Here is a 174,712-nt window from a genome sequence, read left to right as displayed (position 1 = left end):
GTGAAAAAATAGATTATCACTTAGAAGATGGTCGCCATCGTTCTACTAAAATGTGGTATATCCGTACTTATGCAATCATGATGTGCCAGCACATTGATGCTTGGCAGAGCCATAATAATGATTCTTTAGATCTTAAAAAAATTATTTTTAACTAATCTATGGTTTTAAAGAATTTAAAAAAAATTCAACCTCGTAGGTTTATTTGCCATGCCCTTTTTTACAAATTGAATACTAAATTAAGCTACTTTTAGAACACAAATAGAATTCCCAGTTAATTTATTACTTTTTTTAATGTTATTTTCAATTTATTCCGAGAGTCTATTTTATTTTAATCCTATTACACCTAAACCAAATTCTTTGTTAAATGTAATTTCTGATTTGTTGTATATAATGCCTCCATTAACAGGCTCTTCTTTACATAATAGTGGAACATCTAAATCTACATCGATAATAGTTCTTTTTGCCCCTGCCAAATGAGCTGCTGCACTTACTCCTATTTTACTTTCCATCATTGACCCAATCATACACTCTATTCCATTTGATTCAGCTATAGATACTATTTTTAAAGCATTGTATATTCCACCTGTCTTCATAAGTTTTATATTAATCATATCCGCTGCTCTCATATTAATTAATTCCATAGCATCCTCTGGTGAAAAAACACTTTCATCAGCTAGTACCGGAATAGGCACATTATCAGTTACCATTTTCATTCCTTTAAAATCTTTGGCAAACACCGGTTGCTCCACAATTTCAATATCTACCCCTGCATCCAACATATTATTAACCGCATAAATTGCTTCTTTTGGTTTCCATCCCTGATTAGCATCCACTCTTAATTTTATGTCTTTACCTACAGCCTGTCTTATAGCCTTCATTCTTTCTAAATCTTTTTTCCCATCTTTACCTACTTTGATTTTTAAAACTTTATATCCTTCATTTATAGCTTCAATACTATCTCTTGCCATTTCTTCAGCTTCATTAAGACTAATTGTAATATCTGTATGAAGTGTTTTTTTGTAATTACCTAAAATTTTATATAAAGGTGCTTTATACAATTTAGCATATAAATCATAAAGTCCAATATCAATAGCTGCTTTAGCACTAGTATTCCCTATAAGGCAATTATTTAATATATGTAAATTTTCTTCAAGGTCTTCAACATTTCTACCCAATAAATTAGATTTAATATGATCTACTCCATTAATAATTGATCCAATAGTATCCCCTGTTATAACCTCAGTAGGCGCTGCTGCCCCATAACCAATAATATCTTCATCAGTTGTTATTCTTACAATAATATTCTCCATAACTCTCACTGTTCGAAGAGCCGTCTTAAATGGTTTTTTTAACGGAATTTGAATTCTTTCAGTTGTTATATCTTTTATGATCATTGTATCTTCCCCTTTTATTTTTTATAAATTTTGATTTTCATAGAAAGTCATGATTAAATATTTTCTTCCAAAATAATCTTAGCCACTTTTCCTACAAATTCTTGTGCCTTATATTTATCTTTACAATCTTTTGTCAAAATAACTAAAATAGAGTTTCCTTGCGAATGAAATATTATAGCTGCATCATTATTTATATTTGGTAGATCCCCCGTTTTATTAAATATTTCATAGGATTCATTCAAATATCTTGGTATCATTGTCATGAAAATTTGTCTTTTCATTATTGCAAATATTTTTTTATTAAGTTCACTATTGCGAAATTCATCTTTATAAATTTTGTATAATAATTCACCTACATCTTCTGCAGATGTCCAATTATCTATGCCATTTTCTCTTGCATAAAAATCCATCATTTTTCTATTTAAGCTTGTTTTTTGCATGGATAATTCATTTATTGTGTCATTTATATTGCTCATTCCAAGATAATTAATCAAAATATTTGTTGCCGTATTATCACTTTGTATTATCATTAATGTAATTAAATCTTCTAAGCTATATTTATCTATGGATAAAGCTTCAATAATGCTATATTCAACCGTATCGTTTCTATTCACTGGTATTTGAATCTCTAGGGATAAAGATTCTTCTGATACTTTTTTAAAAGCGTGATACATAATAAATAGCTTTATTAAACTTGCTGATGGAAGTTTTTCTTTTTCATTAAGTGTGAACTTCTTATTATTTTCTAAATTTTTATAATATATTGCGGTATTAATACCATATTCATTTATAATCTTTAATATTTTTTTTCTCAAATTAACACCACCACAAGATAATTAATTTCAAAATACTCCCCCGCATTACTTTGCACTTTATATTAACTATCTCCTAAAATACTTAAAACATTTAATACTTGTATTGCTATTCCATATTTCAAAGATTCTTCATCTATATCAAATAACTTATGATGCCCATCATGTACTATGCCTTTTTCTTCATTTCTACATCCTAATCTAAAAAAAGCTCCTTTTGCTTCTTTAAGAAAATAAGCAAAATCTTCTACTCCTAAACTTGGATGTTCAATTACTTTTATATTTTCAGTACCAATAACATATTCTGCATTATTTCTAACAAGGTCTACCATACTATTATCATTTATTAATGCAGTATATCCTTCCTCTAAAACTAACTCTCCTTTTCCTCCCATTGATTCAGCAATATTTTCCACCATAGATTTAATTCTTTTTAAGACCAAAGTCCGTGTTTCTTCATCTAAAGTTCTAATTGTTCCTATCATTTCTACTTTGTCTGCAATTATATTGGGTCTATTTCCTCCGTTTATAGTCCCTATGGTCACTACTGCTGAATTTAAAGGTGCTATACTTCTACTTACAATGGTTTGAATAGAATTTATTATTTGTGCTGATATAGCTATAGCATCTATTCCTGAATGTGGATAAGCTCCATGAGTACTTTCCCCACTAACTATTATCTTAATTGTATCTGAAGAAGCGTTATTTTTACCATATCTTATTCCTATTTTTCCTTTTTCAATTTCTGGTGCCATATGAAGACCAAAAATAGCATCTACTTTAGGATTTTCCATAACACCTTCTTCAATCATTGGTTTGGCTCCACCAACTGTTTCTTCTGCTGGTTGAAATATAAGTTTTATATTTCCATCAAATTCATTTTCTAAACTCTTTAATATCTTAGCAGTACCTAACAAAACAGCCATATGTGCATCATGACCACAAGCATGCATAATTCCATCCTTAGTTGATCTGTATGACACCTTGTTTTCTTCAAATATAGGCAATGCATCCATATCTGCTCTTAATGCTATCGTTTTTATATTATTTAAACTTTTTTTCCTACCAGAAATCAAACCTAAAACACCTGTTTTAGCCACTGGAGATTTATATTCAACTCCCATATATGTCAAGTATTCTGTAATCTTTTTGTTAGTTCTAAACTCCTCCATGCCCAATTCGGGATTCATGTGAAAGTCCCTTCTAACTTCAATAACCCAATCTATTATTTTATCTATCTCTTGAAATAATCTATCTTTATCAATTGATTTTATATTATCCATACTTATACCACCCTTTGCTGTTTGTTTAGATGACAGTTAATATTATTTGTACACAATAAATGTAAAAGGCGAAGAAACTATTTGTAGGGGCGGGTTTCCATGCCCGCCCGCTGTTTCCCAATAAAATTACAATTACAGAAAAATCATAATAAAAATATTATACTCCCTTCTGTATTTTGTATTTTTTATCAATATTATATATGTAATTATTATCAATATTATATATGTAATTATTATATATATAATTTATAGGCATAGCGGGGCGGCGTGGAAACCGCCCCCTACGAGTTAGTTCATCTTTTTTCTCTAAGCTGAATAAACTTCAATCTTTTTCTCTTAACTTAGTGAAGACCTCACTGTATTTTCTAACACTACAATTTCTCCATTATCTGCATCCAGTAAAGCTTTTACTCCAAATGGTAATGTGATCATAGGTTTACAATGGCCTGATTTCACATTATACACAATTGGCTTTCCACAGGGAGCAACTATTTGAGAAATAAGTTCTTTAATTTCAAAACTTTTATGTCCTTCTTTAGGTATACAATTATTGAAATCCCCAAAAATAATTCCTGTTGCATCTTTAAACTTATTAGCTAATCTTAATTGAGTCAACATTCTATCTATTTTATAAGGTGGTTCTCCAATTTCTTCTATAAATAATAATTTGCCTTTAGTGTCTATTTCATACTCTGTGCCTAAACTAGTAACAATAAGAGTTAAATTTCCACCTATAATTTCTCCTTCAGCTTTCCCTCCTACTAAAGTTTCAATTTCTTTTTTTCTTGGATTTTCTATTTTAAAACCTTCATTAAATGTAATTGTCCTCATAAAACTTTCTTTTGTAAAATCATCAAAATCTTCTAGCATATTAGACGCCACCATAGGCCCATGAAAAGTTACAAGATTTGATTTTTGATTAATTGCTACATGCAAACTTGTTATATCACTAAATCCATTAAATACTTTTGGATTATTTTTTATTGTATCATAATCAAGCATATCTAATATTCTAGGAGTTCCATACCCACCCCTCATACAAAATATACCATGTACATTGTTATCTTTAAAAGCTTTATTCAAATCTCTGGCCCTTACTTCATCTTTGCCTGATAAGTAAGCAAATTCTTCAACACAACTTTCACCTATAATAACATTAAATCCAAGATTTTCTACAGCATTTTTTACTTGTTCAATTTTTTCCTTTTCTGTAGGACTAGCTGGTGCAACTATATAAATAGTATCACCTTTTTTAAGTGCTCTAGGCTTTTGCATATATATCATCTCTCTTTTTAGAATTATTTATAATATAATACCTATTGTTATTATATTAAATTAAAATACTAAAAACAATAAAAAAAGAGGAATCTTTAAGATTCCTCTTTTATAAATTATAGAACTATCTAAGATTAAACATGTAATAGTAAGTACCGATTTGAGGTAATACTTTAAATGTAGGATCTTCTGCTTGTAATTTTGCAATTTCAGCACTTGGCATAGTATCTATTATATCTAATTCATTGTTTTGGTATGCTGTTAACATAGTTGATTCTTCAACTATCATAGAAGCATTAATTGTGTTTAATTTAACTGAATCAGCATTCCAGTAGTTTTCGTTTTTAACAAGAACTATTTTATCTCCAGATTTATATTCAGCTAATTTGAATGGTCCATTAGATATTGCTTTAGCAGGATCTTTAGCCCAAATACCTTCTGCATCAACAACATCTTCTCTTACTGGCATAAATGTATAGAATCCAGTTAATCCTAAGAAGTACTCAGTAGGAGTTGTTAAAGTAACTTCTAAAGTTTTATCATCTAAAGCTTTAACGCCAACTTCATCAGCAGTACCTGTTCCAGCTATAAATTCAGCAGCACCTTTAATAGAAGCTGATTCCATTATAAATGAATACTCAGAAGCAGTTGCAGGGTCCATAGCTCTTTTCCATCCAAATACAAAATCACCAGCTGTTACAGCTTTTCCGTCAGACCATTTAGCATCTCTTAATTTGAAAGTATATACTAAACCATCTTCAGAAACTTCATAGCTTTCAGCCATAGCAGGTACTATTTTACCTTTTACGTCTCTCATTAAACCTTCATATAAGTTAGTAAGAACGTCTCCACCATCAGAAGCAGAGTTTAATTGTGGGTCTAATGTTTTAGGGTCAGAACCTAAGTTCCAAGCTAATTCTCCATCTTCAGTAGATGTTTGACCAAAGTAAAACTGTCCCATTGTAGTTTTCATCCAACCTTCAACATTATCTTTAACCATTAAGATATCAGTATAATAGTATAAAGGAATTACAGGCATATCTTCCATCATTACTTTTTCTGCATCATAGAATTTTTGGAATCTTTCTTGACCAGAAGTACTTCTAGTTTCATTGATTAATTTATCATATTCTTCATTTACCCACTGACCATTGTTTTGTGGAGAAGTAGATAACATTATATCTAACATAGTTAATGGGTCAGCATAGTCACCTAACCAACCACCTCTAGCAAGTTCGAAGTTACCATTGTTTCTATCTTCTTGGAATACAGCCCACTCAGCGTTTGTTAATTTAACATCTATTCCTAAGTTTGCTTTCCACATTTGTTGAATAGCTTCTGCTATTGCTTTGTGTCCTTCTGAAGTATTGTAAGAAATTGTTAATGAAGGGAAGTTCTTTCCTTCTGGGTAACCAGCATCTGCTAGTAATTGTTTTGCTTCTTCAACTTTTGAACTATCTACAGGAACACCAAGGTCTCCTGCAGTTTTTCTAAAATCATTGCCTTCTGCATCTAATAATCCAACTGGTACAAAACCTGTAGCTGGAATTTGGCCACCTTTTGTTACAGTTTCAACTAACGCTGTTCTATCTATAGCGTAAGCTAAAGCTTTTCTCACATTAGGATCCTTCATTACTTCTTCTGCAGTTGCAGGAGCTTTTGTTTCTTCTACTGTTTCATTGTTTGTTTTTCCTGAACAACCAGCTAATAATGCCACTGACATTACACTAGCTAACAGGATCGATAAAAACTTTTTCATTTTATATCCCCCTTTTATTTATAATAGTGAAAATATACTTTATGTATTCCTCACTTATTAAACTAATAATATTATTTTAAACAATTTTGCAAAAATTATTACACAAATCTTATCTTAAATGACATGCCACCATATGACCATTTCCAAGATCCTTCATAACTGGTTCTTCTGTAGAACAGATGTCCATAGCATATTGACATCTAGTTCTAAATCTACATCCTGAAGGCGGATTTAATGGACTAGGCACATCACCTTCAAGTATAACTCTATTTTTACTAGCTGCACTTGTTGGGTCAGGTATTGGAATTGCTGATAATAATGCTTGAGTATATGGATGACTTGGATTCTCATATAGCTCATCACTTGTAGCAACTTCTACCATTTTTCCTAAATACATAACACCAATTCTATCTGAAATATGTTTAACCATAGATAAATCATGCGCTATAAATAAATAAGTTAATCCTAATTCCTTTTGTAAGTCTTCAAGCATATTAACTACTTGGGCTTGAATAGATACATCTAATGCTGAAATAGGTTCATCACAGATTATAAACTCAGGTTGAACAGCTAATGCTCTAGCAATACCTATTCTTTGTCTTTGCCCACCACTGAATTCATGTGGATATCTATTTGCATGTTCTTTACTTAAACCAACTTTTGATAAAAGATCATGAATATAATTTTGTTTTTCTTCCCCTTTAGCAATATCATGAGTATCTATAGCTTCACCAATAATATCTCCAACAGTCATACGAGTATTTAAAGATGCATAAGGATCTTGATAAATCATTTGAATCCTTTTTCTATAAGGTTTCATTTCCTTTTCAGACAATTTACTTATATCTTTTCCATCAAATATTATTTTTCCTGCTGTAGGCTCATATAATTTAATTATAGTACGCCCTGTTGTAGATTTACCACAACCTGACTCTCCTACCAATCCAAAAGTTTCACCTTTTTTTATATAAAAGTTAATATCATCAACTGCTTTAATATACTTAATTTTATTACCCAAAAATCCTTCTTTTTTTATGAAATATTTTTTTAAACCTTTAATTTCAATTAAAGCATCTTTGTTTAACTCTGGTTTACTCATTTGTAGCTCCTCCTTTATTCTTGTCAAATCCAGGTGCATTCTCGTGGAGCATCCAACACATTGATCTATGACCTTCTTCAACATTAAAGTATGGAGGTAATTCTTCATTACATATATTCATAGCATATGAACATCTAGCACAGAATGGACATCCAGTTGGTGGTTTTAATAAATCTGGAGGTGAACCTTCTATTGGAATTAATCTAGATTTTTCTCCTGATTCTACTTTAGGGATAGATTTCATTAACCCTAATGTATATGGATTGCTAGGATTTTTAAATATTTGTTCTACACTACCTTCTTCCATAACTAATCCACCATACATAACCACAACTTTAGAACAAGTTTCTGCTACTACACCTAAGTCATGAGTTATTAATACTATAGATGTTCCTAATTTATCACTTAAATTATTCATTAAATCAAGAATTTGAGCTTGAATTGTAACGTCTAATGCTGTTGTAGGCTCATCTGCGATTAATAAATCTGGCTGACATGATAAAGCTATAGCTATCATTGCACGTTGTCTCATTCCACCACTAAATTCATGAGGATAGTTATCTACTCTTTTTTCTGGTGATGGGATTCCTACTAATCTTAGCATTTCAATAGCTTCTTTTTTTGCATCAGCTTTATTTAATTTTCTATGTTTTCTTAAAACTTCTATTATTTGATCTCCAACTTTAAAAACTGGATTTAAAGATGTCATTGGATCTTGAAATATCATTGCTATTTCATTTCCTCTAACTGAAGTTAACTTATCTTTTGAGTAATCTAATACACTTTCTCCTTTAAAGATAATTTCTCCTTCTTTGATTTTTCCTGGATGCTCTATTAATCTCATTATTGATTTAGCAGTTACACTTTTACCACTGCCTGATTCTCCAACTATACCAATAGTTTCTCCTTTATGAACATCAAAGCTAACTCCTCTAACTGCTTGAACTTCACCTAAATGAGTAAAGAAAGAGGTTTTAACGTTTTTCATTTCTAATATTTTATCTGCCATCTCACTAACTCCTCTTCTATTTACGCAAACGTGGATCTAATGCGTCTCTTAGTCCATCACCTAAAAAATTAAATGCAAACATGGTAATACAAATAGCTAATGAAGGGTACAACAATTGATAACCATAAGATCTCAATGATGTAAGTGCATCACTTGCTAAAGTTCCCCAAGATGCTTGAGGAGCTGAAACCCCTAAACCTATAAAACTTAAAAATGATTCTGTAAATATAGCACTTGGAATCATCATAGTCATAGATACAATAATAGGTCCCATTGCATTTGGAATTAAATGTTTTGAGATTATTTTTCTTTTAGAAACACCAAGTGTTCTTGCTGCTAGTATGAATTCTTGTTCCTTTAAGGAAAGCACTTGTCCTCTAACCAATCTAGCCATGCTTACCCAATAAACGGAACCTAGCGCAATTATTATAGGTTTTAATCCTGCCTCCATAACAACCATAAGTAAAATAACATATAACATCAACGGTACAGTATTTATTAAATCCACTATACGCATCATTATATTATCTGTACGTCCGCCTTCATATCCAGATATAGCTCCATAAGTAACTCCTATAATTAAGTTTACTAAAGTTGCTATAAATGCAACCAATAAAGAAATACGTGCTCCGTAAAGTACTCTTACTAAAACATCTCTTCCCAAAGAGTCTGTTCCTAACATATAACTTTTATTGCTTACTGTATCATATGGTTGAAGTACTTCTCCATTTAGTTCCAAAGTAAACTTAGCTCCATTTGTTCCACTTTTATCCACTGCATAAGAATAATCAATTACAAGTTCATCACCATAAAAATCAAAAGCATTATATTTATCTGCAGGATTTTTTTCTGATTCAACAACTCTTTGTAAAAGTTCTCCCTTTTCGCTAACTTCTATTAATTTATATTCTTGATGAACATAAACAAATTTATCCTTAACTTGATATATTTCAAATTTTGGTGGTATATTTGCAAAATTCAATTGCTGCTCTGAGTAAGAATACTTAGACAACATTGGTCCAAAAATTGCAAGTAATAATATTATTACAATAGTTACTAATCCTATCATAGATAAAGGACTTTTTTTCAATCTTCTCCAAGCATCTTGCCAATATGTTAAACTTGGTCTGGCAATAACTTCATTGTCCAAAATACTTTTATCTATCGGTGCCCATTTATTGTTATTTACATTACCTTCAGTCACTTTAAATTTCCTCCTAATCCTCTAGTTTAATACGCGGATCTATCATTCCATACGCAACGTCAACAAGGAAAATCATAAATATTGAGAATGCTGCATAGAAAATAGTTGAACCTAAAATAACTGTATAGTCTCTATTTGATACACTTTCAACAAACATTTTTCCCATTCCAGGTATCGCAAAAATTCTTTCAACTACAAAAGATCCTGTTAAAATCGCTGCTACCATTGGTCCTATATAAGTAACAACTGGTATCAATGCATTTTTAAGTGCATGTTTTCCTATAACTTTAAACTCGCTTAATCCTTTTGCTCTAGCAGTCATAACGTAGTCTTGTCTTAAAACTTCAAGCATACTTGATCTTGTAAGTCTTGCTACAAAAGCCAAAGAAAATCCTGCCAAGGCAATTACTGGTCCAATATAATGTTTTACCGAAGTTAATCCATTAGATGGTAACCAACCTAGCTGTGAACTAAAAACATATATAATCAATGTAGCAACAACAAAACTAGGTACTGTAACCCCTATTGTTGATATAAAAGAAACTATGTAATCCTGCCATTTGTTTTGCTTAAGCGCAGATATTAAACCTAATGGTATACCTAAAACAATAATAAATAAACTTGCCGCGCCTCCCACTTTAGCTGATGTAGGAAATCCATCTTTAATCATATCATTAACTTCTACCCCAACCTTTTGAAATGAAGGTCCTAAATCAAGTGAAGCTACTCCTTTTAAGTAATCTACATATTGTACCCATAGTGGTGCATCTAAATTATACTTTGCATTTAATGCTGCTTCAACACCAGCTGGCAACGCTCTTTCTCTAGTAAATGGCCCGCCTGGAATAGAATGCATTAAAAAGAAAGTAACTGTTATTACAAAAAATAACGTAATGAACATTGAAATAAATCTCTTAATAACATACTTTAACATATATAACTCCTTCCCATTTTTTGAATGAATCCAACTTTAAACTTTCATTGTCATCTTAATCCCCACTGACAAATTTTTCTTGATTAATATCTCAGATATTTTTCTTCACTTATATGATTATAATTTAAATAGACTTTTGAGTCAATATTTTTTTACTTTTTAATAAATATTTAATAAATTGTTTTATTAATCGATAAATTTTGCTTTATTTTATTCCATATATATCAATCCTTTAATTAAATTTTTTAATGTATTTATTCATTTTTTTGAATAAAAATACTTATGGAAATTGCAATTTTCTTGCAAATGATTTTAAAAATTTTTTTTTTGATAGATATGCTATAATAAATTGCATTATTTTAACTTAGTTTTAACTATAGACAAAGCATACATATAAATTAATAGTTAAAGTAACTTCTATATATATGGTTTCCATCTTGAAAATCAACTTATACCTATGATATATTCATTGGTATATCAGCTTTTGAAGGAATGTATAAATTAAGTTTAAGATTGGGATTCCTATAAATACTCACATGTAATAAATAAATAATTATATGTAAATTATTCGTGAACAAATTATAAATGAATCATACTTCTATGATAAACTAAAATTACTATATTATACTTAGAGGTGATAAATTGACTATTAGATTGTTTGACGAAAATCCATATTTAATTAATTGTACTTCTAATATAATTAATATGGAAAAAAATAATGATGACATATTAATTACATTAGACAAAACTATTTTTTTTCCTGAAAGTGGGGGCCAATTATCCGATAAAGGTTGGATAAATGATGCAAAAGTTTTACAGGTTTTCGAAAAAGATAACATTATTTATCATAAGGTAGATAAAGATATACCTATTTCCACAGTTGAATGTAAACTAGATTGGGTTGTTAGGCTTGATAGAATGCAACAACATTGTGGGGAACATATTTTATCAGGCGTTTTTTTAAGTCTATATAATTCAAGAAACCATGGTTTTCATATGGGAGAAGATTATGTAACTATTGATATGGATTTGAAAACCATATCTAATGAAATGATAGAAAAAGTTGAAGATGCTGCAAATAAAATTATTTTCAACAACAACCCTATCCATTTTGATATAGTTGATAAATCAAAAGCTGATTCTCTTCCGCTTAGAAAAGAATTAAAAGTTGATTCCAATATTAGAATTGTAACTATTGAAAATGTGGATTGTGTTGCTTGTTGTGGTACTCATCCTAATGGAACTGCTGAAGTTGGTTTAATTAAAATAATTAAAGCGGAAAAATACAAAAGCATGACAAGAGTTTATTTTAATTGCGGTTTAAGGGCTTTAAGGGACTATCAAAATAAATCTAAAATTGTTAACGATCTTTGTACTATTTACTCAACTGATGAAAATTCAATTAAATCAAAAGCTTTATCTCAATCTGAAAAAATAAAAGAACTTTCTCAAGAATTGAAAAAAATTAAAAATTTATTATTAAAAGATGAAGCTACTGAAATACTAAAAAACATATCTTATAATTCTAGTATCAAAAATGATTTAGAAGAATTTCCTATTACTAAAGTGTTTTTACAAGATAAATCTTTTGAAGATATACAAAGTCTTGCTTCTTTTATAATGGAAGATAAAAAAACAGTTGTTTTCATAGCCTCTGAAAAAGACAAAAAAATACTTTTGGCCCATGATGGCACCTTTAATCTCCATTGCGGCAAAATATATAAAAATACTATCAAAGAATATAATGGTCGTGGCGGCGGTGGCGACAAAATAGCACAGGGTTCTTTTGAAAGTGTAGATGATTTAAAAAACTTTTTCGAAAATATTTTCTAGATACAACTCTTTTCTTTTATAAAAAGACTATTGTTTAAACATAAGGTATTGTTGTGATTTTTAAGTTAAATGCTTTGCAAAAAACATATTACATTGAGTTATTGTAAAAACTTTAAAGATTGGATGTTTTACTGAGCTCAATGTAATGTTTTCACTGCAAAGTATATAATTTTTTACATTTCACTGTTCATTGTTGATGATACCTTTCGTTTTCAATAAAAATCCCCAATGTTAATCTTTATTTCAGTACTTCCTACTACTAAAACATCTTCATTTCTTAAAACTGCATGTTCATTTACTTTTTTCCCATTCAAATATGTTCCTCTTGTTGATTTTAAATCCTCAACATACACTGTATTGTTTTCAAGTATAACTTTGCAATGAGCTGATGACATATAAACATCATTTATTCTTACTTGTGCTATATTTCCTCTTCCAATTAAAATTTCATTTTTAAGTATTTTTGAAAATTCTTTTCTATAATCACCTGTTGCTTTTGTTGAAATTTTTATTCTTCTAGTTTTTTTTCGTAATACATTTAGCTTATATCTTTCTTTATAATATCCTATTAGTTGTTCAAATAGTATCTCAAAAAGTACCTCAAAAAGTACAAATACTACTCCTACTAAAATTAAGATATAAATAAAATTCATTTTATTATTTGGTATATACAAAAGTCTCCCCTTTTTTATAAAATGATATAAGTATATATTATTATTTTACGAAAAACCTTTTAGTTTTATGATTAAAACTTTATTTTTCAATAATATAATCACTGATTTTTATCAACTTGTTATACAATGTTTTTTCTAGTTGAAGAAATTCTTTATTATAAAAATATCTTTCCTTAATAGGAATATTATTTTCTATAATTTCACATACTTTAGTAGGTTTATTTGATAATATATAAATATAATCGCTTAACATCACAGCTGCTTGAATATCATGCGTTACAAATATAACCGTAGGTTTTTGCTTTTTCCACATCTTCATAAATCTTAACATCAAATTATACCTTAATTCCAAATCCAAAGATTTAAAAGGCTCGTCCATTAGTAATATATCACAGGGATAAGAAAAAGCTCTAGCAAGTGCTACCCTTTGTCGCATTCCACCACTTAACTTATCCGGATAAAAATATTTGAATTCTTCTAACTCCATATCTTTTAAGGTTTCATGGATGATTTCATTTGCTTTTATTTTATTATAATTACCTTTTAAAACAAATCCAATATTCTCATACACAGTTTTCCAAGGTATCAATCTAGGTTCCTGAAAAAGATAACTCTTTTTCTTATCCTCAATTTCAATCAATTTCCCTTGATCTTTTTCTATAATTGAAGCGATAATATTAAGAAGGGTTGTTTTCCCACATCCTGAAGGTCCCATAATTGCGCATATTTTTTGCTCTGATATTTCCATATTTAGATTTTTCAAAACATATAAATCATTGTACTTTTTATGTAAGTCAACTATCTTCATATTTTCATCACTTTCTTTGCTTATTTTATGTTTGAACTTTATAACTTCTAAATATTTTTTTCAGTATTCCATCAAATACAAAAGATATTAATACTAAAATTATTGCCCATGCAAAAACTCCACTCATTTCTAAGTTTATTTTCTCTATATAAAGCCTCGTTCCCATGGCATACTTTGGTTGTGCCATAACTTCTGCCGATATCATAACTTTAAAAGCAAGACCAAGTGCTGCATTTATACCAGCAAATAAATAATTTTTAATAGAAGGTAAGTAAATATTTAAAATTATATCTTTTCTATTAACATTATAAATTTTGGCCATTTCCATCAATTTATTATCTACTTCTTTTATACCTTCAATTATATTACTATATAAAATAGGAAACACCACAATGAAACCAATAAGAATTGGGGATTTTTCTCCACCAAGCCATATTAATGAAAGTATAATAATTGCCATTGTAGGCAAACTTCTTATAATAGAAACCATGCTGCCCATAATTAATTGGATAGTTTTGTACTTACTAGATAAGAACCCTAGAAAAATTGCAAACAAGAAAGCTAATCCAAAACTAATGATAGTTCTTTTTATAGTACTAAATACTATAATCAAAAAATCTTTTTCTCCCATTAATTCTAATATTTTAAATAATGTGGTTTCTGGGGAAGGAAGGATTATCTCTTTCCCTATAAAAACCGATAATCCCTTCCATAAGATAAAAAAACACATGAAAAATATAGTCAAGTATCCTTTTCCTTTAAAATAATTAATGATTTTATTATTTAAAGTAGAATCCTTCATCTGGAAGTTTTCCTCCTATAGAATCACCATCATATTCTTTCAATATTTCTAAGTATTGTTCTATTTCTTTTTGAGAATCCTGTGCACTCTTGTATTTTATATTAGATCCAAGTATTGATTTTGCTGTTACATCACTTTTCATGCTATCATTTAATTTTTCATAATACTCACCAGCTTTTTCTGGCTCATTTTCAACCCATTCAACAGCTTTTTTAAATTCTTCAGTAAATTTAAGTACAAAATCTTTATTTGTTTCTACTAAATCTGATTTAACTATCAAAGAAGCTTGAGGATATCCATATTCGGTTCCATTAATTTTATTCCATTCCTTTTGCAAATCCATTACTAAATTATATTTAATATTTTTACTTTTAAGTATTGTTAGCATAGGTTCTGGCATAATTGTTATACTACTTTTCCCCGCTATAAAATTTGAAGCTAATTCAGATGCTCCACTTAAATATGTTAACTTAACATCATTTTCTCCATCTATATTATTCTCTTTTAATAAATAATTTAATACTATATCTGGAGTCAATCCTTTTCCTATAGTAAAAATTTCTTTTCCTTTTAATTCTTCATAACTATTAATTTCCTCACTACTTATCAAATATAAGTTTCCCCACACTACAGGAGCAACAATCTTATATTCCACTCCCTTATTATATAATTTAGCCGCTAAATTTGTAGGTACTACTGCAAAATCTGCTTCTCCAGCTAATAACTTTGCACTAAGTTCATCTGTAGTCAAAGTCATTGCATAATTTATCACTGTGTTATCTAATTCTGTTGTATCATAAAACATTTTCACTCCACTTAAAGTTGGACTTCCTGCTGGTGTGATAACATTGATACTTTCTAATGCCTGTACAATTTCCTGCTTTTCATTAGTTAAGGTAGAATTATTAGTTTTCTTAGAATTATTTTCATTGTTGTTAGAACTACATCCACTAAATAATATAACTACCAAAATTAAACTAACCATAAATAAATTCTTGTTTTTCATAACTTACACCTCTTTCTCTTTACTATTATAGAATTAATTTGAAATATTTCAAGTGAAATGTAATTAATTAATCAAATATAAACCAATTTCTTGCCATTATCTTTAACAATGATATAATTTTATTATAAGTTTTGTTTTAAAAAATCTATTTATAAGTTGTTGTTTTATAGGAGGAGCATATAATGAATAAACCAATGAGTTTTTTAGTAAAACCTGCTTCAAGTCTTTGTAATTTAAGATGCAAATATTGCTTTTATCACTCTTTATCCGAAAATAGGGAAAAATCTTCTTATGGTATTATGACTTATGATACCTTAGAGAATTTAATTATAAAAGCTATGAATCATGAGCCAAGTTCTATTTTATTTGCTTTTCAAGGTGGAGAACCAACTCTTGCCGGTTTAGATTTTTATCTTCATTTAATTGAGCTTGTAAAAAAACATAACCTTAATAATATTCCTATCAGTTACGCACTTCAAACAAATGGTATGCTTATAGATGAAAATTGGGCTAAATTCTTAAATGAAAACAATTTTTTAGTAGGAGTTTCTCTTGATGGTTATAAAGAAATACATGATTTAAATAGAGTTGATTCTTTAAACAAAGGATCATTCAACAAAATCATGAAATCTATAGACTTATTAACTAAATATGAGGTTGACTATAATATATTAGTTGTTGTAAATGCTATAACTGCTCGCCATGCTGATAAAATTTATAAGTTTTTCAAGAAAAACAATTTTAAATATCTACAATTTATCCCTTGCCTTGACCCATTAGGAGAAATTCAAGGACAACATAACTTTTCATTGACTCCACAAGCATATGGTAAATTTTTAACTTCACTTTTCGATAATTGGTATAAGGATGTTATAAACAATGATTTTGTCAGCATTAGATACTTTGATAATATAGTTGGAATGCTTTTAGGACAGCCTCCAGAATCTTGTGATATGAAGGGCATTTGTTCTTGCCAAATGGTAGTAGAATCTGATGGTAGTGTTTACCCTTGCGACTTTTATGTTATTGACGAATGGAAACTTGGAAATCTAAATGAAAATACTATAGTAGACATTCAATCAAATCCATTGGGTAATAAATTTGTTAATATATCTACTCATGTAGATGATAAATGTAAACAATGTAAATGGCTTCGATTATGTAGAGGTGGATGTCGTAGAAATAAAGAACCTTTTAAAGAAAATACTCCTGGTTTAAATTACTTTTGTGAAAGCTATGAAATGTTTTATGAACACTCTATTGATAAATTAATGGAACTTGCTAGAAAATTATCTAGGTAAGTGCATAAAGGATTATTAAAATAGGGCGGGCATGGAAGCCCGCCCCTACAAATAACGAAATTAGAGACAAAAAACAATTATATTAATATAGTACTTTACTTAAGAATTCTTTTGTTCTTGGATTTTTAGGACTGGAAAATATTTGTTCTGGCGTTCCTTCTTCTGCAATAATTCCTTCATCCATAAATATAACTCGGTCTGCTACTTCTCTAGCAAATCCCATTTCATGAGTTACCACAACCATTGTCATTCCTTCTGCTGCTAGTTCTTTCATAACTTTAAGAACTTCTCCTACCATTTCTGGATCAAGGGCTGATGTAGGCTCATCAAATAGCATCACATCTGGTTCCATTGCTAATGCTCTAACTATAGCAATTCTTTGTTTTTGACCTCCAGACAATTGTTTTGGATAAGCGTCTGCTTTATCTGAAAGATTGATTCTTGCTAATAATTCCATTGCTTTTTTCTTAGCCGTTTCCTTTGAAACACCTTTTGTTTTCGTAGGAGCTAGCATAATATTTTCCAAAACACTCATATGAGGAAATAAATTAAATTGTTGAAAAACCATCCCCATCTTTTGTCTTAATTTATTTATATCACTTTTTTTATCTGTTATTGAATTTCCCTCAAAAATAATTTCTCCTTCTGTAGGCTCCTCCAATAAATTAAGGCATCTTAAAAATGTGCTTTTACCCGAACCTGATGGACCAATTACTACCACAACTTCACCTTGTGATATATGATTGTCTATACCTTTTAGCACATGAAGTTGATTAAATTTTTTATGCAAACCAATAATATTAATCATTTGCTTTTAATCTCCTTTCAGTATAACTTACAACATTCGAAATAAAGAAGGTACATATAAGGTAAACTATAGCTGCACCCACCAAAAATTCTGCATACATATAGAATTTTGCGCCCATTATTTTTGCGGAGTTCATTAATTCACGTCCTCCAATAGCTGAAACTAGAGAAGTATCTTTCAATAATACTATAGCTTCATTTCCAAGAGGCGGAATTATATTTCTAAATGCTTGCGGTAAAATAATGTGTTTCATAGCTTGATTATGAGTAAGTCCTAAAGAACGAGCTGCTTCCATTTGCCCTTGATCTATGGATTGAATTCCTGAGCGTATTATTTCTGCTACATATGCAGCACTATTTATACCAATACCAATTGTACCAGCCATAACTGGGTCAAATGAAATAGATGTACCTGTTAATAAAAGTGTAACTTGTGGTATTCCTACAAATATAAATAAAATCTGTAATAACATTGGAGTTCCTCTAATAATAGTTAAATAAACTCCTGCTAATGATTTTGCTATCTTATTTCTAGATATTCTAGCCATTCCAACAATCATACCTAAAATTATGCCTATGATTAAAGCTCCAATAGTCATCTGTAATGTAATAATTGTTCCTTGCAACAAAAAACTTTTAAATTCCCAAACCTTCAAAAACCCTTCCAAAGCTATTTCCTCCATTTCGTGAAAAAATGGGCAATTATAATAATTGCCCTTACTTTATATATTATTTTCTATATTTCAATTTTTATTAAATAACTCCCCATTTTTCTTTTAGAGAATCAATCGTTCCATCTTCTGTTAATTCTTTTAAAACTTTGTTGATTTCTTCCATTAATTTATCGCTACCCTTTTTAGCAACAATTGCTGTTTTTTCAACTGTTAATGGTTCTCCAACTATAATAAAACTATCATCACTAGCTACATATTCATTAGCAACAGATATATCTGCTACAGTAGCTTTTATGTTTTTGTTCTTAACCATAACGAACCCTACATTAAAATCATCAAGTTCAAGAACATCAGCACCTTCTATAGTTTTAGCAGCTTCAGCACAAGTAGAACCTATACCAACTGCAACTTTCTCTCCATTTAAATCTGCGGCAGATGTAATACCTGAATCTTTAGTTGTAACTATTACTTGACCACCTTCAAGATAAGGATCTGACATGTCAACTGCTTCTAGTCTCTCAGGTGTTATTGAAAACCCAGACCATCCTAAATCAACTTGTTCTCCTTTAACCGCTGTAATGATTGTATCAAAACTCATTTGTTTTAATTCAATTTCAACACCAAGTTTTTCTCCAACAGCATTCATTAAATCAATATCAAAGCCAACAACTTCTCCAGTTTTTTCATCAATTGTTTCAAAAGGTGGATAATCAGGACTATTTCCTACAGTCATAACACCTTTTTCAATAATTTTATCGTAAGCAGTTTGCTCAGCAACTTGCTCTTCATTTTTTGTATTACCATTATTAGTTGTATTAGTATTAGTTTTACTTCCACAAGCTGCTAAAGTAAATGTTAAAATAGCAAGCATAAATATTGTAATAATTTTTCTCATGAATTTTTCCCCCTAAACTTAACTTTTATCATTTATGATTATACACTAGCTTGTATAATCATGCAAGTAGTAATTGTTATTTTTTTAAATTCGTTCATAATTCCAATATTAATAATTGATTTTGTAATTATTGTTATTATTGGTTTTTAAAACTTTCTGTGCTAGAATGTAATATCTATAATTATTCAATGAGAAAATGAGCAATAAGCTTAAATCATTTATAAAAAAATTTGTTTAAATCTAATTAATTAATATAATGGAGGTAATTATGGCTGATAAACTACTTGAAGAAGCTTACAAAATCAAAGATGAATTAATAAAAATTAGAAGGGATATCCATGCCCATCCTGAAACGGGTTTAAAAGAAGTTAGAACATCAACTTTGGTTGCAAATAAATTAAAAAATTTAGGTTTAGATGTTCAAACTAATGTAGGAATAACAGGTGTTAGTGCACTTCTAAAAGGGAATCACCCTGGTAAAACTGTTTTGCTACGAGCTGATATGGATTGTTTAGAAATGGATGAGTTAAATAACGTAGCTTACAAATCAACTTTTCCTGGAAAAATGCATGCATGTGGACATGATGCTCATGTGACTTGGCTTTTAGGTACTGCTATGCTCTTAAGTAATATGAAAGAAAATATTCACGGCAACATTAAATTTTGTTTTCAACCTGCCGAAGAAAGTCATGGTGGTGCTGAAAGAATGATTGAAGCCGGTATTTTAGATAACCCAAAAGTAGATGCTGCTATTGGTGCTCATATTTGGCCTTCAATTGAATCCGGCAAAATTGGAATCAAATACGGCTCTATGATGGCGGCTCCAGATATGTTTAAATTAATTATCAAAGGAAAAGGTGGTCATGGTGCCATGCCTCACACTACTATTGACCCTATTAATATAGCAAATCAAATATATAATGGATTTCAAACTATTGTAAGCAGAATGACAAATCCTGTTGAGCCAGTAGTTATAACTGTAGGAATGTTTAATTCTGGAAGTGCTCACAATATAATTCCCGAAGAAGCTGAACTAGTTGGAACTGTACGAACTTTAACTACCGAAAAAAGAAATCAAGTTCCTGAACAAATGGAGAACGTAATCAAAGGAATCACTTCAATATACGGTGCTGAATATGAATTTATATATGATAGATATTACCCTCCAGTTATCAACGATAATAAGATGACAGATATTATAAAACTTGGTGCCTCTCAAATAATTGGCGAAAACAACGTTGAAATAATATCCGTTCCTTCTATGGGTGGAGAAGATTTTTCCTACTTCTGTGAAAAAATCCCTAGTGCATTCTTTAATATAGGCACTTATAATAAAGATAAAAATATAATTCATCCCCTTCATAGTCCTTATTTTGATATTGATGAGGAAGTTTTATTTAAAGCTTCTGCTGTAATGGCTAATTGTGCATTAACTTATTTATCTAAGGAAAACCTTATATAATCTATTGTTTTTCTATAGACATGTAACTTTTATAAAAGTATACTTTTATTGAGAAGATATTTTAATTAATAGGTGTAATACATCTAATACATATAATTTTAGGAGGAATCTTATGGAAATCAAAAAAAGAATTGCTGGTAAAACTTATGATGGTGAGAATATTTTAGAATATTCGTTAATGAATGATTCTGGGTGTCATGTTTCTATATTAAATTTAGGTGGAATAATAACTGAAATTTGTGTTCCTGATAAAAATAATAAAATTGAAAATGTTGTTCTTGGATATAGTAATATAGAAGACTACCAACAAAACCCACCTTTTTTAGGAGCTTTGGTTGGCCGTATCGCTGGAAGAGTTTCAGGAGCTCAGTTTACTATTGATGATGAAACTTACCTTCTAGAAAAAAATAACAATTCAAGCAACCTTCACGGTGGACCAAAAGGCTTTGATAAATTTATTTGGGATGTTAAAGAAATTTATCAAGATAATTCAATTGCGTTAGAATTTAATCGCTTAAGTCCAGATAAAGAAATGGGTTTCCCAGGAAATTTAAATGTAACTGTTACATATACTTTTGATAATTCAAATAACTTAGAAATAAATTATTTTGCTACAACAGATAAAAAAACCATAATAACATTAACTAACCATAGTTATTTTAATCTTTCAGGTAATTTAAAAGAAAATATTCTTTCTCACATACTAAAAATAGATGCAGATAAATTTGGTGCTGTTACAGATGAAGTTTTACCAACTGGAGAATTTGTTAATGTTGAAGGAACTGCCTTCGATTTTAGAAATGGAAAACTTGTTAGCCAAGATATTTATTCTAAAGAACAACAAATTAAAAATGGAGGTGGATATGATCACCCATTTTTCCTTAATACTTCTAGTGATTCTCCAATTAGTCTTTATGATGAAAAAAGTGGTAGAATTCTTAATGTAACTACAGACCAACCTGCTGTAGTATTATACACTGCAAATTTTTTAGGAACTGATTTAGAATTACAAAACAATAAAAAAAGTTGTAACTATCTTGGGTTATGTTTAGAAACTCAATATTATCCAGATGCTATAAATAAAGAGAGTTTTCCAACATATATTTTAGCTCCTGGCGATGTTTATAAAGCAAAAACTAAATTTTCATTTTCTACAAAATAATAAACAAAAGCCTAAAGGAATCAAATCATTTAAAATGATAATTCCTTTAGGCTTTTCAATTTTCAAATCAATTATATTTTCTAAATTTATTTATCCAAGTCAACAGATATACGTTTTTTTATTGGCGAAAGTATAGATCCTATTGAATAATTTGATGCCCATAAGAATTTATGTTCATAAGCTACCCCATTAATTATGGATGCTAACCCAAAATATATAATTCCTGCTTGTGGATTTACTATAGTACAATCGAAAATTCCTTGTACAAATATTAATGTAATTATTGAAGCAAATAGAGGTGTTAAAGCATATTTATTTTGCTTTAAATAAAAAATTTCTTTTATTAAATAATAATTCATAAAAACAAAAATAGTTAATCCAACAAAACCTAAAGATGATCCTATTGTAAGTAAAATATTGTGAGAATGAAATTCTTTAAGTCCTGGATATATATATGTGCCTAAGAATCCCCATCCTGTAAATGGCTTTTCTAAAATCATTTCTAAAGATTTTTCATATATTAAACCCCTTTTATCTAAAGAAAGATATAATATATCCCCTCTCGGAAAATATTTGGGGAATTTAAACATAATTATAATACCAGTAATTAAAGCTATTGAAATTCCCCAAGCTTTTTTTAAATTTCCAGTAAAATAAATATAAGCAATTAATCCAGCTATCAAACCCAGAATTGCTCCTCTTGACCCTGTCAAAATAAGTACTACAGAAAATAATAAAATCAATGCTCCATGTAATTTCCTACTTCTCCCTTTAGCACTAAAATAAAAGTATAAAGATATCAACAGAATAGTACTATACCAAGTACCTGCAACATTTTGGTTTCCAAAAGTACCTGTAATTCGTGGACTAACCTTTTTAGCACCAAACTGATAAATTCCAAATAAATATTCCCACCATCCAGGTATATGTTGGATAGGTGTGATTTTCTCAAGTATACCTACAAAAGCTGATCCTATTGATATAAATAATGCATATTTTAATAACTTATTAATCTTTTCTTCTTTAGAAAAGTTTTCTTCTAAACCTATACCCATAAATGCGAATAATAAAATAATTAGGGATGCCCCAAAAGATAAGTAGTTTTTATTAACAATACCAGAAACAATAGACCAGGCTACTAAGAATATCATAGATACGTTCCAAATATTATTAAAAATTTTTCTTTTATTTTTAATTGAGAAATAAGCCCCAGTACCAACACTTATTATGGATAAGTATGGCGAAAATACAATCAGAAATATAAATACAATCATCATAACACTCTTCCCCATAAAATAAATTTCATAAAATTTTTACTAATAATAATTATACTCCATAATATCTATTCCGTTCTAATTCAAGCTTTTTTTTTACAACTCGTTAATAGTTATTTCTCAAATCTATTAATTATTAGTATTTACTAAATTTCATAAATTAATTTTAAAAGAAAATAAGCTGAAACAATTGTAGCTTTCAGCTTATACCATAGATATCCAACTGAGATACCTATAAGTTAAAATTCATAAGTTTTAATATTTTCACATAAGGTTATTTTTATAGCTTCATCATTAAATTTCTTCTTGTAAGAACAAAGAAAATCATTTAGTTCACCGTCTACCAATTCTATTTTTTTCTCACTAAATAAAATCACATTTTCATTATCTAGAATTATCTTTAAATCATTTTTACTATTTTTGATGACCATATTATTCAAAAGTTTTTTTTCTAGCTTGCCTTTATATTTTTCTTCAAACCTTAATTCATTAGCAACTTTATCGTAATCAATCTCTCCTCCAGAAAAACCGAAAGTATTTGTATCAATCCCCATAGATTTCATTTGTTCTTCTACAGATTTCATATCTATTCCATATTCTTTAGAAATTTTATCTAAAAATTTCTTCTGGATATTTAAAAACTTTTCTTGAGAAATATTATTATTTTTTACATATTCATTTACCTTGTCATTCATTTCATATATATTGAGTTTTCCCTCTGCCATTTGATAATACAATGCATATATATATTCTTCAAATTTTTCCACATCTTTATCTTTAACTTTATTCTTAATGTCATTAAAATCAATTACATCACTCATAAGTTTCACTCCTATTTAAATTTTATAAATATTTGAGTTTTGATACGTCTTTGAGAAAAAAGATGAACTAACTCGTAGTGGGCGGTTTCCAAGCCGCCCCGCTATGCCTATAAATTATATATATAATATTGGTAAAAAATACAAAATACAGAAAGTAGTATAATATTTTCATTACGATTTTACTGTAATTGTAATTTTATTGGGAAACAGCAGGCGGGCATGGAAACCCGCCCCTACAAATAGTTACTTCGTCTTTTAACTTAATTATGAACTTAAAATTACAAAAGAATAAAATCTACCAGCCTCCAGAAGATCCGCCGCCACCAGAGCTTCCTCCGCCGAAACCCCCAAAACCTCCACCTCCTGAAGATCCGCCGCCTCCAGAACCAAAACCTCCGAAACCTCCATATCCACCACGACCACCTGGGAATCTTCCTCTTGGTTTTTTTGGTGTAAATATAATAACAAGTATTACAATTATTATCACAAATATGGACGGAAGTCCATCATCATTATCTTCTTGATAATTAGATTGATAATTAGGATCATAATTAATTTGCATATTTTTATCAAGCTCAACGTCATACTCTGCTGATATATAATCTGCAAAAACGGAATAAGCTTCTTTTAGCCCCGTATCAAAATCACTGTTTCTAAAAGCAGGAACAGCCACATCTTCCATTACTCTATTAGTAAGAATATCAGGAACTGCTCCTTCTAATCCTTTTCCCACTTCAACTCTCCATTTATTATCATTTAAAGCTACTAAAATCAAAAATCCATTATTCTTATCTTTTTCCCCAATTCCCCATTCTCTAAAAAGTTCATTGGCATAACTTTCAATATCTTGACCTTCTAAACTTGAGATAATAACAATGGTTTCTTGAGCACCTGTTTTATCTTCTAATTCTTTTCCAACTGATAATATATAGTTTTTTGTATCTTCACTAATTGTATTGGTATAATCATTAATGTATTTGTATTGAGTAGCTTTTGGATAACTTGTTGCTGCACTAGCATTTTCTTTCACTAATGAAAATATACATAGTACTAATATAGTTAATATAATGGACAATAATCTACTTTTAAATTTTTTCATTATTTATCCCCTTATCACAGTTTATTATTTAGTAAAGTCCACTTTTGGCACTTCTTTTGCACCTTCTGAAGCTTTATAATAATCCTTTTGTTGAAAGCCAAACATACCGGCAAAAATGGAATTCGGAAATTTTCTAACTGTTGTGTTGTAAGTTTCAACCACAGTATTATAATCTTGTCTTGCAATATTTATTCTATTTTCTGTACCTTCTAAGGCTACAGTTAAATCTTTAAAGTTTTCGTTAGACTTTAAGTCTGGATAATTCTCTACCACTACTAACAATCTTGATAAAGCAGAAGAAAGTTCACTATCCGCATTGGCTTTATCCTCAATAGTACTAGCCCCACCTAATTTTGCTCTTGCATCCGCAATTTCAGTAAATATTTCTTTTTCTTGAGTTGCATATCCTTGAACTGTTGCAACTAAATTAGGTATTAAGTCACTTCTTCTTTGTAACTGAGTATCTATATCTGACTCTGCCTTATTTACTGATTGTTCTAATGATACAAAAGAATTATACTTACCTCCAACACTTCCCACTATAATAAAAACTAATATCACTAATACCCCAACTGAAATTAATATATTTCTCATTGTTTTACTCATATAAAATCCTCCTTTATAAAAATTTAAAATATTTCAAATACTCTCTATTGAAGTATATTATATCACTTAATAAATATTATACAAAACTGAAATTTTAATTATTTTGATTATTTAGTCAATTATTATAATTTAAGAGAATAAACATATCATAGGTGATGTTTATGAAAATAAATCTAATTTGTTATGATAATTTAAGTAATGAAGATTTGCTACAACTTTATAAAACTGAAGAAGACTTAGTTGCAAGAGAGCAGTTAATCCTAAGAAATATTCCTTTGATAAAAACTTTAGCTAATAAAAGGATGAATTTTTCTAATATGTCCTATGAAGATTTAGTTCAAGAAGGAATTATTGGTCTTATTTATGGCATTGAAAAGTATGATGCTAGTTTTGGAACAAAATTTTCCACCTACGTTTTTTACTGGATTTTAGAGGTTATTGATAGGTCTATTTATAACAAAGGCTCTATAATAAGATTTCCAATGCATATGATTGAAAAAATGAATAAAATAAATAAACTTGAAAAAGAAAATTCCATTAAATTAGTTTATACAGAGGAGGATATTTGTAGTAAGGTTGGGATAAGCATTAACGAGTATCATTTAATAAAATATTATTCAAGCTATTATAAAAATATAGTTTCCTTAAATAAATTAGTGAATGATGCCTCCGTAGAAAATGATAGTCAATTATTAGATTTTGTTTCAGAAAATAATAGTATATACGAAGAAACCGAACTATTTAGCGATACTTCTAATGTTGAAGATGAGGTGCTAAAAAAATCTTTAAAAAAAGAAATAACTCTTATATTACAAACATTAACTCCAAGAGAAGAAAAAATACTAAGACTTCGATATGGCTTAGACGATGATAATCCAAGAACCCTAGAAGAAATAGGTAATATTTTTAATCTAACAAGAGAACGAATCAGGCAAATAGAAAGTAAAGCTTTAAGAAAATTAAGACATCCAGGAAGAGCTAAAAGATTGAAAGAATACATTTAGTCAGTGGATAGGTTTTAAAAGAAGTTCACAGCTTTTAAAACCTGTTCACTAAATTACACCATTCCACCATCAACATTTATAACTTGGGCTGTTATATAAGAAGAATCCTCACTAGCTAAAAAAACCGCTAATTTTGCCACTTCTTTTGGTTTTCCAAATCTCATCATTGGAATTTCATTAGATAAATCATCAATCTCATTCTCATTCATCCATTTATTCATATCTGTTTCTATAACCCCTGGTGCTATTGCATTTACTCTTATGTTGTTAGGAGCCAGTTCTTTACCTAATGCTTTTGTAAAAGCATCTATTCCTCCTTTGGATGCGGAATAAATCACTTCACAAGATGCACCAACTCCACCCCACATTGAAGAAATATTTATTATTGCCCCCCCATTATTAGCTAACATGTGCTTAGTTACATGATTTGAAAGATTAAAAACACTTTTAAGATTAATATTTAGCATTTCATCCCAATGCTTTTCTTTCATATCTATAAATAAACCTACCTTTGAAATGCCTGCATTGTTAACAAGAATATCTAACTTTCCAAATTTATCTATGGTGCTATCCACTAAATTCTTTGCTTCGTTAAAATCACTTGCATCTGCTTTTATTCCAATAACATACCCGCCAACTGCTTTTATTTCTTCAATAGTTTCTTCTGCTGCTCTATCATTGCTTATATAATTAATAACTACAAATGCTCCTTCTTTAGAAAATTCTTTAGCTATTTCAGCACCAATCCCCCTGCTACCACCTGTTATCAATGCTACTTTTCCTTTTAATTTCATTACATCACCCTTATATAAAAATTTCTTTGTTATATTATAAATTTAAGTTTCACATTGGGATCCCTATATATAAAATAATAAAAACTAAAAAAATTGCAGGTTAACCTGCAATTTTTTTAGTTTGGTACTGGTGCATCAACTGGACAAACTGCTGCACAAGCTCCACAATCTATGCATTCATTAGGATCGATAACATAGTTTTCGTCTCCTTCAGTTATGCAATTAACTGGGCATTCTGGTTCACAAGCTCCACATTTGATACATTCGTCTTTAATAATATAAGCCATGATTAAACCTCCTGTCTAAATTGTACATCAATAATTATGATTAACAATTTTTATTAAATATATTCAATTTTTATTTTATCATTATTTTTATTATTTGCAATACATAAAAGTACACACTTTTATTATGTTATAATAAAATTAAATAATTTATTCTATTTATAAACAGTAATATTTAGGAGGTATACTTTTGATTAAACATATTATTTTCGATTTAGACGGAACTTTAATAAATTCAATAGGTGGACTAGCTTATTCTATGAATAAAGTATTAGAAAAATATAATTTACCGCAACATACCCAAACAACTTATAAATCTTATATAGGTAATGGTATGAAAAAACTGGTAGAAAGATCCTTACCCCATAATTATGATACATATTTTACCCTTGACAAAGCACATAAGCTTATGATTTCAAATTATGAAAAGTTCTGGCAAGAAGATTTGTTTGTTTATGACGATATTTTTAATCTCTTAAGAGAATTAAAAGAAAAAGGTTTTACATATAGTATATTAACTAACAAAAAAGAAACTTTTGCAAAAGAAATTGTGGATAAACTATTTACTGCTTGTGGATTTCAAGGAGTGTTTGGTGAAGTGAATAATATGTTCTTGAAACCTAATAAAGAAGCAATTGAACGTATAGTAAAAACTTTAAAAATAAATACAAATGAATGTATTTTAGTAGGTGACTCCGAAGTTGATATAAAAGCCTGCCAAAACGCTAATATTCTAAGTGTTGCCTGTACATGGGGTTTTAGAGACAAAATTTATTTAAAATCTTTATCACCTAAATATTTAATAGATACTCCACTTGAGTTAATAGAAATTTTATTAAATTTAAAATAATTGTAGCTTATTTATTAAAGTAATTATAAAATATACTTTAATAGAAAATATACTTTGTGGAGGTTTTAATATGAATTTTGAAATTCCTAAATATACTCACCCAAATTTTTCAGTTGACCCATTTATTTCTTTTCCAAATGCAAAATACTTAGAGGTAATTAAAGATGGAGTTGCGCCTGAAAATTATCATGCCATGTCAATTTATCCTGAATACTTTAAAATCAATAATAATTGGATACTAGCTAGTGAAAGTAGAATGGATTGTGTTCCTGTATACAAAACTGAAGGTATAATTTCTGTTGTTGAATTTAGAAATTTAAAAATAGGTGATAAAGTTGTAGTAGGAAGAACAGAAGATGGCTCTGAGGGCATTTATCTTCATACAACTGGTTTTCTAACAACCAATGCCGGTGCTGATGTTTTTGCTTTTAGAAGTGGTCGCTCTAGAGAAACTGCTTATTCAAAAGATTATGATAAATTGTATGATTTATTAAAATATGAAAAAGATAATGGATATGTAGTTTGGGTTTTAGGTCCTGCTGTTATTTTTGATTATGATTCAAGAAAAGCTTTATCCTCCTTAATAGAAAATGGGTATGTTGATGCTATCTTAGCTGGAAATGCCATGGCTACACATGATTTAGAAGCAGGCTTATTAGGTACAGCCCTTGGCCAAGATATTTACACTCAGGAATCTAAATATATGGGTCATTATAATCATTTAGATTTGTTAAATAAAGCAAGAAATTCTGGTTCTATTGAAAATTTAATTAAAGATTACAACATAAAGGAAAGCGTTGTTAAATCTTGTGTTGATAATAATATTCCTTTAGTTTTAGCTGGCTCCATTAGAGATGATGGTCCTCTTCCTCCAGTTTTTGCAAATGTTTATGAAGCTCAGGATGAAATGAGAAAACATACAAGAAAAGCTACTACATTAATATGCTTAGCAACAACTCTGCATAGTATAGCCGCAGGAAATATGACTCCCTCCTATACTGTAACCAATGATACTGTTCGTCCAGTTTATATTTATAGTATTGATGTAGCTGAATTTGCTGTAAATAAACTGAGAGATAGGGGAACATTAGAAGTAACTACTATGGTGACTAACGTGCAAGATTTTTTAGTACATCTTAAAAATTATTTAATCAAATAAATATTATATAAATAATCAGGAGGTATATTTTGTTATCAAAATTTTTAATTACTAGGTTTGTTAAAGACTATCCTAATACCGAGGATAATAAAGTCAGAGAATCTTACGGTTATCTTGGTGGAATAGTTGGTATCATAACTAATTTCATTTTATTTTGTGTGAAATTATTAGTTGGCATGACTGTTAATAGTATTGCAGTAACAGCTGACGCTTTTAATAATTTATCAGATACCATTTCATCTATAATAACTATTGTAGGTTTTAAACTAGCTTCAAAACCTGCAGATAAAGAGCATCCATTTGGTCATGGCAGAATCGAATATATTTCAGGGTTAATTGTAAGCTTTATGGTTATGTACGTAGGTGTTGAATTTACAAAATCTTCCTTTGATAAAATTCTACATCCTACTGGTATATCTTTTAAATTAATACCTTTTGTTTTAATACTTTTATCTATAATAGTGAAGATATGGTTAAGCTCTTTCAATAAATATGTAGGTAAGGCTATTAATTCTTCTGCTTTACAAGCATCATCATTAGATGCTTTAACTGATGTAATTTCATCTTCTTCTGTTGCTTTAGCTTTACTATTAAGTAACTGGATTGATTTTCCTATAGATGGGTATATAGGTGTATTTGTATCTTTATTTATTTTATATTCTGGTTTTTCCCTTGTTAAAGAAACTATTGGCCCTTTATTAGGAGAGGCCCCTGATTCTGAACTTATTGGAAAAATAGAAAGTAGAGTATTAAACTATAATTATGTAGTAGGAGTACATGATTTAATTGTTCATAATTATGGCCCTGGCAGAATAATGGCATCTATTCATGCAGAAGTTCCTGCTGATAGTGATATTGTGGATGTTCATGAAGTTATTGATAAAATTGAAAGAGAAATATCTAAAGAATTAAACCTCTTTCTCGTAATTCACATTGATCCTTTAAATCAGAATTGTGAAAAGTTATCAAAGGCCAAAAAAGAACTTTCTAGTATTTTATCACTTTTTCCCGAAGTCATTTCATTTCATGATTTTAGGGTTGTTGGAGATGGGGATGTTAAAACCTTAATTTTTGACATAGTAACTAAAGCCAATAATAAAAGATCAAATATAGAACTATTGTCTAATAATATTGCTAAAGAAGTCAAAAAAATTCATCCACAATATGAAACATTAATTACTGTGGATATAGACTATAAGTAAAAATCTAAAGTACATTGTAGGGGCGGGTTTCCATGCCCGCCCGGTTATATTCTGTAAACATAATCACAGTTTAAAAAATATTAAAAGGCAAAATTTCCTTCTTTAAATACAGTAATTTCTTCCCCATTTTCTTTTATACCTATTATCTCCAAATCTTTTGTTCCTATCATAAAATCTTCATGAACTATAGAATCATTTACTTTTTTAGCTGTTAGTTCCTCTTTACTTAAATTCTCACCATTTTTTATGTTTATTGGATAAGCTTTACCAATAGCTAAGTGACATGATGCATTTTCATCAAATAAAGTATTATAAAAAAGTATGTCAGAATTTGATATTGGTGAATCATAAGGAACTAAGGCAACTTCCCCTAAATAATGAGACCCTTCATCTGTATCTATAATACTTTTTAATACATCATGACCTTTTTCTGCTTTAAAGTCTACTATTTTTCCATCTTTAAAAGTAATAGAAAAATCTTCTATTAAGTTTCCATTAAAGTTTAATGGTTTTGCGCTTACCACAACTCCATTTACACCATCTCTTTTAGGTAATGTAAACACTTCTTCTGTCGGCATATTAGCAATAAACTCTACTCCATCTGGAGTATAATCTGAACCACCCATCCATAAATGTTCTTCCGGTAATTCAATTTTAACATCTGTTCCTATAGAATTTTTGTACTTCAAATATTTGAAGCTATTATTATTTAAAAAGTTTAATCTTTCTTTTAAATTCTTCTTATGAGTATCCCATGCCAATACTGGATCTTCCATATCCACTCTTACGGATTTAAAAATACTATCCCATAATTTTTCTACTGCTTCATCATCACTCATATTTGGAAATACTTTTCTTGCCCAAGCTACTGTTGGTATAGATGCTACACACCAAACATTTTTGTTGCTCATTAATCTATCTCTATATTCTTTTATTGCAGCGCTACTTGCTTTGGCTGCTCTTACCATTCTATCTGGATTAACATCCTTCATGAGTTCTGGGTCTGAAGCTGAAATGGATAAGAATGATGCTCCTTTAAGAGCATAAGAAACATAAAATTCTTTTTGCCATTCTGGAAATTCGTCAAAAATTTCTTCTGGTGCATGAGTGTATTTAATTTTTGTAAAAAGCTCATCTCTCCAATTCATTACTACATCTCTAGCACCTTCTAAATAAGCTATTTTAGCAACTATTCTTGCAAACTCTGCACATTCTATAGGTGTATTAATTACAAGAATTCCATTTTTTTGGATATTTATCCCTGTTTTAACTAATAAACGCGCATATTTTTCTAAATATTTATCATTCATTGTTTTTCTTCCCTTCTTTGAAAAAAATTAAATATAGATAATTATACCATGAATTTTTATCAAATAAAAACCAACTATTGTTTTACAATAATTCCTGTGCTTTATTATGCCCTTTTATGGTAAAATGAATTTATACTAAAAGAAAAAGAATAGAGGCTACTTAAATGTTAGATACTCATGGACGAAAATTTGTTCAACCTTTAATAACAAAAACTGCAATCTTTTTTAATAATTTTGGTTATTCACCAAATATAATCACAAAAACTGCCTTCATCTTAGGTTTAATTTCAAGTATTTTTTTATATTTTGATTACACCATTTTATCATTAATTATTCTATGGACTTCTGGATACTTGGATGCCGTTGATGGTACCATGGCAAGATTACAAAACAAAAAAAGTCCTTGGGGTACAGTTTTGGATGTAACTTTTGATAGGCTAGTAGAAATTTCAATCATTATATCTTTAGCCTTGAAATTTCCTCAGTCAAATTTCTATTTGATTTTATTAATAGCCAGCATAGTTTTTTCAATTACAGTTTTCTTAACAGTAGGAGCGCTTTCTATTAACACTGGTGTGAAATCATTTTATTATCAAGCGGGCTTTGCAGAAAGAACTGAAGGTTTTATATTTTTTACATTAATGATACTTTTTAATAAATATTTAATTTTTATTACTTTAGTTTTTTCAGCAGCAATTGTTTTTACTGCCTTTCAAAGGCTAAGAGAAGCCAAAAAAATATTTACTTAAAAAAGTAAAGTTGACAGTTTTCACTGTCAACTCTTTTTTGTTTTTAATTATTTTTAACAACCGTCAAATCGTGTAATGCTCTTGTTGCCATTACATACTTAATTTTTCTATCTTCTATAGCCTGTTCTTCAAAGTCATCTATAATAATAGCTCCATCAAATTCTAATCCTTTTGCAAAATAAGAAGGTAATATAACCACACCTTTTTTATAAATAGAATCTTCGCTATTTACAAAACTTATAGACATTTCTTCTTTCATAAAATCACTAATAATTTTTGCTTTTTCCAAACTATTAGTAATAATAGCTATACTTTCTAATCCTTTTGCTTTATAAGAATTAACTATTTCAATTAAATTACTATTAATTTCTTCCTTCTTTAAATTAATTTCTTTAACCATTTCACCATTTCTTACTAATGGAATAATATTTGTATTATCTAAATATTTATTTGCATATTCCATTATTTCTTTTGTGGATCTATAGCTTTTCTTTAATTTATACGAAGAAGTATTTTCTAATAATCCGCTTAACCTAGTCATAGCTATTGTTTCATCAATAGGCAGCAACAGCTGATTTGTATCTCCTACTATAGTATATCCTACTGCTTTTGTTAATTCTTTTATTACTACAAATTGCAAGAAACTATAATCTTGTGCTTCATCAATAACTACATGTTTTATTTCTTTTTCTAATTCTAAACCTTCTAATTTAATTTTTAAATACAAAATTGGTGCTAAATCATCAATATTTAGTTTTTCATTATTATTAAATTCATTGTAAATATCTATACATTCTATATCACTAAGCCAATTCAAGCTTTCTTTTGCTTCTATAACGCTTTTAATTACAATTCTAATAAGATCTCTTCTTTTGAATATCAAATTATTCTCTTGAACATTTTTCTCTTCTTCTGTTAATTTATCCAAGGATTCTTTATACCATTTTTCTATAGCCCTTATTTTATTATCTCTTTCATCTAATATTTTAGAAATTAAAATTCTTTTTATCTTTTTTATTTTTCTAAACAAAGGCATATTGGCATAATATTCAAAAAGTTCTTTTACTGTATTTTTTTCTACAATAACTTTATTATCAAGTACTACATCCTGCAACTTGTAATAATCTTTTTCAAAGTTTTCAATTAACTTATCCAGTTCCTTGATGTAATTATCAGATGTCTTTTTTCTCATTATCTGAATAAATTCTTCATCTTTATTAATAATTTTCTCCATATAATCTTTTACTGACATGATTTTTTCATAATCAAGTTCAATAACTTCTAAAGCAAAATCTAAGAAAGTTTTTTGATTTACTCCTATTTCTCCTAAGCTAGGCAATATACTAGATATATACTCCATGAAAATAGTATTTGGACCCAAAATCATAACTTTATCTTGCAATGTATCCCTATGATTATAAAGTAAATATGCCACTCTATGCAATGCAATAGTAGTTTTTCCGCTTCCTGCAACACCATCTACTATTACTGCCTTATTTCTATCCTGTCTAATGATTTCATCCTGTTCTGCTTGAATAGACATAATTATATCTTTTAATTTATCCCCCGAATTCTTGGATAACATCATTTGTAATATATCATCTTTTACTTCAACAGAAGAATCAAACATTCCTTCTAATACTTCATTTTTTATAATAAACTGTCTTTTCTTTATTATATCAACAATAAATTCTCCCATAGGGGCTTTATATTTTGCCTCACCTAGCTTACCTGCATAAAACAAAGATGCGATAGGTGCTCTCCAATCCACTACCAAAGGTTCATAGGAAGCTTCTGTAGTCATTCCAAATCTTCCAACATAAATGTCTTCTTCATCATTAAAATCTTTTTCTTTAAAATTTACTTTTCCGAAATAAGGAGAGTCTTGAAGTATAGTAAGTTCTTTTAATTTTCTATCTATGATTCTAAAACTTTCTTCATTTACATATCTTTCATGATCAAAAAATTCAATAAGTTTATCTTCATCATCTTTATAATCTTCTAAAGCAATTTTTCTTTCTTCTTTTATAGTTTCGGTTATTGCTTTTCTTTTTTCTAAAAAGTACAACAATTCACGCTTAATAATTCCTATAGTACTTTCTAAGAATTCCTCTTCTCTTTCTAATTCTATAGTTTTTTCCATTTCTTTTTGAAGTTCTTCTTTAATTGTTGCTTGTAAATCACTTTCATTAAACATTCATTTCAACTCCTGATTCTTTCTTTATCTATATTTCTTTCCATCCATGAACTTCTATTATTCCTAATCCTGGCGAGTCATTTGCATATATTTCTTCTCCATTAAAAGTAACTCCGCCTTCAATAGGATCATTTTCATAAGATAAAAGCATATCCAAGTCTGTTTTTGTAATATTCTTTTTAGCTAAAGCAAAATTTGCAGCAGCTGTTACCCCTATTTTACTTTCAACCATACATCCCATCATACATTCTATACCAGCCATTTCTGCCAAGTTTAAAATTTTAATAGCATTGTGGAACCCTCCACATTTCATTAATTTTACATTAATACAGTTTGCCGCTCTTTTCTCAATTATATTCAAAGCATCATTTATATTATGCACTGATTCGTCTGCTAATATAGGTATAAGTACTCTATCTGTAACAAATTTTAATCCATCTATATCCCATGATTTTACTGGCTGTTCTATTAATTCAATATTTAACTCTAGATCCTCAAATTTATTAATAATTTTAACTGCTTCTTTAGGTGTCCAACCTTGATTGGCATCTACTATAAGCTTAGTATCTTTTCTAACAGCTTGCCTAATAGCTTTTACCCTATTTAAGTCTACTATTGGATTGTCTCCAACTTTAATTTTTAAATATTGAAAGCCATTCCTTACTGCCTCTAAAGATTCCTTAACCATTTCTTCAATGGTTCCTACACTTATAGTTATCCCAGTTATTACGCTAGCTTTATTTCCGCCAAAATACTTGTGTAAAGGTATATTGTATTTTTTACCAAACAAATCGTATATACCCATATCTATAGCTGCTTTTGCACTAGAATTATCTATAATCCCTTTATCAATTATACTCATAATTTCTTCCATATTATCTATATCTTGTCCAATAAGCTTAGGTGTTATAACCTTTATTGCTGCAATAATAGATTCTTCTGTATCGCCAGTAATCTCAGGTGTAGGCGTAGCACTTCCAATACCTATTTCATCAGTATCTGTTATTACTTTTATAACAATTTCTGAAATCTCGCTAACAGTTGTGATAATTGTTTTAAATGATTTATTCATAGGTATCTTGATTTTTCCAATTTTAATATCTGTAATTTTCATAATTACACCTCTTCAATTAAATTATAAACATGAATTTAAGTAACTAAAAACGCCAATGCAATGGCGTTAACTTTTTTCTAATTATTCATCGCTTCTTCCCCAATTTTAAAACTTCCAAATCTATCAAATGGAAATAAAATAAATTTAGCTTTTCCCTTTATTTTACTAGAATCAATAAAAGGTTCTTCCCAATATCTACTATCTCTAGAGTTTTCTCTATTGTCTCCTAAAAATAAATATTTTCCTTCTGGAACTTGAAAACTAGCTGCTTTTGCTTGAGGAAAAAGTACATACGGTTCTTCTAAAATCTCCCCATTAATATAAACAACTCCAGATTGATCTATAAGTATATCATCCCCTGGTAATCCAATCAATCTTTTAATAAGAGTTTCTTTTAACTCATCTGACTCAAAAACTACTATGTTACCTCTTTCTAAATTTTCTGGGTTATACACTCTTGTTACTATTATTCTATCCCCTGGTGTTATAGTTGGATACATGGAACTTGTTGGTACAGATACTTGAAAAAATATAAATTTATTGATCAAAAATGCTAGTACTATAGCAAACACTATTGGAATAATCCAATCTTTTATGAAACTATCTAATTTCATTAAACTCTCTCCTCAATATTTAAGTATAACTACATTTTAACACAATTATTTTTTTATTAAAGATTAATTTATATTTTTGTTCATTTTATCATTTTTCTGAACTTTGCCGGAGTGTATTTTTTATATTCCTTAAATTTTTTTATAAAATAACTAAAATTTTCAAAACCCACATCATAGCATATATCTATAATTTTCTTATCTTCATTCTCAAAAAATTTTATAGCTTTTTCTATTCTATATTGATTTACATAATCTATAGGTGTTTTACCTGTGTGCGCCTTAAAAAACTTACAAAAATATTGTGTATTCATATTTGCAATTTTAGCAAGAGACTCAACATAAATTTTATTTTCATAATTTTCATGAATATAGTTAATAATATTTTTAATAACTTCTAACTTGTGACCTTTAGTAGTTTCTTTAAAAATATCTTTATTATCAAAAGCATCATTTTCTGATAAAATTGAAATTACTTTTAATAATGAAGCTTTTAGCCCTATTTCCCATCCTGCCTTCTTTTGTCTATAATATTTTATACTAAAATTTATTTCTTGAGTAACTTCGTTTCCCCATTGTTTTGAATTATCAATTACCATGGGAAATAATCTTTTCCCATTGATTAATGGGTCTAAATACTTACTTTGACAATAATCATAAATTCCACTACTTAAAAAATCCAAATCAAATACTATTGCATGATGGATGGATTGTTCTGCACTTAAGCTTTTTCCAAAATGAAGAATACCCTTGTTAATTAGTATACATTCTCCTTGTGAAATTATAACTTCATTCATATCAATATTAAAATTAATTGAGCCTTTTTCAACATATATAAATTCTACTTCTTTATGCCAATGACAATAAATTTCTTCTTCTTTGTTTAAATTCATATCTAAATATATAAAAAAAGGTAGCATAGGTGACCCATGAGCTTTATTTTCTTCTAAATTAATTATTTCATCTTTCATAAATACCATCCTTTTCATTTATTATTGTCATTATAATGTTATTTCAAGTGAAAATAATGAAAGTTTTCTTTGATTTATACTGTTATAATGTTATTATATATCTTAAAAATAAAAATAGCCATTTATAATCTTTAACTTGGAGGTAACTAATGTTTGGCAAAATAGTAAACTATAAAAAAGAAAATAGTAAACTGATTATTAATTTTGAAAAGAAAATAGGAATAATTGATGTGATAAATCCACATGTTATAAATATCTTTTCTCCTTTAAAGTATGAAAAACATTTTTCAAGAGCAATTGAAACTCTAGAGTATGAAGAATGTGAAATTAATTTTCAATCCTTTGATACATATCTAGAGTTATCAACTAATGCTTTAATAATAAAAATATATGATGATTTTAAAGTGGATTTTTACGATAGCAATAAACAGCTTTTATGTGAGGACTACAGAGACGAAAGAGAGCCTTTTATTAGAAGAGGGGATTCTTATCTATTTGAGCAAGAAGGTCATAAATCTGAGGAAGTAAGTAGCTCTCACAAAATTGAAATCATAAAAAAAATGTATAATGATGAGAAGTTCTATGGCCTTGGAGAAAAAACTGGACATTTAAATAAAAAAGGTTATGAATATACAATGTGGAATACAGATGATGCTAGTCCCCATGTTGAAAGCCATAAAACCCTATATAAATCTATACCTTTTTTTATAACATTAAGAAAAAATACTTCCTTTGGTATATTCTTTGATAATACTTTTAAAACTTATTTTGATATGGGAAAAGAGAATTCAAATTACTATTACTTTGGTGCTGATGATGGAAATCTTGATTATTACTTCATTGCCGGACCTGAATTTAATAAAGTTGTTTCAAGATATACTAGTTTAACTGGCACAACTCCATTACCACAAATGTGGACTTTAGGACACCAACAAAGTAGATATACTTATGACTCAAAAGAAAGACTTTTAGAAATCGCAGATAATTTTCGTGAAAAAGATATTCCTTGTGATGTATTACACTTAGATATAGATTATATGGATGATTTTAAAGTATTCACTTGGGATGAAAAGAAATTTCCCTCTCCAAAAGAAATTACGAAAGAACTTTCCAATAATGGATTCAAAGTTGTAACTATCATCGACCCTGGGGTTAAAAAAGCTAGAGGCTACTCCATGTATGATGAAGGTCTGAAAAATGGATTCTTCGCCACAGATAAAGATGGAGTTACTTATATTAATAAAGTTTGGCCTGGCGATTCTGCTTTTCCAGATTTTTCAGATACTTTGGTTAGAGATTGGTGGGCAGATAAACAAAAACTTATGATTGATTCCGGAGTTTCTGGAATTTGGAATGATATGAATGAACCTGCTAGTTTCAACGGTCCTTTACCGGATGATGTTCAATTTAAAAATGATGGAAGGCCTACAGATCATAGAGAAGTTCACAATGTATATGGACATCTTATGTCCAAAGCCACCTTTAATGGTATAAAAAAGTATACAGCAAAACGTCCTTTTGTGATAACTAGAGCTTGTTATGCCGGTTCCCAAAAATATTCTACCGCTTGGACTGGAGATAATCAAAGTTCTTGGGAGCATTTAAGAATGGCGGTACCAATGCTTTTAAACTTAGGAATAAGTGGAATGGCTTTTGTAGGTACAGATGTAGGTGGTTTTATTTCTGACTGCACTCCTGAGCTTCTTTCTAGATGGGTACAAATAGGTTGTTTTTCTCCTTTATTCAGAAATCATTCTGCAGTTGTTACTAGAGATCAAGAGCCTTGGTCCTTTGATGACACAACTTCAAACATCTATAGAAAATATGTGAAATTAAGATACAAGTTGATTCCTTATTTATATGATTTGATGAAGGAATGCGAGTCTAATGGATTACCTGCTATGAGACCTTTAGTTCTTCATTATACTGATGATAAAAATGTTCATGAGCTAAATGATGAATTTCTATTTGGTGAAAGTATACTAGTAGCTCCAATTTTAGAACAAGGAAAGAATTTTAGAGCAGTATATTTACCTGATGGATATTGGATAGATTATTGGACAGGAGAAATTATAAAAGGACAAAATCATATTCTAAAAAAAGCTGAATTAGACACTTGTCCTATTTATATAAAAAAAGGCAGTATTATACCTAACTACCCTGAATTGAATTATATAGGTGAAAAGGAAGTAGATACCTTAACACTAGATATTTATCCTGGCAATGGAAACTATACTCACTACCAAGATGATGGCAGTAGTTATAATTATAAAAATGGTGAATTTAATTTATATAAATTCACCATGACAAAGAATGAAGATACAATTATTAAAATAGAAATCCCTCACAAAAATTATGAAGAATTCTATATGAATTTCAAAATTAAGATAAATGATAAAAACACAAATAATATTTTATTCAATGGTGAGATACTTTCTTACGACAAAACTGCATCTGGTATAGAATTTATTATTCCTGCCGTTGAAGGGCAAATAAAGTTTTAAGTATATTTAATAAGCAGCAAATAACTTTATATAATCATAAAGTTATTTGCTGCTATTTTTTTATATCTTTTAGCTTTAAATTTTAAAAATATCTTTAAGAAATATCTTTAAGAAATATCAATAATACTTTTTATTCTAATTTCTTTTTTGAATTCCTCAAGAGTAATTTGTTTTTTTAATTTATTTTTATTACATTCTACTTTATACTTACTATTTCCCTCAATGTCAAAATAATTATCAGAAAAAGTACAATCTTCATTTACTAATTCTATTTCTACATACTTTGCAAATGCCTGGGATGACACTTCAATTTTAAAATTATCTTTTTCTTCAGTAACGCTAAATTTCAATTCAGGTTTTATAAATTCAAAATGTTTTGCTTTTACAAATAAACTATTACCCTTAGATACAATTTCATTATCCTTTATAAAACTATACTCCACATAAGTTGTTCTAGCCTTATCCCTTGAGTCAATATACTGAGAAAAATCAAGCTCTATGATACTTTCTGCTGATAGTTTTTCCATTTTTACTTCCACTTCACCCGATTTGATAATCTTTGAATAGTTGTCTCTTAGATTCCAAACCACCTTGCCTTTAATTTCATCTATAGTATCGTTGGTTAAACTTATTTTAACCCCACAAAATTCAGAAATAGGATAGTATCTATTGCTTGCAACAGAAGAAGGATCAACCTTTCTTTTAATTTCCTCTGCAGAAATTAAAATAGGTGCAAAAAACTTTTTAGCTGCATAATGAAGTGCCTTCCATCTGCCGTAATAATCAATACTTGACCAAGAGGCTACTGGCCAACTATCATTTAATTGCCAATAAATAGCTCCCATACATCTTCCTCTGTGACGTCTTAAATGTTCAACTGCATACTTTATTCCTTCTGCTTGTATTAATTGAGATGCATAAACTAAACTTTCAAAATTCTTTGGATATCTATAGGTTTCAGCTATATAATGAAGTATTTTAGCATTACACACATCATTTTTTTGATGATTTTCCATCACCGCACTGAAGATATTCCTATCTTCAGGCAACGTAAAGCTTTCAATAGTTTTTATATTAGGAAAAGATTGCAATCCAAATTCTGATAAAAATCTATAGAAATGCTCTTGAAAATAAGTAAAGGGTTCTTGACCATGCCACACATTCCAGTCATGCACATCTCCTTTATTTTCATCATTAGGTTCATAAAAGTGTCCCCCTGATGAAGGAGATGACTTCCAGTAAAATGTATTTGGGTCTTCTTCTTTTACTATTTGTGGTAGAATTATTTCAAATTGTTTTATATAATCTGTTTTTAACTCTGGAGAGCTATTTTTAGGCCCTTGCCAATGTAAAAAAGCTGTTTCCATTTCATTATTTCCACACCAAAGTCCTAAACTAGCGTGATGACGGAGTCTTTTTACATTATCCCTTGTTTCATTAATAATATTATCGGTAAACCCTTCCGTCATTCTATAAACTCCACATGCATACATTAAATCTTGCCATACAATTAATCCATACTCATCGCATAAATCAAAAAAGTAATCTTCTGGATAGCATCCTCCACCCCACACACGAATGCAGTTCATATTAGCTTTAACACAATCACTGATCAACTCTTCTGTTCTGATTTTATTACATCTTGATAAAATATTATCCTCTGGAATATAATCAGCACCCATAGCAAATATTGATATCCCATTAATATTTATTTCAAAACTTTCTCCCCATTGATCCTTCTCTTGTTTTACCGTTAAAGTTCTAAGTCCAATTCTTTTTTGAATGGTATGATGAATTTTTTTTCCATCCATTAAACAAATTTCAACATCATATAAAGGTTGGTCTCCTAAATTATTAGGCCACCAAATTTCAGGATTTTCAATTGAAAGATTTATAAAGTTCTTTTTTTTATTTACTTTTACATTTTTAATAATTAAGTCACCTTTTTTTGAAGTTATTGTAGCTCTTAAATCGGATTCAATCGTATCCCATAAATCTACTTCCACTTCAATACTTAGCTGAACCGTATTTTCTAAATGTTTTTGTGTTATATAAACATCTTCAATTTTACCCACAGAAAAACTTTCTAAGTATACATTTCTCCATATGCCCATATCAGGTAGTTTGGGACCCCAATCCCACCCAAACATATAATGAGCTTTTCTTAAATGTGGATAGCCATTTACACTACACTCTGTTCCCCACAAAGGATCATCTTCATATTTGTCTTCAACAAATTTTGATGGTGAAAAAAGCTTTATCAATAATTTATTGTTTGTTTCTTTTAACACTTCTTTTACATTAAAAAAATAAGTTCTATGCATATTATTAGTATCTGCTATTTTTATACCATTTAAATGAATTTCACTAATAGTATCTATTCCTTCAAAGATAAGATTAATTCTATCCTCTGTTAATATTTCTTTATTTACATCAAAACTAGTTTCATATTCAAAATTCTTATAAGAGGTATCTAACGCTTTATATTCATTTTCTCTCCAATATGGATCTTCCATCTTATTTGAATTTAACAAATCATTATAAACTGATCCTGGAACAGATGCTTTTGTCCATTCGTTTGTACCCTTATGTCTCATTTTCCAATTTTCTTTTATTATCTGTCTCATACTTAAACTCCTTGCAAATATTTATTTACTTTATTCCTAAAACTTCTCTTGCATATTTTACACTTTCCACCACAATATCATCTTCTTTTTTTAATGTAGCTTCTTCTGTTAAACATTTTTCTACTGGCAGTTCAAGCATTATCTTATCTAATTTTGAATCTTCAATAAGAATATTTAACACTGCTTCTAGGTCAATGACACCCTTACCAAGCGCTACCCCAAAAGATTTAAAGCCCCAATTTTCCATAGAAAAGGCATAATCTTTAAAATGAGTACTGAAAATATAAGGAGCTAATTTTTTCACTGAAACAACTGGATCTTCTAAATGAATCATAAAATTACCTAAATCAACACAAACTCCAACGTAAGGGCTATTTATTTCTTTAACTAATTCTACTAACTCATCTGTAGTCAAATCACAATGATTTTCTATTGCAATCTTTATGTTATACTCAGCAGCTTTTTCTTTAACTTTATTTAACACTAATATAGCATTCTCTACTTCTTTTTTAGGATCCACATTTTCACCCATTGGGTCAAAACCAATATAGGTTCTAAGAATTGGTGACTCCAGCTTTTTAGCAATTTCCAGTTGAGTGAAAAGATGATTTTCCTCAACTCCAGTTGTTCCATATTCAAGATAGAAACCCTTATTCTTTGCGTAATTTAATACCTTGTTCAAGTAATCTTCTTTATAACTTTCTAAGTGCATAGGGTCGATTTGAATTCCATCAAATCCAAGTTCTTTAACTCTATCCATAAAACTAAAAATGTCCATTTTTTTTGTTTCCTTTGGTGTGAAAACATCATGAGCTCCAAAAGCCAAGTGATAACTATAACTAAATAAACCTAATTCTAATTTTTTATTTTTTAACATTTACTTTTCACCTCATATTATTTAATATTCAGCAGTTTTCCCTTTAGAGCAATCTGCAGCTTCATACAATCTTTTAATTAATCTTTTCCTCATATCTAATAAAATCTGCTTATAATCATTTTCCATAACTACATTTACAAGTTCCCATGGATCTTTTTTCATATCATAAAGAATCTCATCCCCATTATTATCTATATAATACTTATATTGTTTCGTTCTAACAACTGAGCTTCTATACCCACCAAAAGGATCAAAGAATTCCGTGAATGCATCTTCTTTATGAAATTTTTTCTTGCCCGTAACTAATTCTTTAAATGTTTTACCTTGTATTTGCCTTGGTATTTGAACTCCACAAAAATCTAATATTGTTGGTACAACATCTACCGCTTCCACAATTTCTTCTACTATTGTATTCTCTTTTATTGCTTTTGGATATCTTATTATTAAAGGTACATTAGTTATACAATCATGTCCTGGCATGCCCTTTTGAATTCTCCCATGATCACCTAAATATTCACCATGGTCACTAGTAAATATTACAATGGTGTCTTCATCCAATTTTTTTTCTTTAAGTGTATTTAAAATATTCCCTACACATTCATCTACATGAGCTGCAAAAGCATAATAATAAGCTTTAATTTTTTTCCATTCCTCATCACTAATATGTTTCAATACTTCTGACACTTCCTCATGTTCACCAATTTTAGGCAATTCCATATCATCCACATTAAACATATCTACAAATCTTCTAGGAGGATTTACCGGAGTATGAGGTGCATAAAATCCAGCTATTGCAAAAAAAGGCTTTCTTTCACCATGATTTTTGATAAATTCACAAGTTTCGGATGCTACAAAAGAGCTATGAGTATATTCTTCATCCCCTTCAAAATCATAAGGTTCATTGGTTTCTCTAGGTACGTCTGAGAAAGATTTTGTTCCATAATGTGCTGCCGCTGGAGGAAGAGAAGTTCTTACCTTAGAAACCATATCAGGGTCAATGGCCTCTACCCATTTTGTATAAGCATCCTCATAGCAACCTGGCTCATCAGATAATATAAATGTATCAAATCCATATAAAGGATGTGGATCTCTATGATCTCTTCTTGAATGAGGTTGGAAATGTAATTTTCCTATTTGTGCAGTATGGTAATTATAAGGCTTCAATATATTATTAATAGTTAAAACATCTTCTCCTAAAGGAATACCATTAGTTCCTATACCGAGTGAACTACAAAAACGTCCTGTTAAAAATGACATTCTACTAGGCATACAAACTGGATTTTGTACAAAAAAATTATTAAATCTAACCCCCTGAAAAGCTAAGTTATCTAAATTAGGAGTTATAGCATATTCATTTCCGTAGCACTTAATGCTATCTTTCCTTTGCTGATCTGTGTATATGATTAAAACATTAGGTCTTTTGAAAGTTTTCATTAATATTCCTCCTGGTATACATTCAATCAATTTACTGTCTAGATAATGACAAAGTAGTTAATCATACAATATCTATATCATATTTTTTTGCTAAAGTTCGTAAATAACTTACAGCCTCTTTATATTCTTCATGTGTAGCCATATGCTCCACGAACAACGAGATTTCATTTCCTAATCCAGCACACAATCTAAGTACCTTTTCTAAATCAATATCCCCTTTACCAGGAGAGCATTCTTGTAGATGAATAGGAAATCCCTCTACCAACTTTATATCCTTTAAATGAACACTTTTAATATGCTTTGACACAGTACTATATTTTAATTCACAAACCATCTTTATCCATTCTTCTCTATTTTCATATGGTTTAACGATGCTACCTCCAATTCTCAAAATCTTCATCACCTTTATCATATATTTTAAAATAAACTTTTATTCCTTAACTGAACACAACCCTAAACCCTTCAATCTATAAATTTAAAGGTAAACCAGCTTTTTTGGTTTACCTTTTCTTTTATATAAATATAAAAATTATTTTTCTATTTCAGCTTCATTACCTATAGTTTCGCTGTTATCTATAATATAGTTTAGAATTTCATCTACAGTAGTGAATGCAATACCCACATAAGTATCTGCTGCACCATAGTAAATAGCTATTCTTCCTGTGTTTGCATCTTGGAGTGTTGCACAAGGAAATAGTACATTTGAAACAAATCCTCTTTCTTCATACCACTCTTCTGGTGTAAGTACAAAGTTTTTACATCTATATTTAACTTTTGATGGTTCATCTCTGTCTAGAATTACTCCTCCGATACTATAAACATACCCATTACATGTTCCTGAAACTCCATGGTAAAACATTAACCAACCTTCTGAAGTTTCAATAGGTGCTGGACCTCCACCTATTTTAAGTGATTGCCACCAGCCCTCACCACCACTACTCATTACATGTCTATGTTTTCCCCAAAATGTTAAATCTGGACTTTCACTTAAAAATATATCTCCAAAAGGTGTATGTCCACTATCACTTGGACGAGAAAACAATACAAAATTTCCGTTAATTTTTTTTGGTAATAATACACCATTTCTGTTAAATGGTAGAAAAGGATTTTCAAGTCTTACAAACTCTTTGAAATCTTTTGTTTTAGCCACACCTAAAGCTGCTCCACAAAAATCTGTACACCAAATTATATAAAATGTGTCTTCAACTTTTACTAATCTCGGATCATATGCATAAGTAGGTTGAAAATCATTGCCTTCTTCATCTTTAAAATCAATTCGTTCCTCACTTATTTCCCATTTGATTGCGTCCTCACTCCATCCCAAATGAAGATGAGGTCTTCCATTAATTGTTTCTGCTCTAAAAACACCTACAAATTTATCTCCAAACTCTGCTACTGCACTATTAAATATTCTGCTAATACCCTTTACTGGATTTCTATCTATTATTGGATTTTCTGAATATCTCCAAATTGGTCCTTCCAAATTTTTTGGTTTTTCTTGCCAAGGTATATTTGATAAACCTTTCCCGATCAAACTAAACTTTTCCATTTTTTTATCCTCCCGAACTATGAACTTTATATTATTTTACTGACCCTTGAGTGAAACCATTATAAATATATTTTTGTAAAAATAAGAAGATAATCACTGTTGGTATAATTACAATTATTATACCTGCACATATAAGTTCCCATTGAGAACTAGCTGGCCCTTGAAATTTAAATAATGCTGTGGAAATAACTTGTAACTTAGGACTCGGCATATACAAAAATGGTGTATAAAAATCATTGTATATCTGAATTCCTTTTATAATTACTACTGTAGAAATTGCTGGTTTTAATAAAGGTAAAATTATTTTTCTATATATAGTAAAGTAGGATGCTCCATCCAACATAGCTGACTCATCTAGTGAAACAGATATGTCTGATATAAACTGAATAAATATATATACTGATATAATGTCTGTTCCCATAAACAATATAATTGATGCCATTCTTGTATTATATAAACCTAATGCCTCTACTATTTGAAATGTAGCTACTTGAGTAGTTACCCCTGGTATCAAAGTAGCGAATAAAAAAGCTCCTAAAATAACTGGTTTTAATTTAAAATCAAAACGATTTAAAACATAAGCAACTAATGAACTTAAAATTATTGCTCCTGTTAAGGAAATAGCTAGAATGAAAAAAGTATTTGCAAAAGCCAAAAGCATCTTACCATCCTTGAATGCAACTATATAGTTATCAAAATTGAAGAAATTCTCCGGTAATGCTAAAGGACCAGATGAATTAAATTCTTCTCTTGTTTTAAATGATGAATTAAATACTACTATTATTGGAAAAAGAGCTACAAACGCACCTAATATTAATGATAAGTATTTAAATATATTTAAAATGGTATATTTTATTTGTAGCATTTTTACGCCTCCTTATCTTTAAAAGCATAATGCTGTGCTAATGAAACAATAATTATTATTACAAATAGAACTATTGCTAAAGCTGATGCTAATCCAAGTTTTTGGAATTTAAATGCTTTTTCTAAAGTTTGAATAACAAAAGTCATACTACCATTAGCTCCAGATGTCATTATATAAGGAATTTCAAATACTGAAATTGCACCTTTTACAGCTAAAATTGCATTTAAAGCAATAATATTCTTAATAGATGGAAGAATTATATATCTAAAAACTTGCCATGTATTTGCTCCATCAATGTCTGCTGCTTCATATATGCTTCCACTTATGGACTGAATAGTACCTAGAAAAATTATAAAATTGAATCCCATATAACGCCAAATTGATGTAAATGATAGTGAAATATTTATTATATTAGGATTTCTTAACCAAAATTGGATCAAACCTTCTAAGCCAATAAATTTTAATAGAGAATCTAATGTTCCATTAGGTTGAAAGAAAAATTTGAAAATAAAACCTACCGCAACTCCATTAAGTAAATATGGGAAGAATAAAATCCCTTTAAATATATTTTTAAATTTAACTTTGAAATTCAAAATGGTAGCAAAATAAAGTGCTAGTCCCATTTGAACAAATGATCCCACAAAATAATATAAACTGGTCTTGAAAACCGAAAAATATTCCGGGCTAGTAAATACTTTTATATAATTATCAAGTCCGATAAATATCTTATCATCACCTAAACCATCCCAGTTTAAAGTACTATAATAAACCAAATTCGCTAATGGCAAATATGAAAAAACAATTAACAATACCATGGGTATAATTAAGAACCCAAATATTAATATCTTCCGTTGAGTATTATAAGAAAACTTTGACATTCTTTACCCTCCTTATAAGTTATATTGAAAGGGAAGTACAGAGGTACTTCCCTTTGTAGTTGATAAATATAATTATTTTATGCCAAGTGTTTCTTTTGCTGCTGCCCATTTTGTGTTTAAATCAGTCATAATATCTTCTAAAGATTCCTTATTGTTTCCTAATGCTGCTTCTACAATACGTTGTCTATAAGATTCACTCCATCTTCCTATTTCTGCTTCATTATCTATGTCATCTAAATAAGTTTCTTCCCCTGCTGGTGCTGGTAAACTGCCTATTAATTTAACACCTAAGTCGTCAAATGCTTTTAAATTTTCTGGAAGTGGTGCCCCTACCATTACTGGTATTCCGCCTGCATCCTTTGTAAAATTAGATTCTTCAACAAACCATGTTAACCAAGCTTCAGCTGCTGCTTTATTTTTACTATACTTGTTAATTCCTATTTTGTAATCTCCACCACTATTTGAATACACATTTCCATCTGCATTAGTATAAGGGAAAGGCATATATCCTATATCATCTGGGAATTCGCCTGCTTCTTGCATTTGAGTTATAGACCATGATCCCAATAACATACAAGCTATCTCACCTTTATTTAACATTGCTTTTGAACCTTCCCAATCAGAAGTTGTAGGATCTTCTTCAACTAAGCCTAAATCAACCATATCATATAATAATTTACTTAAAACATAGTATGGTTCGCCTTTTGCCCATGGAGCATCATTATGAGGTAAAGTGTTTTGCCAATTTTCATCTCCAGCTATAGATAGTCCATTATCTTCCCATTGTCCACCTAATGGCCATCCCGCTGCATAGTTAGTGTAATAAGGAATAGATTCTGTATTATCTTTAATCATTTGTAATGCTTTAATAAAATCTTCTGGTGTAGCAGGTATTTCAGTAATTCCTGCTTCTTCAAATACTTTTTTATTGTAAACAAGTCCTTTAGCTGTTACATATGTTGGAATACCATACACTGTACCATCAAAAGCTTTTTCTGTAACAAATTTATATTTGCTAGATAATTCATCTACAGTTCCAAGAGGTTCAAAGAAATTTCCTAACTCATCTAGAGAAATATCATTAGGAATTAATAAAACATCCCCATATTCTTCTGTATTCATACGAATTTTAACTTCTCCTGGATAATCAACCATTGCTTCAAATGATACTTTTACATCTGGATAAACTTTGTTGAATTCTGCTGCATAATCAAGCATTAAGTTGTCCACTAAGTCTGTACGATTTGTTAAAACAGTGATTTCTCCTTTAATAGCATCTTCTGTAGCTGCCCCGTCTCCAGCATTACTTGATGAAGTGTTATTCTTTGCTCCGCCACACCCTGCTAATAGAGCTATTGATAGTGATGAAGCCAAAATCATTGATAATATCTTTTTGGTTTTCATAATGTTTAACCCCCTTGAATAATTTAATGAATGAATTAACTTAATCGTTAACCTTATAAAATAATTATAAACCTTTACATCTTTTTTGTCAACTTCATTTTTAAGTAAATTTCAATTATTTTTAGATTGATTTAACTCAATTTATATTCTCATTCCAGCTTTAACAGCCTTAAAATGGCTATATATCAGGATTTAAATGGTATTTAATTTTACTTTAACGTTAACTTTGATTAGTTTATTAATTTCACCTCATTTTTTTCAATAAAATAAGTGCGAAGTAATAAATCACTCCGCACTTATATTTTTAACAGAATCCCTATATATTATTCTTGCTTTAACCAAAATTCTTCCATATTTTTTATCTTGATCTTTTACTTTCTCTAGTATGGCATTCACTGCCGTCTCTGCCATACCTATAATATCCACTTGAACAGTAGTTATTTTAGGTTCAGAAATGGTAGCATAAATATCATTATCAAACCCTACTATAGAACACTCTTCTGGAACTTTAAACCCCAAACTTTGAATTTTACGAATCAAATTATAAGCAACCTGATCACAATTACACACAAAAGCTGTAGGTAAAACATCTGGCAACTCAAAATCTATAAATTTACCTTTTTGATTTCTATCACTAATTACATAATCATAATTTATTTTGATTCTATGTTCTAATAAAGATTTGTAATATCCTAAAAACCTATCTTGTATACTACTAGTAGCATATATATTACCTACATAAGCTATATTTTTATGTCCATTAGATATTAAATAATTAGTTAATTCATAAGCACTATAAAAACTATCCGTGATAATAGTATCAATGTTTTCATGCTCATCATAAAAATCCAAAAAAACAACAGGAACCTCAATATTTTGTAACGATTCAATATAGTCCTTACTCACCTGTCCTAAAACTATAAATCCATCAACTTTATTTTCATAGTAAACTTTAGGAATTACTAAGTTTTCTTCATCATCTTCTGATAAAACTTGAAGTATCCCATAATAATTATGAGTTTCTAGTAAGGTTGATATATTCTTATGAAATTGAAGATAAAAAGATTCAAAGCCCCCTGTAAATCTTTCTGCTATAATAACTCCTATATTATAGGATATTCCTTCTTTCATAGATTTGGCTAAAGTATTTACTCTATACCCCATATCATCAGCCAATTTTTTGATTTTATATTTCAACTCATCACTAACGCCCTCTTTATCATTAAGAGCTTTAGAAATGGTTACATTACTTACCCCTAGCTTTTCAGCTAAATCTTTCATTTTTACATTACTTTTCAAAATTATCACACCTCCTTCATAAATAATAACATATTTCTTTTAAACTGAATGTATTAATTTTTATTTTTAGCTATTTTTTTTGTTCAAGTAATCTTTTGTTGATTTCTATTAATTTATTACGTTGTTCAGCGGAACTTAAAGATCGATAAGTATCCTCTGGCGTATTAAAAGTATAGTCAATAAGCTTATCAATTGTTGTTGTGGCTACATGAACTCTTGTATCGCTTGATGCATAGTAAATAAAAACTTCATTATATTCATTAACTATTACTCCATTTGAAAATATAACGTTTGATACATCCCCAACTCTTTCATCATCGTAAGGAGCTATAAAATGTCCACCTGGTTGAGCAATGATTTTTTCTGGATTATCTAAGCTTGTGGCAAAAGTATATAAAACATATCTCAAACCTGCCGCTGTATTACGAACTCCATGAGCAATGTGAATCCATCCTTTATTAGTTTTAATAGGTGCTGGTCCCTGTCCATTTTTAACTTCATATACAGTGTGATATTTTCGACCATGAATAATTATTTCTTCATCGATTACAGGATTTAAAATATCATGGCATAAACCAAATGCAATTCCCCCACCACTACCTGTAGAAATAAATCCATCTTGCGGACGAGTATAAAAAGCATATTTTCCATTCACAAATTCCGGGTGAATAACTACATTTCTTTGTTGAGGTGATGGAGTTTCAATATTAGGTAGCTTAACCCAAGTTTTTAAGTCCTTTGTTCTAACTAATCCAGCTGCTGCTATTGCGGTAGAGGTGTCATATTCCCCTGCAGTTGGGTCTTTACTTTCTGAACAATAAATCCCATATATCCATCCATCTTCATGCTGAACTAATCTCATATCATATATATTCGTTTCCTTCTCATCAACATCTTCCCAAGTAATAACTTTATCTACAAATCTGAAGTTATCTATTCCATTTTCACTTTCAGCTAAAGCAAAAAATGATTTTCTATCTAAACCTTCTGTTCTTACAACTAAATAGTACTTTCCTTCAAAATAAATAGCTCCCGCATTTAAAGTAGCGTTTATTCCTAACCTTTCCATGAAGAAAGGGTTTGTTTCCTTATTTAAGTCAAACCTCCAATGCAATGGTACATGATGTCTTGTAATTACAGGGTTTTTGTACCTATCATATACTCCATTATAAAAATCTTCATTTTTCTCATTCTTTCTTTTAATCATTTCTTCTTGTTTTTTTAGTAAATCAAAGTATTTTTCATTTATCATTATTTATCAATCCTTTCTAATATTTCTAAGCAAAACCTTGTATTATGATACGGAGTTTTCCACGGACCAGCAATTTCTCTTTCAGTTGGTTTATTATTTTCTTCTACTGACCAATACCACTCTCCATTTTTTCTTTTATCTATAACATTCTCTTTAGTATACTTCCATAAACCACTTACTAATTCCAAGAATTTTTTATCCTTTGTTCTTTCATAAGCATTAACAAAACCCACCATAGCTTCGGCTTGAACCCACCAAACTTTAGTTAAGTCATCTTTTCCTTTTTCTTTTTCATTTTTTAAAGACCCATCTTTTAAAACGCCTTCTTTTGCAATATTGTATGCTATATCCACTACCATTTGTAAATATTCCTTATTGTCTGATGCTATAACTTTAAGCGCCTCATCTATTAGCCAACTAGCCTCTATATCATGTCCATAAGATTTAAGATCAATAATTTCATTCCATTTATTATCAAAAAATACTTTTAAAAATTTAGTATCTTTATTATAAATATACTCATAAAAAATCTTTATTAATTTATTAATATTTTCTTTTAATTCCTTGTCTGGCCACACTCTGTATAAATTTGTATAAGCTTCTAATACGTGAAGATGTGTGTTAGTGGTTATATCTGCAACCACTCCGTTTTCACTAAGCATTTCATTAGGTGATATATCCCATTCTCTATTAAATTCTTCCATGTAAGCATTGTTTTTATTGTTAAATCCTTTTGATTCTATTAAATAATATAAATCTTTAGCCATCTCCAAAGATTCCTCATGGCCCGTAGCTCTATAATATTCACTTAAAGCATAAATTCCAAAAGATTGGGTATACACATGTTTCCTATAATCTGTAACATTACCTTTATAGTCTACCATCCAATATAAACCTTTCCATTCTTTATCCAAAAAATTATTTAAAAGGAATTTATATGCATGATTTGCACACTCTTTATACTTTTCATCTTTTGTGAATCTATACATAGAAGAAAAAGACCATAAATATCTAGCTGTTGCTATCCCTCCTTTATCAGTACTCTTTATTAAATTCAAATCATAATCAACCCAACCATAGAAACCTCCATACTCATCATCCTTTAAGTTCATCCAAAAGGGCATAATATTTTCCTGTAAGTCTTTTAATATTTCTTCTCTTAAATCATCCATAAAGTCACTCCCTTTATTTATTAGCTTAACGTTTACTTAATAATTTAATTTTACCTTAACCGATACAGTTTTGTCAATAAGAATTCACTAAAGACTCAAAATATCACTCTATATTCAACTCTTCTTTTTTTAATTTAAATGTACTAACCTGATTCTTTAATACTTCAGATTGTTCAAGCAATTCTTCGCTAGCTGCTGCTGTTTGCTCAGAAGTGGCAGAAGTAGATTGTACAACCTCAGTAATTTCACTTATACTTGTACTAATTTGCTGAACTTCAACTGCTTGTTCATTAGATGCAATTGCAATATTTCCAACTAATTTTGTTGATTTTTTCACCTTTGTAACAATATTATTTAATGCATTAGATGTTGTATTAGCAATATTGGTTCCATCCTCTACTTTTTTAATAGACCCTTCTATTAAAAAAGTAGTTTCTTTTGCTGCGTTAGAAGATCTTAGCGCAAGATTTCTAACTTCTTCTGCTACTAGAGCAAATCCCTTACCATGTTGTCCTGCTTTTGCGGCTTCGATAGCAGCATTTAAAGCTAATATATTTGTTTGAAAAGCTATTTCATCAATCACATTAATAATTTTAGAAATATTACTTGAAGATTCATTTATTTCATTCATTGCCTTTAACATATTTTTCATTAATCTATAACCTTCTTCAACTTCCTTTTGCACATCTTCTGAAATACTTTTAACTTCATTAGCGTTTTTAGCATTTATATTTGTTTGTATTGCAATTTTTTCAATAGAAACTGTTAATTCTTTAATAGAAGCAGCTTGTTCCGTTGCTCCCTGGGCCAATGATAAGCTAGAATCAGATACTTGCTTAGAACCAGTGGCAACTTCTTCTGAAGCAGTATTAATTCCCGATATTACCATATTCAAATTTACAGACATTGTTTTAAACTCATTTGCTAAAACACCAATCTCATCTTTTGTATCAATATCTAATTCTACATTCAAATCACCATTCGTTATCAAACTTGCTGCATCTAGTATCTTTTTAAGAGGCTTACTAACCATTGAAGATATTGTCATTCCAAGAATAATAGAAATCAAAACACTTCCTATCAATGTAAATAATAAAGTTTCTTTAGAAGCTTTAACTACTTTTGAAGAATTATCTTGTAAATTCTCTGCGGCAATTTTATTCAAATCAATATTTTGACTTAATGCATTTGCAGATAATTTGAAAGATTCATCGTTTATTCCCTTGGAAATTATAATTAATTCTTCAATAGATATTTTTTTATTAATGTCACCTTTTAAAATAAATGTATCATACTCTTTGCTTTTAATAACAAAATCATTCACATCATTTCTCCAAGCTATCCATAAATTTATAAAAGTGTTCCATTCTTTAGTTTCTTCATCTGTTTTGGGAAGAGGAGCATATTTTTCTAATTCTTTATCTGAATTTTTTAAAAGTGTTTTAATTTCATCATATTCTTTCAATCTTTCTTCCTTGGTTAAAGAATCTATTAATAATGTTTTTTCTGAGGTTTTTATAGCTGTTTGTATTTCACTAACTGAAAGTAATGCTTGTACACTTGGCAACTTTATATTTACAACTTCATTTAGTTGGTTTTCCACTTTAGAAAGGCTGTAAAAACCTACTAACCCAACAAAAATTGCGATAATTGTAATTATCGCAAATCCACTTAGAATTCGTGTTTTAATTTTTAGATTTTTAAACCATTTCATTTTTTTATCCTTCTTTCTATTTAATTTACAGATTTATTACTTTGTTTTTAAGTAATCGTTTGCTTAAATTAATTTTAACTTACTATTTTATTTTTTGCAAGCTATTTGTAAAAAACTAAATTAAATAATACTTAAATACTATTTTTATGTCGAAAACGTTCAAAAATAAAACTCAACAGCAGAATTAATCTACTGTTGAGTTTTATTACTTATATAATTCTTTTCTTTTAAATAAAACTACTCCTACACCTACTAATATAACCCCTATCAATATAATATCTCCGTACCCTATAGAACCAGTCTTAGGTAATTTAGTTTCAGTTTCAGTTTCAGTTTCAGTATCCGATACAGATTTTTCTATACTTCCTGTTTTTTCTTCAGTATCTACTTTAGTATTTTCAACATCTTCTGCTTTTTCTTCAGTATCTACTGTAGTATTTTCAATATTTTCTATGTTACTAACTGGTTCTTTACCATCATCTGGTTCTGCTCCATAGTAGTAAATATAGTCATAAATTGCTGTTAGTAGTTTAGCTAATTCTATTCTAGTAACCTTCTCTTCCACCCTAAATTGCAAAGTGTTTTCAAACATTCCCGCTGTATACATGGCTTGTATTGCATCTACTTGATTAGTGGTAACCTTTGAAAGGTCATTAAATCTCATATCCTCAATAACTATACCACGTTCGTCTTTTTCAGTAGGTTTTTCTACTTTAATCATTTTAAGGTCCTTGAAAATCATTTCAGCAAGTTCTGCTCTTGTAATGCTTTCATTTTGATTCACTGCTTTTATAGCAGGTACATTTACATTCATTTTTTTCATAGCATAAGTAATATCTTTAACTTTTATTGTTTCTTCCGGCTTAAAATTCCCATCTTTAGAAGTGATCCATCCATAATATTCCGCTTCTGCTGCATATCCTTTTTGTTGCAATAAAATATCATTATATTTAACCTTATTAAGATTCATAAGTAATTGAGACTCTTTATTTAGTATATCCACAAGATTCTTATCTTCTACCACTTGTTCAGCTGGCATAAGTGTTGTAACATCAAAGTCTTGGTCTATTCTTCCAAATGTAGAAAATTGCCATATCATTGTTCCATTACCACCAGCTCTTCTGAATTCAGCTAGCATAATCTTGTTCCATGCATCTCTCAATTTAGTCCAATTTGAATCTTCATCTATATTACCACTTTCTACTCCTTTAAAATCCTTCAATCCAAACTTTTTCTTTTGGCCCCATCCTTCCATTACTATAGGTTTTTTATATTTTTGTGACTCCTTAACTATTTGTTGAATCAATTCCTTAGCATGAGGTATATTATATTTAAGCCAATCCTCATTAAAATATGGATGAAAAGTTACAAAGTCAATTTCGTCAATACTCATAACATTACCAACAGGGTCATTTCCATATCCTTCTTTGTCATAAACATATGGTTTACCATCAACCATCTGACCATGTCCTTCCGAACCTAAGCTTACCATATGGCTACTATCAAGACTTTTAACGTAACCAGCCATTTCTTTCGTCCATTCTTTTAAAAGCTCACCATTATAGTATGAATCTGGGTAATTATTATCTCCTCTATGCTTGTAATCTATTCTTGGTTCATTCATAAGCTCCCAAGCAAATAAAGTTGGGTCTGTTTCGTATTTTATTCCATTTACAGTATTTGTTCTTTTTACAAAATTAGCTATATAATCTTTAAATAATTGTTTAGCACTAGGATCTGTATAAAATTTAAGTTTATTATCTAACCCAAGATAATTTGTAGTTGCTTGAATTCCGCCATAAGCATCCCAATAGTTTTCAAACACAACTATGACTCTAACGCCAAATTTACTTGCACTATCCATTATCTCGTCAAATCTTTTAAATTGATCTTCATTAAATTCCCATACTCCTGACTCATCCTTATTATAAAAGGAATATGTTTGATTTACATCGCTGTTAAAGCCCCAAGTACGCACAACATCCAACCCGTTTTTCTTTGCCTCCATCATTGATATATCAAGGTATTGTTTATAAGTAAATGTTGTATCTTTCGGCATTATTATCTCAACTTTTTCACCAGAATTTGTCCAGCTTACAGACTTTTCTGGAATACTCAATTTCATATCCTCTGCAAAAGGAAATTTATAAATATTCCAACCAGAGTAATAATATGGTTTACCATTTAATTCAAAATCAGTGCTATTATGCTTTACAACTCCTTGTACCTTAACAGTTCCATTATCAATTAAAATGTCTGTAAAGGAATAAATCGCTTTATCTTCATTGCTTATAGCCTTTATAAATAATGAATAAACCCCATCTGCTAGCTTACTAGTATCTAATTTAGTCACATATTTACTATTTTCAAGATTCATAGGTACTATTAAGTCTCCTACTAGCAATTCAACAGATTCAACATTTTTATTTAGGTCTTTAACTTCAGCAGAAACAGTAGCTTCTCCTTTAATTATTTCTCCGAATAAAGGTGATATTATATCTATTTTTATACCTGTGTTATTAACAATTATTTCCGATGTAGCTTTTGATTTTGCTCCTGTTTTTCCCAATACTATAACATCATAAGAAAGTGGACCTTCCTCTTCATTTAAAGTTTGTAAATCACACTTATAAATATTATTTTCCTTTTCATCCATAGTCATTTCTATTTCATTACCGCTTTCAGTAACTAAATAAACCTTTGATATTTCTTCATTCCCTGGAGTCTGAACATCTGCTGTTACTTGAATCTTACCTTAATTTGCCACTTCTAGCTTATTTGGTGATAGTATATCTACAGATAGTTTATCAGTAAAGGGTGAAACCCTTACATCATCAATGTATCTTGGTCCAGTGTAGTTACTTCCATATGAAGATATTCTCAATGTGAGTTTTTTATGCACATTGGCAACCTGAACATCAATATTTCTATGAACAACTCCATATGTAACATTATTAATTGTTACTTTCTCTACATTTTTCAAATCAACATCTTCCCAATCTTTAATGGGTCCCCAAGTATCATTAAATGCTTCTGCTAACTTTAGCCCATTTCCGAAACTATCCGGATTAGGAACATAAATATCGTAATATAATTTCTTATACTTTGAAGTATTAATCTCCATATCTTTATCCATTAAATAAGCCTGTACATTTGCTTCTGTCCATGAACTTAAATTTAATTTAACTTGGACTTTAAGTGAGCCATTATTACCTTCTCTCTTAAGATCCTCACTATAGGATACATCCTTATCTCCACCTAAAAATCCAGTTCCCCATCCTATAGACCAAGCTAAAGGATTCTCTATATTTTCAAAATTCCATATGCTATCCTTTGTTGGAACATTATCATCACTAGTACTATCAGTGTTACTATCTTTTATTGATTCAATACCTAAAACAATGTTATCCAAATATATAGCTCCAGTATACGTACTTTCATCATTTCCTAACTTTATAATAAATTCTTTAGATGTACCATCTCCTGCTACATCTAAAGTCATTTCAATATGTTTTTTTGAGTACTCTACATTGTTTATTACAACCTTTTCTAATGTTGCAACTCCAATGTACCCATCTCCACCTTGTGCCCATGATGGATCATTAAAAGCCACTTGCGGCTTTATAGATTTAAGTTCTTCCGGTGCATTAGGTATATATACATCAAACTCAACTTTATTCACAGTTGATGAATCTACACCTCCTTCTGCCAATGGAACTTTAATTGCTCCATCTTTCCATCCTCCTGATGCAAGACTTAGTTCAATCTTTAAAGCTCCTACATTACCCTCTGTTTTAAGATCTTCGCTGTAACTTACATCATTTTGTGTACCTGCAAATACACCACCCCAACCTAATACCCAACTTTGTGATGTTCCATCCTCAAAATCCCAGGATACCAATTTTTTAGTTGTTGCATTAACTGGAGCTATTGGAATTATATAAGATATAACTAAAATTAATACAAGCAACATTGATAAAATTCTTTTATTTTTCATTGTTCCCCTCCTAAAACCTTTTTATGAAATCGTTTTCAATATTAACTATTTACTTAAACGTTAACTTTATTATATTGAAAGTATAATATATTTTTAATATTATACCAATTACATTTTTTCGGTTTTATTAACCTTTTTTACGAAATAAACGATTTCAAGAGGTAATTGACTCATTTATTTAAAGAAGCATATTCCTTAGGTGATATCCCTACAACTTTTTTTAAATGCTCTATTAAATGACACTATTTCCTTATAACCCACTAATTCAGCAATTTCATAAATTTTAATTCCTGGTTGTTTTAATAATTTTTTAGCCTGACCAATCCTACATTCAATTAAAAAATCAATAAAATTCATTCCCGCCTGACTTTTAAATATTTGACTAAAATAATTTGGAGTTAAGTATACCTCCTCTGCAACTATTTTTAATGTTATTTCCTTCATGTAATTATTTTTTATATAATTCATTGAATCTTCAATAATATTTTTATTTTTTGTATTTTTTCTTAACCTGTATTTTTGTAAAATCACATGTATTTTATTTATTGCATAACCTCTTAATTCTTCATATGTATCAATTTTATCCACACAGTAATATACTTCTTCTATATCTCCAAAAATAATATCTATAGTTTTTAAATTTTGAATATAACTATTGTTAATACTAATAATGATAAAATATATTATTTTTCTAAAATTCTCAGGATATAATTTATCTTCTTCCATTTCATCCATTAATTCAATTATACATTTTTCCATATTCTTCTCATTTCGTATTTCTATATTTTTTAATATGTTATTTATTTTTATGTTATATTCATTTTTCTTTTTTACATATTCATTTAAAATGTTTTCATCAAAAATAAACACACTATTTTTACCCATATAAAATCTAAAATCAAGAGCTTTTTTACATTCCTCATATGCAAGACTAATTTTCTTAAACCTTTTATGAATTTTACTTATTCCTATAGATAATGAAATACCTCTAGAAGATAACCTTTCTTTAATTTTCTTAATGTAATTGTTTATAATTTGCCACTTATCTATATTGTCTTTACCAAACATCATAAGTATTAGCATACTACTTTTTCTTTTCTCACAAACAACTAAATTCATCTTGTTTTTTTCAAATTCAAATTCATTTATATATTTTTTTAATTCTTCTAAGTACATTTTTTCACTATAAAATACTTTAGCATTATTTTTCACAAAATAATTATCTATTCCAAATAAAATCAATACATATTCAGTATCTTTAGTACAATTCATTAGTTTTATAAAAACCTCATAATTTATATTAAAATTTTCTTCATCACAATCTACTATGTGGCTTAATAACTTTTCTTCCTTCAATATATTGTTAGTTTGAACATTATTACAATTGTTTTTCAACACACTTTCTATTGTATAATCAATCAATTCTTTATTACCTATTTTTAATTCATTCATCATAATATTCCACTTCCTCCATATATTAATTTGAAACATTAAAGCCACAAAACATACTTCAACTTATCGTTAACTTTAATTATAGGGTGTTATTTAGCTCTTGAATAGGAAAAGAACTGATTTCATTAAAATTTCAAGATAATTTATTTTTTCTCTCTATAACAAAAGGAAGCTAAATTTTAGCTTCCTTTTGTTATTTGCTTAATATTTAATTATTTTTATTTACTCAGCCATACCTAATGCAATTTCCATCATCTTTGTAAATGCTTCTTGTCTTTCTTCTGATGTAGTTGCTTCATGAGTTACTAAATTATCAGAAACAGTTAACAAACAAGCCGCTTTTTTCCCTAACACGTTAGCATTATGAAATAAAGCAAATGATTCCATCTCTACTGCAACACATCCTTGGTTTTGATAAATATTCTTAAATTCTTCAAAATTTTCGCGATAAAAAATATCACTTGAATGAATTCTAGCTTTATGTATTTCAACACCTAAGTCTTTCGAAATTTCTTCTAATTTCTTGTTTAATTCTGGAGAAGCTGCAATAATATCTTTATCATAACCATTTTGTACTTTTGCAAAACTTGACTCACTCCAAGCTTCATCAACTATTATAACATCATATAAATTTAAATCTTTAGTGTAAGCGCCACATGATCCTATACGAATAATATTTTCCACATCATAAAATTTGAATAATTCATAGGAATAAATTCCAATACTAGCCATACCCATGCCACTAGCCATAACAGAAATCTTTTTCCCTTTATACGTTCCTGTATATCCAAACATATTTCTAACATTGTTAAATTTAACTACATTCTCTAAAAATGTATCTGCTATAAATTTAGCACGAAGAGGATCTCCTGGCATTAGTATAGTTTTTGCAATAATTCCTTTTTCTTTTACTTCAATATGTGCTGTTGGTATCATATTGAAACCTCCTTATGTATTATTAACTTAATTCTTTTAATTTATCTATCAATGCTTTATATTGATTTTCATTAATATAAATCTTAGCATTCTCAATTGTTATTAATTGCTGTTGCTTTAGTTGCTTTACATTCCTATGAACCGTTCTTAAACTAATTCCTAATTCATCTGCTATTTGTTGGCGTTTTTTATTGATAAAAACTATTTCACCTTTATCTATATCTTCTTTAGCCAATTTAATTAAATATGCTATTATGGTATACATAGTTGAATTTAATAAAAGTTCTCCATTAGAGTAAGCTATATTATAAAAATCTTTTGCCATTTTTTTAGCAACTATAACTGCCAAATAATGATCACTTTCCATCCACTTTAAAAAGTCTTTTTTTGAAATTCTTAAAGCAATACAATCTGTTACCGTTTCCACTGTAGCTGCTATTTTTTCTTTAGATGCTAAAATTTCGATTAAACCTAAAAAGTCCATATCATTAACAATTGCTGTTTCGAGAATTCTGCCATTTTGAAATTCATTAAATATTTTTAATGTGCCAGAGTACACTATATAGATATACTTTGGTTCTTCATCTTTTTTTACTATGACAGTTTTTGCATGAAAATTTTCCACTACACATTTCATCCTTATCTCAGCTGGCATTCCCATAAATAAGTTAGCTAAGTAAGGTTTATTATTTATAAAGCTCTCAATGGACATATTTATCCCTCATTTATTTGAATATATATTTATTCTTATAAAGATTATATCAAAAAAATAAATTATAAAAAACGTCATATGTCACTTTTATTATTTGCAACCTAATATTATTATATACTACTTCATGAACTATCTCCACCTAAGAATCAGTTCACTTCATGGTCAAATTATTAATTATTGACTTCACAATACATCATATATAATACTTCGTCAAGGACTTATTATTTTAGATATGAAACCTAAAATAATAAAAGCTATCCAGTTCCTATCTCCTACTTATAGAAGATAGGAACTGGATAGCTTTTTTAGTTAAAATAAATAATAGTATTATGCCAAAATACTATCAATTTCGCTTAATTCTTTTTCACTAAATTCAATATGATTAATTGCCTTTACACTGTCTTCAATTTGGCTCACTTTACTAGCTCCAATTAAAGCTGTTGTAACTCTATCATCTCTTAACACCCAAGATAATGCCATCTGTGCCAAAGATTGTCCTCTATTATTTGCTATATCATTTAATCTTCTTACTCTATCCAATTTATCAGAATCCAAATTATTCTTGTTCAAAAACTGACTGCTGCTGCTAACCCTTGAATCTGCCGGAATGCCATTCAAATATTTGTCACTCAAAACACCTTGTGCCAATGGGCTGAATACAATGTTTCCAATCCCATGCTTATGAGTAACATCTAGCAAACCATCTTCCTCAATCCATCGATTAAGCATTGAATAACTTGGCTGAGTCATTACTACTGGTGTTTTTAATTCTTTCAATATCTTCAATGCTTCTTCTGCTTGTTCACTTCTATAGTTAGATATACCAACATAAAGTGCTTTCCCTTGTTTCACAACTTGGTCAAGAGCGAGCATGGTCTCTTCAACTGGTGTATTTGGATCCGGTCTGTGATGATAATATATATCTACATAATCAAGCCCCATACGTTTAAGGCTTTGGTCTAAACTAGATATAAGATATTTTCTTGAACCATAGTCTCCATAAGGACCTGGCCACATAGTGTAACCTGCCTTTGTTGAAATAATCATTTCATCTCTATAAGCTTTCATGTCCTCTTTTAGAATTCTTCCGAAGTTAATTTCTGCTGATCCAGCTGGTGGACCATAATTGTTAGCCAAATCAAAATGTGTAATTCCAAGATCAAAGGCTTTATGAATCATTTTTCTACTGGTATCTATTAATGTTACATCTCCAAAATTATGCCATAAACCCAAAGATATCAAAGGTAATTTTAAACCTGTTTTCCCTGCTCTTCTATAAATCATGTTCTCATATCTTCTATCGTCTGCTTTATACATATAGATCCCTCCCATGAATTTTCTTCTATTTTACTATAGTTTTTGTTACAATTACATTGAATAAAAACTAAATTGCATGTAATTTTGTCTTATAAGTTGTAATTTTAATTTTTTATAGAAAAGAGGAACACTTTATGAAAGGTTTTAAACCAAAAAACGATCTTATAGATCAAAATCTCCACAATGATATCAAGCTCTACTATTGTGCCTATGATGGCTGTGAGCCTAATAAAAGTTGGGGAGCTGGTATGATAGACCACTATAAATTATTTTTCGTTATTAAAGGGCAAGGATATTTTGAGATAAATAATACAGTTTATACCATAAAAGCTGGTAGTGGCTTTGTTATTCCACCAAACGTTGTTGTATCTTATCGACCTACAGAAACTAACGGATGGAATTATTTTTGGATTGCTTTTAACGGCATAAATGCTGAAAATTACTTAACTAGAGCAAATATAAGTAAAAATCAGCCACTATTTACTACTTTATACCCTGAAAATTTTTTAGCCAGTTTTGCTAAATTGTTTCAATCTGAAAACAACTCTAAAGCTACAGATTTAATATCATTAAGTGCTTTTTATAACCTTTTATCAATATTAATTGACGAATGTCAGACATCCACTAAAATACCTTCAAATTTAAAACCAAAAGATTTATATCTAAATCAAGCAATTGAATTCATACATACAAATTATTCAAGAGCAATCCAAATAGAAGATATCGCACATCATGTAAATGTAGATAGAAAATATTTGTATCAAATATTTAAAGAGAAAATAAATCTTTCCCCAAAACAATATTTAATAGATTTCCGAATAAAAAGAGCCAAAGAACTAATAAAAACTTCTAATTTATCTGTTCAACAAATTTCCAACTCAGTTGGTTACATTGATCCCTTTTTATTCTCTAAGATATTTAAGAAAAAAACAGGATACTCACCTACAGAATATAAAAAAATTTATTATCTATGATGGTCCAATAAAATCAACTGAATTATTTTTACACAAATCTGAAATTCATTGATTTTCATACTTCACCTTCCCTTTTTAATAAAAAAATTATAGATTACTATAAAAAGGAACATCTCGAATTCCGAGATGTTCCTTTCTTCAATTAAGCGGTATTTAAATATTAACGGCATTTTTAATTGTACCCTCTAAATAGGATTTTAAATTATCAATAGCAATATCTAATAATCTAGCTCTAGACTCTAGTGGTGCCCACGCTATATGAGGAGTTATTAAAACATTTTTGGCTTTTAATAAAGGGTTATCCATTTGAATAGGTTCTGTTGAAACTACATCGCAGGCTAAACCTTTAACTTTTCCACTGTTTAAAGCTTCCTTAATGTCTTCTTCAACAATAAGCGGCCCTCTAGAAGTATTAATTATCATCACTCCCTCTTTCATCTTCTGGATATTATCTTTGTTAATTATGCCAATTGTACTTTCAAACAATGGACAGTGTAAGCTAATAACATCACTATTAGCAAATAAATCATTTAACTCCACATACTTTAAAGTTTCAGATTCTAAACTTTCTACCTTGTATGCATCGTAAGCTAATACTTTCATACCAAAAGCTTGAGCAATCTTTGCAGTTTCTTGACCTATTCGTCCCAAACCAATAATACCCATGGTTTTCCCTGCTAATTCAATTAATGGATAGTTCCAATAGCAAAAATCCTCACAATTTGACCACTGTCCTTCTTTCACTGAATTACTATGCTGTCCAACATGATGACACAACTCTAGCAATAAAGCAAATACAAATTGTGATACAGCTGTTGTACCATAGGTGGGTACATTACAAACTGGAATATTTTTTTCTTTAGCATATTCCACATCTACCACATTATATCCTGTAGCTAATACCCCTACCCATTTGATAGAAGGACATGCATCAAAAGTTTCTTTACTTAAAGGTGTTTTGTTAGTATAAATTACTTCTGCATTCCCTATGCGCTCTACAATTTCTTCCTGGGTAGTTCTATCATAAATTGTTACATCGCCTAGGTTTTCCAACGCCTCCCAAGATAAATCTCCTGGATTTAAAGTATACCCATCTAATACAACTATTTTCATGATTATTCTCCTTTAACTATTTTTTCAGCTTTGGCAATAATATTATCAACACTTATACCATTCTCCTTTAATAATACCTCATATGGACCAGATTCGCCAAATTTATCTAAGATACCAATTCTATAAACAATTCCTCCGTTATTTTCACAAACCACTTCTGAAACTGCACTTCCAAGTCCATTAATTATATTATGATCTTCAACTGTTATAATTCCTTTAGTTTCCCTCAATGCTTTTAAAACAGCTCCTTGATCCAATGGCTTTATAGTATGCATATCTAATACCCTAGCTTTTATACCTTTTTCTTCTAATATTTTAGCAGCTTTTAAAGCCAAAATCAAAACATCTCCAACCGCAATAATGGTTACATCATTACCCTCTCTTAATTGCTTTGCTACCCCAATTTCAAATCTTTCATCTTCATCATAAATGCCTGGAGTAGCTTCTCTCGTAAATCTAATATAAGCAGGTCCAACATGACTTTTAACCATTTCTCTTAAAAGCTTTCTAGTTGAATTATAATCTGCTCCCATCATCACTGTCATGCCAGGTATAGTTCTTAAAATTCCCATATCCTCAATACCTTGATGGGACCCTCCATCATTTGCTGGAGTAAGTCCTCCGTGGCTACAAGCTATTTTTACATTTAATTTGGTATAGCATATACTTTGCCTTATTTGCTCTAACATTCTCATAGACCCAAATACTGCGTAAGTACTTATAATAGGAAGCTTACCCATTGTTGCTAGTCCTGCTGCAACCCCTGCACAGTTTTGCTCAGCAATTCCTACATTAACATGTTTTTCTGGAAATTTTTGTTGGAAAGGAACTGTTTTCATAGACTTACCCACATCAGCATCAATTACATATAAATTATCAACTTCTTCTCCAAGTACTAATAATTCGTCTCCAAACGCTTGTCTTGTAGATTCTGTAATTATCATTAATTTCCCTCCCTTATTTCCTTTATAGCTTGTTTAAACTCTTCATCATTAGGAGCAAGCCCATGCCATTTTGGAACATTTTCCATGAAAGAAACGTATTTTCCTTTTACACATTTAGCTACAATACACTTAGGTTTGCCTTTAATTTCTCTAAGTTCATCTAACGCATAAACGATTTCTTCCATTTTATGTCCATCTATTTTTCTAGTTTCACAACCAAAAGCATTAAATTTTTCAGCTAAATCTCTAAGCGGCATAATCTTTTCAGTCATATCATCATTTTGAATGCCATTATTGTCAATAATAATTGTTAGATTATCAAGTTTGTATTTGAATGCAGCTTCAACCGCTTCCCATACCTGACCTTCGTTGCACTCCCCATCTCCCAATAATGTAAACACTCTTCCATCTTTTCCATCTCTTTTTAAAGCTATTGCCATTCCAACTGCTGCGGAAACACCTTGACCTAAAGAACCTGTTGAAATTTCAACACCTGGTGTTCTTTTCATATCAGGGTGTCCTTGCAATATTGAACCAAACTCTCTTAAAGTATAAACTTCCTCTTTATTTATAAATCCTTTTTCAATTAATGCGCTGTATAAAATAGGACAAACATGGCCTTTTGATAAAACAAATCTATCTCTTTCATCCCACGTAGGATTTTTAGGATCAGATTTCATTTCATAAAAGTATAGTGCCGCCATTATATCAGATGCTGACAAAGAACCACCTGGATGTCCTGATTGAGCTTTATGAATCATTGTAAGCGCTAATTGTCTTAAATTGCGAGCATTTTCTTTTAAATTAGCTATTAATTGTTCTTTATTTTCGCTCATATTTGCCTCCTTATATTTTATTCTTGTCCCATCATTATTCTTTTTGCTTCTTCAAATCCGGACCTACCAATCTTATATATAGGAACGCCTGGGTCATCATGAACTAATTTAGACATAGATATTTGAGCAAAAGTAATTGTATCTACTTCTTTTGCAAGTTGAAATAAAGCATCAGTAACCATTTTATCGTGTTTTTCCACATCACCAGCAACCAAAGCATCAAAGGCACCCTCAGCTACCATAGTTACAATTTCTATCTCTTTATTTTGACGCGCCGCTTCTTCTTTTAACAATCTAACAGTACCCTTTGGTGAAGTTGGAAGTGTTGCTAGCACACCAATTTTCTTACCATTTTTAACAGTTTCTCTTGCAACAGGCTCATCTATATTAAATATAGGAACCGGAGAGAATTGTCTTGCATATTTAGCAGCCGCATTAACAGATGTACAAGTAACCATCACGCAATCTGCTCCCGCATCCGCTGCTGATTTTGCATATGTTAAAATTCTAGATGAAACCGCATTTGTTATTCCACCAGCTGCTAAAGTATCCTTTAGAAGAGTATCATCCATAATATTATAAATCTCGATATCAGGATTATCTTCAACAAATGGAACCCCAAATGGTTTGTATATCATGTCCATAAATTGATTAACAGTATGAATTAAAAATAATTTCTTACTCATTTCTTCACCCCTATTTTTTTATTTATATTAATTTTCTTACCCAGCTATATTTTCTTGTTTTGATTCCTTTATTCCCTTAATTATTATTTTTGCTATTGTAAATATAATAATCACCAAGAATATTAATGATATTGGTCTTGTAACAAATATTAAAAATGAACCATTGTTGGTTATCAATGCTTGTCTAAATCTAAAATCAAGCATATTACCAAGAATTAAACCAAGTATAATAGGAGCTGCTGAATATTGCATCTTATCAAAGATATAACCTATAATACCAAAAATAAATATGGTGATTAAATCAAAAGATGACATTGATAAAGAGTATCCCCCTACTACAGAAAGAATTGCTATAATAGGCATTAAATAAACAGTTGGAACTTTTAATACCTTAGTCATTGGTTTAGCTAAGATTGATCCAACAATCCAAAGCGCAATTATTGCACAGAATAAAAGTGCTGCAATCATTGCTATAAATCCTGGATTCTCTATTTGAATACGTGGACCTGGCCTTACATTGTGAAGCATCAATGCACCAAGTAAAACTGCTGCCGGTGGGCTTCCAGGAATACCTAGCGTGAGCAATGGAATAATAGCTCCACCAATAGCTGCATTATTTCCAACTTCTGGAGCTATTGTTCCTTCGTAGATTCCTGTACCAAATTTATCTCCATTTTTACTGGTTTTTCTCGCTGTATCATATGAAACCCAGGCTGCTACATCTTCTCCAACACCAGGCAATGCACCTAGCCCTAGACCAATAGCTGCTGATTGAATAATTGCACGCAACTGTGAAAATACAGTTTTGAAGATAAATTTTTCTTCCTCTAAAACATCTTTAAAAGTAGCAACTTCTTTTTTCTCACTTCTAAACAAATTAAAAATTTTCCCAAATAGTACTCCCAAAAAACTTTTATCACTTTCTGAATTTTCAACTACTGAAAAAGTTTCATTTCTTACAAAAGCTTTTATAACCTCTGGTACAGCATAGAATCCTATCATAGCTGGAATTACCTGTATACCACTTTGTAATTCTGAAATACCAAAAGTAAATTTCGATATTCCTTCTACATCATCATAGCGAACGAATGCCAATAATAATCCCAAAATACCAGCAATCCAACCTTTAATTGTCAAATCCTCAGATACAACAGAACCACAAATCATTACTCCAAAGAAAGCTAACATAAAAAACTCTGGCGATGTAAAATTCAAAGCTAATTTTGCCATAACAGGCGCTATCATTGTTAAAGCTACCACTCCAAGAAATGTGCCAATTATTGATGCCAACCTTGTTATTTTAATAGTTCTTTCTGCTTTACCTTCAAGTGCTAACTTATGTCCATCTAATGCTGTAGCCGCTGCCGAAGCCGTTCCAGGTATGTTTAAAAGAATTGCCGAAATACTTCCACCATAAATACCACCAACATATATACCCATTAAAATTGCAAATGTATATTGAAGTGGTACATTATAAGTTAAACCAGTTAGCAATGCAATTCCCATTGTAGCAGTTAGCCCTGGTAGCGCTCCCATTATAAGACCAAGAGCTGTTGCTCCAAATAGTACTATTACAAGAAGTGGGTCAGAAAATACATGTAATATCTGTGTAAAAAATGTTCCTAATTCTGTCAACATCTAATTCCCTCCTTTTAAGGTAATATAATCATTGCTACATCTCCGAAAAGATATGCTACAATTAAAGATACTGATAATGAAATAATTGCTGAAGTTATCCAGTTTTTCCTTTTACCTCTATCAGAAAAAACAATCATAAACACAAAAAGGAAAATAAATGTCATCAATATATAAGGTAAATAATACGGTATAATCCATGAAATACCATCTACATTATAAAGTGCATCGTAAATAATTTTTTCCATAGGACCTAGTAGTATAAATATATAGATAGCTAACCATCCAATGATAGATATGGCAACTTTAAACTCTCTGCATGTAAAAAAATATGCGATTTTTTCTTTTGTAAAAAAATCAAATCTTGCTCCATCATTCCATGCCTTAAAGAAAAGTGACACTGAACAAATTGCAAGCAATACACTAACAATCATCGGAACTAAACCTGATGATCTGTACCAAATAGCATTAGCTGGATTTGTTAAACTTAGTGTTCTAATCATTAATTCCAGAGAAATTACAAACACAAATACTGCTATGCTCAGCAGCACAATACTCATAACAAGGTCTGCTCTCCTTAATGTTTGTTTTTCCATTATTGCCACCCCTTTTATATTATTTTCACTAATTTAAACATTTAATTTTAAATCTTTACAAAGGTGTACCTGTTGGAAAAGTACACCTTATTATATTTAAACTTACTATGGTTTTGGTATATTAAAATCAGCAGGATTAAATTCTGTTTTTTCCATTTCATATAACATCCAGCTCATTATTGATTGAGCTTTAGCACAGTTTTTATCTGCTTCTTCTCCTACCCATTTATAAATAACACCATAATTTTGATCTGAAAATTCTTTTAATGCTTTACTATCACAAGCAGCTAAAAAAGCTTTTTGTATTTCTGCTTTTACATCTTCTGGAGTATCCTTTGGTATCATAAATCCTATAAATTGGTTTAATGGCAAATACTTTTCAACCTCTGGAACTAATGTAGTAACTGCAGGAACTTTCCCAAAATCAGCTTGTTCAAAATCAGTTGTTTGGAAAGTTGCTACTGGAATTAAATCACCTGATTTTACAAACTCCGCCACTTCACCAGCTGATGCTGCAACTGCTACAGTTTCATTTGATATACATGCAGTAATAGCTGTAGCTGAACCATCATAAGTAGCTACACCTAAGTCAATTCCACCACCATACTCAAGCATTGATGCTAATAAAAACCATAACCCACCTGATGTACCCGCTATTTTAACTGTACCAGGATTTGCTTTTGTAGCATCTATAAGTGCTTGAAAATCAGCAATATTTGCATTTTTATTTACACATAAAACACCAGGAGATCCACCAGCAATATAGTATTCCCAAGAATCAGTAGTTTGCTTATCACCTGCCATTACAGGGATAACTAATGGAGTTTCTGAAGTACCTGCAAAAGTATAACCATCATGCTTTGCATTCCACACTTGCATAGTTCCTACTGAACCAGCAGAACCCCCAGTAACATTGGAAACCTTTACAGTCCATCCATTCTCTTGAAGAGCTGCAGCAATTGCACGATTCCAAGCATCAGTACCACCACCTGCACCAAAAGGTACTATTAAGTTAATAGGTCTTTCTGGGAACTTAGATTTTTCAACAGTTTCAGTTTTCTCAGTATTTGTTTTTTCCGCACTTGTATTTACAGTTTCTTGTTTTGGAGAACATCCAGCTAGTAAAGCTACACCCATTGTGATAGATAATAATACAGAAAGTAATTTTTTCATTTTTTTCCCCCTCATTATTTACTATTTTTCAAAATTGTAACCCCAACTATCAAGACTATTAGCAATAACCTCTTCAACTCGGGACTTGTCTTTCGTAACGATCAAGTCTAATATTTCTTTGTGGTACTGCGTAGCATGTGAAAATTTTTCCTCTGCTTCAATGTTTCTGTATATTGAAACTTTAAAAAATTGATAAACACCTTTAACAATTCTGTACAGAAGCTTATTCCTACCTATTTCAACAATTTTAATATGGAAATTATAATCTGTATCACCAGCTGCCATAAATTCTTCATTTTTAATATGAATTTCCATTAATTCAAGGTAGTCTCTTAACTCTGCTATATCATTGTCGTCAGCTTTGTCGATGGCCAATTTAAGCATGATTTCGTCCAGGGCACGTCTTAGTTCAATCAATTCAGATGAAGTAGAAATATCAAATACAAGACCATAAATAATACTGTCAAAGACACTAGGATTCACCTGGTCACATACATAAGTTCCATCACCGCGTTTAATTTCTACAACTCCTAGAGTCGATAAAACTCGCATAGCTTCTCTCAGTGAATTTCTACTTATTTCAAGGTCTTTGATAAGCTCATATTCATTTGGTAGTTTTTCTCCCATACCAAATCTACCATCTGAAATTGCTTCAATTATTCTACTTATAGTCTTGTCTACTACTGAACTTCCATTAATTGGTTCCAACACTTTGTTAATCCCTTTATTCTCCACTTTAACTCGCCTACCTATTGTTGTATTTTATCATTCTAAACATTGAAAGCATTTCATCCAGTGTTACGTATAACGTAGGATGTTTTGTGTAGTTTAATAATACCATACATAGGATAATATGTAAATACTTTTTATTTAAATATTTTGAATTTTATGACTATTTCTTCCAAAGTTGTTTCATTAGAGATTTTTGTTAAAAACACCCAAATAATACTTCTCCATAAACCAACCTACATAAAAATAAAAGCAAGTGCTATTCCTAGCCTTGCTCTTATATGTATTCTTTATTTAAATTGTATAATCATGGATGAAACAAATTCATTAATTACTGTTAATTGCCTCTCATGCTTAGTTTCTCTAACCATAGATCAATTCAAGTTTTGACATAAAATCTTCAAGGACATATCTCACATCAATAGACTGATAAACTCGAATTAATGGTCTTCCCTCTTCATAACTAAAAGAAGTATCTTCATTTATAATAGGAGCTTCCTTATACTCATATCTACCACAGTTTGGATTCAACGCAACACCGATTGCTGGAGAATCACCTAATGACCAACTTTCTCCAGGAGTCCAATCCGCATATTTCGAAGCATTAAACTGCACTAATTGTTCAAATAAATGCTTTCCAATATCTCCACAGGGATATACCCTTTTTTGTAACTCAGCTATCCCAATATGCATTGTACAATACACATTTGATGGAATCAACCAAAGTTCAACACCACTTCCTAGCACAATATTTCCTGCCGGTATATCATTTCCCGAATTGAATTCATTGAATGGAGCTTTCTTATGCCCATATTCATGCCCTGCAATCCATACCACAGTCATACGAGAAGCGATTTCAGGACATTCCTGTAATGCAGATGCAACATTTGTAATTGCACCTTGGCAGAGTACAAATAATGGCATATCATCATCTCTCATAGCTTCTTCTATTAGGAATGCCGAAGCAGGAGATATTTCTTTTCCTTTTGTGTCCGCTAAAGTCCCCTCAGCCCCCATATATACAGGGACAGATAATGACATTGCCGATAAAATCGTTTGAATTTCATCATAACTTTTCTTTGTTGTTTCTGGGCTACCAAATTGCTCAGCAAAAATAGCACGCATTACAAATTTTGGACTCATCAAAGCATGTGCAATTGCGAAAGGGTCATCCGCCTCGCATGCAGCGTCGGTATCAACAATCACTCTTAACCGTTTCTTTTTTTGTACCTGGAATGCTAATGTCATAATATTTTCCTCCTTATATAATATAGCCTTAGCCACTATCTATACTAATTATTTAATAATATTATCTAAGTTGCTAAGTCATAAATTTACTACATTCAAAGTAAATTAATATATTTGATATACTTATATTATGGCATTTTATATTGTTTTTCAATTTACCTTTACGACTAAAAGTATATGGAATTGTACTTTTTTCCGATTCTATAATACTTTATACAATATATATTTGGTAATCATTTTAAATAGCTTACTACATATTTACTATAATTGCTAACTTAATCAAGAATTCTGTTTTCTATATTTCGCAGGGGTCATTCCATATCTTTCAGTAAATAAACGATAAAAGTGTCCCCTGCTTTTATATCCTACTTGACCTACAATCTGTTCAATAGAAATCTTTGTCATACAAAGCATTTTTTCAGCTTCCTTTAGCCTAACATTCTTTAAATAATCAGAATAAGTATAACTACTGTATTCTTTAATTAGCCGATTATAATAATCCTCATTATAATGGAAGCGATTAACTAATTCTCGTATAGTTGCTGTTTTATAATTTTCTTGAATAAATTTTTCTACTTGGCGAAAAAGAAGATCTCTCATTTTCTGTCGTTCCTGACTGGTCAGTAAAAAATCGTATTCTGATGAAAGGCTTTCAAGCAACCGTGCTAATAATCCTTTTGATATATCATAATATCCTGTCTTTTGTTCAATAATTTCTCTAACTAAATTTTCCATCAAAACTACTGCTGCTGATTTATCACCTCTTGGTGTAAAATGCAAAAACTGTCTATTCTTTTTCTGTTGAAGAAGTGCAAGAAAAAGAAATTGTTGAATTTCACTATTTCCAATACTTTCTACAAATACCGAATCAAATACCTCTGCCGGTATGCCTATATATACTGTACACAAACTTTCTTGACCATATATATCACTGTGATAACAATTCCTATCTACAATCCAAAATTCTCCCTGTTTAAACTTATGTTCTTCACCTGAAAATGATTGGTAAGTATTTCCTTCAACAATATATCCAATTTCAATAGCATCATGCTGGTGCACTGGGCCTTCCTGACTCTCTCCATTAAATGAACGCCATATTATTTTCTCACCATCCCTACTACGTGAATATATTCGTAAATGACCTTCATTAGACTGAAGCCATATACCAGCTGAAAAGAGTTGACTTCCTGAATATATGTACACTTTTTTATCTCCAATATAGACTATTGGGGCTTTATTGTGAATATCTTCTGTTCGTAGAACATATTCGTTATGAATAACATACCTTTTCCATGGTTCAAAAATACTCTCCATTTATTAAACCTCCAAATATAAGTATTTGTTAGACCACTTTAAAACAAAAATCCCCTCAAACCGTAGTTTGAGAGAACACAAACATTGTAAAAAATGATTTTCTTCCTAGAACTTGCTTTACTTAAAAAATTTAAATAAACTCTGTGTCCGTAAAACAATGCATATGATTTTCCCCTAAGCTCTTTAGTTCACAGCCTAATTTAAAATTTTCATTAACAGCAGCTTTTTTAGCTTTTTCCATAAAATAGACCTTGAATAATACGAGGCCACTGAAAAACTATTTAAATCGTCATCTAATTAAAGATGACGATTTTTTGCTATTAAATTATTAATAGCAAAAAGGATTTTTGAATTGTATGGAGTAAAACCAGAAATTAAAGAAGAATTGCCAACTAAAGTTACAACTGGAGTACTTGATGATATTTTGAAGTACTGCAGATTATTAATAGACTGTATAAATGCTAAGCCAGAACTTGCGGCAAATCCAGCTGTAAAAACCAAATTAAATTATTTAAGCGAAGCTTTTAATGACGACCTAGAAAATTTAAAAGTATCAAAAATCTAAATTATCATTTGATGTAAAAAAAAGTTCTACAGGTGGGTAATTTGGGAGCTTCGGTTTAATCATTCTAGATGCAATGGTAATATTAATATCCATAGGATTAACTGTGGTCATTTCATGTATTACTGCCGCTGAAAACATACTAATAACTCCACTTGGTATTATTGACTGTACTATTTCAAAATCATTTAAGTCATCAAATCCAGAGTTCCAACAATAATATCCTGTTTTTATTTTCACCACATAACCTTTATCCATAAGCTTCATAATATCTCGACTACATACTTTATTTTCTCTTAGAATTGCAGCCTTAACAATTAGACCATACTCATCAAAAATATTTTTAATCTTTTTAATTCTTTCATCAGTCATCTTTTCACCACCAAAATATAGATTTAACATTTTATATCTATTTTTTTATACATATAGTATATCCATATTTTATACAAGTATCAACACAGATGTGAAATTTAATTTTTCAATATTAAATTCTACCATTTCGCAATTATCCAATTACTTCTAATTTTGCGAATTTGTATAGACCCCCCTAAAGCAAAAAATTCCCCAAACCGTAGTCTGAGGAAACATAAAACACACTTCAATATTTAATTAAAATCCTTGAAATCCTTTGAAACTAGCCTATTTCTTCTCTATCTTCACTACGCACTCCACATGGCTCGAGAGGATAACAAGTACGTCAAATACTGATTTTTGTCTATTGTCCGTAGGCGGGAACATATCCACTGATTTCTATCGATATGGGGAAACATATCCACAAAAATCTTCCAAACACTATTTAGATTCATTTGCTATTTTTACTTCATTTCTAATTTTTCCAATTAACATACTAATATTATGCCTATAATTATCAAGTCGGTCTTCTAGATCATTAATTTCCGAACTTAAGATACCTTTTCTACCATAAAATATAGTTGCAATTTCCCATTCTAATTCTCCAATTTTTTTATGAAGAAAATCGTATTCTTCTTTTAATGCTTTTAATTCAGGCGTTAACTTCATTTCCATTGTATAACTCTCTTTCTGTATAATTTTTATTATCAGACATCATCACAATATTTCAAATACTATTCTTCCTCATTTTCAGTTTCTGGGAAAGACCATTTATAAGCTGTGATCATCCAGAATAGATAAACCATAATTAAGCAATTTGTTTTGTTTAAAGTTTTCAATTCGATAAGACCATGCGCAATATTATTTCGCAAATTCTTTCCCAATTGTTCAACTAAAACAAACTCAATCATGTATAACAAATCACTGCTAATTGTATCTTTAACAAAATCCTCTCTTAAAAATTCATTAAAAGTTTTTTCATATTGTAATCCATTGTTTTTTAATGACGTGGTTGGAAAGCCACCCCACTCGAAAAAAGTTCTAAAATAATTTTCAAATTGTGGAACGAGTATATGTAAAGCAGCTATATAGTCTTTCTCAAACATTCTTTCGATTCCTTTAGAAATAATCACTTTATGTTCCTCATCCATATACTCTGATTTACATATGCGTGTTGCTACTATTTGCTCAGTAAGTCCATCTTCTATCATCTTGTTCCAAATAAAATTAAACATTACTGAAAACAATACTTCTAATTCAATACCATAGTACTGAAATGTTAGAGTTTTGATTAAGTCATTATTTGTATTGGATTCAAAAACTTTCCTATCACCATGAATCTTTCCTATATCCATCAACTGATACAATGGATTTTTTGCATCTTCTACAGCTTTAAGTTCGCTATTAACTTTACTAATAATAAAGTAACTACTGTGGCTTACCGTTGCTAAAGTACTTTCTATATCGTCTTTGAAAAAATCAACAGTTTTTTTCTCCAATTGCTTTATTTCAATTGATTGTGTTGTAGATATAGCCTTAAATTCGCCATCTTTAGTTGCTTTCTTTAAAGCTCGCTTTATTTTTACTTTCATATGATATACCTTTTCACGTTCACCTATATTGACATAATGCTCTGCAGCAGATTTATACCACTCTGATTTTTCCAAATTAGATACTCCTGGCTTTTCGGCGTCTAGTTCATATGACTCACCATATTTAATTGATAACATCCTTATGTCTTCGTCCCTTTTCATAACTTTAAGCCAATCCAAGTAATTGCTACAGCAATTTCTATATAAATTATAACTGGCTTCTTCAAAGTAATAATTACATATTCTTTCAACAACATTTATAATTTTATTTACTGTTGCATCCTCTAAAAATCTATTCTTTATATTATTAACAATAATCCTAGAAATAGAAAGCAAACTCAAATATTGTTCCTCAAGATATTCCTTTGATATTAAATCATCTATAAGACTATTTAGATTGCTTATTATTTCAAAATGATTAAATGAAAATCCTAATTCAAATAAACGAGAAAATGCAACAATATAGTCATGTGTTAATTCCTCGTGGTGCAAGTAATCTAACAATAAGGTACATATTTTTTGACTATACTTATATCTGTTTTTCTTTATACAGTATTGAAAACAATAATTTGCATAGCGTATTTTCAATTTTATATTCTCAATCTTTTCCATCCTATACTCATAAAAATTTAAACGTTCTTCTTCAAAACTATCTATATCAGGAATGCAATTCCCATTCGTATAAACATACATTGGGTAAAGATAATTTTGATCCACCTTTCTTTGTTCAAGAACTATTTCACAACATATTAATAATTCCACATCCCACACTAAGTACTTTTTAATATCTTCATCTAAATCATTTTTTAAAAGTAGTTCTAATTCTTGCTTTATCTCAACTAAATTAGAATACAATTGATTCAAACTCACTATATGTTCCATGTAATTATCATACTTATCATACATGTCATCTTCCCTCCTGTTCTTTACTTATATACATCTACTCTATATCAAAACCAAGAGCCTCCTTCATCTAAACAAAGGTCTTATTAACAACACCATCTTGTTTTTGATGAAAGCAAAACAAAATTGTTGACAAATTATGAACGGAGTGAATGATTTGTTTTTCAAAGTCACATTCCGTTGAATAGTGTATCAATTCCATACTTTAGCCCTCCACTGCTCCCTGCCCCAAACATACTGTCTTTGAAATGCAGGCATAACAAACTTGCCGTTTTTGATGCTTTGCAATGTCTCGTATATAGTTCTACTGTTATCTATTAATCTACTCATTCTCGCACACCTCAATCAAATGTTCTTTAATTTCTATGTTATTGATTTCATCAAAGTCATAATTAAAAATTGATGCTATAATAATCTGGTGATCTACAAAATCTCTTTTTATAATTTCCATCATGAGTTTAACATTGGCTTGGTCTACTTCTTTTCCGCTCGGTGAATCAAGGATAATCGGTAATTTGATTTTAAGAGCATCTTCAATTGCAATTATGTATGCTAGCCTGAACGCAAAAGCAGTTTTGTGTAGAACTGCACCTGAAAGTTCTTTAAGATTAGATGTGAAAAGGTATGTTTTGGGTATTGAACCCTTATCACCTAAACCAAGTTCAATCGCATATTTAACTATGTTTTGAGAGATAGCTGAAACAACACTATTGTTACTTTTCGTCATAGTACTAATATCATTTCTAATAGATTTAAGTTCCTTCTCTAAGCGATTTATTTCATTCTTAATAGCAATAGGATTCATTGGCATTTTTGCAATTCTTTTGTCAAACACTTCCAACAGACTAGCAGATTTATAAAAAGCCACCTGCTCATATTCACTATCCTTTTCTTTTTCAAGGCGCTCAAGTTGAGCAGTAACTGTAGCAAATTCAGCAGACACCATTTTTCTTTTTGCAATTAATAAATCTATTGCATCATTTAGTCCAACAATATTATTTTCAGTTACTGGGAAAATTGATCCGTCAGATGACTGAACAAGTAATTTCATATCAGCAACAAACTGTTTAAAGCGTTTATTATTAGCCAAGGTGCTGTCAATTCTACGTAGTTCAGCCCTTAACCTTTTTTGATGCAAAAGGAATTGATTAATAGAAATATCTGATTCTTCTTCATAACTATCCGTGACAAGCTCCCCTGCCTCCAACGTTTCCCTATACTGTGCAATACTAAACATCTGACGATATTTTGTTAGTTCCCTTGACAAACGTGCTTCCTTTTGAATCAATTCTGAACAATCACGCCCAGAAAGTCCACGAATTAATTCTTCAATATTAAAGTGAATACTTCCAATTACAACACCACGATTAAGCAGCGTCCAACCTTTTTCTTGGTCAACATAAAAAGTCCCAAGCAGATTTCTTAGAATATCAACATTTTCTGTTCCAAAAATAATTTTATGAAGTTCATTTTGCTGTTCCGGTAGCACAAAGGTTTGCTTTTCAGAATCTATAGTTACTTCAACTGCAATATCACTGCAACGTAGCAAAGATATTACTCCACTTTTTTCACATTCAATCACTAACTCTACTTCACAGTTATTGAACTTAATTTTCTTTGTATTCGGAATGTTATAACCAAGAGCATATAACATAAAACGCAGAAGGGTAGTTTTTCCACGACTGTTTTTTATACTGTGAATTAAATTGACACCCTCTGCAAATAAAATTTTACGTTCAATAAATCCCTCTTTGAGTCGAATAGATTCAAAAATCACAATTTCACCACCTTTTTGATTTTATCAATTGTAATTCGGTTTCGTACAATGTTATAAAGAATAATCTGGATTAATCCCTTCTTAGTTTCTTCATCAATAGTATCAAGTTCAAATTCTGAAAGGTAGTCCTTCCATTTGTTCATCGCAAAATCCATACATTTTTCTACGGGTTTCTTAGTGGTTTGGTATCCGTTATAGTCACAGAGAACTTTAATAAAAAACTCACAGCGTTCGCAACAAGATTCTATCGTATCTTTATATCGATGAGCTATTTCATCGTAAGCACTACAATCAAATATCTCTATAAAAGAGTCATCACAGCGTTCAACATCAGTAGCAATAACTATTATCGGCCAAACTAAATCTTTTTTCTTCAGCTGAATAGATGCATTCTTCTTTGTGCTATTTTTGAAAACTTCTTCGTGCCAAATATTTAGAAGTTTCTTTCCCAATCCAGGAATGCTTAAATTTAAATCGCCAATGAAATCATCTACTAATTGTCTAACAATTTTATATCGCTCAAAGTCATTATCAGTTTCAAACGGCAACACTTGAATCATGAATTTATCTAAATCCAGCGGCTGACTCATTCCATTTAAATACCCCCCTATCAACTCCTGTGAAGATTCAGGCAATGACGAAAAATCACGGTGTGCAGCTCCTAAAAATACGTTCTTAGAAACATCTTCATTTAAAGGATTAGGTGAATTAGTAATTAATATAAGCTGTTGGGCATTAACCTTTTGGCTACCTTCCGATAAGGAGATAAGCGATTTTTGAAGGTTTTTTCGAACGTTTCTGAAATCTGAACTACTTTGTTCAACTGCTTTTGCCTGTGCTAAAATATATTGTCCGTTTTCCAATTCCAGTTCTATATCCTCAAAGTTACCCTCCAGACGCAGTGATTTTAAATCCTCAATGTTTTCAAGCATAAGTACAATTGCTGCATTTACCTGAAAATCAAAACCAAAAATGACAGCGTTTGCTCGCCTACTTTTGGGCATAAATTTCTCCCTCCTTTCTCTAGCATACAACACACACCTTTTAAATTTTATATCAACACTTCCGTTTATTCCCTCTTAATCTGGATTTTCTATCCATTTTTGAGCACAAAAGCCTGTTCATAGGTAACACCCACTGCATCTGCAATCTCTATCATTTCTATAAAGGACACCGTGCCAGTTCTGAAATACTAATATTTAATTTTTCACATAGTTCTCTTATCATATCAGACGTTTTCATTCTTATTCCTCCATGCCATTTTATTTTAAACCATTTGGTTTCTAAACACAATCCTTCTATTTTTACCATTACATAGAAATTTCCTGCCAGATTACAATCTAGCAGGAAACTCTTAATATTTTCTCTCTATCTTTCCACATCCACTAATGTTTCAGATTTGAATTTCACCACAAATCTGTCATCATAAACCGTTACCTTTTCAACCATTCGTCTCACAAAGGATTCATCGTATTCTTCTATCTGCTCCGTCTGTTCTGCAAGAAACTCCTGCATCTCGGCAATTCGCTGTTTCAAACCTTCTCTTTCCGCATTCTCTGCCATAGCATTCTGCTTTAGTTCTCGCAAACGATCTATCTCATCAGCAAGGTCATTATAATCCTTTTTAGCATTTGCTCGTTTCAACAGTTCCTTTTGCAATTCTTCCAGTTTGGCATTGATGTTTTCCATAGAATTTTCATCCTCCAAAGCAAGTATCGATGCAATATTCTGCTCTAAAGCTACAAGCATATCCTCCTTACCACCAAGTGCCATATTAATGGCTTTTACTACAGCCTCTTGAAGTTCCGTTTCTTGAACTGTAGGGGTATCACAGCGTTCTGGACCATGTTCCACTCGGGTGACACATCGCCACACAAAGGAACGTTTGCCTCTGTTATTCCAAGCAATTCTGCGATATATATCACCACACTTTGGACAATAGACAATGCTTGAAAGAGCATACTTGCTGCTATAAACTCTTTTCTTTCGGTCAGCACCACTATGGAGATTAACTCTTCTTAGCATTTCCTCCTGCACCTGCATATAAAGGTCACGGGGAATAATGGCTTCATGGTTATTTTCTACATAATACTGTGGAACAATGCCGTTATTTTTAACTCGCTTTTTCGTAAGCACATCCACCGTATATGTTTTCTGCAAAAGGGCATCACCGATATATTTCTCATTTTTTAGGATTTTCTTTATAGTTTCTGGTCTCCATTTTGCTTTACCGGCTGCAGTTAGGATACCATCTGATTCCAAACTTTCTCCGATTTGTTTTAGGCTTGCTCCTTGCAGATACTGCAAATAAATGCGTTTTACAATCTCTGCCTCAGTAGGTTCAATAATCAGATGGCCTTCATCATCTTTGGTATATCCCATAAAACGATTGTGGTTCACCTGTACCTCACCGTTTTGGTAACGGAACTGCAATCCAAGCTTTACATTCTTGCTTAAGGATTCCGATTCTTGCTGTGCAAGGCTCGCCATAATTGTAAGTAAAATTTCTCCCTTAGAATCTAAGCTATTGATATTTTCTTTTTCAAAGTATACGGGAATGTTCTTTTCCTTTAGCTGTCTAATATATTTTAGGCAATCAAGGGTATTCCTAGCAAATCGGCTTATGGACTTTGTAATAATCATGTCTATGTTACCAGCCATACACTCCTCAATCATACGATTAAATTCTTCACGCTTTTTAGTGTTAGTGCCTGAAATACCATCATCAGCAAATATCTCAGCAAACTCCCATTCTTCATTTTTTCGTATGAAATTGGTGTAATGCTCTATCTGTGCCTCGTAACTTGTAGCTTGCTCATCGCTGTCGGTACTGACACGGCAGTACGCTGCGACTTTGAGTTTTGGCTTGTCTTCCATTTTTACAGTATTTCCTATATGTCTTCGAGCTGGGATAAGTGTTACGCTTTTATTCATCTTCTGTCACCCCACTTTCTATTAATCCATATGCATATTTAGCCTGTTCAAATGGATCTGCATATTTTAACTGTACCTTTGGCATGATAAAATGCACCATTGGCTTTGGTTCTTCACGCTTTTCAATCTCTCTAATTCTTCCAAGAGAACTCGCCCTTACAATTCTCATTTCTTCAGCTTTATCAAATGTTTCTTTATCAATTATGGCAGGATAGAAGTCATCCCCAAGGTAATACCTCTTTCTAAGCATCATTCCAGCACTACTATGAGATAACTTTAATCCTGCATTTTCAGCAGCTACCTTAAGTGCCAAGCCGGAAATATATCCTTTGTAGAACTCTCTGATATTTTCAGCCTCTTCTTTATCAACCACTGCTTTTCCGTCTATGATTTTGTATCCATAAGGTATGTGTGCCATTATTATGCCATCCTTTCCTTAAGTTCTAATCCACATTTTAATAGGAATATAATTTCCTCTCTTGAAGCCACTGTAATTTTATCCACGTGGGCAAGGAATACTTCATCTTCATACTCCTTCATCATTTCACTTCCAGAAACATATTTTATAAGCTTTTTCAAAGCATCAAACCTTGTTCTATCACCGCTTACAGAATGCATCAGCCTGTCTTTTTCTGCCTGTAGCATTTTTTCTTCCTGAATCAAAGTGTTGTTTTCACCGTTAAATAGTGCAGGTTCTAAAATGCCACTTGTCATTAGGCTTGTAAGTACCTGCCTTTGTTCCATGTTCTTTTCTAGCTTGCTTTCGTACTCTTGAATTTGCAGTAATCGGTCTTTATCATCCAACCCCTGTAAGTTACGTAACAAAGGCTTTAATACAATTTGATGTGCAAAAATCAGCTTATTTATCATGGTAAGAAATGCCATCTTTATACTATCGTCTGTAATATATTTCATGGAGCAGGCATCCTTATCTTCAATGTGATGGGTGCAACACCAAGCCACATACTTTCCACTTGGTTTATTATGAATTCTTCGTTTAAAAGCACTACCACACTCTCCACATCTGATTTTACCTGAAAACCCATAACGGTTTTGATAACGCTGGGTATCCTCACCATTGCCTTTTTCCTTACCACGCTGGCTCATAACTTCATTGGCTTTTTTAAAAACTTCGTGGCTTGCGATTGCCACATGATGGGCTGTACATAAATATTGGTCTTGTTCTCCATAATTTGTATGGCGGTTAAAACTGCTATCTGTGTATGATTTCTGAAAAATAACATCTCCTGTATATTTCTCATTTCGGATAATCGCATTAACAGTTCCAGCAGTCCATTTACTGCCTTTTTTACTTTTAACCCCAAGTTCATTTAGTTCTTTTGCAATAATATGGGTACTCTTTCCTGCAAGAGTATCTGTAAATATCTGTTTTACCACTTCTGCCTGCTCTGGCACAATTACCATTTCTCCATTAATGTTTGCATATCCATACGGTGGATAAGAAATAATGTATGTACCATTTTGAAAACGTTTCTTAATACTCCATTTCTCATTTTCTGAAATGGACACCGATTCACTTTCTGCAAGACTGCTTAAAATAGAAAGCATCAATTCACTCTCCATAGAGCCAGTATTGAGATTTTCCTTTTCAAAATTGATGTATACATTTAAACCAAGCAGTTTTCTTACTAACTCCAAACAGTCCGTTGTATTCCTGCAAAATCGGCTGATAGACTTTGTAATCACCAAATCAATCAAACCTTTTTCACAGTCTACAATAAGTGATAGTAATCCATCTCTGACTTCTTTCTTTGTACCTGTGACACCTTCATCATAATAAAGACCCGCATACTCCCATTCATCATTGGCTTTGATGTAATTCTCGTAATGTGCCTTTTGTGCATCAAGGCTTATAAGTTGTTCATCACTTGCTGTAGATACTCTGCAATAGGCAGCAACACGGATTTTCTTCTTGACTGATAACATTTTATTTTCTTCGATTTTTATTATCCTTTTCATCAACTCACCTCGCTTTCTGTTAGGTCACATATTACCTCTGAACCCTAGATAAATCAAGGAATTCATGGCATTATTTCTGCCAGATATGGCGAGAAAGTTTGACGGTTTAATCCTGTGATTTTGTTAAACTCCTCTACACTTATTAACCCCTTTTCAAAAATAGATTTCAGTATCTTCTGAGCAAGAATATAATCATATTCCCGCTGTAATTCTTCCTGCGTATATGCCTTTTTTGCCGATATAGGCATCTGCTGTTCGTCTGTGATTTTTGTAACCTGCATAGATTTTCCTCCCATTCTTTAAATTAATCTCTCTAACTTCCTAAGGACAAAAATCTTAAATTTGGACGGATGTTTTATAAAAAATAAAAAAGCCTGCAAGAATCTCCAAAGAGAATCCTACAGGCTATCGTCCAATTAATATTTAGTTAAACCTTTTTGGTGTATTCTATGATGAACAGCTACTTATTAAAGATCATAATTGTTGCATCAAAGCCAGCGTTCTTAAGCTTTTCAACTTGTCTTTCAGCATTTTCCCTAACAGAATAAGATCCAGCCATAACTCTATAAAGAGTTTGTACACCTGCTTCTTGCTTTTGTTTTGGAGTTTCAATATACTTTAAACCAACCTGCTCCAATATAGCTTTTGTTAGGGCTACAATAATTTCATTTCTTTTGGAATCAAATATATTATTATCTGTTGTATTATCAATAAATCCTACCTCAATTAAAAGCGCTGGTGCTTTTGTTTCTCTTAGTACATAGAAATTAGCTGTCTTTACTTTTCTATCTTCAAAACCTAAAGCCACCAGAGATGTTTGTATTCTTTGAGCTAATTCTTTAGCCTTTGATGATGGGTTTATGTAGGTGTAAGTTTCTACTCCTTTTGCTTTTTCAGGCTGAAAGGCATTTCTATGAAAGGATATAAAGTAATCGTAGTTATTTTTATGTTCAAAGGCACTTCTTTCCTTTAATAAAACTGTTGTATTAGAAGTTCTAGTTTCATCCACTATTACTTCATGCCTTCTCAATTCATTTGCAACTTCTTTTCCTATACTTAGTACATCATTGGATTCTTTTCTTCCATTGTAACAAGCCCCACTATCTTCTCCACCATGTCCATAATCAAAACATAATCTAATCATCAATATCTTCCTCCTCACTTAATTGTTCTAAAATGCTCTTTAATTTCTTTGGTATTGGCAAACCTATCTTAGCTGAATTTTCTAAAATACTAATTCCTTCATTAGAAATATAGAAAAAAATAACAGCAGTGCGAATTGCACTCCCGTTTTTGATCAAATGAATATCAATTATATTTGCTATACCAACAAAGGTGAAAATCAAAACCTTTTTAAATATACCTCTAAAACCAACTTCGCTTGATAGCTTTTTTTCTAGTAGAGCTACCATTAGGCCTGTAACATAGTCAATTACAACGAATGTAATTAATGCATACATAAAGCCATCAACCCCTCCTAAGAACCATCCTATATATCCTCCGACAAAACTAAATATATACTGCATTGTGTTATTTTTCACTTGTATTGCCTCCTCATTTTCTCTTTTCTAGTTTTTAATATTTACTCCTTACTTTAATAAATAAACCCGCTCAATTTAATGGGCAGGCATATCTAATGGATTAACATAATCACATATAAAATCATATTGAATCTTCATTGTATTAGTAGGTGTTTTTGTTATTGTTTCTGGTAAAAGTGTATGGGCTGACGCTGGGACAACATTATACTCATTTATTGAATCCGTTGAAGAATCTCTATACCCAAAGATAGTTTGCCTATCATTATCCCAAGTAAAACTCATTAAATAATAACTTGAAAGACCTGTATCTTGGTAAATTCCTAAGTCCTCATTAAGTTGAAAGCATCTTTTATCATTAATAATGGCATACAGCTTATTATTTGTAATAGAAGTTATATTAACTCGAGCTGTAGTACCCATATAAATTTCAACACTTCTAACAAAAGTCCCATCTTTATTATATTGAGCTATACAACTTCTATAATAGGTAGAATCTCCTGAAGTATTTATGCAACCATTGTATGCTATATATATATAATTAGATGTTACTGCAATATCATAATAATTAACTCCGTATACTAGAGTTCCTGGTATGGCTGAACTCTTGCTATAGCTGGTTACTATATTGAAACTTTTATCTAGTTTTTTAAAGGATCCATCACTTAAGAGAACCCAGAAATTAGTTCCATCATAGTCCATAGCGTATCCACTAAAGGATAAATTTAAATTTGATTTTCTCTCAGCTGTACTTTTATCAAAAATCATCATATCGGTATAACCAGATTTAAGGCAATACAATGCTGTCTCATCCGTACAAAGATTATATATGCTCAGATTCCCTTGTATTAATGCCTTTCTATAATATAACCTATTCACATTTGGTACTTGAGCTGAAGTATAATCATTACTTCCTGATGACCAATAAATACTTTGAAAAGTAGAATTAGCGCAATGAGTAGGAAAATCAAATACAAAATGCTTAATGCCTTTGCCATTTTCTATGGTATAGGTAGTTTCAGCAGCATTGATTGTTCCCATGAGCTCTGAACTGCCACTATATGGATACCATGCATCAGCATATCCTTCAACATGCCCCCAACTCCAATAATCATAAGGGTCTTCTGGAATATCTCCTGTGGTTAAAAACATTGTTCTAAATGGATATGTGTAGTAAATATCCTTCAATAAATACTCCTGTTTATTTTCTAGCATAGGGTAAAAATATGTATCCATATATGCAGAATTTGCAAAAATTGCAGATATTCTATTTTCACTTTTAGCTTCATATATTTGCTTACCATTTAAACTATCATAAATTTTCACAGTAGCTATGCCTTGCACTGGTGCAACTATCTTTTTCTTGGTTTTTTCAATTTTGTTTCCTGTTATTAAATTTTTGCTATACGCTATACTTTCCTTGAAAGCCACTTTTGCACCCCCTAAATAAGATTGTAGTTTAATCTAATCTCATTAATTTTTAACACATCACTGGTAGATGAAATCTCCATACAAAAGGCAAATCTTACTTTTTTACTTGTACCGCATAAAGTTTGCCACTCTGTTTCAGTAATACTGCTAATAGTATTAATGCTCATTCCACTTGTTTTTATTGTGTTTAAATCATTTTTATCAATATCTACCCATGCTCCATAAAAAGTTTTCCAAGTTACTCCACTATCATTACTTAAAATAAATCTAATTACTCCACTTCCAGTATTCTCTACTGTTATCAATGCATCATTAATTCCTTGAATATAATCATCATTAAATAAAATATCTTTCTTCATTTCAATTAAGCTTGCTTTTGGAACTGCGGTTTGAATAATCTTTTCTACAGCCATACTTTCATTATCGCTCCATATTTTAAGAATGGGATTATTAGAAACTAGGCCAGTTCTTTCTATATGAAAAGAAGCATCTCCATAACTTTGGAATGCTTGTGCTGTTATAGGTAGTTCTGAAATCTTAACATATTGAGAGCTACCTGTATCCCAATGTTTGATATCTGTTCCATCAACTATTAAATATTTTATATTTGCTTCAACATAAGAACCTTCTTGAATAGTATAATTCCTCCCACCATCTTCTGTAGGTATAAATGTATAAGATTTGTTGGCTAAAAAATCATAAGTTATTGTTCCTACATTTGGGTTTACAAAACTATCAGTTCCATCATTAGTTATTTTCTCTATAATTAATACCATAGAGCTATCTTTATATAAGATAAGTTCCCATAATATATCGTATGCCCCATAGGCACTGTAATAATGATCTCCTTCCCATCTAAGCCTAAAGACTTGTGAGCCATTTATGGTTTCGTTAGCATAATAAACTTTTTCTGCTCTGGTATCTCTTCTATTTACTTTTAATTGCTCAGATGATCCAGTAAATCCAACCCAGGAGTTACCACTAGTTTTCATAGTGCTTCTACAATTCACTCCATCATAAAAGAAGTCAAATCCTATATCAGGTACTGAGATGGTAGTATCATCTTTATTTGAAGCTAGTAGCGTCATTCCTATATTGCCTAAAGGCCCCATAATCTCTGAACTATACAAGGATTAAATCACCTCCACATTTTCTATTAATCTGAATTTACTTATATCTAAAAGGTTAACACTGAACATCACTCCCAAGTTGATGGTTTCATTTACAGCTGTTTCTTCATAGCTAGTCTTAAAAAACAAACTATCCTCAGCAAGAATAGTTGTATACTTATCTCTTATAAAATCATCATTAGTTTCTTCTTTAAAATAAATGATTTCTCCAAACTTTTTAATGAAGATATCATAATTTTGAACTGTATTATTGTATAAAAACTGCTGTGAATCATAAAAAAACTGTTCTGCAAAAGAAGCAGGTATAGGTTCGTAAAACTCAAACACTTCATTTCCCATTGCTATTTTATCTAAGTACAATCCATTAATATTTATTAAAGCTTGGTATTCTTTGCACTCTGCATGAGGTGGTTCTGAATTAATTCCACCTTGTAGATTTCTACCATCAATCATACATTGCAAGTTGAATTTAGGTATTGTAATACTTCCTGTATCTACTTGCAAAAACACACCAATATAGTGAGCACCAGACTTCACTTGAGGTATCCCTATTGGAATTCCTACTGTATTATCACCAACTTCTAATTTTTGTTTTGGTGTAAAAGAAATATCCTGAGTGTCTAATTGGATTTTTATAGTTAAAGTACATTCAGAAGTAGCAACACAATAAAGAGACATATTCATGGAAAGATTAGTTGAACTTACTACACTTAATCCTAGATAAATTGGTTGACCCATACTAGTTCCAATATTCAATTCTAAAGGATTGGCATAGTAATACATTGAAGTTAATGACTGAGCAACTTTATTTCCAAGTTCATCTACAGTAGTTTTTATTTCACTATTATCAAGATTATCTAAAATATTATTGTTTGATTGGCCCAAGGTTACTGTAGTATTTATACCTCTCAAGACATCCTTCTTGGTTTTTATAATAGGGACTGTAATATTAATATCAAAATCTTTGTGTCTTACAATAACTCTGTCTCCTACACTTACTTTTTCTAAATCTTTTAGCTTTTCATATTCCTTAGTTTTAGCGAGTTCGATAAAATCCACTTCGATATTAATCTTGTTAAGTCCTATGGTATTAGCTTTTTCTTCTGCAAGTGCTCTTAATGTAACTTCATCTTCTGCATCTGAGAAAACCACTTTTTTTATTATAGGGAAGGGTGGATATTTATCACTATCCCAATTAACCACATTAATATATTTCTCAGTTAATTTTATGCCATCAGCACCAACTGGGTATAATTTAGTTACAACTTCTGTTGTGTCTATATTGTATTCAATTCCTAAAATGTTTTTGCCTTGAGTAATTAACACTCCAGTGTTATTGCCCATTTGGCTAAGTATTTTAATATCAAAATTATCTCTCTTAAGTTCACCGCATTGCCATCTATTTAAAATGGAGAACATTGCTTCCACAGGATTTTTCTCAATGAAGTAAATAGTATTAGCAATTATAATATCGCTATCAACCGAATAAATACTTCCGAGATCAGAAGGCAAAGCTTTTTCCATAGCTGTTTTCACTGAAGCATTCGTTGCTCTTGAATCTTCTATAAAAAAATAGAGCAAATCATAGAATATATGCTTTGCCCATACTTTTATAGTTTTAATATTTTTACCTTGTTTTTGTACCTTATAAATTCTAAATAGTTGCCCATCAGCTTTTATGATATTCCATTCTTCAAGAAACTTTGCTTTTCTGCCCTTTATAGGATATTCAAGTTCTAATTCATAATCCCCATTTAATTCTTCCGTTATATACGCACTAATAGTTTCCGCTAAAACTCCAAGGCCATTGTTTTCAAAGTTTCCTTTGGTTGTTTTTCTGTCATATATGCATATCAATGTATCACCACCAATTTAGAATATATAAAATTTATATCCACACTTCATTAACCTGAACTTCTACTTTGTTAACATTTCCACTAAAACTAATCACATTATCTCCTATCTCTAGTATTGGAAAATCTCCTACCATATCAGCATTTTTTAAAACTTCATCTTTGTAACAATCTTTTAAAACTGAATCTATAGTCACATACTCTTCAACATTTTTTATTATAATTTCTTCATTATTAATGCTGATAGTTATATCTCCACTTCCAAATATTTTTATTATAGGTTCACTTTTAAAAGTTCCTTCATTATATATAATGCTTCCTATTTGAGTTATTGTTATAACTTCATCTTCAGTACTATATTTAAAAGGTCTACAATTAAATACTATTGGAAAACTACTAGTAAATTTAAAGACTTGTTTAAAATCTATTGAATTTACTACCTGCCCAATATATCTTTTATCTGGTTGAAAGCTAAATATCAAATCACTTTCTTCTGCATTAATTAACCAAGCTTTTATTTCATCTATTTTATCTAGCAAATTTTCTCTATCATTTATTGAACACTCAACTAGTATTGTTATATCTTCAAAGGTTCCTTCATCAAATTTTAAACTAGAATTTCTCTCTGGAATATCTACATAAGTTATTCTTCTTTTAGGTGAAGGAATGGAGGGCCTTTTAGATATTCTTATATTAAAATCATCATAGCTATTCTTACCGCCAAAAGTAAAATTTAATATTTTAACTACCTCCCTTTGCCATGGCTACTCTTTGTCTATAAAACTCAAGTTCATAAGCTAGTTGCTCAATATCTTTTTCTGTATTATTTATAAAGTTTTCTATATGAAGAGTAAGTCCACTTGATGAACTACCACCTTTTACTTTTTCAAGAGCTCTTGCTAAAATCTCATCCAATCTATCTATGGGAAGAACTGCTTCTGTTCCTGATTCTCCTACACCAATAACACTTGGCGCATTAAAAATACCACCACTTGCATACCAATCCACATTAAGACTTGGTACACTTGGAGGATCTAAGCTAAAGCTTCCTTTTAAGTTAAAGTGTGGAAGTTTAATCTTTGGAATATTAATCTCAGGTATTTTCAAATTAGCAAAAAAGTTATGAATAGAATCAACAGCAGACTTAACTGTGTCTTTTGCTGTATTGATTGGTGTCTCTATTGCTGTTTTAATTCCATTCCATACATTAGAAGTTACAGTTTTAATACCGTTCCAAACTCCTGATATAGAATCTTCTATAAATTTCATTTGAATTGAAATAACACTTTTAATTAAATCAAGACCAGCTTCAATTGCATTCTTTATTCCAGTCCATAAATCACTGGTAAGATTTTTTATACCATCCCAAACACCCTGCCAATCTCCTTTTATCAAAGCTGTAACAATCTGAATAACATCTTGGATAGCATTTAGTGTAGTCTTTACAATATCTGCAATAAATCCAAATGCTATAGTTATAACTGCTACAATATCATCCCCATACTTACTCCAAACCTCCATTGCAAAGGTTATAAAAGCTTGAAACATCACCTTCAAACTTTCTATAATTGTTCCAATAATAACTTTAACTTCATTCCAGGTTGCATTAACAACATTTCTAAAATCCTCATTATTTTTATAGAGAGTAACAAAGATTGCTATCAGCCCTACTATAGCTGCTATAATAATTGCTACTGGCCCAGTTAAAGCTGCAAAAGCTGTACCTAATGCTCCACTTGCGCCACCTGCTGCTCCAAGAGCTGTAGAAATTGAACCAAAAGTTGAGAAAAGTGTTCCCCCAGCAGATATTAATGTTCCAACTACTGATAATACTGGTCCAATGGCAGCTGCAACAAGTGCAAATTTTAAAATCATATCTTGCTGGACTGGGGAAAGTGCATTAAATTTCTCAATAATCCCTATTATAGCTTGTATTAGTTTTTCTATTGTTGGCATTGCATTATTTACAGCTTCAAAAAGCTTTTTACCTAACGGTTCTAATGCAACAGCCATCTTATTTTTTAATACTACAAATTGTTCTGCCGCATCAGCTGTGTCTGTATAAACCTGAGCAATTGTTTCTGGACTTGAGTTTAGACTATTAATAAGTTCATCAAGATTAAGTCTTCCCTCTCTGATTGCTGCCGCCATATCTGGACCTGCTTTTGCGCCAAACATTTCAAGTGCTAAAGTATTTGCTTCACCTGCTGTTCCTGCTTCTTTTATACGAGTAATCATTTCTTGAAGTGCTTTATTTGGTTCACTGATGCCTTCCTTAGCCATTTTTCCAAGAGCAATTCTAAGTGATCCTACTACAAGTTCAGTATTAACACCTTCTTTTTCAAACTTACCAAGCATAGCTGCAGAGGTCTGCCAATCAAATCCCATCTGTCTTAGTGGGCCACCAAATTGTGTCATAAGTTCTTGAAGCTTTCCAACACCTATACCTGTGCTCTGACTAACTTTAAAAGTATAATCTAATGCACCAGCATATTCATCAGCCCCAAGACCTGCATCTTGAAACATTCTAGTAGAAGCAGGGATTAGTGTATTGATATCTTCACCTGTTACCTTAGCAAGTCTTAACATTTGAGTTGATAATTCTTGAAGGGATTCTCCTGATAATCCTGTACGAGTATTTAAGTCTGCTATTACTTTACTAGCATCTCCCATGCTTGTATCAACTGTAGTATATACTGCTTTAAAATCCTGTTCTAACCCTTCAAGTGCTTCACCAGTTGCCCCAGTTCCTATTCTAATAGAGTCACTGGCTTCATCAAAATCACTGGCTAGCTTAAAAAGACCTGCGCCTGCTGCAACAATAGGTGCTGTTACAGTTTTATCTAACGTACTTCCTACACTAGAAAATCCCTCACCTACTTTTTTCATCCTACTTCCTATATCTTCAAAATTTTTTCCTAGTTTAGTAAAACCACTACTTTGAACTTCAATCTGTTTATTAATATCAGAAATTGCGCCTTCCATATTGTTCATTTCAGCTATAGCATAATTAAGCTTTATTTTTAGGTTTTCAGTAGCCTTGGCATCTTCGCCTTTTTTCTCTACACTTTCTTGATAACTCTTTGATAAAGCTGCAACCTTTTGTTTTTGTAACTCCATCTGCTGAGTTAAACTATCTGCTTTAAGTTTTAATCCGTCTGTTGATTTTCCAAAGTCACCAAGCTTTGAACTTGCTGCTGCAAATTCACTTTTAACAACTTTAAGACTTCTTTGGATTTTAGCAACTCCCTCTTGAAAGCCTTTATCGTCCAGTCCAATTCTTGCAACAACTGTATTCTCCCCAGTAGCCATTTCTTCACCTCCTCCCTAAAAAATAATGTTATCTATGGTATCAAGTTTTTCTTCATCTTCTATTCCATTAACCTTTTTATAAATATGAAAAAGTGCCTGAAGCTTTTTAGGTGTACTGTTCCAGAATTGTTCTTCTGTCATTTTAAGTAGATTTGTTCCCAAGAAAAAAAGCCACTGCCAGTCCCATGAATTTTGACTAGTGTGGCTTTCTATTCCCCCAATTGTTCTTCTGCTTCAGGCATTGCTGTATTCAAAGCTTCATTTATAGCTGTGCCCAATCTTTCAAGATCCTTTATGCCTAAAAGCTCTCCTACATCTTTTAATGTAGCCGTTTCATCTTCTACTTTTACTGCAGCATAGATTAAAGCTCTTATTGCTTTAATCTTCATTTTCTGCAAATCGTCAAAGGCTTTGTTTAAATCTTCATATACTTCTTCTAGTTCACAAAAGGTGTTCATATTAAGTTTTAATTCATATTCTTTTTCACCTAAAGCGAATTTGATACCCTTATTTTTAAGTTCTGATGCTTTCAACATTAATCCCCCTAAACTTTGCCTTAAATAAAAAAAGATCTACATAACGTAAATCTTCTTTCTACTTATAATTTATCTATTATTTCATTAATCCATAATTTTTGTTTTTTAATACCCCTTGGTAATGGATGATAGTAATAAAAATTTACTTTTCTCTTATCAGTGCTTTTGTTATAACCAACGCTATTGTTCAATTTATTACTACCCATTGCTAGCTTTATAAGATTTGTTAATTTAGTATTCACACCCCATGCTACTACTACATTATAAAATTTATATGTTGTAAAAATGCTATTCAATTCTTTTTTTCTTTTTTCCGAGAAAATACTGTGAATATAATCTTTATCAAAACCTTCTATGTTCTTTACTTTATCATAAAAAAGTTTACTTTTAGCTTCTCTTAAATCCGATAGATTAATAACCTTAACATATTTCCAATCTTTATGCTTCATAATTCTCATTAGTTGATACTGTGTTTTATCAGGAATTGTTTCTACTAATTCTATTTCTAGTAACTTTCCTAATTCTATTTCTTTTGTTCTTTTTATCTTCTGAATGTATTCATCTTTAGGTTTAGAACCTCCAGGATTCATCATTACAAAAACCGCATCAATGTTGTCTGTATCCGCAAGTTTATCTTTACAACTTCTTTTGCGTATTTCTAAAATACTTCTACATTTTTGAGGTTCCCCATTATTATATTTAACTTCATAAAATCTACCAAATGTTATAAACTCTTTATCTAATTGTTTCTCCTGTATAAATTCCAAAAATTCACCGCCTCCCCTTGTAAGTATATTATAACACTTATTTATTTAACAAAGGTGCTTAGAACTCCATTATTATATAATTTGCGGTTCATCAGGCACAGCAGTAAACCATGAACTTATTACAGTTCCATCTGCTCCCTCAATATCATCATCTGTAATAAATCTATAGTTTCCATCGTAATCTCTAGCGTAAAACTCGCCTTTTAATTTAGCACTTTGTACCTTTGGTTTTTCAGCCTCAGTATCATATTCATCTGATGCTAATTCAAATTTACCTTTTAGAAGCCATACATATCTGTACTTTACATTGTTTTTCTTTGACTTAAAGCCTAGCGCAATAGTTGGAGCTATATCATCTTTATTTTCAATTAATACTCCTTTTACTACCTTTGACCCTTGAAGCTTTGCTCTACTTTCAAGGGATAGTTGATTAAGTTCTATCTCCACTTCAATTACCTCAAAAGAACTGATAATATCTTCTACTGCATCATCAGAATAGATGTTTTCTGAATTTGACTTAGGTGACAACTTTGCATTTATAGCTCTTTCTAATTTTGTTGGAACCGCATAAGTTACTCCTGTTGCATCATCTTTTGTTAATATAGCAATATGAATATCTTTTAACCCTATTTGTCTAGCCATTTATAGGACCTCCTTTTCTTCTAAATAAAAAAATCTCAAACCTTTATGGTAGAGACCTGTATCTTCTTCATATAAATCTGTTTCATCTAACCTTTTAAATCCTACATTCTTAAGTAAGTCTTTAATAGACTTTACTAGAATTGTATAATCTTCTTTAGTCCAAACATCTACTTGAATGTAGTGACCTGTATAAGTTTCTTCATCTTCTTCAAAGTATTCTCCAGACTGAAAATATTCGTGGAAGGTTATATATATTTTTGCTTTTCCTGAATACTTTTGAAAGTGTACTGGAATATTAAGAGGCTTCAAAGTATCTCTAATCAATTTATTAATCAAATTCTTCAAGCCCCCTTTCTAATTCTTCTTTAATTATTTCATTAATTTCTTTCTTATTTTCAAGAACAGATTTTTCTGCCCAATGTTGTGCTGGGATTTTGCTTGTGCCAAATTCAGTGAACTTTGAATAGAAGAATTCAGAATTATCACCTTTGTTTGGACCAATTTTCACAAAATCCACACCATCTTCTTTTTCAATATCTGATACATTAATATTATCAGCCATGTGTTTTTTGCTTTCTTTAGATCTTGGAGCTTTTTTCTCCATAGAAGATTTTACTCTTTCACCAGCTCTTTCTAAGGCTTTCTTTTTTATAGCCTCGCCTTTATTACCTAGCTTATTTATTTTATCAATTAATTGATCCATGCCTTCAAGTTCAATATTAGCCATCTCCATCAACCTCCATAGCTTTTATTTCTATAAATCTATTTTCATATCTTATATTATCAATAGAAGTGATGTTATATTGTTTGCCCTGGAAATATATTCTCATTGTTTCATCAATGTCTGGAACAGCTCTTATTAAGAATTTTACAGTTCTTTCTCTTTGAACTGCTGCAGCTTGAAAATATTCTTTACCATAAAGATTCTTTACCGATGCCCAAACTGTTTTAAACTCTTCCCAACTTTCAATTTCAAAGCCATTATCATTAACGCTGGTTATAAATTTTTGAAATGTAATCCTATGTTTTAAATCTCCAATACTCATATTATCACCAGCTTTCTTGTCTATAGGAGAATAGAAGTCTTGTCATAACATCTAGTATTGATTTCATATCTACATTTTCTCGCTGTTCATACATATTTCCTACTGCATAAAGAATTGCTTGTTTCACCGTTTCTGGTAGTTCAATAAAATCAGCTAGTGTGAATCTTAAAATTCCTTCACACATTTCCTCAGCAGTTATAATAAAACTGGTGATGAGTGTATTTTCTTCATCACCATCTACTCTTAAATAAAGTTTTGTTTCTTCAAGTGAAATAAACATACACTCACCTCCAACTTCAAACTATATCTTTTGTTGTAAAACTTTTATAGCTTCAGGCAATATTAGCTTTCCATCTACTCTTTGAGTAGCCATAAATCCTACTTGACCGGTTGCTGCATAAAGTTCATTTAATCTTTTAAAGGCTCTACCTTGTCTATCTGCTACCCAATAGTATCCGAAATCACCAAAAGCTATACTCTTTGCTCCTGAGCCGATAGTTGGCGCATAAGCAGAAGTTTTTACTGGTCTATTCAAAATAGTATCAGGAGTACCCGCAGTAATTGATGGTTGCCAAATATACTGACCATTGCCATCCTTAAGTTTTCTAATTGCTTTTACTGTAGCATCATTCATAGTAAATATTGCTTTCTTTCTATAAGGAGCTTTTAAAGAATAGAATAAATCCATAATCTCATCAAGGGTTATAGCTGTAGCACTTGCGGTAGTAACTCCAAGTTGTGCCCCACCAGTGGCATTGAAAATACCAGTAGGCTTTCCAGTTCCATCCCCAATAAAGAAAGCCTCTTCTTCCTTAGCACCAATACGTCTTGCAAATTCCTTTGCAATGTAGGCTTCAAGGTTAAAGACGCTATCATTTAAAAGTTCATCTGAAACTTTAATCATTGTAGCAAGTTTATAAGCACCAATAGAAACTAGACCAAATGCATCATCACTTTCAGTAATTGCTCCTTCTTCATCAACCCAAGATGCTGTTCCTTTTGTAGCTACAACTGGGATTTTTTTATCTCCACTTGATGTGGTAATTATTTTTGCAAGTTGTCTAAATATATTTTCTTCTTCAAGAGATTCAATTAATGTTCTTTCAAATTCATCTGGTGCAAGGAAACCACCTTCGCTATCAGTACCTATTTGCAAAGCATTCTGAACATCAAAACTATTCTTATTTCTCATAGCATTCCAGAAAGCTTTATTATATTCATTTGATGCCCTACCTGTTTTTTCTCCAGTAATATTTCCATTAGGATTATTTCTAATAGCATTAGAAGTTGCCTTTGATAACTCTAAATCCATTGCTGCTTGTCTCTCTAATCTGTCTATTTCTTTTCCTAGATTTACAACATCCGCTTCCATCTTTTCATATGTTTCAGTATCTTCTGGTGATAACATTCCATTATCTTTTCTCTTACTGTCTAGAAAAGCCTTTGTGCTGTCCCATAATTTTGCCCTTTTTTCCCTAAGTTCTAATATTTTACTCATATACATTCCTCCAAATTTAGTATTTAATAAGATCAAGTCTTTTAATTAACTGTTCATGCGGTGTACCCATTTCTGCCACAGGCTGTGTTTCTTTTTTCTTTGGTAATTTCTTTATTAGTGCATTTGTAACTGTAACTTTATCAAAGATAAAACCCTCTGCAGTATCTTCAATAGTATCCTCATACAAAACTCTATCTGCAAAGCCGAGTTCCACTGCTTTTTTAGCACTAAACCAAGTTTCAGCATCCATCATTTTTGATATCTTTGTTCTAGAAAGACCTGTCTTTTGCTCGTAGGCATTAACTATACTTTCTTTAACCTCAGATAGCATATCAATTCCACTTTGCAAATCAGATGCTTCTCCAAAAATAACTGTAGCTGGATTATGGATCATCATCATTGCAACTGGTGACATTAATATTTCATTTCCTGCCATAGCAATAACTGATGCCGCACTTGCTGCTATTCCATCAATTTTTACTGTTACATTTCCTTGATACTCTTTCAACATAGTATAAATCTGACTTGCACAAAATACATCTCCTCCTGGTGAATTAAGCCATACTGATATATCTCCTTCTGAAGCTGTAAGTTCAGCTTTAAATTGTTTAGGAGTAATATCATCATCAAACCAACTATCTTGTGCAATGTATCCATCAAAGTAAAGTGTTCTTCCTTCTTCATTCTTTACCCAGTTCCAAAACTTCTTACTCATTCTTGCCCTCCTATCTTTTAAACTGAATTTATATAAGCATACTCTTTATTTGTTAAATTAAATCTATCCCTAATCGCTCCCTGTGTTATATTTTTCAGTCCAAGCACCAGCATCAGCCATATCTACAAAGTTTCCATTCACAAGATACTTTGACCCTCCTAGTTCATCCGGAATTAAATTCATTTCTTCTAACTCCCTTATATCATTAGCTGACATTATACCGTTTTGCCTCATTATTTGGTAAAAGTTAGCTCTTGAAACTGCATCTCCGCGCAATCTCCCATTCAAGTTAAATTTCACAAAATAGATTTTTTTCTCGCTTTCTGTAAGTAATGATTTTTGCATTGATTGTTCAAGTCTTGAAACCCAAGGCATAATAGTATTATCTATAAAACTAATAGATTGGTGCTCTATATTACTGAATGTTGCTCTATCTAAACTAGCTACTAAATGAGGTGGAACTCTAAATATTCTACAAATCTCTTCAGTCTGGAATTTCCTCGTTTCTAAAAACTGTGCTTGCTCAGGAGGAATTCCTATACTCTGAAATTTCATACCTTCTTCTAAAACTGCAACTCTGTGTGCATTTGTGCTTCCTTGATACACACTGTTCCAGCTTTCTCTTACTCTTGCAGGATCTTTTACTACACCTGGATGTTCAAGTACTCCTCCTGGATTTGCTCCATTTGAGAAAAACTTAGCACCATATTCCTCCGTAGCTATTGCCATACCAACAGCATTTTTAGCCATAGCTATTGGCGAATACCCCATAAGCCCATCAAATCCAAGACCAGGAATATGCAGTACTTCATGTTTTTGTAGATACACCTCACCATAACCTTCTATATTAGGATTTTCATCTGAATATCTCGAATAAATATAATAAATTTCTCCATTACTTGCTCTATCAACTTTCATTTTATTAGGTAGTAAAGGGTATAAAGCTACAACTTTACCTCTTCCATCTCTAATTATCTGAGCATATGCATTTCCCCATAATAAAAGATGACCCATAAGTGTTTCTCTAAACACGAATGAAGTCATCTCTGGGTTTGGTTCATCTGCAAGAAGATGATATAGTGGATGTTCTTTAGCTTTTTCCTTGCCTGTTTCTGTGTATTTATAAGTATGAAGTGGCAATGAAGCTATTGTTTCAGCAAGTATTCTAACACAGGCGTAAACTGCTGTGGTTTGCATTGCGGTTATTTCATTTACTGTTTTTCCACTAGTTGTACTTCCAAAGAAAAAGCTGTATGTGCTTCCTAAAAAACTATTCTTAGGACCAGCTCTTGGCTCCCAAAGTCTTAATATTAATGGAATTTTCATTGTTTTACCTCCTAAAAATGGGTATGAAAAAAGCACCCTTATATCAAGAGTGCTTATATGAAGTTTCTTTTATCTTCTCCCAAATATTTTTTTTCCTATACCCCAGACCGCACCAGCCGCTACTCCAACTGCCACTATTGGAGCAGCTGCAACCGCTGCTGCTGTAACAGCTGCTCCTGCGGCTACCGCTGCTCCACCTACTGCTGCGCCTGTCGCAATTGCGGCACCACCCACTGCCGTACTAGCGATTGCAGTACCTGCTGCTGTTCCAGCTGCTATAGCCGCACCACCAACTGATGTACTAGCAACAGCACTACCAATAGCTGCACCTGTTGCTGCTACGGTACCACTTACTGCAGTACCTCCTGCAATAGCAGTTGTAACAGCAGCAGTCCCCATACCACCTATTGCCCCAACCGTTGTTGCCCCAGCAGCGATAGCTGCTCCCCCAACTGTAGTACTTCCAACAATTGTAGCCGCTGTACCAACTGCACCAGAAATTGTAGTACCTACAACGGTGTTCCCAATTGCTGTTGCCGCGACACCGGTTGCATATCCAACACTAGCAGAAATAGCTGTATCTACAGCAACGGTAGCTGCTGCTTCATTTAGATCTTTGTCGCCGCTAATTACATCAACTATATTTGTACCTACGCTGAACCCGCCACCAAACTGTGCACCTTTCTGTGCAGTTTTTAAGCCAACTTGATGCGCTTCTTTAGCAATATTAATAGCTGCTTGCGCTTTGGGCACAGCCACAGATTTTGATGAACCAGTTATTTTACTTTCAAGCTGCATTTGTCTAGCTAACCTTGCAGCATCATCGGCCGGAACATCAGATTCAACTACCTTTAATCCTGCTTCTTTCGCCTTATCAACTAATGCTTTATTACCTTTATCAACAATTAAAGTCTGTCCCTCATAGGCTGAAAAATCAATTGTCCCCGTTTTATAGCCAATTTTTGCTTGGGCGTAGGTTATCTCCCCACTTGGACCAATAATTTTAAAATCAGCTATCCCGTTGTTATTCATTACTAAAGTAGTTTGTCCATTAATAGTAGCATTCGTAGCGTGTAATTCTTCAAAAACATATCCTTTAAAACCTTTAGTTCCGCCCCTCATTGTATTAAGTTGACTAAGATTATTTGCCAAGTTATTATAGAGTTCAGCATTTTTAATACCATTAGCAATTGCCTCTTTAGATATTATTGCGCCAGTTGTTCCATATACAATAGATTCAATATTTATTATAGCATCCTCTGTATTCCAACCAGTAGTTTCTAAAAGTTTAATACATTCTACATCACTAAAACCTGTTATTTGAATAAGTTTGTCTAATTCCTCTTTTCCAATACTTAAGCCATCTACTAGTTTTCCAACATATTCACTCATATAAATTCCCCTTTATAACTTTCTCTTGTAATTTTGAATTAAATTTATAATATTATTAAAACATTATAAATTTAATATTTTCTAAATTATTATATCATAGAAACTTATGTAAGTATATCCACATTATTGATATTTGAAATTTATACATTATAGCACTAATATGCCTCTCTCATCATAAACACTTCCACCACTTCCTTGATTTCTAATTGATCTATCCAATGCCATTATCAAAGCCACTGCACCATCAATTTTCTCTGTGCTTTTTTCTTTATCGGGCTTAATATTTCCTGCTGGATCTTGCTTAATAAATATGTTATCCATCATCCACCTAAGTACTGGATTACCTCCATGTGCTATTTTCTTTTCAAGTGTTAGTTTCATTAATTCTTTTGAAGATGGTGACATATCTTTATATCCTTGACCAAAAGGAATAACTTTGAATCCCATACCATCAAGGTTTTGAACCATTTGAACAGCTCCCCACCTGTCAAATGCGATTTCTTTTATATTATATTTTGTTCCAAGCTCTTCTATAAAGGTTTCTATGAATCCATAGTGGACCACATTACCTTCTGTAGTTTTTATAAAACCTTGTTTTTCCCAAACATCATAAGGTACATGGTCTCTTCTTACTCTTAATTTTAAGTTATCATCTGGAATCCAAAAGTAAGGTAATACTATATATTTTTCATCTGATGTTCTTGGAGGAAATACTAAAACAAAAGCCGTAATATCTGTGGTACTTGAAAGGTCAAGTCCTCCATAACATTCTCTGCCTTTTAGTAAATCTATATCTATATTAAAATCGCACTCATCCCATACATGCATTGGCATCCATCTTACTGATTGTTTTACCCAGATACACAATCTTAATTGTTTAAAAAGGTTCTCATCTGCTGGATTTTGTCTTGCATTTTCACAGGCTATTTGCAGCTTTTCCTCAGCAACCGTTATTCCAATACTTGGATTAGCTTTTGCCCAAACGCTTGGCAGTGTCCAATCATCATTTTCATCTGCTGCATAAATAGTAGGATAAAAAGATTTATCTATTTTCTTTCCTTCTAAAATATCAACTGCTTTTTGGTGTATTTCGTAACCTATACTATGCATATCATTACCAGCTGTAGTTATAAGAAAATTAAGAGGCTGTCTTCTTGCATCTGCTGCACCATGTAGCATTACATTAAACATTTCTCTGTTGGCAACATGTGTTTCATCAAATAATACTGCATGAGGATTAATTCCATGTTTGGAATAAGCTTCACTGGATAAAACTTGATAAAAAGAATTCATTGCAGGGTACACAATTCTTTTTTGCGAAGCCACAACTTTTAACCTTTTTTTTAATGCTGGACATAAAGAAATCATATCTACAGCCACTTGATAAATTAAACTGGCCTGAGCTCTGTCTGCTGCACAACTATATATTTCTGCTCCTCTTTCTCCATCTGCCGTTAACATATATAATGCAAGGGCGGCTCCTATTTCAGTTTTGCCCTGTTTTTTAGCAATTTCCACATAGGCTGTTGTGAATTGCCTATATCCATCATCCTTGATAACACCAAAAATATTTTTAATAATTTCTAGTTGCCAATCAAGTAAAATAAAAGGCTTGTTAAACCATTCACCTTTAGTGTGTTTCAAATTTTGTATGAAATCAATAGCATGTTGTGATCTTTTATTATCGTAATGTGATGTTGGAAGCATATACGCTGTAGGTTTAAATATAGTATCTTCTACCATCATCTTTGTCCCCTTAACATCATTTCCATAGGATCTAAACTATCATTTGAACCTTTATCTGCAACAATTCTACTTCTTGAAGATGGTGTTAAACCAAATTGCTCACAAAATTTAATCATGATTTTAAGATAAGTTTGGGCAATAGAAACCTGTGGCACTTGCTGCCAATAACCACTTGGTGTTTTTACAATTGTTCCATGTTTTGATATAAATTCTTCTGCTTCTTTCCACCTCGCATAAGCTTCACAATATCCTGCAAAAGCGGCCATATCAACTTCTGTTAATATACCTAGCTCTACTAGTTGTTTTGATACTCTTCGCCATTCTTTTTTAGCTTCTGAATCAAGCCATGCAGGACATCTTGGTGGTTTTTTATCAGGCTTAGGTTCAAATTCATTAAGTTGCCTTTTACCTGGATTACCCTCGAGTACTTTTATTGCAGTTGGTTTTGGTTTTCTTCCTCTTTGTGCCATAGGTTTCACCTCCAATCTTTAAAATTTATCGTAAGAAAAGAGCCTAGAATTTCTAGACCCTTAACATAATTTTCTTATTTATTAATATCCACTATTCAAGTTCAGCCAAACACTCTGAATATGCAATCTCTAGTGGTTTCAAATTAATATCATTATCAGAATAGCCTCTAGCAATTACATTAAAATAATATTCTGTTGGAGCTGCTGGCATATTCGTATATTCACTTGTCATAACGTAAACCATTGTTTTTTTAGGTTTACCTTTAACCATAACTTCAACTTGCTTTTTAATATATAGACTTGGAAACCCTTCATACAAATCAAGTGCTGTTTCACAATCCCCAGTTATCTCCCATAAAACAATAGGTACTGATTTATCCTTGTAGGGTTCAACATTTGCAACTCCCTTATATCTTCCTCTAAAAGTGAGCTTATACTTTTCAAGCGTTCCATTTCCTATTAATTTAGCTTTAGGACAACGGTGCCTCATTTGTTCCAAATTCATATTTGAACCATAGGCCCCGTATAGCTTTGTTTTCTCTGCCATAGTAGTAATTCTCCTTTAACAATTTAGTTTTCCACAAAGGGCATTGTACCCTTTGCGATTATCTGTTTATATTAAGCGGCTCTGGGTGTCCTCCAAGCTGAATTTCCATCAAGTGATTTCATAAGGTGCTGTCTGCAATTTTTGAACTCGTCACCAATAAGTCCAAGTCTAAGCAACCAACATCTAAAAGTGTATTTTTCATTATCAGTGTGGGTGCGTTTTGCACTAGCGCTTTTTTGTTTTAAGGCTTGGTGGCTTATTGCTAGGCAGAAAACAATGTAGCTTCTGATTTTTCCAGCGTGCAAGGTTCCGTTGAAAAGTCTAAATTCAATGGTTCCTTTGGTGAATGTGCTATGCAAATTAAGTCCATGATATCTGCTTGAGTGGTAATGGCGGCTTCTGTTTTCAACTCCATATCCGTTATACCAAATATCTGCAAGTTGAGATAAAGTTTTGGGTTTTTTCTTATTGATGGTTTCTATCAAATCTTCATTAACCTTTTTGCAATATCTAACTCTTGCTGGGTCAATCTCAAGGCTTTTGTAAATCAAATCTTCCTTTGCGGCCATTAGGTTAACCAAGTTCTTTAAAGTGTTTGGAGTATGGTCCTTTCCTCCTATGTGAATGTGGATGCCACATTGTAACTTGCTCTCGCTGATTGCGCCTTCATGTCTAAGCTGCCTAACAATTTCTTGTAATGTTTCAATGTCATCATCATATTTCAAAATTGGTGTTACCAATTCAACACTGTAACTTCTATTAGCTGGAATAAGTGTGCCCTTTTTCTTTTCCATTGTTTTAATGCTAGCGTCACTCATTATTTTCCAAATCCTTCTGTCTGGGGCCTTTATTTCGTAAGTATCGTAAGTATCAAATAATCTCTTAACCTCTCCGCCTAAAAGTTTTGAAGTAATCTCTGCAGCTTTTTCTCTTGTAATTCCTGTCATTTCAATTTCTACACCTATTGTTTGGTTTTTCATTGTTTTCTACTCCTTTCAAAGTGTGTTTATTACCTTTTGGTAGTGTACATATTACCTCTGAAAGGAGTGTATAGCCAGTTATATATGCAGGTTTCTATCAAATAAATACATGTTTCTAATGACAATTTTCCTCTTGTAAAGACATAAGAAAAACCACCTTTTGGGTGGCTTCTATTCTTCTATTGCTATGTACCTTGGATAAGTGTAGCCTTCTGGATTAACTAGAATGCTTTCTTTAGAAGTTCGGCTTTTTACTCTTATGCACCTTACTTTCCCATATTTATTTAATCCGCCATCTGTACTTTTTATCCAAGTTTGATCTTTTAATAAATCGTCTTTAAATTCTCTGAAAGTTGCTGGACTCATCTCAATTTCTCTTGTAACTTCGTAACCTGTTTCTTTTTCTCCATCATCTCTTGCTTCTTTTATTAACACTTTCATCTCTACTAAATCTATAGCCTTTCTTACAAATAATGCTTTCATATTTGGCCTCCTGTGTTTTTTTGTTATACCATATATCACTCTAAACACAGTTAATATCAAGTTAATTATTCAATAATAGCTACTTTTTTATATTCTATTTTCTTTCCATCCCTTATTAGAAATACAGCGGTATCAGCACCCACTTGTTCAATAAATCTTTTTACAATAACATCAGCATATTTTTCATCAAGTTCAATGGTATAACATATTCTATCTGTTTGTTCACAAGCAATAAGTGTAGAACCACTGCCACCAAAAGGGTCAAGAACTATAGAATTTGTTAAACTTGAATTTGTTATTGGATAAGCAACTAATGCTATTGGCTTCATTGTTGGATGGTACTTCGATTTTGTGGGCCTATCAAAATTCCAGGTAGTTCTCTGCTTTCTGTCAGCATAAAATTTATGCCCAGCAGTTGGCTTCCAACCTACTAGTACTGGTTCATGATTATATTGATAATCGCAGCGACCTAGAACCGGTGAATTCTTTACCCATATACAAGTTTGATGGCAGAAGAAACCAGCCTCTTTAAATGCCATCCTAAAATTAACTGTTTCTTTATCAGCGTGAAATACATATATAGAACCACCATCTGCAAGACTTTCATTCATGCCTTTATAAGCATTAAGTAAAAACTCATAGAATTTTTCATCCTCCATATTATCATTTTGAATTGTCCCCGCTGTACCTTCATAGGACACATTGTAAGGTGGATCTGTTACAACCAGATTTGCTTTTTTACCATCCATAAGTTCTACATAAGTATCAGCTTTTGTGCTATCATCACAAATTAATCTATGTCTACCTAGAAGCCAAATATCTCCTTGCTTTGTAATTGGCGTTTCAGGTAAAGGTTCATCAAAACCATCTTCTTGAACCCCTTTAGGATACATCTCATTAAAAAGGGCATCAATTTCTGGAGGTTCAAATCCTGTAAAGGAAGTATCATAATCTAAAGATTGTAAATCCTTAATTAAATCAGCAAGTAATTCTTTGTCCCATTCACCACTAATTTTATTAAGAGCAATATTCAATGCTTTTTCTTTTGTTTTATCAACATCTACAATAACACAGTCTATTGCTGTAATACCTAGTGTCTTTAAAACTGATATTCTCTGATGACCTCCTATTACAGTTAAATCCTTATTTACTATTACTGGGTCTACATAACCAAATTCATTAATACTATTTTTTATTTTTTCAAATTCACTATCTCCAGGCTTCAACTTTTTTCTCGGATTATAGTCAGCTGGTATTAATGAATCTATTTGTAACTTCTTAAATTCCATCTTCTTCCCTCCAGAATCTATATCTTATATAACAGTTGTGGCTACAATATTTACGTTTCTTATTTCCGTAAACACTAAACTCTTTTCCACACTGTGGGCAAGTATATTTATAAGTAGCCTCTTCCTTTTTGGTTCTTTCACCTTGATGTTCTTTCCACCATTTCCGCCTACATTCTTCGCAGCAAAATCTTCTGGTTCTCCCTTGGTATTTTTGTTTAATAGGTTTTTCACAGCAAGTGCATAATAAATTTTTATCTACTTTTTCTTTAACATTAAGAGCAACAACACATGAGTCACCATCTATTCCATTACGCTTACAAAATCCTCTAACACTATCTCTAGAAAGCCCTAATGTTGATGCAATACCCTTATACCCCATTCCTTGTATTCTTAATTCTCTTATTTTTTCTTTTTCATCAGCTGTCATGTGAGTTGCTCCTTTCAATAAACTTTTACGCAATAAAAAAGCAACCACAAACTGTTTTAGTTACTTGATTTGAGCTTCCTATTTTGCGATTTTTTAGTACCCCCCTTGCTTAATTCTGCGAAAATTCACGCGAAGGGGGGCGGCGGTCTGTTGCTTGTCCTCTAGCAGGGATTTGATACCCCCCTACCCAACCTAAAAATCCTCTTAATCAAAATTTGTATTCTATGTATCTATCCTCAGTCATTGTTTTATTATCATGACACTTCTTACAAAGTTGCTGCCAATTGCTCTCATCCCAGAACAAAACCTTATCACCTCTATGTGGTTCAATATGATCCACAACTGTTGCTTTAATTAGCTTACCTTCTGCTTTGCATCTAACACACAAAGGGTTTGCTTTTAAAAATCTATTTCTAGCTTTTCTCCACCTAGTATCGTAACCACGTCTAGTAGCATTTGCTCTGTCATTAACATGAATTTCTTTGTGTTCATCACAATAACTTCCATTAGTTAGTTTTGGACATCCTTGATGCTTACATGGTTTAAGCGGTTTCGTTGGCACTAGACTCACCATCCTTTATTTTTCCACTTAGCCTAAAATGAATATGAATAATTTTAATCATAGAGAAAGCCACCGCAGTTTTCTCTGCAATGGCTCTTTTACAAATCTCTCTACTATATACAAAACACATTTTTATACTCTAATTCAATCTAATTTACTCTACTCTTTTGAATGTGGCGTGAAAATCCCCGTTTTAAGTAGTGTTGTTTTCATTTTACGGCACTCAGTACAAGTGTAGTTATAGTCAGGAATATAGTTATAGGATTGAACTTCATACCCACAGAATTGACATCGTGGATAATATCTAGTTCGCTTACCGTTATTTTCAATCCTAATACCATCTTTTAAAGCTTCTTTATAGCTCATCCATCTATCCCTCCAATTATATACAAAACATATTTTTATACTCTAATTCAATCTACTTTACTCTACTTTTTGATATCAGGTACACATTTCAATGCTCTTTCATGTATTTTATAGACATTCTGAATACTATATCTCATATCTACTGCAATCTGCTCCCAAGTTTTAAAACAAAGATAACGAAGTTCTAAAAGTGTTTGATACTCTGGATTATTAAGCTCTTTTATGATGGCCACAATTTCACGTTTTAAATCCACAAGCTTGTCTATATCTTCATTAAGTTCTGTCTCCAAATCAACCATTTTTGCTATGATTCCCTCCATAGAATGCACATTACGAGTACCACTTGGTGGGGTATCACTTAGTGTAGAAGTTGCTTTCATTGCTAACTCACGAAGTGAAACAATCTGTTCCAGTTTACTGTTAATACGTTGATCTATGCGGTAAGCTTGATATAAATATTCTTTAGCACCCATCATATCATCCCTTCTAACTTTCCATCATAGTAAGTTTCAGAAATATGTCTTATAGTAACTCCATCAAATGTGCTAATTCTTTTTAAGGCTTTTTCTCTATCTTGCTGAAACTGTGTTCTAGTTTTACAAAAGCTACATTTTGAACCCACACATTTTTGAACATTTAAAACTGTGCACCTACCTTTTCTTATAGCAAAGCAATCCATCATGTTTACCCCCTTTTATAATCTGTTGTACATCAATTTATTCACCAATATATTGTCTTAAATATCTAACAGCAATAAATATAAAAATCAAATCCTTTGATGGAATTATTAAATTCTCCAGGTATTCTATCGTTTTTACTATCATTTCATAATCTTCAACTTCTGAAGCTTCAAGCATAAGTTCATCCTCCAATTCTAGCTTTAACTGCATTGATTAAATCTGATTGGACTTTTTCTTTTCTTCTTAAAGCTTTTATAATATCTTCATCAATAGTTCCCTTTGTAATAATATGATGAATGACTACTGTTTCATTTTGTCCTTGCCTCCACAGTCTTGCATTGGTTTGTTGATACAGTTCTAAACTCCAAGTAAGTCCAAACCAAATAAGAGTTGATCCTCCAGCTTGCAGATTAAGTCCATGTCCTGCTGATGCTGGGTGTATTAAAGCTACTTCTATTTCACCATTATTCCAATCTCTAATATCCTCAGAAGTTTTTATCTCACGAACCTTAAACCTCTTTTTAATTCTTTCTAAATCATGATTAAACCAATAAGCTACAAGAACTGGCTTTCCATTTGCTGATTCAATTAAATCTTCCAACGCATCTAACTTTTTATCATGTATTTCAAATACTCGCTTGTCCTCACCATACACCGCACCATTTGCCATTTGACAAAGTTTATTTGATAATGCCGCTGCATTTACTGCATCTATTTCATCACCTTTTAGTGATAGCACTAAATCCTTTTTTAAACTGTTATATGCCTTTTGCTCTTTTTCAGAAAGTGTTACAAGAACTTCATTTATAATGCACTCTGGCATTTTCAAATAATCCGTGCTTTTCATTGAAATGGTAATATCCGAAATAAGGCGATAAATTGCATCTTCTGCACCAACCTTTAGCTTATAGCTAAATACCATTTGCTGATTTCTTTTATCGGGGTCAAAGAAGTTATTTCGATAATGAGTTATAAATCTTCCAAGCCTTTTTCCCATATCAAGTAGCCTAAACTCTGCCCATAAATCCATAAGTCCGTTACTGCTTGGAGTTCCAGTAAGTCCTACAATACGTTTTACCTTAGGTCTTACTTTTAATAGGCTTTTAAATCTTTTAGCACTATAGGCCTTAAACGACGACAATTCATCAATTACAACCATTTCATAGTCAAAAGGTATACCACTTTTATTTATCAACCAGTCCACATTTTCACGGTTGATAAGATAAATATTCACTTTTTGCATAAGTGCTGTTTTTCTTTGTGCTTCACTGCCTATAGCTACTGAATAAGTAAGTCCTTTAAGGTGCTCCCATTTTTTGATTTCATTTGCCCACACATTTACTACTCTCAAAGGACAAATTACAAGTATCCTGTGTATATCAAAATAATCAAAAATCAAATCATTTATAGCTGTCAGTGATATAATCGTCTTCCCAAGTCCACAATCTAAAAATATGGCTGCCGTTGAATTCTCAATTATAAATTCAACGCTGTACTTCTGGTATTCATGAAGATTACTCCTGTTTAATAAAACGTCCATACTCATCTCTCGCTTTCTCCTCACTGTGTATTATCGAATGCTCATTGGGGCTTATAATCATCAAATTTTCTAGACTGTGGTTGCAATGATCTCCGTCTTTATGATGGACATGTTCTTTTGTCTTGAGTTTTCTGCCAATACCCATTCCAGCTAATATACGATATAGACTTTTTCCACAGACTCTCTGATTCTTTGCTCCTGACATCTCAAAATTCAAAAAATCTTGATAACATCCTCTATCACAGAAGTTGTGGCTGCCATACCTTGAAATAGCACTTTCTTTCCGTATAATTGTTTTATCACACCAATTACATACCGCAACACTTTTCTTTTCCTTGAAAGCTGCACTGCATTCTTTGCAGCAAAAGAAATGTAGATTTCTTTTGCTATGATGTCCAAAATATTCAAACTGCTTGCCACAATAATCACATCTCTTAGTCCGATACAGTCTGAAACGTTCAGCATTTCCTTTTCCCAGACAGGTTCTGCTGCAATAGTTATGTTCTTTAATACATGAACGTTTACGTTCAACTTCCTTCCCGCACCAATCACAAACAATTTTGTATTTCATTTAAAACTCCTCCAATCTGTGCTATATCATCTATGCAGTAAACTAAAAACCCTAACTGCTCCAGTTGCCTTTTTCGTTTTAACTGCAAAGGTCTTGGCTTTTTCCCAAGAGCCTTTACCTCCGCAAACGCAATCTTCTCATCTGGAAGTAAGATTAAACGGTCAGGCATCCCATCAAATCCAGGTGACGTGAACTTAGGACAGATGCCTCCGCGCTTTTTAACTTCTGTTACCAGTTTCTGTTCTATTTCCTTTTCTCGCATCCCAAATACTCCTTCCAACATTCCTCAATATGAGGAGTGGTCGGTGTGGTTATCCCCTAAACTTTATATATATATTTTTTTTAATAATTTATATATAAAGAGTTTTATATAATAACCTCTCCGACCACTCCTTTTAACCAACTACTCTGCAAAAAACTCTGATTTCAAGCATATTCCAAGTACAAATCTACAATGTTTGATGGTTTTACGCTTAAAACCTGCAATCTCAAGTCCCGCATAAAAATCAGTGGTACTTCTGGTATACTCACCATTCCTTGCACAATATGCACGATACTCTTGATAGAATTCTCCAGACTTTTGGCTATAAGAAGAATCAAGTTCACAGCAATCTTCAATAAAGATGGATAACCAATCATTATTACTACGATAGTGTTTTACTGCCTCTTTTACCACGGGTGGTTCTGTTAGTTTGAAATTATTTTTCACAGCTCTTTTTGCACCATCAATTATCCACGTTAGAATCGCACCTCCAGCTTTTTCTACCAAATAATCCGAATAGTTTTTTATATCTGATTTGCGTTCTATTTTTGCATTAAAAGGTATTACAACAAGCCTTCTCCATGTACCATCATCATTTGCCCCAACTCTTGGTAGATGATTTGTGTATAGTACTAGGGTATGCGTAGGAGTGTAATCAAATGGATCCTTATATTTCTTTTCTGCTGAAATTTCATCTGTAGAACAAAGTTGTTTTACCATAGAAGTATTAAGCCTCACTCCTTCTTCTAGTTCTGCAGCAATAACCAATCTTTTTCCCTTTAATTCTGCCATCTCAGGCTTGACATTTCGCTTACATCCCACTGTGAGGGCATCGGAAGATATTGTACCACTATAGGTTCCAAGCACTCTTGCTATGGTATTCCAAAAGGTAGATTTACCATTACTCCCTTCACCATAAGCAATCACAAGTGCCTCTTGATAAACCTTTCCAATAGCAGCAAGTCCAACTGTTTCTTGTACATAATCAATCAATTCTTTATCGTGACAAAAGAAGTTACCTATGGCATGAAGCCACAACTCAATATTTTCATTACTTGGAGATGAAGTTGTAATTTTTGTTATTAAATCATTTGCACTATGTTCTTTTACTTCTCCATTTTGCAAATCATACGTCCCACTTGGAGTGTTTAATAGAAACTCATTATTGTCAAAATCTGTTATGTTTTTAAGTAGCATTGGCTTTGCAGCTTGTAAGGCAGAAGTTACATATCTCATATCCCTACGTTTCATAACGAAAGTACGATACATCATAGCCATTGCGTAATCTTTAAAGGCTTTTTCACTTGTAGAATCAATTGCCTTTTCCAGTGCTTTTCCACCTGCTAAAACTAAATCTTTATTTACTCCTGCATCTAGTAAAGCTTTCTTTGATTTCTCTAAGGCTACATTTGCTTCTGTTAGTTGGAAATCAAGAAACTCTTCCATTGCTCCAATTGCCTGTTGCTTAGACTCCACCCAATACTTCCCATTAAATCGAAGGTAGTCTGTGGCATCTGTGTAGCAAAGTTTATCTCTATATTCATGGGCTAAAACCTTTGCCTGCCCTATATCAGAGAAATCTGAAGGCTTCAGGGCCTCTCCTGTAAAGTCATCATTAAAATCATTTGGAGCAACATACCCTTCTTGCGCTTCTACCTTCTTTGCAAATTTCACAGCACTATTCCATATAGTAGTAAGCTCCTCATCCTCCATAGGTGGGTCACACTTCTTTGCCTCTTCAAGAAAAATCTGATGTGCCTTTTCTGTAGCACTATAGCGTTTAACCACTCTTCCTGCAAAACGAGATAAGGTATTGTTTCTCTTTCCTTCTGGAATAGAAGAATAACCTGTTGTTTCAGCTTCATCTTTAAGTACAGGTAGTTCTTCCTCAATAGTTTCCCATCCATCATGCCACACAACCTCATCACAATCTGCACCAAATATAAAACGAGCTGCATCCAATGCATTATCATCAAAAAATGCAAAAACTTTTTGTATCCTTCTTTTTAGCTTCACATAATACATAGCATCTTTGCATGAATTAATAAGAAAATATACATGAAACCTTGGTCTTGCAGTTTTATCATCCTTTTGTTTCATATGATTACGACTTGGTGCAATGGCATAAGAAACATCTGGTAGAAGTTCATCTATCTTTTCTGGGATAATCCAATCATCGGGATTATTCGAATGGTCGTTGTCGCAATCCATGACAGCTACCACAGACTCCATAAAATTATCTGCACTACGATAGTTGTTCTTGTATTCGCCGCAAACATGATCTATTTTAACTACTGCTTTTAATTCTTCTGCAGTAGTTACCTCAGCACGATTAGGGTAGCTGCAGTTCTTAGCATTGCCTGTGCAATTTGCTGTATAAAATACTAACTTCATCTGCTCTCCTCCTTTACAATTATCCTATCTTTCTAAGAGTTTTGAAGGCAGCATACTTCTCTACCTTCTCCTCATTAATAACATTTCTAAGCCTCATAAACTGTTAGTCACAGCAACCTTCTATTTACAACCACAGTTAGCTTTAATTTTTTTTACTACATTCACTGCAATAAACAGATATGCTATATAAATCTCCCTCACCATCTGGAAATACTTCTGAAAGGTCAACATTTACTTCACATCCACAACTTGGACAAATGCAAAATACATTTTCATCATTTATTTCCACGGATACTTCCATAGCATCATTTATTTTTTCTTTAACATAAAACATTAAGATTTCCCCCTTTTATATAGACTTATTGTTTAATTTTGTCATGTACCATTCAAGGTGACGCTTGCTCATCAACAAGCAAATCATATGACAATCCAAAATTGGATTGTCATATTTCTTCAACATTCCCTTTCAATCTGTGGTAATGTACCATCAGCTTTCATCAACTCATAAATAAAGAGTCTTCCCTTCTGAGTCCAATAGGTATGAACTCTTGTATGTTGACTTCCATCAGTTCCACAATAACTATGTGTCTTAGTACTTGTATATCCATTTTCTGCGTACTTCTGATACAAAAGCCAAATATCACCTTGCTTAAATTGAATTCCTTTATCATGAAGATAACGATTCATCCATATAGCAGATTTCCCATAATCTTTAGCTATTGCTGATGTAGAAATAAGGTCTTTACAATTAAGTACTACATCGTAATACGATACCTTCGGTTTCATTTCAACAATTTGTTGGTTCTGTACTGCTACTGTACCTATTAGTGCTTCATTCTGGCTATTCACAATGTTAAGCTGCTGATTTGCAAACTGTAATGCCCTTGCCATAATTGCCTCTGGAGAATTCCAAGATTTTTCAACTTCAATAAAATATTGCCTGCATTGTTTCCCCTTTGGAGTACGCTGAATCATACATACCTCTTTTGCCATATCTACAGTTAATTGATGGTCATGTTGAACTTGAGGCATTAAAGTACCATCTGCACGAAGGACATTTTTGTCCACCGTCATATAATCTACATCTTCAATAAACCCATAGCCACACATCCTTGGAAACCATTTGTGATAAGGTGTTTCCACTTCTAATACTCTGTGTAAATCCCGCCCAAGTATAGTTGGATGGCCACTTCCATAATTGATTTTTACTAATTCTTTCATAACATCCACTCCTTAAAAAATTTATAAAGAATACCCTATAACTCTCTAAGGACATAACTTTTACTTTTGGACGGATATTTTTAAGACTTTTTTATTAATAAAAATTGCTTCCTTAATAAAAGAAAAAAAAGTCCTCCTATCTTCTCTACAGAAAACTTTTTTTAAAAATATCCGTCCAGTTTAATAACTTTTGTCCTAAGGAAGATGTAAGGGCAACTGTCAGAAAAAAATCAAAAATCTTCTAAAAGAAAATCCGTCCAAACCACAGACTTTTGTCCTTAGAGAAATAGAGAGGTTATTAACTCTCAGAAAGGTGGTGATACTTATGCAAGCTGAAACAACTACTAACACTAAATGCAAGCAAGATAATAGCTTAGATGAAGAACTTTCAGATGTTCTAATTGCAATAAGTGTTATATCAAAAAGGCTGGCAAGGAAATTAAACCAGCAACTAGATCAAAAAAAATCAAATATGGAAGGAGAAAATACGCATGGCTAAGATGAGCAAATTATCCGCAGAACTCGATGAACTTAAGAAATGTGGAGAAATCCTAATTGGAATCTCAGATACTTTGAGAGAATTGTTTTCTACGGCAGAGCAAGAAAAACCTACCAAAGAATCTAAGAAGAAAGAATCTGTGGCAGAAGAAACTCCAAAGCCTGAAAGGAAAGCCCTCTCACTTACTGATGTACGTGCTGTCCTAGCAGACAAATCCCGTAACGGATACACATCAGATGTCAAAGCACTTCTTTTAAAATACGGTGCAGAGAAACTGTCAGATATCAATTCATCAGATTATGAGGCTCTACTTGCAGAGGCAGAGGTGCTTGGAAATGCCTAAACATGCATTACTCTCAGCTTCATCCAGCCACAGGTGGATAAACTGCCCACCCTCGGCAAGATTATGTGCTGAACATGATAACAAATCTAGTTCCTATGCCCAGCAAGGTACTGATGCACACAGCTTATGTCAGTATAAGTTAGAAAAGGCTCTTGGTATTAGTACACAAGACCCAACAAAAAATCTAGAATACTACGATATGGAAATGGAGAACTGTGCAGATGAATATGCCTCATTTATCTTGGAACAAATAGAGGAAGTAAAGCATCATTGTTCCGACCCTTTGGTCTTAATTGAACAACGCCTTGATTTTTCTAAATATGTAGAGGAAGGATTTGGCACTGGTGACTGTGTCATTGTTGCAGATGGTATTCTTCAAGCAATTGATTACAAGCATGGTCTTGGAATTTTAGTATCAGCAGAAAAGAATTCACAAATGATGTGCTACGCACTCGGAGCTTTAGAACTCTTCGATGGTATCTACGATGTGGCTATTGTAAAGATGACAGTCTTTCAGCCACGTAAAGGCAATATAAGCACCTACACTTTATCAAGGGAAGAACTACTGAAATGGGGAAATGAAGTTCTCTCCCCTATAGCTAAACTTGCTTATGTAGGTGAAGGAGAATTTAAAGCTGGTGGCCACTGCCAATTCTGCAAGATAAAGTCTACCTGCCGCAAACGTGCTGAGTACAACCTTGAACTTGCAAAATATGATTTTGAGATGCCAGATACCCTTGATAGCACGGAAATCGAAGTTATTCTTTCAAAAGCAGATAACCTTGTAGCTTGGGTCAACGACATCAAGGAATATGCATTACGTGAAGCACTCAGTGGGACAAAGTACGATGGATTTAAAATTGTCGAAGGTCGCTCCACAAGAAAGTATACCGATGAGCAGGCAGTTGCAGAGGCTGTTAACTTAGCAGGCTGTAACCCATACGAGCAGAAGCTCCTAGGAGTTACAGCTATGACTTCTACTCTTGGTAAAAAGAAATTTGAAGAAATTCTAGGCAATCTCATTTACAAGGCACCAGGTAAACCAACACTCGTGCGTGAAGGTGACAAACGCCCCGCAATGAATACGGCACAAAATGATTTTATTGAAGAATAAGGAGGACAATATTATGTCAAAATTAGCAAATCCAACTAAAGTTATTACAGGTCCACAAACAAGATGGAGCTACTGCAATGCATGGGATCCAAAATCAATTCAAGGTGGGGCACCTAAGTATAGCGTAAGCCTCATCATTCCTAAGTCTGATGTTAAGACTGTTGCAAAACTTAAGGCAGCTATTGAAGCCGCTTATCAAGAAGGTCAATCAAAGCTAAAAGGAAATGGTAAAACAGTTCCACCTCTTTCAACCCTAAAGACACCTCTTCGTGATGGCGATGCTGAAAGACCAGACGACCCTACTTATGCTAACGCCTATTTTATTAATGCTAATAGTGCTACAGCACCGGGTATAGTTGATGCAGACCGTAATCCTATCCTTGAGCGCTCAGAAGTTTATTCTGGAGTTTATGGTAGAGCATCCATCAACCTATATGTTTTCAACTCTAACGGAAATCGTGGGATCGCTTGTGGGTTAAACAACCTACAAAAGATTGCAGATGGTGAGCCTTTAGGTGGTAAATCTCGTGCTGAGGATGATTTCACAACAGATTCAGATGATGATTTCCTTTCCTAGGATAAAACCTTTAATATCTAACAGGGCGGTGGCTATGCTGCCGCCTTTTATTATGTTGAGGATAATGAATTGGAGGTAGAAATGAAAACACTCAGTATAGATTTAGAAACTTTTAGCAATATAGATTTAAAGAAAAGTGGAGTTTATCGTTATTGCGAAAGCAAGGATTTTACCATTTTACTTTTCGGATATAGCATTGATGGTGATGATGTTAAAGTAATTGACCTTGCTTGTGGAGAGAAAATCCCACAAGCAATAATAGAGGCATTAACTGATGATAATGTTACCAAATGGGGATTCAATGTGGCTTTTGAGCGTATATGCCTGTCAGCATGGCTTAGAAAAAATTATCCTGAATATTTCAAGAGCTACAATACTATCGGTGACACTGTGAGTAACTACCTAGACCCCGCCTCTTGGAAGTGCTCTATGGTATGGTCAGCTTATAATGGACTGCCATTGTCCCTTGAAGGTGTTGGTGCTGTGCTTGGCTTACAGGAACAGAAAATGAAGAATGGCAGAGATCTTATCCGCTACTTCTGTGTTCCATGTAAACCTACAAAAACAAATGGAGGTCGCACTCGTAATCTTCCTATGCATGATACATTAAAATGGGCAACCTTTGTCTCCTACAACCGCAGAGATGTTGAAGTTGAAATGTCCATTCAGAAAAAGCTGGCTAAGTTTCCTGTGCCAGAATTTGTATGGTACGAATATCACATAGACCAAAAAATCAATGATCGTGGAATCGCTATTGATATGGGAGTTGTTGAACAGGCACTTATAATGGACGAGCGTTCTAAGGCAGAACTATCAGAGGAAATGAAGAAACTTACAAATCTTGATAACCCAAATTCTGTGGTGCAGATGAAACGATGGTTATCTGACAATGGAGTTGAGACTGATACTCTTGGTAAAAAAGCTGTAACAGCAATGCTAAAGGATGCTCCACAGCAACTTACCGAGGTTCTTACTCTACGTCAGCAGCTTGCAAAAAGCAGTGTTAAAAAATATCAAGTAATGCAAAATGCTGTATGTACTGACAGCCGTGCTAGAGGAATGTTTTTCTTCTATGGAGCAAATCGTAGTGGCCGCTGGGCAGGTCGTTTAATTCAATTGCAAAATCTACCTCAGAACCATATGCCAGATTTGGAGCAAGCTCGTAACCTTGTAAAAAGCAGTAACTATGCTGCATTAGAAATGCTTTATGATTCTGTGCCCGAAGTATTATCAGAGCTTATCCGCACCGCTTTTATTCCAAGGACTGGATATAAATTTGCAGTGCTAGACTATAGTTCAATAGAAGCGAGGGTACTCTCACATCTAGCACAAGAGACATGGAGGAATAACGTTTTTGCTAATAATGGAGATATTTATTGTGCAAGCGCCTCTGCTATGTTTGGTGTTCCAGTTGAAAAACATGGTAGAAACAGCCATCTACGTCAAAAAGGTAAGCAGGCAGAACTGGCTTGTGGTTACGGTGGATCAGTTGGAGCCTTAAAAGCAATGGGTGCCTTGGATATGGGTCTTAATGAAGAAGATTTACAGCCCCTAGTTAATGCATGGAGAACTTCAAATCATAACATCGTACGTTTTTGGTGGGATGTTGATAATGCAGTGAAAATTGCCATCAAGCAAAAAATCACCACTGAAACCCACGGTATCTATTTTATTTACCAAAGTGGTATGATCTTTATAAAACTCCCATCTGGTAGAAAGTTAGCTTATGTTAAACCTAAAATTGGAACCAACCAGTTTGGTGGAGAATCCGTAACTTACGAAGGTATAGGAGCAACAAAGAAATGGGAACGCATAGAATCATATGGCCCAAAATTTGTGGAAAATATTGTGCAAGCAATCTCAAGAGATATTCTAAGCTTTGCTATGGGTACACTTAAAAACTATTTCATATGTGGCCATGTGCATGATGAATTAATTATTGAATGTTCTATGGATGAATCTTTGAATGCCATCTGTAAAAAGATGGGAAGAACCCCCCCATGGATAAAAGGACTGCAGTTAAATGCTGATGGCTATGAGACGATGTTTTACTGTAAAAAAGATTAGGAAAAATGCTGTAACACATTATTTCTTGTTACAGCATTTCCTATTATATTATTTCATCTATTCGTTTTTTCAATTTTGTCAGCACTCTTCGCTTCTTATCATTAAGAGTACTCTTAGGTAATTTGCAATCTGCTGCCATCTCCCTATCTGAAAAACCTTCTTTAATTAACTCACATATTCTTCTACTATCTGGATCTAGCTCTTCAAGAACCTTTGTTAATTCCTCTATGACCATCATATCTATAACTATATCAGCTGTGTCCTTTTCAGTATGTGCTACCTCAATACCTTCACTCTGTAATTCATCAAGTGAAATAACAGAACCCTCATGTAGCCTTTTACATTTACTGCAATCTTCAGTACATCTCTTTAGCTTACCCTTGCCATTACTAACAGTGCATCGTCTGCTACGTTCTTCTCTTTTGGCTTCAGCCCATAATGGCCTCATATACTCGTCATACTGTACCTTTGAAGCAACTGGTACCATAATTGCCTTAACATTTTTGTTTCCAATTTTAGTATAAACCACTTTTTGAGGGTCAATACCAAAATCACGAATTGTCTCGTTAGTAACCTCCATTGGGATTAAATATTCTTTGCTCTGATTTTCATTGATTTTCATTTTTTGTCCTCGCTTTCCGCTATGGTTTTGCAACCTGGCGAGGACATCTGCATCAGAAAACCAAACAGACACAACCTAAAAAGGCGCGACTAATAAGGCGGGATCCATAATCGAACATACTACTGCCTTTAAACAATAGAGTTCGATATGCATATCCTCGCCAAATGTCGCGCGCCATAGGCTTAAATAATATATTTTTAAGATTTTACTTACTTTGAGTGCAACAGCCTTTAAAGTTTACTTACTATAAATTACATGAAGTAACCTGCTCTTATTAAGAAAACTACATTTTTGCGATATAATTTTCGTTTTTGCAGAGATAAATTTCGCAAAATGTAGAATTTCCCATTATTGTCTGATATAATGAATTTATTGAAAAAATTAAGTATATTATGACAATACTCTATTGGCTACTGTCTACTTTAATTGTATAAAATGGCTTTGGTATGAGATGGTATCAGTAGATATGTTTGGATATGAGGTGATGTATATTGAGATTTAGCGAATTTGCACAAATGTTATTCCCTATAATTGGAGCTGGAAACAGCACTAGTTCATTTACAAGGACTTTATTTGATACTATTGTTGATGATAATGGTAAAGTTACTATAGAGTCATTAAAAGACCCAACATTCAAGGCATACTATAATGGCAATAATAACATTCCAAAGATTGCTCGTAGCATTACAGCTTATATAGAACCTATGGAATTTGAGCAGTATATCAATGACTTCCCCGATTCTACAATACAACTGCTTTGTGATTCTTTTACACCGTATCTTCCAGAAATAAACTTACATAATGCTTCAATAAAAATAGCTGAGTTATTTACTACTATTATTAAGGAAGCAGCATGTACAAATAGAAAAATCACTCCGAAGAGTGATTGTAAAAAAAATAGTGCTTCTGAAGAATCTGCTGCTGACTCTTGTGCTAATGTGGAAGATAACTTTTATAATAATTTAGAAAGTGATAAACCAGATTATATAGATGCGAAAGTCGAGGATGACGATGAGCCATCAGGTTCCGCTGAAGAAAAAACACCAGAATCTTCAAGAGTTCAAATTATAAATAATCCAACTATTGTCAATCAATATGGAGAGAAGAACGTTCATATTGAATATGTGGACAAACTTAGTATTTAACGGAGGTGGCATACATTGATTAACGAACTTACCAATAAATGTATTTCAAATATGCCAACTGTAGGTACTACAGTAAATCAAAATGGAGCTAAAAATATACATATTGATAAAGTTGCCGCAATGCAAGTCCATAATACAATGGTATTTCCTATATACCAACAACAACGACCAACTAACGTTGCTATAGGCCAATATGGTACTAGCCAAGAGTATTACAATCTTTTTGTTATCGGTGGTGAAACTTTTGTAGATTGGCAAGCTGGTCATTTTATTGTTCCTAAAGACCGTGCTTTAACAGAAAATATGTCTAAAGATATAAAAGATGATGTTTTTTCACTTTCCCCAGAAGCAATAGAATTAATAAAAACATTCCCAGCTATTTTTGCATCAGAAAATACGGTATATGGTACATCTGACGATACTCAAGTAGCGTATTATGGCTTTGTAACAGGATTATCTGTACAGGACAATGGCATAAAAATCTATTACCAACCAATTAATTGTTTATCTCAAAAGAGATTGAATGAAATAATATTTAACCTAGGTATTAAAGGAAACAATAAATATAACGAGTTCAGCCGTACGCATTGGACAATTAAAAGAATTAATTTAGTAGAAGAACTAAGGTCTGCTGGAATGCCTGTAATGGCATATTAAATACCTGGAGGTGTCTAATGAACGAAAAACAAATATCAGCAATCAAAAATTTAACAATATCGGATGCCACATATAATAATTGTTCCCTTAAACCAACATATATCAATTTTTTCTTTGGAAACAACGGAGTTGGAAAAACAACTATAGCGAGAGCCATAAACAAGCTACGAAAACCTACTAATGAATCACCAAATGTAATTGCTGACACTAGCAGTGTTGAATTTGAACTTGGTAAAACACCTAACGATTATAATATTTTGGTATATAATCAAGACTTTATAGATGCAAACATTCAACTTTATGGTGGACTCCCAGGAGTCTTCACCATGAATGAGCAAAATATAGATAAGCAAAATCAAGTAGCGGAGCATAAGAAAGAAAAAAGTATCCTAGATGGTACTATTGGAAAGCTCAAGACCAGCATAGAATCTAAAAAATCGGAATTGAGTATGCTATACTCTTCTTTTCAAAATGATTGTTGGGATAAAACAAAGTCCATTCGTGAGGCTTTCCCACTAACCCAAACCGGATATAAACGAAAATTACAATTTACTGAAAAAGTGGCGGTGATAAAAAATCCAACTCAATATAGTATTGATGAATTAAAATCATTATATGAAACAGCCTTTGACCCAAAGGCGTGTACATATTCTTTGTTTTCTTCAATAAATAACACTAAAATACTTGATACCGTTGAAGGGATAGAACTATTACAAAAATCTATAGCTAGTAGCAGTGAAACTCCATTTGCCCAATTTATAAAAGTAATTAATGCTACAGATTGGATTCGTCAAGGTCATGAGCACTATAAAGAAAATACAGAAGGGAAATGTCCTTATTGTCAGCAAATACTACCAGATGATTTTGAAACTCAAATTGCTTCCTGTTTTGATAAACAATATCAAGCAGATATAGCTGCTTTAAATACTTTATTAACAGGATATAAGAATGTTGCCAATACACTTTTTATTCCTTTGCAAGTTAAACCACAAGATGTATTTCCTAAATTAGATTTAACAGAGTACACAGATAAGCTTGCAATTTTCAAATCCACAATTGCATCAAATATACAAAAAATCACTACTAAAACTTCTGAACCAAGTAGCATAGTTGAATTAGAGGATACTGCTCCACTCTTAGAAGAACTAAATAGCATTATAAATGTTTTCAATAAGAGAATTGGCGAAAATAATAATGTAGTTAAATCCAAACAACAAAATAAAACTACTTGCATCAAATATGTATGGGAGTTATTAGCTTACAACTTGCAATCGGATATCACAAGTTATCAAAAGGGTAAAAAGGATATTTCTGATGCTATACAAAAGCTTACAGAAGATATTACAGCACAATCTGAGCAAGCAAAGAAACTTAATGAGGCTATTGCTGTACTTAGTAGTCAAATTATAAACACCTCTGATGCTGTAAACAGTATGAATCAACTTTTGAGGGATTCTGGTTTTCAAGGATTTAGTATTCAAGAACATCTAACATTACAAAACGTTTATTCAGTTGTTCGTCAAGACGGAAAACCGGCAGTAAAACTCAGTGAAGGCGAAAAAAATTTTATTGCTTTCCTATATTTCTATCATCTTGCACACGGTAATGGAAATATTGGAGATGCACAGATAATGACAGATACTAATGGCAATCAAGTTGTTCTTACAGATGGAACTGACAATAGAGATAAAATTGTTGTAATTGATGACCCAGTATCTAGTATGGACAGTAGTGCACTTTTCATTGTAAGTTCACTTGTTCGTGAAATGATATCAATATGTCATAACAATGTGGATTATAAGGATACCCCTTATAAGGGTGATTACATAAAGCAGATATTTATCTTAACCCACAATGCATATTTCCATCGTGAAATAACAGTGAACCAGGTAAGGCATTATCGTTACGTGTCGTTTTTTCATATAATAAAAAATGATAACGTATCTGCTATCATTCCATGCGTAAGAGATAATCGTGGTACTGAGGAAAACTACAATCCGGTTCAAAATTCATATGCAGCACTGTGGTCTGAATATAAAGAAGTAAATTCAGCTATTCCACTGCTCAATGTTATTCGCAGAATATTGGAATACTACTTTATTCAGCTTTGTGGATACGATGGAACGAACCTTCAGGACAAGCTTCTAAAAGAAAATAAAGACAAGTTCATCTTAAAGAAAGCTGATGGTACAGAAGATACTACTCAACTTCAAATTGTTGCATCAATGCTCTCTTATATTAGTAGCAGTTCTCATGGAATAAGTGATGGTCTATACTTCGTTGATGGTGGTATGAATGTGAGCCAATGTCGAACAGCCTTTGAAATGATTTTCAAATATATGGAACAAAGCCAACACTACGATATGATGATGGAAACAAATTATTGATTTAATGAGGAGAACAAAAATGCGCATAAGTTACAATAAACTTTGGAAAATGCTAATCGACAAAAATATGAACAAGCAAGACTTAAAAGAGGCTGCCGGAATCAGTGCTGCCTCTATTGCCAAGCTTGGTAAGGGCGGCAATATCACAACCGATGTTCTTCTTAAAATATGCGAAACGCTAGGTTGCAAATTAGAAGACATCATGGAAACTATAGAAGATTAACTTGAGTAATGAATTCTTAATTATAAAACATAAAGGAGATACTAATATGCTATTCGATAATTCTGATATTTCACTTCATGATTTGGAGACTTTAGAACACAAATATTTAATGAAATACTGGCATTTCCTAAAATTCGTAGAAGATGAAATAGTACGTGGAATGCTGTCTATGGAAGATATAAGAAATGATTGGCAAGGACTATACGGAAATGAAGACGGAGGAATTTCTCAATTTGATGTAGGTAGTGAGAGAATTGTTTATGCTTTACTTAACGGAAAAATTGCTGGTCAACCTAATTCTTGTCCTGTTAGTTCAGACCTGTTTTTCGAGGTTGAAGATGCTTACATACATATCGATTTAAAAAGCGTTACAACAAGTGAAGGTACAACCAGACAGGACAATACAGGTGATTTTAACACCTGCATCTTTGTAGGTGAAAATCAAAACTCTTATGCTGGAACTATTATAAAGAATGCTGGTAGACCTACGGAATATCACGAGGAGTATTCACCTAATCTTCCAACATTCTATAGTAAATCAAATGGGGAAAAGAAGATAACACTAACATATTTTGTTTGCCTATTAAACAGCTCAGTCACACAAAGATGCGAATTGATTTCTATCATGAGTTTGCCAAATGGCAAACTTGAAGAACATTACGGTTCTAGACCATTAAAAGCTGGAAAAAATCCAGGTAAGGCTAGGTACAATTTTAGCGAAGTACCAACTTTTGAACTATTAGATGGGGATAAGAAGAGGGTTAGAATAATCCATAAAAACCCCAATATGTCTGATTATGTTCGAAATAAGCTTAGATTCTATCTAGACAATTTCGACCCTCAAGTCGATGAATAAAAACTTATTATACTAGGAGAATAACTATGTCAAAACAAGACACCAAAATTTCAACCACACCTGCACAAAAAAACCTTTTGGACCTTGAAAAGAAATATTTTTCTAAATTAGAAGTAATTATATCTTCTAATGATTTTCAAGATGACTTGCGTTCTATTGAAAATGAAATTAAGTTAAATTACAGCAAACTTGCGTCAACATGGAATGTAAAAAACAAAATAAAGGTAGCTGCTGAACGTTTGGTTCGCCATCATGTATATAAAAATATGATGGATGATATCAAAGGAATTTATGAATCTCCTATTAGTTCTGATTTAGGTGTTGTTTTTGAAGATTCTATTTTATGTATAGATTGTAAAACACTTGATACAAAAGGTAATTCAAATGATATAAGGTATACATCTGTAGAGCCAAATCAAACATCATTTGATAATTCTAGTCATAAGTATATTCGTACTATAAGTAATTTAGAAACTCGTGCAAGAGTAAGTAGATTGCCAATTTTAACATATATAATAAAGATTATCTATAGAGATGACAATGTTAATTTTGATATTTCAAGAAGTACAAGCAGCGGAAAAAAACCATCTTTAATTTTAGTTTGCATTCCTAATGGAGAATTATCAAATCTATTTAGTAGAGATTTGATACTCAATTTCAAAACCTATAAATATTATTCAAAATCTAATGGTACATATTATACACCTGTGCCTATTCCAGCTTCTGCGAAGGATAAGAAAACATGGGCTGAAAAACATTGTTTATCAAAAGGCTATATTAAAATTAATATTCCTCAAACAAGGGGTTCAAAGGATATATTCTTTGATGCTGCTCATAATTGTTATTGGACATATACATCGGAAGATAATACTAAAATGGTCAGAGCTGTACATCGTGGTGATAGTATGAGATTGAACAACAATGATTTACGAGACAGATACAATTCAAGAAATAACGCTTGGCTTGGATACATAGAAATGGATATCTAGCAAAAAGAAGAGGGTGATATGAAACCCTCTTCTTCTCTTCTATATCACTTATTATACTATTGATTATCATCCTCTATTGCTTTGTATATTCCTTCTGCTATTTTTGTTGCAAGTTTAACAGGAACGGCATTACCAATCTGTGTATACATCTTATTCAAACTACCTGTAAATTCATATTCCAGTGGAAATGTTTGCAAAATAGCACATTCTCTTGCACTCAATCTTCGCATCTTGTTAACATGGATTTCTGGACTTGTTGCAGTTATAGTATCACTTGGCCTATCCCAGTTAGTGATTCGTAATGATTGCTCGAATTGTATTTCCTTTTCTATAAGAGTTGTAACAGCCTCATCATACTTATCATCAAATCCTAGTATTTTCTTTAATTCCCACCAATCTTCTGGCTTTGGAATGCTACCTGAATTATTATCTTTTCTAAACCAATGTCCAGCAGTATGTGCATAACCAAAATGTTCATCAACTCTTTTAGTTGTCCACCCAGCCTTACCTCTCCAATATCGCAAATAATCACAAATATCATGTTGATTAACTTCATATTTCCTTCCCCAAAAGGTATCCGCCACATTTTCAGATGCGATGTGGTTCTTTATAAAAATCTCATTATAATTCGAATCTATACCTAAAATCGAGTAAAATCCCTCAACATCAGATAATCCAGTCTTTTTTATGTGTGTATCTATCTCTTCCTTACTCACTAGAACTATATTTTTTGTAAGCTTTTTATCGGATAGGAAACTAATCGCTTGTTCTGTTGTAATTGCTGGTAGTAATTTTTCAGAACACTTCGATACCCCTTCAACATAATGTGTAGCGACAGGATAAGGATTCTCTACTCCTATTCTATTACCAATAATTACAACTCTTTCTCTAGCCTGTGGAACTCCATATTCTGCGGCATTTAAGATTCTTGCATCAACTTTATATCCTATAATATTACCATCAGTATCCTTAAGATTTTCAAAATCAGATTTTATCATTTCAAAAACTTTACCACCTTCGATAGATAAAAGTCCTTTTACATTCTCTGCTACAAAAAATTTAGGTTTTTTATCAGCAATTACTCTAAGCATCTCTTTATACAAGAAATTACGCTTATCCTCCATAGAACGTCTAGTATTTGCTACTGAAAATCCTTGGCATGGGAATCCACCTATAACTACGTCTGCACCATCAGGTATATCACAACTAGAAATCTTAGTGATATCACCATGAATCATATGTTTTCCTATGTTCTTTCTATAGGAATTAACCGCATCTTCAAAAAAATCATTTGCCCAAATTATCTCAAACCCGGCTTTTATAAATCCAAGATCCATACCTCCAGCACCTGAGAAGAGTGATACCACCTTTAGCTTATCGGGATGAAAATGGGCAATATACTCTTCATTTTCATCTTTTACCAATTCAACTATATCACTTATATCACATTGAAGTGCATTACAGATTTTCACAAGAACATCTGAGCTGACCATTTCTTGCTTGCCAATCTTTGCAAGGGTACTACTACTAATCTTCGCCTGCTGACGCAAATCGGTTTTTGTCATTTCTCTATCTATTAGCATTTTAAGAAGTTTATTATAACAAGCCTTCATTATTCCAAAAGCCTCCTCATTTGATTTAAACACCTTGATTATAGCATATATTTCGATGTGCGTCAAATAAAATGTTCGATGCAACAAATGTTTTGTTTGACGCATAAAATCAAAGTGTGTAAAACTCTATAGATTGCTTCTATGCATATTATTTTTTTCTCGGCTATAAAATATCAAGTATCTAATTTATGTTTTTATAAGCGAGTATCATGACAAATATCAGATATCTGAATTCAACATTTCTATCTCCACAACCTCCACATTTTAATGCTGTCAACTCAACCCTACGTTATTTCCATCGTGGATATGTTTGGTTCCGATTTATTCAATAAAAAATCCGAGAGTCAGAGTTTCTATCCCGACCCTCGGAAAGTTCATATTTCAAGCCTTTTTTACACTCTTATTTCTCAACCCTTGACATCAATACAACACTCTCAACATGTGATAGTTATTCTAAATAAAATGATAGAATTGATGTCATTTTCACGATATAATTCCCTCTCAAAGCTTGTTAAATAGCCATTTCATCAATATCCGTATATAATTTATTTAGTTTATTACTTTACTATTTACAATAGGGTTGAATTCGTATTATTAATGTCTTAGCATATTTACCACCATATGAGACCAGGTCTTTTTTGCCAATCATTTAGTTCTAAATTCCAATACCCTGCCCACACTTTCATTTCCTCATATTCTGGAGATTTTGAATTCATCATAATATCTCGAAACTCAATAAATCCTGTTACTCCGCCCACGTCCTCTGGCGGCGATTGTCCATCTGCTACTAATAAATATGGTGACTCTTTATCATAGTCTTCTATTACATTTATTAGTTTAATTTCATGTTCCCAGTTATCGCCCATATCATAGGTATAAATTATATAATTTTTCTCAGATAATATATCTTTAAGAGTATGATTTCCCATTAAAATAGCATTATTATCGTATTCTAAATCATCTTCAAAGGGTACTATTCTTTTTATTAACTCATTTGTATCTTTATCAAAAACAGTAAAGTCATATAAATGATAGTTTCTCCAATTAAATACCGACTGAAGCACCTTGTGGAAGCTATCTAACTTTATATTTGCTGGTACAATTATTTTTCTTATAGCCTTATATATATCTAAATCAAGCGTAACCTCTAACTCAAAAGCTTTATATTTATAAATCTCTTTTCCAGTAATTTTTTCAAGTTCCTCTCTCATTAATTTATAAGGATAAAAACTTTTCTCACTTTTACCACTACAACCTACTATTAGTCTATTGGAAAAGCAACCTATTGTATCATTGAATACTTTTTCACTCCCATCATATTCTCTTCCAACATAATGGGAGCATTCTAATCCAGCCTTTGTTACCCATGATGCTGCTTGCCTGCTATTATTTTGAACAAATTCTATATCATCTGACATTTCCATATACTCCGCCACAACCTCTTCACTAAAATTCATGGCTAAAAGTGTATTAGAAATTGCAGTGTTAATAATTTCGCTTATGTTTTTTAATTCCTTTCTCTTTACCTGATAAACGGCAACAGTAAATCTAGTAGCATTGTTTACTAAAACAAGCATATCTTCCGTTCTACGATTATCCCAAACTTTAGTCCAGTTTGCTGTCCAAGTAAATAATGGGTTTACCTCTGCTTTAATAATCGCTGGTTTTATCCCCATAGCAGTAGATAGTTTTTTAGTTAGTGCAATTTGCATAGTTTAACCTCTCTTTCATTATTTTTATCTTTCCATTGCATATAATTCTATGTTCTTTTCTTTGAGCTATAATGTGTTTTCTTTCTTTTTATTTTACCATCTACTATTTCAACGTTACATCTATGTATTATTTCCTCATGTACTTTCTGAAATTTTTCATGTTCTATTATTGGTTCATGAGAATTTTCTAGCAAATATTTTTCTTGATCACCATAATTTCTTTGCTGTTTATTATTAGGAAATGCACCTGTATAGGTTTTACCTAAAATTACATTGCCTATATACTTTTCATTTGTTAGTATAGTTTTAATAGCACGTTTAGACCACTTATCTTTACCCATAGGAGATTTGATATTTGCACACTCTAAGTCACGTATAATTAAGTCTACACTATATCCACTTAAATATAAATCATACATTTTTCTAACAACCACTGCTTGTGCTTCATCAATTGTAAGTTTACCTTTTTCGTTATGTTTATACCCGTAACACTTTCTATTATAAAGCTTAGATTGACCAGATTCAAACCCTCTCTTTAATCCCCACTTTATAGCTTCACTTGTTGATTCACTCTCAGCCTGTGCAAATGCAGTTAATGCCGCTATAAACACATCATTTTCTGCTTCACTGGTTTTGATATTTTCTTCATGAAATATTATCTCTATTCCCATGCACCTTAATTTATTCACTGTTTCAAGTAAATCTACCGTATTTCTTGAAAGGCGGCTAATTGACTTTACTAATACAATATTAATACGGTTTTCATAGCAATCAAATATCATGCTCTGAAATCCAAACCTAAATGTATTTCCTCCTGAATCTTTATCTGTGTAGACTTTAAATAAACTCCAATCAGGATTATTTTTTACTATTTGCTTTAATCCTTCAATTTGTGCTTCTAAGCTTTCTTCTTGAGAATAGTGATTTGTACTAACCCTACAATATATAGCTACCCTTTTGTCTCGTTTCTTTTTTGCTGGAATAAATGTTATCTTTGGTGTTAAATTATTGTTATTATCTCCCATTGCATAACCTCTCTATTAAATTTAAACTACTTATCTTTAATTGTTTCCATTCACATGATAATTAGTCTAAATAAAATAATTTATTAGAAAAAAATAACTTAACATCTATTCTAACTACTCATAAAGCCAGTATCCATACTATCTCCACAACCTATCCATTTTAATCCTGTCAACTCAACCCTAGGTCATTTTTAAGGTGGATATGTTTGGCTCTGATTAATTCAACAAAAAATCCGAGAGTTAAAGTTTACACTCTAACTCTCGGAAACCCCTTATTTCAAGGCTTTTATACACTTTACTTATCATTTCTTGTTATCAATACAACACACTCCACATGGCTTGTCTGCGGAAACATATCCACAGGTTGTACCTCTAATATCTCATAGCCAAACCCCATCAATATTTTCAAATCTCTAGCTAGTGTAGCTGGGTCGCAAGAAACATAAACTATTTTCTCTGGTTTCATATGTCCTATTGCTTCTAAAAGTTTAAATTCACAACCTTTTCTCGGCGGATCTACTACCACAACTTCTGCAAAATTGCCTTCTTCTATCATTTGTGGTATCACTTCTTCTGATTTACCCACAATAAATTCTGCATTGTGTATTTTATTTCTATCTGCATTTACTTTTGCATTTTCTATAGCTTGAGGTATAATTTCTACCCCATATACTTTTTTAGCTTTCTCAGATAAGAATAATGAAATAGTACCTGTTCCACAATAAGCATCAAATACAACTTCATCACCTTGTAAATCTGCATACTCTAAAGCTTTACTATATAATTTTTCTGTTTGTATAGGATTGATTTGAAAGAATGATAATGGAGATATAATAAATTTGTATTCACCTATGTAATCACTTATATGAGATTCTCCCCATAAAGTAACACACTCAGTTCCCAATATTACATTAGTATTTCTTGTATTAATGTTTTGAACTATACTAACAACGCCTTTTATATTATTTATAATCTCTTCAATTAATTCATTAATATAAGGAACTTTATTTTTGTTTGTTACTATAACTACCATCTGTTCTTCAGTTTTAAACCCACTTCTCAACATAATATGTCTTATAATTCCACTATGAGTTTCTTCATTATAAGCCGATATATTATATCTCTTCATCCATTGTTTTACTAGTTTCATTAATGTATCAGCTATTTCACTTTGAATATAGCAAGTATTCATATCTACTATATTATGGCTTCTATTAGCATAAAAACCTATATTTATTTCCCCATTTTTCCCTTCACCTACAGGAAGTTGAACTTTATTTCTATATCTATAAGGATTTTCCATGCCTATAGTGTCATGAACTATTATATTATCCATAGGTATTTTCCCTAATCTTGAAAGACAATCTATTATTCTATCTTTTTTTAGTTTTAATTGAGCTTCATAGGATAAATGTTGAATATTACATCCTCCACATTGATCATAAATATTACAAATTGGAGTCACTCTATCTTCACTGCTTTTAATAATTTCTACTATTTTCCCATAAGCCATATTTTTCTTAACCTTAACGCAAAGTACTTTCACTTCTTCACCTTTTATAGCTCTATTTATAAAAATAGGAAAACCATCTATCTTTCCTATACCTTCTCCATCTGACCCATAGGACACAATAGTCACTATATATTCTTTATTTTTTTCAACTGGTATATTTTTTTTCATCAACTTTCTCCCATCATTATAAATACTTTACATATGGCAAAGAATTCTTATATATTTGTTAAATCAGTTTCTATTTATTATAACAAAAACAATTCACAATTCATAATAAAATTTTAATTTTATCTTGAATTGTGAATTATTCATTTAAGCTCTTTTATTTTCTAATTCATTCTAAAAGCAGAACAATTTGTTGCTTCACTACTGTCTGCTCCTAATCCTTCTATTCTTACATCTGATGCTGAACAAATTCTTTTTTCATTAAATACACATTTTTCTGCGCTACATCCTATACCTGGGCTCATTTTTATATCTTCTTTTGTGAATAACTGTTTGAATTCACCTGTTAAGTTCATGTTTCCTAAACTATTAAATGCATTTTTTACCCCTTTTGGTGAAAAAGTATCGCACTGAGTACCTTCAGAGCTTTCTGTAGCTATTCCACCTACATGTATACTTCTTGCTGTACATAATTCTCTTGAGTTATGTACACAATCAGTGGCTCCACAAGTTAATTTTATCATAAAAATACGCCTCCCTTTTTTAATATTTTTCCTTTTAAAAGCAGTTTTTATGCAAAAAAAAGACCCCAAAATGGGGTAAAGGTATAGAAAAAGTTGCCATATGTTCTTTTTAATTATACCTTATTATAAAAAAAATATACAAGTTTTTCAAATTTATAATAAAAATTTAACAATTATATAAAAAAACACCCTTAAAAAGGATGTTTTTTATATAATTCAATTTTATTTAACACTAGCTCTTCCGCTATAAACAACACTTCTGTCTGGGTCAAGAGTAATATATGTTCCTGATTTAATAATATGAGTTGCATCTGTTGCTCCACATATTATTGGAATATCTCTTGATAAACACTCAATAGCAACGTGTGAAGTTAATCCACCAGTTTCAGATACTATACCTGTAACTCTATCCATTACATTTAATATTTCTTTATCAAGGGTTTTAACTATTAATATATCATTATCTTCTACTAAATCTTCTACTTCTTTTAAATTAGTAACTATTTTAGCTGTTCCGTATCCAGCTGAATGACCTGCGCCTTTTCCTTTTACTAATACATCTCCAACTATATGAACTTTTAACATATTAGTTGTTCCTGAATAGTGTACAGGGATACCAGCTGCAACTACTACTAAGTCACCATTTTTAACGATTCCTGCTTCAACTGCTTTATCAACAGATTCGCTAATTAATGAGTCAGTTGAGTAAACCATTTTAGCTAATAAAGGATATACTCCCCAATTTAATGCTAATCCTCTAGCTACTCTTTCACTTGGTGTTACTGCAATAACTGGAGCTTGTGGTCTATATTTTGATACCATTCTTGCTGTGTTACCAGTTTGAGTTGCTGTAACTAAAGCAGCAGCATTTAACTCTTGAGCAGTTGTGCAAGCTGCATAACTAATAGCACTAGATACGTTTGATTGTGCTTCTATAACTTTTCTTTTTAATGTATTTTTTTGATCCATTCTTTTTTCTGCTTCTATAGCTATTTTTGACATTGTTGAAGCAGCTTCAAGTGGGTATTTACCATTTGCAGTTTCTCCACTAAGCATGATTGCATCAGTACCATCAAATATTGCATTAGCTACATCTGATGCTTCTGCTCTTGTAGGTCTTGGATTTCTCATCATAGAATCTAACATTTGTGTTGCTGTTATAACGAATTTTCCAGCTTCTTTAGATTTTCTGATTATTTCTTTTTGTACTAATGGAACTTGCTCTAAAGGAATTTCAACACCCATGTCTCCTCTAGCTACCATTATACCATCAGAATATTTAATGATTTTATCTATATTGTCAACACCTTCTTGGTTTTCAATCTTAGAAATAACTTTGATATCAGGTGCTCCATTTTGCTCTAATATTTTTTTGATAGCAATAACGTCTGAAGCTTTTCTAATAAATGATGCAGCAATCATATCGAATCCATTTTCGCATGCGAAAACTAAATCACCTTTATCTTTTTCAGTTAATGCCGGTAAGTTAGTAGATATTCCTGGAAGATTAACTCCTTTTCTACTTCCAACTACACCAGTATTAGCTACTTTACAAATAACATTAGTTCCTTCAATTCTATCTACAGTTAATCCTACTAAACCATCATCAATTAAGATTGTGCTTCCCACTTTAACATCATTGCATAAATCTTTATAAGAAACGCTACATCTAGTAACATCTCCTTCAATTTCTTCACCACAAACAACTGTAAATTCTTTTCCTTCTTCTAAAGTAACCTTTCCTTCTTTGAACACCCCTGTTCTGATTTCTGGTCCTTTAGTATCTAATACAATAGCAATTTGTTTATTGAGTTTTTTTCTTAATTTTTTAATTTTCTCAACTCTACCTAAATGTTCAGCATGGTCTCCGTGAGAAAAGTTTAATCTTGCAGCATTCATACCAATGTCTATTAATTGAGATAATACTTCCTCTGATTCAGATGTAGGTCCAATTGTAAAAATCATTTTAGTTTTTTGCATAGTCTCTCTCCTTAAACTAATTTTTATTTGTTTTGAGGCTTACTCACTTTATATTATTTGTTAATAATATTAGCTAATTCATATAATTCTTCATCAAATGTTTGCTCTATTGTCAATGCTTCTTCAATGTCTAAATCAACAATTTTACCCTTACTTATACCAACAACTCTTGATGATTTACCGTCTAATAGTAATTCTACAGCTCTTCCACCAAGTCTAGAAGCTAATATTGTGTCATAAGCAGTTGGGCTTCCACCTCTTTGAATATGTCCAAGAACTGTTGCTCTTGTATCAATACCAGTTATTTCTTGAACAGTTTTTGATAACTCTTGAGCACCGCCAACACCTTCTGCCAAGATGATTAAGTTATGCTTTTTACCTTGAAGTTTACCTTGTAAAATTGTTCTACAAAGTTCATCCACGTTAAAACCTTTTTCAGGTACAATTACGCTTTCAGCACCACCAGCAATACCCGCATGTAGAGCTAAATCACCACAATTTCTTCCCATAACTTCAATAATACTAACTCTTTCATGAGAAGATGATGTATCTCTTAATTTTTTAATGGCATCTAAGATAGTGTTTAAAGCAGTATCAAATCCTATTGTGAAATCTGTATATGCTAAATCATTATCTATAGTGCCTGGTATCCCAACAGTTTTTATTCCTAATTGAGATAGCAGTCTTGCTCCTTGAAAAGATCCATCTCCACCTATTACAACTAATCCATCAACACCAAAAGCTTTTAAAATATTAGCAGCTTTTTTTCTACCTTCTTCTGTTCTAAACTCTTGACATCTTGCAGTTCTTAAAATTGTTCCCCCTCTTTGAATTATGTCGGAAACGCCATGTCTCCCTAAATCAAAGATTTCACCATTAATTAACCCACTATACCCTCTTTGCACACCCATAACCTTTATACCTTTTTCTAAACCATACCTAACAACCGCTCTAATAGCAGCATTCATGCCTGGCGCATCTCCACCAGAAGTTAAAACAGCAATTGATCTCATTATAGTTCCTCCTATGACCACCGGGTCTAAATTTGTCCCGTTATTATCATAATATGCTAACCTTATAATTGGTTAACTTAATCGGAAAATGTAAACCATCTTTTTAATAGATTATTTGCATCTTTACTCCTATAGTAATTTTATAAGAAAAGCCATAAATATTCAACATAAAACGGTAAAATTTAATGAAATAATTCTTGTGTATACCTATACATTATTTATTTTGTGAATTTAAACAAATTTAATACTTCTATTTTAACTTTAAAAAACTAAAAACGACTACTCTATTAGAAACAAATGGTAAAGTAGTCATTTTTATCTTATACTATTTTTACATTCTTTTCCCCGAACCTAGCAAAAAGGTAATTTAAAAGTTTTTCATTTTCATTTACCCACAATTCTTCTGCTAACATAAATTTTCCTTTTTCCTTGGTACAAATAACAATAGGAATATTACCTTTATTTTGTTTTAAAATATTACTGATTTCATTTTTAACTGTTTTAACTTCTTTGTTTTTATCTATAAGAATGTAGACACTTTTTTTAGATACTTTTTGAAGACTTTCTAATGTATCACAGATAACTTTAGGTTGTTCCTCTTCCCTAATACTTATTCTACCCTTCACTAAAACAATATTATCTTCTTCTACTAATTTTGTGAATCTTTCTAAAATTTTAGGGAAAATAATAACTTCCACCGTTCCAAATAAATCCTCAACTTTTATAAATGCCATCTTATTATTATTTTTAGTTATTTTTTTTGTAACTTCACTTATTATACCGCCGATAATGACTCTATCTCCGTCTGATACACCTTTTGTATTTGTGTCTGTAATTGATTCCTCAATGCTATCATCTTCTAAGGAAGCTTCATCGACTAAATCACTGAGTTTAATTGATGTAGCTTTTCTTAACGTTTCTTCATATTCCTCTAAGGGATGCCCTGATAAATAAAGACCTGTAATTTCTTTTTCCATAGATAATATATTTTTTCTGTCAAATTCTTTTAAATCAGGATATTTAATTTGAATTTCTTCAAATTCTTCGTTATGAATTCCAAATAAAGTCATTTGTCCTTTAATATTTTTCTTTTTTTGATTAGACATTGAATCTAAAATTAATTCGAATACAGCTAAAAGTTTTGATCTATATACATTCATCGTGTCAAAGGCACCTGCTCTGATTAAACTTTCTATAACTCTTTTATTGATACAATTAGTATCAATCTTACTACAGAAGTCCTCGAAACTGGTGAATTTACCCTTTTCTTCTCTTATAGCACAAATATTATCAATTATATTTTCTCCCACATTTTTGATAGCCGTTAATCCAAATCTTATTTTATCTTCTTTTACTGTAAATTTTGCAAAACTTTCATTTATGTCTGGAGGTAAAATTTCTATGTTCATATCTCTAGCTGCTCTTGCATAAACTGGCACTTTTTCACCATTACCTTTTACACTATTAAGCATAGCCGCCATAAATTCATGTGGAAAATAACATACACAATATGCGGTATAGTAAGCCACTACAGCATAAGCAGCCGCATGAGATTTATTAAAAGCATAGGATGCAAAATCCATCATAGAATCATAAATTTTATTAGCTGCCTCAGGAGTTATTCCCTTTCTTACACAACCTTCTACAATTATCTCTCCACTTGCTTCTTCTATTCCATAAATAAAGTTCTTTCTTTCCTCTTCCATAACTTTATGTTTCTTTTTTGACATAGCACGCCTAACCAAGTCACTTCTACCCATGGAATAACCTGCTAAGTCTCTAACTATTTGCATAACCTGTTCCTGATATACCATACACCCATAGGTAACATCTAAAATACTTTTTAATTCTGGTGTAGCATACTCTATTGCATCTGGATTATGTTTATTTCGTATATATCTTGGAATCTCAGCCATAGGACCCGGTCTATACAAACTTATTCCTGCTATGATATCCTCAAGATTTTCTGGCTTTAGTTCTTTCATAAAGCTGGTCATTCCTGCAGATTCAAGCTGAAATACTCCTACTGTTTTCCCTTTTCCTATCATTTCATAAACTTTTTTATCATTAAAATCAATTTTATCTAAGTCTATTTCTATTCCTTTGTCTTTTTTTACAAGGCTTATAGTATCTCTTAAAACAGTTAATGTTCTAAGTCCTAAAAAATCCATTTTTAAAAGTCCTAGTTCTTCTAATTCCGTCATTGTAAACTGAGTTACTATGGCTTCATCATTTTTAAGTAAAGGAACAAAATTAACAAGAGGTTTTGAGGCTATAACTACCCCCGCTGCATGAGTTGATGTATGCCTTGGTAATCCTTCTAAAGTTCTTGAAATATCTATTAATCTAGTTACCCTATCATCGTCATCATAAAGATTTTTTAACTCTTGATTAATTTCTAATGCTTTATCTATGGTTATTCCTAAAACCATAGGCATCATTTTAGCTATTCTATCCACTTCTACATAGGAATAGTTCATGGCTCTTCCTACATCCCTTATACAGGCTCTAGCTGCCATTGTTCCAAAAGTAACTATTTGCGCTACATTTCGTTCTCCGTACTTTTTTACCACATAATCAATTACATCTCCACGTCTTTCATAGCAAAAATCACTATCTATATCAGGCATGGATATACGTTCTGGATTAAGAAATCTTTCAAAAATTAGATTGTACTTTATAGGGTCTATTTTTGTTATTCCCAATGTATATGCAACTAAAGAACCTGCAGCACTTCCTCTTCCTGGTCCTGTCATAATATTGCTTTTAACACAATAGTCCATAAAATCCCACACGATTAAAAAATAGTCTATATAATCCATTTCGTTTATAATGTTTAACTCAAATTCCAATCTATCTTTAAGTTCATCATTTATATCTTCATATCTTTCATTTAAACCTTTGTAGCATAAATCTTTTAAATATTTAAAATGATCCTGTCCTTTTTCAAGAGGATATTCTGGTAATTTACTTACATGAAATTCGTAATCAAAATTACACTCTTCCGCTATTTTAACAGTATTTTCAATAGCTTCTGGAACATATGAGAATAACTTCTTCATCTCCTCTTCTGATTTCAAATAAAATTCATCAGTTTCAAAAGACATTCTATTATCATCATCTAAAGTTTTTCCTGTTTGAATACATAACAAAACTTCATGTGCTTTGGCATCTTCTTTATTAATATAATGGACATCATTAGTTGCCACCATAGGTATATCAAATTCCTTTGATAGTTTTACCAATCTTTCATTTACTTTTAATTGTTCTGGTATATTATGGTATTGAAGTTCTAAGTAAAAACCTTCCTTGAAAGTTTCTTTGTATTCTAAAGCAATATCCTTAGCTTTTTCCAATTGATCATTATTCAAAAGCCAATTCACATGACCGCCAAGACAAGCACTTAAAGCAATAAGACCTTCACTATGTTCTTTTAAATAATCAAGGTCCACTCTTGGTTTATAATAAAATCCATCTACAGAAGCTTTTGTAACAATTTTCATTAGATTCTCATAACCTTTTTCATTTTTAACTAAAAGCACTAAATGATGAATTTTATTATCTTTATCATTTTGCTTTATATACATAGACTTAGCTGCCACATAAATCTCGCATCCAATTAAAGGTTTTATACCATTTTCTTTTGCTCTTTTATAAAATTCTACACACCCATACATAGCTCCATGATCAGTTATAGCAAGACTTTTCATTCCTAAATCCTTAGCTTTTTTAATTATTTTACTTATTTTTCCTGAACCATCAAGTAAACTAAATTCTGTATGAAGATGTAGATGAACAAATTCACTATCTATATTCATTTTATCACCTTTTCTAGTTTGTACTCTATTTGCTTACAAAAGTTTTTTAATGGTGCTTAAGTTCTTCTGCAATTTTTTCTATTCTTCTTAACCTATGATTTATACCAGATTTACCTACTTCTGGTACAAGCATTTCTCCTAGTTCTTTTAAAGATTCATTAGGAAATTTAATTCTAAGCTCTGCTACTTCTCTTAAATTCTTAGGCAATCTCTCAAGTCCTATTTCTTTTTTAATTAATTCTATACTTTCTATTTGTCTAACAGCTGCATTAACAGTTTTACTTAAATTTGCCGTTTCACAATTAACTAATCTATTTCCATTGTTTCTCATTTCTTTCATTATTCTTACATTTTCTAGTTGTAATAAGGAATTATGAGCTCCTATAATATTAAGAATATCTACTATTTGCTCACCTTCTTTAATATAAATAACGAAACTACTTTTTCTTTTTATCACCTTTGAATTTAATCCATAGGTATTGATAAGATTTTTTAAATCCTCAGCGTATTCTTCATTATGAGTAACAAATTCTAAATGATAAGTTTTTTCAGGATTACTAATACTTCCTCCCCCTAAAAATACCCCTCTAATATAGCTTCTTTTCCATGTTTCTTCATGAATTAATCTATCAGGAATAGTATAATCTAGCATAAAAAAACCTCCAGAGCTATCTGCTACTCCAACTTTTTCCAGAAGATCTCTTACACCCATTTCTTCTGTAATCATTACAAGATATATATTATTCTTTTTAAGTGAATTACTTTTTTTAACCATCAATTTTGAATGTATATCAAAATGCTCTTTTAGCATTTTAAAAGCTAATCTAGCTATTGCTGGGTTTTCCGTAGAAATTCTAAAATTTATTTTCCTTTCTCCTGTTAATGCTAATGTTCCACTAACTTTCATTAATCCAGCTAATAAGGCTCTTGCTTCCTCTTTATTCAAATCCCCATATCTACAAATTTCATTTTTTACCGTTGATGAAAATGACATTATTAAATTCTCCTTATAATACCTTTAAATTCACTTAGATTTTTTGTTTTTACTAATTAATTTGAAAATTATCCCTGCTAACTTATCAGAATTATGTCTTATATAATCGTTTTTTATAGAAACTATATCATCATAAATAATTTTCACTTTATACTTTTCTTCTGTATTATCACGATGATAAACTGGGATAGATTTTTTATCTAAATACTTTTCTTTTAACTGTTTACTAATGTATGAATCATTTGCTATAACATAATCTACTAATTTATTTGAGCTATGCTTAAATAATGCATCCAAATGATGTTCAAGCAAATATCCATCTGTTTCACCTGGCTGTGTCATAACATTGCAAACATAAATTTTTATAGCTTTAGATTTAATAATCTCTTCTGTAATACCTTGTACTAATAAATTAGGAATTATACTTGTATATAAACTTCCTGGACCAATCACAATAGCATCCGCTTCTTTTAAAGCTATAATTGCCTCATTTAAAGCTTTTGAATGAGAAGGAATTATCTCAATAGTATCTATTGAGCTTTCTTCTTTTAAGCATTGTTCCGGAATTATGGACTCGCCTTCTATAATTCTACCATTTTTAAGTGTAGCTTTCAAAACCATATTATCTAAAGTTACTGGTAATACTTTCCCTTTAACTGCCAGTACATCACTCATTTTTTGAACTGCTTCTTCAAAACCTCCTGATATACCATCCATAGCGGCCAAAAAAAGGTTGCCAAAATTCTGATTTTTGAGTCTACCTTCTTTAAATCTATACTGAAGTAAATCCTGCATTATTGGCTCAGTTTCAGCTAAAGCAAGAATACAATTCCTAATATCTCCAGGAGGTAACATCCCTAAGTCTTCTCTTAAAGTTCCTGAACCTCCACCATCATCTCCTACAGTAACTATAGCTGTAATATTTGATGTATAGGCTTTTAATCCCCTTAACATAGTAGATAATCCTGTACCTCCACCGATTGCCACAATTTTAGGACCTTTCATTAAATTTTTTCTTTCATGCTTAATATTATAGTGAGATTTTGGATTTACCGATAATTTACAACTTCCCTTGGTAAGAATATCCAAGTTTCTTCTAATTATCTTATATATAGAATAATAGATAATAATTAAACCACCTATTGCAAGTAAAATATTTATATATATTTCTTTTAAAGATAAAAATTCTTTATATACCAATGTTCCACAAGACATTATAGTAAAAATTAGCCCAATAATACAAGTTAGAATCCATCGTTTTATTTTATAATCACCTTTTACTTTTTTATAAAAGATCATAATTTATTTCCGCTTTTATAAACATCCTCATTAATATCCCTATGTTCAATATTAACTTTGACTCCGATATTTTCTAAAATCTTGTGCATTTCATTGGCTATAGTTACAGATCTATGCCTTCCACCAGTACAACCGATAGATACAATTAATTGCCTCTTGCCTTCTTTAAGATAGTTAGGCATTAAAAATACTAGCATATCTGTTAATTTATCTATAAAAACTTGTGTTTCTTTAAAACTCAAAACATAATCCTTTACTTCCTGGTCATTTCCTGAAAAAGGTTTTAATTCTGGTATATAGAATGGATTAGGCAAAAATCTAACATCAAACAATAAGTCAGAATCCACTGGTAGCCCATATTTAAATCCAAATGACAATACTGTAACCATTAATTTATTTTCTAATTGCGCTTCATCCCCAAATATTCTATCCACTTTTTCTTTTAATTCTCTAACAGTTAATGCTGATGTATCTATAACATGTGTAGCCTTATACTTAACTTCATTTAATTTTCTTCTCTCTAATTCAATGCCCTTTAAAATTCTACCATCAGGTGCTAGTGGATGCTTTCTTCTTGATTCTTTGTATCTTTTTACTAAAACTTCATCTTTGGCTTCTAAAAATATTATTTCATATGAATATTCTTTTTCTTCCAAGTGTTTAAGACTTTCAAAAAGTGCGTCAAAAAACTCTCTCCCTCTAATATCTATTACTAAAGCAATTTTGCTTATTTTTCCATCTGTTTGATAACAAACTTCTGCAAATTTTGGGATTAAAGTTGGAGGTAAATTATCTATACAAAAATATCCTAAATCCTCTAAACTTCTTATGGCACCTGTTTTTCCTGCACCTGATAATCCTGTAACTATAACAAATCTCATATAAATCCTCCTAATTACTTTTAACTACTTATGTTTATTATAAATTATATTTCAACCCAATTACAATTAAATTACAATATAAAATAAATATTTATATCACTCACAAATCATCCAACTTAAAGAAGCACCTCAACAAGGTGCTTCCCTCTATTCTTCCCCAATAATTCTTACTTCTGTCTTTAAATCTACTCCATAATTTTGTTTTACAGTATTTTGCACATGATTTATAAGATTCAAAATATCCTGTGCTTTAGCATTTCCTTTATTTATAATAAATCCCGAATGTTTCACAGATACTTGTGCATCCCCAAAGCATTTTCCTTTAAGTCCTGAATCTTCTATTAGCTTACCTGCAAAATATCCTTCTGGTCTTTTAAATGTACTTCCCGCTGAAGCAAATTCTAATGGCTGCTTTGTAACTCTTTTATTCATTAAGTCATCAATAATTTCCTTGATTTCTTTGTAATTTCCTTTTTGTAGTGAAAAAGTAGCTTGTAAAACTGTATATCCTTTTTTAAGAATAATGCTAGTTCTATAACCTAATTCTAATTGTTGTTTAGAAAGTTTTAATATATTACCTTCTTTATCTACAACTGTTGCACTTTCTATTACATTTGCAATTTCTCCATTGTAAGCTCCGGCATTCATTGCAACTGCTCCTCCTATTGTACCAGGTATCCCACATGCAAATTCAAAATCTTTTAACTCAGCATTTAAAGCTGCCATACTAACATTTGTTAATAACGCTCCACATTGAACAATTATTTTGTTATTTTCAACTTTTATTTCTTTTAATTCTGTTAATTTTACTACTACTCCTCTTATTCCACCATCTCTTACTAACAAATTAGATCCATTACCCATAATAAAACATGGTTCATTATAAGCTATGCATAATTTTATTATTTCAGCTATTTGATCATAATTTTTGGGAATTACTAAACAATCCGCCGGACCTCCTACTTTGAAGGATGTGTGCTTTTTCATAAGCTCATCAAGTTTAACATTATTTTGTGGAAATATCTTATATACTTCCTCCATAAATCTTTTATTTAAATGCATTAAATTTCTCCTTATTTATTAGTTATTCATATCTTTTAACTTACCTTTAGATTTTAAATATTCTATTATTCTATTTTCATCAATATTTATTATTTTATCATCCGGCATTTCAACTTCCTGCATTAACTCATGTACTTGCTGAAATTGACCAATATGCAAATTAAAATGTGAATCTGTATTAAGTATTACCATATTTCCATTTTCTTTACATAATTCAGCTATTTTTTTGCAGTATTGTCTACTTCCTGGTCTTGATGTAGTCATTGAACTATTATTGAATTCTATCAATATATTTTTTTCTTTAGCCTTTTGAATAATTTTTTCTTCCCATATTGGGTATGTTGGATTACCTAAATGTCCTAATATATCAATGTATGGATTCTCCATAGCATTTAATACTGCTTCAGTATTTTTATCTCTTGTATTTGGTTCAAAACATATATCATGAAGAGAAGCAATGAGAATATCCACAGTTTTTTGATATTCTAAAGGCAAATCTAATTCACCATTACTTTTAATTATATTAGCTTCACAACCATAAAGCATTGTAACACCAAATAATTCTCTTGGTAATACTCTGTAGTTTCCAAAATACCAAGGATGTGGTGAATCATACATGGTAGGTCCATGTTCAGTTGTTCCTAATACTTTAAGTCCTATTTCTGATGCTTGTTTAGCATTTTCAGTTAATGTGCTATAAGCATGCCCACTAGCTATAGTGTGAGTGTGTACATCGATTAAATATTTCATTAAACCACCTCATTTATTTATTTTTATGAAAAAAATCCAAAATACTTTTAGCTGCCACCTCATTAATAGATTCTGTAGCAATTAGCTCTTCAAATTTTGCTTTTTTTATATTATCTATACTTCCAAATTTCTTCAATAATTCTTTTCTTCTAACCGCTCCAATATTCGGTATATCTTCAAGTACAGAATGTAGTACTCTTTTATCTCTTAAACTTCTATGATATGTAATAGCAAACCTATGCACTTCATCCTGAATTCTTGTTATAAATTTATAAATTTCTTTATTAGATTTTATTTCTATTTCCCTATTATTATACACCAAAGCTTTAGTTTTGTGTTTATCATCTTTAACCATTCCACACACTGGGATGCTTATGTTAAGAGATTTTAACACTTCTAAGGCTATATTAACCTGACCCTTACCACCATCCATAAGAATCAAATCAGGGAAAACAGAGAACTTCCCATTTGTAAAATCCAATTCTTTATTTTGAATTAAATTTATCTCATCAATTCCTCTTTTGAATCTTCTGTGAAGAATTTCATACATACTTTGATAATCATCCGCACCTTTTACACTTTTAATTTTAAATCTTCTATAATCACTATTTTTAGGTTTTCCTCCCTCGAATACCACCATGGTTCCCACAGAATCAACCCCTTGAATGTTAGAAATATCATAAGCTTCTATTCTCTCAGGAAGATTTTCTAAATTAACTAATTTTGATAACTCTAGAAGAACCGACTCTCCTTGATGCTTTTCTTTAAGCAACTTCAGTTTGAAGTTATTAAAAGTATTTTTTGCATTTATCCCCACCATATTTAAAAGTTTTTTCTTATCACCCATTTGAGGAATCTTAATACCTACCTTCGCTTTTCTTTTAGCTGAAAGCCATTCTTCTAATAAGTCAGTTTCTTTTAAAAATGGTACATAAATATTTTTAGGTATAAAAGCAGTTCCACTATAAAATTCTTTTATAAAATTATCTATTATTTCTTCCTCATCTAATTCCAAAATATTCTCAATTATAAAATGCTCATTGCCAATTATTTTTCCTTCTCTCACAAAAAAGATTTGAGCACAAGTGATATTGCCTTCACTATAAATATTAATAAAGTCCTCATTATCAAAATTACTAAGAATAATCTTTTGACTTTCCCTTATTTTCTCAATAGCCGCAATTTTATCTCTAAATTCAGCTGCTTTCTCAAAGTCCAATTCTTCAGCCGCTTTATTCATATTTATTTCCAGTTCCTTTATTATATTATTATCCTTACCCGTTAGCAAATCCATAATACTTTTAATTATTTCTTTGTAATCTTCTTTAGAAATTTTCTTTGCACAAGGAGCTTTACACAAATTAATATAATAGTTTAAGCAAGGTCTTGTTTCTGGTCCATCTTCTTTTATAACTCTTCTGCATGTTCTAATAGGAAAGATTTTTTTTATAAGCTCTAAAGTTTCGTAAACAGCTCCTTGGCTTGGATATGGTCCAAAATACTTTGCTCCATCTCTAACTCTCATTCTACTTACAAAAACCCTTGGGAAATCTTCATTTATAGTTATTTTAATAAAAGGGTAATGTTTATCATCCTTTAAAAGAATATTATATCTTGGCCTATGTTTCTTTATAAGATTACATTCTAAAATCAAAGCTTCCATTTCAGAATCTGTAATTATATATTCAAATTCAGAAATATTCTTAACCATTGCCTTAACTTTTTCTGGTGAATTTTTTTGACTTCTAAAATATTGTGAAACTCTATTCTTCAATATCTTAGCTTTACCTATATAAATAATTTCACCTTTAGAATTTTTCATTATATAAACACCAGGTTTCTCTGGTAAATTTTTAATATGGTACTGAAAGTCAAACATAAAAACACCTACTCTTTAAGTCATATTTTTCTTGGTAAATAATATATTAAATAAATCAAACATAAAATCAAAATAAATTCTTCTATAAAATTTCCTATTTTAGTATTCATTTTTATAGTTAAAGGAAATTTTATTTTCTTTTTTACTAGGGGATATAAAATAGGAACCCCTTGAACTGTTAGCATATCCCCTACTAGATGCATACCATAACCTATTGAAATATACTCAACTATATAATTCCACTTAAATATAAATTCTAGATAACCTGCTAATATAATAAATACTATCATAGAAAATATGCTATGAGTAAATCCATTTCTATGACTAGAAAAAGCTATTAATATTAAAGCAATAGCCGCCACCCGAAGAACCGGCATATCTCCTTTTATTAAATCATACCATAAAATTATTATTGCAAAAGATAAATAAACTGACTTTTTTGTTTTTTTGTTTTTTATGGGAAGTATATATTTATTAAATGTACTCTTTGGGTGATCTATATCTGGAAGTAATGAAGATATTATAACTATTAAAAATCCAATATAGCTAAAGCCGCCTAATTTATCACAAAGAGAAACATATGTTATAGTACCTAATCCTATGTGTGTCTTTCCTTTCATAATTTCTCCTTAGTTTATTTTTATAGTTTAAAAATATTATTTTAACTATGCTAATATTTTATTATACCACAAAAGAACGTACGTTCACAAATATTTCAAATTTTATATCCTTTAATAATCTTCCCAAAATAAAATAACCCTATTACAATCAATAGAGTTACTTTATTTTTAATTATTTAAGTGCTTCTTTAATAACTTCTCTAGCAATTTTAGCCGATAGACTTCCACCAGTACCTCCATCTTCGACTATAACAGCAATAGCCACCTTTGGATTTTCCATAGGTGCAAAACCTACAAACCAAGCATGAGTTTTATCCTTATCTGAAGAGTATTCAGCAGTACCTGTTTTACCACAAACCTGAATATCATCAATTGCTGCATTACTACCTGTTCCATTTTCTACAACTTCTCTCATATACCCTTTTATTACACTTGCATCTTCTGCTGGTATAATTCTAGTAGAATTTTGTTGATTAAAACTCTTGATACTTGAACCATTTCCATCTAAGACTTCCGATACTAAAAATGACTCTTTCATAATTCCATCATTAGCAATTGTTGCTGCTATTAATGCCATTTGAAATGGTGTTGCTAAAACTGTTCCTTGTCCTATGGCACTTTGAGCAATTTCTCCTTTTTTAAAACTATCTAGAGAAGGAAAAGTACTTTGCCTAACAGAAACACCTTCTACTTTAATCTCATTATTAAATAAAAACTTTTCAGCAGTATCCTTTAAATTACCATTTCCCAGATCAATACCTAATCCTGCAAATACTACATTTGATGATAAAGCAAAAGCTTCGTTAAGTTTTATATTCCCATATTTTTTATTATCATAATTACTTATTTGCTCATTATCGTTAAACTTCAAAACACCTTCATCTTTAAACTCTTTAGATTGAATATCTTTTATATTACTTAAAGCCGATGCAGCCGTAATTATCTTAAATGTTGAGCCTGGGGGATACACTCCCGTAGTTGCTCTATTTATCATGGGTGCATTTTTATCATCTTTAGATATAACTTCCCAATTAGCATTTAATTCCATAGGGTCATATGACGGTTTTGACACCAAACTAATTATTTCTCCTGTTTGTGGGTTTATAACCACTACAGCTCCCTTATTATCTCCAAGCATATCATAAGCCATTTTTTGAACATTATAATCCAAAGTAGTTTTAATGTCATAACCTTTACCTAGGTTGCTATTATCCAGTAAGGTACTAACATCAAAAGGTTCTTCTCCAATAAGGTATGAATCAAAACTTTTTTCTAATCCTGTTATTCCATAATTAGGTTCAACATATCCTAAAGCGTGAACAAAAATGTCCTTATAAGGATAAATTCTTTTGCTACTTCCCTCTGAATTCACTTCAGTTTTAGCTAGAATATTATTATTTCTATCTAAAATACTTCCTCTAATCACACTCTCTCTTTTTGCCCAAAGTCTTCTATTATAGGTACTTTGCTTAATACTTGGGGATTCTACCAACTCAAAATAAAATAAATATGTTATCAAAAGTATAAAACAAATCAAGAAAAGCATGACAACCTTTTTTACATTGTTAGAAATATCCTTCATAAATTTCTCCATTCATTATTATCAATTCCATCAGTTATTTTCCTCAGATATCTTTTGCAATATACCCAAAGCAAAGAATACTGTTACCATTGAACTACCACCATAACTAACTAATGGCAATGTTATACCTGTCAAAGGAATCAATTTAGTTACCCCTCCTACAATTACTAACACTTGTGTAGCAATCATTGCACTATATCCAACAGCTAGTAAAGCAGTAAAATTGTCATCTGAACTTATTGCTACTCTAATGCATCTATAGAATAATAAAAAATAGATAATTATAATAGCTATTCCCATTAAAATACCCATTTCTTCACATATTATTGTGAATATAAAGTCTGTGGTATTTATAGGTACAAATTTAGGAAATCCCTTACCTAAACCAGCTCCAAACAAACCTCCAGATGCTATAGAAATCATAGATTGTACAATCTGATACCCCTCATCTGTGGCATACAACCAAGGGTCTTTCCATATCATTATCCTAATCCTAACATGGTAAAATAGATTATAACTAGCTATAGCTCCTATAATTGATAAAGCCCCACAAATTATAACATATTTAAATTTTGATGTGGCTATATAAAGCATAGTTAATGATATCCCAAAAAACATGAGCACAGAACCTAAATCCCTTTGAAGTACCATAAAACCCAGTGAAATCATAACTATAATAGCAGGTTCTATTAAATCCCTCCAATTTTCATAATCCTTTAAAGCTGATGCTAGATAAGCTACAAGAACTATCTTCCCAAATTCTGAGGGTTGAAAACTTATTGACAAAATCAATGATTTTTCTGATAATCCAATTTTTTTAAAAATATCAATCAAAAAAGGGATTATTCCTAAATTAATATTGTCTATGATAACCCAATTAGTAGCACCATTTTTAGTGGTACCAAAAAGAAAACTCATGGACATAAATATTATTGTTAGGATCATAAAAACATATCTCATTTTTGAATATTTTCTTACTACTGGTAGTACTACTACCGTTATTACAAATATAGTTTCTCCTAGCATAAACCAAACTAACTGTTTTATGGATGTGGAAGGACTAATTCTATAAATCATAACTATTCCTATTATAGAAAGTACTGAAGCAAAAACTAGTATATACTTATCTCCATAAGGGAAAAATTTTCTTACAATAAAGTAGGTATATGCTATTACAAAACAAATTACACCTGCCATTACAATGGCTTGATAGTCTAAGGGCCATTGCAAAAAACTTAGATTAATAAAAAACAAAATACATAATAAATATGTGCACCTTAACAATTTTCTTTCATCGATGGATTTTTTCATATAAATTCCTCAAACATCCTAAATAATAGTTAAAACCCAAATTAATCAACCTACTACTTTAAATAGATTTGCTCCAATTTGAATTTTATCGTCAACTTCTAAGTACATTTCGCTATCAATAATTTCATCGTTGATAATAACTCCGTTTGTACTATTCAAATCCTTAATTACAAAACAATCTTTATCCCAATAAATTTTAACATGCTTTTTTGACACAAAATTATCATTAAGTTGAAGTGAGTTTTTCTCATCTCTTCCAATAAAAAAATCATCTCTCAATGGGATAATTGAACCCACTTTTAAAGTAGCATTATCTTTTGAAACTTTTAATACTTCTAGTGCAAACTCATAGGATTTACTTTGTTTTTTAGAAGTACCTTTTCCCTTTTTTAAATCCTTGTACATAATTTTTAGTGAAAAGAAAATAATTAAATAAATCAAAAAAATAAATACAAATTTAAAAACTACCGTTAATCTGCTCAATAAAGGCATTCCAACACCCACTTACTTTTTATTCAATATAATTTTGTTTCATTATACCATATTTTTCAAATAAAGTCCTGTATAAGACTCATTATTTTTTGCCACTTCTTCTGGAGTTCCTGTACATACAATTGTTCCTCCTCTATGGCCTCCTTCTGGTCCCAAATCAATTATATTATCACTACATTTTATTACATCTAAATTATGTTCTATTACCATAACTGTATTTCCTGATTCAACAAGTCTTTGTAATATTAAGACAAGCCTATTTACGTCCTCCATATGAAGTCCAGTAGTTGGTTCATCCAATATATAGAAGGTTTTTCCTGTGCTTCTCTTTGATAGTTCGGTAGCTAACTTTATTCTTTGGGCTTCCCCTCCTGAAAGTTGAGTGGATGGTTGCCCTAATCTTATATATCCAAGGCCCACATCCATTAAAGTTTGAAGTTTGCTTTGTGCTCTAGGTATATTTTCAAAAAATTCAAGTGCATCTTCAATAGTCAAGTCCAATACATCGCTTATGTTTTTTCCTTTATACTTAACTTCTAAAGTTTCTCTATTATATCTTTTACCTTTGCATACTTCACAAGGTACATAAACATCGGATAAAAATTGCATCTCAATTTTTATTATACCATCTCCTGAACAAGCCTCACATCTTCCACCTTTTACATTAAAACTAAATCTGCCTGGCTTATATCCCCTCATCTTAGATTGATTTGTATTTGAAAATAATTCTCTTATTATATCAAATACGCCTGTATAAGTAGCAGGATTTGACCTTGGCGTTCTTCCTATTGGACTTTGATCAATGTTAATTATTTTATCAATATTTTCCCATCCATAAATTTCTTTATATTTTCCAGGAATATATTTAGATTTATTTATTTTCCTATTTAAAGCTTTATAAAGTATTTCATTAACAAAAGTACTTTTACCCGAACCTGAAACTCCGGTTATACAATTGAATACTCCTAGAGGTATTTCTACATCTATATTTTTCAAGTTGTTTTGTTCTGCTCCTTCTATTTTTATAAACTTCCCATTACCTTTTCTTCTTTGCTCTGGAATTTGAACTTTTCTCACTCCACTTATATATTGACCAGTAAGTGAGTCTTTATTATTCAAAATATCATTTAAATCTCCCATGGCAACTATTTCTCCACCATGTTCTCCGGCTCCTGGTCCCATATCTACGATAAAATCTGCAGCTTTAATGGTATCTTCATCATGCTCTACCACTATTAATGTATTTCCAATATCTTTTAAGTGTTTTAATGTAGAAATAAGTCTATCATTATCTCTTTGGTGCAGTCCAATACTTGGCTCATCTAATATATATAACACTCCCACCAAACTAGCCCCTATTTGAGTCGCCAGTCTAATTCTTTGAGCTTCTCCACCAGATAAAGTACCAGCCATTCTTGCTAAATCCAAATAATCCAAACCTACATTTATCAAAAATGATAATCTACTACTAATTTCTTTAACTATTTGATTAGCAATAATTGTATCTTTCTTGGATAATTTTAATTCTTCTATAAATTTCAGTTCATCTACAATAGCCTTTACAGAAAATTCATTAATATTAATCCCACCAACCGTTACTGCTAAAGCATTATCATTAAGTCTTGCCCCATTGCATTTTGGACAAGAACTGTCACTCATAAATTGTTCGATTTGTCTTTTAATATAATCTGAATTTGTTTCTAAATATCTTCTTTTCAAATTATTTATTACACCTTCATATTGATGCATATAAACACCTTGTTTATCTTCTTTTTCATAAACCACTTTGAGTTTTTCTTTTTTATATCCATATAAAATAATTTCCATAATATTTCTTGGGATATCTTGTATAGGCGTATTCAAATCAAACTTAAGTTTTTCAGAAATAGCATTTAATATAGAGTACGTCCATGAATCTTCTCTTAAAGAACCTTCTCCAAAAGATAGAATTCCTCCTTGTAAAATACTTTTACTTTTATCTGGAATAATCAAATCTTCATCTATTTCCATAAGTGAGCCAATGCCATCACACTTATCACATTTTCCATAAGGAGTATTAAAAGAAAATAATCTAGGTTCTATTTCCCCTATACTAATTCCACAATCAGCACAAGCAAAATTTTCACTAAATAAAATATCTTCTCCCTCTATAATATTAACTAGTACTAACCCTTCCGTTAATTTAAGAGCCGATTCTAATGACTCACTTAACCTACCTTCTATACCTTCTTTTACAATTAATCTATCTACCACTACTTCAATATTGTGTTTAACATTTTTATCAAGATTAATTTCATCTTCTTGAAGGTCAAATGTTTCTTTGTCTATTCTAACTCTTATAAAACCATTCTTTTTGATATTATCTAACAACTTTATGTGCTGTCCTTTTTTACCTCTAACTACAGGAGCTAAAATTTGAATCTTTGTTTTTTCTGGAAATTCTAAAATCTTATCTATCATTTGATCCACTGTTTGTTGGGAAATTTCCTTTCCACATTTTGGACAATGCGGAATACCAATTTTAGCATATAATAACCTTAAATAATCATAAATTTCTGTAACTGTTCCTACTGTGGATCTAGGGTTTCTACTGGTAGTCTTTTGATCAATAGATATAGCTGGTGATAATCCCTCAATATATTCTACGTCGGGTTTATCCATTTGTCCTAAAAATTGTCTTGCATATGCAGACAAGGACTCAACATATCTTCTTTGTCCTTCTGCATACAAGGTATCAAAAGCTAAGGATGACTTCCCTGAACCTGATAATCCAGTAAAAACTATAAATTTATCTCTTGGAAGCTCGATGTCAATATTTTTTAAATTATGAACCTTAGCTCCTTTAATTATTATTTTGTCTCTCAATGTTTTCTCCTTCCCTACTATATTTATTTCTATATAATATAGCAGTTTAACTTTAATTTTATTTTTTTAACTGTTGTATTTTATCTCTTAATTCAGCTGCTTTTTCAAAATTTAATTCTTTTGCTGCTTTTTTCATTTCTTTTTCTAATGTATCAATAAGTTTTAGTTTATCCTTTTCACTAATATTTACTTTATTTTCATTTATTATTATTTTTTTAGTTCCTTCAATGTTATATTCTTCATTTTCTTCTGAAACCATAGTAGTATCTAGTACATTTTTAATGTCCTTAACTATAGTTGTTGGAATAATTCCATGCTCTTCATTATAATTTATTTGTATTTCACGTCTTCTATAAGTTTCTTTTATAGCCTTATCCATAGAATTGGTTATTCTATCAGCATACATGATAACCTTACTTTCTGAATTTCTTGCTGCCCTACCTATTGTTTGAATCAAGGATGTTTCAGATCTCAAAAATCCTTCTTTATCTGCATCTAAAATCGCCACTAAAGCTACTTCTGGTATATCTAGCCCTTCTCTAAGAAGATTAATTCCAACTAGTACATCAAATTTTCCCAATCTCAAATCCTTGATTATTTTCATTCTCTCTACAGTTTTAATTTCAGAGTGAAGATATCTAGTTTTAATATTCACTTCTTTTAAATAATCTGTTAAATCTTCTGACATTTTTTTTGTTAAGGTTGTTACTAAAACTTTAAATCCTTTTTCAATTGTTTCATTTATAGTAGCATAAAGGTCGTCAATTTGACCTTCTATTGGTTTCACGATTATTTCTGGGTCTAGGAGACCTGTTGGCCTGATAATCTGCTCTGCAACAGTAGTAGAATGCTTTAACTCATATTCTGCTGGTGTAGCAGATACAAATACAGTTTGATTCAGTCTTTCTTCAAATTCATCAAATTTAAGAGGTCTATTATCATAAGCACAAGGAAGCCTAAATCCATATTCAACCAAATTTTCTTTTCTTGATCTATCTCCTCCATACATGGCTTTGACTTGAGGAAGTGAAACATGACTTTCATCTATGAAAAGAAGAAAATCTTCTGGAAAGTAATCTATTAAAGTTTTAGGTGGAGTTCCTGGAGCTCTTCCATCTAAAACTCTTGAATAATTTTCTATACCACTACAATATCCAATTTCTCTCATCATTTCAATATCAAAATTTGTTCTTTGCTTAATTCTTTGTGCCTCTAATAACTTTTCTTCACCCATAAGAACTTTTAGTCTTTTCTCTAATTCGTCCTCAATTTCAACGATAGCATTTTCCAATTTATCTTTAGATGTTGCAAAGTGAGAAGCTGGAAATATTAATGCATGTTTTCTAAAACAAATAGTATTACCTGTAAGAGAATCAAATTCTCTTATTTTATCAATTTCATCTCCGAAAAACTCAATTCTTATAGCTATATTAGAAGAAGATGCTGGGAAAATATCCAAAGTATCTCCCTTGGCTCTAAAAGTACCTCTAATAAAATTTATTTCATTTCTTTCATATTGAATATCTACCAATTGTCTCATTATATCATCTCGTTCTTTAATCATTCCTTGACGAAGTGAAACTGTTAATTTTTTATACTCTTCCGGATTACCGAGTCCATAAATACAAGATACAGAAGCAACTACTATAACATCTCTTCTCTCAAATAAAGCCGCTGTAGCAGAGTGCCTTAACTTATCAATTTCATCATTTATAGAAGCATCTTTTTCTATAAATGTATCTGTCTGTGGAATATAAGCTTCTGGTTGATAATAGTCATAATAGGATACAAAATACTCTACGCAATTATCCGGAAAAAACTCTTTAAACTCCGAACATAATTGAGCTGCCAATGTTTTATTATGGGCTAATACTAAAGTAGGTTTTTCAACTTTATTAATAATATTCGCCATTGTAAAAGTCTTTCCCGACCCAGTTACCCCTAGTAATGTTTGAAATTTTTCGCCTTTATTTAAACCCTCCACTATATTATCTATAGCTTCCGGTTGATCTCCTGATGGTTTAAACACTGATTTCAATTTAAATATTCCCATAAAATCACCTCTTTTGAACATTTGTTCGTTTATATAAATTTTATACTTTATAATTTTCTTTGTCAATACTCACATTGTTTTAAAAAAAAAAGATTTCCTAGGAAATCCTCTAATTATCTTTATTTTTAATTTTATCGATTATTCTTTCTTTATTAACATGTTCAAACAATATATACCCTTCTTTTTGTGGCAAACTAATTGGCACCAGAATTACTCCAAGAGCATTAATACCATTGGTTTTTGAGTACCTAACCTCTTCTAGTATACCCGTTGCTTTTTTTATTTTCAAAAGAATATTACTAGATGTTTCTTTAATAATTTCTAATATATCTTCTTCCTTTTTAATCTTTTTATCATTAATTGTCACTAACCTATCCCCACTTTTAATACCCATATTATATGCCGGAGAATCTGGAACTACTTCAAGAACCATTACTCCATCATCATTTGAAGTATACTTAGGTTTGCTATTAATCTCTTTGTAATTTTGAAAAATTTCTATAGCTTCTAATGCTGCTGGAGCAAAAATAACTGTAGCTAATTTAAAAAATACATTTAAAGTACCCAATCTAGCTAAAACAAATAAAATACAACTATATCCAATCATAAAAGCCCCATATATAAAAGACTTCTCTTTTTTGCTTTTCGAAAAAGTAAATGTACTAAAATTCAAAACACCAAACAAAGGTAAAACAAACAACACAATTCCGCTTAAAATTACCATAGGATTTGTAGCTGTTAAAAAGGTTTTCCAGTGACTTAAGGAATATGTTTCACTAATTGAATAATTATTGGAAGTAGTAAGTATTATTATTGCACATGGTATAATCCATGACCTTTTTAAAGCAAAGCCACCAATAATTTCACCGTTTCGTTTACTAAATACAGGTATAGAACCTCTTCCTCCATCAATCATTATCAAAATTCCTTGAGTAAGATAAATAATAGCCACCATGGTCATTAATGACACTACATCAATTGATAATACACTTAGTATATTCCAATCTGCAGAATATAAACCTTTCATTATTTCAATTAAAATACTTATAAACCCCATAATAGATGCAGTATAAGCAAAGTTCATTGCTTTAGTTTTAAAACTTAGCGAAAGCAATGAAAACAAAAAAATCAAATCTACTAAAGAGTTTTCTGAAAATCCCACTCCTAAATAGCTCAGCAATACACTTGAAAATATACCACCTGTAATTCCAAGAACTATTTCTGACAAGGTTAATTCTAAAGGAGTATTTATTGACTTTCCTATAATCAATTTTTGCATTTTAGATATTTTCCTGTTTTTTCTATAAAAATTCATTGCCACTAAAAATAATATTAATACATAAGGAAAGCTAACAATGGCTTTTGAAATTCCTTGTAATACTCCTAAATTTATCCCCATTTGATTTTCTCCTTTCGATGCTACTTAAGCTTATCTTTCATTACGTCAACTGCTTTTTGGAATTGAGGATCTTTACTTCTGTCATATTCCTGTGTTCTTAATTCATCTGGGTAAACAACTTCGATATCTGGTGCAATACCTATTTTATGAATATTTTCTCCATTTGGAGTATAGTATTTAGAAGTTGTTACCTTCAAAGCAGTTCCATCTCCAAATCCATATATATTTTTATCAAGAACCGATTGAACAATTCCTTTTCCAAAGGATTTTTCACCAATTAAAGTTGCGATTTTATAGTCCCTTACTGCTCCAGCAAATATCTCTGATGCACTAGCACTTCCACCATCTATAAGAACTACAAGTGGCATACCTATTGCTAATCCGCCTTTAGAATTCTCAATTTCTTTTTTTTCATATTTATCAATAGTAGAAACAATCAAATCATCTTTTGGCACAAAGTTAGATACCACATTTACACATTCATGTAGCCATCCACCTGGATTGCCTCTTAAATCAAGAACTAACCCCTTCATACCTTGAGCTTCAAGATTTTTCAAATGTTCTTCAAATTCTTTTGAAGTTTCATTTTCAAATACAGAAATTCTTATTAAACCTATGCTATCATCTATCATTTCTGATGTTACTGTATCAATTTTAATAGCATCTCTTTTAATCTTAACTGTATAAGGCCCAGTACTTTTTCTATTAAAAGTAACTTCTACTTCTGTGCCTTTTTCTCCCCTCATAAGAGATACTGCTTTATCTAGTTCATCTCCTGTAACATCTGTTCCTGCTACATTTACAATTGTATCCCCTGCTATAACTCCAGCTTTACTTGCAGGTGAATCCTCAAAAACTGTAACTATAACAATTATATTATCTTCTGCTTTAACTTGAAGTCCTATACCCTCATACTTCCCTTCAACACCCTCAACAAATGTTTTATAATCTTCATTGTTCATATATACTGTATAAGGATCCTCTAAAGAAGATGTCATTCCTTTAATAGCACCATCAACCAATACATCTTGATTTATTTCACCATCATAAAATCTTTCTATGTTATCCTTCACTGTAAATAACTTGCTGAATTGCATCAAATCATTATATTCTTCTTTACTAATTACAGCAGAATCACCAACCGGAAACTTTGTTGCTAAAATATATGTAACCATGTTACTTAAGATAACTATCAAAACAATAATAGCAATCCAGCTTATTTTACCGCCTTTAAGTCCTTTTTTTTCTTCAATTTCCTCTTTACCATTAATACTCATCTCTCCACCTCGACTATAGAATACTCTTATTATATTACGATAACAATATTGATTTTATACCAAAATAATAAAGCAATTAGGCTGGTATAATTTATAATTATACCAACCTAATTCATTTTAAACTTTTAAGAATTTTCTTAAAGATAGCATACTTCCTAGTATTCCTATAAAACATCCACCTATAAGAAAGTAAATAGTAACAGATGTCAAAATCTGATTTGGCATTATCATAGTGCCTCCTTTTACCATTCCTGTTAATTTGTTAAATACAAGAATATAAACATTATTCAATAATATAACCGCTATCCCCGTACCAAGAAAACCTATTATCATACCTTCTATAACAAAGGGCCATCTTATAAAAGCATCTGTTGCTCCCACATACTTCATAATTCCAATTTCTTTTCTTCTTGAAAATACAGCAAGTTTTATAGTATTCATGATCAAAAATAATGAAACCGGCATTAAAATAATCATAATTATAGCGCCTACTAACTTCATACCATTTGTAAATGATGTTATTTGGTTTACAAGTTCCACATCATCCTTAACCTTTTTTATTCCAATCATTCCATCTATTTCAGTAATAATATCTTTTATTGCATCTCCTGATGCAACCTTAACAACATAGGATTCAGGAAGTGGATTGTTTTCCTCAAACCCTTGAATTAATCCTTGGTTATCTTCTCCTAATTGTCTTTTAAATTCATTTAATGCATCTTCTTTTGTTACAAAAACAATTTCATTTACACTCTCTATTGAGTTTAATTTAGTTTCTAAGTCCATTTTATTTTCTACTGTAGCATCATCGTTCAAAAATATTTCTATTTCAATTTTAGATTCTACATTCTTAATTAATCCATTGGCATTCATCATTGTAAGTAGTAATATCCCGAATAGAAATGAAGTAAGTGTTACTGTTATTATAGAAGCACCACTCAATGTTCTGTTTCTAATTAAACTTTTAAATGCGCTAGAAAAAAAATGTTTTAATGAGCTAATCTTCATAACCGTATCTTCCTCTCTGTTCGTCTCTTACTATTGTTCCACTTTCAATTGCAATAACTCTTTTTTTCATTGAATCAACTATATTCTTTGCATGAGTAGCCATTATTACTGTTGTTCCTGCTCTATTTATATCTTGTAAAACTTCCATAATTTCAATAGATGTATCTGGATCTAGATTACCTGTAGGTTCATCCGCTATAACCATTGTAGGATTATTTACAATAGCTCTTGCTATAGCAACTCTTTGTTGTTCCCCTCCTGATAATTCATTAGGGAAACACTTTGCTTTATGAGTTAATCCTACCATTGAAAGAACAAGAGGAACTCTCTTTTTTATATCTTTTTTACTGGCTTCCACTACCCTCATGGCAAATTCTACATTTTCTTCCACATTTAAAGAATTAATCAATCTAAAATCTTGGAATACCATTCCTATCCTTCTTCTATAATAAGGTACTTGTTTATGTTTTAAACCACTAATCTCTGTTCCATTAATAATTAATTTACCTTTAGTTGGATCTACTTCTTTTAATAATAGTTTTATAAAAGTAGATTTTCCTGCTCCACTGGGCCCAACCAAAAAAACAAATTCTCCTCTTTCAATCTCTAAACTAATATTTTTCAAAGCAAATACATTATTATCATAAACTTTTGATACGTTTTGAAAAATTATCATATAAATTTCTCCTTATCTATCTCAAATAATTTCCAGAATATTTTTATAGTTATCATTAAATTCTCTATTTAAAATACTTACAAAATCCCTAATTACTATTATAACATAAGAAGATTTATATTCAAAAAATAAATATGAAAAAGTGGCATAATTTAAAATTTGTTATCATTTTGTTCAAACTTATGGAAAATAACTTCAAAAATTATAGTAATTATTATATCTAAATCCATATAATTAATACTCTGCAATATTTTTAAACCCTTCTCCTAAAACTTCATGAGCCTCACTTACAATAACAAAAGCATTTTTGTCTACAGCTTTTATAAAATTCCTCAATCGAATAAATTCTCTTCTACCTAAAACTGTATAAAGCATTTTAGATTTTTTACCAGTATATCCACCTTCACCATCTAAGATAGTACAACTTCTATCCAATTCCTCAATAATAAATTTCACAACCTGATCTTGCTTAGTACTGACAATAAAAATAGACTTACATGTATTCAATCCCTGAATAATATAATCAACTATCATTCCATTCATAATAACACCTAAAATAGCGTACATCCCTATTTCTGCATTAAATATTATAGCACTTGAAAAAGCAATAACAAAATCAACTATCAATAATGCTTTCCCCATATCTACATGAGAAAACTTATTCATAATTTTTGCTAGTATATCAGTTCCTCCAGTGGATGCATTTTGATTAAAAACTATACCTAGTCCAATACCTGATAATAGTGTACCAAATAGTGTTGCAAGAAGTAGATCATTGGTAATAGCATAATTTTCAGGAAAAAATAAGTCTAAAAAATAAATTGCTCCTGATAAAGACAATGTAGCATAAATTGTTTTCCCGCCAAAACCTCCACCGATAAAAATAAATGCAATAATAAATAATATAACATTCAATAATAGCATTAAAATTGCCACAGAAATTGTTGGTATAAAATGATTTATAAGTATAGCTATACCAGTCACTCCGCCACTCGCAATATTATTAGGCGCAATAAAAAATTTGATTCCAAAAGCTAAAATTAAGTATCCAATTGTAATCCAAAAATATTCTTTTAATTTTGTTTTCATTTAAATCACCCACCATATATACTTTCCTTAAAATTTTATTTGATACAAAAATAAGGAAGGAGTAATTTCCCCTTCCTTATCAGCAATTTTATTTGCTTCTTTTGAATTATTTTAATTCAATGGCTTTTTTAACTGCTGCTACTATATCTTCTGCTTCCAATCCATAAGCTTTTAATAGCTCATCAGGTTTTCCACTTTCTCCAAATGTATCTTTAATTCCAACACGAATTACTGGTACAGGATTGTTTTCACTTAAAGTTTCACAAACTGCTGATCCCAATCCGCCTATAATACTATGTTCTTCTGCTGTTACTACAACACCAGTTTCTCTAGCTGCAGTCACAATTGCATCTACGTCCAAAGGTTTAATTGTGTGTATGTTTACTATTTTTACTTTTATACCGTCTTCTGCAAGTATGTTATAAGCTTGAAGTGCTTTGTCTACCATTAACCCTGTAGCAAATATAGTAGCTTCTTTACCGTCTCTTAAAGTAACAGCTTTTCCTATTTCAAATTTATAATCTGCTGTATCATTGATTACAGGAACAGGTAATCTTCCTAATCTCACATATACTGGACCATCATAATCAACTATAGCTCTAATTGCTGCTGCTGTTTCAACAGCATCACTTGGGCTGATAACAGTCATATTTGGAATACTTCTCATTAAAGATACATCTTCAACTGATTGATGAGATGCTCCATCTTCACCAACAGTTATACCTGCATGAGTAGCACATATTTTAACATTTAACTTTGGATAACATATTGTATTTCTAACTTGCTCAAATGCTCTTCCAGCAGCAAACATAGCAAAAGTACTAGCAAATGGTATTTTCCCGCAAGATGCTAATCCACCTGCTACGGACATCATATTACCTTCAGCAATACCCATATTTATATGTTTTTCACTACATGCTTCTTTAGCATCTGCAGTTTTAGTAGATTTCGATAAGTCAGCATCTAAAACAATTATTCTATCATTTTCAAGAACTAACTCTGCTAATGTTTTTCCATAAGCTTCTCTAGTAGCTATTTTATTTGACATTATTCTTCACCTCTAATCTCTTTTAGTGCTAAATCACATTGTTCTCTGTTTGGTGCAGCTCCATGCCAGCCTGCTTGGTTTTCCATAAATGAAACTCCTTTACCCTTTACAGTTTTACAAATAATTGCAGTAGGCTTATCTGTTACAGATTTTGCTTCTGCTATAGCTCCTAAAATTGCTTCAAAATCGTGTCCATCTATACATATAACATGCCAATTGAAGGCTTCGAATTTTTTATCTATTGGATATGGACTCATAACTTTTTCACATGGTCCATCAATTTGAAGTCCATTGAAGTCTACAAAAGCAGTTAAATTATTTAAATTATAGTGTCCAGCAGACATAGCTGCTTCCCATACTTGACCTTCTTCTAGCTCTCCATCACCTAGTAATGAAAAAACTCTATAGTCTTTTTTATCTAATTTTCCAGCTAAAGCCATACCAACTGCTGTAGATATACCTTGACCTAAAGATCCTGTAGACATATCAACTCCTGGTACATAATTCATATTAGGATGTCCTTGTAACATAGAACCAAGTTTTCTTAAAGATATTAATTCTTCCACTGCAAAGAAACCTCTTCTTGCTAATGTACTATATAGTACAGGTGCTGCGTGTCCTTTTGAAAGAACAAATCTATCTCTATCCGCATCTTTTGGATTTTCCTCGTTTACATTCATTTCATTAAAGTACAAAGCAGTCATAATTTCAACAGCCGATAATGAACCACCCGGATGACCCGATTGTGATTCAGTTAACATTTTGATTATATCCATTCTGATATCTTTAGCAATTTCTTGCATTTGAAGGATATCTTTCTTCATCAATAACCCCTCCTACATTTTTTTCTGATTTGGAACATTTAATATTACTTTTATAATTTGCACACCATAATTATTATATCAATAAAAAAATAAAAGTACAGTGCTTTTATTTACTTAATTTATAGATAATCTCATTGTAAACATCTTCATTTTTCTTGTAAACATATTCATAAAAATTCATAGCAAAATCTCACTTCATAACAGGTTCAAAAAAGAAACTAAAACCATATTTTTACCATAAAAATATGATTCTTCGAAAAAAGAAATAAATTAACTAATTTATAAAATTAGTTAATTTATTTCTTTTTACTTATATTTATTAAGATTATAATCCAACACTAACTAAAAGTGCTTCATCCACATTTCTCATGTCTTTTTCAGACATATGTCCTATTTTTTCTTTTAAGCGTCTTTTGTCCAAAGTCCTTATTTGTTCAAGCAGCACAACTGAATCTTTATTCAGACCATATTCTTCAGAAGAAATCTCTACATGTGTAGGAAGTTTTGCTTTATTTATCTGAGAAGTTATAGCTGCTATTATTACAGTAGGACTATATTTGTTGCCAATATCATTTTGAATAATAAGTACAGGTCTAATACCTCCCTGTTCTGAGCCAACAACAGGACTTAAATCAGCATAAAATATATCTCCTCTTTTTACCATGTTTGTAGTCATCAGGAACATCACTCTCCGCAAGCTCAGTTTCATATTGATTTAATTGAGACATTTCATCAGCTAAGCCCATTTCGCAAATATTTAAATTAATATCCGCCATTTCTAAATAAGCATTCACCAATTCATCAGTTTCTTCAAATGTCTTTTTATCCTCTATATATAATACTAGTTTGCGTCTCATATATTTACTATTTTTTTTAATATTTAAATTTAAATCTTTGTTTAGGTATTCTGGTAAGATTATTTTAAACCTTTTAGAATTTGACATACAAATAAATACCTCCTAATAAATAAAAGCAAATATGTATATGGTAATTATATCGCAAATTTCGTTCTATTGTCAAAGGAAATATCTAATTAGGTTATTTTTTTCATGAATTTGCATATATTTTAGAATTATTTAAACATAATTTCTTACCTTAACTACCATATCATCTTTTATGTATACTCTTGGAACTCTTCTACCAATCATACAAACTATTTCATAGTTTATTGTACCTAAAGCTTCTGCCATATCATCAGCATCAAATTTTTTATCACCAGTGTTTCCTATTAGAATCACTTCATCGCCTACAGAAACATTTTTAATATGCGACACGTCAATCATACATTGATCCATACATATTTTTCCAACCACTGCTGCAAATTCTTTTTTAACTATTACTTTTGCTTTACCATTCAAAGCTCTCGTATATCCATCTGCATATCCTACTGGCAAAGTTGCTATAACACTTTCTTTTTTAGTTATAAAATTTCTTCCATATCCCACTGAAAAATTCTTAGGTACTTTTTTTAAATGAACTATATTAGTTTTAAGTTGCATAACAGGTTTCAATTCTATTTGGTTTTTATCAACTTCATTTGAAGGGTAATATCCATATAAAACTATCCCTGGCCTAACTGCATCAAAATGTGCATCAGGAATATCCATTATAGCTGCACTATTTCCTATATGTTTTTTACCTAGTGAAACCCCTAACTCACTCAATTTTTCACAAAAAGCATTAAATTTCTTCATCTGCTCTATTGAATAAGATTTATCAGTTTCATCTGCTGTTGAAAAATGCGAAAAAATACCTTCTATTTTAATATTAGGTAATTTACTGATTTTATATACTTGTTCTATACTTTCTTCATTTGGAAGAAAGCCTATTCTGCCCATTCCAGTATCAACGCAAATATGAATTTTTGCTTTTTTAAAGTTTTTACCTGCTTCTTCGGATAATAATTCAGTATATTCATAACTAAAAGATGATTGTTCCAAATCATACTTTAATAATTCACTAAAATGTGCTGGAGAAGTAAACCCCAAAATTAAAATAGGTGCTTCTATTCCCGACTTTCTTAGTTCAATAGCCTCACTTATAACTGCAACCGCAAGACTATCCGCTCCATTTTCTAGTAATTCTGGAACAACATCAATAGATCCATGACCGTAGGCATCCGCTTTAACTACAGCCATTATCTCCTTACAACGTGAAATTTTTTTAATCTGTTTTATATTATATGCCAAATTATCTAAATTTATTTCTTCCCATACTGGTCTTATATGCTTAAACAATATTTTCTACCCTCCACATTTGTGAAAATATCATGTGAATATTTCATATGTTACTTAGTTTGAAATCTTTCTTCTCCAACGTCCTCACTTTTTTGGAAATTTTCATAAACAAATTGAATTTTTTCTTTATCCTGAAAATCATAAATTATGGTTTTTATTGGAACGACTTCATCAGCATCTACATACATTACTGCTTTATTTAAATTCCTATTACTTCCTGGTATATTCAAATAAATTAGCATGATATTTTTACCTTCTTCGTTTTCAAATACATATTTAATCTCTTCATCAGTATATAACAAACCAATATATTCTTCAACAAAACTTAGTTTGAAAACAGAATCAAAATCATCATCTGTTGAATAAAATGCCCCATTATTTAAATCATTTATACTAATATCGTTACCTTTAAAAATTAGTATTCTTTCATCATCAATTTCCAATCTATGTCCAAACTGACTATTGTAATATTGCTTACAATTATAAGTAACAGTTTGCTTTGAATTTTTATTATGTATGGCAATATCACAACTATAAGCACCTATTTCCTTTAATTCACTAATCACATCTTCTGCCTGAAGCTCTTTCTTGCCACATCCACTCATTAAACAAATTAAAAACAAAAATACAACAATAAATATACCCCTACTTTTATTCATAAGCCCTCCACTTTTCATAGTACGTTTTATAAATACTATTCTTAATGCAGGTAGAATATGAATACTTTTTTAATCATAAAGTTAAAAAGCGAAGAATCTATTTGTAGGGGCGGGTTTCCATGCCCGCCCGCTGTTTCCTAATAAAATTACAATTACAGTAAAATCGTAATGAAAATATTATACTACTTTCTGTATTTTGTATTTTTTATCAATATTATATATGTAATTTATAGGCATAGCGGGGCGGCGTGGAAACCGCCCCCTACGAGTTAGTTCGTCTTTTTTCTCAATCCTGCGCAAGCTCTTTCATCACATAAGGTAACTCCTTCAAAATATGCTCCGCGTTTACCGAAAACATTTCCTTTGAAAGCTTTTCTCCACAATAGCCATGAATATAAGCTGCAATATATGTTGCTTCAAATGGGGGTATTTTTTGTCCAATTAATGACGCAATTATTCCTGTTAAGCAATCACCCATTCCCCCTGATGCCATAGCACTATTTCCTGTAGGATTAACATAAACTTTTTCTCCATCAGTTACAATGGTATTATACCCTTTTAGTAACAATACTATATTATATTTATTAGCAAACTCTTTTGCTATACTTATTCTATTTAAAGTTATTTCTTCTATTGAATAACCAGAAATCCTAGAAAATTCGCCTGGGTGTGGTGTTAAAACTATAGGTGCTTTTTTTTCTAACAATATATCTAAGTTATCTACTAAAACATTAATCCCATCTGCATCAATCACCATTGGCTTTGAAGAAGATTTTATTATTCTATTAGTTAATACTTTACTTTCAATATTATCACCTAAACCAGTTCCCAGAGCTATAACATCTGCTTTTTCAATATTTTCTTCAATTTTTAAATTATTAGTTAAAGTCAAAGTCATAGCTTCTACTAATTTACTACTTAAAATTCCTTGAATATCTTCATGACAGCATAATGTTACAAGGCCAGATCCACACCTTACGGCTGCCTCTGTTGTTATATAAGCTGCCCCGGTGTATCCCTTTGAGCCCGCAATTATAAACACTTTTCCAAAATCTCCTTTGTGACTGTATTCATTACGCTTAACTAAATACTTTTTAATATACCTATCACAAGTTATGTATTGGTCTTCAGTAAATTCTTTTATTACAAAATCAGGTATTCCAATATTCTCTACAACAACATTACCCGTATAAGCTTTTGCACCATAATTTATAAAACCTGTTTTCATAACTTGAAAAGTAATGGTTTTTGTAGCACGAATTGCATTCCCCATAACAAGCCCAGAATCACAGTTCAGCCCGCTTGGTATATCAATAGATATTGTATTTTTACTTTGTGAATTTATAGTAGAAATAACGTCGTTACAAATACCTTCCACATTTCGATTTAAGCCTGTACCAAAAATAGCATCTATAACCAAGCTATTTTCTTCTATAGCATCTCTTAGCACCTTCAAATCGCTTGAATTATTAATTGACATCATATTTGATTCTAATTTTTTCATTATTTTAAAATTTGTTACGCAATCATTACCCATTTTAGTAATATCGCCAACAATAAAAACCTTTACTTTCTTACCTTGTATTAAAAGATGACGTGCTACTACAAATCCATCTCCTCCATTATTTCCAACACCACAAACCACAATGAAACTTTTAAATTTTTCTTCTATATTTTTCAATACTTTCAACGCTGCATTTTCCATAAGCACTATGCCTGGAATTCCTATTTTATTTATACAATATTTATCTATTTGCTTTATTCTATCAGATTTCAAAAGAATCATTTTCTTCAACCTCCAACAAAGCATAAGCTATAGCATTTTCTTTGCTATGAGATATACTTATATGTATTTTATAACTTGAGTATTTTTTTAATATTTTTTTACACTTTCCTCTTAAAACAGCTATAGGTTTTCCCAAAGAATTTCTATCTATTTCAATATCTTTTAAATCAAACCCTCTTATTCCTGTACCTAAAGCCTTTGAGATTGCTTCTTTTGCTGCAAACCTGCCTGCAATATACTCTGGTCTCATTTTTCTACTTTCCAAATATTCTATCTCATTTTTCGTAAAAACTTTTGATACAAACTTTGGATTTCTTTCTACAGATTTTTTTATTCTATCAATTTCAATAATATCTACTCCTACACCAGCTATCATAAGCACACCTCCCAATAAAATATTATACTTTCTTACTATTTTATATCTTACATATTCATTTTAATAAAAAAATCAAAGGAACGCAATGTCCTTTGATTTACTAGTTAACAGAAATTTCATTTAATACTGTCTCAAAATCTTCTATATATTCATCAATCTTTTCAGAAACAATATCTATTAGATGGATTGGAGAAACATTCCCATTATATAAAGTATTAACTAATTTTTGTACTTTATGCCTATGAGGACTTATGTTACTTATGCTTTCTCGTTCTAAATTAACAAGAATATCTTCTTTATAATCTTGTCTCTCTATTTCAATACCATAAGATTGCATACTAGTAATACATTCTTTATCTAAGCATATCTTATCCTTAATCACTCTGTAAAAATAGTGACAATCTGTATCCCCCACATTTTCTCTTTTCATTATATTTTCAACGACTATCATAATACACCCCTCCATAAAATGCTACAATTATAAATAAATCATATCACTTATATGGAGAAAAATTTGTCGTTTCCTATACTAAAACAATATTTTTTTTATTATAAACTTCGACAAAGAATATTATAATTCACTAATTTAAAATACATATATTGGTATATAAACCCTCTATTTTTTTAATCCTTTGTTAGTAATTTAATCGTTGTCGAACTTTGCAAGTAAATGTCTACTTAATTATTTACTTAAAATAATCTTCGATAAAATTCCAAGGGTATTTCTATCAAAATTAAGAAATTTATTAATATCATAAAGAATGGATAGAATTACTAAGATTATTGATTTATCTTCTTTTTCGTAATCTTTTATCCCAAAATATTGCCCGTAATGATTTATCAGTTCCTTTTTATATTTAACAGATTCAAATATTTCTTCCATAGTTTCATAAAGAATATAATAAGAAATTTTAATAAAATCTTCTTTAGATTTTTCATTACTTTCAATAATTTTTTCAATTAATAGTTGTATATCTTTCGTTTTATAATATTTACATATTTTTATAGCATAAGCATCTGATATATATTTTCCTATTATAGTTTCGTCAATTAATGCAATTTCCCCTTCAGTATTAAAAATAACACTAAGTTCAATATTCAACTTTCCTTCTCCCATTATTTCTTTCGTTAAATTTTTCATTCTGAAATTAAAATCACTTGTATATTTAGCATCTAGTATTAATATGTCTAACTCTCTTGAACTTATGTTAGCGATAACATCCTTAAATTCTTCTTTTTCGTAAATCATTTACTCCACCTCATTGTTGATTTTTTGTAATAAAGCTTCTTTATATTATCTAGTATGCTTGTTTTTGATAATAATTATTAAACACATAAAATAATTATCATTTCCACAAAACAAAAAAATACCATTAAAAATTCATAGAATTTTTAATGGTAAAAATATTTTTTACTATTAAGATTTTAATAACCCAGAAAAGAAGGTATAAGTATTGATATAATAGTTATAGCTGTGGCTGATAAAAGACCGCCTATTGCTGCACAAATTACAGATTTTTTAAAATCAAGCTTTAAAAAAGCTGCCACTGCTGTTCCAGTCCATACTCCTGTTGTTGGAAGAGGTATTGCAATAAAAGTTATTAATCCAATTTCTTTATATTTCTCCATTTTACCAGTATTCTTATCTAATTTCTTTTGAACAAAATTACTAAAAGAATTGAAAATCTTATAATTCTGCATCCATTCAAATATTTTATTAAACAATAATAATACAAAAGGAACTGGTAACATACTACCTAAAAAGCACACCAAAAACACTTTTATTGGATCAATATTATACAATATAATTCCCATTGGGATTGATCCTCTTTGTTCTATTAAAGGTACTGCTGATATTAAAAATATTTTCAAAAGATTTCCCATATATTTCTCCTTTATACCTAACTTAATATATTACTATAAAGTAATAATATCACTTTTTCTTATTGAAGTTAAGCCTTTTAATGAAATCTTAATTTTATTATAATAATATTTACTTTTTATACATAAGTTCTTCTTTAAAAACTATAAAAATATATTTTTTTTATTATATTTCATTTTACCACTAGAAATATTTTAATAATTGTTTTAAAATATAATATATAATAAAAATTTAAAGGTCAGTTTCGTCTGACCTTTAAATAATAGTTTTTGCGCAAACGTTTGAACACTTATAAATATAATTCTTGGGGGTTTTAAAATGAATGAATATTTAAAATATGATGAATGGAACATAATAGAGGATAGGTTTGAACAAAGTACTCATGAAATAAGTGAAAGTATTTTCAGTATCGGTAATGGTTATCTAGGACAACGTGCTAATTTTGAAGAAAACTATTCTGGACCTTCATTACAAGGAAGTTACGTGGCTGGGGTTTATTTCCCTGATAAAACTAGAGTAGGTTGGTGGAAAAATGGTTATCCAGAATATTTTGCAAAAGTATTGAATTCAACAAATTGGACTGGAATTAATATTTTAATTGATGATGAAATTTTAGATTTAGCAACTTGTGAAGTAAGTAACTTCTCAAGAATACTAAATATGAAAGAAGGTTACTTAAAAAGATCCTTTAAAGCGAAACTTTCTTCCGGTAAAGAAATAGAAATAAATGCACTAAGATTTATTTCTATGGTTAGAGATAGTATAGGTGCAATAAAATATTCTGTAAAAGCTCTTAATTTTTCTGGAAAACTAAAAATAATTCCTTATTTAGATGGGGATGTAATGAATACTGATTCTAATTATGAAGAGAAATTTTGGGATGAGATTTCTCAAAAAAGCGAAATAAATTCTGGTTATGTACTTATGAAAACAAAGAAACTAGACTTTTATATTTCTTCTTTTATGCAATTATCTCTTTACAAAAATGGGATTGAAGTTGATTTTAAATCCATTCCTTCTGAAAAAGAGAAATATATTGATAATACAATTGAAATAGATATTAATGAGAATGATGAAGTATGTCTTTATAAATATGTATCTACAACATCATCAAGATACTACAAAATGGATGAATTAATCTCTTTTACTGAAAAAGAATCTTTATTAGCAAAAAAAGTCGGATTTTTTAAATTGCTAGAAGAGCAAAAACTTGCTTGGGATGAAAAATGGAAAGAGAGTGACATAATAATCGAGGGAGATGTATCTGCTCAGCAAGCTATTAGATTTAATATCTTTCAATTGAATCAAACTTACAATGGGAAAGATGCTGAACTCAATATAGGTCCAAAAGGTTTTACTGGAGAAAAATATGGTGGAAGCACATACTGGGATACAGAAGCTTACTGTCTTCCTTTCTACTTAAGTACTTCTCATCAAGAAGTTTCAAAAAATTTACTTCTTTATAGGTATAAACAATTGAGTAAAGCTATTGAAAACGCTGAAAAGCTAGGTTTCAACAATGGCGCTGCTCTTTATCCAATGGTTACTATGAACGGTGAAGAGTGCCACAATGAGTGGGAAATAACCTTTGAAGAAATTCACAGAAATGGAGCCATAGCCTATGCAATATATAATTATGTAAATTACACTGATGATAAAGCTTATTTAGCCGATTATGGTTTAGAAGTTTTAATAGCTATATCTAGATTTTGGGCACAACGAGTTAATTTTTCTTTTGAAAAAAATAAATATGTAATGCTTGGAGTTACCGGCCCAAATGAATACGAGAACAACGTAAACAATAACTGGTATACCAATAGAATGGCTAGTTGGACTATGGAATATACTTTAGAAGTTTTAGCTTATGTAGAAAAAACAAATAATGCTAAGTACTCTAACTTACTTTCTAATGTTAATTTTGAGACTAGCGAAAAGGAAAAATGGACTAGTATAATAGATAATATGTATTACCCTTATGATGAGAATTCTAAAATCTTTTTACAACAAGATAATTACCTGGATAAAGAACAAATTTTAGTAAAAGATTTAGACCCTGTTCATTTACCCATAAATCAAAATTGGTCTTGGGATAGAATTTTAAGATCTTGTTTTATAAAACAAGCTGATGTGCTCCAAGGTTTATATACTTTAGAAGATTGCTATGATAAAGATGTTATAGAAAGAAATTTTGATTTTTATGAACCTAGGACTGTGCATGAATCTTCATTATCCCCTTGCATACACGCTGTTCTAGCTGCTAGTTTAGGTAAAGAAAACAAAGCTTATGAAATGTATTTAAGAACTGCTAGATTAGATTTAGATAGCTACAACAATGATACAGAGGATGGTTGTCATATCACAAGTATGGCTGGCACATGGATAGCTGTAGTTCAAGGTTTTGGTGGTTTTAGAGTTAAAAATAATAAAGTGATTCTTAATCCATTTATTCCTTCTCATTGGACTGGATTCTCTTTTAAAATATTATTTAGAGATTCTTTATTAAAAATCTCAGTTACTACGAAGAAAGTAATTATAATAAATGAAAAAGATTCTCCCGTAGAATTATGTGTTTACGGAAAAGATTATACTTTCACTAAAGAAAAAGAATTGATTGTTGAAAGAGCATAAAATATAATATTTTTTTTAACTAAAAAAGCTTTCCCTAAAAGAAAGCTTTTTCTTTGTAAACATCTTTTTTTATATAACCAAAACCAATAAAGCAATTACGGCTATTATAGCTATTATAAATAAAGTAACTTTTAAAGCACTCACTGGAGATTCTCCATCTAGTTCCCCTGTCTGCCCATTAACCATAAATCTATATACTTTCCCTTTATAATCAAAAGCTGATATCCATACTGGAAGAAGAATATGCTTAAAAGTTATATTTGAAAAAGCAGTTGCTACATTTTCTATCCTGACTTCATCTCCAAAAACCTGGTTTCTAATCCCGCTTTTTATTCTATTATCTATTTCTGTTTTTGCCTTATTCCAGCCATCTTTAAGACTTATGGAATATCTTTCTGCAACAAATCCTGATAGATAAGCTGCTTTATAATCAACTAATTCTTTAAGCTTAAAAGGCTCAATAGATTTAACTAATCCTGATTCAACATTACTAGATGCATTACATAAAACATCATCGAAGAATTCTGCATATGTACCCTGTTCTGTTCTCCACCGAGTTTTTCTTACCTGCTGAGAAACTTCTTTTCTTTCTCCATTTTCAGTAACCCAATGAGTTTCCGTAACATAATAATATGTACCTATTTTTACTACATAATTAGAAAAAGTATTTGAATCATAGGTCCAATGAGGTAAATAAACTCCTGAAACTTTATCCATTTTATATGATTTTTTTAAATCTGAGGGAGCGAAAAATCTCTTTTTTATCCACACTTTAAATTTTTCTTCAGAATCATTTTTTTTGATTTTGAAGGGAACAATTAATGTAGGCTTTATTCCAATATTATCACTATTTTCAGCTATATGCGAAGACCCACAGAAGGGACAAAATTGTGCA

165 protein-coding genes and 1 pseudogene (1 of these 166 running past the window's edge) are annotated in these 174,712 nt (G+C 31.1%); 24 read left to right on the top strand and 142 right to left on the bottom strand.

Annotated features, from left to right (window positions below; all coding sequences use genetic code 11):
- Window positions 1-323 precede the first annotated feature (323 nt).
- From BUB83_RS08530 to BUB83_RS08490, 9 genes are all read right to left on the bottom strand, one after another.
- Window positions 324-1,394, bottom strand: coding sequence for a dipeptide epimerase (locus BUB83_RS08530; RefSeq protein WP_073338032.1), 1,071 nt, complete (start codon window positions 1,392-1,394; stop codon window positions 324-326).
- A gap of 53 nt (window positions 1,395-1,447) precedes the next feature.
- On the bottom strand, window positions 1,448-2,209 hold the full coding sequence (locus BUB83_RS08525) for a serine hydrolase (protein WP_073338031.1): 762 nt from the start codon (window positions 2,207-2,209) through the stop codon (window positions 1,448-1,450).
- A gap of 62 nt (window positions 2,210-2,271) precedes the next feature.
- Window positions 2,272-3,489, bottom strand: coding sequence for a M20 metallopeptidase family protein (locus tag BUB83_RS08520; protein WP_073338030.1), 1,218 nt, complete (start codon window positions 3,487-3,489; stop codon window positions 2,272-2,274).
- Between the two features lie 336 nt (window positions 3,490-3,825).
- Window positions 3,826-4,764 (bottom strand): S66 peptidase family protein, encoded by a 939-nt coding sequence (locus BUB83_RS08515; RefSeq protein ID WP_073338029.1) that lies wholly within the window; start codon window positions 4,762-4,764, stop codon window positions 3,826-3,828.
- Between the two features lie 124 nt (window positions 4,765-4,888).
- Window positions 4,889-6,523 (bottom strand): peptide ABC transporter substrate-binding protein, encoded by a 1,635-nt coding sequence (locus BUB83_RS08510; RefSeq protein WP_073338028.1) that lies wholly within the window; start codon window positions 6,521-6,523, stop codon window positions 4,889-4,891.
- Window positions 6,524-6,632: 109 nt separating this feature from the next.
- Complete coding sequence (locus BUB83_RS08505; RefSeq protein WP_073338027.1) at window positions 6,633-7,622, bottom strand: ABC transporter ATP-binding protein; 990 nt, start codon at window positions 7,620-7,622, stop codon at window positions 6,633-6,635.
- The gene (locus BUB83_RS08500) at window positions 7,615-8,631 is read right to left on the bottom strand and encodes an ABC transporter ATP-binding protein (RefSeq protein WP_073338026.1); all 1,017 of its coding nucleotides are present in this window, start codon (window positions 8,629-8,631) and stop codon (window positions 7,615-7,617) included. The genes BUB83_RS08505 and BUB83_RS08500 overlap by 8 nt, the downstream gene beginning before the upstream one ends.
- A 16-nt stretch (window positions 8,632-8,647) precedes the next feature.
- Window positions 8,648-9,835 (bottom strand): ABC transporter permease, encoded by a 1,188-nt coding sequence (locus BUB83_RS08495; RefSeq protein WP_073338025.1) that lies wholly within the window; start codon window positions 9,833-9,835, stop codon window positions 8,648-8,650.
- 13 nt (window positions 9,836-9,848) lie between these two features.
- Window positions 9,849-10,769, bottom strand: a complete 921-nt coding sequence (locus BUB83_RS08490; protein WP_073338024.1) for an ABC transporter permease — start codon at window positions 10,767-10,769, stop codon at window positions 9,849-9,851.
- Between the two features lie 642 nt (window positions 10,770-11,411).
- Here BUB83_RS08490 and BUB83_RS08485 point away from each other — a divergent pair.
- Window positions 11,412-12,602 carry an alanyl-tRNA editing protein gene (locus BUB83_RS08485; protein WP_073338023.1) on the top strand — a complete coding sequence of 397 codons (1,191 nt, stop codon included), beginning with the start codon at window positions 11,412-11,414 and terminating at the stop codon, window positions 12,600-12,602.
- Window positions 12,603-12,814: 212 nt separating this feature from the next.
- Here BUB83_RS08485 and BUB83_RS08480 read toward each other — a convergent pair whose 3' ends face one another.
- From BUB83_RS08480 to BUB83_RS08465, 4 genes are all read right to left on the bottom strand, one after another.
- Window positions 12,815-13,276 carry an FHA domain-containing protein gene (locus BUB83_RS08480; RefSeq protein ID WP_073338022.1) on the bottom strand — a complete coding sequence of 154 codons (462 nt, stop codon included), beginning with the start codon at window positions 13,274-13,276 and terminating at the stop codon, window positions 12,815-12,817.
- Window positions 13,277-13,355: 79 nt separating this feature from the next.
- Complete coding sequence (locus tag BUB83_RS08475; protein ID WP_073338021.1) at window positions 13,356-14,084, bottom strand: ABC transporter ATP-binding protein; 729 nt, start codon at window positions 14,082-14,084, stop codon at window positions 13,356-13,358.
- A gap of 25 nt (window positions 14,085-14,109) precedes the next feature.
- Window positions 14,110-14,886: an ABC transporter permease gene (locus BUB83_RS08470; RefSeq protein WP_073338020.1), complete on the bottom strand. Its 777-nt coding sequence runs from the start codon at window positions 14,884-14,886 to the stop codon at window positions 14,110-14,112.
- Window positions 14,864-15,892: an ABC transporter substrate-binding protein gene (locus BUB83_RS08465; protein ID WP_073338019.1), complete on the bottom strand. Its 1,029-nt coding sequence runs from the start codon at window positions 15,890-15,892 to the stop codon at window positions 14,864-14,866. Before BUB83_RS08465 ends, BUB83_RS08470 begins: the two co-directional genes overlap by 23 nt.
- Before the next feature lie 182 nt (window positions 15,893-16,074).
- Between BUB83_RS08465 and BUB83_RS08460 the strand changes: the two genes are divergently transcribed.
- The gene (locus BUB83_RS08460; RefSeq protein ID WP_073338018.1) at window positions 16,075-17,193 is read left to right on the top strand and encodes an anaerobic sulfatase maturase; all 1,119 of its coding nucleotides are present in this window, start codon (window positions 16,075-16,077) and stop codon (window positions 17,191-17,193) included.
- Window positions 17,194-17,275: 82 nt separating this feature from the next.
- Here the strand turns inward: BUB83_RS08460 and BUB83_RS08455 are convergent, their stop codons facing one another.
- The 3 genes from BUB83_RS08455 to BUB83_RS08445 all read right to left on the bottom strand — a co-directional run bounded on the left by BUB83_RS08455 (window position 17,276) and on the right by BUB83_RS08445 (window position 19,569).
- A complete protein-coding gene (locus BUB83_RS08455; RefSeq protein WP_073338017.1) occupies window positions 17,276-18,001 on the bottom strand; it encodes an amino acid ABC transporter ATP-binding protein in 726 nt (241 codons plus the stop codon).
- A complete protein-coding gene (locus tag BUB83_RS08450) occupies window positions 17,994-18,668 on the bottom strand; it encodes an amino acid ABC transporter permease (protein ID WP_200801454.1) in 675 nt (224 codons plus the stop codon). Before BUB83_RS08450 ends, BUB83_RS08455 begins: the two co-directional genes overlap by 8 nt.
- Before the next feature lie 85 nt (window positions 18,669-18,753).
- A complete protein-coding gene (locus BUB83_RS08445; RefSeq protein ID WP_073338015.1) occupies window positions 18,754-19,569 on the bottom strand; it encodes a transporter substrate-binding domain-containing protein in 816 nt (271 codons plus the stop codon).
- Between the two features lie 268 nt (window positions 19,570-19,837).
- Here BUB83_RS08445 and BUB83_RS08440 point away from each other — a divergent pair, with 268 nt between their 5' ends.
- Entirely contained in the window at window positions 19,838-21,031 is a 1,194-nt protein-coding gene (locus tag BUB83_RS08440; RefSeq protein WP_073338014.1) for a M20 metallopeptidase family protein, read from the top strand.
- Between the two features lie 112 nt (window positions 21,032-21,143).
- Entirely contained in the window at window positions 21,144-22,193 is a 1,050-nt protein-coding gene (locus tag BUB83_RS08435) for an aldose epimerase family protein (protein WP_073338013.1), read from the top strand.
- Between the two features lie 86 nt (window positions 22,194-22,279).
- On the opposite strand, the gene BUB83_RS08430 is transcribed toward BUB83_RS08435, so the two are convergent.
- From BUB83_RS08430 to BUB83_RS08415, 4 genes are all read right to left on the bottom strand, one after another.
- Complete coding sequence (locus BUB83_RS08430; protein WP_073338012.1) at window positions 22,280-23,470, bottom strand: O-antigen ligase family protein; 1,191 nt, start codon at window positions 23,468-23,470, stop codon at window positions 22,280-22,282.
- A 236-nt stretch (window positions 23,471-23,706) separates the two neighbouring features.
- Window positions 23,707-24,288: a DUF3867 family protein gene (locus BUB83_RS08425; protein WP_073338011.1), complete on the bottom strand. Its 582-nt coding sequence runs from the start codon at window positions 24,286-24,288 to the stop codon at window positions 23,707-23,709.
- A gap of 295 nt (window positions 24,289-24,583) precedes the next feature.
- The gene (locus BUB83_RS08420; protein ID WP_073338010.1) at window positions 24,584-25,387 is read right to left on the bottom strand and encodes a TPM domain-containing protein; all 804 of its coding nucleotides are present in this window, start codon (window positions 25,385-25,387) and stop codon (window positions 24,584-24,586) included.
- A gap of 24 nt (window positions 25,388-25,411) precedes the next feature.
- The gene (locus BUB83_RS08415; RefSeq protein WP_073338009.1) at window positions 25,412-25,993 is read right to left on the bottom strand and encodes a LemA family protein; all 582 of its coding nucleotides are present in this window, start codon (window positions 25,991-25,993) and stop codon (window positions 25,412-25,414) included.
- 161 nt (window positions 25,994-26,154) lie between these two features.
- Between BUB83_RS08415 and BUB83_RS08410 the strand changes: the two genes are divergently transcribed.
- A complete protein-coding gene (locus BUB83_RS08410) occupies window positions 26,155-26,997 on the top strand; it encodes a sigma-70 family RNA polymerase sigma factor (RefSeq protein ID WP_159434062.1) in 843 nt (280 codons plus the stop codon).
- Between the two features lie 53 nt (window positions 26,998-27,050).
- On the opposite strand, the gene ymfI is transcribed toward BUB83_RS08410, so the two are convergent.
- A complete protein-coding gene (gene ymfI, locus BUB83_RS08405; RefSeq protein ID WP_073338007.1) occupies window positions 27,051-27,791 on the bottom strand; it encodes an elongation factor P 5-aminopentanone reductase in 741 nt (246 codons plus the stop codon).
- 116 nt (window positions 27,792-27,907) lie between these two features.
- The gene (locus BUB83_RS08400; protein ID WP_073338006.1) at window positions 27,908-28,078 is read right to left on the bottom strand and encodes a DUF362 domain-containing protein; all 171 of its coding nucleotides are present in this window, start codon (window positions 28,076-28,078) and stop codon (window positions 27,908-27,910) included.
- Between the two features lie 187 nt (window positions 28,079-28,265).
- On the opposite strand from BUB83_RS08400, the gene BUB83_RS08395 reads away from it, so the two are divergent.
- From BUB83_RS08395 to BUB83_RS08385, 3 genes are all read left to right on the top strand, one after another.
- Window positions 28,266-28,925: an HAD family hydrolase gene (locus tag BUB83_RS08395; protein WP_073338005.1), complete on the top strand. Its 660-nt coding sequence runs from the start codon at window positions 28,266-28,268 to the stop codon at window positions 28,923-28,925.
- A gap of 70 nt (window positions 28,926-28,995) precedes the next feature.
- Window positions 28,996-30,084 carry a putative NPN-dependent ornithine cyclodeaminase gene (locus tag BUB83_RS08390; protein WP_073338004.1) on the top strand — a complete coding sequence of 363 codons (1,089 nt, stop codon included), beginning with the start codon at window positions 28,996-28,998 and terminating at the stop codon, window positions 30,082-30,084.
- Window positions 30,085-30,113: 29 nt separating this feature from the next.
- On the top strand, window positions 30,114-31,286 hold the full coding sequence (locus BUB83_RS08385) for a cation diffusion facilitator family transporter (protein ID WP_073338003.1): 1,173 nt from the start codon (window positions 30,114-30,116) through the stop codon (window positions 31,284-31,286).
- An 80-nt stretch (window positions 31,287-31,366) separates the two neighbouring features.
- On the opposite strand, the gene BUB83_RS08380 is transcribed toward BUB83_RS08385, so the two are convergent.
- Window positions 31,367-32,596: an aminopeptidase gene (locus BUB83_RS08380; protein WP_073338002.1), complete on the bottom strand. Its 1,230-nt coding sequence runs from the start codon at window positions 32,594-32,596 to the stop codon at window positions 31,367-31,369.
- A 164-nt stretch (window positions 32,597-32,760) separates the two neighbouring features.
- Between BUB83_RS08380 and BUB83_RS08375 the strand changes: the two genes are divergently transcribed.
- Window positions 32,761-33,345 (top strand): CDP-alcohol phosphatidyltransferase family protein, encoded by a 585-nt coding sequence (locus tag BUB83_RS08375; protein WP_073338001.1) that lies wholly within the window; start codon window positions 32,761-32,763, stop codon window positions 33,343-33,345.
- Window positions 33,346-33,388: 43 nt separating this feature from the next.
- Here the strand turns inward: BUB83_RS08375 and BUB83_RS08370 are convergent, their stop codons facing one another.
- The 4 genes from BUB83_RS08370 to BUB83_RS08355 form a co-directional block, all read right to left on the bottom strand.
- Window positions 33,389-35,542, bottom strand: a complete 2,154-nt coding sequence (locus BUB83_RS08370) for a HelD family protein (RefSeq protein WP_073338000.1) — start codon at window positions 35,540-35,542, stop codon at window positions 33,389-33,391.
- Window positions 35,543-35,570: 28 nt separating this feature from the next.
- On the bottom strand, window positions 35,571-36,656 hold the full coding sequence (locus BUB83_RS08365; RefSeq protein ID WP_073337999.1) for a dipeptide epimerase: 1,086 nt from the start codon (window positions 36,654-36,656) through the stop codon (window positions 35,571-35,573).
- A gap of 77 nt (window positions 36,657-36,733) precedes the next feature.
- Complete coding sequence (gene lepB / locus BUB83_RS08360; RefSeq protein ID WP_073337998.1) at window positions 36,734-37,270, bottom strand: signal peptidase I; 537 nt, start codon at window positions 37,268-37,270, stop codon at window positions 36,734-36,736.
- 80 nt (window positions 37,271-37,350) lie between these two features.
- Window positions 37,351-38,238: an AraC family transcriptional regulator gene (locus BUB83_RS08355; RefSeq protein WP_073337997.1), complete on the bottom strand. Its 888-nt coding sequence runs from the start codon at window positions 38,236-38,238 to the stop codon at window positions 37,351-37,353.
- A gap of 149 nt (window positions 38,239-38,387) precedes the next feature.
- On the opposite strand from BUB83_RS08355, the gene BUB83_RS08350 reads away from it, so the two are divergent.
- On the top strand, window positions 38,388-40,742 hold the full coding sequence (locus BUB83_RS08350; RefSeq protein WP_073337996.1) for a glycoside hydrolase family 31 protein: 2,355 nt from the start codon (window positions 38,388-38,390) through the stop codon (window positions 40,740-40,742).
- A gap of 107 nt (window positions 40,743-40,849) precedes the next feature.
- Here the strand turns inward: BUB83_RS08350 and BUB83_RS08345 are convergent, their stop codons facing one another.
- The 18 genes from BUB83_RS08345 to mgrA form a co-directional block, all read right to left on the bottom strand.
- A complete protein-coding gene (locus BUB83_RS08345; protein ID WP_073337995.1) occupies window positions 40,850-43,369 on the bottom strand; it encodes a beta-mannosidase in 2,520 nt (839 codons plus the stop codon).
- Window positions 43,370-43,394: 25 nt separating this feature from the next.
- Complete coding sequence (locus tag BUB83_RS08340; protein WP_073337994.1) at window positions 43,395-44,246, bottom strand: sugar phosphate isomerase/epimerase family protein; 852 nt, start codon at window positions 44,244-44,246, stop codon at window positions 43,395-43,397.
- 21 nt (window positions 44,247-44,267) lie between these two features.
- Window positions 44,268-45,680, bottom strand: a complete 1,413-nt coding sequence (locus tag BUB83_RS08335; RefSeq protein ID WP_073337993.1) for a sulfatase family protein — start codon at window positions 45,678-45,680, stop codon at window positions 44,268-44,270.
- Window positions 45,681-45,741: 61 nt separating this feature from the next.
- Window positions 45,742-46,071, bottom strand: coding sequence for a hypothetical protein (locus BUB83_RS08330; protein WP_073337992.1), 330 nt, complete (start codon window positions 46,069-46,071; stop codon window positions 45,742-45,744).
- Window positions 46,072-46,209: 138 nt separating this feature from the next.
- Entirely contained in the window at window positions 46,210-47,229 is a 1,020-nt protein-coding gene (locus BUB83_RS08325) for a glycoside hydrolase family 130 protein (RefSeq protein WP_073337991.1), read from the bottom strand.
- A gap of 31 nt (window positions 47,230-47,260) precedes the next feature.
- Entirely contained in the window at window positions 47,261-48,094 is an 834-nt protein-coding gene (locus BUB83_RS08320) for a carbohydrate ABC transporter permease (protein ID WP_073337990.1), read from the bottom strand.
- A gap of 2 nt (window positions 48,095-48,096) precedes the next feature.
- Window positions 48,097-48,972, bottom strand: coding sequence for a carbohydrate ABC transporter permease (locus BUB83_RS08315; RefSeq protein WP_073337989.1), 876 nt, complete (start codon window positions 48,970-48,972; stop codon window positions 48,097-48,099).
- 72 nt (window positions 48,973-49,044) lie between these two features.
- Complete coding sequence (locus tag BUB83_RS08310; protein WP_073337988.1) at window positions 49,045-50,376, bottom strand: ABC transporter substrate-binding protein; 1,332 nt, start codon at window positions 50,374-50,376, stop codon at window positions 49,045-49,047.
- Between the two features lie 285 nt (window positions 50,377-50,661).
- On the bottom strand, window positions 50,662-51,675 hold the full coding sequence (locus BUB83_RS08305) for a LacI family DNA-binding transcriptional regulator (protein ID WP_073337987.1): 1,014 nt from the start codon (window positions 51,673-51,675) through the stop codon (window positions 50,662-50,664).
- 70 nt (window positions 51,676-51,745) lie between these two features.
- Window positions 51,746-52,927, bottom strand: coding sequence for a glycoside hydrolase family 130 protein (locus BUB83_RS08300; RefSeq protein ID WP_073337986.1), 1,182 nt, complete (start codon window positions 52,925-52,927; stop codon window positions 51,746-51,748).
- A complete protein-coding gene (locus BUB83_RS08295) occupies window positions 52,927-54,099 on the bottom strand; it encodes an AGE family epimerase/isomerase (RefSeq protein ID WP_073337985.1) in 1,173 nt (390 codons plus the stop codon). The genes BUB83_RS08300 and BUB83_RS08295 overlap by 1 nt, the downstream gene beginning before the upstream one ends.
- Before the next feature lie 103 nt (window positions 54,100-54,202).
- Window positions 54,203-55,813 (bottom strand): HAMP domain-containing methyl-accepting chemotaxis protein, encoded by a 1,611-nt coding sequence (locus tag BUB83_RS08290; protein ID WP_073337984.1) that lies wholly within the window; start codon window positions 55,811-55,813, stop codon window positions 54,203-54,205.
- A gap of 205 nt (window positions 55,814-56,018) precedes the next feature.
- Window positions 56,019-58,469, bottom strand: a complete 2,451-nt coding sequence (locus BUB83_RS08285; RefSeq protein ID WP_159434061.1) for an LPXTG cell wall anchor domain-containing protein — start codon at window positions 58,467-58,469, stop codon at window positions 56,019-56,021.
- Between the two features lie 99 nt (window positions 58,470-58,568).
- Entirely contained in the window at window positions 58,569-59,810 is a 1,242-nt protein-coding gene (locus BUB83_RS08280; protein WP_073337982.1) for a hypothetical protein, read from the bottom strand.
- Window positions 59,811-60,005: 195 nt separating this feature from the next.
- The gene (locus BUB83_RS08275; protein WP_073337981.1) at window positions 60,006-61,265 is read right to left on the bottom strand and encodes a helix-turn-helix domain-containing protein; all 1,260 of its coding nucleotides are present in this window, start codon (window positions 61,263-61,265) and stop codon (window positions 60,006-60,008) included.
- A 219-nt stretch (window positions 61,266-61,484) separates the two neighbouring features.
- Window positions 61,485-62,198 (bottom strand): purine-nucleoside phosphorylase, encoded by a 714-nt coding sequence (gene deoD / locus BUB83_RS08270; RefSeq protein ID WP_073337980.1) that lies wholly within the window; start codon window positions 62,196-62,198, stop codon window positions 61,485-61,487.
- Between the two features lie 22 nt (window positions 62,199-62,220).
- Window positions 62,221-62,910, bottom strand: coding sequence for a Crp/Fnr family transcriptional regulator (locus BUB83_RS08265; protein ID WP_073337979.1), 690 nt, complete (start codon window positions 62,908-62,910; stop codon window positions 62,221-62,223).
- Between the two features lie 327 nt (window positions 62,911-63,237).
- Complete coding sequence (gene mgrA, locus BUB83_RS08260) at window positions 63,238-64,227, bottom strand: L-glyceraldehyde 3-phosphate reductase (protein WP_073337978.1); 990 nt, start codon at window positions 64,225-64,227, stop codon at window positions 63,238-63,240.
- Between the two features lie 134 nt (window positions 64,228-64,361).
- Here mgrA and BUB83_RS08255 point away from each other — a divergent pair, with 134 nt between their 5' ends.
- Window positions 64,362-65,201 carry an AraC family transcriptional regulator gene (locus BUB83_RS08255; RefSeq protein ID WP_073337977.1) on the top strand — a complete coding sequence of 280 codons (840 nt, stop codon included), beginning with the start codon at window positions 64,362-64,364 and terminating at the stop codon, window positions 65,199-65,201.
- A 153-nt stretch (window positions 65,202-65,354) separates the two neighbouring features.
- Here BUB83_RS08255 and BUB83_RS08250 read toward each other — a convergent pair whose 3' ends face one another.
- The 10 genes from BUB83_RS08250 to BUB83_RS08205 all read right to left on the bottom strand — a co-directional run bounded on the left by BUB83_RS08250 (window position 65,355) and on the right by BUB83_RS08205 (window position 75,475).
- A complete protein-coding gene (locus BUB83_RS08250) occupies window positions 65,355-66,314 on the bottom strand; it encodes a D-2-hydroxyacid dehydrogenase (protein WP_073337976.1) in 960 nt (319 codons plus the stop codon).
- 2 nt (window positions 66,315-66,316) lie between these two features.
- Entirely contained in the window at window positions 66,317-67,258 is a 942-nt protein-coding gene (locus BUB83_RS08245) for a transketolase family protein (protein WP_073337975.1), read from the bottom strand.
- Window positions 67,258-68,094, bottom strand: a complete 837-nt coding sequence (locus tag BUB83_RS08240) for a transketolase (RefSeq protein ID WP_073337974.1) — start codon at window positions 68,092-68,094, stop codon at window positions 67,258-67,260. Before BUB83_RS08240 ends, BUB83_RS08245 begins: the two co-directional genes overlap by 1 nt.
- Before the next feature lie 17 nt (window positions 68,095-68,111).
- On the bottom strand, window positions 68,112-68,780 hold the full coding sequence (locus BUB83_RS08235) for an aspartate/glutamate racemase family protein (RefSeq protein ID WP_073337973.1): 669 nt from the start codon (window positions 68,778-68,780) through the stop codon (window positions 68,112-68,114).
- Between the two features lie 36 nt (window positions 68,781-68,816).
- Window positions 68,817-70,418, bottom strand: coding sequence for a tripartite tricarboxylate transporter permease (locus tag BUB83_RS08230; protein ID WP_073337972.1), 1,602 nt, complete (start codon window positions 70,416-70,418; stop codon window positions 68,817-68,819).
- 14 nt (window positions 70,419-70,432) lie between these two features.
- Window positions 70,433-71,011: a tripartite tricarboxylate transporter TctB family protein gene (locus BUB83_RS08225; RefSeq protein WP_073337971.1), complete on the bottom strand. Its 579-nt coding sequence runs from the start codon at window positions 71,009-71,011 to the stop codon at window positions 70,433-70,435.
- 105 nt (window positions 71,012-71,116) lie between these two features.
- A complete protein-coding gene (locus tag BUB83_RS08220; RefSeq protein WP_073337970.1) occupies window positions 71,117-72,184 on the bottom strand; it encodes a tripartite tricarboxylate transporter substrate binding protein in 1,068 nt (355 codons plus the stop codon).
- Window positions 72,185-72,205: 21 nt separating this feature from the next.
- Window positions 72,206-72,919: a FadR/GntR family transcriptional regulator gene (locus BUB83_RS08215; RefSeq protein ID WP_073337969.1), complete on the bottom strand. Its 714-nt coding sequence runs from the start codon at window positions 72,917-72,919 to the stop codon at window positions 72,206-72,208.
- Between the two features lie 357 nt (window positions 72,920-73,276).
- Window positions 73,277-74,161 carry a nucleoside hydrolase gene (locus tag BUB83_RS08210; RefSeq protein WP_073337968.1) on the bottom strand — a complete coding sequence of 295 codons (885 nt, stop codon included), beginning with the start codon at window positions 74,159-74,161 and terminating at the stop codon, window positions 73,277-73,279.
- Between the two features lie 279 nt (window positions 74,162-74,440).
- Window positions 74,441-75,475 (bottom strand): AraC family transcriptional regulator, encoded by a 1,035-nt coding sequence (locus tag BUB83_RS08205; protein WP_073337967.1) that lies wholly within the window; start codon window positions 75,473-75,475, stop codon window positions 74,441-74,443.
- A gap of 352 nt (window positions 75,476-75,827) precedes the next feature.
- On the opposite strand from BUB83_RS08205, the gene BUB83_RS08200 reads away from it, so the two are divergent.
- Window positions 75,828-76,040, top strand: coding sequence for a hypothetical protein (locus tag BUB83_RS08200; RefSeq protein ID WP_073337966.1), 213 nt, complete (start codon window positions 75,828-75,830; stop codon window positions 76,038-76,040).
- Here BUB83_RS08200 and BUB83_RS08195 read toward each other — a convergent pair.
- The 48 genes from BUB83_RS08195 to BUB83_RS07980 all read right to left on the bottom strand — a co-directional run bounded on the left by BUB83_RS08195 (window position 76,029) and on the right by BUB83_RS07980 (window position 116,298).
- Window positions 76,029-76,409, bottom strand: coding sequence for a type IV toxin-antitoxin system AbiEi family antitoxin domain-containing protein (locus tag BUB83_RS08195; protein WP_073337965.1), 381 nt, complete (start codon window positions 76,407-76,409; stop codon window positions 76,029-76,031). The two genes, BUB83_RS08200 and BUB83_RS08195, sit on opposite strands and share 12 nt — an antisense overlap.
- A 420-nt stretch (window positions 76,410-76,829) precedes the next feature.
- Window positions 76,830-77,063, bottom strand: coding sequence for a hypothetical protein (locus tag BUB83_RS08190; RefSeq protein ID WP_073337964.1), 234 nt, complete (start codon window positions 77,061-77,063; stop codon window positions 76,830-76,832).
- 59 nt (window positions 77,064-77,122) lie between these two features.
- On the bottom strand, window positions 77,123-78,886 hold the full coding sequence (locus tag BUB83_RS08185) for a DUF4209 domain-containing protein (RefSeq protein ID WP_073337963.1): 1,764 nt from the start codon (window positions 78,884-78,886) through the stop codon (window positions 77,123-77,125).
- 67 nt (window positions 78,887-78,953) lie between these two features.
- Window positions 78,954-79,085, bottom strand: a complete 132-nt coding sequence (locus BUB83_RS22700; RefSeq protein ID WP_278336920.1) for a hypothetical protein — start codon at window positions 79,083-79,085, stop codon at window positions 78,954-78,956.
- 120 nt (window positions 79,086-79,205) lie between these two features.
- Window positions 79,206-80,660 carry an AAA family ATPase gene (locus BUB83_RS08180; protein WP_073337962.1) on the bottom strand — a complete coding sequence of 485 codons (1,455 nt, stop codon included), beginning with the start codon at window positions 80,658-80,660 and terminating at the stop codon, window positions 79,206-79,208.
- A complete protein-coding gene (locus BUB83_RS08175; protein WP_073337961.1) occupies window positions 80,657-81,664 on the bottom strand; it encodes a hypothetical protein in 1,008 nt (335 codons plus the stop codon). The genes BUB83_RS08180 and BUB83_RS08175 overlap by 4 nt, the downstream gene beginning before the upstream one ends.
- 364 nt (window positions 81,665-82,028) lie before the next feature.
- Window positions 82,029-83,594, bottom strand: coding sequence for a recombinase family protein (locus BUB83_RS08170; RefSeq protein WP_073337960.1), 1,566 nt, complete (start codon window positions 83,592-83,594; stop codon window positions 82,029-82,031).
- The gene (locus BUB83_RS08165) at window positions 83,587-84,012 is read right to left on the bottom strand and encodes a recombinase (protein WP_073337959.1); all 426 of its coding nucleotides are present in this window, start codon (window positions 84,010-84,012) and stop codon (window positions 83,587-83,589) included. Before BUB83_RS08165 ends, BUB83_RS08170 begins: the two co-directional genes overlap by 8 nt.
- 2 nt (window positions 84,013-84,014) lie before the next feature.
- The gene (locus BUB83_RS08160) at window positions 84,015-85,574 is read right to left on the bottom strand and encodes a recombinase family protein (protein WP_073337958.1); all 1,560 of its coding nucleotides are present in this window, start codon (window positions 85,572-85,574) and stop codon (window positions 84,015-84,017) included.
- A 62-nt stretch (window positions 85,575-85,636) separates the two neighbouring features.
- Window positions 85,637-85,855 (bottom strand): SHOCT domain-containing protein, encoded by a 219-nt coding sequence (locus BUB83_RS08155; RefSeq protein ID WP_073337957.1) that lies wholly within the window; start codon window positions 85,853-85,855, stop codon window positions 85,637-85,639.
- Window positions 85,856-86,034: 179 nt separating this feature from the next.
- Complete coding sequence (locus BUB83_RS08150; protein WP_073337956.1) at window positions 86,035-86,718, bottom strand: N-acetylmuramoyl-L-alanine amidase; 684 nt, start codon at window positions 86,716-86,718, stop codon at window positions 86,035-86,037.
- Complete coding sequence (locus BUB83_RS08145) at window positions 86,711-87,100, bottom strand: phage holin family protein (protein ID WP_423231140.1); 390 nt, start codon at window positions 87,098-87,100, stop codon at window positions 86,711-86,713. The genes BUB83_RS08150 and BUB83_RS08145 overlap by 8 nt, the downstream gene beginning before the upstream one ends.
- A 90-nt stretch (window positions 87,101-87,190) precedes the next feature.
- The gene (locus tag BUB83_RS08140; protein ID WP_073337954.1) at window positions 87,191-88,543 is read right to left on the bottom strand and encodes a hypothetical protein; all 1,353 of its coding nucleotides are present in this window, start codon (window positions 88,541-88,543) and stop codon (window positions 87,191-87,193) included.
- Between the two features lie 11 nt (window positions 88,544-88,554).
- Window positions 88,555-89,673 carry a hypothetical protein gene (locus BUB83_RS08135; RefSeq protein WP_242950653.1) on the bottom strand — a complete coding sequence of 373 codons (1,119 nt, stop codon included), beginning with the start codon at window positions 89,671-89,673 and terminating at the stop codon, window positions 88,555-88,557.
- 3 nt (window positions 89,674-89,676) lie between these two features.
- Window positions 89,677-91,530: a phage tail spike protein gene (locus BUB83_RS08130; protein WP_073337953.1), complete on the bottom strand. Its 1,854-nt coding sequence runs from the start codon at window positions 91,528-91,530 to the stop codon at window positions 89,677-89,679.
- Between the two features lie 31 nt (window positions 91,531-91,561).
- Complete coding sequence (locus BUB83_RS08125; protein ID WP_073337952.1) at window positions 91,562-92,266, bottom strand: distal tail protein Dit; 705 nt, start codon at window positions 92,264-92,266, stop codon at window positions 91,562-91,564.
- 1 nt (window position 92,267) lies between these two features.
- A complete protein-coding gene (locus BUB83_RS08120; protein ID WP_073337951.1) occupies window positions 92,268-94,838 on the bottom strand; it encodes a phage tail tape measure protein in 2,571 nt (856 codons plus the stop codon).
- Window positions 94,839-94,853: 15 nt separating this feature from the next.
- Entirely contained in the window at window positions 94,854-95,000 is a 147-nt protein-coding gene (locus tag BUB83_RS22305) for a hypothetical protein (RefSeq protein WP_207649332.1), read from the bottom strand.
- A 47-nt stretch (window positions 95,001-95,047) separates the two neighbouring features.
- A complete protein-coding gene (locus BUB83_RS08115; RefSeq protein ID WP_242950652.1) occupies window positions 95,048-95,374 on the bottom strand; it encodes a tail assembly chaperone in 327 nt (108 codons plus the stop codon).
- 62 nt (window positions 95,375-95,436) lie between these two features.
- Window positions 95,437-96,141, bottom strand: coding sequence for a hypothetical protein (locus BUB83_RS08110; protein WP_073337950.1), 705 nt, complete (start codon window positions 96,139-96,141; stop codon window positions 95,437-95,439).
- Window positions 96,142-96,213: 72 nt separating this feature from the next.
- Window positions 96,214-96,783: a major tail protein gene (locus BUB83_RS08105; RefSeq protein ID WP_073337949.1), complete on the bottom strand. Its 570-nt coding sequence runs from the start codon at window positions 96,781-96,783 to the stop codon at window positions 96,214-96,216.
- Complete coding sequence (locus BUB83_RS08100; RefSeq protein WP_073337948.1) at window positions 96,784-97,119, bottom strand: hypothetical protein; 336 nt, start codon at window positions 97,117-97,119, stop codon at window positions 96,784-96,786.
- Window positions 97,112-97,510, bottom strand: a complete 399-nt coding sequence (locus BUB83_RS08095) for an HK97-gp10 family putative phage morphogenesis protein (RefSeq protein ID WP_073337947.1) — start codon at window positions 97,508-97,510, stop codon at window positions 97,112-97,114. The genes BUB83_RS08100 and BUB83_RS08095 overlap by 8 nt, the downstream gene beginning before the upstream one ends.
- Window positions 97,503-97,829, bottom strand: coding sequence for a phage head closure protein (locus BUB83_RS08090; protein ID WP_073337946.1), 327 nt, complete (start codon window positions 97,827-97,829; stop codon window positions 97,503-97,505). The genes BUB83_RS08095 and BUB83_RS08090 overlap by 8 nt, the downstream gene beginning before the upstream one ends.
- 4 nt (window positions 97,830-97,833) lie before the next feature.
- Entirely contained in the window at window positions 97,834-98,109 is a 276-nt protein-coding gene (locus BUB83_RS08085; protein WP_073337945.1) for a head-tail connector protein, read from the bottom strand.
- Window positions 98,110-98,130: 21 nt separating this feature from the next.
- On the bottom strand, window positions 98,131-99,327 hold the full coding sequence (locus BUB83_RS08080; protein ID WP_073337944.1) for a phage major capsid protein: 1,197 nt from the start codon (window positions 99,325-99,327) through the stop codon (window positions 98,131-98,133).
- A gap of 16 nt (window positions 99,328-99,343) precedes the next feature.
- Window positions 99,344-100,042, bottom strand: a complete 699-nt coding sequence (locus tag BUB83_RS08075; RefSeq protein WP_073337943.1) for a head maturation protease, ClpP-related — start codon at window positions 100,040-100,042, stop codon at window positions 99,344-99,346.
- Between the two features lie 69 nt (window positions 100,043-100,111).
- The gene (locus BUB83_RS08070; RefSeq protein ID WP_073337942.1) at window positions 100,112-101,368 is read right to left on the bottom strand and encodes a phage portal protein; all 1,257 of its coding nucleotides are present in this window, start codon (window positions 101,366-101,368) and stop codon (window positions 100,112-100,114) included.
- Window positions 101,369-101,437: 69 nt separating this feature from the next.
- Window positions 101,438-102,760: a UBA domain-containing protein gene (locus BUB83_RS08065; protein ID WP_073337941.1), complete on the bottom strand. Its 1,323-nt coding sequence runs from the start codon at window positions 102,758-102,760 to the stop codon at window positions 101,438-101,440.
- 147 nt (window positions 102,761-102,907) lie between these two features.
- On the bottom strand, window positions 102,908-104,503 hold the full coding sequence (locus tag BUB83_RS08060; protein WP_073337940.1) for a terminase large subunit: 1,596 nt from the start codon (window positions 104,501-104,503) through the stop codon (window positions 102,908-102,910).
- Window positions 104,503-104,976 carry a phage terminase small subunit P27 family gene (locus BUB83_RS08055; protein ID WP_073337939.1) on the bottom strand — a complete coding sequence of 158 codons (474 nt, stop codon included), beginning with the start codon at window positions 104,974-104,976 and terminating at the stop codon, window positions 104,503-104,505. Before BUB83_RS08055 ends, BUB83_RS08060 begins: the two co-directional genes overlap by 1 nt.
- Before the next feature lie 91 nt (window positions 104,977-105,067).
- On the bottom strand, window positions 105,068-105,523 hold the full coding sequence (locus BUB83_RS08050) for a gamma-glutamylcyclotransferase family protein (protein WP_073337938.1): 456 nt from the start codon (window positions 105,521-105,523) through the stop codon (window positions 105,068-105,070).
- Between the two features lie 71 nt (window positions 105,524-105,594).
- The gene (locus BUB83_RS08045; protein WP_073337937.1) at window positions 105,595-106,503 is read right to left on the bottom strand and encodes an amidoligase family protein; all 909 of its coding nucleotides are present in this window, start codon (window positions 106,501-106,503) and stop codon (window positions 105,595-105,597) included.
- Between the two features lie 171 nt (window positions 106,504-106,674).
- Window positions 106,675-106,986: a hypothetical protein gene (locus BUB83_RS08040; RefSeq protein WP_073337936.1), complete on the bottom strand. Its 312-nt coding sequence runs from the start codon at window positions 106,984-106,986 to the stop codon at window positions 106,675-106,677.
- Window positions 106,987-107,051: 65 nt separating this feature from the next.
- A complete protein-coding gene (locus BUB83_RS08035; RefSeq protein WP_073337935.1) occupies window positions 107,052-108,275 on the bottom strand; it encodes a site-specific DNA-methyltransferase in 1,224 nt (407 codons plus the stop codon).
- On the bottom strand, window positions 108,265-108,702 hold the full coding sequence (locus BUB83_RS08030) for an RNA polymerase subunit sigma-70 (protein ID WP_073337934.1): 438 nt from the start codon (window positions 108,700-108,702) through the stop codon (window positions 108,265-108,267). Before BUB83_RS08030 ends, BUB83_RS08035 begins: the two co-directional genes overlap by 11 nt.
- 208 nt (window positions 108,703-108,910) lie before the next feature.
- Entirely contained in the window at window positions 108,911-109,264 is a 354-nt protein-coding gene (locus BUB83_RS08025; protein ID WP_073338041.1) for an HNH endonuclease, read from the bottom strand.
- Window positions 109,245-109,394, bottom strand: coding sequence for a hypothetical protein (locus tag BUB83_RS21890; protein WP_159434060.1), 150 nt, complete (start codon window positions 109,392-109,394; stop codon window positions 109,245-109,247). The genes BUB83_RS08025 and BUB83_RS21890 overlap by 20 nt, the downstream gene beginning before the upstream one ends.
- Window positions 109,395-109,423: 29 nt before the next feature.
- A complete protein-coding gene (locus BUB83_RS08020; protein ID WP_073337933.1) occupies window positions 109,424-109,630 on the bottom strand; it encodes a hypothetical protein in 207 nt (68 codons plus the stop codon).
- A gap of 62 nt (window positions 109,631-109,692) precedes the next feature.
- Complete coding sequence (locus tag BUB83_RS08015) at window positions 109,693-110,106, bottom strand: DUF1492 domain-containing protein (RefSeq protein WP_479723231.1); 414 nt, start codon at window positions 110,104-110,106, stop codon at window positions 109,693-109,695.
- On the bottom strand, window positions 110,103-110,312 hold the full coding sequence (locus BUB83_RS08010) for a hypothetical protein (RefSeq protein ID WP_073337932.1): 210 nt from the start codon (window positions 110,310-110,312) through the stop codon (window positions 110,103-110,105). The genes BUB83_RS08015 and BUB83_RS08010 overlap by 4 nt, the downstream gene beginning before the upstream one ends.
- Window positions 110,313-110,346: 34 nt before the next feature.
- The gene (locus tag BUB83_RS21885; protein ID WP_159434059.1) at window positions 110,347-110,487 is read right to left on the bottom strand and encodes a hypothetical protein; all 141 of its coding nucleotides are present in this window, start codon (window positions 110,485-110,487) and stop codon (window positions 110,347-110,349) included.
- A 4-nt stretch (window positions 110,488-110,491) separates the two neighbouring features.
- Window positions 110,492-111,850 (bottom strand): SNF2-related protein, encoded by a 1,359-nt coding sequence (locus BUB83_RS08005; protein WP_073338038.1) that lies wholly within the window; start codon window positions 111,848-111,850, stop codon window positions 110,492-110,494.
- 213 nt (window positions 111,851-112,063) lie between these two features.
- Entirely contained in the window at window positions 112,064-112,381 is a 318-nt protein-coding gene (locus BUB83_RS22425; protein ID WP_242950650.1) for a hypothetical protein, read from the bottom strand.
- 17 nt (window positions 112,382-112,398) lie between these two features.
- A complete protein-coding gene (locus BUB83_RS07995; protein WP_073337931.1) occupies window positions 112,399-112,683 on the bottom strand; it encodes a VRR-NUC domain-containing protein in 285 nt (94 codons plus the stop codon).
- A gap of 141 nt (window positions 112,684-112,824) precedes the next feature.
- Window positions 112,825-115,077, bottom strand: a complete 2,253-nt coding sequence (locus BUB83_RS07990; RefSeq protein ID WP_073337930.1) for a phage/plasmid primase, P4 family — start codon at window positions 115,075-115,077, stop codon at window positions 112,825-112,827.
- A 142-nt stretch (window positions 115,078-115,219) separates the two neighbouring features.
- Window positions 115,220-115,411 carry a hypothetical protein gene (locus tag BUB83_RS07985; RefSeq protein ID WP_073337929.1) on the bottom strand — a complete coding sequence of 64 codons (192 nt, stop codon included), beginning with the start codon at window positions 115,409-115,411 and terminating at the stop codon, window positions 115,220-115,222.
- 119 nt (window positions 115,412-115,530) lie between these two features.
- A complete protein-coding gene (locus tag BUB83_RS07980; protein WP_073337928.1) occupies window positions 115,531-116,298 on the bottom strand; it encodes a phage antirepressor KilAC domain-containing protein in 768 nt (255 codons plus the stop codon).
- A 325-nt stretch (window positions 116,299-116,623) separates the two neighbouring features.
- On the opposite strand from BUB83_RS07980, the gene BUB83_RS22200 reads away from it, so the two are divergent.
- The 5 genes from BUB83_RS22200 (at window position 116,624) to BUB83_RS07960 (ending at window position 120,898) form a co-directional block, all read left to right on the top strand.
- Window positions 116,624-116,797, top strand: a complete 174-nt coding sequence (locus BUB83_RS22200; protein WP_200801453.1) for a hypothetical protein — start codon at window positions 116,624-116,626, stop codon at window positions 116,795-116,797.
- Window positions 116,790-117,140 carry a hypothetical protein gene (locus BUB83_RS07975; protein ID WP_073337927.1) on the top strand — a complete coding sequence of 117 codons (351 nt, stop codon included), beginning with the start codon at window positions 116,790-116,792 and terminating at the stop codon, window positions 117,138-117,140. Before BUB83_RS22200 ends, BUB83_RS07975 begins: the two co-directional genes overlap by 8 nt.
- Window positions 117,133-118,254, top strand: coding sequence for a DUF2800 domain-containing protein (locus BUB83_RS07970; RefSeq protein ID WP_073337926.1), 1,122 nt, complete (start codon window positions 117,133-117,135; stop codon window positions 118,252-118,254). Before BUB83_RS07975 ends, BUB83_RS07970 begins: the two co-directional genes overlap by 8 nt.
- A gap of 13 nt (window positions 118,255-118,267) precedes the next feature.
- Window positions 118,268-118,831, top strand: a complete 564-nt coding sequence (locus tag BUB83_RS07965) for a DUF2815 family protein (RefSeq protein ID WP_200801452.1) — start codon at window positions 118,268-118,270, stop codon at window positions 118,829-118,831.
- Window positions 118,832-118,912: 81 nt separating this feature from the next.
- Window positions 118,913-120,898 (top strand): DNA polymerase, encoded by a 1,986-nt coding sequence (locus BUB83_RS07960; RefSeq protein ID WP_073337924.1) that lies wholly within the window; start codon window positions 118,913-118,915, stop codon window positions 120,896-120,898.
- A gap of 43 nt (window positions 120,899-120,941) precedes the next feature.
- Here BUB83_RS07960 and BUB83_RS07955 read toward each other — a convergent pair whose 3' ends face one another.
- The gene (locus BUB83_RS07955; protein ID WP_143160498.1) at window positions 120,942-121,553 is read right to left on the bottom strand and encodes an RNA polymerase sigma factor; all 612 of its coding nucleotides are present in this window, start codon (window positions 121,551-121,553) and stop codon (window positions 120,942-120,944) included.
- Window positions 121,554-122,011: 458 nt separating this feature from the next.
- Between BUB83_RS07955 and BUB83_RS07950 the strand changes: the two genes are divergently transcribed.
- Genes BUB83_RS07950 through BUB83_RS07925 form a run of 6 tightly spaced genes read left to right on the top strand, consistent with a single transcriptional unit; the run spans window position 122,012 to window position 127,777 of the window.
- Window positions 122,012-122,665 (top strand): hypothetical protein, encoded by a 654-nt coding sequence (locus BUB83_RS07950; RefSeq protein ID WP_073337923.1) that lies wholly within the window; start codon window positions 122,012-122,014, stop codon window positions 122,663-122,665.
- A gap of 15 nt (window positions 122,666-122,680) precedes the next feature.
- A complete protein-coding gene (locus BUB83_RS07945; RefSeq protein WP_073337922.1) occupies window positions 122,681-123,322 on the top strand; it encodes a hypothetical protein in 642 nt (213 codons plus the stop codon).
- Between the two features lie 17 nt (window positions 123,323-123,339).
- Entirely contained in the window at window positions 123,340-125,709 is a 2,370-nt protein-coding gene (locus BUB83_RS07940) for an AAA family ATPase (protein WP_073337921.1), read from the top strand.
- Between the two features lie 19 nt (window positions 125,710-125,728).
- Window positions 125,729-125,932, top strand: a complete 204-nt coding sequence (locus BUB83_RS07935) for a helix-turn-helix domain-containing protein (RefSeq protein ID WP_073337920.1) — start codon at window positions 125,729-125,731, stop codon at window positions 125,930-125,932.
- A 46-nt stretch (window positions 125,933-125,978) separates the two neighbouring features.
- Window positions 125,979-126,788: a PDDEXK family nuclease gene (locus BUB83_RS07930; protein ID WP_073337919.1), complete on the top strand. Its 810-nt coding sequence runs from the start codon at window positions 125,979-125,981 to the stop codon at window positions 126,786-126,788.
- A gap of 26 nt (window positions 126,789-126,814) precedes the next feature.
- On the top strand, window positions 126,815-127,777 hold the full coding sequence (locus BUB83_RS07925) for a hypothetical protein (RefSeq protein WP_073337918.1): 963 nt from the start codon (window positions 126,815-126,817) through the stop codon (window positions 127,775-127,777).
- A 56-nt stretch (window positions 127,778-127,833) separates the two neighbouring features.
- Here the strand turns inward: BUB83_RS07925 and BUB83_RS07920 are convergent, their stop codons facing one another.
- From BUB83_RS07920 to BUB83_RS07740, 37 genes and pseudogenes are all read right to left on the bottom strand, one after another.
- Window positions 127,834-129,144 carry a DNA cytosine methyltransferase gene (locus BUB83_RS07920; RefSeq protein WP_423231139.1) on the bottom strand — a complete coding sequence of 437 codons (1,311 nt, stop codon included), beginning with the start codon at window positions 129,142-129,144 and terminating at the stop codon, window positions 127,834-127,836.
- Between the two features lie 45 nt (window positions 129,145-129,189).
- A pseudogene (locus tag BUB83_RS22930) lies at window positions 129,190-129,390 on the bottom strand (helix-turn-helix domain-containing protein); the annotation flags it as partial.
- Window positions 129,391-130,001: 611 nt separating this feature from the next.
- Entirely contained in the window at window positions 130,002-131,102 is a 1,101-nt protein-coding gene (locus tag BUB83_RS07910; RefSeq protein ID WP_073337917.1) for a plasmid pRiA4b ORF-3 family protein, read from the bottom strand.
- 47 nt (window positions 131,103-131,149) lie between these two features.
- A complete protein-coding gene (locus BUB83_RS07905; protein ID WP_073337916.1) occupies window positions 131,150-132,127 on the bottom strand; it encodes a recombinase family protein in 978 nt (325 codons plus the stop codon).
- Window positions 132,128-132,422: 295 nt separating this feature from the next.
- Entirely contained in the window at window positions 132,423-133,808 is a 1,386-nt protein-coding gene (gene rlmD, locus BUB83_RS07900) for a 23S rRNA (uracil(1939)-C(5))-methyltransferase RlmD (protein WP_073337915.1), read from the bottom strand.
- Window positions 133,809-133,969: 161 nt separating this feature from the next.
- Entirely contained in the window at window positions 133,970-134,329 is a 360-nt protein-coding gene (locus tag BUB83_RS07895) for a DUF1540 domain-containing protein (protein ID WP_073337914.1), read from the bottom strand.
- 222 nt (window positions 134,330-134,551) lie between these two features.
- Window positions 134,552-136,309, bottom strand: coding sequence for a pyruvate kinase (gene pyk / locus BUB83_RS07890; protein ID WP_073337913.1), 1,758 nt, complete (start codon window positions 136,307-136,309; stop codon window positions 134,552-134,554).
- Between the two features lie 53 nt (window positions 136,310-136,362).
- Window positions 136,363-137,322: a 6-phosphofructokinase gene (pfkA, locus tag BUB83_RS07885; protein WP_073337912.1), complete on the bottom strand. Its 960-nt coding sequence runs from the start codon at window positions 137,320-137,322 to the stop codon at window positions 136,363-136,365.
- A 320-nt stretch (window positions 137,323-137,642) separates the two neighbouring features.
- On the bottom strand, window positions 137,643-141,140 hold the full coding sequence (locus BUB83_RS07880) for a DNA polymerase III subunit alpha (protein WP_073337911.1): 3,498 nt from the start codon (window positions 141,138-141,140) through the stop codon (window positions 137,643-137,645).
- Between the two features lie 46 nt (window positions 141,141-141,186).
- Window positions 141,187-142,134, bottom strand: a complete 948-nt coding sequence (whiA, locus tag BUB83_RS07875) for a DNA-binding protein WhiA (RefSeq protein WP_073337910.1) — start codon at window positions 142,132-142,134, stop codon at window positions 141,187-141,189.
- Window positions 142,135-142,164: 30 nt separating this feature from the next.
- A complete protein-coding gene (locus tag BUB83_RS07870; protein WP_073337909.1) occupies window positions 142,165-143,433 on the bottom strand; it encodes a gluconeogenesis factor YvcK family protein in 1,269 nt (422 codons plus the stop codon).
- Window positions 143,430-144,314, bottom strand: a complete 885-nt coding sequence (gene rapZ / locus BUB83_RS07865) for an RNase adapter RapZ (RefSeq protein WP_073337908.1) — start codon at window positions 144,312-144,314, stop codon at window positions 143,430-143,432. The genes BUB83_RS07870 and rapZ overlap by 4 nt, the downstream gene beginning before the upstream one ends.
- A gap of 147 nt (window positions 144,315-144,461) precedes the next feature.
- A complete protein-coding gene (gene murB / locus BUB83_RS07860) occupies window positions 144,462-145,376 on the bottom strand; it encodes a UDP-N-acetylmuramate dehydrogenase (RefSeq protein WP_073337907.1) in 915 nt (304 codons plus the stop codon).
- An 18-nt stretch (window positions 145,377-145,394) separates the two neighbouring features.
- A complete protein-coding gene (locus tag BUB83_RS07855; RefSeq protein WP_073337906.1) occupies window positions 145,395-146,126 on the bottom strand; it encodes a phosphatase in 732 nt (243 codons plus the stop codon).
- 13 nt (window positions 146,127-146,139) lie between these two features.
- Window positions 146,140-148,005: an excinuclease ABC subunit UvrC gene (gene uvrC / locus BUB83_RS07850; RefSeq protein ID WP_073337905.1), complete on the bottom strand. Its 1,866-nt coding sequence runs from the start codon at window positions 148,003-148,005 to the stop codon at window positions 146,140-146,142.
- Window positions 148,006-148,025: 20 nt separating this feature from the next.
- Window positions 148,026-148,625, bottom strand: a complete 600-nt coding sequence (locus BUB83_RS07845; protein ID WP_073337904.1) for a metal-dependent hydrolase — start codon at window positions 148,623-148,625, stop codon at window positions 148,026-148,028.
- A gap of 172 nt (window positions 148,626-148,797) precedes the next feature.
- Entirely contained in the window at window positions 148,798-150,207 is a 1,410-nt protein-coding gene (locus BUB83_RS07840; protein ID WP_073337903.1) for a peptidoglycan D,D-transpeptidase FtsI family protein, read from the bottom strand.
- 30 nt (window positions 150,208-150,237) lie between these two features.
- Window positions 150,238-151,518 (bottom strand): FtsW/RodA/SpoVE family cell cycle protein, encoded by a 1,281-nt coding sequence (locus tag BUB83_RS07835; protein WP_073337902.1) that lies wholly within the window; start codon window positions 151,516-151,518, stop codon window positions 150,238-150,240.
- A gap of 45 nt (window positions 151,519-151,563) precedes the next feature.
- Window positions 151,564-152,010 (bottom strand): FHA domain-containing protein, encoded by a 447-nt coding sequence (locus tag BUB83_RS07830; RefSeq protein WP_073337901.1) that lies wholly within the window; start codon window positions 152,008-152,010, stop codon window positions 151,564-151,566.
- A gap of 42 nt (window positions 152,011-152,052) precedes the next feature.
- Window positions 152,053-154,875, bottom strand: a complete 2,823-nt coding sequence (gene uvrA, locus BUB83_RS07825) for an excinuclease ABC subunit UvrA (protein ID WP_073337900.1) — start codon at window positions 154,873-154,875, stop codon at window positions 152,053-152,055.
- Between the two features lie 58 nt (window positions 154,876-154,933).
- Window positions 154,934-156,928, bottom strand: coding sequence for an excinuclease ABC subunit UvrB (gene uvrB, locus BUB83_RS07820; RefSeq protein ID WP_073337899.1), 1,995 nt, complete (start codon window positions 156,926-156,928; stop codon window positions 154,934-154,936).
- A gap of 109 nt (window positions 156,929-157,037) precedes the next feature.
- Window positions 157,038-158,327, bottom strand: coding sequence for a PDZ domain-containing protein (locus BUB83_RS07815; RefSeq protein ID WP_073337898.1), 1,290 nt, complete (start codon window positions 158,325-158,327; stop codon window positions 157,038-157,040).
- A gap of 20 nt (window positions 158,328-158,347) precedes the next feature.
- On the bottom strand, window positions 158,348-159,604 hold the full coding sequence (locus tag BUB83_RS07810; RefSeq protein WP_084133456.1) for a S41 family peptidase: 1,257 nt from the start codon (window positions 159,602-159,604) through the stop codon (window positions 158,348-158,350).
- 117 nt (window positions 159,605-159,721) lie between these two features.
- Entirely contained in the window at window positions 159,722-160,612 is an 891-nt protein-coding gene (ftsX, locus tag BUB83_RS07805) for a permease-like cell division protein FtsX (protein WP_073337897.1), read from the bottom strand.
- Entirely contained in the window at window positions 160,602-161,288 is a 687-nt protein-coding gene (gene ftsE / locus BUB83_RS07800; protein WP_073337896.1) for a cell division ATP-binding protein FtsE, read from the bottom strand. Before ftsE ends, ftsX begins: the two co-directional genes overlap by 11 nt.
- A gap of 234 nt (window positions 161,289-161,522) precedes the next feature.
- A complete protein-coding gene (locus tag BUB83_RS07795) occupies window positions 161,523-162,377 on the bottom strand; it encodes a YitT family protein (protein ID WP_073337895.1) in 855 nt (284 codons plus the stop codon).
- 106 nt (window positions 162,378-162,483) lie between these two features.
- A complete protein-coding gene (locus tag BUB83_RS07790) occupies window positions 162,484-163,425 on the bottom strand; it encodes a transketolase family protein (protein ID WP_073337894.1) in 942 nt (313 codons plus the stop codon).
- A complete protein-coding gene (locus tag BUB83_RS07785) occupies window positions 163,425-164,249 on the bottom strand; it encodes a transketolase (protein ID WP_073337893.1) in 825 nt (274 codons plus the stop codon). Before BUB83_RS07785 ends, BUB83_RS07790 begins: the two co-directional genes overlap by 1 nt.
- Before the next feature lie 325 nt (window positions 164,250-164,574).
- Window positions 164,575-164,925, bottom strand: a complete 351-nt coding sequence (locus tag BUB83_RS07780; RefSeq protein ID WP_073337892.1) for a type II toxin-antitoxin system PemK/MazF family toxin — start codon at window positions 164,923-164,925, stop codon at window positions 164,575-164,577.
- Window positions 164,882-165,193, bottom strand: coding sequence for a hypothetical protein (locus BUB83_RS07775; RefSeq protein WP_073337891.1), 312 nt, complete (start codon window positions 165,191-165,193; stop codon window positions 164,882-164,884). Before BUB83_RS07775 ends, BUB83_RS07780 begins: the two co-directional genes overlap by 44 nt.
- 132 nt (window positions 165,194-165,325) lie before the next feature.
- A complete protein-coding gene (alr, locus tag BUB83_RS07770) occupies window positions 165,326-166,486 on the bottom strand; it encodes an alanine racemase (protein ID WP_073337890.1) in 1,161 nt (386 codons plus the stop codon).
- A 50-nt stretch (window positions 166,487-166,536) separates the two neighbouring features.
- Window positions 166,537-167,145 (bottom strand): germination lipoprotein GerS-related protein, encoded by a 609-nt coding sequence (locus BUB83_RS07765; protein ID WP_073337889.1) that lies wholly within the window; start codon window positions 167,143-167,145, stop codon window positions 166,537-166,539.
- Between the two features lie 286 nt (window positions 167,146-167,431).
- Window positions 167,432-168,931: a bifunctional ADP-dependent NAD(P)H-hydrate dehydratase/NAD(P)H-hydrate epimerase gene (locus tag BUB83_RS07760; RefSeq protein ID WP_073337888.1), complete on the bottom strand. Its 1,500-nt coding sequence runs from the start codon at window positions 168,929-168,931 to the stop codon at window positions 167,432-167,434.
- Entirely contained in the window at window positions 168,912-169,307 is a 396-nt protein-coding gene (gene acpS, locus BUB83_RS07755; RefSeq protein ID WP_073337887.1) for a holo-ACP synthase, read from the bottom strand. The genes BUB83_RS07760 and acpS overlap by 20 nt, the downstream gene beginning before the upstream one ends.
- 100 nt (window positions 169,308-169,407) lie before the next feature.
- Complete coding sequence (locus tag BUB83_RS07750) at window positions 169,408-169,758, bottom strand: DUF6514 family protein (RefSeq protein WP_073337886.1); 351 nt, start codon at window positions 169,756-169,758, stop codon at window positions 169,408-169,410.
- Between the two features lie 231 nt (window positions 169,759-169,989).
- The gene (locus BUB83_RS07745; protein WP_073337885.1) at window positions 169,990-170,556 is read right to left on the bottom strand and encodes a hypothetical protein; all 567 of its coding nucleotides are present in this window, start codon (window positions 170,554-170,556) and stop codon (window positions 169,990-169,992) included.
- A gap of 176 nt (window positions 170,557-170,732) precedes the next feature.
- The gene (locus BUB83_RS07740; RefSeq protein ID WP_073337884.1) at window positions 170,733-171,191 is read right to left on the bottom strand and encodes a COG2426 family protein; all 459 of its coding nucleotides are present in this window, start codon (window positions 171,189-171,191) and stop codon (window positions 170,733-170,735) included.
- 316 nt (window positions 171,192-171,507) lie between these two features.
- Between BUB83_RS07740 and BUB83_RS07735 the strand changes: the two genes are divergently transcribed.
- Window positions 171,508-173,817 carry a family 65 glycosyl hydrolase domain-containing protein gene (locus BUB83_RS07735; RefSeq protein WP_073337883.1) on the top strand — a complete coding sequence of 770 codons (2,310 nt, stop codon included), beginning with the start codon at window positions 171,508-171,510 and terminating at the stop codon, window positions 173,815-173,817.
- Window positions 173,818-173,886: 69 nt separating this feature from the next.
- On the opposite strand, the gene BUB83_RS07730 is transcribed toward BUB83_RS07735, so the two are convergent.
- Window positions 173,887-174,712, bottom strand: partial view of a TFIIB-type zinc ribbon-containing protein gene (locus BUB83_RS07730; protein WP_073337882.1) — the 3' portion only. The gene runs 272 nt beyond the window's last position; 826 of the gene's 1,098 nt are visible here — the last part of the coding sequence; its start codon lies off the right edge, out of view; it ends in the stop codon at window positions 173,887-173,889.

Source organism: Clostridium grantii DSM 8605 (assembly GCF_900129965.1).
Lineage (GTDB): Bacteria > Bacillota > Clostridia > Clostridiales > Clostridiaceae > Clostridium_AF > Clostridium_AF grantii.
This window is presented reverse-complemented; position numbering and strand designations above follow the sequence as displayed.

Excerpts from the sequence above, each read along its gene's own strand:
- BUB83_RS08530 (WP_073338032.1), bottom strand. The coding sequence starts at position 1,394 with ATGATCATAAAAGATATAACAACTGAAAGAATTCAAATTCCGTTAAAA.
- BUB83_RS08520 (WP_073338030.1), bottom strand. The coding sequence starts at position 3,489 with ATGGATAATATAAAATCAATTGATAAAGATAGATTATTTCAAGAGATA.
- BUB83_RS08515 (WP_073338029.1), bottom strand. The coding sequence starts at position 4,764 with ATGCAAAAGCCTAGAGCACTTAAAAAAGGTGATACTATTTATATAGTT.
- BUB83_RS08510 (WP_073338028.1), bottom strand. The coding sequence starts at position 6,523 with ATGAAAAAGTTTTTATCGATCCTGTTAGCTAGTGTAATGTCAGTGGCA.
- BUB83_RS08505 (WP_073338027.1), bottom strand. The coding sequence starts at position 7,622 with ATGAGTAAACCAGAGTTAAACAAAGATGCTTTAATTGAAATTAAAGGT.
- BUB83_RS08500 (WP_073338026.1), bottom strand. The coding sequence starts at position 8,631 with ATGGCAGATAAAATATTAGAAATGAAAAACGTTAAAACCTCTTTCTTT.
- BUB83_RS08490 (WP_073338024.1), bottom strand. The coding sequence starts at position 10,769 with ATGTTAAAGTATGTTATTAAGAGATTTATTTCAATGTTCATTACGTTA.
- BUB83_RS08475 (WP_073338021.1), bottom strand. The coding sequence starts at position 14,084 with ATGAAGATAGTTGACTTACATAAAAAGTACAATGATTTATATGTTTTG.
- BUB83_RS08470 (WP_073338020.1), bottom strand. The coding sequence starts at position 14,886 with ATGAAGGATTCTACTTTAAATAATAAAATCATTAATTATTTTAAAGGA.
- BUB83_RS08465 (WP_073338019.1), bottom strand. The coding sequence starts at position 15,892 with ATGAAAAACAAGAATTTATTTATGGTTAGTTTAATTTTGGTAGTTATA.
- BUB83_RS08460 (WP_073338018.1), top strand. The coding sequence starts at position 16,075 with ATGAATAAACCAATGAGTTTTTTAGTAAAACCTGCTTCAAGTCTTTGT.
- BUB83_RS08455 (WP_073338017.1), bottom strand. The coding sequence starts at position 18,001 with ATGATTAATATTATTGGTTTGCATAAAAAATTTAATCAACTTCATGTG.
- BUB83_RS08445 (WP_073338015.1), bottom strand. The coding sequence starts at position 19,569 with ATGAGAAAAATTATTACAATATTTATGCTTGCTATTTTAACATTTACT.
- BUB83_RS08440 (WP_073338014.1), top strand. The coding sequence starts at position 19,838 with ATGGCTGATAAACTACTTGAAGAAGCTTACAAAATCAAAGATGAATTA.
- BUB83_RS08435 (WP_073338013.1), top strand. The coding sequence starts at position 21,144 with ATGGAAATCAAAAAAAGAATTGCTGGTAAAACTTATGATGGTGAGAAT.
- BUB83_RS08430 (WP_073338012.1), bottom strand. The coding sequence starts at position 23,470 with ATGATGATTGTATTTATATTTCTGATTGTATTTTCGCCATACTTATCC.
- BUB83_RS08425 (WP_073338011.1), bottom strand. The coding sequence starts at position 24,288 with ATGAGTGATGTAATTGATTTTAATGACATTAAGAATAAAGTTAAAGAT.
- BUB83_RS08420 (WP_073338010.1), bottom strand. The coding sequence starts at position 25,387 with ATGAAAAAATTTAAAAGTAGATTATTGTCCATTATATTAACTATATTA.
- BUB83_RS08415 (WP_073338009.1), bottom strand. The coding sequence starts at position 25,993 with ATGAGTAAAACAATGAGAAATATATTAATTTCAGTTGGGGTATTAGTG.
- BUB83_RS08410 (WP_159434062.1), top strand. The coding sequence starts at position 26,155 with ATGAAAATAAATCTAATTTGTTATGATAATTTAAGTAATGAAGATTTG.
- ymfI (WP_073338007.1), bottom strand. The coding sequence starts at position 27,791 with ATGAAATTAAAAGGAAAAGTAGCATTGATAACAGGTGGTAGCAGGGGG.
- BUB83_RS08400 (WP_073338006.1), bottom strand. The coding sequence starts at position 28,078 with ATGGCTTATATTATTAAAGACGAATGTATCAAATGTGGAGCTTGTGAA.
- BUB83_RS08390 (WP_073338004.1), top strand. The coding sequence starts at position 28,996 with ATGAATTTTGAAATTCCTAAATATACTCACCCAAATTTTTCAGTTGAC.
- BUB83_RS08380 (WP_073338002.1), bottom strand. The coding sequence starts at position 32,596 with ATGAATGATAAATATTTAGAAAAATATGCGCGTTTATTAGTTAAAACA.
- BUB83_RS08375 (WP_073338001.1), top strand. The coding sequence starts at position 32,761 with ATGTTAGATACTCATGGACGAAAATTTGTTCAACCTTTAATAACAAAA.
- BUB83_RS08370 (WP_073338000.1), bottom strand. The coding sequence starts at position 35,542 with ATGTTTAATGAAAGTGATTTACAAGCAACAATTAAAGAAGAACTTCAA.
- BUB83_RS08365 (WP_073337999.1), bottom strand. The coding sequence starts at position 36,656 with ATGAAAATTACAGATATTAAAATTGGAAAAATCAAGATACCTATGAAT.
- lepB (WP_073337998.1), bottom strand. The coding sequence starts at position 37,270 with ATGAAATTAGATAGTTTCATAAAAGATTGGATTATTCCAATAGTGTTT.
- BUB83_RS08355 (WP_073337997.1), bottom strand. The coding sequence starts at position 38,238 with ATGAAAGATGAAATAATTAATTTAGAAGAAAATAAAGCTCATGGGTCA.
- BUB83_RS08350 (WP_073337996.1), top strand. The coding sequence starts at position 38,388 with ATGTTTGGCAAAATAGTAAACTATAAAAAAGAAAATAGTAAACTGATT.
- BUB83_RS08345 (WP_073337995.1), bottom strand. The coding sequence starts at position 43,369 with ATGAGACAGATAATAAAAGAAAATTGGAAAATGAGACATAAGGGTACA.
- BUB83_RS08340 (WP_073337994.1), bottom strand. The coding sequence starts at position 44,246 with ATGTTAAAAAATAAAAAATTAGAATTAGGTTTATTTAGTTATAGTTAT.
- BUB83_RS08335 (WP_073337993.1), bottom strand. The coding sequence starts at position 45,680 with ATGAAAACTTTCAAAAGACCTAATGTTTTAATCATATACACAGATCAG.
- BUB83_RS08325 (WP_073337991.1), bottom strand. The coding sequence starts at position 47,229 with ATGGAAAAGTTTAGTTTGATCGGGAAAGGTTTATCAAATATACCTTGG.
- BUB83_RS08320 (WP_073337990.1), bottom strand. The coding sequence starts at position 48,094 with ATGCTACAAATAAAATATACCATTTTAAATATATTTAAATACTTATCA.
- BUB83_RS08315 (WP_073337989.1), bottom strand. The coding sequence starts at position 48,972 with ATGTCAAAGTTTTCTTATAATACTCAACGGAAGATATTAATATTTGGG.
- BUB83_RS08310 (WP_073337988.1), bottom strand. The coding sequence starts at position 50,376 with ATGAAAACCAAAAAGATATTATCAATGATTTTGGCTTCATCACTATCA.
- BUB83_RS08300 (WP_073337986.1), bottom strand. The coding sequence starts at position 52,927 with ATGATAAATGAAAAATACTTTGATTTACTAAAAAAACAAGAAGAAATG.
- BUB83_RS08295 (WP_073337985.1), bottom strand. The coding sequence starts at position 54,099 with ATGGATGATTTAAGAGAAGAAATATTAAAAGACTTACAGGAAAATATT.
- BUB83_RS08290 (WP_073337984.1), bottom strand. The coding sequence starts at position 55,813 with ATGAAATGGTTTAAAAATCTAAAAATTAAAACACGAATTCTAAGTGGA.
- BUB83_RS08285 (WP_159434061.1), bottom strand. The coding sequence starts at position 58,469 with ATGGATGAAAAGGAAAATAATATTTATAAGTGTGATTTACAAACTTTA.
- BUB83_RS08280 (WP_073337982.1), bottom strand. The coding sequence starts at position 59,810 with ATGAAAAATAAAAGAATTTTATCAATGTTGCTTGTATTAATTTTAGTT.
- BUB83_RS08275 (WP_073337981.1), bottom strand. The coding sequence starts at position 61,265 with ATGATGAATGAATTAAAAATAGGTAATAAAGAATTGATTGATTATACA.
- deoD (WP_073337980.1), bottom strand. The coding sequence starts at position 62,198 with ATGATACCAACAGCACATATTGAAGTAAAAGAAAAAGGAATTATTGCA.
- BUB83_RS08265 (WP_073337979.1), bottom strand. The coding sequence starts at position 62,910 with ATGTCCATTGAGAGCTTTATAAATAATAAACCTTACTTAGCTAACTTA.
- mgrA (WP_073337978.1), bottom strand. The coding sequence starts at position 64,227 with ATGTATAAAGCAGACGATAGAAGATATGAGAACATGATTTATAGAAGA.
- BUB83_RS08255 (WP_073337977.1), top strand. The coding sequence starts at position 64,362 with ATGAAAGGTTTTAAACCAAAAAACGATCTTATAGATCAAAATCTCCAC.
- BUB83_RS08250 (WP_073337976.1), bottom strand. The coding sequence starts at position 66,314 with ATGAAAATAGTTGTATTAGATGGGTATACTTTAAATCCAGGAGATTTA.
- BUB83_RS08245 (WP_073337975.1), bottom strand. The coding sequence starts at position 67,258 with ATGATAATTACAGAATCTACAAGACAAGCGTTTGGAGACGAATTATTA.
- BUB83_RS08240 (WP_073337974.1), bottom strand. The coding sequence starts at position 68,094 with ATGAGCGAAAATAAAGAACAATTAATAGCTAATTTAAAAGAAAATGCT.
- BUB83_RS08235 (WP_073337973.1), bottom strand. The coding sequence starts at position 68,780 with ATGAGTAAGAAATTATTTTTAATTCATACTGTTAATCAATTTATGGAC.
- BUB83_RS08230 (WP_073337972.1), bottom strand. The coding sequence starts at position 70,418 with ATGTTGACAGAATTAGGAACATTTTTTACACAGATATTACATGTATTT.
- BUB83_RS08225 (WP_073337971.1), bottom strand. The coding sequence starts at position 71,011 with ATGGAAAAACAAACATTAAGGAGAGCAGACCTTGTTATGAGTATTGTG.
- BUB83_RS08220 (WP_073337970.1), bottom strand. The coding sequence starts at position 72,184 with ATGAAAAAATTACTTTCTGTATTATTATCTATCACAATGGGTGTAGCT.
- BUB83_RS08210 (WP_073337968.1), bottom strand. The coding sequence starts at position 74,161 with ATGACATTAGCATTCCAGGTACAAAAAAAGAAACGGTTAAGAGTGATT.
- BUB83_RS08205 (WP_073337967.1), bottom strand. The coding sequence starts at position 75,475 with ATGGAGAGTATTTTTGAACCATGGAAAAGGTATGTTATTCATAACGAA.
- BUB83_RS08195 (WP_073337965.1), bottom strand. The coding sequence starts at position 76,409 with ATGACTGATGAAAGAATTAAAAAGATTAAAAATATTTTTGATGAGTAT.
- BUB83_RS08190 (WP_073337964.1), bottom strand. The coding sequence starts at position 77,063 with ATGGAAATGAAGTTAACGCCTGAATTAAAAGCATTAAAAGAAGAATAC.
- BUB83_RS08185 (WP_073337963.1), bottom strand. The coding sequence starts at position 78,886 with ATGTATGATAAGTATGATAATTACATGGAACATATAGTGAGTTTGAAT.
- BUB83_RS22700 (WP_278336920.1), bottom strand. The coding sequence starts at position 79,085 with ATGGAATTGATACACTATTCAACGGAATGTGACTTTGAAAAACAAATC.
- BUB83_RS08175 (WP_073337961.1), bottom strand. The coding sequence starts at position 81,664 with ATGCCCAAAAGTAGGCGAGCAAACGCTGTCATTTTTGGTTTTGATTTT.
- BUB83_RS08170 (WP_073337960.1), bottom strand. The coding sequence starts at position 83,594 with ATGAATAAAAGCGTAACACTTATCCCAGCTCGAAGACATATAGGAAAT.
- BUB83_RS08165 (WP_073337959.1), bottom strand. The coding sequence starts at position 84,012 with ATGGCACACATACCTTATGGATACAAAATCATAGACGGAAAAGCAGTG.
- BUB83_RS08160 (WP_073337958.1), bottom strand. The coding sequence starts at position 85,574 with ATGAAAAGGATAATAAAAATCGAAGAAAATAAAATGTTATCAGTCAAG.
- BUB83_RS08155 (WP_073337957.1), bottom strand. The coding sequence starts at position 85,855 with ATGCAGGTTACAAAAATCACAGACGAACAGCAGATGCCTATATCGGCA.
- BUB83_RS08150 (WP_073337956.1), bottom strand. The coding sequence starts at position 86,718 with ATGATTAGATTATGTTTTGATTATGGACATGGTGGAGAAGATAGTGGG.
- BUB83_RS08145 (WP_423231140.1), bottom strand. The coding sequence starts at position 87,100 with ATGCAGTATATATTTAGTTTTGTCGGAGGATATATAGGATGGTTCTTA.
- BUB83_RS08120 (WP_073337951.1), bottom strand. The coding sequence starts at position 94,838 with ATGGCTACTGGGGAGAATACAGTTGTTGCAAGAATTGGACTGGACGAT.
- BUB83_RS08115 (WP_242950652.1), bottom strand. The coding sequence starts at position 95,374 with ATGTTGAAAGCATCAGAACTTAAAAATAAGGGTATCAAATTCGCTTTA.
- BUB83_RS08105 (WP_073337949.1), bottom strand. The coding sequence starts at position 96,783 with ATGGCTAGACAAATAGGGTTAAAAGATATTCATATTGCTATATTAACA.
- BUB83_RS08095 (WP_073337947.1), bottom strand. The coding sequence starts at position 97,510 with ATGGCTAATATTGAACTTGAAGGCATGGATCAATTAATTGATAAAATA.
- BUB83_RS08090 (WP_073337946.1), bottom strand. The coding sequence starts at position 97,829 with ATGAGTATTGGAGATTTAAAACATAGGATTACATTTCAAAAATTTATA.
- BUB83_RS08085 (WP_073337945.1), bottom strand. The coding sequence starts at position 98,109 with ATGTTTATTTCACTTGAAGAAACAAAACTTTATTTAAGAGTAGATGGT.
- BUB83_RS08080 (WP_073337944.1), bottom strand. The coding sequence starts at position 99,327 with ATGAGTAAAATATTAGAACTTAGGGAAAAAAGGGCAAAATTATGGGAC.
- BUB83_RS08075 (WP_073337943.1), bottom strand. The coding sequence starts at position 100,042 with ATGAGTAAGAAGTTTTGGAACTGGGTAAAGAATGAAGAAGGAAGAACA.
- BUB83_RS08070 (WP_073337942.1), bottom strand. The coding sequence starts at position 101,368 with ATGAAAATTCCATTAATATTAAGACTTTGGGAGCCAAGAGCTGGTCCT.
- BUB83_RS08065 (WP_073337941.1), bottom strand. The coding sequence starts at position 102,760 with ATGAGTGAATATGTTGGAAAACTAGTAGATGGCTTAAGTATTGGAAAA.
- BUB83_RS08060 (WP_073337940.1), bottom strand. The coding sequence starts at position 104,503 with ATGGTAGAAGATACTATATTTAAACCTACAGCGTATATGCTTCCAACA.
- BUB83_RS08055 (WP_073337939.1), bottom strand. The coding sequence starts at position 104,976 with ATGGCACAAAGAGGAAGAAAACCAAAACCAACTGCAATAAAAGTACTC.
- BUB83_RS08050 (WP_073337938.1), bottom strand. The coding sequence starts at position 105,523 with ATGGCAGAGAAAACAAAGCTATACGGGGCCTATGGTTCAAATATGAAT.
- BUB83_RS08045 (WP_073337937.1), bottom strand. The coding sequence starts at position 106,503 with ATGAAAAACCAAACAATAGGTGTAGAAATTGAAATGACAGGAATTACA.
- BUB83_RS08040 (WP_073337936.1), bottom strand. The coding sequence starts at position 106,986 with ATGAAAGCATTATTTGTAAGAAAGGCTATAGATTTAGTAGAGATGAAA.
- BUB83_RS08035 (WP_073337935.1), bottom strand. The coding sequence starts at position 108,275 with ATGGAATTTAAGAAGTTACAAATAGATTCATTAATACCAGCTGACTAT.
- BUB83_RS08030 (WP_073337934.1), bottom strand. The coding sequence starts at position 108,702 with ATGACAGCTGATGAAAAAGAAAAAATAAGAGAATTAAGAATACAAGGA.
- BUB83_RS21890 (WP_159434060.1), bottom strand. The coding sequence starts at position 109,394 with ATGTGTTTTGTATATAGTAGAGAGATTTGTAAAAGAGCCATTGCAGAG.
- BUB83_RS08020 (WP_073337933.1), bottom strand. The coding sequence starts at position 109,630 with ATGAGCTATAAAGAAGCTTTAAAAGATGGTATTAGGATTGAAAATAAC.
- BUB83_RS08015 (WP_479723231.1), bottom strand. The coding sequence starts at position 110,106 with ATGATGGGTGCTAAAGAATATTTATATCAAGCTTACCGCATAGATCAA.
- BUB83_RS08010 (WP_073337932.1), bottom strand. The coding sequence starts at position 110,312 with ATGATGGATTGCTTTGCTATAAGAAAAGGTAGGTGCACAGTTTTAAAT.
- BUB83_RS21885 (WP_159434059.1), bottom strand. The coding sequence starts at position 110,487 with ATGCTTGAAGCTTCAGAAGTTGAAGATTATGAAATGATAGTAAAAACG.
- BUB83_RS08005 (WP_073338038.1), bottom strand. The coding sequence starts at position 111,850 with ATGGACGTTTTATTAAACAGGAGTAATCTTCATGAATACCAGAAGTAC.
- BUB83_RS07995 (WP_073337931.1), bottom strand. The coding sequence starts at position 112,683 with ATGCGAGAAAAGGAAATAGAACAGAAACTGGTAACAGAAGTTAAAAAG.
- BUB83_RS07990 (WP_073337930.1), bottom strand. The coding sequence starts at position 115,077 with ATGAAGTTAGTATTTTATACAGCAAATTGCACAGGCAATGCTAAGAAC.
- BUB83_RS07985 (WP_073337929.1), bottom strand. The coding sequence starts at position 115,411 with ATGTTTTATGTTAAAGAAAAAATAAATGATGCTATGGAAGTATCCGTG.
- BUB83_RS07980 (WP_073337928.1), bottom strand. The coding sequence starts at position 116,298 with ATGAAAGAATTAGTAAAAATCAATTATGGAAGTGGCCATCCAACTATA.
- BUB83_RS22200 (WP_200801453.1), top strand. The coding sequence starts at position 116,624 with ATGCAAGCTGAAACAACTACTAACACTAAATGCAAGCAAGATAATAGC.
- BUB83_RS07975 (WP_073337927.1), top strand. The coding sequence starts at position 116,790 with ATGGCTAAGATGAGCAAATTATCCGCAGAACTCGATGAACTTAAGAAA.
- BUB83_RS07970 (WP_073337926.1), top strand. The coding sequence starts at position 117,133 with ATGCCTAAACATGCATTACTCTCAGCTTCATCCAGCCACAGGTGGATA.
- BUB83_RS07965 (WP_200801452.1), top strand. The coding sequence starts at position 118,268 with ATGTCAAAATTAGCAAATCCAACTAAAGTTATTACAGGTCCACAAACA.
- BUB83_RS07960 (WP_073337924.1), top strand. The coding sequence starts at position 118,913 with ATGAAAACACTCAGTATAGATTTAGAAACTTTTAGCAATATAGATTTA.
- BUB83_RS07940 (WP_073337921.1), top strand. The coding sequence starts at position 123,340 with ATGAACGAAAAACAAATATCAGCAATCAAAAATTTAACAATATCGGAT.
- BUB83_RS07935 (WP_073337920.1), top strand. The coding sequence starts at position 125,729 with ATGCGCATAAGTTACAATAAACTTTGGAAAATGCTAATCGACAAAAAT.
- BUB83_RS07930 (WP_073337919.1), top strand. The coding sequence starts at position 125,979 with ATGCTATTCGATAATTCTGATATTTCACTTCATGATTTGGAGACTTTA.
- BUB83_RS07925 (WP_073337918.1), top strand. The coding sequence starts at position 126,815 with ATGTCAAAACAAGACACCAAAATTTCAACCACACCTGCACAAAAAAAC.
- BUB83_RS07910 (WP_073337917.1), bottom strand. The coding sequence starts at position 131,102 with ATGCAAATTGCACTAACTAAAAAACTATCTACTGCTATGGGGATAAAA.
- BUB83_RS07905 (WP_073337916.1), bottom strand. The coding sequence starts at position 132,127 with ATGGGAGATAATAACAATAATTTAACACCAAAGATAACATTTATTCCA.
- rlmD (WP_073337915.1), bottom strand. The coding sequence starts at position 133,808 with ATGAAAAAAAATATACCAGTTGAAAAAAATAAAGAATATATAGTGACT.
- BUB83_RS07895 (WP_073337914.1), bottom strand. The coding sequence starts at position 134,329 with ATGATAAAATTAACTTGTGGAGCCACTGATTGTGTACATAACTCAAGA.
- pyk (WP_073337913.1), bottom strand. The coding sequence starts at position 136,309 with ATGCAAAAAACTAAAATGATTTTTACAATTGGACCTACATCTGAATCA.
- pfkA (WP_073337912.1), bottom strand. The coding sequence starts at position 137,322 with ATGAGATCAATTGCTGTTTTAACTTCTGGTGGAGATGCGCCAGGCATG.
- BUB83_RS07880 (WP_073337911.1), bottom strand. The coding sequence starts at position 141,140 with ATGAATATAGATAGTGAATTTGTTCATCTACATCTTCATACAGAATTT.
- whiA (WP_073337910.1), bottom strand. The coding sequence starts at position 142,134 with ATGTCATTTTCATCAACGGTAAAAAATGAAATTTGTAGATATGGGGAT.
- BUB83_RS07870 (WP_073337909.1), bottom strand. The coding sequence starts at position 143,433 with ATGATCTTTTATAAAAAAGTAAAAGGTGATTATAAAATAAAACGATGG.
- rapZ (WP_073337908.1), bottom strand. The coding sequence starts at position 144,314 with ATGAGATTTGTTATAGTTACAGGATTATCAGGTGCAGGAAAAACAGGT.
- murB (WP_073337907.1), bottom strand. The coding sequence starts at position 145,376 with ATGCATTTAAATAAAAGATTTATGGAGGAAGTATATAAGATATTTCCA.
- BUB83_RS07855 (WP_073337906.1), bottom strand. The coding sequence starts at position 146,126 with ATGAAATATTTAATCGATGTACACACTCACACTATAGCTAGTGGGCAT.
- uvrC (WP_073337905.1), bottom strand. The coding sequence starts at position 148,005 with ATGTTTGACTTTCAGTACCATATTAAAAATTTACCAGAGAAACCTGGT.
- BUB83_RS07845 (WP_073337904.1), bottom strand. The coding sequence starts at position 148,625 with ATGAAAGGAAAGACACACATAGGATTAGGTACTATAACATATGTTTCT.
- BUB83_RS07840 (WP_073337903.1), bottom strand. The coding sequence starts at position 150,207 with ATGAAGGATATTTCTAACAATGTAAAAAAGGTTGTCATGCTTTTCTTG.
- BUB83_RS07835 (WP_073337902.1), bottom strand. The coding sequence starts at position 151,518 with ATGAAAAAATCCATCGATGAAAGAAAATTGTTAAGGTGCACATATTTA.
- BUB83_RS07830 (WP_073337901.1), bottom strand. The coding sequence starts at position 152,010 with ATGCCTTTATTGAGCAGATTAACGGTAGTTTTTAAATTTGTATTTATT.
- uvrB (WP_073337899.1), bottom strand. The coding sequence starts at position 156,928 with ATGGGAATATTTAAATTGAAATCAGTGTTTAAACCATCAGGAGATCAA.
- BUB83_RS07815 (WP_073337898.1), bottom strand. The coding sequence starts at position 158,327 with ATGGGGATAAATTTAGGAGTATTACAAGGAATTTCAAAAGCCATTGTT.
- BUB83_RS07810 (WP_084133456.1), bottom strand. The coding sequence starts at position 159,604 with ATGAGTATTAATGGTAAAGAGGAAATTGAAGAAAAAAAAGGACTTAAA.
- ftsX (WP_073337897.1), bottom strand. The coding sequence starts at position 160,612 with ATGAAGATTAGCTCATTAAAACATTTTTTTTCTAGCGCATTTAAAAGT.
- ftsE (WP_073337896.1), bottom strand. The coding sequence starts at position 161,288 with ATGATAATTTTTCAAAACGTATCAAAAGTTTATGATAATAATGTATTT.
- BUB83_RS07795 (WP_073337895.1), bottom strand. The coding sequence starts at position 162,377 with ATGAAAACAAAATTAAAAGAATATTTTTGGATTACAATTGGATACTTA.
- BUB83_RS07790 (WP_073337894.1), bottom strand. The coding sequence starts at position 163,425 with ATGTCAAATAAAATAGCTACTAGAGAAGCTTATGGAAAAACATTAGCA.
- BUB83_RS07785 (WP_073337893.1), bottom strand. The coding sequence starts at position 164,249 with ATGAAGAAAGATATCCTTCAAATGCAAGAAATTGCTAAAGATATCAGA.
- BUB83_RS07780 (WP_073337892.1), bottom strand. The coding sequence starts at position 164,925 with ATGACTACAAACATGGTAAAAAGAGGAGATATATTTTATGCTGATTTA.
- BUB83_RS07775 (WP_073337891.1), bottom strand. The coding sequence starts at position 165,193 with ATGTCAAATTCTAAAAGGTTTAAAATAATCTTACCAGAATACCTAAAC.
- BUB83_RS07765 (WP_073337889.1), bottom strand. The coding sequence starts at position 167,145 with ATGAATAAAAGTAGGGGTATATTTATTGTTGTATTTTTGTTTTTAATT.
- BUB83_RS07760 (WP_073337888.1), bottom strand. The coding sequence starts at position 168,931 with ATGATTCTTTTGAAATCTGATAGAATAAAGCAAATAGATAAATATTGT.
- acpS (WP_073337887.1), bottom strand. The coding sequence starts at position 169,307 with ATGATAGCTGGTGTAGGAGTAGATATTATTGAAATTGATAGAATAAAA.
- BUB83_RS07750 (WP_073337886.1), bottom strand. The coding sequence starts at position 169,758 with ATGATAGTCGTTGAAAATATAATGAAAAGAGAAAATGTGGGGGATACA.
- BUB83_RS07745 (WP_073337885.1), bottom strand. The coding sequence starts at position 170,556 with ATGATTTACGAAAAAGAAGAATTTAAGGATGTTATCGCTAACATAAGT.
- BUB83_RS07740 (WP_073337884.1), bottom strand. The coding sequence starts at position 171,191 with ATGGGAAATCTTTTGAAAATATTTTTAATATCAGCAGTACCTTTAATA.
- BUB83_RS07735 (WP_073337883.1), top strand. The coding sequence starts at position 171,508 with ATGAATGAATATTTAAAATATGATGAATGGAACATAATAGAGGATAGG.